Annotated in this window: 211 protein-coding genes, 1 other RNA gene and 27 pseudogenes (2 of these 239 running past the window's edge); 53 read left to right on the top strand and 186 right to left on the bottom strand. The window is 69.7% G+C overall.

All coding sequences use genetic code 11. From position 1 onward, the window contains the following. A protein-coding gene (locus tag Sfulv_RS27415) for a YihY/virulence factor BrkB family protein (protein ID WP_173317123.1) crosses the window boundary here: on the bottom strand, positions 1-380 show its beginning. Its footprint begins 661 nt before the window's first position; only the first 380 of its 1041 coding nucleotides appear in the window; the start codon lies at positions 378-380; its stop codon lies off the left edge, out of view. Between the two features lie 484 nt (positions 381-864). Here Sfulv_RS27415 and Sfulv_RS27410 point away from each other — a divergent pair, with 484 nt between their 5' ends. After that, entirely contained in the window at positions 865-2283 is a 1419-nt protein-coding gene (locus Sfulv_RS27410) for a glycoside hydrolase family 76 protein (protein ID WP_246353253.1), read from the top strand. Between the two features lie 111 nt (positions 2284-2394). Beyond that, on the top strand, positions 2395-3915 hold the full coding sequence (locus tag Sfulv_RS27405) for a hypothetical protein (RefSeq protein ID WP_173317121.1): 1521 nt from the start codon (positions 2395-2397) through the stop codon (positions 3913-3915). 153 nt (positions 3916-4068) lie between these two features. Here Sfulv_RS27405 and Sfulv_RS27400 read toward each other — a convergent pair whose 3' ends face one another. After that, a complete protein-coding gene (locus Sfulv_RS27400; RefSeq protein WP_218578068.1) occupies positions 4069-5889 on the bottom strand; it encodes a glycoside hydrolase family 3 protein in 1821 nt (606 codons plus the stop codon). 293 nt (positions 5890-6182) lie between these two features. Here Sfulv_RS27400 and Sfulv_RS27395 point away from each other — a divergent pair. After that, positions 6183-7759, top strand: a pseudogene (locus Sfulv_RS27395) (peptidoglycan-binding protein). 69 nt (positions 7760-7828) lie between these two features. On the opposite strand, the pseudogene Sfulv_RS27390 reads toward Sfulv_RS27395, so the two are convergent. Both Sfulv_RS27390 and Sfulv_RS27385 read right to left on the bottom strand, forming a co-directional pair. Next, positions 7829-9084 (bottom strand): annotated as a pseudogene (locus Sfulv_RS27390) (SpoIIE family protein phosphatase). After that, positions 9084-9884 (bottom strand): alpha/beta fold hydrolase, encoded by an 801-nt coding sequence (locus tag Sfulv_RS27385; protein ID WP_173317120.1) that lies wholly within the window; start codon positions 9882-9884, stop codon positions 9084-9086. The pseudogene Sfulv_RS27390 and the gene Sfulv_RS27385 overlap by 1 nt, the downstream one beginning before the upstream one ends. Positions 9885-10227: 343 nt before the next feature. Between Sfulv_RS27385 and Sfulv_RS27380 the strand changes: the two genes are divergently transcribed. After that, positions 10228-10485: a WhiB family transcriptional regulator gene (locus Sfulv_RS27380; protein WP_173317119.1), complete on the top strand. Its 258-nt coding sequence runs from the start codon at positions 10228-10230 to the stop codon at positions 10483-10485. Between the two features lie 686 nt (positions 10486-11171). Here the strand turns inward: Sfulv_RS27380 and Sfulv_RS27375 are convergent. Further along, positions 11172-11783: a hypothetical protein gene (locus Sfulv_RS27375; RefSeq protein WP_173317118.1), complete on the bottom strand. Its 612-nt coding sequence runs from the start codon at positions 11781-11783 to the stop codon at positions 11172-11174. Positions 11784-12163: 380 nt separating this feature from the next. On the opposite strand from Sfulv_RS27375, the gene Sfulv_RS27370 reads away from it, so the two are divergent. The 4 genes from Sfulv_RS27370 (at position 12164) to Sfulv_RS27355 (ending at position 15263) form a co-directional block, all read left to right on the top strand. Beyond that, entirely contained in the window at positions 12164-12436 is a 273-nt protein-coding gene (locus Sfulv_RS27370) for a hypothetical protein (RefSeq protein ID WP_173318262.1), read from the top strand. 257 nt (positions 12437-12693) lie between these two features. Beyond that, entirely contained in the window at positions 12694-13353 is a 660-nt protein-coding gene (locus Sfulv_RS27365) for a lysophospholipid acyltransferase family protein (protein WP_173317117.1), read from the top strand. Positions 13354-13469: 116 nt separating this feature from the next. Then, a complete protein-coding gene (locus tag Sfulv_RS27360) occupies positions 13470-14606 on the top strand; it encodes a S1 family peptidase (RefSeq protein ID WP_173317116.1) in 1137 nt (378 codons plus the stop codon). A gap of 234 nt (positions 14607-14840) precedes the next feature. Continuing rightward, a complete protein-coding gene (locus Sfulv_RS27355) occupies positions 14841-15263 on the top strand; it encodes an ATP-binding protein (protein ID WP_173317115.1) in 423 nt (140 codons plus the stop codon). A gap of 119 nt (positions 15264-15382) precedes the next feature. Here Sfulv_RS27355 and Sfulv_RS27350 read toward each other — a convergent pair whose 3' ends face one another. From Sfulv_RS27350 to Sfulv_RS27325, 5 genes and pseudogenes are all read right to left on the bottom strand, one after another. Beyond that, positions 15383-15559, bottom strand: coding sequence for a hypothetical protein (locus tag Sfulv_RS27350; protein WP_173317114.1), 177 nt, complete (start codon positions 15557-15559; stop codon positions 15383-15385). After that, positions 15559-15873 carry a carotenoid oxygenase family protein gene (locus tag Sfulv_RS30815; protein WP_246353251.1) on the bottom strand — a complete coding sequence of 105 codons (315 nt, stop codon included), beginning with the start codon at positions 15871-15873 and terminating at the stop codon, positions 15559-15561. The genes Sfulv_RS27350 and Sfulv_RS30815 overlap by 1 nt, the downstream gene beginning before the upstream one ends. Further along, positions 15815-17376, bottom strand: a pseudogene (locus tag Sfulv_RS27340) (MFS transporter). The gene Sfulv_RS30815 and the pseudogene Sfulv_RS27340 overlap by 59 nt, the downstream one beginning before the upstream one ends. 240 nt (positions 17377-17616) lie before the next feature. Continuing rightward, complete coding sequence (locus Sfulv_RS27330; RefSeq protein ID WP_256669153.1) at positions 17617-18072, bottom strand: SRPBCC family protein; 456 nt, start codon at positions 18070-18072, stop codon at positions 17617-17619. A gap of 641 nt (positions 18073-18713) precedes the next feature. Beyond that, positions 18714-19205, bottom strand: a complete 492-nt coding sequence (locus Sfulv_RS27325; RefSeq protein ID WP_173317111.1) for a DUF5709 domain-containing protein — start codon at positions 19203-19205, stop codon at positions 18714-18716. A 368-nt stretch (positions 19206-19573) separates the two neighbouring features. Between Sfulv_RS27325 and Sfulv_RS27320 the strand changes: the two are divergent. Then, positions 19574-21996, top strand: a pseudogene (locus tag Sfulv_RS27320) (glycoside hydrolase family 2 protein). Continuing rightward, positions 21993-23021, top strand: a complete 1029-nt coding sequence (locus Sfulv_RS27315; protein ID WP_173317110.1) for a LacI family DNA-binding transcriptional regulator — start codon at positions 21993-21995, stop codon at positions 23019-23021. The pseudogene Sfulv_RS27320 and the gene Sfulv_RS27315 overlap by 4 nt, the downstream one beginning before the upstream one ends. Positions 23022-23093: 72 nt before the next feature. Here the strand turns inward: Sfulv_RS27315 and Sfulv_RS27310 are convergent, their stop codons facing one another. The 6 genes and pseudogenes from Sfulv_RS27310 to Sfulv_RS27285 all read right to left on the bottom strand — a co-directional run bounded on the left by Sfulv_RS27310 (position 23094) and on the right by Sfulv_RS27285 (position 30307). Continuing rightward, positions 23094-24716, bottom strand: coding sequence for a cellulase family glycosylhydrolase (locus Sfulv_RS27310; RefSeq protein ID WP_173317109.1), 1623 nt, complete (start codon positions 24714-24716; stop codon positions 23094-23096). Between the two features lie 453 nt (positions 24717-25169). After that, entirely contained in the window at positions 25170-26138 is a 969-nt protein-coding gene (locus tag Sfulv_RS27305) for an ROK family protein (protein WP_173317108.1), read from the bottom strand. Between the two features lie 228 nt (positions 26139-26366). Beyond that, positions 26367-26984: a TOPRIM nucleotidyl transferase/hydrolase domain-containing protein gene (locus tag Sfulv_RS27300; protein WP_173317107.1), complete on the bottom strand. Its 618-nt coding sequence runs from the start codon at positions 26982-26984 to the stop codon at positions 26367-26369. Positions 26985-27067: 83 nt separating this feature from the next. Then, positions 27068-27718: a hypothetical protein gene (locus Sfulv_RS27295; RefSeq protein ID WP_173317106.1), complete on the bottom strand. Its 651-nt coding sequence runs from the start codon at positions 27716-27718 to the stop codon at positions 27068-27070. A 26-nt stretch (positions 27719-27744) separates the two neighbouring features. Then, positions 27745-28818 (bottom strand): annotated as a pseudogene (locus tag Sfulv_RS27290) (MFS transporter); the annotation flags it as partial. Between the two features lie 140 nt (positions 28819-28958). Next, positions 28959-30307 (bottom strand): annotated as a pseudogene (locus tag Sfulv_RS27285) (FAD-dependent oxidoreductase). A 574-nt stretch (positions 30308-30881) separates the two neighbouring features. Between Sfulv_RS27285 and Sfulv_RS27280 the strand changes: the two are divergent. Then, positions 30882-31367 carry a DUF5133 domain-containing protein gene (locus Sfulv_RS27280; protein WP_179764342.1) on the top strand — a complete coding sequence of 162 codons (486 nt, stop codon included), beginning with the start codon at positions 30882-30884 and terminating at the stop codon, positions 31365-31367. 136 nt (positions 31368-31503) lie between these two features. After that, complete coding sequence (locus tag Sfulv_RS27275; RefSeq protein WP_173317104.1) at positions 31504-31950, top strand: Crp/Fnr family transcriptional regulator; 447 nt, start codon at positions 31504-31506, stop codon at positions 31948-31950. A gap of 31 nt (positions 31951-31981) precedes the next feature. Here Sfulv_RS27275 and Sfulv_RS27270 read toward each other — a convergent pair whose 3' ends face one another. Both Sfulv_RS27270 and Sfulv_RS27265 read right to left on the bottom strand, forming a co-directional pair. Continuing rightward, a complete protein-coding gene (locus tag Sfulv_RS27270) occupies positions 31982-32629 on the bottom strand; it encodes a peptidoglycan recognition protein family protein (RefSeq protein WP_173317103.1) in 648 nt (215 codons plus the stop codon). Positions 32630-32856: 227 nt separating this feature from the next. Continuing rightward, on the bottom strand, positions 32857-33738 hold the full coding sequence (locus Sfulv_RS27265) for a lysozyme (protein ID WP_173317102.1): 882 nt from the start codon (positions 33736-33738) through the stop codon (positions 32857-32859). A 383-nt stretch (positions 33739-34121) separates the two neighbouring features. Between Sfulv_RS27265 and Sfulv_RS27260 the strand changes: the two genes are divergently transcribed. Continuing rightward, complete coding sequence (locus tag Sfulv_RS27260) at positions 34122-35900, top strand: serine/threonine protein kinase (RefSeq protein WP_173317101.1); 1779 nt, start codon at positions 34122-34124, stop codon at positions 35898-35900. A 38-nt stretch (positions 35901-35938) separates the two neighbouring features. Here Sfulv_RS27260 and Sfulv_RS27255 read toward each other — a convergent pair whose 3' ends face one another. The 4 genes and pseudogenes from Sfulv_RS27255 to Sfulv_RS27245 all read right to left on the bottom strand — a co-directional run bounded on the left by Sfulv_RS27255 (position 35939) and on the right by Sfulv_RS27245 (position 38258). Continuing rightward, positions 35939-36706, bottom strand: a complete 768-nt coding sequence (locus Sfulv_RS27255; protein WP_173317100.1) for an NPP1 family protein — start codon at positions 36704-36706, stop codon at positions 35939-35941. Between the two features lie 149 nt (positions 36707-36855). Beyond that, positions 36856-37066: pseudogene (locus tag Sfulv_RS30810) on the bottom strand (winged helix DNA-binding domain-containing protein); the annotation flags it as partial. A 29-nt stretch (positions 37067-37095) separates the two neighbouring features. Beyond that, positions 37096-37638 carry an MOSC domain-containing protein gene (locus tag Sfulv_RS27250; protein WP_173317099.1) on the bottom strand — a complete coding sequence of 181 codons (543 nt, stop codon included), beginning with the start codon at positions 37636-37638 and terminating at the stop codon, positions 37096-37098. Then, positions 37617-38258, bottom strand: coding sequence for a GNAT family N-acetyltransferase (locus tag Sfulv_RS27245; RefSeq protein WP_173317098.1), 642 nt, complete (start codon positions 38256-38258; stop codon positions 37617-37619). Before Sfulv_RS27245 ends, Sfulv_RS27250 begins: the two co-directional genes overlap by 22 nt. 266 nt (positions 38259-38524) lie before the next feature. Between Sfulv_RS27245 and Sfulv_RS27240 the strand changes: the two genes are divergently transcribed. Further along, the gene (locus tag Sfulv_RS27240) at positions 38525-38986 is read left to right on the top strand and encodes a GNAT family N-acetyltransferase (RefSeq protein WP_305961390.1); all 462 of its coding nucleotides are present in this window, start codon (positions 38525-38527) and stop codon (positions 38984-38986) included. A gap of 20 nt (positions 38987-39006) precedes the next feature. On the opposite strand, the gene Sfulv_RS27235 is transcribed toward Sfulv_RS27240, so the two are convergent. Continuing rightward, positions 39007-40137, bottom strand: coding sequence for an AI-2E family transporter (locus Sfulv_RS27235; RefSeq protein ID WP_173317097.1), 1131 nt, complete (start codon positions 40135-40137; stop codon positions 39007-39009). 264 nt (positions 40138-40401) lie between these two features. Between Sfulv_RS27235 and Sfulv_RS27230 the strand changes: the two genes are divergently transcribed. After that, positions 40402-41205: an endonuclease I family protein gene (locus tag Sfulv_RS27230; protein ID WP_173317096.1), complete on the top strand. Its 804-nt coding sequence runs from the start codon at positions 40402-40404 to the stop codon at positions 41203-41205. A gap of 52 nt (positions 41206-41257) precedes the next feature. Here Sfulv_RS27230 and Sfulv_RS27225 read toward each other — a convergent pair whose 3' ends face one another. From Sfulv_RS27225 to Sfulv_RS27210, 4 genes are all read right to left on the bottom strand, one after another. Further along, a complete protein-coding gene (locus Sfulv_RS27225) occupies positions 41258-42742 on the bottom strand; it encodes a DUF6056 family protein (RefSeq protein WP_173317095.1) in 1485 nt (494 codons plus the stop codon). A 45-nt stretch (positions 42743-42787) separates the two neighbouring features. Beyond that, positions 42788-44227, bottom strand: coding sequence for a glycosyltransferase (locus tag Sfulv_RS27220; protein ID WP_173317094.1), 1440 nt, complete (start codon positions 44225-44227; stop codon positions 42788-42790). A 196-nt stretch (positions 44228-44423) separates the two neighbouring features. Then, entirely contained in the window at positions 44424-45542 is a 1119-nt protein-coding gene (locus Sfulv_RS27215) for an amidinotransferase (protein WP_173317093.1), read from the bottom strand. Positions 45543-45585: 43 nt separating this feature from the next. Beyond that, on the bottom strand, positions 45586-47637 hold the full coding sequence (locus Sfulv_RS27210; RefSeq protein WP_173317092.1) for a prolyl oligopeptidase family serine peptidase: 2052 nt from the start codon (positions 47635-47637) through the stop codon (positions 45586-45588). A 701-nt stretch (positions 47638-48338) separates the two neighbouring features. On the opposite strand from Sfulv_RS27210, the gene Sfulv_RS27205 reads away from it, so the two are divergent. Next, positions 48339-49256: a S1 family peptidase gene (locus Sfulv_RS27205; protein WP_256669150.1), complete on the top strand. Its 918-nt coding sequence runs from the start codon at positions 48339-48341 to the stop codon at positions 49254-49256. Positions 49257-49405: 149 nt separating this feature from the next. Here Sfulv_RS27205 and Sfulv_RS27200 read toward each other — a convergent pair whose 3' ends face one another. After that, a complete protein-coding gene (locus Sfulv_RS27200; RefSeq protein ID WP_173317091.1) occupies positions 49406-50098 on the bottom strand; it encodes a hypothetical protein in 693 nt (230 codons plus the stop codon). Between the two features lie 125 nt (positions 50099-50223). On the opposite strand from Sfulv_RS27200, the gene Sfulv_RS27195 reads away from it, so the two are divergent. Next, complete coding sequence (locus Sfulv_RS27195) at positions 50224-50652, top strand: Hsp20/alpha crystallin family protein (protein ID WP_173317090.1); 429 nt, start codon at positions 50224-50226, stop codon at positions 50650-50652. Between the two features lie 114 nt (positions 50653-50766). After that, entirely contained in the window at positions 50767-51177 is a 411-nt protein-coding gene (locus tag Sfulv_RS27190) for a DUF2267 domain-containing protein (protein WP_173318256.1), read from the top strand. 138 nt (positions 51178-51315) lie between these two features. On the opposite strand, the gene Sfulv_RS27185 is transcribed toward Sfulv_RS27190, so the two are convergent. The 14 genes and pseudogenes from Sfulv_RS27185 to Sfulv_RS27120 all read right to left on the bottom strand — a co-directional run bounded on the left by Sfulv_RS27185 (position 51316) and on the right by Sfulv_RS27120 (position 66686). Then, complete coding sequence (locus tag Sfulv_RS27185; protein ID WP_173317089.1) at positions 51316-53133, bottom strand: thiamine pyrophosphate-requiring protein; 1818 nt, start codon at positions 53131-53133, stop codon at positions 51316-51318. A 63-nt stretch (positions 53134-53196) separates the two neighbouring features. Then, on the bottom strand, positions 53197-53640 hold the full coding sequence (locus Sfulv_RS27180) for an STAS domain-containing protein (RefSeq protein ID WP_173317088.1): 444 nt from the start codon (positions 53638-53640) through the stop codon (positions 53197-53199). A gap of 606 nt (positions 53641-54246) precedes the next feature. After that, on the bottom strand, positions 54247-55164 hold the full coding sequence (locus Sfulv_RS27175) for a glycosyltransferase family 2 protein (protein ID WP_173317087.1): 918 nt from the start codon (positions 55162-55164) through the stop codon (positions 54247-54249). Then, positions 55164-56072: a glycosyltransferase family 2 protein gene (locus Sfulv_RS27170; protein WP_173317086.1), complete on the bottom strand. Its 909-nt coding sequence runs from the start codon at positions 56070-56072 to the stop codon at positions 55164-55166. Before Sfulv_RS27170 ends, Sfulv_RS27175 begins: the two co-directional genes overlap by 1 nt. Beyond that, entirely contained in the window at positions 56065-57090 is a 1026-nt protein-coding gene (locus tag Sfulv_RS27165; RefSeq protein WP_173317085.1) for a glycosyltransferase family 9 protein, read from the bottom strand. Before Sfulv_RS27165 ends, Sfulv_RS27170 begins: the two co-directional genes overlap by 8 nt. Positions 57091-57094: 4 nt before the next feature. Next, positions 57095-58564: a D-glycero-beta-D-manno-heptose 1-phosphate adenylyltransferase gene (gene rfaE2, locus Sfulv_RS27160; protein WP_173317084.1), complete on the bottom strand. Its 1470-nt coding sequence runs from the start codon at positions 58562-58564 to the stop codon at positions 57095-57097. Continuing rightward, positions 58561-59196: a D-sedoheptulose-7-phosphate isomerase gene (locus Sfulv_RS27155; protein ID WP_173317083.1), complete on the bottom strand. Its 636-nt coding sequence runs from the start codon at positions 59194-59196 to the stop codon at positions 58561-58563. Before Sfulv_RS27155 ends, rfaE2 begins: the two co-directional genes overlap by 4 nt. Next, complete coding sequence (locus Sfulv_RS27150; protein WP_173317082.1) at positions 59193-60434, bottom strand: glycosyltransferase; 1242 nt, start codon at positions 60432-60434, stop codon at positions 59193-59195. The genes Sfulv_RS27155 and Sfulv_RS27150 overlap by 4 nt, the downstream gene beginning before the upstream one ends. Further along, positions 60431-61393, bottom strand: coding sequence for a glycosyltransferase (locus Sfulv_RS27145; RefSeq protein WP_173317081.1), 963 nt, complete (start codon positions 61391-61393; stop codon positions 60431-60433). Before Sfulv_RS27145 ends, Sfulv_RS27150 begins: the two co-directional genes overlap by 4 nt. Further along, complete coding sequence (locus Sfulv_RS27140) at positions 61390-62397, bottom strand: glycosyltransferase family 9 protein (protein WP_173317080.1); 1008 nt, start codon at positions 62395-62397, stop codon at positions 61390-61392. Before Sfulv_RS27140 ends, Sfulv_RS27145 begins: the two co-directional genes overlap by 4 nt. After that, positions 62394-62993 carry a D-glycero-alpha-D-manno-heptose-1,7-bisphosphate 7-phosphatase gene (locus tag Sfulv_RS27135; protein ID WP_173317079.1) on the bottom strand — a complete coding sequence of 200 codons (600 nt, stop codon included), beginning with the start codon at positions 62991-62993 and terminating at the stop codon, positions 62394-62396. The genes Sfulv_RS27140 and Sfulv_RS27135 overlap by 4 nt, the downstream gene beginning before the upstream one ends. Positions 62994-63006: 13 nt before the next feature. After that, positions 63007-64041: pseudogene (locus tag Sfulv_RS27130) on the bottom strand (glycosyltransferase family 2 protein); the annotation flags it as partial. Continuing rightward, positions 64038-65672, bottom strand: a complete 1635-nt coding sequence (locus Sfulv_RS27125) for a carbamoyltransferase family protein (RefSeq protein ID WP_173317078.1) — start codon at positions 65670-65672, stop codon at positions 64038-64040. The gene Sfulv_RS27125 and the pseudogene Sfulv_RS27130, both read right to left, overlap by 4 nt. Positions 65673-65684: 12 nt before the next feature. Then, positions 65685-66686, bottom strand: coding sequence for an NAD-dependent epimerase/dehydratase family protein (locus tag Sfulv_RS27120; protein WP_173317077.1), 1002 nt, complete (start codon positions 66684-66686; stop codon positions 65685-65687). A gap of 263 nt (positions 66687-66949) precedes the next feature. On the opposite strand from Sfulv_RS27120, the gene Sfulv_RS27115 reads away from it, so the two are divergent. Then, entirely contained in the window at positions 66950-67858 is a 909-nt protein-coding gene (locus tag Sfulv_RS27115) for a polysaccharide pyruvyl transferase family protein (RefSeq protein ID WP_173317076.1), read from the top strand. Positions 67859-67879: 21 nt separating this feature from the next. On the opposite strand, the gene Sfulv_RS27110 is transcribed toward Sfulv_RS27115, so the two are convergent. Then, on the bottom strand, positions 67880-69043 hold the full coding sequence (locus tag Sfulv_RS27110) for a PAS domain-containing protein (protein WP_173317075.1): 1164 nt from the start codon (positions 69041-69043) through the stop codon (positions 67880-67882). A gap of 104 nt (positions 69044-69147) precedes the next feature. Between Sfulv_RS27110 and Sfulv_RS27105 the strand changes: the two genes are divergently transcribed. From Sfulv_RS27105 to Sfulv_RS27080, 6 genes are all read left to right on the top strand, one after another. After that, positions 69148-69882, top strand: coding sequence for an ANTAR domain-containing response regulator (locus tag Sfulv_RS27105; protein ID WP_256669149.1), 735 nt, complete (start codon positions 69148-69150; stop codon positions 69880-69882). Positions 69883-70037: 155 nt separating this feature from the next. After that, positions 70038-70604, top strand: coding sequence for a type 1 glutamine amidotransferase domain-containing protein (locus Sfulv_RS27100; protein ID WP_173317074.1), 567 nt, complete (start codon positions 70038-70040; stop codon positions 70602-70604). Positions 70605-71003: 399 nt separating this feature from the next. Continuing rightward, positions 71004-72260: an FUSC family protein gene (locus Sfulv_RS27095; RefSeq protein ID WP_173317073.1), complete on the top strand. Its 1257-nt coding sequence runs from the start codon at positions 71004-71006 to the stop codon at positions 72258-72260. Between the two features lie 304 nt (positions 72261-72564). After that, positions 72565-73479: an AurF N-oxygenase family protein gene (locus Sfulv_RS27090; RefSeq protein WP_173317072.1), complete on the top strand. Its 915-nt coding sequence runs from the start codon at positions 72565-72567 to the stop codon at positions 73477-73479. A gap of 44 nt (positions 73480-73523) precedes the next feature. Beyond that, positions 73524-75170: an FAD-dependent oxidoreductase gene (locus Sfulv_RS27085; protein ID WP_173317071.1), complete on the top strand. Its 1647-nt coding sequence runs from the start codon at positions 73524-73526 to the stop codon at positions 75168-75170. A 17-nt stretch (positions 75171-75187) separates the two neighbouring features. After that, entirely contained in the window at positions 75188-75808 is a 621-nt protein-coding gene (locus tag Sfulv_RS27080; RefSeq protein WP_173317070.1) for an L-threonylcarbamoyladenylate synthase, read from the top strand. A 9-nt stretch (positions 75809-75817) separates the two neighbouring features. On the opposite strand, the pseudogene mptB reads toward Sfulv_RS27080, so the two are convergent. From mptB to Sfulv_RS27000, 17 genes and pseudogenes are all read right to left on the bottom strand, one after another. Then, positions 75818-77322, bottom strand: a pseudogene (mptB, locus tag Sfulv_RS27075) (polyprenol phosphomannose-dependent alpha 1,6 mannosyltransferase MptB). Positions 77323-77409: 87 nt separating this feature from the next. Further along, positions 77410-77571 carry a hypothetical protein gene (locus Sfulv_RS27070; protein WP_173317069.1) on the bottom strand — a complete coding sequence of 54 codons (162 nt, stop codon included), beginning with the start codon at positions 77569-77571 and terminating at the stop codon, positions 77410-77412. Positions 77572-77717: 146 nt separating this feature from the next. Further along, positions 77718-79283, bottom strand: coding sequence for an MFS transporter (locus Sfulv_RS27065; RefSeq protein WP_173317068.1), 1566 nt, complete (start codon positions 79281-79283; stop codon positions 77718-77720). A 205-nt stretch (positions 79284-79488) separates the two neighbouring features. Then, positions 79489-80247 carry a hypothetical protein gene (locus Sfulv_RS27060; RefSeq protein ID WP_173317067.1) on the bottom strand — a complete coding sequence of 253 codons (759 nt, stop codon included), beginning with the start codon at positions 80245-80247 and terminating at the stop codon, positions 79489-79491. Between the two features lie 144 nt (positions 80248-80391). After that, a complete protein-coding gene (locus Sfulv_RS27055; RefSeq protein WP_173317066.1) occupies positions 80392-80586 on the bottom strand; it encodes a hypothetical protein in 195 nt (64 codons plus the stop codon). Positions 80587-80721: 135 nt separating this feature from the next. After that, positions 80722-81609 carry a phosphatidylinositol-specific phospholipase C/glycerophosphodiester phosphodiesterase family protein gene (locus Sfulv_RS27050; RefSeq protein ID WP_173317065.1) on the bottom strand — a complete coding sequence of 296 codons (888 nt, stop codon included), beginning with the start codon at positions 81607-81609 and terminating at the stop codon, positions 80722-80724. A 189-nt stretch (positions 81610-81798) separates the two neighbouring features. Continuing rightward, entirely contained in the window at positions 81799-82491 is a 693-nt protein-coding gene (locus Sfulv_RS27045) for an ABC transporter ATP-binding protein (RefSeq protein WP_173317064.1), read from the bottom strand. Further along, on the bottom strand, positions 82484-83473 hold the full coding sequence (locus Sfulv_RS27040; RefSeq protein WP_256669148.1) for an ABC transporter ATP-binding protein: 990 nt from the start codon (positions 83471-83473) through the stop codon (positions 82484-82486). The genes Sfulv_RS27045 and Sfulv_RS27040 overlap by 8 nt, the downstream gene beginning before the upstream one ends. Beyond that, positions 83470-84327 carry an ABC transporter permease gene (locus Sfulv_RS27035; protein ID WP_173317063.1) on the bottom strand — a complete coding sequence of 286 codons (858 nt, stop codon included), beginning with the start codon at positions 84325-84327 and terminating at the stop codon, positions 83470-83472. The genes Sfulv_RS27040 and Sfulv_RS27035 overlap by 4 nt, the downstream gene beginning before the upstream one ends. After that, positions 84320-85285, bottom strand: coding sequence for an ABC transporter permease (locus Sfulv_RS27030; RefSeq protein ID WP_173317062.1), 966 nt, complete (start codon positions 85283-85285; stop codon positions 84320-84322). Before Sfulv_RS27030 ends, Sfulv_RS27035 begins: the two co-directional genes overlap by 8 nt. Positions 85286-85308: 23 nt before the next feature. Further along, entirely contained in the window at positions 85309-86913 is a 1605-nt protein-coding gene (locus tag Sfulv_RS27025; protein ID WP_173317061.1) for an ABC transporter substrate-binding protein, read from the bottom strand. A 161-nt stretch (positions 86914-87074) separates the two neighbouring features. Next, on the bottom strand, positions 87075-88223 hold the full coding sequence (locus Sfulv_RS27020) for an acyl-CoA dehydrogenase family protein (RefSeq protein ID WP_173317060.1): 1149 nt from the start codon (positions 88221-88223) through the stop codon (positions 87075-87077). Next, entirely contained in the window at positions 88220-89416 is a 1197-nt protein-coding gene (locus Sfulv_RS27015) for an acyl-CoA dehydrogenase family protein (protein WP_173317059.1), read from the bottom strand. Before Sfulv_RS27015 ends, Sfulv_RS27020 begins: the two co-directional genes overlap by 4 nt. Then, positions 89413-90380 (bottom strand): annotated as a pseudogene (locus tag Sfulv_RS27010) (NADPH:quinone oxidoreductase family protein). Before Sfulv_RS27010 ends, Sfulv_RS27015 begins: the two are co-directional and overlap by 4 nt. Positions 90381-90484: 104 nt before the next feature. Further along, complete coding sequence (locus Sfulv_RS27005; RefSeq protein WP_173317058.1) at positions 90485-91084, bottom strand: helix-turn-helix domain-containing protein; 600 nt, start codon at positions 91082-91084, stop codon at positions 90485-90487. Between the two features lie 98 nt (positions 91085-91182). Then, positions 91183-91370, bottom strand: a pseudogene (locus tag Sfulv_RS30805) (PIG-L family deacetylase); the annotation flags it as partial. A gap of 64 nt (positions 91371-91434) precedes the next feature. Next, on the bottom strand, positions 91435-91713 hold the full coding sequence (locus Sfulv_RS27000; protein WP_173317057.1) for a metal-sensitive transcriptional regulator: 279 nt from the start codon (positions 91711-91713) through the stop codon (positions 91435-91437). Positions 91714-91808: 95 nt separating this feature from the next. On the opposite strand from Sfulv_RS27000, the gene Sfulv_RS26995 reads away from it, so the two are divergent. Next, positions 91809-92381 (top strand): rhodanese-like domain-containing protein, encoded by a 573-nt coding sequence (locus tag Sfulv_RS26995; RefSeq protein WP_173317056.1) that lies wholly within the window; start codon positions 91809-91811, stop codon positions 92379-92381. A gap of 267 nt (positions 92382-92648) precedes the next feature. Next, the gene (locus tag Sfulv_RS26990; protein WP_173317055.1) at positions 92649-93623 is read left to right on the top strand and encodes an acetylxylan esterase; all 975 of its coding nucleotides are present in this window, start codon (positions 92649-92651) and stop codon (positions 93621-93623) included. Positions 93624-93753: 130 nt separating this feature from the next. Here the strand turns inward: Sfulv_RS26990 and Sfulv_RS26985 are convergent. Next, a pseudogene (locus Sfulv_RS26985) lies at positions 93754-94308 on the bottom strand (dihydrofolate reductase family protein); the annotation flags it as partial. A 287-nt stretch (positions 94309-94595) separates the two neighbouring features. Here Sfulv_RS26985 and Sfulv_RS26980 point away from each other — a divergent pair. After that, positions 94596-96104 (top strand): APC family permease, encoded by a 1509-nt coding sequence (locus Sfulv_RS26980; protein ID WP_173318250.1) that lies wholly within the window; start codon positions 94596-94598, stop codon positions 96102-96104. Between the two features lie 9 nt (positions 96105-96113). Then, a complete protein-coding gene (locus tag Sfulv_RS26975; RefSeq protein ID WP_256669146.1) occupies positions 96114-97745 on the top strand; it encodes a flavin monoamine oxidase family protein in 1632 nt (543 codons plus the stop codon). Positions 97746-97806: 61 nt separating this feature from the next. On the opposite strand, the gene Sfulv_RS26970 is transcribed toward Sfulv_RS26975, so the two are convergent. Both Sfulv_RS26970 and Sfulv_RS26965 read right to left on the bottom strand, forming a co-directional pair. Continuing rightward, positions 97807-98001, bottom strand: a complete 195-nt coding sequence (locus tag Sfulv_RS26970) for a DUF6381 family protein (protein ID WP_173317053.1) — start codon at positions 97999-98001, stop codon at positions 97807-97809. 118 nt (positions 98002-98119) lie between these two features. After that, the gene (locus Sfulv_RS26965) at positions 98120-98389 is read right to left on the bottom strand and encodes a hypothetical protein (RefSeq protein WP_173317052.1); all 270 of its coding nucleotides are present in this window, start codon (positions 98387-98389) and stop codon (positions 98120-98122) included. Positions 98390-98759: 370 nt separating this feature from the next. Here Sfulv_RS26965 and Sfulv_RS26960 point away from each other — a divergent pair, with 370 nt between their 5' ends. Continuing rightward, positions 98760-101156 carry an ATP-binding cassette domain-containing protein gene (locus Sfulv_RS26960; protein ID WP_173317051.1) on the top strand — a complete coding sequence of 799 codons (2397 nt, stop codon included), beginning with the start codon at positions 98760-98762 and terminating at the stop codon, positions 101154-101156. A gap of 33 nt (positions 101157-101189) precedes the next feature. Here the strand turns inward: Sfulv_RS26960 and Sfulv_RS26955 are convergent, their stop codons facing one another. After that, positions 101190-101381: a DUF1272 domain-containing protein gene (locus tag Sfulv_RS26955; protein WP_173317050.1), complete on the bottom strand. Its 192-nt coding sequence runs from the start codon at positions 101379-101381 to the stop codon at positions 101190-101192. Positions 101382-101500: 119 nt separating this feature from the next. Continuing rightward, positions 101501-103009, bottom strand: coding sequence for a glycoside hydrolase family 6 protein (locus tag Sfulv_RS26950; protein WP_218578067.1), 1509 nt, complete (start codon positions 103007-103009; stop codon positions 101501-101503). Positions 103010-103557: 548 nt separating this feature from the next. Here Sfulv_RS26950 and Sfulv_RS26945 point away from each other — a divergent pair. From Sfulv_RS26945 to Sfulv_RS26930, 4 genes are all read left to right on the top strand, one after another. Further along, positions 103558-104271 (top strand): hypothetical protein, encoded by a 714-nt coding sequence (locus Sfulv_RS26945; protein ID WP_173317049.1) that lies wholly within the window; start codon positions 103558-103560, stop codon positions 104269-104271. 12 nt (positions 104272-104283) lie between these two features. Then, complete coding sequence (locus Sfulv_RS26940; protein ID WP_173317048.1) at positions 104284-104733, top strand: phage holin family protein; 450 nt, start codon at positions 104284-104286, stop codon at positions 104731-104733. After that, a complete protein-coding gene (locus Sfulv_RS26935; protein WP_173317047.1) occupies positions 104709-105380 on the top strand; it encodes a DUF3618 domain-containing protein in 672 nt (223 codons plus the stop codon). Before Sfulv_RS26940 ends, Sfulv_RS26935 begins: the two co-directional genes overlap by 25 nt. 125 nt (positions 105381-105505) lie before the next feature. After that, entirely contained in the window at positions 105506-106522 is a 1017-nt protein-coding gene (locus tag Sfulv_RS26930) for a YihY/virulence factor BrkB family protein (RefSeq protein WP_173317046.1), read from the top strand. Positions 106523-106698: 176 nt separating this feature from the next. Here Sfulv_RS26930 and Sfulv_RS26925 read toward each other — a convergent pair. The 17 genes and pseudogenes from Sfulv_RS26925 to Sfulv_RS26845 form a co-directional block, all read right to left on the bottom strand. After that, a pseudogene (locus Sfulv_RS26925) lies at positions 106699-108250 on the bottom strand (pectate lyase family protein). A 765-nt stretch (positions 108251-109015) separates the two neighbouring features. Beyond that, the gene (locus tag Sfulv_RS26920) at positions 109016-110053 is read right to left on the bottom strand and encodes a DNA topoisomerase IB (protein WP_173317045.1); all 1038 of its coding nucleotides are present in this window, start codon (positions 110051-110053) and stop codon (positions 109016-109018) included. A 300-nt stretch (positions 110054-110353) separates the two neighbouring features. Then, complete coding sequence (locus Sfulv_RS26915) at positions 110354-111772, bottom strand: family 43 glycosylhydrolase (RefSeq protein WP_218578094.1); 1419 nt, start codon at positions 111770-111772, stop codon at positions 110354-110356. A 50-nt stretch (positions 111773-111822) separates the two neighbouring features. Continuing rightward, on the bottom strand, positions 111823-113277 hold the full coding sequence (locus Sfulv_RS26910; protein WP_173318244.1) for a family 43 glycosylhydrolase: 1455 nt from the start codon (positions 113275-113277) through the stop codon (positions 111823-111825). 518 nt (positions 113278-113795) lie between these two features. Continuing rightward, positions 113796-115398, bottom strand: a pseudogene (locus Sfulv_RS26905) (glycoside hydrolase family 13 protein). A 113-nt stretch (positions 115399-115511) separates the two neighbouring features. Beyond that, entirely contained in the window at positions 115512-116387 is an 876-nt protein-coding gene (locus Sfulv_RS26900; protein WP_173317043.1) for a carbohydrate ABC transporter permease, read from the bottom strand. Positions 116388-116403: 16 nt separating this feature from the next. Beyond that, positions 116404-117363 carry a carbohydrate ABC transporter permease gene (locus Sfulv_RS26895; RefSeq protein ID WP_173317042.1) on the bottom strand — a complete coding sequence of 320 codons (960 nt, stop codon included), beginning with the start codon at positions 117361-117363 and terminating at the stop codon, positions 116404-116406. Positions 117364-117521: 158 nt separating this feature from the next. After that, positions 117522-118937, bottom strand: coding sequence for an extracellular solute-binding protein (locus Sfulv_RS26890; protein ID WP_173317041.1), 1416 nt, complete (start codon positions 118935-118937; stop codon positions 117522-117524). A 269-nt stretch (positions 118938-119206) separates the two neighbouring features. After that, a pseudogene (locus Sfulv_RS26885) lies at positions 119207-123492 on the bottom strand (discoidin domain-containing protein). 146 nt (positions 123493-123638) lie between these two features. Beyond that, the gene (locus Sfulv_RS26880; RefSeq protein WP_173317040.1) at positions 123639-127013 is read right to left on the bottom strand and encodes a CARDB domain-containing protein; all 3375 of its coding nucleotides are present in this window, start codon (positions 127011-127013) and stop codon (positions 123639-123641) included. A 452-nt stretch (positions 127014-127465) separates the two neighbouring features. Next, positions 127466-128488: a LacI family DNA-binding transcriptional regulator gene (locus Sfulv_RS26875; RefSeq protein ID WP_173317039.1), complete on the bottom strand. Its 1023-nt coding sequence runs from the start codon at positions 128486-128488 to the stop codon at positions 127466-127468. A gap of 226 nt (positions 128489-128714) precedes the next feature. After that, positions 128715-129788, bottom strand: a complete 1074-nt coding sequence (locus Sfulv_RS26870) for an aldose epimerase family protein (RefSeq protein WP_173317038.1) — start codon at positions 129786-129788, stop codon at positions 128715-128717. Then, positions 129788-130825 (bottom strand): LacI family DNA-binding transcriptional regulator, encoded by a 1038-nt coding sequence (locus tag Sfulv_RS26865; protein WP_173317037.1) that lies wholly within the window; start codon positions 130823-130825, stop codon positions 129788-129790. Before Sfulv_RS26865 ends, Sfulv_RS26870 begins: the two co-directional genes overlap by 1 nt. A gap of 59 nt (positions 130826-130884) precedes the next feature. After that, complete coding sequence (locus tag Sfulv_RS26860; RefSeq protein WP_173317036.1) at positions 130885-131940, bottom strand: ABC transporter permease; 1056 nt, start codon at positions 131938-131940, stop codon at positions 130885-130887. After that, positions 131937-132935, bottom strand: a complete 999-nt coding sequence (locus Sfulv_RS26855; protein WP_173317035.1) for an ABC transporter permease — start codon at positions 132933-132935, stop codon at positions 131937-131939. The genes Sfulv_RS26860 and Sfulv_RS26855 overlap by 4 nt, the downstream gene beginning before the upstream one ends. Beyond that, positions 132932-134461, bottom strand: a complete 1530-nt coding sequence (locus Sfulv_RS26850) for a sugar ABC transporter ATP-binding protein (RefSeq protein WP_256669142.1) — start codon at positions 134459-134461, stop codon at positions 132932-132934. Before Sfulv_RS26850 ends, Sfulv_RS26855 begins: the two co-directional genes overlap by 4 nt. A 177-nt stretch (positions 134462-134638) precedes the next feature. Further along, positions 134639-135723: pseudogene (locus Sfulv_RS26845) on the bottom strand (ABC transporter substrate-binding protein). 486 nt (positions 135724-136209) lie between these two features. Here Sfulv_RS26845 and Sfulv_RS26840 point away from each other — a divergent pair. Beyond that, positions 136210-138653, top strand: a pseudogene (locus Sfulv_RS26840) (RICIN domain-containing protein). Positions 138654-138683: 30 nt separating this feature from the next. After that, positions 138684-141035 (top strand): AbfB domain-containing protein, encoded by a 2352-nt coding sequence (locus tag Sfulv_RS26835; protein ID WP_173317034.1) that lies wholly within the window; start codon positions 138684-138686, stop codon positions 141033-141035. A gap of 86 nt (positions 141036-141121) precedes the next feature. Here Sfulv_RS26835 and Sfulv_RS26830 read toward each other — a convergent pair whose 3' ends face one another. Then, positions 141122-141973 carry a phytanoyl-CoA dioxygenase family protein gene (locus Sfulv_RS26830; RefSeq protein WP_173317033.1) on the bottom strand — a complete coding sequence of 284 codons (852 nt, stop codon included), beginning with the start codon at positions 141971-141973 and terminating at the stop codon, positions 141122-141124. A 221-nt stretch (positions 141974-142194) separates the two neighbouring features. On the opposite strand from Sfulv_RS26830, the pseudogene Sfulv_RS26825 reads away from it, so the two are divergent. Further along, positions 142195-143213: pseudogene (locus Sfulv_RS26825) on the top strand (LacI family DNA-binding transcriptional regulator). Between the two features lie 65 nt (positions 143214-143278). On the opposite strand, the pseudogene Sfulv_RS26820 reads toward Sfulv_RS26825, so the two are convergent. The 3 genes and pseudogenes from Sfulv_RS26820 to Sfulv_RS26810 form a co-directional block, all read right to left on the bottom strand. Beyond that, positions 143279-146556: pseudogene (locus Sfulv_RS26820) on the bottom strand (LamG-like jellyroll fold domain-containing protein). Positions 146557-146903: 347 nt separating this feature from the next. After that, positions 146904-147440 carry a hypothetical protein gene (locus tag Sfulv_RS26815; protein WP_173317032.1) on the bottom strand — a complete coding sequence of 179 codons (537 nt, stop codon included), beginning with the start codon at positions 147438-147440 and terminating at the stop codon, positions 146904-146906. Positions 147441-147803: 363 nt separating this feature from the next. Beyond that, positions 147804-148520 (bottom strand): DUF4386 domain-containing protein, encoded by a 717-nt coding sequence (locus tag Sfulv_RS26810; protein ID WP_173317031.1) that lies wholly within the window; start codon positions 148518-148520, stop codon positions 147804-147806. 121 nt (positions 148521-148641) lie between these two features. On the opposite strand from Sfulv_RS26810, the gene Sfulv_RS26805 reads away from it, so the two are divergent. Then, positions 148642-149352: a TetR/AcrR family transcriptional regulator gene (locus Sfulv_RS26805; protein WP_173317030.1), complete on the top strand. Its 711-nt coding sequence runs from the start codon at positions 148642-148644 to the stop codon at positions 149350-149352. Between the two features lie 252 nt (positions 149353-149604). Here Sfulv_RS26805 and Sfulv_RS26800 read toward each other — a convergent pair whose 3' ends face one another. The 10 genes and pseudogenes from Sfulv_RS26800 to Sfulv_RS26755 form a co-directional block, all read right to left on the bottom strand. Then, positions 149605-150306, bottom strand: a complete 702-nt coding sequence (locus Sfulv_RS26800; protein ID WP_173317029.1) for a cation efflux transmembrane domain-containing protein — start codon at positions 150304-150306, stop codon at positions 149605-149607. Continuing rightward, positions 150306-150641 (bottom strand): ArsR/SmtB family transcription factor, encoded by a 336-nt coding sequence (locus Sfulv_RS26795; RefSeq protein WP_173317028.1) that lies wholly within the window; start codon positions 150639-150641, stop codon positions 150306-150308. Before Sfulv_RS26795 ends, Sfulv_RS26800 begins: the two co-directional genes overlap by 1 nt. Before the next feature lie 256 nt (positions 150642-150897). Then, a complete protein-coding gene (locus Sfulv_RS26790) occupies positions 150898-151113 on the bottom strand; it encodes a DUF6243 family protein (protein ID WP_173317027.1) in 216 nt (71 codons plus the stop codon). A gap of 477 nt (positions 151114-151590) precedes the next feature. Next, a pseudogene (locus Sfulv_RS31610) lies at positions 151591-151823 on the bottom strand (LLM class flavin-dependent oxidoreductase); the annotation flags it as partial. A 352-nt stretch (positions 151824-152175) separates the two neighbouring features. Beyond that, positions 152176-152832: a hypothetical protein gene (locus tag Sfulv_RS26780; protein ID WP_173317026.1), complete on the bottom strand. Its 657-nt coding sequence runs from the start codon at positions 152830-152832 to the stop codon at positions 152176-152178. Beyond that, positions 152829-153716: an ATP-binding cassette domain-containing protein gene (locus tag Sfulv_RS26775; RefSeq protein ID WP_173317025.1), complete on the bottom strand. Its 888-nt coding sequence runs from the start codon at positions 153714-153716 to the stop codon at positions 152829-152831. The genes Sfulv_RS26780 and Sfulv_RS26775 overlap by 4 nt, the downstream gene beginning before the upstream one ends. 322 nt (positions 153717-154038) lie before the next feature. Then, positions 154039-154773, bottom strand: coding sequence for a TetR/AcrR family transcriptional regulator (locus Sfulv_RS26770; RefSeq protein ID WP_173317024.1), 735 nt, complete (start codon positions 154771-154773; stop codon positions 154039-154041). 135 nt (positions 154774-154908) lie between these two features. Further along, positions 154909-155657 (bottom strand): annotated as a pseudogene (locus Sfulv_RS26765) (SDR family oxidoreductase). Positions 155658-156039: 382 nt separating this feature from the next. Continuing rightward, entirely contained in the window at positions 156040-156816 is a 777-nt protein-coding gene (locus Sfulv_RS26760) for a CbtA family protein (RefSeq protein ID WP_173317023.1), read from the bottom strand. A gap of 26 nt (positions 156817-156842) precedes the next feature. Further along, complete coding sequence (locus Sfulv_RS26755) at positions 156843-157058, bottom strand: CbtB domain-containing protein (RefSeq protein WP_173317022.1); 216 nt, start codon at positions 157056-157058, stop codon at positions 156843-156845. A 303-nt stretch (positions 157059-157361) separates the two neighbouring features. On the opposite strand from Sfulv_RS26755, the gene Sfulv_RS26750 reads away from it, so the two are divergent. Continuing rightward, positions 157362-157961 carry a histidine phosphatase family protein gene (locus Sfulv_RS26750; RefSeq protein WP_173318240.1) on the top strand — a complete coding sequence of 200 codons (600 nt, stop codon included), beginning with the start codon at positions 157362-157364 and terminating at the stop codon, positions 157959-157961. 68 nt (positions 157962-158029) lie between these two features. Beyond that, positions 158030-158425, top strand: coding sequence for a VOC family protein (locus tag Sfulv_RS26745; RefSeq protein ID WP_173317021.1), 396 nt, complete (start codon positions 158030-158032; stop codon positions 158423-158425). A gap of 57 nt (positions 158426-158482) precedes the next feature. Here Sfulv_RS26745 and Sfulv_RS26740 read toward each other — a convergent pair whose 3' ends face one another. Beyond that, positions 158483-158704 carry a DUF6480 family protein gene (locus tag Sfulv_RS26740; RefSeq protein ID WP_173317020.1) on the bottom strand — a complete coding sequence of 74 codons (222 nt, stop codon included), beginning with the start codon at positions 158702-158704 and terminating at the stop codon, positions 158483-158485. A gap of 129 nt (positions 158705-158833) precedes the next feature. Beyond that, positions 158834-161107 (bottom strand): ATP-binding cassette domain-containing protein, encoded by a 2274-nt coding sequence (locus tag Sfulv_RS26735; protein ID WP_173317019.1) that lies wholly within the window; start codon positions 161105-161107, stop codon positions 158834-158836. 167 nt (positions 161108-161274) lie between these two features. Between Sfulv_RS26735 and rpmG the strand changes: the two genes are divergently transcribed. The 4 genes from rpmG to rpsR are packed head-to-tail and all read left to right on the top strand — an operon-like array spanning position 161275 to position 163154. Beyond that, positions 161275-161439 (top strand): 50S ribosomal protein L33, encoded by a 165-nt coding sequence (gene rpmG, locus Sfulv_RS26730; protein ID WP_173317018.1) that lies wholly within the window; start codon positions 161275-161277, stop codon positions 161437-161439. Positions 161440-161467: 28 nt separating this feature from the next. Next, positions 161468-161722 (top strand): type B 50S ribosomal protein L31, encoded by a 255-nt coding sequence (locus tag Sfulv_RS26725; RefSeq protein ID WP_173317017.1) that lies wholly within the window; start codon positions 161468-161470, stop codon positions 161720-161722. After that, on the top strand, positions 161722-162876 hold the full coding sequence (locus Sfulv_RS26720) for a CobW family GTP-binding protein (protein WP_173317016.1): 1155 nt from the start codon (positions 161722-161724) through the stop codon (positions 162874-162876). The genes Sfulv_RS26725 and Sfulv_RS26720 overlap by 1 nt, the downstream gene beginning before the upstream one ends. Positions 162877-162929: 53 nt before the next feature. Then, positions 162930-163154: a 30S ribosomal protein S18 gene (gene rpsR, locus Sfulv_RS26715; protein ID WP_173317015.1), complete on the top strand. Its 225-nt coding sequence runs from the start codon at positions 162930-162932 to the stop codon at positions 163152-163154. A 134-nt stretch (positions 163155-163288) separates the two neighbouring features. On the opposite strand, the gene Sfulv_RS26710 is transcribed toward rpsR, so the two are convergent. The 4 genes and pseudogenes from Sfulv_RS26710 to Sfulv_RS26695 all read right to left on the bottom strand — a co-directional run bounded on the left by Sfulv_RS26710 (position 163289) and on the right by Sfulv_RS26695 (position 166804). Continuing rightward, positions 163289-163669 (bottom strand): VOC family protein, encoded by a 381-nt coding sequence (locus tag Sfulv_RS26710; RefSeq protein WP_173317014.1) that lies wholly within the window; start codon positions 163667-163669, stop codon positions 163289-163291. Between the two features lie 253 nt (positions 163670-163922). Continuing rightward, entirely contained in the window at positions 163923-164981 is a 1059-nt protein-coding gene (locus Sfulv_RS26705) for a vWA domain-containing protein (RefSeq protein WP_173317013.1), read from the bottom strand. A gap of 84 nt (positions 164982-165065) precedes the next feature. Beyond that, positions 165066-165246 (bottom strand): annotated as a pseudogene (locus tag Sfulv_RS31605) (IS5/IS1182 family transposase); the annotation flags it as partial. Between the two features lie 112 nt (positions 165247-165358). Continuing rightward, entirely contained in the window at positions 165359-166804 is a 1446-nt protein-coding gene (locus tag Sfulv_RS26695) for a dihydrolipoyl dehydrogenase family protein (protein WP_173317012.1), read from the bottom strand. Between the two features lie 114 nt (positions 166805-166918). On the opposite strand from Sfulv_RS26695, the gene trxA reads away from it, so the two are divergent. Next, a complete protein-coding gene (gene trxA, locus Sfulv_RS26690) occupies positions 166919-167302 on the top strand; it encodes a thioredoxin (protein WP_173317011.1) in 384 nt (127 codons plus the stop codon). 168 nt (positions 167303-167470) lie between these two features. Here the strand turns inward: trxA and Sfulv_RS26685 are convergent. The 3 genes and pseudogenes from Sfulv_RS26685 to Sfulv_RS26675 form a co-directional block, all read right to left on the bottom strand. Continuing rightward, positions 167471-167847, bottom strand: a pseudogene (locus Sfulv_RS26685) (helix-turn-helix transcriptional regulator). A gap of 107 nt (positions 167848-167954) precedes the next feature. After that, positions 167955-168242 carry a hypothetical protein gene (locus tag Sfulv_RS26680; protein WP_173317010.1) on the bottom strand — a complete coding sequence of 96 codons (288 nt, stop codon included), beginning with the start codon at positions 168240-168242 and terminating at the stop codon, positions 167955-167957. A gap of 228 nt (positions 168243-168470) precedes the next feature. Beyond that, a complete protein-coding gene (locus Sfulv_RS26675) occupies positions 168471-169622 on the bottom strand; it encodes a glycosyl hydrolase family 18 protein (protein ID WP_173317009.1) in 1152 nt (383 codons plus the stop codon). 74 nt (positions 169623-169696) lie between these two features. Here Sfulv_RS26675 and Sfulv_RS26670 point away from each other — a divergent pair, with 74 nt between their 5' ends. Continuing rightward, positions 169697-170161: a type II toxin-antitoxin system PemK/MazF family toxin gene (locus Sfulv_RS26670; protein WP_173318238.1), complete on the top strand. Its 465-nt coding sequence runs from the start codon at positions 169697-169699 to the stop codon at positions 170159-170161. On the opposite strand, the gene Sfulv_RS26665 is transcribed toward Sfulv_RS26670, so the two are convergent. Beyond that, a complete protein-coding gene (locus tag Sfulv_RS26665; protein WP_173317008.1) occupies positions 170146-170982 on the bottom strand; it encodes a TIGR02452 family protein in 837 nt (278 codons plus the stop codon). The two genes, Sfulv_RS26670 and Sfulv_RS26665, sit on opposite strands and share 16 nt — an antisense overlap. 147 nt (positions 170983-171129) lie before the next feature. On the opposite strand from Sfulv_RS26665, the gene egtA reads away from it, so the two are divergent. From egtA to egtD, 4 genes and pseudogenes are all read left to right on the top strand, one after another. Then, entirely contained in the window at positions 171130-172437 is a 1308-nt protein-coding gene (egtA, locus tag Sfulv_RS26660; RefSeq protein WP_173317007.1) for an ergothioneine biosynthesis glutamate--cysteine ligase EgtA, read from the top strand. Continuing rightward, a pseudogene (egtB, locus tag Sfulv_RS26655) lies at positions 172434-173797 on the top strand (ergothioneine biosynthesis protein EgtB). Before egtA ends, egtB begins: the two are co-directional and overlap by 4 nt. Beyond that, positions 173797-174543 (top strand): annotated as a pseudogene (gene egtC, locus Sfulv_RS26650) (ergothioneine biosynthesis protein EgtC); the annotation flags it as partial. The pseudogenes egtB and egtC, both read left to right, overlap by 1 nt. A 4-nt stretch (positions 174544-174547) precedes the next feature. Next, positions 174548-175509 (top strand): annotated as a pseudogene (gene egtD, locus Sfulv_RS26645) (L-histidine N(alpha)-methyltransferase). 61 nt (positions 175510-175570) lie between these two features. Here egtD and Sfulv_RS26640 read toward each other — a convergent pair. After that, the gene (locus tag Sfulv_RS26640; RefSeq protein ID WP_173318236.1) at positions 175571-176050 is read right to left on the bottom strand and encodes a nitroreductase family deazaflavin-dependent oxidoreductase; all 480 of its coding nucleotides are present in this window, start codon (positions 176048-176050) and stop codon (positions 175571-175573) included. 234 nt (positions 176051-176284) lie between these two features. Then, on the bottom strand, positions 176285-177538 hold the full coding sequence (locus tag Sfulv_RS26635) for an extracellular solute-binding protein (RefSeq protein WP_173317006.1): 1254 nt from the start codon (positions 177536-177538) through the stop codon (positions 176285-176287). A gap of 201 nt (positions 177539-177739) precedes the next feature. On the opposite strand from Sfulv_RS26635, the pseudogene Sfulv_RS26630 reads away from it, so the two are divergent. Then, a pseudogene (locus Sfulv_RS26630) lies at positions 177740-177862 on the top strand (dodecin family protein); the annotation flags it as partial. Between the two features lie 184 nt (positions 177863-178046). Here Sfulv_RS26630 and Sfulv_RS26625 read toward each other — a convergent pair. Beyond that, positions 178047-178376, bottom strand: coding sequence for a hypothetical protein (locus Sfulv_RS26625; protein ID WP_173317005.1), 330 nt, complete (start codon positions 178374-178376; stop codon positions 178047-178049). Between the two features lie 233 nt (positions 178377-178609). Beyond that, on the bottom strand, positions 178610-178807 hold the full coding sequence (locus Sfulv_RS26620) for a hypothetical protein (RefSeq protein WP_173317004.1): 198 nt from the start codon (positions 178805-178807) through the stop codon (positions 178610-178612). 141 nt (positions 178808-178948) lie between these two features. Between Sfulv_RS26620 and Sfulv_RS26615 the strand changes: the two genes are divergently transcribed. Then, complete coding sequence (locus tag Sfulv_RS26615) at positions 178949-179191, top strand: GntR family transcriptional regulator (RefSeq protein WP_305961389.1); 243 nt, start codon at positions 178949-178951, stop codon at positions 179189-179191. Between the two features lie 104 nt (positions 179192-179295). Continuing rightward, positions 179296-180267: a helix-turn-helix domain-containing protein gene (locus Sfulv_RS26610; protein WP_173317002.1), complete on the top strand. Its 972-nt coding sequence runs from the start codon at positions 179296-179298 to the stop codon at positions 180265-180267. 433 nt (positions 180268-180700) lie between these two features. Here Sfulv_RS26610 and Sfulv_RS26605 read toward each other — a convergent pair whose 3' ends face one another. The 76 genes from Sfulv_RS26605 to Sfulv_RS26240 all read right to left on the bottom strand — a co-directional run. Continuing rightward, a complete protein-coding gene (locus Sfulv_RS26605) occupies positions 180701-181114 on the bottom strand; it encodes a hypothetical protein (protein ID WP_173317001.1) in 414 nt (137 codons plus the stop codon). A 9-nt stretch (positions 181115-181123) separates the two neighbouring features. Further along, positions 181124-181366 (bottom strand): hypothetical protein, encoded by a 243-nt coding sequence (locus Sfulv_RS29855; protein WP_218578066.1) that lies wholly within the window; start codon positions 181364-181366, stop codon positions 181124-181126. 30 nt (positions 181367-181396) lie between these two features. After that, entirely contained in the window at positions 181397-181618 is a 222-nt protein-coding gene (locus tag Sfulv_RS29850) for a hypothetical protein (RefSeq protein WP_218578065.1), read from the bottom strand. Beyond that, complete coding sequence (locus Sfulv_RS26595; protein WP_173317000.1) at positions 181615-182067, bottom strand: hypothetical protein; 453 nt, start codon at positions 182065-182067, stop codon at positions 181615-181617. Before Sfulv_RS26595 ends, Sfulv_RS29850 begins: the two co-directional genes overlap by 4 nt. A 9-nt stretch (positions 182068-182076) precedes the next feature. Then, complete coding sequence (locus Sfulv_RS26590) at positions 182077-182826, bottom strand: hypothetical protein (RefSeq protein ID WP_173316999.1); 750 nt, start codon at positions 182824-182826, stop codon at positions 182077-182079. Positions 182827-182910: 84 nt separating this feature from the next. Beyond that, complete coding sequence (locus Sfulv_RS26585; RefSeq protein ID WP_173316998.1) at positions 182911-183072, bottom strand: hypothetical protein; 162 nt, start codon at positions 183070-183072, stop codon at positions 182911-182913. A 67-nt stretch (positions 183073-183139) separates the two neighbouring features. Continuing rightward, a complete protein-coding gene (locus Sfulv_RS26580) occupies positions 183140-183328 on the bottom strand; it encodes a hypothetical protein (RefSeq protein WP_173316997.1) in 189 nt (62 codons plus the stop codon). Continuing rightward, positions 183325-183558, bottom strand: coding sequence for a hypothetical protein (locus Sfulv_RS26575; protein WP_173316996.1), 234 nt, complete (start codon positions 183556-183558; stop codon positions 183325-183327). The genes Sfulv_RS26580 and Sfulv_RS26575 overlap by 4 nt, the downstream gene beginning before the upstream one ends. A gap of 72 nt (positions 183559-183630) precedes the next feature. After that, positions 183631-183963, bottom strand: coding sequence for a hypothetical protein (locus Sfulv_RS26570; protein WP_173316995.1), 333 nt, complete (start codon positions 183961-183963; stop codon positions 183631-183633). A gap of 106 nt (positions 183964-184069) precedes the next feature. Next, entirely contained in the window at positions 184070-184258 is a 189-nt protein-coding gene (locus tag Sfulv_RS26565; protein WP_173316994.1) for a hypothetical protein, read from the bottom strand. Continuing rightward, positions 184255-184458 (bottom strand): hypothetical protein, encoded by a 204-nt coding sequence (locus Sfulv_RS26560; RefSeq protein WP_173316993.1) that lies wholly within the window; start codon positions 184456-184458, stop codon positions 184255-184257. The genes Sfulv_RS26565 and Sfulv_RS26560 overlap by 4 nt, the downstream gene beginning before the upstream one ends. 553 nt (positions 184459-185011) lie before the next feature. Continuing rightward, positions 185012-185227: a hypothetical protein gene (locus tag Sfulv_RS26555; protein WP_173316992.1), complete on the bottom strand. Its 216-nt coding sequence runs from the start codon at positions 185225-185227 to the stop codon at positions 185012-185014. 9 nt (positions 185228-185236) lie between these two features. Then, an RNA gene (locus tag Sfulv_RS26550) (hammerhead ribozyme type II) lies at positions 185237-185300 on the bottom strand. Next, entirely contained in the window at positions 185299-185508 is a 210-nt protein-coding gene (locus Sfulv_RS26545) for a hypothetical protein (RefSeq protein WP_173316991.1), read from the bottom strand. The genes Sfulv_RS26550 and Sfulv_RS26545 overlap by 2 nt, the downstream gene beginning before the upstream one ends. A 130-nt stretch (positions 185509-185638) precedes the next feature. Continuing rightward, positions 185639-186235, bottom strand: coding sequence for a TerD family protein (locus Sfulv_RS26540; protein WP_173316990.1), 597 nt, complete (start codon positions 186233-186235; stop codon positions 185639-185641). A 47-nt stretch (positions 186236-186282) separates the two neighbouring features. After that, positions 186283-186468 carry a hypothetical protein gene (locus Sfulv_RS26535; RefSeq protein ID WP_173316989.1) on the bottom strand — a complete coding sequence of 62 codons (186 nt, stop codon included), beginning with the start codon at positions 186466-186468 and terminating at the stop codon, positions 186283-186285. Further along, a complete protein-coding gene (locus Sfulv_RS26530) occupies positions 186465-187310 on the bottom strand; it encodes a KOW domain-containing RNA-binding protein (RefSeq protein ID WP_173316988.1) in 846 nt (281 codons plus the stop codon). The genes Sfulv_RS26535 and Sfulv_RS26530 overlap by 4 nt, the downstream gene beginning before the upstream one ends. A gap of 49 nt (positions 187311-187359) precedes the next feature. Then, entirely contained in the window at positions 187360-187503 is a 144-nt protein-coding gene (locus tag Sfulv_RS26525) for a hypothetical protein (RefSeq protein ID WP_173316987.1), read from the bottom strand. A 35-nt stretch (positions 187504-187538) separates the two neighbouring features. Then, a complete protein-coding gene (locus Sfulv_RS26520) occupies positions 187539-188327 on the bottom strand; it encodes a sigma-70 family RNA polymerase sigma factor (protein ID WP_173316986.1) in 789 nt (262 codons plus the stop codon). A 292-nt stretch (positions 188328-188619) separates the two neighbouring features. After that, positions 188620-189033 carry a DUF7169 domain-containing protein gene (locus tag Sfulv_RS31735; RefSeq protein WP_425576933.1) on the bottom strand — a complete coding sequence of 138 codons (414 nt, stop codon included), beginning with the start codon at positions 189031-189033 and terminating at the stop codon, positions 188620-188622. 287 nt (positions 189034-189320) lie between these two features. After that, on the bottom strand, positions 189321-189758 hold the full coding sequence (locus tag Sfulv_RS31600) for an HNH endonuclease (RefSeq protein ID WP_371874705.1): 438 nt from the start codon (positions 189756-189758) through the stop codon (positions 189321-189323). Beyond that, positions 189733-191661: a DNA polymerase gene (locus tag Sfulv_RS26510; protein ID WP_173316984.1), complete on the bottom strand. Its 1929-nt coding sequence runs from the start codon at positions 191659-191661 to the stop codon at positions 189733-189735. Before Sfulv_RS26510 ends, Sfulv_RS31600 begins: the two co-directional genes overlap by 26 nt. After that, complete coding sequence (locus Sfulv_RS26505) at positions 191658-194144, bottom strand: phage/plasmid primase, P4 family (RefSeq protein WP_173316983.1); 2487 nt, start codon at positions 194142-194144, stop codon at positions 191658-191660. The genes Sfulv_RS26510 and Sfulv_RS26505 overlap by 4 nt, the downstream gene beginning before the upstream one ends. A gap of 96 nt (positions 194145-194240) precedes the next feature. Next, the gene (locus Sfulv_RS26500) at positions 194241-194444 is read right to left on the bottom strand and encodes a hypothetical protein (protein WP_173316982.1); all 204 of its coding nucleotides are present in this window, start codon (positions 194442-194444) and stop codon (positions 194241-194243) included. Further along, a complete protein-coding gene (locus Sfulv_RS26495; RefSeq protein ID WP_173316981.1) occupies positions 194441-194848 on the bottom strand; it encodes a hypothetical protein in 408 nt (135 codons plus the stop codon). The genes Sfulv_RS26500 and Sfulv_RS26495 overlap by 4 nt, the downstream gene beginning before the upstream one ends. Beyond that, a complete protein-coding gene (locus Sfulv_RS26490; protein WP_173316980.1) occupies positions 194826-195152 on the bottom strand; it encodes a hypothetical protein in 327 nt (108 codons plus the stop codon). The genes Sfulv_RS26495 and Sfulv_RS26490 overlap by 23 nt, the downstream gene beginning before the upstream one ends. Then, entirely contained in the window at positions 195149-195499 is a 351-nt protein-coding gene (locus Sfulv_RS26485; protein WP_173316979.1) for a hypothetical protein, read from the bottom strand. Before Sfulv_RS26485 ends, Sfulv_RS26490 begins: the two co-directional genes overlap by 4 nt. An 8-nt stretch (positions 195500-195507) precedes the next feature. After that, positions 195508-195711: a hypothetical protein gene (locus Sfulv_RS26480; RefSeq protein WP_173316978.1), complete on the bottom strand. Its 204-nt coding sequence runs from the start codon at positions 195709-195711 to the stop codon at positions 195508-195510. Further along, positions 195708-195845, bottom strand: coding sequence for a hypothetical protein (locus Sfulv_RS26475; protein ID WP_173310107.1), 138 nt, complete (start codon positions 195843-195845; stop codon positions 195708-195710). Before Sfulv_RS26475 ends, Sfulv_RS26480 begins: the two co-directional genes overlap by 4 nt. Continuing rightward, entirely contained in the window at positions 195842-196201 is a 360-nt protein-coding gene (locus tag Sfulv_RS26470; RefSeq protein ID WP_173316977.1) for a hypothetical protein, read from the bottom strand. Before Sfulv_RS26470 ends, Sfulv_RS26475 begins: the two co-directional genes overlap by 4 nt. Next, the gene (locus Sfulv_RS26465; RefSeq protein ID WP_173316976.1) at positions 196201-196395 is read right to left on the bottom strand and encodes a hypothetical protein; all 195 of its coding nucleotides are present in this window, start codon (positions 196393-196395) and stop codon (positions 196201-196203) included. The genes Sfulv_RS26470 and Sfulv_RS26465 overlap by 1 nt, the downstream gene beginning before the upstream one ends. Beyond that, positions 196392-196817 carry a phiSA1p31-related protein gene (locus Sfulv_RS26460; RefSeq protein ID WP_173316975.1) on the bottom strand — a complete coding sequence of 142 codons (426 nt, stop codon included), beginning with the start codon at positions 196815-196817 and terminating at the stop codon, positions 196392-196394. The genes Sfulv_RS26465 and Sfulv_RS26460 overlap by 4 nt, the downstream gene beginning before the upstream one ends. Before the next feature lie 15 nt (positions 196818-196832). Then, on the bottom strand, positions 196833-197030 hold the full coding sequence (locus Sfulv_RS26455) for a hypothetical protein (RefSeq protein WP_173316974.1): 198 nt from the start codon (positions 197028-197030) through the stop codon (positions 196833-196835). A gap of 63 nt (positions 197031-197093) precedes the next feature. Next, positions 197094-197825 (bottom strand): phiSA1p31-related protein, encoded by a 732-nt coding sequence (locus Sfulv_RS26450; RefSeq protein WP_173316973.1) that lies wholly within the window; start codon positions 197823-197825, stop codon positions 197094-197096. A gap of 72 nt (positions 197826-197897) precedes the next feature. After that, a complete protein-coding gene (locus Sfulv_RS26445; protein WP_173316972.1) occupies positions 197898-198167 on the bottom strand; it encodes a hypothetical protein in 270 nt (89 codons plus the stop codon). Positions 198168-198244: 77 nt separating this feature from the next. Beyond that, positions 198245-198571: an HNH endonuclease gene (locus Sfulv_RS31595; RefSeq protein WP_371874734.1), complete on the bottom strand. Its 327-nt coding sequence runs from the start codon at positions 198569-198571 to the stop codon at positions 198245-198247. Between the two features lie 170 nt (positions 198572-198741). Then, entirely contained in the window at positions 198742-199509 is a 768-nt protein-coding gene (locus Sfulv_RS26435; RefSeq protein WP_173316970.1) for a recombination directionality factor, read from the bottom strand. A gap of 124 nt (positions 199510-199633) precedes the next feature. Next, positions 199634-200092 carry a hypothetical protein gene (locus Sfulv_RS26430; RefSeq protein WP_173316969.1) on the bottom strand — a complete coding sequence of 153 codons (459 nt, stop codon included), beginning with the start codon at positions 200090-200092 and terminating at the stop codon, positions 199634-199636. After that, the gene (locus Sfulv_RS26425; protein WP_173316968.1) at positions 200085-200636 is read right to left on the bottom strand and encodes a C40 family peptidase; all 552 of its coding nucleotides are present in this window, start codon (positions 200634-200636) and stop codon (positions 200085-200087) included. Before Sfulv_RS26425 ends, Sfulv_RS26430 begins: the two co-directional genes overlap by 8 nt. Continuing rightward, entirely contained in the window at positions 200630-200971 is a 342-nt protein-coding gene (locus Sfulv_RS26420; RefSeq protein WP_173316967.1) for a hypothetical protein, read from the bottom strand. The genes Sfulv_RS26425 and Sfulv_RS26420 overlap by 7 nt, the downstream gene beginning before the upstream one ends. Then, positions 200968-201135: a hypothetical protein gene (locus Sfulv_RS26415; RefSeq protein WP_173316966.1), complete on the bottom strand. Its 168-nt coding sequence runs from the start codon at positions 201133-201135 to the stop codon at positions 200968-200970. Before Sfulv_RS26415 ends, Sfulv_RS26420 begins: the two co-directional genes overlap by 4 nt. Next, entirely contained in the window at positions 201132-201575 is a 444-nt protein-coding gene (locus Sfulv_RS26410) for a hypothetical protein (protein WP_173316965.1), read from the bottom strand. The genes Sfulv_RS26415 and Sfulv_RS26410 overlap by 4 nt, the downstream gene beginning before the upstream one ends. A gap of 1 nt (position 201576) precedes the next feature. Then, positions 201577-201873, bottom strand: coding sequence for a hypothetical protein (locus Sfulv_RS26405; RefSeq protein WP_179764322.1), 297 nt, complete (start codon positions 201871-201873; stop codon positions 201577-201579). Between the two features lie 2 nt (positions 201874-201875). Next, entirely contained in the window at positions 201876-202034 is a 159-nt protein-coding gene (locus Sfulv_RS26400) for a hypothetical protein (protein WP_173316963.1), read from the bottom strand. Next, a complete protein-coding gene (locus tag Sfulv_RS26395) occupies positions 202034-202216 on the bottom strand; it encodes a hypothetical protein (RefSeq protein ID WP_173316962.1) in 183 nt (60 codons plus the stop codon). Before Sfulv_RS26395 ends, Sfulv_RS26400 begins: the two co-directional genes overlap by 1 nt. Continuing rightward, the gene (locus Sfulv_RS26390; RefSeq protein ID WP_173316961.1) at positions 202213-202464 is read right to left on the bottom strand and encodes a hypothetical protein; all 252 of its coding nucleotides are present in this window, start codon (positions 202462-202464) and stop codon (positions 202213-202215) included. The genes Sfulv_RS26395 and Sfulv_RS26390 overlap by 4 nt, the downstream gene beginning before the upstream one ends. Next, a complete protein-coding gene (locus Sfulv_RS26385) occupies positions 202461-202676 on the bottom strand; it encodes a hypothetical protein (protein WP_173316960.1) in 216 nt (71 codons plus the stop codon). Before Sfulv_RS26385 ends, Sfulv_RS26390 begins: the two co-directional genes overlap by 4 nt. After that, positions 202673-202903 (bottom strand): hypothetical protein, encoded by a 231-nt coding sequence (locus Sfulv_RS26380; protein ID WP_173316959.1) that lies wholly within the window; start codon positions 202901-202903, stop codon positions 202673-202675. Before Sfulv_RS26380 ends, Sfulv_RS26385 begins: the two co-directional genes overlap by 4 nt. Further along, on the bottom strand, positions 202900-203097 hold the full coding sequence (locus tag Sfulv_RS26375) for a hypothetical protein (protein WP_173316958.1): 198 nt from the start codon (positions 203095-203097) through the stop codon (positions 202900-202902). The genes Sfulv_RS26380 and Sfulv_RS26375 overlap by 4 nt, the downstream gene beginning before the upstream one ends. Then, on the bottom strand, positions 203094-203327 hold the full coding sequence (locus tag Sfulv_RS26370; RefSeq protein WP_173316957.1) for a hypothetical protein: 234 nt from the start codon (positions 203325-203327) through the stop codon (positions 203094-203096). Before Sfulv_RS26370 ends, Sfulv_RS26375 begins: the two co-directional genes overlap by 4 nt. A gap of 162 nt (positions 203328-203489) precedes the next feature. Beyond that, positions 203490-203684 carry a hypothetical protein gene (locus tag Sfulv_RS26365; RefSeq protein WP_173316956.1) on the bottom strand — a complete coding sequence of 65 codons (195 nt, stop codon included), beginning with the start codon at positions 203682-203684 and terminating at the stop codon, positions 203490-203492. Beyond that, the gene (locus Sfulv_RS26360) at positions 203681-204103 is read right to left on the bottom strand and encodes a DUF7448 domain-containing protein (RefSeq protein WP_173316955.1); all 423 of its coding nucleotides are present in this window, start codon (positions 204101-204103) and stop codon (positions 203681-203683) included. Before Sfulv_RS26360 ends, Sfulv_RS26365 begins: the two co-directional genes overlap by 4 nt. A gap of 65 nt (positions 204104-204168) precedes the next feature. Continuing rightward, a complete protein-coding gene (locus Sfulv_RS26355) occupies positions 204169-204441 on the bottom strand; it encodes a hypothetical protein (protein WP_173316954.1) in 273 nt (90 codons plus the stop codon). Then, a complete protein-coding gene (locus Sfulv_RS26350) occupies positions 204438-205052 on the bottom strand; it encodes a hypothetical protein (RefSeq protein ID WP_173316953.1) in 615 nt (204 codons plus the stop codon). The genes Sfulv_RS26355 and Sfulv_RS26350 overlap by 4 nt, the downstream gene beginning before the upstream one ends. Before the next feature lie 113 nt (positions 205053-205165). Further along, positions 205166-205969: a PD-(D/E)XK nuclease family protein gene (locus Sfulv_RS26345; protein WP_173316952.1), complete on the bottom strand. Its 804-nt coding sequence runs from the start codon at positions 205967-205969 to the stop codon at positions 205166-205168. Between the two features lie 258 nt (positions 205970-206227). Then, on the bottom strand, positions 206228-206968 hold the full coding sequence (locus Sfulv_RS26340; RefSeq protein ID WP_173316951.1) for a hypothetical protein: 741 nt from the start codon (positions 206966-206968) through the stop codon (positions 206228-206230). 896 nt (positions 206969-207864) lie between these two features. After that, a complete protein-coding gene (locus Sfulv_RS26335; RefSeq protein WP_173316950.1) occupies positions 207865-208101 on the bottom strand; it encodes an HNH endonuclease in 237 nt (78 codons plus the stop codon). Between the two features lie 538 nt (positions 208102-208639). Next, positions 208640-208885, bottom strand: coding sequence for a hypothetical protein (locus Sfulv_RS26330; RefSeq protein WP_173316949.1), 246 nt, complete (start codon positions 208883-208885; stop codon positions 208640-208642). A 12-nt stretch (positions 208886-208897) separates the two neighbouring features. Beyond that, positions 208898-209494: a deoxynucleotide monophosphate kinase family protein gene (locus tag Sfulv_RS26325; protein ID WP_173316948.1), complete on the bottom strand. Its 597-nt coding sequence runs from the start codon at positions 209492-209494 to the stop codon at positions 208898-208900. Between the two features lie 82 nt (positions 209495-209576). Continuing rightward, complete coding sequence (locus Sfulv_RS26320) at positions 209577-211550, bottom strand: glycerophosphodiester phosphodiesterase (RefSeq protein ID WP_256669120.1); 1974 nt, start codon at positions 211548-211550, stop codon at positions 209577-209579. Further along, on the bottom strand, positions 211547-211894 hold the full coding sequence (locus Sfulv_RS26315) for a hypothetical protein (RefSeq protein ID WP_173316947.1): 348 nt from the start codon (positions 211892-211894) through the stop codon (positions 211547-211549). Before Sfulv_RS26315 ends, Sfulv_RS26320 begins: the two co-directional genes overlap by 4 nt. 6 nt (positions 211895-211900) lie before the next feature. Further along, the gene (locus Sfulv_RS26310) at positions 211901-212821 is read right to left on the bottom strand and encodes a peptidoglycan-binding protein (protein WP_173316946.1); all 921 of its coding nucleotides are present in this window, start codon (positions 212819-212821) and stop codon (positions 211901-211903) included. Positions 212822-212893: 72 nt separating this feature from the next. Next, entirely contained in the window at positions 212894-213478 is a 585-nt protein-coding gene (locus Sfulv_RS26305) for a hypothetical protein (protein WP_173316945.1), read from the bottom strand. A 17-nt stretch (positions 213479-213495) separates the two neighbouring features. After that, positions 213496-213756 carry a hypothetical protein gene (locus tag Sfulv_RS26300; RefSeq protein WP_173310105.1) on the bottom strand — a complete coding sequence of 87 codons (261 nt, stop codon included), beginning with the start codon at positions 213754-213756 and terminating at the stop codon, positions 213496-213498. Beyond that, positions 213753-214862: a DUF5047 domain-containing protein gene (locus Sfulv_RS26295; RefSeq protein WP_173316944.1), complete on the bottom strand. Its 1110-nt coding sequence runs from the start codon at positions 214860-214862 to the stop codon at positions 213753-213755. The genes Sfulv_RS26300 and Sfulv_RS26295 overlap by 4 nt, the downstream gene beginning before the upstream one ends. Then, positions 214862-217102 (bottom strand): hypothetical protein, encoded by a 2241-nt coding sequence (locus tag Sfulv_RS26290; protein WP_173316943.1) that lies wholly within the window; start codon positions 217100-217102, stop codon positions 214862-214864. Before Sfulv_RS26290 ends, Sfulv_RS26295 begins: the two co-directional genes overlap by 1 nt. 145 nt (positions 217103-217247) lie before the next feature. Continuing rightward, positions 217248-222083: a peptidoglycan DD-metalloendopeptidase family protein gene (locus Sfulv_RS26285; protein ID WP_173316942.1), complete on the bottom strand. Its 4836-nt coding sequence runs from the start codon at positions 222081-222083 to the stop codon at positions 217248-217250. Continuing rightward, positions 222083-222445 (bottom strand): hypothetical protein, encoded by a 363-nt coding sequence (locus tag Sfulv_RS26280; RefSeq protein ID WP_256669119.1) that lies wholly within the window; start codon positions 222443-222445, stop codon positions 222083-222085. The genes Sfulv_RS26285 and Sfulv_RS26280 overlap by 1 nt, the downstream gene beginning before the upstream one ends. Positions 222446-222489: 44 nt before the next feature. Continuing rightward, positions 222490-222810 carry a hypothetical protein gene (locus Sfulv_RS26275; protein WP_173316941.1) on the bottom strand — a complete coding sequence of 107 codons (321 nt, stop codon included), beginning with the start codon at positions 222808-222810 and terminating at the stop codon, positions 222490-222492. A 100-nt stretch (positions 222811-222910) separates the two neighbouring features. Beyond that, a complete protein-coding gene (locus Sfulv_RS26270; protein ID WP_173316940.1) occupies positions 222911-223504 on the bottom strand; it encodes a phage tail tube protein in 594 nt (197 codons plus the stop codon). Between the two features lie 418 nt (positions 223505-223922). After that, positions 223923-224282, bottom strand: coding sequence for a hypothetical protein (locus tag Sfulv_RS26265; protein WP_246353248.1), 360 nt, complete (start codon positions 224280-224282; stop codon positions 223923-223925). Beyond that, positions 224282-224641, bottom strand: a complete 360-nt coding sequence (locus Sfulv_RS26260; protein WP_173316939.1) for a hypothetical protein — start codon at positions 224639-224641, stop codon at positions 224282-224284. The genes Sfulv_RS26265 and Sfulv_RS26260 overlap by 1 nt, the downstream gene beginning before the upstream one ends. Continuing rightward, positions 224638-225018: a hypothetical protein gene (locus tag Sfulv_RS26255; protein WP_256669118.1), complete on the bottom strand. Its 381-nt coding sequence runs from the start codon at positions 225016-225018 to the stop codon at positions 224638-224640. Before Sfulv_RS26255 ends, Sfulv_RS26260 begins: the two co-directional genes overlap by 4 nt. 234 nt (positions 225019-225252) lie before the next feature. After that, complete coding sequence (locus tag Sfulv_RS26250; RefSeq protein ID WP_173316938.1) at positions 225253-226269, bottom strand: major capsid protein; 1017 nt, start codon at positions 226267-226269, stop codon at positions 225253-225255. A gap of 18 nt (positions 226270-226287) precedes the next feature. Beyond that, positions 226288-226686 (bottom strand): head decoration protein, encoded by a 399-nt coding sequence (locus tag Sfulv_RS26245; RefSeq protein WP_173316937.1) that lies wholly within the window; start codon positions 226684-226686, stop codon positions 226288-226290. A 24-nt stretch (positions 226687-226710) separates the two neighbouring features. Continuing rightward, positions 226711-226943: the final stretch of a hypothetical protein gene (locus Sfulv_RS26240; protein WP_173316936.1), read on the bottom strand. It continues 340 nt past the right edge of the window; only the last 233 of its 573 coding nucleotides appear in the window; its start codon lies off the right edge, out of view; its stop codon occupies positions 226711-226713.

The raw sequence follows: 226943 nt of genomic DNA, 5'->3' as shown, positions 1-226943 counted from the left end.
ATGCCGGCGTTGCCCTGGAGCTGCTGCACCGCGTCGCTGATGACGTCGCGGGCCGAGCCGGGAGTGAGCTTCTTCAGGTTGTCCAGGATTTGCTGGGTCGCCGACTCCCCCGCGATGCCGAGCAGCGACACGAGCACCAGCAGGGCCGGGAAGAGAGCGAGCACTCCGTAGTACGTGAGCGCCGCGGCCCGGTCGGTGAGCTCGTCGTCCTTGAACTCCTTCAGTGTGCCGCGCAGCACCGCCGTCCAGGACCCTTTGGGCATCTTCGAGAGCTGATCCGGAGCCCGCTCCTCGACCTGCTCGTCGGGACCCGCGCCTTGGGAGCGGCCCGCGAAGACCGCACGGTCGTCTCCGTGCTGTTGATTCGGTGTACGTGTCATATCCGGCGGCTTTCCACTCCCGCCCGTCTCATGCCCCGCTCCCGGCGACCGGTGGGACGGCGGCTGGAGTGAGGGTCACACCCAGCTGACCTGGTGGCATCTTTCGAGCGGGCACGCCCGTGGCGCCGGACCGCGGCAACTCCCTCTGCCGCAAGAGCCGTTGGCGAGGTACTCAGCAGCTTCACCCGCTTGCGGGAAGAGCGTACGCACGAGAGAACGAACTTTGTCCATTGACTGTACAAAGGCCCGGGACGAGCGTACTCAGAAGGGGTGACACCGGCCTCCGGTGCCGCGCCCAGCCGAGACATCACGAGCCGGGAGACCCGGCCTCCATACCCCCACATCCCCCACGCCCCCCCGGCGTCCACGGAAACCGAGGCTCAGCATGCGGTTCGAAGGAGAGAGTGAAGGTCACAGGTCCCATGGCGCGTTCTCGTCATGGGCGCGGTCGCGGTCCGCGGCCGGCTTCCCCGTCGCACTCCTCATGACGTTGGCGACGTTGTCAGCCGGCCTGGTCGTCGGCGGGCCGACGACCACCGCCTCGGCGGCGCCGCCGGTCGTCTGCAACAAGTACTGCGACGTCCGCGATCCGTCACTGAGCCCGCAGGACCGCGTGCCGGTCACCGCCGGGATCTCGTCCCGCACCATCGCGCTGCACTTCGACGACGCCGACGGGATGGGATGGGCTTCCATCGACAACGGCGGGACGGGCGACCGGGTATGGCTGGACCGTTCCATGGACGGGGGCCGGACCTGGGCTTCGGGCAGCCGTCTCGGCGACACCTCCGTACCTTCCGGAGGGCGCGGCTGGCGCACCCAGATGTACAACGTCGACGACTGGAGCACCCAGGGAGTCGGGGCACTACGGACCTGCGGCCAGCCGGCCGGCGGCGGTATCGCCTGTACGTCGTGGGCCCGGACCACCTGGAACGCCGGCACCAGGAGCACCGCGGCCGCCACCGCCCTGATGATGTCCTACGACCGCGGGACCAAGCTCTTCGGCGGCCACGGCTGGTGGACCAGCGCCAACGCGCTCACCGCGATCACCGACAACATGCGGATCAGCGGTATGGGGAGTTACGCCTACTCCTTCGCCGACACCTACGCCAGGAACATCAACGCGCAAGGGGGGCAGTTCCGCAACGAGTACCTCGACGACACCGGCTGGTGGGGGCTGCTCTGGATCAACGCGTACGACCTCACCGGCGACCGCCGCTACCTCGACACCGCACGGGCCGACGCGGACCACATGAACGCCAACTGGAACAGCACCTGCGGCGGCGGAGTCCGGTGGAGCACGAACGGAAACTACAAGAACGCCATCACCAACGAGCTCTTCATCCAGCTCAACGCGGCCCTGCACAACCGTACCCCCGGTGACACCACGTATCTGGCCCGGGCGCAGCGCGGCTGGAACTGGCTCCGGGACAGCGGCATGATCAACGCGGACCGGATGATCAACGACGGTCTGGACGACTCCTGCGCCAACAACCGTCAGCCGACCTGGACGTACAACCAGGGCGTCGTCCTGGCCGCGCTTACCGAGTTGCACCGTGCGACCGGCGACACCGGCCTGCTGACGACGGCACGCTCGCTGGCCGACGCCTCCACCGTCAGGCTCCAGGTCGACGGCGTGCTGCGCGAACCGGGCGAAGGGGACGCCTGCACGGGGGACGGACCTTCCTTCAAGGGTGCTTACGTCCGGGGCCTCGGCCGCCTCAACCACCAGCTGCCGGACCACCCCTACGCCGCGACGATCAAGCGCTGGGCGAACAGCGCCTACGACCGCGACCGCAACGCGCTCGACCAGTACGGCCCGCACTGGAGCGGCGGCGCCGGCACGACCGACTACGGCTGCCAGCACAGCGTCCTCGACCTCCTCAACGCCGACGCCGGCGGCTGAGCCGGCCCGCTTAGGGGAGCCGGGAGATCTCCCGGCTCCCCTACAGAGCCAACTGGATGACAAGTCCCGTTCCGGCAGGCAGACTTGGATGCGCCGGCGTCGGGGGGACCAATGGTTCGGGCACTGCGGACAGCCATACCCGTTCTTCTCGCGGGTCTTGCGCTCTGGTATGCCTCGTACTTCACCACCATCGTGTGGTGGGAGCTGCGGAAGATCCTTTCGTATGTGCTGGTGCCGTTGGCGGTCGCGGCGTGCGCAGCCCTGCCATCGCTGGTCGCGAGCCGGGTGGGGCGCGGCAGGCGTGGGGCGGACACCGCGGCGGCGGCTCTCGGTTGCCTGGGTGCTGTGGTGGCAGCGGGCGTGATGGTCTGCTGGTGGGTGTACAGCGCTTACCTCCAGGACCGCGCGTACATGGAGGGCGCCAGGATCGTGACCGAGCCGGTGCCCGAAGTGGCCGCCCGAGCCCCCTACCTGGTCGGGGCGGCGCAGGCCGCTCCGCACCTGGGTGATGTCACGGGTGAGATCTTCGACATCACGTATCTGCCCGACTCCGACAGGTTCGCCACGCTGGTCGAGCGGCGTGGGTGGCTGGCCGGGTACGAGGTCGGCCTGGTGCAGGACATCCCGCTCGGCGGCAACGGCCGAAGCCAGCAGCGCTGCCAGTTCGACGTGGACGCGGCCGACGCGCGAGTGGGTGGTTGGTTCACCCACAACCTCGGCCGGAAGATCTCCGCCGAGAAGCGCGGCGTACGGTTCGACGCCGAGGACGTCTACGTGACCTGCTCGGGCAGGACCCCCGTCGTGGTCGTGCCCCTCAAGCGCCAGACCGGAACCTTGGTCGTGACCGAGAGGCCCGCCGGGCTCGCGCTCTACAACGGGCGGACGGGGAAGGTCACGATCTCCGCCGACACCAGCGCGGTAGCGGGCCCGTCCTACCCGATGAGCATCGCTGCCCGGCAGCGGGAGGCGACGGCCGCGGTCGGCGGTTTCGCCGACTGGTGGTTCGAGCGCAGCGGTTGGGACGCCTCCGAAGACGGGGCGAACGAGGGCAACGAGTCGGAGTTCGCGTTGCAGTACCGCGACGGCAGCGGACGGGGGGCCTACGTCACTCCCCTCACCCCGCAGGGAGAGGCCAGCTCGGTCGTAGCCGTATCCATGGTGCCGGCCCGTCATCGGGGCGGCGGGCTCGCCCCGATGACGGTCCACCGGCTGAAGCCGACCTGGCCCTCTCCGGAGGCGATCGTCGCGCTGATCAAGGCCGAGTACCGGGACGTCTGCTGCTACAACGACGACAGGGTGTTCGAGGTGGTCCCCACCGGGGGAAGCACCTGGACGGCCACCATCGGCAGCAGACAGAACATCCGCTACCGGGTGGAAGGCAGAGGCCAGGTGGCAGGCCGTGAGGCGACCTGCCTCAGAGCTGCTGACGGAGCACTCATCCGGTGCGCTCACACCGCACCCGGGTCTCCGGAGGAGCGGGAACTCGCCCGCCGGAAGCAGACGGAACAGAAGGACGAGAACCCGAAGCCCTCGCAGACCCCAGGTGACCTCTCCGACTACAGCGCCGAAGAACTCGCGGAACTGCACCGCCGTGTGTCGGAGGAAGTCGGCCGCCGCCTGAAGGACGGGTAACCGCACAGATCAGGGCTACCGCCCGGTCCGCTTGCGCAACGCCGCCTGGTGCCGAGGCCGGTACAGGGAGCCTGGCGGCCCGATTCGCGTCGCTGGGTAGCGGGCGCCGGCCCGGGCGGGGTCCCGGACGGCGCGGCGCTCGTGTGTCAGTTGTCAGTTCCTGTACGTCAGGCCGTGGCCGAACGGGAACAGCGGGGTCCCCGGGTCGTCCCCGCGCGGGATGCTCACCGGGAGGCGGCCACGGGGGGCGACCTCACCGAAGAGGACGCGGGCGGCGGACTCCAGCGCGACCGCGTTGTTGGAGTACGCGGCCAGGTGGACGCCTGCCTGCGGGTAGGAGGCGATGTCGTAGGGGACGCCGGTCGAGAGCGTGACGACCGGCTTGCCGGTGGCCGTCAGGGCCCGGACGAGGGCGGCCTGGCCGGGGTTGGTGCGGGCCGAGCTGGTGAGCACCACCACGGTGTCCTGGCCGGCGGCGGCGGTGACGGCTGCGGCGATGTCCGCCGTCGTCGGGTTGGCGGCCGTCGCGAGGGCGGTCCCGGTCGCGCCCTGCGCGGTGACCGCGCCGGCGAGGCTCCGCGTGACGGCCGTGGTCGAACCGGTGACCAGGACCCGGTTGCCGCTCGCGGTCAGTGGCAGGAGGCCGCCGTCGTTCTTGACCAGGGTCGTGGTGCGGTCGGTGATCTCCCGCGCTTCTTCGAGGTGACGGGCGTTGCCGACCACGCCGTCGACCGCGGCCCGGTCGGTGTACGGGGCGTCGACGATGCCCTGCTGCTGCTTGAGGGTGAGAATCCGGCGCACGGATGTGTCGATGCGGTCCTCCGTCAGCTCCCCGGAGGCGACCGCGGCGAGCACCGAGCGGTAGGCCAGGTCGAGGTTGGGGGGCATGAGGAGCATGTCGACGCCCGCCTGGAGGGCGCGGACGGGCACCTCGGCGTCGGGGTACGTCTTGCGGACCCCGGCCATCGCCAGCGAGTCGGTGACGACCACGCCGTCGTAGCCCATCTCCTCGCGCAGCAGGGTCGTCATGATCGGCTTCGACAGGGTGGCGGGGGTGCCGGACGGATCGAGCGAGGGGAACTGGAGGTGTGCGGTCATGATCGAGCCGACGCCCGCGTCGATGGCCGCGCGGAACGGCGGCGCGTCCAGCCGCTCCCACTCCGCGACGGTGTGGGTGATCACCGGCAGGTCGGTGTGACTGTCGACGTCGGTGTCGCCGTGCCCGGGGAAGTGTTTGGCGGTGGCGACGGTACCGGCCTTCTGGTAGCCCCGTACCTGGGCTGCCGTCAGGTCGGCGGCGAGCTGCGGGTCGCCGCTGAAGGACCGTACGCCGATGACGGGGTTCAGCGGATTGACGTTCACGTCCGCGACGGGGGCGTAGTCCTGGTTGATGCCGACGGCGCGCAGCTCCGTACCGCTGATCCGCCCCGCCTGGTAGGCGTCCCGCGACCTGCCGGAGGCCCCGAGCGCCATGGCTCCGGGGAACTGGGTGGCGGGCGGGCCGAACCGGACGACGCGGCCGTGCTCCTGGTCGGTGGAGATCAGCAGCGGCACCTGGGCACCGCTGCCCAGTGCTGCCCGCTGGAGCCCGTCGGACAGGCCGGCGACCTGACCCGGGCTCTGGAAGCTGTCGGTCCAGGCGAAGTAGATGACCCCGCCGAGGTGGTACTTCTCCACCGCCTGGCGGCCGTTGTCCACCCCCAGCCACGTACGGTTGCGGGCCACGTCGTCGGCGTCGCTGTCGTCGGCGGTCTCGCCGTACGCGTAGGTGACGAAGAGCTGGCCGACCTTCTGCTCCAGTGTCATGGCGCCCAGGCGGCTCTCGACCCAGCGGTCCTTGCTCGTGCCGTCCCGGCCGTCCTGGGCGGACCCCGGGCCGGCCGCCGCGCCCGGTGGCAGGCCCAGAAGCAACCCGCCCACGGCAACCGCTGCCAGCATCGACCGGTACAGGGCACCACGTCCACGGACGCTCATCCGACACTCCTTCGATCGACACACACGGCGGGCGGTCCGAGCAGGGCGCACCCAGTGGATGACCAATACACCGCAAGGGTCAAGAGGGAAGGGAAGATGTCATTGGTGCCACCAATGACCGCGTCTCAGGAAGCCGACGCCCTCATCTCGCGGTAGTCCGCGCACACATTGACATGAGCATGGGATACCGGTTGAAGTGACTGGCCATCACTCACCGGAACGTCGTGCGGCAGTCCTGACCGGATCGCCGGCCGGCACCGTTCGATTCGACCGCCGACGAGGGGACACCACCGATGTACCGACGCTCGCGATCATGGAGACACACCACCTCGCTGGTGCTCAGTACGGCCGTCGCCGTCCTGTTCACCGGTACGGGCGGGCCTTCCGCCGACGCGGCGCCCGCCGCACACGACACCGTCGGCCATTCCTTCGCCCGGGCCGGCGCCGAGTTCGACGTCCCCCGCGATCTGCTCGTGGCGATCGGGTACGGCGAGAGCCGGCTCGACCCCCACGGCGGCAAGCCCAGCCACGCGAACGGGTACGGCGTGATGCACCTGGTCAGCAACCCCCGCGCGCACACCCTGGAGCGGGCCGCGGCGCTGACCGGCATCGCACCGGCCGTGCTGCGGCACGACACCGCAGCCAACATCCGCGGCGCCGCCGCCGTCCTGCGCTCGTACGCCGACCGACTGGGACTGGACGCGGAGGACCGCGACGACGCCGGCGCCTGGTACCAGGCGGTGGCCCAGTACAGCGGCAGCGCGGACGACAGCACGGCCCGGCTCTACGCGGACTCCGTCTACGGCTTCCTCGCGAACGGCGTCCGCGCCAGCGCGGCCCCGGGCGAGACCGTGACCGTCCGCCCGCAGGCCGTACGGCCCGAGCGGGGCCGCTACTCGGATGTGCCCGCCCTGGACGAGGGGGCTCGGCCGCCGCGGGCACCCTGAGCACCGACTACCCGCCCGCGCTGTGGGTGCCCGCGAACAGCGGGAACTACACCGTGGGCAGGACCGCGGCGATCTCCGCCGTCGTCATCCACGTCACCCAGGGGTCGTACGCCGGGTCCATCAGCTGGTTCCAGGACCCGAGCTCGAACGTCAGCGCACACTACGTGATCCGTTCGTCCGACGGGCAGGTCACCCAGACCGTCCGGGACAAGGACACCGGCTACCACGCACGTTCGGGCAACGCCTACAGCGTCGGCATCGAGCACGAGGGGTACGTCGACAACCCTGCCTGGTTCACCGACGCCATGTACCGTTCGTCCGCCGCCCTCACCCGTCATCTGGCCGACAGGTACGGCATTCCCAAGGACCGGGCGCACATCGTCGGGCACTCCGAGGTCCCCAACAACGACCACACCGACCCGGGGCCGAACTGGAACTGGGCCTACTACATGCAGCTCGTCGGCGGCAGCACAGGCGGGACGGTCAACCTCGACTTTCCGGCATACGACACCCTCCGCAGCGGCTCCACCGGCCCTCAGACCACGGCGGCGCAGACACTGCTCAACGCGCAGGGGTTCGCGGCCGGCAGCGCGGACGGCGTCTTCGGTGCGAACACCGTGACCGCGGTGAAGGCGTTCCAGAGTGCGCGCGGTCTGCCGTCCGACGGGGTCATCGGCCGTCAGTCCTGGACCGCACTGCTCTCGGCCGGAACCAAGCCCGTGCTGCGCGAGGGATCATCGGGCGCTGACGTCAAGCGGCTCCAGCGGTCGCTGACAGCCGCGCTGGGCAGGGCCGTAGGGGTCGACGGCAGCTTCGGCTCCGGTACCGCGCAGGCGGTCAGGGACTTCCAGGGCAGCCGGTCGTTGACGGTGGACGGCATCGCCGGCTCGGCGACCTGGGCGGCTCTGCAGGCCGGCCGGTGAGGTGAACGCACGGGCCGGGCGGACACCGGCCGCCCGGCCCGTACCCCGGACGAGATGTGCCGCTTCCCGTCACTGCCCGGCGTCCAGTCGGGGCACTCCCATCGCCAGGAGCGCGGTGTCGTCGTCGAGTTCCCCGCCGAAGGAGTCCAGGAGCGTGGTGAGAGCCTCGACGGCACCGTGAGCCGAGGTGGGAGCGAGGGCACGCGCGAAGGCCAGGAGCGCTTCTTCCCCGTAACGTTCCCCTCCGTAAGGGGTACGTGCCTCGGTGAGCCCGTCCGTGTAGAGCAGCAGGGTGTCGCCGGGTCTCAGGTTCACGGTGGTCGTGGTGAACTGCGCGTCCGCTACGACGCCGACCAGCTGACCGCCGGGCGTGGGCAGATGGTCGGCGCTGCCGTCGGCCCGCAGCAGCACGGCAGGGGGGTGACCGCCACCCGCCAGGACGACATGAAACCCCACGTCGCCCCTCTCGGGTGTGAGCAAGCCGAAGATGACGGTGCAGAAGCGCGGCTCGCCGTCCGGGAACTCGTGGTTGAGCGCGGTGTTGAGGTTGGCCAGCACCGTGGCCGGTACGGGATCGGAGACCGCTGCGGCCCGCAGGGTGTACCGCGCCAGTGAGGTCACCACGGCCGCGTCCGCCCCCTTTCCCCGTACGTCTCCCATGAAGAACCCCAGCGTCCGGCGGCCAGCGGGAACAGGTCGTAGAAGTCCCCGCCCACCTCGTCGGAGGAGGCGAAGTGGAAGTGTGCGGCGACGTCCAGGCCCGGAACCGGTACGAGAGCCGGCGGGAGCAGAGTGCGCTGCAGCGTCGTGGTGAGGCGCTGCAGGCGGGCACGTTCGTGGTCGGCCTCCTGCCGGGCGCGCAGGAGTTCCCGCTCGTACGCGCGCCTGTCCCGGGCGTCCAGGAGGGTGGTGCGGATCAGCAGGGGGTTGCCGGCGCTGTCCTGCTTGACCGTGGAGGTGACGAGGACGGGCAGCCGGGTGCCGTCCGCGGCCTTGAGCTCCAGGGCGATGCCGCTGACTTCGCCCTGCATCCGCAGCAGAGGTGAGAAGTGCGTCTCGTGGTAGAGCCTGCCACCGATGGTCAGCAGGTCGGAGAAGTGTCTGCGGCCGACGAGATCCTCACGCCTGTATCCCAGCCATCGCAGCAGGGTTCCGTTGACCTTGGCGATCTGCCCGTCCAGCAGAGTGGAGAGGTAGCCGCACGGCGCGTTCTCGTAGAGATCCTCCGCACTGTCCTCAAGCAGGACGGAGAGCGGCTCCTGTTCCCGGGTACGGTCCCCCGCGGCCCAGGACCCGTGCCTCTCATCGCCGTCCTGGTCCGCCATCACGCCTCCCGCACGAACGCGATGATCGCCTCGGCCGTCTCCTCGGGGGCGCTCAGCTGCGGGCAGTGCCCCGTGGAGTCAAGGGTGACCAGCTCGCTGCCGGTGATCCGCGTGTGGACGAAGGCTCCGACCTCCCGCGGGGCGAGCGGGTCGCGCGCACTCTCGGTGATGAGCGTCGGAATGGTCACCCTGGCGAGGTCGGACCGGTTGTCGGACAGGAAGGTCGCTCTCGCGAACACCCGGGCGATCGCCGGATCCGTCCGGCAGAAGCTGTTGGTCAGCTCTTCGGTCAGCTCGGGACGATCCGGGGTTCCCATGATCACCGGCGCCATGGTCGCGGACCAGCCCAGGTAGTTGCTGTCCAGCGAATCGAGCAGTTCCCCGATGTCCTGTTCACTGAATCCGCCCCGGTAGTCGCCGTCATCGATGTAGGACGGCGACGGAGTGACGAGGACCAGTTTGTCGAAGAGCTCGGGCTGCTGCGCGGCGGCGAGAACGCCGATCATGGAACTGACCGAGTGCCCGACGAAGGTCACGGGTCCGAGGGCGAGCTCCTCGCAGATCTCGATCACGTCCTGCGCGTAGCCGTCCAGGGCGGAGTACCGCTCGGCGCTCCAGGCGGACACATCGGAACGACCCGCCCCCACGTGATCGAAGCGGACCACCCGGAAAAACTTCTCCAGCTCGGGTGCGACAAGACGCCACACGTTCTGGTCGCACCCGAAGCCGTGCGCGAGCATCACCACCGGACCGTGTTCCCGGCCCGTCACCGACACCCGGTTTCTCTTCCGAACGTCCATGAAAAGCATCCTGCCACTCACGGCTCCTGGCGGCCTGCCCGCGGGGAGGAGGCTTCTCACCGTGAGTGATCGTACTGAGCAATCACTGGGACGCGCGGTTCCTGATGGGTAAGGCGGATTACTCCACGTGAGCAGAAGTGGCCTCCCAAGCGGCCTCCTCCTGGTCACCATAGTCAGTTCCGGCCATGCGGAGGCCGGGCCCGAGGGACTCGTTTTCGGCGATGGCCCGGGAACCGCATGGAAGCAGGTCGGCATTTCCGTGGAGGAGGCGACGTTTCAACTGCCGACGACCGGTGAGGCGCGTAGGTACGAGTTCTACGTTCATACCACCACAGGAGGATTCATGGACAACTGGCGTGCATCCGCAGCCTGTCGGAACGCCGACCCCGACCTCTTCTTCCCGGTGGGAACCGGCGCCCCCGCGCTCATCCAGGCCGAGGAGGCGAAGGAGGTCTGCTCGCGCTGCCCCGTACGCGAGGCGTGCCTCCGCTGGGCCATGGACGACTCCCACCAGGTGACGGGAGTATGGGGTGGCCTCAACGAGGACGAACGGCGCGCTCTCAAGCGCAGGACGCGCCGCCGGACGAGCGAGGTGAGCTGAGCCCGGCTTCACCCCCGGCTGCGACTTCGCCCCGGTTCTTGGGACCGTTCGGCAGCTCCGGACGGCCGGCGCGGCCCCACCCCGCACGGTTGGCCGTGTTCCCACCATTGCGCACAGCGGCCGCCGCGTGCAGGGTGCGAGGACGATCGGCGGGCACGCGCGGGTTGTCGAGGCCCGGGAGTGCACCGACGTCAGGTCGCCGGGACCAGTCCCGCCGACCCGTACCGAATCAGCGCTCTCCTGCTCGCCGCCCCCGAGTCGGCGCTCAGCGCCCCCCGGAACGGCTGGGCGCGCCACCGAGTGCGCCATCGAGGCGAGAGCTGAGGATGCTCCGTCCGCAAGGCCCGGAGCGAGCTCGCCCACCGGGTCGTCGGGGTGCTCCTGACCGGCTTGACGGCCCTGACGGCCGTGACACACCTCGGCTCGGCCTGTCACCGCGCCCACTGCACCCGCGGCTGCGGCGCCTCATGGCTGTTTCCACCGTCCCTCCCCCTCGCTCGCCCACTGCCGGGCACCTCACCCCGGGTACGGCACGCATACGACAACGGTGTCCGGCAGACTGCCGGCACACCCATGCCTGGTCGACGGGTGACGCCCGGGCGGCGGGACCGCCTGCCCCCGATCAGCCCAGGCGCGGCCCAGCCCCCCGTCCCGCGACCGTTACGCCTTCCCGTGCACAGAGGCGGTCAACAGGGGAGCGTGGTCTTGCCCGCGGCGCCGGTGGACCCCGTTTTCCCGTCCGCGAACAGGGTGGCGGCGGTGCCGTGTCCGCCGGGCTTGCCCGGGCACACCGGGCTGGCCGCGCCACCGGCGCCACCCGTGCCGCCCGTGTGGCCGCCCCCAGCTTGCGAGGCGCCGCCGTTGCCCCCCTTGCCACCGGCGATACCGGTACCGGCGTTGCCTGCGCCGCCTACCCCGCCCTTGCCGCCCTTTCCGCCGAGCGCGGCGTCACCGCCGAAGCCACCCCTGCCGCCGTTGCCGTTGGCGCCCCCGGCGCCGCCCGTGCCCCCGGCCCCACCGACGCTCGCCATGCCGACGGCGTCTCCGCCGACGCCTCCGTTGCCTCCGTTGCCGTCGGCACCCGCGGCGCCTCCGGTACCACCGAGTCCGCCGATACCACCGAGGATGCCGACGCCGTTCGCGCCGTTGGTGCCGGGAGCCCCGGCAGCGGTGAGAGCCCCGGCGCTGCCCGTACCGGGCTGGGCGGAGGCGAGGGCGGGAGTGACGGTGAGGCCGGCGACGGCAATCGCGGAGACCAGGAAGATCCGGGCAGGGGCCGTGGTGCGCATGAAGCGCATGAGGTACTTCCTTCGGTTTGTGCAGGCGGAGAGATTCTCCGCCTGACAGCTCTCAACGTAGGGAAGCAGGACTCACCGCGTGTTCTGACGCATGATCAAATGCCTTGAATTACACCGAATCATGAAACATTGGCTGTAACTACTCTGTGCAGCGCGTCATCGACGACGCGCATCGGTGGTCGGCGTCCTCGGGGTGGCGAAAGAGGGTGAGCACGTCCGTCCACAGCGTGCCGTTGATCGAACCCGGGCAGGGGCCGCCCACCCCGCGTACCGTGTCGCCTGCGGACCGGCCCGCAGGAGGGACCTGCGTGAGCCGTGGCGCATCGGGTACGCGAGGTGCGACACCGAACGCCGTACAGGACACCGACGGGAGCAACGACATGACCGACCGCAGGCCCTCGGGAATTGCCTACACCGGGGCGGAGGGCAGCCCGCCGCCCGTGCCCGCCGACATGCCCGACCAGCAGGTCCAGGAGGGCGAGGACGCCCTCGACGTGATCCTCCCCCCGGGTGCCGAACCCGATGAAGCGCGACCGGACGCCGAGTCCGACGCCGACAAGCCCGACCCCGACGAGGCAGGCTCGGGCCGCGACGACGCCCGCAACGCGAGCGTCCACCCGGAGGACCCCACCCCGGACGAGTCGACAGGGTGACTCGCGGCCGGTAACCCCGCGCGAGCCCTCGAATCCGGCAGGGGGCGGGTGCCGGCCGGATCGTGGGTGGGTGTGGTGCCCGGCCGAGTGTCAGGGTCTCCACGCTGTTCGTGGCGCCGAACCCGGTACGGGCACCGTCGTGAGCAGGTGAGCGACGGAGCAGGAGCCCTCACAGGGATGAGTACGAGAGCTCAGGCACCCGCAGGAGTGCGGAGCGAGGATGAACGGGACCCGCCGCCCGAGCCTCAAGGAGTTCCGTGCTCAGCCGTATCGCTGCCATCCTCGTCCCCTCCCTCGGCCGGATGACGACCTCGGCCGAACTCTCCTCCTTCGAGACTCCCGGAATCCTCGTCGCCAACCACACCTCTCCGGCCGACCCCGGTGTGGTGCTGGCGGCGCTCCGCCGCCTCGGCATCGAGCCTGCCGTCCTTGCCACCGCCGGTCTGTGGCGCGTCCCCGTCCTGCGTAACCTGCTCGACCGTGACGGGCATGTTCCGGTCCACCGCCGCACAGCCCGCGCCGCCGATGCCCTGGTGCTGGCGGCGGCTGCGCTTCGGGCGGGCCGCCATGTCCTCATCTACGGCGAGGGCGGCCTGCCGGAGCGCAGGGACGCGGGCGAAGCAGCCCCCGGACCCTTCCGCAGCGGGCCCGCCCGTCTCGCCGCCGCGTCCGGCGCCCCCCTCATTCCGATCGGTCAGGCCGGTGCACGCCGGATCGTCTCGGGCAGTGGCACCAAGCAGCTCGCAGGGCTGCTCACGGCGCCCATCCGGCGCCCTCGTCTGCACGTCCACATCGGTGCTCCGCTGATCCTGCCCACCGAGATCGACGCGGCGAGCGTGCTCGCCCACCGTGCCGTCACCGCGGCCTGGCGTACCGCCGCGCTGCGGCTGGGCGAGCCCGCGGCCCGCGCAGCATGACCAGACCGACGTCCGATTCTTGGTATGGACCTGACATTACATCGCCGCTAGCGTGACTTCCGACGCCTCGGTGAGAGCGCTCTCAGAGCGTTCGATCCCCCACCTCTGGAGGTCCCGTGAAGCACACCAACCCCTTGCGCGCCGCCGCTGCGGCCCTGTTACTGACCGTCGGACTCGGCGGTGCCCACGTCGGAGCCGCCCACGCCACCCCCGCCAAACCCACGGCCTCCGCCGGGCTGCTCGAAGCCATGGACCGGGACCTCGGGCTGACCCCGCAGCAGGCGCAGGAGCGGCTCCGCGCCGAGAAGGCGGCCTCGGCTGTCGAGCGGGCGGCCCGGCAGACCGCGGGCGGCGCGTACGGCGGATCGTGGTTCGAACCGGCCACGGGACGGCTCGTCGTCGCCCTCACCGACCGCGCCGAGGAGGCGGATGTACGCGCCCTGGGCGCCGACACCCGGATCGTCCGCCACAGCGCCACCGCACTGGACCGTACCAAGTCCCGGCTGGACTCGCTCTCCGCGCCCGCAGGCGTGGCCGGCTGGCACGTCGACCCCGAGGCCAACAGCGTCGTCGTCACGGTCGTGCGCGCCGAGCGGAAGACGCCCGCCGTCCGCGCCTTCATCGAGAAGGCCCGCGGGAACGGTCCTCTCACCGTCGTCGAGACGGCCGCGGCGCCCCGTACGTACGCGGCGGGCACGGTCGGCGGCGACCCCTACTACACCGGCAACGTCCGCTGCTCGATCGGCTTCTCCGTGCACGGCGGGTTCGTGACAGCCGGCCACTGCGGCAGGGCCGGGGCGGCGGTGCGGGGCTGGGACGGGTCGGCCATGGGCACATTCCAGGGATCCTCGTTCCCCGGCGACGACCACGCGTACGTGAGCATCCACAGCGGATGGTGGACCGTACCGGTCGTCCTCGGCTGGGGGGTCACCCCTGACCGGCTGGTACGCGGCTCCGCCGAGGCCCCCATCGGTGCCTCGATCTGCCGCTCGGGCTCCACGACGCGTTGGCACTGCGGCACCGTCCTGGCCAAGAACGAGACCGTCAACTACAGCCAGGGCGCCGTCCACCAGATGACGAAGACCAGCGTCTGCGCAGAGGGCGGCGACTCCGGCGGCGCGTTCATCAACGGCGACCAGGCCCAGGGCGTCACCTCGGGCGGCTGGGGCAACTGCTCCTCCGGCGGCGAGACGTGGTTCCAACCCGTCAACGAGATCCTCGGCAGGTACGGCCTGACCCTCCACACGGCCTGACCGGCTACCGGTGCACGGCGGCGGGCCATGGAACCCGCGGCCGCGCACCGGAACGAACGACCGGCCAGTCGCCGGGTGCCCCGCACGCCCGACCCTCGGCGCCCCGGCACAGCCGGCTGTACACCTGGGTGATCGCGGGCAGCGGGACCTGTCGTCGCATACGGGTGTCATGGGGGCGTCAGCGGTAAGAAGGGAGGGAACGAACACTCGAACATCGGGAGGAGGGGAACCACGATGCAGCCCCAGAGCGAGGCACAAGCCCGTACGTCGACACACCGCCGTTTCTCCGGCCGTTGTGCGGAGAACGGCCGCACGGTACGCACGTGCACCCAGGCCCGCGAATGCGTCAGGCGCATGCTCGCCGGCGCACGAGGGGTGGAGGAGTCACGGATCAACGACCTGCTGCTCGTCGTCTCGGAGCTGGCGACCAATGCCCAGCGGCACGCGGGCGGTATCACCGACTTCAGCCTGGACGTCGATCGCGGCAGCGCGACGGTCTCCGTCACCGATGCCAGCAGCGATGTGCCGTCGTACCGGTGCCGCAAGGAGCTGACCATCGGAGGCTTCGGCTGGGGCATCGTGCTGCGGCTGTGCCGCGAGGTGGCCGTCTCGGTCCACCCGGGCGGCAAGACGATCCGCGCGGTCGTCGCGCTGTAGCGGTGACCGGTCCGCGTACCAGGGCGATCTCGCGCCCGCCCGGAAACGCCCCGCTCCAGCCGTTCCCCCGCGAGGAGGGTGAAGGGCCGCAGCACCCACTCGAATCCGCTCAGTCCCGGCTACTCCCCCTCGGGCGCCGGGGTCTCCTCGGGCGCGACGGCCGACACCTCTTCGGCCAACGCGGCCCAGTCCGGCCGCTCCGCGTCCCCGTCCCCGCGGACCAGCCCGGCCTCCCACCACCGTCCGACCGCCGGCAGTGAGGCACCGGCCCCGTCCCATCCCGTCTCCGCCGCCATCACCCCTCCTCGCAACCGGCCGAACCCTCGGCGCCTGGGCCGATCCTGGTACGGAGGTGGCCTTCGCCGCATGGGGAAGTGACCCCCATGTTCTGGGCCCCGGCCCCGCGGCGAAACCACCGGACGGGAAGGTGACCGGCGGTCAGGTCGACGCGGCCGTGGCCGAAGGTGCGGCCGACCCCGGGCTTGGGGTTGTGGCCGTTGCGCAGCAGCCGTCCGGACAGTTCAAGGGGCAGGTGGCCCTCGACCGTGAGGTCATGGGCGGTGATCTCGTCGGCGTGCGGGGTGTAGTGGCCGGTGAGGTAGGGCTTCATGGAAAGTTCCTGGATGGTTCGGTTGGTGTGTCGGTGGGCCCGGTGCCGGCTCTCCCTGGAGCGGGAGGGCGCATGGGGTGGTCTCTGGGGCGGGCGTGGCGGCGGGGTGGGCTCGTTCCGCCGCAGCCGCCCGGCTGCGGTGGTGCAGCAGGTGGACGCCGGTTCCTGCCGCGGCGAGGAGCGCGATGAGGGCCGCCGCGACGAGGGCGCGCCGGTAGCCGTACGCCAGGTCGGCGGGTCCGGGGACCGCCCGGCCGGCGGCGGGGGCTGCGAGGGTGGTGAGGATCGCGAGGCCGATGGCGCCGCCGATCTGCCGGGAGGTGTTGATCAGTCCCCCCGCGATGCCCGCGTGCCGGGGCTCCACCCCGCCGACGCCCAGCGCGGTCAGGGGGACGAAGGCGAGGCCGAGGCCGGCGCCGATCAGCAGGGACGGGCCGAGCAGGTCGGTGAGGAAGGCTCCGTCGACCGGCAGGCGGGCGAGCCAGAACAGACCGGCGGCGAGTACGAGCAGGCCCGGCAGCAGCGTGCCCCGCAGCCGGCCCGCACCCCAGGAGGCGGCCATGAGGGCTGCGGCGAGCGGGAGTTGGGTGAGAGCGGCTCCGAGGGGCGAGTAGCCCAGGACCTTCTGCTGGTAGAGCGGGAGGAAGAAGAACGTGGCGACGCACACCGCTCCGAGCAGCAGCATCAGGAGATTGCCCGTCACGGCTGCGCGGTTGCGGAGCAGCACCGGGGGCAGCAGGGGGTCATTCGCGCGTCGCTCGATCGGCATCAGGACCAGCAGCAGCAGTAGTCCGGCGGCCGGGACTGCGAAGTCCGGCAGTGGGGTGGTGCCCCTGGCGCCCAGCCCGTAGACGAGGAGGGTGAGGCCGGCGGTGACGGTGAGCGCTCCTGGCACGTCGAGGCGTGCGGTGTGCTTGCGTTCGCCCCGAGTCAGCAGCAGGAGCGTGGCCGCGAGGGCGGGGAGGGCGGCGATCGCGCTGATGGCGAAGATGGCCCACCAGCCCAGGGCGCTGGTGAGCACTCCCCGAGCAGGACTCCGGCGGCTCCGCCCGCCGCGGAGGCCGCTCCCCAGATGCCCAGGGCCCTGCCGCGGGCGGCGCCCGGGGCCCAGTGGGCCAGCAGGATCGCCAGACCGGCCGGTGAGAGCAGGGCCGCGCCGATTCCCTGGACCGCGCGGGCCGCGATGAGCGGTCCGGAGCCGGAAGGGATGCTCGCGGCGAGGGAGCCTGCGGCGAAGACGAGGAGGCCGGTCAGGAAGGCGGCGCGGTGTCCGAGGAGGTCGGCGAGGCGGCCGCCGACGGGCAGCAAGGCCCCGAAGGCGATGAGGTAGGCGTTGACGATCCAGGCCAGGCCCGTGGGAGTGAGGTGCAGGTCCTGCCCGATGGCGGGCAGCGCGACGTTGACGATGGAGGTGTTGAGTACGACGAGGAACTGCGCACCGGCCAGCAGGGAGAGGACGGGCCCGGAGCGGTAGGGGCGGGGTGCGGGCGGCGGGAGCGACATGGTGCCTTTCGGGCTGCTGATCGGCTGGTGGTGCGGGCGGGGCCCCTCCCCGCAGGAGCCGTGACAGGACGGCGGGGAGGACTGCCGGTCACGGAGGCGGGGCAGGGGCGGTCACGAGGGCCCGTGGTCGCGGGCCGGTTTGCCTGCCCGACCGATACTCGGGCCGGGCGGCGCTCAAAGAACAGGTCACCGGGTGCCCGTTGCTGCTCAGAACTGCTCACACCGTTGCCGGGCCGCTCCTCAGGAGCGCTTCTTCTCGGCCTGCTGTTTGAGGTTGTGCAGCCAGTGGTCCAGCGAGGTGTCGAGGGCCTGCTGGAAATAGGCGGTCTCGGCGGTGACGGGGTCGCCTGCCCAGGACTCCTCGGTGTGCACGTGGACGCCGTCCTCGGTCTGGGTGAAGATCCACACGTGGACGGCGGTGATGCCCTGGGCCGGGCCGCCCCAGACGATGCGCCGCCTGGGCTCGACCTGCTCGGCCGTCGAGGTGATGTTCTCCAGGCCCGCGACGGACCACACCCACGAGGAGCCCGGGCGCAGCGCCCCCGGAGTCCGCTTGACCGAGGAGCTGACGTCCGGCTGCCAGGCGGGCCAGTTCTCCACGTCGGTCTGGATACGCCACACCCGCTCCAGCGGCGCGTCGATGACGATGTCGTCCCGGGTGATCACCGGGGCCTTCTCGTCGATCCCCACCGGCACGGGCCCTCCGCCCCAGGGGCCAGAGGCAGCGCGGCGAGAAGCGTGGTGGCGATGGCAAGCATGGTGTCACCTCCGGAGGTGAGGGAGTGACGCCGGGACACGCATTCACAGAGTGGTTAGTCACTCAATTAGGGAGTCGCGGTGTCCGTAGGTCGCCGTAGTGGATGAGTATCGGCGAGCTATCCCCCGCGCTCGGCATGTGAGTAGTCAACCACTCATCAGCCTCGCCCGTCAACCGCCTCTTCCCGGCGGAAGGAGGCGCCGGGAGGAGACGTGGGTCAGTTCCGGCCAAGGGAGTCCATGGGGGTGCCCGATCCGGCATCGCCGACGCCCACCTCGGCGAGCACGATCCAGGTCCGCCCCCGGCGGCGGCTCCATCCTCACCACGCCCGGAACCATGCACCGCACGGGCGCGTTCCCGCTCCACGAACGGAGCGGGAACGCACCCGCGGACGGCCACCGCCCCGGTCACAGCGGAGGAGCGGGCCCCCGCAGAGCCCGGACCCTGGACGGGCGACCGAGATGACGATGGCGCCTGACGTCGGACGGCGTGGGCGTCACGGTGCGGGAGCTCATCGACGCATCCGACGCCATGGCAGAGCCCGTCCTGCCGATGGGCGCCGGAGAACTCAGCCGCGGTCTCAGACCGCGGGCTCCTCACCCTCGTCCCGCAGGACGTCGTCGTGCACCACGTGGACCGCCGCTTCCTCCGCGCCGGCGGCACCCGCGTCGATGCCGTGGTCCTCCGCCACCAGTTCCCGGGTGGTGGCGGAGCGGGCCCCCTCGTCCGGAGCCGTCAGCCGGCCGGCGCGCCCCGCGCCCACTTCGGCGTCCCTCGGCTCACCCTCCCCTCCGGCCAGATCGCCGATGCCGTCACCGATGGGAGGCGTCACGTCAGGGACCTCCTGGGCAATCCGCTCGTCCAAGGTCTCCCCGTCGCGCTGCTCGGCTGCCGTCGTGCCGTGCTTCGTGACGCCGAGAGGCTTCTCCGGCGGGGAGTAGCCCTCGTCGAGCATGTCGTCATAGGTGCGCTCGCCCAACGCGTCCTGAAGGTCCAGAGGCGCCGCGTCCTCCTGCTCCTCGTTGGTGCCGGTGGGCTGGTAGACGTCGTCAGCCATCTGCTCATCGCTCATCGCGTTCCCTCGCCTTTCCTCGTGCCGACCGGCGACGACGTCCTGCCGCCGCCTCCCCCTCCTGCCGGGTATCCCCTTATGGGACTTCCAAAAGCCGCGCGCGCCGAACGCCTGAGCAGGGAGCGGAGAGCGGGGCATCGCACCCTGTCAGCCTTGAGTGAACCGGTAAAGTTCCCGTCTCCAGGATGATGCCTGATCATTACAGATATCGCTGATTCGGCTCTCTGAGGCTGTCCTATCCGCACGTTGGGTGACTATTCGGCTCCGGAACTCAGCTTTACCGGTTTATGGACAGCGAGTTGGCGCCGGGCTAGGTTGTGCGGCGTCGTACATGCATCTGGCCGGAGTCAGGCGATTGGAGCCGCACCATGAAGGACGTCACCCCGCTGACCGAGGACTGGAACCTGCGCCACGAGGGGGCGCTGCTTCCCGCGCAGGTCCCCGGCTGCGTGCACACCGACCTCATGGCGGCCCGGCTCATCCCCGACCCGCTCGTGGGACGCAACGAGACGGAGGTCGCCTGGGTCGGCGCGCGGTCCTGGTCCTACGTCACACACCTCACCCACACCAGCGCCCACGAGCGCAGCGACCTGGTCTTCGAGGGTCTGGACACCGCCGCGGAGATCACCCTGGACGGCGAGGTCCTCGGCACGACCCGCAACATGCACCGCGGCTACCGCTTCGACGTCACCGGGCGCACGGGAACGCTGGAGGTCGACTTCACCTCCGCGTACGAAGAGGCCGCGCGGGTCCGGGAGCTGACCGGTGAGCGGCCCAACGTCTACCCCGAGCCCTTTCAGTACATCCGCAAGATGGCGGCCAACTTCGGCTGGGACTGGGGACCCACCGTGGTGACCGCGGGCATCTGGCGCCCCGTACGGCTGGAGCACTGGTCCACCGCGAGGATCGCGCAGGTACGCCCCCTGGTCACCGTCGCGCAGGACGGTACGGGCCACGTGGAAGTGCGCCTGCGGATCGAGCGCACGGAGCGCGGCGGCGGAGCCCGGCTCGTCGCACGCGCCCGCGTGGCCGGTGCGGTGAGTGAGGCCGTGCTCGACGGCGAGGAGGCGGTGCTCCGTCTGGAGGTGCCCGACGCGCGGCTGTGGTGGCCCCGCGGATACGGCGAGCAACCCCTCTACACCCTCGACCTCACCCTGCTGGACGAGACGGCAGGCGACCTCGACACCTGGCACCGGCGCATCGGGTTCCGCACGGTGGAACTGGACCGCTCCGCCGACGAGCATGGCACCGGCTGCACCTTCGTCGTGAACGGCGTACGGATCTTCACCCGCGGGGTCAACTGGATTCCGGACGACGTCCTGCCCAGCCGGGTCACCCCCGAGCGGTACCGCGCCCGCCTGACCCTGGCGGCCGAGGCCAACGTCGACCTCGTCAGGATCTGGGGCGGCGGGATCTACGAGGACGACGCCTTCTACGACGTGTGCGACGAGCTCGGCCTGATGGTCTGGCAGGACTTCCTCTTCGCCTGCGCCGCCTACCCCGAGGAGCAGCCGTTGCGCGGCGAGGTCGAGGCGGAGGCCCGGGACAACGTCGTCCGGCTGATGCCGCATGCCAGCCTCGTGCTGTGGAACGGCAACAACGAGAACCTGTGGGGCTTCCGGGACTGGGAGTGGGAGCCGTCCCTCGCCGGTGACTCGTGGGGCGAGGGGTACTACCTCGGGCTCCTGCCGCGTATCGTCGCCGAACTCGACCCCACCCGCCCCTACACGGCGGGGAGCCCGTGGTCCGGTTCGTGGGACCACCACCCCAACGACCCGCGCCACGGCACGCACCACTCCTGGGAGGTGTGGAACCGGCAGGACTACGCCGAGTACCGGGCGAGCGTGCCCAGGTTCGTCGCCGAGTTCGGCTGGCAGGCCCCGCCCGCCATGGCGACCCTGCGCAGGGCGCTGCCTGGCGAGGACCTCGCTCCCGACTCCCCGGCATGCTGCACCACCAGAAGGCCGAGGACGGCAACGGAAAGCTCAACCGGGGTGTCGCGCGCCATTTCGCGCTGCCCGAGGGTGACTTCGACCGGTGGCACTACCTGACGCAGGTGGTGCAGGCACGGGCGGTCGCGGCGGGCATCGAGCACTGGCGGGCGCAGTGGCCGGTCTGCGCAGGCACGGTGGTCTGGCAGCTCAACGACTGCTGGCCGGTCAGTTCGTGGGCCGCGATCGACGGTGACGGGCGGCTGAAGCCCCTCTACCACGAGCTGCGCCGGGTGTACGCGGACCGGTTGCTGACCCTGCAGCCGCAGGCGGACGGAGGGCCCGAGGCGGGTGGGCTCGTCCTCGCCGTCGTCAACCAGTCCGCCACCCCCTGGCGGACGGCCGTCACCCTCCGGCGGTACGAGGCGGACGGCGCCGTGGTACGCGAGTCCGTCATCGACATCCTGGCCGAGCCCCGTTCGGTGACGCGCCTGCCGGTCCCGGCGGATCTCCTGCCGGCCGAGCGGTCCGCCAAGGAGTTCCTGGTCGCCGACGCCGACGGGCTCCGGGCCGTCCACTTCGCGGTGCCGGACAAGGAGTTCGCCTATCCGCGTGCGCGGTTCGACGTGCGGCTCGAACCGGTGGCGGGCCGAGACGACAGGGTCGACGTCGTGGTGACCGCCCACACCCTGGTGAGAGACCTCCTTCTCCAGGCCGACCGCCTCGGCCCGGAAGCGGTCGCGGACTGCGGGCTGCGGACGCTGCTGCCCGGCGAGGAGACCCGTATCGCGGTCACCGGCCACGGGCCGGTGGACGCCGACGCGGTACGGGCCGCGCTGTTCAGTGCGGATGCGGCGTGAAGCCCCCTTCCGGACGCGTCACGATCAACGACGTGGCCTCGCGGGCGGGAGTGTCCAAGGGCGCCGTCTCGATGGCATTCAACAACAGGCCGGGGGTCTCGCAGCCCACCAGGGAGCGCATCTTCGAGGCCGCGCGCGAGCTGGGCTGGGCGCCCCACCAGACGGCTCGCAGTCTCTCCAACCAGCGCATCGACATCGTCGGGCTGGCGATCTGCCGCCCTGCCCGCCTGCTGGGTCTCGAACCCTTCTACATGGAGTTCATCTCCGGCATCGAGAGCGTCCTCGCCGACCGGTCCTGCTCGCTCCTCCTGCGTCTCGTGCGTGACCTGGACGAGGAGATCGCCCTGTACGAGAAGTGGTGGCGCAGCAAGACGATCGGCGGGGCCATTCTCGTGGACTTCCACAGGAACGATCCGCGTGTTCCGGCGCTCCAGGCCATCGGACTGCCCGCGGTCGCGGTGGGGCACCCCTCGCTGACGGGCTCGTTCCCCTCGGTCTGGACGGACGACGCGACGGCGGTGGCCGAGGCCGTCCGATATCTGGCCGCGCTCGGTCACCGCCGGATCGCCCGGGTCGGCGGTCCCGTGGGACTCGGCCACAGTGTCATCCGGGCGGCGGCCTTCGAGTCGACGGCACGTGACCTCGGCCTGGAGCAGCATCGCCAGGTGGCGACGGGTTTCGCCGGTGAGGAGGGTGCCCGGGCGACCCGTGGCCTGCTGCTGTCACCGGACCGGCCGACCGCGGTTCTGTACGACAACGACATCATGGCCGTCGCGGGTGCGGGGGTGGCGGCCGAGATGGGGCTCGTCGTGCCCGACGACCTCTCGCTCCTGGCCTGGGACGACTCGCAGCTGTGCAGGCTGACACATCCCACGCTGTCGGCGATGAGCCACGACGTGCACCACTTCGGCGCGGAGGTCGCACGCACGCTCTTCGGCGTGATCGGCGGCTCCCACAGCGGCTCGCTCCAGGCGCCCACGCCTTCCCTCACGCCTCGCGGCTCCACGGGTCCGCCGCGCGGGTGACGGCTCCTGAGCCGCGCGGGCCAGGGGCCGTGTCTCGTTGGACGAGGCACGGCCCCGAGCGGCCCGCGGTCATCAACTCCGCTGGCAGAGAGAGCTGTTGAGGAGGAACTCGGCGGGTATGCCGTTCGCTCCGGTGGAAGTGCCGCTCATCCCGAAGCTCACCGTTCCACCGGCCGGGATGGTCTCGTTCCAGGGCTCGTTCGTCGCGCGCAGCCGCTTGCCGTCCTGGACGACCTTCGCGTTCCAGGAGGACGTGAGCGTCTGGCTTCCCGGGAAGGCGAAGTCGAGCCGCCAGCCCTTGACCGCCTGGGTTCCGGTGTTGCGGATGGTGACGTCGGCGTTGAACCCGTGACCCCAGTCACTGAGACGGTAGGTGACCGCGCAGCTCCCGGCGACGGGTCCTGCCGGAGTCGTGACGCTCAGCGTCGCGGAGCGCGGGGAGCGGTTGCCGGCCGCGTCACGCGCGTACACCGCGAAGGTGTAACGGGTGGACGGGGTCAGGCCGGTGAGTGCGGCACCGGGGGTGGTCGTCGTCGCGACGCGGGTCTCCTGGGTGCCGTCGACACGCACGACGTCGTAGGCGGTGACCGCCGTGTTGTCCGTGGCCGGCGCCCAGTTGAGGCGGAGGCTGCTGGAGGTCACCTCCGACGCGGACGGGGAGCCGGGCCCGGTGGGCGCCTGGGTGTCGCCTGTGGAGGTCCCGAACACGCTGGCCTCTTCGGCGGTCTGCTTGATGCCGTTGGGGCCGTTGAAGATGCGCTGCCCCCACGGGCTGAGCCGGCTCGCGTCGAAGCCGGTGGCCATGTCGAGGTACTCGACGCCGCCGCCGTTGCCGCTCCAGGACCAGCCGAGGTAGCCGAGACCGAGCCGTTCGGCGGTGGCCAGGATGGCGTCCTCGTCCGGGTTGCCGTCCGAGTGGGCGTCGCCGAACTCACCGACGACAACAGGAAGCCCGCGGGAGACGAACCGGTTGAGGTAGTCGCTGACTTCGGGCGCGGTGTCGAAGACGCCGTACATGTGGATCGAGAAGACGGTGTTGCGCATGGGGTCCGCGGCGAAGACGCCCGGCGCGTTGTCGCGCATGGTGAACGACCAGTCCTGGCCCCAGTTGGGCGCGTCCGCCATGAGCGTGTGGTCGAAGCCCGCGGTACGCATGCGTCCGATCGCCTTCGAGGTGTCAGCGGTCCAGGCGGCGTATCCCGAGTTCCCGTGCGGCTCGTTCCCGAGGTTGAGGATGACGTACTTCTCCTGCCCCTTCACCGCGTCCTGGACCTCCGTCCAGTAGTCGACGGCGCGGTCCAGGGAGACCGCTCCGGCCTGCTCCCCGTAGCCCGTGGTGTCGTGGGGTTCGAGGACACAGATCAGCCGGTTGGCCTTGCACTGGGCGACCACGGCCTTGACGTCGTCCGTGCCGTTCTTCGTCCATCTGTCGCCCGTACTGAGCACGACCCGGACGGAGTTGGCGCCCAGCGCCTTGACGTCGGCCAACGCCTGCGCCGTCCGCCCGGGGTACCAGGTGTGGGCGTGGTTGACGCCCCTCAGGACGAAGTCGTTGCCGTTCGCGTCCAGCAGGCGGCCGGCACTGACATGGAACCCGGTCGCCGCCTCAGCGGCCTGGGCGGCGGGTGGAGCGGCGAACATGGAGGCGGCGACGGCCAGCAGCGCTCCCGCCGCGGTGGCCAGTTTCGTTCTCATCCTTTGCTCCCAACTCGGTGCGCGCACAGCCGGACCTGAGGTCGCGGGTGCGCGGGGTTGCCTCTGTGGAGGGTGCCGTGCTCCCCGGCGGCCGGTGGGGGGTGCGCTTGCCGAGCGTGGCCGAGCCGGGGTGATGCCCGCTGTCCGGCCCGTGGAACGCGGCTCGGGCCGGACAGCGGAAGGAACGCCCGCCTCACCGACAGCGACACCCGTTCGCCCGCAACCAAGCCCAGGCAAACGGAAGTTGAACCACCGGATCGGCGACCGAGAGAGAGGCTATGGGCTCGCTCCGGCCTACACAACACGTACAACCGAACCGGTTAAGTTCAGTTGGTGTTTTAGCTTCTCGAAGGTGCCGCAGAGCCCCCCATGGAGCCGGGATGGCTCCCGGGGAGGTGTTCGCGGCGAAGGAACACGTCGGGTGGCGGCCCACCGCTCATGGGCCGGTCCGGGTCACGCGCGCAGTGCGGGTACCCGGACCACGGCGCCGCCCCGGGACCGGCCGGCCGCCGCGGCGGCCGCGCCGATCAGTCCCGCGTCCAGGGCGAGCCCCGCGGGCACGATCGGCACGTTGCGGGTGAAGTCCAGGACGGCGTACTCGTCCATACGGCGGCGCAGCGGCCCGAAGAGGGTGTCACCGGCCTGGGACACCCCTCCACCGATCACCACGAGGTCGAGCTCCACGAGCGCGATGGTCGCGGCGATGGCGGCGGCCAGCGCCCGCCCCGCCCGGTCGTAGGCCGCCAGGGCACGCGAGTCCCCCGCACGTGCCGACACGTCGACCGCCGCCGCGGTCGGGGCGAGCCCCGGTGGGGGGACCCAGCCCGCGGCGAGCGCGTGCGCGGCGATCGCGGTGCCACTGGCGAAGCCCTCCACACAGCCCCGCGCGCCGCACGGGCACAGTGGTCCTTCGAGATCCACGGTGATGTGCCCGATGTGGCCGGCGTTGCCGGAGCTCCCGGCGTGCAGCGCCCCGTTGAGGATGAGCCCCCCGCCGACGCCGGTGGAGACCACCATGCAGAGCGCGTTGTCGACGCCACGGGCGGCGCCGGCCCAGTGCTCGGCGGCGGCCATCGCCACGGCGTCACCCACCAGGAGCGGCTTCGTACCCACGGGCAGACAGGGATGCTCACGCACCCTCTCGACCAGCGGATAGCCGCGCCAGCCAGGGATGTTGACCGGGCTCACGGTTCCGGCGACCGTGTCGACCGGGCCCGCGCTGGCAATGCCCATACAGGAGAGGGCCGGCCATCGGGGGCTCCGGGCCAGCTCGTCGAGCACGGCGGACACCGCGCCCATGAGCACCTCCCCCGACTCACGCGCCGGGGTGGCCCGCTGCGCCCGGGCCACCAGTCGGCCGTCCGCGTCGACCAGGGCCCCAGAGATCTTCGTACCGCCGATGTCGAGTGCTCCATACACCATCGCGTTGAGCCCTTCCGTCCGCACGAGTCGTGGTCGAGCACACTCTGCACACGGCTGACAACGTTGTCTAGTAAACTGGTTCAGTACAGTCACGGTTTAGTCAAACGGAGTTCGTCTCTCCTGAAACGCCTGACAGATCTACTGAAGCGCTTCACCATCCGGCGTGTGAAGACCTGACGTTCTCCATGCTCCCGGTGCGATCCGCCCCTGGGCGCCGCCGCCCGCGTCTCACAGGTCAGCGAGGAGGCCGACGAGCGGGGCCGGTACCCGGCCGGGCGCGAGTGCCTCGACGAGCACGCGGCCGTAGTGGATCTTGCGCCCCTTCTTCGTGCCGAGGAAGCGCCGTAGCTGCTGCTGTGCCGTGCGGTCCCGCTGTGCGGGCTGTCGCAGAAACGACTGCAGGGCGCGCAGGTCGCCCTGCGCCCCCACGAGTTCCTCCACGCGTGTCACACCCAGCGCCCGGATGAGCTCGTCCTCCAGATCGGCCGTGCAGACGAAGTACCCGTGGGCCGGCGCACCGGCCCGCTCCAGACCCCGGGTGTAGAAGCGGCGTTCCGCCTCGTCGCACAGTCCCGTGAGACGGAGGCCGAGACCGGGCGGCCCGAGCAGCTGGGCGAAGCGCCCGACACTCATCGCCCCGCCCATCGGCATGACACAGACGCCCTCGGCGTCCAGGTCACGGCCACGGCTCCCGGCCAGCGCGGCGACCGCCGCCGCGTCACTCGGCCCTTCGAGCAGCACGGCGGTCCGGACGGACAGCAGCCCGGCCAGCTCGCGTGCGGGGTCACCGGGACCACCGGCGGCCCACGCGGTGACCGCTTCGCGGAAAGCGTCCATGTCAGCCATGGGACGAGTCTCCGTCCTGACCGGCCGGCGCGGTAGGGAATTCTGTCAGCCACCGTCCGCGACAGGGTGTCCGCGTACGGGCATCACCGGGAAGGCGTCGGCGGCGGTGCCGACGCGTCATGCGTCCGCAGCCCGGCCTCGGTCAGCTTCGCCGCGTTCTCCACGATCTGCCCCAGCGTCTCCTGGACCTCGTCCTTCCTGCTGCCGTACGGCCCGTAGGCGGACACGGTCAGCAGCAGGTTGCCGTCCCGCATCAGCAAGGTGCGGCCCGGCAGGCCGCCTTCCTCGACCGGGAACCAGTAGGCCGAGTCGTCGAGTTCGGACTGCTTGTGGCCGCGCACCCGGTCCAGGTCCTTCCTGATCCGGAACGCGCGAAGAGCCGGTTCGAGGTCCTCGTACACCCGAGCCGTCGTGTCGAGCTTCCACGGTTCCCGGTCGGGGTCGAACACGGCGGTGCGGCAGCCTGTCACCTGGTAAAGCGGACGGGCCCCGTTCTCGCCGATGTCCTCCTGGGCGTCCGGATCGGCCGAATTGGTGGTGCTCCCCACCTCGTAGCCCTCGACGAGCGGCTCCCGTTCGAGGAGTTCGCAGGGCTCACTGGTCCAGCGATGCTCGCTGTGACCCCGGATCTCCTTCCTGTTCCCGCTCTCGCCGTCCGCGGCACCGGAGCATCCGACCGCCCCCGCCACCAGCAGCGCGACCGCCACCGGTCCCCACCCCCGCGCTCTGCCCATCGCACACCCCTTCGGTCATGGTGGGCTCATTGTCGCGCGGGCGGAGCCAGGGCCGCCAGGGTCGCGGCTGCCAGCGAGCTCACGGCCAGGGCGAGGAACAGGGCGTCGTATCCGCCGAGAGGGCCGGACAGGACGGCGCCCGCCCAGGGCGCGAGGGCGGCGGCGAGGGCGGCCGGGGCGGTGAGGAGGGCCGAGAGGCGCGCGTAGTGCGTCGTGCCCCAGCGGTCGGTGACCGCGGTGGCCTGGAGGAGGGTGAGATTGCCCCGTACGACTCCGGCGAGGACGGAGAGCGCCACGAGCAGCGGGACGGGTCCGGGGACGAGGGCGAGCCCGGCTGTCGTGGCGCCGCCGAGGGAGATGAGGGTCGCGGTGCGGACCGTCACGGAGGTGCGGGCGGCGAACGAGGCGTACAGAGTGCGGCCGAGGGTCTGGCCCGCACCGCCGAGGCCGAGGGCCCAGGCTGCCGCGGTGGTGCTCGCGCCGCGTTCCTGGAGGAGGGGGACAAGGCTGATGACGACCGCGTACATGGCGAAGCCGGACAGGGTGAAGGCGGCGGCGAGCAGCAGGAACGGACGGCTGCGGGCCACCGGTGTACCGCCTGCCGGCCCCGGTGCCGGCTCGGCGGGTGGCCATGGTGCGCGCAGGGCGAGCGCGTGAGCCGGAATCGTGACGGCGGCGAGGATCACGGCGAGAACGAGATAGGTGGCACGCCAGCTGAGGTGCGCGGCGAGCGCGGCGGTGAGGGGGGCGAAGACGGTACTCGCCAGGCCGCCCGCGAGGGTGAGGACGGTCAGGGCACGGACGCGGTCGGGCCCCCACCACCGGGTGAGAGCGGCGAACGCGGGCGGGTAGAAGGTGGTGGCCATGGCGACCCCGGCGAGCAGCCAGCCGACCGTGAACCAGACCAGGCCAGGTGCGGTGGCGATGAGCAGGAGGGCCAGGGTTCCGAGCACCGATCCTGTGGTCATCACGGCGCGTGGGCCTCTGCGGTCCAGGATGCGTCCGACGGGTATGCCGAACACCGCCGAGACGAGCAGGGCGGCGGAGAACGCCGCGGTGGTGAGGGCCGGGGACCAGCCGGTATCGGCGGTGATACGGGAGTTGAGGACGGGGAACGCGTAGTAGACGGCGCCCCAGCTGGTGATCTGGGTGACGCACAGGGCGGGCAGGGCGGCGTGCGGCCGCGACCGGACCCCCGTCCTGGTCGCGGCCGCACGGGTCTGGTCGGCTCGCACCTGCGTCAGCAGCCGCCGGTGGGGCCGGGCCGCCGGTACCGAGCTGAACCGTGGCGGGGGCGGTGCAGCAGCCGCCGGAGTCCGGGGCTGTCTCGGGCTCGTCGAAGAGGCCGGCGCCGCCGCAGACCCCTGTCTCGGGCAGGACGAGTTCGACGCGTTCGGCGGCTTCCCGGTCTCCGGCGAGTGCCGCGGCGATGGAGCGGACCTGCTCGTATCCGGTCATGGCCAGGAAGGTCGGCGCCCGGCCGTAGGACTTCATGCCGACGAGGTAGACGCCCTTCTCCGGGTGGGACAGCTCGTTGACGCCGTGCGGGTAGACCGTGCCGCACGAGTGCTGGTTCGGGTCGATGAGCGGCGCGAGGCCGGTGGGCGCCTGAAGGCGTTCGTCGAGGCCGAGGCGGAGTTCGGCGAGGAACGAGAGGTCGGGGCGGAGTCCGGTGAGGACGATGATCTCGTCGACCGGGTCCAGGCGGCGTGCGTCCTCGGCGACCAGGACCAGCTGCCCGCCCGCCTCCTCCACGGCCGCGGTACGGAAGCCGGTGACCGCGTCGGCGTGGCCGTCGTCGACGGCCGCCTTGGCCGCGAGGCCGAGGGCGCCGCGGGCGGGCAGCTGGTCGGCGGTGCCGCCGCCGAAGGTGGAGCCGGTGACACCACGGCGCAGCACCCACACCGCGTGGGTGCCGCCTTCCTTCCTGGCGAGGCCGGCCAGGGCGGCGAGCGTGGTGAAGGCCGAGGCGCCGGAGCCGATGACCGCGGTGCGCCTGCCCGCGTACCGGGCCCGCACGGCCGGGTTCCTGAGGTCCGGAATCCGGTACGACACACGGCCCGCCGCCGCCTTCTCGCCGAGTGCCGGGAGCCCGTCGCCGCCGATGGGGCCGGGGGTGGACCAGGTGCCGGACGCGTCGATGACGGCACGGGCGGTGATCCGCTCCCCGGAACCGTCCGCCGACTCGATGTGCACGCTGAAGGGCTGCCGCTCACGGCCCGCGTCCACGACCCTGTCGCGGCCGAGGCGGGAGACGCCGCTCACGGTGGCGCCGTAGCGGACCTTGTCGCCCAGGACGTCGGCGAGCGGCTGGAGGTAGCGCTCGGCCCAGTCCGCGCCCGAGGGGTAGGCCGCCCCGTCGGGCGCGGACCAGCCGGTGGGTGCCAGCAGCTTCTCGGCGGCCGGGTCGATGACCTCGGACCAGGTGGAGAACAGCCGTACGTGCCCCCACTCCCGTACCGCGCTGCCGGCGGCGGCCCCTGCTTCGAGGACCAGCGGCTCGATTCCGCGTTCGGTGAGGTGCGCGGCCGCGGCCAGACCGGCCGGGCCGGCACCGATGACAACGACAGGAAGCTGGTTCTCGCTCATGACAGGGGTCTCCTCGGCGCGGGGCGATGTCTGCCGGAGCGGAACGGGCCGGATCGCGACGATCCTACTGGGCTGCTTCGACAGTCATCAATGTCTTGCGGTATCTGGAGCCTGCCACTGACATCGACGGCTGTCAACATAGACGAACGTCGAACTTGCGAGGTCACGTCCCGACCGGGAGCACTCACGCCCGGGAGCCAGGGCAACGCGCCGACGCCCCCTGAGGCTCCTGGGCACTCCTGGGATTATTGACATCCCATGGACATCCGATCACCAAAGAAACGGTTCTGATAATGGTCCGATCCACATCCTGAGCACTCCGTGATCTTTCCGCCCGGAGGGGGGTTCAAGGAAAGGGAAAACCTCCGAACCGGCGCGGTTGATTCGTTGTCCGCTCAAACGGGCAATAATCCAATGGCCCAGAGGGAGTTGCGCGAGGGTGAACCGGCCTCCCGCACGGCGGGCATGTTTTCCGCACCGCACCGAATCTTCACCGCCCGCCTTCGAAGGGATGGCCTCCTCCATGTCCACGTACGCCGAACAGCGATCCGAATCCGGTGGGGCATCCACGCCCGTGACGACGGAACCCGTCCGGAAGCCGGTTCTCGACGAATCGGCCATGCCCTGGGCGATCGGAATGATCATGGCGATGACCCCGTGCGCGAGACGCGACGCGAAGCGGGTCCTGGCCGTCGCGGCGGAGACCGCGCATCTCACCCCGGCGGCCATGGCCGCCGCGATGGTGGCGGGCTCGCGCGGCGCACCGGTTCCGGCCCATGTGGAACGGGCGCTCCGCGGGGCGATGGAGGCGGCCCGCACGCCCGCGCTCCCCTCCGACGCCGTGCGGGGCGTGGCCCTGCTGCCGAGCCGCGCCCGGACCGAACAGGTGCTGACCGAGTTCCGCAAGCGCCAGGCTCTGCTGGCCGCCGCCCCCTCCGACAGGAGCGCACGCCAGGCCCTGGACGACGCGGCGTACACCCTGTGCGTGCTGCTCGGCCGGACGACGGTTCGGGACGCGGTGGACGCGGCGGAACTGCACCTCGCCGCGTCGTCGGCGTAGCGGCTCCTGCCGGGCACGGGAGCGCGCGGTCGCGTCGCGTACTTTTCGCGGGGCGGGGAAGACTTCTCTACGAAAGGCCGGCAGTCATCCGTCCCGCGCCCTCCCCCGGAGAGCCGTTCCTCGGAGGAGTACTCCGATGACCAGCACCCTGAAGATCACCTCCCTGCCCTCCGCGCACCGTGAACATCTTCTGAGCCTGGGAAATGATGTCCGGTTCCCGGCCGCGCAGCGGCTTTTCGTGGAACACACCGCGGCCGACCGCTTCTGGATTCTCAAGACCGGCGCGGTGACTCTCGACGCACAGCTTCCTCAGCGACGCCGAGCGGAAATAGAGACGCTCGGTTCCGGAGAGCTGGTCGGCGTTTCCTGGCTCTTCCCTCCCTTCGAGTGGGAACTGGGAGCCGAAACGCTCAGTCCGGTCCGCGCCCATGAATTCGACGCTTCCCAGGTGCGGTCGTTGTGCCAGTCGGACCCCGCGTTCGGATTCGCGGTCAGTCAGTGGGTCGGCAGGGTGCTGACCCGCCGGCTGCACGCGACCCGCGGCCGGCTGCTCGATCTGTACGAATTCGCCGCACGGGCCTGAGCGGCTGAAAAGGGCCGGGCCCCGGTACTCCTCAGCCCATGCTCGCCGCCACCTGGCTGCGCAGTTGCGGCAGCCTGTCGTGCAGGACTCCCGGGCAGAGCGTGGTGCCGAAGTCCTTGTGGCCGTATATGCGGCTCGGCGCCACGCCGTACTGCTGACAGACGTACGCGCAGAGCACCACCAGCACGTCCCACTGGGCCTGCGGGGGCTGAGCGCCGTCGTGGTAGGCGCCTTCGTTGGCGATGCCGATGGCCTGCTCGTTCTGTCCGGACGTGTGGGAGGCCAGCGGGAAGGTGGTGCCGCCCTGCAACGTGCTGAGACTGCGGTGCCGCGCCTCGGTGATCCAGCCGCCCCGGCTGACGAGGAAGTGGTATCCGCTGTCGATCCACCCGTTCTTGTCCATGTGCAAGTCCTGGACCCAGTGCGCGTGCGCGTGTGCCTGGGCCCGGGAGAAGTCCGAGGTGTTCGCGCTGACCGTGTGATGCACGATGATCTTGTTCGGCCGCTTCGCCACCAGGCTCACCGGGCTGCGGGGCGGGCGGGCGTTCCACTGGAGGGTGCTGTCGATATCCGGTTCGACCGCACGCGCGGCGTGGGCGGTGCCCGGTAACGCGGCAGCGGCCAGCCCTCCGGTTCCGGCGAGCAGGACGTGGCGGCGGGTCAGTTTCGGACGGTTCACGGCGGACTCCTGGTCTGCGGTCGTTCCGGCCGTACGGCGGCAGCGGCCGGGGGCTCGGCGAGTGGCCGGCGGGAGGCGGTGGCGGTGCGGCGCGCGCCGGACCCTTACGGCCGGGTGAGCCCTCGTACGGACTCACCCGGCCGCCGCGGGAACGAGCCCGAGCCAGGGGCCTGTGGTCCGGATCGTGCCGGGCTCGCGCGGGTCCGGCCTGATCCGGGCGCGAGACCCTAGGCCGTGTTGTTGGCGAGGGCCACGAGGCGGGAGAGGGTGCCGTTGAACTTGTTGCGGTCCACGTCACCGGAGACGCCGCTGACCCGGCCGGTGGCCGAGTACTGCCAGATCGTCCACGTCGGGAAACCACTGGGGATGTTGGGGCTGGCGGTGCCCCAGTGCGCGATCCAGAGAGGGGACTTGGTGGACATGCCGGTCCAGTTCCCGGTGCAGGTGTTCCACCAGCTCGCTGTCGTGTAGATGACGACGTCCCGGGTCGTGCGCGCCTTGTACGTGTTGTAGAAGTCGTTGACCCACGTGCGCATCTGCGTCGTGGAGAGGCCGTAGCACATGGCGCCCGACGGGTTGTGCTCGATGTCCAGGACACCGGGGAGGGTCTTGCCGTCCTGCGACCACCCTCCGCCGCTGCTCGCGAAGTAGTTGGCCTGCGTCGCCCCGTTCGAGGCGTCCGGGCGGGCGAAGTGGTACGCGCCCCGGATGAGACCGGCGTTGTAGGAGCCGGTGTAGTTAGCGCTGAAGCGGCTGTCCTTGAAGCTGGTGCCTTCGGTGGCCTTCATGTAGGCGAAGTCGATGCCCGCGGCCCTCACCGAGCCCCAGTTGATGGCGCCCTGCCAGTGGGAGACGTCGATGCCCTGGACACCGCTGGTGTCCATCGTGGACACCTCCCCGCCCGCCGAGGGCGGCGGGCCCTGCTCGATACGGGTTCCGGCACCCATCCACGCCTGTCCGGGCTGGACCGGCCGGTCGGGTCCGGGCGGCGCGGCGGCGGCCGGACCGGCGGCTGTCACGAGCAGCGCGGCGACGCTGCCCAGGACACCGGCGAGCAGGGCGCCTCTGGGTCTGACGAGTCGGCGGATCGGAGAACTGTACGCGGGCATAGCTGCCTCCGGGCACGTTGGGGGGAGCGAGCGACTGGCATCCGATAATCGGATGCCATGGACACGACATGAGTAAGACACGAGTAGCGAGGGGCGTAAAGAGGCATCATGGCGTAGACCTGTGGCGCCACCCGCTAGCTGCGCCGACGCGTCGGATTGGCAGAAACTTTCAGCGCTGAAGGATGCCGGACGCCCGATTGCAGGGGACGGTACGGGCGCGGCAGGCCCTCGTACGAAACGGCTGGCGATGCGTCGCGGCGTTCCCGCACCTGGGGCGCGGCCCTCTCCGGGCGGCTTGGGCGGGGCGGATCTTCGGTACGCTCGCGATCGACTTCGAGGCGCCGGCAAGCCCCGGATCACCGCTAGCAGGGGGATGGTTCCATATGAGCAGTACACCTTCGGCCGACCTTTTCCAGCCACTCGAAGCGGACGACCCCACCGTGGTGGGCGGCTACGCCCTCGCGGCGGTACTCGGCACGGGCGGGATGGGCAAGGTGTACCTCTCGTACACGCCGGGCGGCCGCCCCATCGCCCTGAAGGTGATCCGGCCGGAGTTCAGCGAGGACCCCGAGTTCCGGCGCCGCTTCCAGCAGGAGGTGAAGGCGGCGCAGCGGGTCCAAGGTCTGTACACCGCGCCCGTCATCGACTCGGACACCGAGGGGACGCGGCCCTGGCTGGCCACCGCCTACGTACCCGGGCCCTCCCTCGCGCAGGCCGTCGCCCAGCACGGCGGACTGCCCCTGCAAAGCGTGCTGCTGCTGACCGTAGGGGTCGCCGAGGCCCTTCACGTCATCCACGGCGCGGGCATCGTCCACCGCGACCTGAAACCCGCCAACGTCCTGCTGGCGTCAGACGGTCCTCGCGTGATCGACTTCGGCATCGCCCGCGCCGCCGACACCACCGCACTGACGAGCACAGGCGTCAGCGTCGGCACGCCCGCGTTCATGGCGCCCGAGCAGGCGTCCGCCGGCGTGATCACCCCCGCCACCGACATCTTCGCCCTCGGCCAGATCGCGGCCTACGCGGCGATCGGGGCTCCGGCGTTCGGGGACGGTTCCTCACATGCCGTGCTGTACCGCATCGTTCACGAGGACCCCGACCTGAGCAGGCTGCCCGACGACCTGCGCCCTCTGGTGACGCGCTGCCTCAGCCGCGCACCGGCGGACCGCCCCTCCCTCGCCGAGGTCATCGAGCTGTGCCACGCCGTCTCGTCCGCCCCGCTGCGCCAGGGCGAGGACTGGCTGCCGCGGACGATCGCCGGATCCATCACGGAGCGGCTGCGCCTGCCGCAACCGGTGCGCACTCCGGCTGCCGCGGCCCCGGCCGCCCCCACACCGACCGAGGTCTCCCCCCGGCCCCCGGCGCCGGGCGCCCCCTCCTTCGCACCTGCCGGCTACTCCGCGGCAGCACCCACGCAGACCGCTCCGGGGGCTCACGGCAGGCCGATGGGGGTCCCGGCCCCGCCCCAGGGCATGGTGCCGCCGGGGTACCGGGCCCCGGCCGGTTACCCACCGGGCCACGGCACGCCGCCGCCCTTCCGCACCGCCGGCTTCCCGCCCACCGCGCCGCAGCCCAAGCCCCGGCCGAAGGGCCTGATCGTCGCGGGGTCCGTGGTCGCCGCTGTCGCCGTCCTCGCGGTCTTCGGCGCCCTGCTGCCCGATGACCCCGAGGACAGGAAGTCACCCAGCGCCGACTCGACGGCGACGGGTTCCCCGGACAAGGCCCGGCAGCCGGCCGATCCCGAGCCGGTCTCGTACAGGAACGTGGACGTGACGGCCAACTACGACCTCATGCTCGCCGACAATCCGCCCCGCCCGGTCGAGGACACCTCCGGAGGCGTCCTCTACGGCGGCGGAGATCTCTTCTACTACTACGACTCCCTGTTCGGGGACGAGCAACTGGGCACGGCCAACGGGAAGCTGGTGTTGCTGAACAACGCGCGGAAGGGCTCACTGAAGACCTGCCGGAGCGAGACCCGCTACACGGAGAAGATCGGCCTCGACCAGCTCACGAACGGCTCGGAGATCTGTGTACTGAGCGATGCGGGGCACATCGCCGTCGTGACCTACCGGGGTAGATCGGCAGCCGACGACCCGAGCAGGTACTTCACCCTCGACCTCACGATCTGGCGCAACGCGGAGAAGTCCAAGGAGAGTAGTTGAGGCCCGCCGTCGCGACGGCGGGCGGGGGTGGCCAGGCGTCAGGCGTAGGGGTCGAACGCGATACCGGCCGGCTTGGCCTTCGCCAGGTGGGAGGCGAAACTGCCGTCCTTGAGGCCGAAGACGGCGCTCCCGAAGTCGGCCTGGCTCAGTCTGTCGCGAAGCCCCGCGGGATAGCCGTTCCAGCCGACGAGGCCGGGGAACTGCCAGCTGTGCTCGTGGTTCTCCGGCGGCTCGTCGTTGGCCGTCGCCGGACGGAAGCAGTGCGTGCTCACGCCGTCCTTGTGGTAGACGATCTTGGGATGCGTACCGTCCCACCGGATCCGGTCGCGGCTGTGGATGTCGAAGGAGCCGTGGGCGGAGGTGGAGACGTACTGGGCCTGGTTGTTCTGCACCCAGACCACGACGTGCTCCCAGTCGTGGCGGTGTCCGCCCAGGCCGCTGCCGGCCAGGGCCTGGTCCTTCTCGAAGTAGAGGCCGTAGATGATCGCGCACCAGCCGTTGTTGCACTTGTAGCGCGCGTACCCGTTGGTGCTGTCGAGGTCCCACGCGTCACGGCACTGGCCGTTGAGCGCGCCGCTCGGGTTGAGGCCGGTCGCGACGGTGCCGTCCGGTCCGATCGCTGCCGTGGGATAGCAGCCGTCCGTGTCGTAGTCGTAGGCGGGCTGGAACGTCTGCTCCAGCGCGTCGGCGACAGCGGGCAGAGCCGGGGGCGGAGCCGCGTAGGCGCCTCCCGGGAAGGCGATGACGAGTGCGACGGCGCTGCCGAGGGTCAGCGACACTCTGCGGATCCGCGAGCTCTTCTTCAACTGGGTCCTCCTCATTGACCGCGGCGGGGGGCGCGCGACGTGATTGGCATGCCCATTTCAGGTTGCGCCAACCTCGTGACCTGGCAGGTCCGTGGGGATGTCGGCGCGGTGAAGCGGCGGGCAACACCTGGCGCAAGGACGGCCGGACGCAGGTCGTGGAAGGCCGTGGCCTCGACACCGCCCCGACCGGGCGACGGACACCGGCCACCTATCCGTCGACCAGCAGGGTCGGCAGCACGTCACCGCCGGCACGGATCACCGGTCGGCGCCAGGAGGGAGGAACGACCCGGTCGCGGTCGGCGCAGGCGAGCAGCGTGCTGCCCTCATGACCATGAGCCGGGGCGGTGCCGGGGTGTCCCCACCCCGTCCCGACAGACCGGGTCACTCACTCATACCCGCTCCAGCGGAGTGTGCGGGCCGGGGGGCAGCTCGACGTGGACGGTGTCACCGGGGTGGACCGCTCCGCTCCGCCGCACCACACCCATGATCCCGCACTTGAAAACGAACTCGCCGGTGGCGGCGTCGAGTTCGAAGACCTCCTGGAGCAGGCCCCGGCGGAAATCGTTGATCTTCGCACACGGATTGCGCAGCCCCGTCACCTCGACCACCGCCTCCTCGCCGAGCCGCAGGAGGGCCCCGGTGGGGAGTCCGAGGAGGTCGATCCCGCGTGTGGACACGTTCTCGCCGAGCTGGCCCGGGGTGACGGTGAACCCCTTGGCCGCGAGTTCGTCGAAGAGTTCCTCATGGATGAGGTGGACCTGGCGCAGGTTGGGCAGACGCGGCTCGTACCGCATACGGAACTGATGCCTGATGGTCTCCCCCGCGTGGACATCGCCCTGCACGCCGAGGCCGGCGAGCAGGGTGATGCCCGTACGGTTCCGCTTGCTGAACGAATACGCCTTCTCGCTGCTCACAGCCGTGACCCGTGCCATTGCGCCGCCCCCTTCATCTCGCCGTACGTCCGCCCGAGGACCCGGCCACCCTGAGCGGACGCCGGTCCCGCGGACCAGGTACCGGGGGCGGGTCTGTCGACGCGGTAGACGTAGTGGGCGCGGTCGTCGTCCGGGTTGTCCGGCTCCAGGTCGGCGGTGCCGATCCTGCGCAGCCCGGCCTTCTCCAGCGCCCGCCACGACGCACGGTTGCCCGCGTGGACCGGGACGACGACGGCGGAGGCGTCGGGGTGGTCGGCCCACGTCGCCTCCACGACCGACCGGATGATACGAGGGCCGAGCCCTTGCCCCACCCGGGCGGGATCTCCGAGAAGGTAGTCGATCGTGACGGCGGTGGCGGGCAGTTCGACCTGGTCCGCCAACTCGTCCCGGTAATCGGGGTAGTCGGCGAACCGGCACCGCTGGACCAGGGCGACCGGGGTGCCGTCCAGCATGACCAGCAGATCCTCCGACGGCTCCTCACCCCGCGCGGCGGGCCCGAAATCCCGTGCCACCGCCTCCGTTGAGGTGTCGTGGTACCACCAGCGGGCCACATGCGGTTGTCTGAGCCACTCCCGCAGCAGCGGGAAATCCGCCTCCCCCATCCGGCGCCATGTGATCACGATGTCCCCCCGAAGCTCGTCAACGGTCCGATCGACCACCGTACCCATGGCGGGCGGGCCGGCGCGTAATGCGGTGGCCGGGGCCGGCGTGCCCGGTGCTTGGATGCTCGGCGTGACCTCTGCGGATGCTGGTGACCACCCTGAACCGGCCCTGCTCGACCGCCTGGAACGGTACTACGACGCGGTGCCACGCCCCAGCGCGCGGGCCGAGGACTTCGGGCCGCTCACCCTGTTCGTACGGGAGGGCCGGGGGTGGCCGTTACACGGTGCGTGTTCCCGGTCCGGACGACCCGGTACTGGCGAGCGCGCTGGCCGTACCCCGTCTCGCTTTCTCGGAGCCCGGGACCGGGGTCGGCGCGGCTGGAGCCGCCGCGTTGGCGGAGGCCGTGCGTGCTCAGGCGGGGGACGGGTCGGTGGAAGAGGCGGCGGCGCGGATCGCGGCAGGTCTCACCTCGGTGGCCGCGGTGGTGGACGGGGGAACGGCGTTGTGCGCGGGGCAGCACCAGCCGGTCGGATCCGTCAGTGAGATCGTCGGAGTGGGAACACTTCCCGCCGCCCGCCGTCGCGGCCTGGGGCTCGCGGTCACCGTGGCGCTGGTGGCGGACGCGCGAGCCCGCGGAGTGGAGACCGTCTTCCTGTCAGCGGGTGACGACGACGTGGCCCGGATCTACGCCCGCCTCGGCTTCCGGCGCGTCGCCACCGCGCTGATCGCGGAACCCGCCGGGTGACGGGTGCGCGGGACCAGGACCTAGGAGGGGACGGCCGCACCCGGCACGTACGAGTCGTCCGGCTCCGGCTCCGCCGGCGGTTCCTGCGACGGCTCGCTGAGCTGCTCGCGCAGGTAGTTCCACACCACCGCGACCAGTGCGGCCGCCGGTACGGCGAGCAGGCTGCCCACGATGCCCGCCAGGCTGCCGCCCAGGGTCACGGCCAGCAGCACCACCGCGGCGTGGAGACCGAGCCCGCGGCTCTGGATCATGGGCTGGAACACGTTGCCCTCCAGCTGCTGCACCACGAGGATGATGGCCAGCACGATCAGCGCGTCCGTCAGGCCGTTGTACACCAACGCGATGAGTACGGCGACCAGTCCGGCGAACAGGGCTCCCACGATCGGTACGAACGCCGAGATGAAGGTGAGTACGGCCAGCGGGAGCGCCAGGGGCACGCCCAGAATCCACAGGCCGAGGCCGATGAAGACGGCGTCGAGCAGGCCGACGAATGCCTGGGAGCGCACGAAGGCACCGAGCGTGTCCCACCCGCGTGCCGCCACCACCGGTACGTCGGTGGCCAGTCGGCCCGGGAGCTGGCGGGCGAGCCACGGCAGGAACCGCGGGCCGTCCTTGAGGAAGAAGAACATCAGAAACAGCGACAGGACGGCGGTGACGACCCCGTTCAGTACGGTGCTCAGGCCCGTGGCGACAGCGGTGACCATGCTGCCGATGCTGTCCTGGACGCGCGCGACCGCGGTGTCGAAGGCGCCGCTGATCTGGTCCTCACCGATGTTCAGCGGCGGCCCGGCGGCCCACTCTCGCAGCCGCTGGATGCCTTCCACCACTCCGTCGGCCAGCTCGCCCGACTGGGAGGCGACCGGCACGGCGATCAGCGCCACGATGGCCGTGAGGACGAGGAGGAACAGCACGGTGACGACCGCCGCCGCGAGGGCGGGGTGCCAGCCGCGCCGCCGCAGGAAGCGGGTGGGCGGCCAGGTCAGGGTGGTGAGGAAGAGGCCGACGACGATCGGCCAGACGATCGGCCACATCCGGCCCAGCACCCACAGGGCCACTGCGGCCGCGGCAAGGACCAGCAGCGACTCGACGGCGACACGTGCCGTGGTCCGGAGCGCGGCGGCCGTCTTTATGGAGCTCAATGTGGCAGACATGGGGCCACCCTATTGACTGTCGGGGCCGCGCTCCGAACCGGCCGGTGCGGCGGGCTCCCCCGGTCCCCGTGAACGGTGCCCTCGCTCCGGACGCCGTCCCCGTATGCGAGAACGTCACGGAAACGCCTTCTCCCGGTTACGTGACCGGCCGCCGCATCGTGTCATGCTCCCGATGACATCAGGTCAACACGCGTAGAACGGGGCGCCGTTGGGGCGAAACCCACCCGTTCCGGCGCGTGCCGTCCCCCGGGAAAGGACACCCCCATGTCCGTTGCGTACCAGAGCAGATGGAAGGTGCTGGCGGCAGCCATATCCGCCGTCCTGCTCGCCCTCACCCTTCCGACGGTCGCCGCGAGTCCCGCGAGTGCCACGACCACGGCGTACGACAGCACGTACTACAAGAACGCGGTCGGCAAGAGCGGCGCGAGCCTGAAGTCCTCGCTGCACACGATCATCACCCCGCAGACCAAGCTCTCCTACGACGCCGTCTGGAACGCGCTGAAGGTCACCGACCAGGACCCGGCCAACAGCGGCAACGTGATCCTGCTGTACAGCGGCGCGTCACGCAGCAAGGCCCTCAACGGCGGAGACGTGGGCGACTGGAACCGCGAGCACGTGTGGGCCCAGTCGCACGGAAACTTCGGCACCTCCTCCGGTCCCGGCACGGACCTTCACCACCTGCGTCCCGCGGACGTACAGGTCAACAGCATCCGTGGCAACAAGGACTTCGACAACGGCGGCAGCGCGGTCAGCGGCGCGACCGGCAGTTACACGGACTCCAACTCCTTCGAGCCGCGCAACGCGGACAAGGGCGATGTGGCCCGCATGATCCTCTACATGGCCGTCCGTTACGAGGGGGGTGACACGTGGGCCGATCTGGAGCCCAACGATGCGGTCACCAACGGCAGCGTCCCGTACCACGGCCGCCTTTCCGTGCTGAAGCAGTGGAACGCGCAGGACCCGCCCAGTGCCTTCGAGGAGCGGCGCAACCAGGTCATCTTCGACAGCTACCAGAAGAACCGGAACCCCTTCATCGACCACCCGGAATGGGTCGAGGCGATCTGGTAGACCAGCCTCCGCGGCGGTGCGGCCGCGGGAGCGGGAGCTCCCCTGCCACCGGTCAGGGGAGCTCGGTCGAGTACGTGACGCGTTCGAGTCGGTAGTAGTCGGCGACGCACCCGGCGGGCCACGGACTGCGCCCCTGCCGGCTGAACGGCTCCAGCATCCCGCTCACCGTGACGGGGGTGTACGGCGCCGCATCGGCGCCCGCCGCCGCCCGCTCCCGCAGCCACCGGTCCTGGCGGTCCCAGCGCTCCGCGCGGGCCTGCATGTTGGTGTCGAGGCGGGCGAGCGCGATGGCAGGGCCGATGCAGACGAGCACGCAGAGCGCGGCGCAGACAGCCTTGACCGGGACGGTGTTCCGGGCGAGCGGCCGAAGGGCCTGCCCGATGAGCAGGCCCGCGCCGACGAGCAGCACGATGTACAGCAGCAGGTAGTCGTTCCAGAGCCGGTTGGCCACCGCGACGCGCTCGGCGAAGGCCGGGTAGGTGATGACCGTGCAGAGGTATCCGGAGACGAGCAGCGCGAGCGTGCCGGTGGTGGCGAGCAGCGCCCGGTGCGCGGGTGGGCGGGCCGGGGTTCCGTCGGCCCGGTCCGCGAGCAGCCCCAGCAGGAGCCCTGCGGCGACCGCTCCGGCGTACTGCCAGGTCGTGGCGACGGTGGCGATGATCTCGCCGAACCCGCGCAGGGAACCGATCAGCGAGTCGGGTGCCAGCAGTGCGGCGTTCTGCGCGCCGAACCGTTCCCGGCGGGCCTGGGAGCCGGGAGAGGCGAGCAGGATGAGGGCGCCGGTCCCCGTACCCGCGATGCCCGCCGCGCACCAGGCCCGTCCGTAGGTCCGGGCGTGTGCCGGGAAGACCCGGCGGCCGGTCAGGGCTGCCGCCACCAGCACGACCAGTACGACGACGGTGGTCTCCTCCGACAGGGTGCCGATGACCAGGCCCATGAGGAAGGCAGAGACCGACGCGAAGAGCCTGCCCCGCCGCGAGCGCGACCGGAGGAGGGGGATCAGCGCGGCGCAGGCGAGTACCGGCGGCAGGGTGTGCGACACCGATGCGGCGGGCCAGTAGAACGTCTTGTAGGTGTTCGTCGTGGCGAACAGGAAGAGCGCGGTCGCCATGGACGCGAGCAGGAGCGCCGTGCCCCGGGGCACCGAGAGGCCCGCTCTGCGCAGGGCCGCGCCCGCCACCGCCCACAGGACGCCCAGCGTCAGTACGGCGCTGACCACGGCGAACCACTGGTGCCCCGCGACTCCGAACCTGGCGTAGGCGCCGACCAGCAGCCCGTTGGCGACGCGCCCGTTGTCGTCGAGGTAGAACGTGCCGACGATCCCGGAGATGCCCTCGTCCCGTACGACCGGCAGGAAGCACCAGTCGTCGGCGCTGGGGCGCACCCAGCGCCCGGTCCAGGAGGCGGCGGCGAGCAGGACGAGGGGCGGGAGGGCGAGGGCCGGTACCCAGAGGCCGGTCCACGGTCTCCGTCCTGGCGGCCGGAGCCGCTCGTCCGGCTGTTCCGGGACCGTGGTGCCAGGGGCGCTGCCAACCATGTGCGGAGGTGCCTTTCGTCGCCGGCGGGAGCTCGGGAACCGGGTTCAGCGGCTGTCGGACTTGATCATCGGCGGCTCGGAGGGCGTGTCGTCGGGCCGGCCGGCCGCGGCGCCCGTGCGCCGGCCCGAGGTGATCGCCCACCGGGCCAGCAGGAAGGAGACCGGCGTGACGAGCACGCCGGCGACCAGCGCGGCGACGTTCTTGTCCATGTCCAGCACACTGACCGCGTAGTGGAGCAGGGCGCCGGAGGCGAGCAGGTTGACGACGCTCGACAGGGGATAGCGCGCGAGCCCGCGCCAGGTCGGTGCGGTGCCCACCGTGATGTAGGAGTTGAGCAGGAACGAGCCGATGACGCTGACCGTGAACCCCGCCGCGTGGGCGAGGAGGTAGGGAATCCACTGGTTGAGAAGGACGTAGACGGCGAGGTACACCGCGGTGTTCACGAAGCCGATGAGGACGAACGAGGCGAACTGGCGCATGGTGTGCGACCGGCCGGCGGCGAGCTCGCTCAGCTCGCCCGGAAGGACAGGCTTCGGCGCTCCGGGCCGTACGGGACACGACTCGTCCGTCTCCCGTACGACGTAGGGGGGACGGTGTTTCGCCTCGTGGTAGATGCGGCCGACGTATTCCCCGATGACGCCGAGTGTGACGAGCTGAATGCCGCTCAGCGCCACGACGGCGGTGAGGAGGGTGGCGTAGCCGGGGGTCTCCGCACCGTTCAGCGCGACGTTCACGATCGTCCACAGGGCGTAGACGAGCGCCGAGACGAAGACCCAGAAGCCGGTGTAGATGGCGAGGCGCAGGGGGCGGTTGTTGAAGGACAGCAGTCCGTCGATGCCGTAGTTGAGCAGCCTGCGGCTTCCCCATTTCGACTGTCCGGCCGCCCGTTCCCTGTTCCGGTAGCGGAAGCTGACCGTGTCGAAGCCGATCCAGGAGAAGATTCCCTTCGAGAAGCGGTTGCTCTCCGGCAGCGAGAGCACGCTGTCCACCGCCCGCCGGGAGAGCAGCCGGAAGTCCCCCGACCCGTCGACGACCTCCACGTCCATGCACCGGCGGACCAGCGCGTAGTAGGTGTGGCTGAGTGCGGTGCGCAGCATGCCGTCGCCCGTACGGTCGCGGCGCGGGATGACCTGGTCGTATCCGTGCCGGTGCAGTTCGAGCATGCGGGGAATGAGTTCGGGCGGGTGCTGGAGGTCGGCGTCCATCAGCACCACCGCGGCGCCTTTGGACATCCGGAGCCCGGCGAGCATGGCCGCCTCCTTGCCGAAGTTCCGGCTGAAGGCGGTGTACCGGACACGCGTGTCGAGCGCGGCGAGGCCGCCCAGCAGCAGGCGCGTCCCGTCGGTGCTGCCGTCGTCCACGTAACAGACTTCGAGCGCTTCGCCCAGGGGTTCGAGGGCGGCGAGCAGCGCGGCGTGGAAGGTCTCGATCGCTTCGGCCTCGTTGAAACACGGCACCACGACCGACAGCTGAAGGGCAGTCATGTCACGCTCCCCGGAATCGGCTGACCGCCTGTCTCCGGGTGACCGGCAACGGCCCGGACCTGCGCGCCGGGCCTCGACGTCAGTTCTTCCGACGCCGTCCACTGTGCGCCCCGCCACTGTTCGGCACGGCGATCCGCGGCCCGAACGCGCGGAACACGTCTTCTTTTCATACGAACAGCGCACGCGGGGGGTCAGGTCAGCCGGTGTAGGACTCCAGCGTGCCGCGCCGCCTGACATCGAGGGTCGCGCAGTGGAAGGAGCCGCCGAAGGGCGCGTAGTGCAGCAGGTCGCACGGGACCGGCTCGAACCCCCAGCGTTCCAGGGCGCGCAGCATGCCGGTGTGGTGCCGCTCCGCGATCACCCTGGTCCCGTCGATGACCAGTACGTTCATGCTGAGCCATTTGCCGCACATCGAGGTGATCCTGAGCAGGCGTTCGTCGATGGGGTCGGGTTCCGGGGCGATCAGGATGTCCCAGGAGCGCAGCGCGTCGGGCAGCCGGTCCACGTCGACGTACTCGGGGTTGACCAGCAGTCTGCCGGGGGCGAGCGGGAGGAGGGTGGTGTCGATGTGCATGGGGGTGCGGCAGCGGCTCTCGATCTCGTGGACGCGGTAGCCGCCTCCGAGGTGGCGGCGCAGCCACTCGATCCCCATGCCGTTGGTGACGTTGCTCCGTGTGACGAAGAGGTCGCGGCCGGCGCGTACGAAGTCCGCCGCGTCGAAGACCGGCTCGAACTCGGTGAGGATGTACCGCATGGGCTCGTCGGGCCCGGGGGCCCGGAAGTCCGGCTCGAACAGGGCGTCGGTGAGCTGCGGTCTGGGGGCCGCCGTCCAGCGCGCTCCCCGCCGGAAGTACTCCTTGAGGACCGGGCGGTAGGAGTGGCTCTCGAAGTAGCGGCACGGCCAGGCCATCGGGGTCTCGATGATCTCGTCACCGATCACGAGCAGGCTGTCGCGTGGGCAGGTGTTGCAGAATCCGCGCGAGGACCAGTCGGGGGTGGCGAAGCGCTGCTTGTGGTCGACGGCGTCCGGACGCCTGACGGTGACGTCGAGGGACTCCAGCAGATCGATGAACCGGTCGAGTTCGTCCTGCGCCCGCTCGACCAGCGCGCGCGGATACTTCACGCCCGCTGCGAGGCCCTGGAGGCGTGCCGCCCAGGGCGGGATGTTGCACGCCACGACCGGGTGGCTGGAGGGGATCGTCGCGCCGTCGAGGCGCCCGACGATGATCTCCTCCAGCGGGTCCCACTCGTTGTGGGAGCTCACCGGTGAGTCGAGCGGCGCCGGGGGCAGGGGGCCCGGTTCCACTGCCGCCATCGCTCGACCGCCTTCGCTCCCGGGTGTACGCGTCTCCCCGCATTCAATCAGTTACGGGCGGTGAGGCAAGCGGAGTGCGGCGGCGGGAGAGGTGCTGCCACAGGAAGGTGTGCACGAGGGCGCTGTTGTGCGCGGACCGCTCGTTGTCGGTGGCGCCGGCATGGCCGCCGCCGGTGTTCTCGTACAGCAGGACCTGGTGGCCCAGTCCGCGCAGCCGGGCGGCCGTCTTGCGGGCGTGCCCCGGGTGGACGCGGTCGTCGCGGGTGGAGGTCATCAGGAGGACCGGCGGGTAGGCGGCGTCCGCGGTGAGCTGGTGGTACGGGGAGAAGGCGCGGAGGTGGGCGCGGTCGGCCTCGTCGTCCGGGTCGCCGTACTCGGCGATCCACGAGGCTCCGGCCAGCAGTCTGTGGAAGCGGAGCATGTCCAGCAGGGGTACGTCACCGACGATCGCGCCGAAGAGGTGCGGCCACCGGGTGAGCATCGCGCCCATGAGGAGACCGCCGTTGCTTCCGCCCTCGGCGCCCAGCATGGCCGGGGTGGTGATGCCCCGCGCGACGAGGTCCGCGGCGACGGCCGCGAAGTCCTCGAAGGCGCGGGTGCGTCGCGCGCCGAGCGCGGCCTGGTGCCAGTCCGGGCCGTACTCTCCGCCGCCCCGGATGTTGGCGATCACGTGGGTGCCGCCGCGCTCCAGCCACGCCCGGCCCGTCACGGCGCCGTAGTGGGGGGTGAGGGAGACCTCGAAGCCGCCGTACCCGTAGAGCAGGGTGGGGCCCGGGCCGGTGTCCGTGCGGTCGGGGCCGATCACGAAGTACGGGACCCGGGTGCCGTCCGGGGAGGTCGCGAACGACTGCTCCACCGTCAGGCCCGCCGCGTCGAAGCGGGCCGGCACCTGTTTGAGGATCTCCGTGTCCGCACCGATCTCACCCCGGTAGAGGGTGGAGGGCTGGAGGAAGCCTGAGACGTCGAGGAAGAACTCGTCGGAGACGTCCGGGTCGGTGTCCACCACCGTGGCGGCCGACAGCGCCGGGACGTCCGCGAGCGGCTTCCGCGCCCATCCACGTCCGGGGCGGGGCGTGAGGACCTCGATATGGGCGCTGACGTCCCGCATCGTCTCCAGGATCAGGTGGCGGCGGGTCCACGAGTGCCCGGCCAGAGCCGTCCGCTCGTCCGGGGTGAACAGCACCTCCGCCGTGCGGTCGCCCGCCAGGAAGGCGTCGAAGCCGAAGGCCAGCAGGGAGCCCGCCCGGTGTCCGAGCCAGTCGGACTTCAAGGAGACGACCAGGTACTGGCGATGGGCGTAGGCACGGGCGTCGAGGGGGACGTCGATCTTGACCGGTGTGTCCCCGGGGGCCAGCAGGTACGTCTCCGCGCGGAAGAAGTCCACCGAGCGCCCGACGAAGTCCCGCTCGAATCCGGGTGTGCTGTCGTGCCAGGCATAGGCGGCCACGTCGCCCGCTCCGGCTTCGAAGACCGGGGTGGCTTCCGCCAGCGGAGTGCCGCGCCGCCACCTGCGGACCGTGCGCGGATAACCGGAGTCGGTCAGGGAGCCCGGGCCGGTGTCGGTGCCGACGAAGACGGTGTCGGCGTCGATCCAGCCGATCCGCGTCTTCGCCTCCCCCACCCGGAAGCCGTCGTCGACGAAGGCCAGGGTCGAGAGGTCGAACTCGCGCACCGTGCAGGCGTCGCCGCCGTCGCGGGACAGGCACACCAGCGCCCGGTCGTACGCGGGGTGGCGCACCCGCGCCCCGGCCCACACCCACTTCTCGCCCTCGACGGCGCGGAGCGCGTCGACGTCGAGCAGGGTCTCCCACGCGGGGACGTCCTTGCGGTACTGCTCCAGTGACGTACGCCGCCACACTCCGCGTACGTGCTCGGCGTCCCGCCAGAAGTTGTACAGGAACGCTCCGCGGCGCACGACGTACGGGATGCGGTCCGAGGCGTCCAGCACCTCCCGCAGGCGGCCTTTGAGGAAGGCGAAGCCCGCGTCGGTGGTCAGTGCGGCCTCCGTCTCGGCGTTGCGCTCGGCCACCCAGTCGAGTGCGGCCTCGCCCTCGACGTCTTCGAGCCACAGGTACGGGTCGTCTTCCCTCACCATCGAATTGTGCGGGTCCGCGCGACACCGCGCGACGACATTCCGCCGCCCCCCGTGCGCCAGGTCGCCGTCGCGCCCCGCCGACGACGTGATCAGGACACCCGGGCGAATGGGGCGAACGGGAACGATTGCGGCATTACCAGAGCGGCGGCTGCCCGTATCCGGGGCCGTGGCGCGCAAGGCCACCGGCGTTCTCGGCGGCGGTCCCGGCGCCCGGTGCCGGCGGTGGCCCGGCCCGGCGGCCGCGCTTCAGCCATGCCCTGGAGCCCGCGCCGATGGCCCCAGGAGGAGGCCCCCGTACGACAACGGCCGGAAGGGAACGGCGGCGGGGTCACGCGACGACTGAACTGCAGAAACGGTATGAGCCCTTCCGCTAAGACCGCGTACCGGTTCGGTGGCCTCGGCCGGTACCTCACGACGGCCTGAGAGCCCGTCAGCCAGCTCCCGCAAGCGTGTGCTGCCCCCTCTCCCGCCCCACCGGGCACAGGGGCCCGAGAGGGCCGCCGTTGCACCCGTGGGGGCCTGGGTCACATGAACGCGCGTAGACGGCCGAAAGGCGTTCTTGCAACGTGACGCTCCCTGCACCCAGGATTCGTCTCGTCGAGATTGGCAGGTCCATGGCGGGCATCCCCTCCTGGACCCACCCTTCCGGCCCCAACGGCTCGCCCACCCAAGCGAGCCCCCCACTCCCACCGGAGGATGCAGTGAACTTCAAGCGTCTGTCCCCCCTCGGCAGCGTCACGAACGGCGCACGGCTGATCGCCGTGTCCACCGCACTCCTGGCTGCCGCAGCGCTTGCAGCACCCACCTCGTCCGCGGCGACAGCCGTTGACGGCCGGGCCACCACCACCCAGCTCGCCGCCGCGAGCGACGCCGTTCGCGGCGCCGACGTGGCCGGCACCGCCTGGTACACCGACCAGGCGACCGGCAGAGTCGTCCTCACCGCCGACTCCACCGTCTCGGCGGCCGAGATCGCCAAGATCAAGAAGGCGGCCGGAGACCGCGCCTCCGCGCTGGAGATCAAGCGCACCCCCGGCACGTTCAACAAGCTCATCGCGGGTGGCCAGGCCATCTACGTGGGCGGCGGACGCTGCTCGCTCGGCTTCAACGTCCGCAGCGGCAGCACGTACTACGCCCTCACCGCGGGTCACTGCACCAACATCGGCAGCACCTGGTACACCAACTCGGCCAACACCACGCTGCTCGGGACCCGTACGGGCTCCAGCTTCCCGAACAACGACTACGGCATCATCCGCCACTCCAACGCCTCGGCCGCGGACGGCCGCGTCTACCTCTACAACGGCAGCTACCGCGACATCACCGGCGCGGCCAACGCCTCCGTGGGCCAGTCGGTCCAGCGCAGCGGCAGCACCACCGGCCTGCGCGGCGGAACGGTCACGGGCCTCAACGCCACCGTCAACTACGGCAACGGCGACGTCGTCTACGGCATGATCCAGACCAACGTCTGCGCCGAGCCCGGCGACAGCGGCGGCGCGCTGTTCTCCGGCACCACCGCGCTCGGCCTCACCTCGGGCGGCAGCGGCAACTGCTCCAGCGGGGGCACCACGTTCTTCCAGCCGGTGACCGAGGCGCTCAGCGCGTACGGCGTGAGCGTCTTCTGATCCCGGCGGCAGCAACGGTCCGTCGCACTCCCGGACGGGCGCCGCACTGACACGTCACGGACACCCTGGGCCGGCGATCGCATGGCGATCGCCGGCCCTCGGCCGTGCCCGGCGCCATCCGGCTGCCCGGGTGGGCCGCACGGGCCGGGTCATTTCCCGTTGCGGCGCCTGCTGTCGGAGTGCCGGCGCAGGGTCTCCGCCCGGCTGGTGACGTCGGCGACCCGGGCCGCCAGGTCGGGGTGTCCGGGCCGCAGGTGGCTCTGCGTGTCGCCGAGCGGGCCGACCAGCAGCGCGGCGTCGTCCTGCGCCAGTGCCCGGTTGAGCCGGGTCATGAGACCCCGCGCGGGGGCGGGCAGGTCGGTCAACGCGGTGATCCGGCCCGCCAGCTGCCGCAGGTCCCCCGCGTTCTCACGGGCCCAGGCGGCGACGGTGCGGTGGGCCGCCCGGTGGTCCCTCGTCGCCTGTACGCGCTGCTCACCCGTGCTGCCGGACGGGCCGGGGCGGAGCCGGAGGTAGCGGCGTTCCGCCGCCTGCCGGCTCGTGACACCCAGGGGCCCGGCCAGGTCGGCCCAGCTGGCCCCGCCGGCGCGGGCCTCCTCGATGAGGCCGGGCTCCCAGGCGGCCAGCCGCTGTCTGATCTCGCGGAGCAGCAGAAGCGCCGCCAGCGCCTCCTCACCGTTCGGGTCCGGGGGGACGCCGGTGGGGCGCGGGCCCGGTGCCGGTGACTGGGCATCCGCGACCGCCGCCTCGATGGCGCTCAGGGCGTCCATCGCCGCCAGGGCCGTGGAGGCCCGGGACGTGGAGGCCCGGGACGGGGGCTCTGTCCGTGCCGAATCCCGCATGTGCCGGAGCCCCTTCCGTAATTGTCATCGATCGGGCGACATGGTGATTGTCATCGCTTCGATGACATGTTACAACGGAAGGGAGAGAAGCGCAGGGCGCACTGACTCACTGGAGGTGTTCACCGATGCTTATGCGCACCGATCCCTTCCGCGAACTCGACCGGCTCGCCGAGCAGATCACCGGCACCTGGTCCAGGCCCTCGGCCATGCCGATGGACGCCTACCGCGACCAGGACACCTATGTGGTGGCCTTCGACGTCCCAGGTGTCTCCAGGGACGCGATCGACATCGACGTCGAACGGAACATGCTGACGGTCCGCGCCGAGCGCCGACCGCGGCACGACGCTGAGAACGTGCAGATGGAACTCACCGAGCGGCCGCTCGGCGTCTTCTCCCGGCAGCTCGTCCTGGCCGACACCCTGGACACGGAGAACATCAGGGCGGACTACGAGGCGGGCGTGCTGACCCTGCGCATCCCGATCGCGCAGCGCGCGAAGCCGCGCCGGATCAGCATCGGCGACGGAGAATCCGGCCGGACCGGGATCGAGAGCTGAGCCGGCCCGGGAACGAGCCCTGGAGCGGCGGGGGACGGGTACGCCTCACGCCTCCCCTCCCGGCCCCGTCCCCCGTCTCCTCCTCCACACGCAGGGAGGCCGGAAGTGACTCATATGAGCTGGTCGGCGTTCCTGGACGCCGTCCAGGAACGCGGCGACTACCGGACGCCGCACGAGGCGGAACGGGCGGCACGCACCGTCCTCGCTCTGCTGGGCGCCCACCTGGTGGGTGAGGAGCGTGCCGAACTGGCCGCGAAACTGCCGGAGACGTTCGCCCTCATCCTGCTGAACCCCCTCCAGGCGGCCGAACCCCTCACTCCCGAACGGTTCGTCCGCGCCACGGCGGCGTGGATCGAGGGAGCGACGGAAAGGACCGCCCTGTGGGACGTCGGCGCGGTACTGAGCGTCATGACCGACGCCGCGGGCGAGGACCTCACCCGTCGCCTGCTGCTCCAGCTGCCCCCGGGGTACGACCTGCTCTTCGGGCACCCCGGGCCCCCCGGACCGCCCACCGGAGACCGATGACGACACGAAGGGCGAGGAGAGGGCAGCCACGCTGAAGCCCTGCGGGTGGCGCCGGGCGAGCCCGGTCGCGGCCGGCGGGTGAAGGGCCGGAGCCCTGCGCCCGCCCCACGCCGAGCGGGCGCCCGCACCCGACCGTGCCTAGGTCCGCTCACCGTCCCGCCCGGAATCCCGGCGGTGGCCCGGCAGGATCTCCTGCACCTTCGCCTTGATCCCCTGACGCAGGACGGCCCCCCGGTCGCTGTCGCCCTTGAGGACCGAGAGGGCGGCCGCCTCGATCTGGGAGAGGTCGGCGTGCGGCGGGATCGGCGGGACGGCCGGGTCGGTGCGGAAGTCGATGACGAAGGGCCGGTCGGCGCCCAGGGCCCGCTGCCAGGCCGGCTCGACCTCGTCCGGCTTCTCCACGCGCACCCCCTCCAGGCCGACCGAGCGGGCGAAGTCGGCGTAGCGCACGTCCGGGAGGGCCTGCGAGGGAAGGAACTGCGGTGCCCCGGACATCGCGCGCATCTCCCAGGTGACCTGGTTGAGGTCCTGGTTGTTGAGGACGGCGACGATCAGCCGGGGGTCCTCCCACTCCTGCCAGTACTTGGCCACGGTGATCAGCTCCGCCATGCCGTTCATCTGCATCGCCCCGTCTCCCACCAGGGCGATGGCGGGCCGGCCCGGATGGGCGAACTTGGCGCCGATCACGTACGGCACACCCGGGCCCATCGTCGCGAGCGTGCCGGAGAGCGAGCCGCGCATGGTGCCGCGCATCCGCAGATGGCGGGCGTACCAGTTGGCCGCGGAACCGGAGTCGGCGGCGAGCATGACGTCGAGGGGCAGCAGGTCGTCGAGGGCGTGCACCACGTACTCCGGGTTGACCGGGTCCGCCGACACCTCCGCCCGCCGCCGCATGACCTCCCACCACTCCGTGACGTCCTTCTCGATCTTCTTGCGCCAGGCGCCGTGCTTCTTGCGCTTGAGCCGGGGCATGAGGGCTTCGAGCGTCGCGCGGGCGTCACCGACCAGGTTGACCTCGAACGGGTAGCGCAGCCCGATCATGAACGGGTCGATGTCGATCTGCACGGCACGCGCCTGGTCGAACTCCGGCAGGAACTGGGAGTACGGGAAGCTGGAGCCGATGACCAGCAGGGTGTCGCAGTCGCGCATGAGTTCGTACGAGGGCCGGGTGCCGAGCAGGCCGATGGAGCCGGTGACGTACGGCAGGTCGTCCGGGAGCACGTCCTTGCCGAGCAGCGCCTTGGCCACCCCCGCGCCCAGAAGCTCCGCGACCACCTCGACCTCGGCGCGGGCGCCCCGCGCCCCCTGCCCGATCAGGATCGCGACCTTCTCCCCCGCGTTCAGCACCTCGGCCGCACGCTCGATGTCCTCCCGGGCGGGGACGGCTGCGCAGGTGCTCGCCCCCAGGCTGGAGGGCACCATCTTGAAGGCGTGCGTCGGCGGCGTGTAGTCGAGCTCCTGCACGTCGGCGGGGATGATCACGGCGGTCACCGTCCGCTTGGCGTACGCCGTGCGGATGGCCCGGTCGATCACGTTCGGCAGCTGCTCGGGGACGGTCACCATCTCGCAGAAGTCGGAGGCGACGTCCTTGTAGAGGCTGAGCAGGTCCACCTCCTGCTGGTAGGAGCCGCCCATGGCGCTGCGGCTGGTCTGTCCGACGATGGCCACCACGGGCACGTGGTCGAGCTTCGCGTCGTACAGGCCGTTGAGCAGGTGAATGGCTCCGGGGCCCGAAGTGGCCGCGCAGACTCCCACCCTGCCGGAGAACTTCGCGTAGCCGACCGCCTGGAAGGCTGCCATCTCCTCGTGGCGTGCCTGGATGAACCGCGGGTTGTCGTCCGCCCGTCCCCACGCCGAGAGAAGGCCGTTGATTCCGTCACCGGCGTAGGCGAAGACGTGCTCGACCTCCCATTCGCGCAGGCGTTGCAGGACGTAGTCGGAGACCTTGGTCGCCATGGTGGTGCTCCCTGTCGGTTGGTCGTGTGATCCGGCACGACCGCGGGGGCGGTGTCCGCAGCGCTAGCGGCTGCCGTGCCTGAGCGGCCTGACGTACGGTTCGGTCGCCGCCGCGGTCTGCCGGGCGAGCTGTCCCTGCCGCTCGGCCCGGTCCTGGACCATGCGGCGGAAACCGCTGAACGGCGTGCGCTCACGGGGGTAGGTTCTGCCGTCCGGCAGCTCGGCCACGACTTCCATCACCTGCCGCGGCTGGTCCTGCCAGCCGACAACGACGACCTTGAGACCCCGGCACTCCGCCCGCCGGTGCAGATCGAGGAAGAGCAGGAGACCCGCCGAGTCCATGAAGGGGACTCCGCGCATGTCGAAGACCACCACCGCGGTGCCCGCCGGCACCCTGTCCAGGGCGTGCGCGAGGGGCGTCCTCGCAGCGGCGTCCAGGTCGCCGGCCGCGCTGACCAGAACCGAACTGCCGGTGTGCTGAAACGCTGTTCCGAAAGTGACTGTCACACCTATGTCCTTCGTCCGCCGAGGTGCGTCCAGTTCGCCGTCGGCCAAGATCAGCCACAGAGAATGCCCTACCGGAGGGCGGTCGGCCGCCAGGCGCGCCGACAGCCCCGCGGGGCGACGGGCCGGGCTCGCGCACGCCGTCCCGCTGCTTCTGCTCGTCGTCGGTCATCCAGTTCTCCTGATGGCGGTCCCTGTGCCTGGGCGGGGCCTGGGAGTACCCGCGAAGTCGTCGGCGTGCGCCTACGGTTCGGAACGCGGAGCCCGACGCGGCCGACACCGCGTCTGTTTCCGCCGGCTTCTGCGCGACCGGGTTCCCCCTGTGCGCGACTTCAATCCGGCCCCGCACGGTCCGGCCGGCCGTGTTTGCACCGCGGAGCATGGGTACCCCGTACACACCGTCGCCGACGTACGCGGTGGCGGAGGCGCTGATGGTTGGGACGACAGCCTCAGCGCCGCCCTGTCGCCCCGTCCAGGTTTGGTCCCCTGCCCCGGGGGGACCCGGACCTCGGTCGGCCGGGCGGTCGGCCGGCCACGGTGGACCGGGCCGGGGAGTGGGATTCAGGGGTCTTCCCCGGCCCGGTGACCAGGAGGTCAGGCCGGGGCCGCTCAGCCCACGTACCGGCGAGCGGTTCCCCGTCGCTGTGCGGCCTCCAGGGCGGACAGCTGGGCCTCGATGACGGGAGGGACCGGCAGGCGCTGCCGGAGCACCCAGGGAATGCCCTTTCCCGCGTGGAGGAAGGCGCGTGCCGAGGCCCGGTCCTTCGGCACGGTGGCCAGCAGGTACAGCGTGCGGCGGACCGCCGGTCCCACCGGGCGCCGCAGCCAGGTGAACCAGAGCGTGTTGCGCAGCCCCACGACCCGTCGGGCCGTGCTGTCGCGGACGGGTGACGCGGCATGGTGGATCACCGCATCGGGCAGGTAGGCCAGCCACCAGCCGGCCCGCATGAGGTCCGTCGCCAGCAGTTCCTCCTCGCCTCCGAGCCAGAGCCCCGGATGGAAGCCGCCGGCCTCCCGGAACGCGCTCGTACGCATGACCGTCGCCGCCGCGAGGAACGAACCGATGGCGGGCCCCGGCAGCCAGGACGGCCCCGTCAGCGGCGAGTCGCGGAGCTCGGCGACGACCGGGTCGTCCACACCGGCCGGTTCCACGACGATCCTGGCGGTCACGGCGGCGAGCCGTTCGTGCGCGTCCAGCCGGTCCGCCGCGAGCCGCAGGGACCCCGGTTCCCACCAGGTGTCGTCGTCGCAGAAGGCCACGTACGGCGTGCGGACCTGGCGTACCGCCAGGTTGCGGCCGATCGCGCCGAGGTTCTCCCCCGGGGTGAGCAGCAGGACCTCCGGGAAGGACTCGGCCACCGCCCCGGCCGTGCCGTCGTCGGACGCGTTGTCCGTCACGACGACGGGCGGCCTCTCCGGCAGTTGTGCCAGCAGGCCGAGGGTGTGCAGGAGTTCGGGGCGGCGGTTGCGGGTGATGACCACCACCGTGATCCGCGGGTCGGGTGTGAACGGTCCGGCCTCGGACATCAGCAGTCCCCTTCGCGCGCGTCGTTCTCCAGCAGTCGGATCTGGGTCTCCACCCACGCGGGGAGGGGGTGGCGGCGGCGCAGGGCCGCCGGCATCCGGGCCAGGGACTCGCCAAGGACCCGGCGGGTCCCGGGCCGACGCAGGGCGCAGTCCCTCAGCAGGCCGGCCGTCCGCCCCGCGGCGACCGGGAGCGGCCGGCGGAGCCAGGTGGTGAGCAGGGCGTTGCGCCGCAGGGCGACGTCCCGTCCGGGCCGTTCCCCGGGATCGGGGCCGTGGTGGGCGAGCAGGGCGGGTTCGTACACGACGCCCCAGCCCGCCGCCGTCAGGTCGTAGGCCAGCAGGGTCTCCTCACCGCCGAAGAAGAGCAGGCCGTGGTAGCCGCCTGTCTCCAGGAACGCGGTCCGGCGGACGACGGAGGCGCAGGCGAGGAATCCGAGGACGGGGGTGCCGGGCAGGTCGGCACGCCTGGGCAGCGGGGAACGGGCGAGTACGGCGTTGAGCGGGTCGTCCGAGTGGCCGGGTTCCACCAGGGTGCGGGCGGCCAGCAGGCCGAGCCGGGGCCAGGTGTCGAAGAGGTCCGCCGCCGTCTCCAGGGCCCCGGGCTCCCACCAGGAGTCGTCGTCGCTGAAGGCCACGTAGGGCGTGGTGGCCTGGCGGACGGCCAGGTTGCGCCCCACGGCCCCGGTGTTGTGTCCCGGCGTCAGCAACCGCGCCCGCGCGGGGTGGGAGCGCACCGCCTCGTCCGTGCCGTCGGTCGAGCCGTTGTCGACCACGACGACCGGTGGCCGCTCCGGCAGCGCGGCCAGCCGGTCCAGGGTCCTGAGCAGGCTCCGGCGCCGGTTGCGGGTGATGATCGCGACGGTGGTCCGGGCGTCCGCGCCGGAGGAGAGGGGCTGACTCTCAGACATGCGCGGTCACTCCCTCCGTGGAGTGCCCGTACCGCAGGGTGCTCAGCGCGGCGGCGAGCACCTGTGCGGCTCCGAGGCGCAGGAGCAGCGGGTCCGGCCGGGTGGCGTGCGGGTCGCCCGGCGGGCCCGGGTGCCAGAGCGCGGTGTGGCGGCGGCCGGCGGGAGGCCCCCACAGTCCGGGTGCGACCGGTCCGAAGAGGGTCACCGACGGGGTGCCGTGCGCGAAGGCGAGGTGGGCGGGGCCGGTGTCGCCGCTGACGAGGAGCGCGGCGCGGGCGACGAGGGCGGACAGGTCGTCGAAGGTGAGGGTGCCCGCGAGGTTGTCCCTGGGTTCGAGTCCGGCGCGCTGGGCCACCGCCGCGCAGAGCGCCTCCTCCCCCGGGCCGCCGCTGAGGACGACGCGCCGTCCGGCGTCCCTGAGTCCGGCGGCGACGGCCGCGTAGCGGTCGGCGGGCCAGCGCCGGGCTGCCGAGTCGGCCCCCGGGTGCAGGACGACGGCCCCGGGGGCCTTCGAGGGCGGGGCGGGCGGCTCGATGCGTACGTCGTCGGGGTCCGCCGGGACTCCGTACGCCGTCAGGAACCGGCACCAGCGCCGCCGTTCGTGTTCGCCGGCCCGCCAGCGCGGGGGCGCCGGGTGTCCCGGCTCGGGGCATGCGTACGAGAGCAGCCGGCCGGGGGTGAGGGCGGCGAGGGCCCGGTGGCTCAGCGGGCCGTTGCCGTGCAGGTCGATGGCGAGGACCGGCGGCGGACCGGCCCAGTGGGTGAGAGAGGGCACCTGGCGGCCGTTGTCCGCGGTGGTGAAGTGGGTGTCGACCGCCCCGGTCGCCCGGACGGCCGGGGCCAGCCCGGCGGGCGCCGCGAGCACGATCTCGTGTGTGGGGAACGCGCGCCGTACCCCGCGCAGCGCCGGTACGCCCGCCAGCAGGTCTCCGAGTCCCAGGGCGCGCAGCACCAGGACGGTGGGCCGCCGGGGCACAGGGCCCGCCGTCCGGTGCGTGCCGTCCGCGGGGCAGGTCACCGGTTCACCGCCGCGGCGAGGGTGCGGGGCGGGGCTCCTTGCCGGGGGCGCGCGAGGCGCGTTCCACGAGGCGGGTGCTTGAGCGGCCGTCGAGGTAGGGCAGGAGGACCACCTGTCCGCCCCAGCTCTCCAGGAGGGTGGCCTCGGGGAGGTCGGAGAGCGCGTAGTCACCGCCCTTGGCCCAGACGTCCGGCCGCAGTTCGGCCAGCAGCCGTTCCGGGGTGTCCTCGTCGAAGACCACGACGGCGTCGACGCAGTCCAGTGCTTCGAGGACCTTGACCCGGTCGACGGCGGTCACCACGGGGCGTCCGTCGCCCTTGCGGCGCCGTACGGAGGCGTCGGAGTTGACGCAGACGACGAGGCAGTCGCCCACTTTCCTGGCGGCCTGGAGGAGTTCGACGTGCCCGGCGTGCAGCAGGTCGAAGCAGCCGCCCGCCGCCACGACCGTGCCCCGGTTCTCCCGGACGCGCCGCACGAGTGCGTACGCCCCGCCGGCGGGTTCCCGGTCCGTGGTGTCCGGGTCGTCGGGGGTGGCCGGCTCGTCCGGGGCGCCCCGGTGCAGGACCGTGTGGGCCCCGCCGTCGGCGACGAACCGGGCGGCGGCTTCCACCGCTTCCCGTACGGCGACCTCGGGGAGTTCACCGTCGGCGAGCCGGCCCGCGACGGTGACGGCGAACCTGTCACCCGCCCCGCAGCAGTCTCCGCTCGCCCGCCAGGGCGCGGGTACCAGCAGCGGGGTGCCGCCCTGGCACAGCAGGGCGCCGTCCTCGCCCAGGGTCACCACCACCGAGGTGACATCCCAGGCGCCGAGCAGCCGCCGGGCGTCCGATGCGGCCGTCCGCAGCGCGTTGCGGGCCCGGTCCCGTCCGTCCGGGTGCCCGGCGGGTCCGGGTGCGGCGGGGCCCGCGAAGTGGCGGGCCTCCGAGGCGGCGGGCGTGGCGAGCCTGGTCCCGGGCACCGGCGGGCCGCCCGCGGGGTGCGGGTCCCAGACGACCGGGGTGTGGGCGGCCTTCCGCGTCAGGGCGTCGCGCAGGACGTCGGCGGTGCCCCGGCCGTAGTCGGCCACCAGGACCCCGTGCGCGCCCGCCACGGCGTCCTCGGCCTCCGCGGTGGTGTGCACGGCACGACCGTCGCCGTCGTCGAGCCTGAGCATCGGGCGGCCGTCCGCCATGAGCCGGGTCTTGCAGGCCAGCGTGCCGTCGAGGGGGATCTCCACGAGGCGGACCCGGTCCTTGAGCAGCGCCCTCACCTCGTGGGACGCCTCGTCGTCGCCGAGGGCGGTGACGAGGGTGATCTCCCTGCCGTCCGCGGCCCCCAGGCACGCGGCCAGTGCCGCGCCGCCGGGCCGGGTGCGGCGCTCGGGGTGCCCGACGACGGGAACGGGCGCGTCCGGGGCGAGCCGTTCGGCGTGGCCCGAGATGTCGCGGTCGAGCAGGGTGTCACCGACGACGAGGAGCGGGGTGGGGGGCTTCATACGGGGTCCTCCTCGGGCCGGGTGCCGTTCGCGGTCCCCGGCCGTCCGTTCCGCCGGGCGGCGCGGGCGGCGATCTCGCGGTCGAAGCTCTCGCAGATCATGTGGACGGCGACGAGGTGCAGTTCCTGGACCGTGGCGGACACCGCCGCCTCGACGCACAGGGCCTCGTCGCTCGACGCGGCCAGCGGGTTGGGCGCGGGACCGGTCAGGGCCCAGACCGGCATCCCGATCCGCATGGCCTCGGTGGCGGCGGTCAGCAGGTTGGCGCTGGCTCCGCTGGTGGACAGCAGCATCAGCACATCGCCGGGACGGCCGTGCGCGCACGTCTGACGGGCGAACACCTCGTGGACGCCGTAGTCGTTGGCGATCGCGGTCGTGGAGGAGGTGTCCGCGTGCAGGGCGAGCGCCGAGAAGGCGGGGCGGTCGTCGCGGTAGCGGCCGACGATCTCGGCGGTCAGGTGCTGAGCCTGCGCCGCACTGCCGCCGTTGCCGGCCACGAGCAGCCGGCCGCCGCCGGACAGGACGCGGGCCAGTGCCGCGCCCCACCGCTCCGTCACCCCCGCCGAGCGGCGGAAGGCCGGGAGCGCGCGCTCCAGATCGTCGCAGTGCTGGCCGGGAGCGATGAGCTTCATCGTGCCACCTCCGAAGGCTGGGGTACGGGGCAGAGTTGGGCGTAGACCCGTGCGACGCCGTCGGCCACCTCGTCCCAGGTGTACCGGGCCAGCGCATGGGACCGTCCGGCCGCGCCGTAACGGGCGCGGCGGTCCGGGTCGTCGAGCAGGGAGCGGATCGTGGCCGCGAGGTCGTGGCCCGCGGTCTCGACGGGCGGTACCAGGGTGCCGGTCACGCCGTCGACCACCGTGTCCAGCTGGCCGCCGACGGCCGTGGCCACGACCGGTGTGCCACAGGCCATCGCCTCGATGGGGACGATGCCGAACGGCTCGTAGCGCGGGAGCGACAGCAGCAGGTCGGCGCTGGACATGAGGTGCGGCATCATGTCCTGCGGTACGCAGCCCAGGAGTCTCACCCGTTCGGTGACCCCGTACTCGGACGCGGTCTTCCGCAGCCGCTCGGCCTCGGGGTCGGCGAACAGCAGGGGGGCTTCCGGGCCGCCCGCGATGAGCAGTTCGGCGTCCGGGACGTCGGCCAGGGCCTTGATCGCGCGGTCGAACCCCTTGCGCGGGACGAGCCTGCCGACGGAGAGGAGCCGGTGGGGCGCCCCGGGCGGCCGGCCGGCCGTGGGTACGGGTGCAAAACGCGCGGTGTCGACCCCGCAGGGCACGACGCTGATCCGGGTACGCGGGACGCCCATGGCGACGAGCTCGTTCACCTCGTCGGCGCAGGTCGCGACGATCCGGTCGGCTTCCCGTCCGATGCGCGCTTCCAGGTCGACGCGTTCGTGCGGGCTGGTGTCCTCGGTGCCCTGGTAGCGCCGCTTCACGGTGCCCAGTGCGTGGAACGTCTGGACGACGGGGATGCCCGACTCCCTCGCCCCGGCGAGGGCGGCCAGGCCGGACATCCAGAAGTGGGCGTGTACGACGTCCGGACGGGCGAGCCGCCACATGCGCGAGAGGTAGGCGCCGAACTCGGGCATCCACACCAGCAGTTCGTCCTTGGGTACGGCGGTCGGCGGGCCGGCGGGCACGTGGACGACCTTGACCCCCTCCGGCGTGCGCACCATCGTCGGGGTGCCGGTGCGGTCGCGTCGGGTGTACACGGTGACGTCGTGTCCGCGCCGTGCCAGCCGGCCGGCCAGCTGCGCCACGTAGACGTTCTGGCCGCCCGCGTCGGGGCCGCCCAGTTCGGCGAGGGGACTGGCGTGCTCGGACACCAGGGCGATCCGGCCGGGGCGAGGCTTGGGATACGTCATCGCGTGACCTCTTTCATGAGTCGTTCCCAGTCGTCCAGGAACCGCTGGACTCCGTACCTGGCTCGGGCGGCGGCCCGTGCCCTGCCTCCGGTCCGCTCGGCGTGGCCGGCGTCCGCGAGGAAGTGGCGCAGGGCCTCGCGGAGCACTTCGGGCCGGTTGGACACCACCCCGGCGTCCGGCGGTACCGCCTCCTGGACCTCCGTCGTCGCCAGCGCGACGACGGGCATGCCGAGGAACATCGCTTCGAGGAGCGAGAGCCCCAGCGAGGTCCACCGCACGGGGTGCAGATAGACCCGGCAGCGCGCCATGGCGGGGTGGAGGGCGCTCTGCGGGAGATCGGAGGTGCGGCACAGCTCCGGCGTGAGGCGGAGGTGGCGGGCCAGCCCTTCCGTACCCATGCCGAAGACGTCGAGCGGCGCCGCGGCGGCGAAGCCGGGCAGCAGGTCCGTACCGGTTGTACGGCCGCGCCGTACGGGTTCGTTGACGACCACGGCGGCTCGGGGCTCGGTACCGGTCCACAGGTGTCCGGGGTCGATGATGCCGTGCTCGATGACGCTGGTCGGGGCGCGGCCGTTGTCCCACATCAGCCGGTTGAAGTGGGTGACGTGGACGAGGGGGATGTCCGGCCGGCCGGCGAGCGGGTGCACGGTGTCCACGGCGCTCTCGTGCGGGCTGTTGTGCTCGACGTACACGGCGGGGACGTCCTTGCCCGGCCGCCGCCCGGTCCAGGCGTGGGCGAGATCGATCTCGTGCGGCCGTTGCAGGACGACGAGGTCGATCGGGCAGCTCCGGAGTTCCTCGGGGGTGCGTTCGAGTACGGTGCCGGGCCAGGCCCAGGTGCGGGCGCGGCCGAGGCCGTCGGGCCCGCGGTCGGGTGTCACGGGGACGAGGTAGGTGTGCGGCCCCTGGACGAAGGAGGTCAGCCACGAACCGTGCACGTGCCAGATCAGGATGTTCATGAGCTCACCTTCAGTAGCTTGTGCACGGCGCTCAGCACGTCTTCCGGGGTGACGCCGTTCAGACAGGGGTGCCCGGGGACCGGGCAGTTGCGGGCCCTCGTGTCGGCGCACGGCGCGCGCTGGTCGCCGAGCAGCACGGAGGGGACGCCGAACGGTGCCCAGCGCGAGGCGGGCACGACGGGTGCGAAGAGGGAGACGACCGGGGTGCCGACGGCGGCGGCGAGGTGGGCCGGGCCGGTGTTCCCGCAGACGAGCACGTCGGCGCCGTACAGCACCCCGGCCAGCGTCCGGGGGCTCGTACGCCCGCCGAGGTCGATGGCCACGTCACCGGCGACCTGCCGGGTGAGCCCGGTCTCGCCCGGCCCTCCGGTCACGACGACCCGGTGTCCCGCGTCGGCGAGCAGCAGGACCGCCTGCGCGTGCCGTCCGGCGTCCCAGGAGCGGGCCTGGGCGCTGGCACCGGGGTGTACGACGACGTAGGGGCCGTTGCCCGTGAGCGGGACGGTGTCGGGCGTCGGCAGGACGCGCAGGCGGCCGTCGTCACCCGCCCGGGGCTGGAAGCCCATGGCCACGGCGGTGTCCAGGGCCGCCTGCGCCTCGTGCCGGCCCGGGAGCCGCTGGTGGCGCACGTCGAGCAGGTGGCCCGCGTGGTCGACGCTGTCGGCGCCGATCCTGCGGACTCCGGCGAGGCGGAGCAGCAGGGCGGCGGGGAGCGGGCTCTGGTGGAAGGAGGTCAGCACGAGCGCCGCCTCGAAGGCCCGTTCGCGCAAGGTCTCCACCAGCCCCATGACGTCGGCCTCGTCGACCGGAGGCGGATGGGTGCCCTCCCACGGCGCCTGCCAGACGATGACGTCGTCGACCCCGGGGAGCATCCGCGCGGCGGGTTCGCCCAGGGGGCCGCAGACCACGGTGAGGTGTGAGGCGTGTTCGGCCGCGGCCCGTACGGCAGGCCCGGCGAGCAGCACGTCACCGAAGCTGTCGAGGCGTACGACGAGTACCTTCATGCCGGCCGCCGGTGGGTCCGGGAGGCGGGTGCCGGGCGGGCCAGCAGGCGCAGGACGGCGCTCAGGACGTCATGGGCCGGTTCGGCCTCCGCGGCGATCTCCTCGGGCCGGGTCGCCGTGTTGGGTACGAGAACGCCCTCGGCGCCGGCCGCCCTGGCCGCGTGCACGTCGGCCGCGATGTCGCCGATGAGCACGCAGTCCTGCGGTCGCACGCCGAGGCGCCGGGCCGCGTCGGTGACGAGTCCGGGGCGCGGTTTACGGCAGGGGCATCCGGTGTCCGGGTGGTGGGGGCAGTAGACCCAGACGTCGAAGGGCCCGATCAGTTCGTCGACACGGAGGTTGACCCGGCGTACCTCGTCGTGGGTGAGCAGGCCGCGTCCGATGCCGGACTGGTTGCTGACCACTCCGGTCGCCATCCCCGCCTCGCGTACGAGCCGGACGGCTTCGGCCGCGCCCGGGACCGGGCGGACCCGTTCGGGGTCGCCGTTGTAGGGCACGTCGTGGACCAGGGTGCCGTCGCGGTCGAAGAGGACGGCGGCGGGCCGGAGCGGTTTCGGGCCGTCCTTCGGCGTCGGTCTGTGCCGGGCGGCGGTCATCGGCGGCCTCCCCGGGGGTGGCACGGCGGTGGCGGAGCCGGCCGGCGGCCCAGTGGCGTACGGCCAGGGGCGGGATCAGGGCGCTCGTCGCGACCATGGTGGTGACCTCGTCGGCGGTGCGCGGTCCGGGTGCGATGCGCGCCCAGGCGAACTCCGCGGTGCCCAGGGCCCAGAGCGCCGCGGCCGCGGCCGCCGCCCGGCGGCGTCCCGCCAGGGCGAGACCCGCGGCGGCGGCGCCCGCCGCGGTGACCGCGAGGTGGCGGGGCAGGCGGCCGCGGGGGGCAGCGGCCCTGGACCACCAGTCGGGGCCGTGGACGCGGCTCATCAGGGCGTCGTCCGCGTTGCCGCGCTGGGTGCGCAGGGACACCCAGCGGTCCGCGGGTCTGACGGGGTGCAGGGTGGAGCGTGTTCCGCCGGTCAGCGTCCAGCCCGCGTCCATCAGGCGCAGGGCGAGGTCGGCGTCCTCCCGGAAGGCGCGCGGGAAGCGTTCGTCGAAGCCGCCGGCGTCCCGGACGGCTTCCGTGCGGAAGGCCATGTCCGCCGTTGCCCAGGCGGCCCGTTCCAGTCCGGCCGTGCAGCGCTCCCAGTCCGTGGGCCTGCGGTCGTCGGGGAGGGGCACCGTCAGTCTGCCCTGCACACCGGCGGTCCCGGCACCCGCGGTGGCGAGGTCGTGGGCGAGTCTGGTCCCCCAGTCGGGCAGCACGCGGACGTCGTCGTCGAGGAAGACCACCCAGGGGGTGGTCACTTCGCGCAGTCCCGCGTTGCGGGCCGCAGCCGGGCCACGGCCCCGGGTGGCCAGCACCCGGACGCGGTCGGTCAGCAGGCCGGCTCCACGGGTGTCCGGGAGCCCGTCGGGGGACGGCCGGTCGTCGACGAGGAGCACCTCGTACGGCGGTGGCCCGGCCGCGGCGGCCAGGGCCCGCAGGCAGTCGTCCAGGCACGGGCGGCCGATGGTGGGGATGACCACCGAGTACGGCTCGGCCGGCGGCTGTCCGTGCGCGTCGTGGACCGGGTCATCGGCCCGGCTCCCGCTGGGCCCGGCCGTCATGTGAACGCCTTGGAACGGCGGATGATGAAGGGGCCGATCGCCAGCAGGTCGACCGGCGCCGACCCGAAGCACTCCAGCGCCTCCCGGGGGTGGTCGACCATGGGCCGGCCGGCGGTGTTGAGGCTGGTGTTCACGACGACCGGCAGCCCGGTGCGCTGCTCGAACGCGGTGAGCATCCGGGCGACGAGCGGTTCGGTGGCGCGGTCCACGGTCTGGACGCGGGCCGTCCCGTCGACGTGGACCACGGCCGGGATGCGCGGCCGCCAGTCCTCGGCGACGTCGTGGACGAAGAGCATGTACGGGCTGGGCAGCGGCCCGTCGAAGAGTTCGGCCGCCCGTTCGGCGAGCACCATGGGCGCGACGGGGCGGAACTCCTCCCGTCCCTTGACCGCGTTCAGCCGCTCCAGGTTGTCGGCCCTGCCGGGGTGGGCGAGCAGGGAGCGGTGTCCCAGAGCGCGCGGCCCGAACTCGCTCCGGCCCTGGAACCAGGCGACGATGCCGTCCTGGGCCAGTTCCTCCGCGACCGCGGCGGCCACGTCGCCCGGTTCCTCGAAGGGCAGCGCCGCCGCCTCCAGCATGCGGCGCAGTTCCTCGTCGCCCCAGCCCCGGCCGAGGGCGGCGGTGCTCATCGGCTGTACCGGTCCCTGTTCCGCCGCGACGTGGACTGCCGCGCCGAGCGCCGTCCCGGCGTCACCTGCGGCCGGCTGGACCCAGATGTCGTCGAACGGGCCCTCCCGGTGCAGCCGGGAGTTGGCCACGCAGTTCAGTGCCACTCCCCCGGCGAGCGCGAGACGGGAGGAGCCGGTGCGTTCGTGGAGCCACCGGGCCAGGTCCAGGACCGTGTCCTCCAGACAGCGCTGGGCGCTGGCGGCGAGGTCGGCGTGGTCCGCGCTGTACGGGTCGCCGGGCCTCCTGCGCGGCGCGAACCGGCTCCAGTCGACGCCGTGGGCACGGAAGCCTCCGTCCCCGAGGCCGTGGACCTGCTCGCGGAGCTGCCCGGAGAAGCGGGGTGTGCCGTAGGAGGCGAGGGCCATCACCTTGAACTCGTCGCTGCTGCGCAGGAATCCGAGGTGATCGGTGAGGTCCTCGTAGAAGAGGCCGAGCGAGTCAGGGAGCGGCTGGAAGTTCAGGACGTCGAGACGGCCGCCGGTGTAGTTCCCCGCGAGCTGGGAGGAGCATTCGCCGCGCCCGTCGAGCACCAGGACCGCGCAGTCGCCGAGGGGCGCGGCGAGTCCGGCGGAGGCGGCGTGCGCCACGTGGTGGGCGACGAAGCGGACCTTGGCCGGGTCGAGGCCGGGCAGCGCTTCGGCGAGGAACTCGGGGGCGCGCCGGGCGTAGAGCTGGCGCAGGTGGTCCCATGGGTCGTCGAGCCCCATCTGCTCGGCGGGCAGAGCCAGTCCGGGGTCGTAGGAGTACGCGACCGCGTCGAGGTCCGCCGGGGTGAGCCCGGCCTTCTCCAGACACCAGCGGGCCGACAGCTCCGGCAGTTCCCATGCGGAGAACGGAAGGGGCCGCTTGCCGTGCTTGCGCCTGCTGAAGCGCTCCTCCTCGGCGGCGGCGACGATCTGCCCGTCGATGACGAGGGCGGCTGACGGGTCGTGGAACAGGGCGTTGATGCCGAGCACACGCATGCGCAGGCTCCTTCAGAGATTCCCGGCCGAGCGCTCGGCCTCCGTGGTCTGCGAGGCGAAGTACGCGATGGTGCGCTCCAGCCCCTCTTCCCAGGCCACCTTCGGTTCCCAGCCGAACATCTCGCGTACGAGGGTGGTGTCAGGACGCCGCCGTTCGGGGTCGTCGACCGGCCGGTCGACGAAGTCGATCCGGCTGGCGGAGTTGGTGAGTTTGACGATCCTCCGGGCGATCTCGTGGACGGTCGTCTCGTCGCTGCCGCCGATGTTCACGGGGCGCACCGACCGGCTCACGGCGACGCGCAGCACTCCGTCGAGGGTGTCGTCGACGTAGCACAGGGAGCGGGTCTGGCTGCCGTCACCCGCGACGGTCAGCGGTTCACCCGCGAGCGCCTGGGTGATGAAGGTGGGTACGGCCCGGCCGTCGTGCGCCCGCATGCGCGGTCCGTAGGTGTTGAACAGCCGTACGATGCCCGCGTTCGTTCCGTGCACCCCCACATGGGCGGTGACGAGGGCCTCGGAGAACCGCTTCGACTCGTCGTACACACTGCGCGGCCCGACCGGGTTGACGTTGCCCCAGTAGTCCTCCCGCTGCGGGTGGACGAGGGGGTCCCCGTACACCTCGGAGGTCGAGGCGAGCAGGAGCCGCGCGCCGTCCCTGGCAGCGATGCCCAGCATGTTGCGGGTGCCGAGACTTCCCACGTCCAGTGTCTCGAGGGGCATGCGCAGGTAGTCGGCGGGCGATGCGGGGCAGGCGAAGTGCAGCACGACGTCGTAGGGGCCGGTCAGGGCCCGCGCGCACGCCGCGTCGGACACATCGCAGTCGACGAAGCGGAATCCGTCCCTTGCCAGGAGGTGGGCCACGTTCGCGGACGATCCCGACGAGAGGTTGTCGGCGCAGTCGACGGCGACTCCGGCGTCCAGCAGACGTTCGCAGAGATGCGAGCCCAGGAATCCGGCGCCGCCGGTCACCACCGCGCGTCGCCAGGGCAATCGCTCAGTCGCTGAGTTCGTCATGCACCCACTGCTCCCTTCGTGCCGTGCGAGGAGTTGAGGAACACGCGCGGCCTGGACGTCATCGTGTCCTCGGACGATTCGCGGGGGGGGAAGGTGTAGAACTGCCCCGGCGGAATGCCGCGTCCTGTTCGTGCCGCCGCTTTCCTGACGGCCCCGAGCGCGGTTCCCCGCCACTCGGTTCTCTGACGCCGATACTGCCGGACGACGACGTGGCCGCACCCCGGCGGATGCCGTCGGGATGAATCCAGGAAGGGCGGACGACCATGCGACAGAGCCTTCCCGCCGTACTCGACGACCTCCTCGGACCCCGTTCGGCAAGCGGGCGGGTGCTGGTCACCGGTTGGTTCAGCTTCCTGGACGGGGAGGTGACGGCGGGTGACGCCCTCGCCGAACGTGCCGTGTCCGAGGCCCTGCGCCATCTGGGTGTCGCGCACGACAGCGCGTGGAGCCCGGTCTTCGCTCCGGGGGCGCTCCGTCTGGAGGAGGCACTGCCGTCCCACTACGAACAACTGCTGTTCGTCTGCGGCCCGGTGCACGGCGACCAGGTCACCCGACTGCACCGCAGGTACGCCTCCTGCCGGCGTACCGCGATCGGTGTCAGTGTCATCGCCGAGGACGACGAGGCGGTCACGGGCTTCCACCGCATCGTGGCACGCGACAGGGCGGGCGAAGGGCTCCTCACCGATCTGGCGGCGGGCGCACAGCAGATGGCCGAGCCGCCGCTCGTCGGGGTCGCCCTCACACACGGTCAGGGCGAGTACGGTGACCGGCGCGACCACGACCGGGTCACCGCGGCGCTCCTGTCCTGGCTGCCCTCCAAGGACTGTGCCCGGGTGCCGGCCGACACCCGCCTCGCCCGCGACGACCGGCAGCTGTGCGGCACGCCCGACCAGTACCTCTCCCTGGTGGGACGGCTGGACCTGATGGTGACCGACCGGCTGCACGGGATGGTCCTGGCCCTGCGCATGGGGGTGCCCGCGCTGGTGGTGGACCCCGTACGGGGCGGCGCCAAGGTGTCCGCGCAGGCGCGTCTGCTGCGCTGGCCCGCCGTGGTCCCCTCGCAGGACGTGTCCGCGCGTGAGCTCGACCACTGGTGGGACTGGTGCCTGTCCGCCGCGGGCCGGGCGGCCGCCCGGCGCCGGCAGGCGCGGGTGGCGCGCGCCGCCACGTAGCCGGCCCCCGTCCGCCCGGCCCTACCCGGTGCCTGCGGCCGCATCCGCCCGGCCGGTGAGCCCTTCCGCGACGATCGCCATGTGCCCCGCGATCATCTCCGCGTACTTGGCCTCGGCCAGGGAGAACGGGGGGCGCGTCCCCGTCCGCAGAAGAGTCAGGGCGCCCCGCGCCGGGGCCTCACCGACAGCGGTGGAGAGCGGAACGGTGAGCAGGGAGCTGACGTCGGCGCGTCCCGTCAGCGGAGCGCCGTCGCCGTCCGCGCCCAGGCGGCCGAGGCCGTCCGCGAGCGCGTCGAGCACCGAGGAGCCCGTACGCACCGCCTCGACGGCCACCGGGCACCGGCGGGGGTCCTGCTGGACGACGGTCTTCTCCAGCTCCGGGTCGTCGTCCCCGGCGGGGCCGTGCACCGCGCTGCGGGTCAGCGCTCCGTCGACCAGGAGGTCGAGCACCGCCCAGTCGGCGATGGCCTCCCCGACCGCGGCGGTCGCGGCCCGCAGTGCTTCCGCCGGGCCGTGTGCCCCGGCTCTCAGGAGGAGACCGCTCGTGCGGTCCATCAGGTCCGTGAGCCCGGCCTCGCTGACCGCCTCCCTCGGGGTCCGGTCCCGGCCCTGTGCGCGTTGCGGCCCGGGCGGCAGGGCGGAGGAGGGCCAGAGCGCCACGAGTACGGTGGGGTCGGCTTCACCCGGCAGCGTGATCTCGCTGAGGGTGACCCGCACCCTGCCGCCCGTCCCGGGTTCGAGCGGCACGCAGAGGCTGCGGCTGCCTTCGCCCCTGGCGACGGCGGCGGTCTGGCTCCGCAGCGCGGGCCGGTCGCCGGGGCGCAGGATTCCGCTCAGCGGCCTGCCCGCCGCATATCCCTGGGGCAGGCCGGTGAGGTCGGCGGCTGCGGGGTTGAGGCGGCGTACCACCGTGTCGCCGTCCACCAGGGCCACGGGCGCCGGAAGGCTTTCGAAGACAGCCTTGAGAAGCCGCTGCTCGGCCTGGTCGGCGGACGGCCCGCCTCGGGCACGGGTGGGCGTCTCGTACGCCGGGCGCAGGTCGTCGACCACGTACCGCAGTTCCAGGAGCGCCGCGTCGAGCAGGACCGAGCGTGCGGAGTCCGGGCGGGCGCGGGCCGCACGCAGCTCTTCCACCCGGGCGACGAAGTCCCGGTACGCGCTGCCGAAGTCCTGTGGCTGGGTCATGGTGTGAAGCTAACGGATCGAGCCGCGTTCCCGAGGGACGGCCGGGCCGGCCGGTCCGGGGTGCTGCTGGCGTGGTGCGGCGTGCTGTCGCGAGGAGGAGCGGAGTGTCTTCGTCCGAGGTGAACGCGGAGTCCGCGGCTGCTGTGCGGCGGACCACGCGGTTGGCCCTGCGCGCTCTGGAGTGCGCACCGGCCTGCTGCGGAGCGACCGTGACGCTCCGTGTACCGGAGTGCGGGCGCCGGACCACGGCCACCCATCCGGACCTCGCGGTCCTGGCCGAGCTGCGGGATTCGGGAGGCGAGGGCCCGGATGCCGATGCCTTCGCCTCGCGTGAACCCGTCGCCTGCGTCGATCTTCTGGCGGACACCCGGTGGCCCCGGTTCCGCGCCCGTGCCCTGGAAGCGGGAATCCGTGCCTGTCTGACCGTTCCGGTCCACCAGCACGGCATGGCCACGGCGGTCACCCTCTACGCGTTCCGGCCGGGCGCGCTGTCCCCGGCGCTCCAGCACCCCGTCCGGGTGCTCGCGGAGGAGTTCGTCGAGGGACTGCTCCGCGAGCACGCCTGCACCTCGGCCAGGGTCGAGGTGCAACAGCTCAGGAAGGCCATCACGTCGCGCGCCGTGATCGACCGCGCCTGCGGCATCGTGATGCGCGTGGTGGGCTGCGGCGCGGACGAGGCGTTCACGATCCTGCGGGCGATCTCGCAGGGGACCAACCAGAAGATGGGCGAGATAGCGGCGGAAGTGGTCGACGGGAACGGCCGGGGACTCGTCCAGCACCTGCGCCGCATCCGCCACACGGTGCCCACGCTCCGGGGCGGCGGCACCTCCGGCAGATGAGCGGACCGTGCCGTCGACGGTGGGCGGTCGGCGTCCGTCCTGGCCGGCCGTCGCATTCGCCACCGCGTCCTGAACGCATGCATGGCCACGGCATTCGGGGAACCCAGCCATCTGCGGCCGCCAACGACACAAATCGTCCCGGAAGGTGACTCTTGATGACTGAGAACGATGTGAACAAGCGGAACGTACTGGCCATCGTCACCAACTACGGTGTCGAGCAGGACGAGCTCGTCGTCCCCGTGGAGCATCTGCGCGGGTGGGGCGCGCACGTGGATGTCGCCGCGACGACGATGGACGACATCGAGACGCTCGTCGGCGACAAGAACCCGGGGAAGGCCGTCCGCCCCGACCTGACCCTGGACGAGGTCGATCCGGCTCGCTACGACCTGCTGCTCGTACCCGGCGGCACACTCAACGCCGACACGCTCCGGCTGCAGGAACCGGCCACCGGCATCGTCCGCGCCTTCACCAGGGCCGGCCGCCCGGTCGCGGCGATCTGCCACGGGCCCTGGGCCCTGGTCGAGGCGGGCGTTCTCCGGGGCAAGCGGCTCACCTCGTACGCCTCGCTGAAGACCGACATCACCAACGCGGGCGGCGACTGGACCGACGAACCGGTGGTCACCGACACCGAGGGCGGCTGGAAGCTCATCACCTCGCGCGATCCCGGCGACCTGGACGCCTTCGTACAGGCGATCGACGAGGCGATCGCCGTACACCGGTAGCCCGCCTCCGCGACGGCCCGGCCCGCCCGCGACCCGAACCGTCGCGCGCCGGAGTACGGCGACTTCCCCGTACGCGTGGAGAAGGCCGAGCCGCAGTCGTACCGCGCGTACCGAGGAGCAAGAACCGGTAACCGATCCGCCCGCGCGGCCCCGGACCCCGCGCCCCGGACGCGTCGCCCCGGGCCCCGGATAGCCCAACCGGGGTCCGGCGCCGCGCGGGCGGCATGTCGCCGTCCCGCCCGGCGGGACGGCACTTACTGTCTGCCGCACGGGCCCGGGGCCGCGGGCGGCGTACACGGAGAACCCTGCCGTGCGGGTCCCCTCGGCGCCCTCGCTCCGAGGCCGCCCTTCCGCGGCAGCTGTCGCCCCCTGCGCCCAGCCCCCGGAGGTATCCACAGAGTGCCCGACGTCACCGACCCCCTGCTGAACCTCATACGGCGGCACAACGAACCGGTGGTCGTACAGACGGTCCGGTCGACCGTGGCCGCTGTCATCTCCTACGTCGTCGCCCTGATGCTGAGCAGTGAACCGGCGCCGCTCACCGCGCCGCTGACCGCGCTGCTGGTCGTCCAGGTCACGCTCTACTCCACGCTCACCACCAGCATGCGCAGGGTGAACGCGGTGGTGGCCGGTGTGGTCATCGCCATCGGCTTCAGCGCGCTGGTGGGGCTGAGCTGGTGGAGCCTCGGCCTGATCATCCTCGCGTCTCTGGTGCTCGGCCGCTTCGTACGGGCCGGCGAGTTCGTACCCGAGGTGGCGATCAGCGCGATGCTGGTGCTGGGTGTGACGCGGGTGGCCGAGACGGCCTGGGACCGGGTGCTCGAAACACTCATCGGGGCGGTGGTCGGGCTCCTGTTCAACGTGCTGTTCGCGCCCCCGGTGTGGGTCCAGCCCGCCGGCGAGGCGATCGAGCACCTGGCGGGCCGTATGCGGCGGCTGCTCCTCTGCCTCAGTGACGAGGTGGTCGGTCACACCACCGTGGCGGTGGCCGCCGACCGCCTGCACGAGGCCCGCCGGCTGGATCACGACATCGTCCAGGTGGACGCGTCGCTCCGGCAGGCGGAGGACAGCCTCCGGCTGAACCCCCGCGTCAAGGAGGGCCTGCTCTTCCGCGTCGTCCTGCGGACCGGCCTGGACACCCTGGAGATCTGCGCGGTGGTGCTCCGGACGGTGTGCCGCACTCTGACGGACCTCGCCAAGGCCAGGACGGACGAGCCCCTCTTCCAGCCCGAGACCGCCGCCGCCCTCCACGACCTCCTCGCCCACATGGCGCACGCCGTCGAGAGCTTCGCCGAACTCATCACCACTCAGGTCAGCGCCAACGCCGACGCGGCGGAGGACCGGCTGGTCGAGGAGCTCTCCGCCAGCCGCGCGAGCCGGGAGACCGTCGCCTTCCTGCTGCTCGGCGGCGTCCAGCAGCACCCGCGCCAGTGGCAGTTGCACGGGGCGCTGCTGGCGGAGGTGGACCGCATCCTGGACGAGCTGGATGTGGAGAAGCGGTCGTCGCGGCTGGTGGAGGAGTTGGACCGGCAGTCGCGCGAACAGCGCGAGAAGCACCCGCTGCTGGGCAAGGTCCGCAGCCGGCTGCGGGCCGGCCGCTCACGTCCGGCCGAGGAGGAGCTGGCCGACACGTCCGACGCGCACGACCGGGACTGACACCGGCCCGCCGCCCGCCGGCCGGGCCGCCACGGGCCGCCCGGCCCGGCCATGAACCGCGGACCGCGCGTCCCGACGCGTGGCGTGAAGACCCGGCGGCAGCTCCGTAAGAGATTCCCCGCATTTGGTTACCGGGGGTAGGCCCGCACGCCACTCTTGTTGTACCTTCCGCCTAACAGCTTGCTAGACGCCGTGTCTAACAAGCGTGAGCGGCGCACGGCGGCCACTCCCCTCAGGCGGCATCGCAGGGGAGCTGCGCGGCGGCCGGCGTCGGGCCGACCTCTCGATTCAAAGGAGCCGCAGCATGTCAGGCAGCACACTTCGGCCGGAGGAACAGGACCGGCTCCAGGAGCAGGACGTCGCACGGCGTCTGCTCGACTCGTCCGCGAAGCTGTCGTACGACCCGGCCACCGAGGTGGACTGGGACACCCCGCTGGACAAGGAGTTCCACGGTGCGAGCCCGGAGTGGAGCACGCTCTACGGGACGGCCTACTGGCAGGAACTGAGCGACGCACAGCGCAAGGAGCTGACCCGCCAGGAGGCGGCGTCGGTGGCCAGCACGGGCATATGGTTCGAGATGATCCTCCAGCAGATGGTGCTGCGTGACATCTACACCAAGGACCCCACCGACGCGGAGTTCCAGTGGGCGCTCACGGAGATCGCCGACGAGTGCAGGCACTCCATCATGTTCGCCCGGGGCGCCGCGAAGCTGGGAGCCCCCGCCTACAAGCCGCGCCGGGCGGTCGTCGAACTCGGCAGGGTCTTCAAGACACTTGCCTTCGGTGAGGCCGCGTACGCCGCGATCCTCGTCGCCGAGGAGGTTCTCGACGTCATGCAGCGCGACTGGATGCGCGACGAACGGGTCGTACCGTTCGTCCGCACGATCAACAACATCCATGTCGTCGAGGAATCCCGGCACATGAAGTTCGCCCGGGACGAGACCCGCAAGCGGCTGCGCCGCGCGGGCCCGGTGCGCCGGCGGGTGAACGCGCTCGTGATCGCGATCGCCTCCTACTTCATCGTGACCAGCATGGTGAACCGGGACGTCTACGCGAACGCCGGGCTCGACACGGAACGCGCCCTCACCGAGGCGGCGTCGAACGAACACCACAGGTCCCTGATGCGCTCCAGCTGTGCGGGCCTCATGGAGTTCCTGTCCTCGGCCCGGCTCCTCACCGGGCCGGCGCTGTTCTTCTACAAGCGCGCCAACCTCATCTGAGCCGAGACGCACCCCGATCGCCTGACCGGAGCCGAGCCGACGCCATGACCTACGCCATCACCCAGACCTGCTGCACCGATGCCACCTGCGTCGCCGTGTGTCCGGTCAACTGCATCCACCCCACCCCGCAGGAAAGGGAGTTCGGCAGCACGGAGATGCTGTACATCGACCCGAAGACCTGCATCGACTGCGGTGCCTGCGCCGACGCCTGCCCGGTCGACGCGATCTTCCCGGTGGACAGCCTCCCCCCGGCACAGCGGGAGTACGCCGCCGTCAACGCGGACCACTTCGCCGACGACGAGCCGCGACCGGTGGGCCGGGGGCCGAACTTCCACGCCTGGGGAGAGCCGAGTTTTGAACGCGGTGTGCCGTCCGACTTCGCGCCGATCCGGGTCGCGATCGTCGGCACGGGCCCGGCCGGGATGTACGCCGCCGAGGACCTGCTGCTGCACACCAACGCCGAGGTGACCCTCATCGACCGGCTACCGGTGGCCGGCGGCCTCATCCGGTACGGCGTCGCCCCGGACCATCCCGCGACGAAGAAGGTGGGCGACACCTTCGCCCGCTTCCACGCCCACCCCCGGGCGCGGACGGTCCTCGGGGTCGAGGTGGGCAAGGACGTCACCGCCGAGGAGCTCGCCGCGCACCACGACGCGGTCATCTACGCGGTGGGCGCTTCGGCGGACCGCCGGCTCGGCGTCGCGGGCGAGGATCTGCGGGGCAGCATCGCGGCCACGGCGTTCGTCGCCTGGTACAACGCCCACCCCGAGGTGCCGGCGGACGCCGTCGACCTCTCGGGTGAGCGCGTCGTCGTGGTCGGCAACGGCAACGTCGCGGTCGATGTCGCGCGCATCCTCGCCACGGACCCCGAGACGCTGGCCGGTACGGACATCGCCGACCACGCCCTCGCGGCCCTGCGGACGTCGAAGGTGCGCGAGGTGGTCCTGCTCGGCCGCCGCGGCCCCGAGGACGCCGCGTACACCGCCTCCGAACTGCGCGCGCTCAAACACCTCCCGGGGGTGGAGCTCGTCGTCGACGACCACGACCCGCGGACCGGTGCGACGATCGACAGCGCCTCGCCGAAGGACAAGGCGGGGCTGCTGAAGGGGGTGGCACGGCGGAGGGCCGACTGGTCACCGACGCCGGACGCGGGACGCCGCGTCGTCCTGCGCTTCCACTCCTCGACCGTGGAGGTACTGGGTACGGACGCCGTCGAGGCGGCCCGGGTGACGGGGGTCGCGGGTGATCAGGAGATACCGGCGGGCATGCTCCTGCGGGCCGTCGGCTACCGCGGTGTACCCGTGCCCGGCCTGCCCTTCGACGAGGCGGACGCGACCGTCCCGCACCAGGGCGGCCGGGTGACCGGGCGGCCCGGGACGTACGTCGTCGGCTGGATCAAACGCGGGCCGTCCGGCGGTATCGGGGCCAACCGCACGTGCGCGGCGGAGACCGTCAGCACGCTCCTCGCCGACGCAGTCTCCGGAGCACTGTCCGCACCGGCCGGGTCGGCGACCGCCTTTCGACGGCTGGTCAGGAAGCGCACCCGGCGGCTGATCGACGCCCGCGGCCTGGCGGCCATCGACCGGGCCGAGCGGGCACGCGGCCGGGACCAGGGCCGTACGCGCGCCAAGCTCGGCACGGTGCCGGAACTGGTGGCGGCGGCGAAGGGCAACCGGTGGGGGCGGTCATGACCCCCTAGAATCGCTGGATGGCGAAGTACTTCGACGTGCACCCCGAGAATCCTCAGCGGCGCACCATCAGCAGCGTGGCCGACAGCATCCGATCCGGTGCGCTCGTCGCGTACCCGACGGACTCGTGTTACGCGCTGGGGTGCCAGCTGGGCAGCCGTGACGGCATCGGCCGCATCCGGTCGATCCGCGGCCTCGACGACCGGCACCACTTCACGCTCGTCTGCGAGAACTTCGCCCAGCTGGGCCAGTTCGTGCAGGTCGACAACGACGTGTTCCGGGCCGTCAAGGCGGCGACCCCCGGCAGTTACACCTTCATCCTCCCCGCGACGAAGGAGGTGCCCCGCCAGCTGATGCACCCGAAGAAGAAGACGGTCGGCGTGCGCATCCCGGACCACGCCGTCGTACAGGCGCTGCTCGCGGAGCTCGGTGAGCCGATCCTGTCCAGCACGCTGCTCCTGCCGGACGAGGAGGAGCCGCTGACCCAGGGCTGGGAGATCAAGGAACGGCTCGACCACGTGGTGGACGTCGTCGTCGACTCGGGCGACTGCGGAACCGAGCCGACCACGGTCATCGACTTCTCCGGCGGTGAACCGGAGGTCGTACGCAGGGGAGCGGGCGACCCGGCGCGGTTCGAGTAGGGGCGGACCCTAGGGCCTGAGGTGCCCCGGCACCGTACGTACCGCGTGCTCGGCCGTCGAGGTGTCACCGGCGCCTTCCGGCTCGGCGCCGCGCGGGGCCGGCAGGCGGGCCTCTTCCGGCTCCGGCGGCTCCCGGCGCACCAGCAGGGCGCCGATCACCCCGGCGACGGCCGCGAGTGCGAAGCCGTAGGGCGGGGTGCTGCCCGTGGGGTGCGTCTCGTACACGAGTGCGGCCGACAGGACGGCGACCGCCGTGCCGGCGCGGCCGTGCGGGGAGGTGGCGGCGACGACCGCCGTTCCCCACAGCAGGTACCAGGGCTGGACCATCGGGGAGAGCGCGACCAGGGCGAGCAGGGCGAGGCCGAGCGCGTGGACCGGTTGCAGGGAGCCGCGCAGGGCGCGCCAGGCGAGGAACAGGATGAGCGACGCCGCTCCGGCGAGACCCACTGTCCGGACGAGGGACTTCACCGTCGCGGGTCGGTGCCGGTGACCGGTCGCAGGAGGTGGCCGAGGCCGAGCCCGATGTCGCTGGTGGCCGACAGCGCGGTGTGGATGGTTCCCGCGACACTCTGCGTTCCCAGCCAGCCGAAGCCGGTACCGGCGAGGAGGGTCGTGGCGACGGCGACCGCCGCCGCCACCAGTCCGGGCGCCAGCAGGCCCTTGGCCAGCCGGCGCCGGAGGGGGCCGGTGGCCGAGCTGGTCACGAGTACGCCGATGAACAGCAGCGCGACGGCCGCCGGTGACTTGACCATCACGGCGAGTGCGACGAGTACGCTGCCGGTGATCCAGCGGCCCCGCAGGGCGAGGACGACACCCGCGAGCATGAGCCCGGTCATCAGTCCGTCGTTGTGCACGCCACCGACCACGTGCATGAGCAGCAGCGGGTTGAGCGCCCCCAGCCAGAGGGCGGTGCTCTCGCTCCTGCCGTGCTCGCGCGCCAGGCGGCGCAGCGCCCATACGATCAGCACCAGCGCGGCCACGGCGACGAGGCGCATGCCGAGCACGGCGGGCACGATCGTCCCGCCTGTCAGCGAGGTCACGCCGCGGGCGAGCACCAGGAAGAACGGTCCGTACGGGGCGGGGGTGTCCGTCCAGTGCCCCCCGACACTCGCGGCGGCGTCGCCGCCGAGTCCGCCGGGGTCGAGGACCGAGGGCCCCTCGACGTAGACGTCGTGTCCTTCGACGACCATGGCGCCCTGGGCGATGTAGCTGTACACGTCGGCGCTGTGGAGCGGGGGCGCCAGGAGCATCGGGGCCGTCCACCAGGCGAGGGTGACGAGCGTCTCGCGTACGGAGGCGCCTGCCCGGCCGTACTGCCACCAGGCGACGACGAGGACGGTCAGTCCGGCGTAGGCGAGGACGGCGGCCGACGTGGTCAGCGTGGACCCGTGCGGCACCCACAGTCCCCAGGGGTCACGGGCCGGCAGACTCCCGGCGGCCCAGCCGCCGACGACGGCCGCGACGGAGCCGGCGGTGCCGAGCCGACGGTAGGCGACAGCGCTCATTTGCCACATGACCGGTCAACCTATCGAACGGGGTGGACGGGTCCGCGGCGAGGACCGTTCGGGCGGGGGCGCCCCTTGTTCAGGACGTGGCCGGGATCACCGGAAGGCGACCGGCGCCCGGAGGTCGCTGAAGTCGATCGCGCGTTCCGCTTCGCGGAGTGCCTGCTCGGCCACCCGGCGAACCTCCGCCAGTACGTCGCCGTGCTCCTGCACGAGACTGGCGTAGATCGGTGCCTCGGACCTGTCTGCGGAACTCATGTCGAACTTCTCCGTCGATCAGTTGCGTACTCTCCCGCCGGTGGGCGCGAGTGCGGGCCGAGTGTACGTGCTCCGCAGTCCACGCCGCAGCCCGTATCGCGACAACGGGTATCGGCCACCACGCCCGCGGGTCTCTGCCGGTGCGGTCATCGCGGGGGCGCGGGCCCGTCAGGCGGCAGGTCCGGTTGTGCCGAGTGCCCTCCGGGCGCCCCCTGGGGAGCGTCTTCGGCCGGTACGAGCGGCAGGGTGCCGCCGCCGCGCAGCCGCTCCAGATCCGCCGGGCGCACCTGGATCACGGTCAGGGCGACCAGCGCCGCGATGACCGCCATGGCCGCGGCGCCGATGAAGGCGCTGGAGATGCCCGAGGTCAGGACCTGGTCGCCCCAGGTGCCCGGCAGCTCTCCCGTCCTGCGGAACTCCAGGCGTTGGGCGGGGGTCGCCTCCGCCATGAAGCGCGGTACCTGGCCGGTCGCCTCGTTGCGGCTGGCCGTGCCGAAGATCGTGACCAGGATGGACAGACCGAGCGACCCGCCCACCTGCTGGGTGGCGTTGAGGATGCCGGAGGCCGCCCCGGAGTCGCGGGCGCCCACGCCCGATACCGCCATCAGAGTCAGTGAGACGAACTGCATGCCCATGCCGAGGCCGAAGACCAGCATCGGGCCGAGGATGCTGCCCAGGTAGGTGCTGTCGATGTCCGTCAGCGTCAGCCAGGCGAGTCCCGCCGCGGCCAGGACCGCGCCGACCACCATGAACGGCTTGGGACCGTAGCGCGGCAGCAGTTGCGAGGCGATTCCCGCTCCCACCGCGATGATCACGCTCACCGGCAGGAACGCGAGCCCGGCGCGCAGAGGGCTGAAGTCCAGGATGTTCTGCACGAACAGCGTCAGGAAGAAGAACATGCCGAACATCGCCGCGGCGAGGCTCAGCATCATCGCGTAGGAGCCCGCGCGATTGCGGTCGCGGAACATCCACAGAGGCGTGATGGGCTGCTTGGACCGGTTCTCGATCAGCAGGAACACGGCGAGCAGCACGAGGGCGGCGGCGAAGGCGGCGAGGGTGAGGTCGTCGCGCCAGCCGTCCTCCGAGGCGCGGATGAAGCCGTAGACGAGCAGCACCATGCCCGCGGTCGAGGTGAGCGCCCCGAGGGCGTCGAAGTGTCCGGGACGGCGTTCCGACTCACGGATGTAGCGGGGCGTCGCGAGCACGATCAGCAGGCCGATGGGCACGTTCACGAAGAGGATCCAGCGCCAGTCGAGCCACTCCACGAGCAGCCCGCCCGCGAGCAGACCGATCGCGCTGCCGCCCGCCGACACGGCGGCGAACACGCCGAACGCCCTGTTGCGCTCGGGTCCTTCGCGGAAGGTCGTGGTGATGAGCGCGAGGGCTGTGGGAGAGGCGATGGCGCCACCGACGCCCTGGAGGGCGCGCGCGGCCAGCAGTTGCCAGGACTCCTGCGACAGTCCGCCGAGCAGTGAGGCGAAGACGAACAGCAGGATGCCGAACATGAAGACTCTGCGGCGGCCGAGGATGTCGCCCAGTCGCCCGCCGAGCAGCAGCAGCCCGCCGAAGGTCAGGGTGTAGGCGTTGATGACCCACGACAGGCTCTCGGTGGAGAAGCCCAGAGAGGTCTGGATGTGGGGCAGCGCGATGTTCACGATGGTGATGTCGAGGACCACCATAAGCTGGCAGGACGCGATGACCAGCAGGGCCATTCCGTGGCCGCGGCTCCGCTCGGGGCGGCTCCTGTCCGGGGGATGGTGCGGGGGAGCTTGTCATGGCATCCATGCCTCGCGTCAGCGGGGTAGACGGTGGCTCACCCCACCGACGTTAGGCCCCGCCTCCCGGGCTCGCCAATCGAGCACCTGTTCTCCGTCGCCGATGGCCGCTGAGGCTCTCGGGTGCCCACGAGGAGGCCGGTCAGCGCCGCGGCGCCTGCGGGGGATTCGGGTACTGCCTGCGGGAGCGGTTGTCCAGCATGGCCCGCCTGATCTCGGCCGCGGTGGCACGGGCGTGCGCGGGGGTCGCCGTATGGTCGGCCACCGCGGTGACGAAGCGGTGCGTGGGCTGCCGGCACCGTCCGCACGGCGTGTCGCCCGTGACCAGATAGCCGTCCTCGCACTGGGGGTCGGAGCAGTGGCCCGGCCGCAGCAGCTCCTCGGCGATCTCCTCGACGCTCCAGCGGCGGCGCCCGTCCTCGTCCTTCTCGTGCAGGGCGTGGGACCAGCGGGTGTTCCACCGGCGTTCCAGCCGGTCCACGAGCTGCGCGGGCGTGCGCCGGCCGAGCTCCTGGTGGATCAGCTCGTGGACCTCCTGCGGCATGCGGCGGCCGAGCGCCTGCGTGAGCGGCTGCGGGATCGCGCGCAGTACGTAGCCGACGGGGTCGGAGCCCGCCCGCTGGTGCCAGGTGCGGCATCCACACTCGCCTTCGGGCGGCATCGGGGTGTGGCAGCGCGCGCACAGACCGCGGCACACCCCGCAGAGTCCGTCGTTCAGTCCGTCCAGGTGGGGGGCGGGGGACCTGCCGCACTCCCGGCAGCAGGCGGCGCACGGTCCGCAGAGCCGCTCGTTGCCCAGCTTCGTCGTCCAGGACCGCTGCTGGCACCGGCAGCAGAGCCCGGTGTTGCAGTACTCGTGGTGAGCGGCGCCCGACTGCCGTCCGGGGGGTGGGAAGGACATGACTGCGGTCTCCAGATACGTGGCGGGGCCGTCCGGAGCGGTGCGCGGCCGGGTTCCGTCACCATTGTCCCGTATCGGATGGGCCCGCGGAACTGACCGGGGCCGGTCAGGGGCAGTCGGTGCGGGCCGGTGAGGTGCGGGCGGTCAGGGGTGCAGGCCGCTGACGACGTTCGCCGTGGCGGTGATCCCCTCCTGGATGGTCGGCGCCATGCTCGAGCCCGCGAGGAAGAAGCCGAGCAGCGCGCATACCAGGGCGTGGGAGACCTTCAGTCCGCCACTGCGCAGGAAGACCGCTGCGAGAATCAGCAGGAGCAGCATCACTGAGATCGAAATGGCCATGCCAACCTCCTCCGCCGCGCCTGATTTGCGGCATTCGGCCGCCAGTGTGGCGTAGCGGAGGGGCCGTCCGGCGCACTTGCGTGTCCGCCGAACGGGTATTGACTCGGCGTGACCGTTTCGGCGCGGCGGTGCCGGTCAGGCTGGGGTGCGCCCGGCCCGCCCGACCCGCGCCCGGGCGCGGAGGAAGGTCCCCAGTCCGGCCAGGTCATCGGTGTTGAGGTGGTCGACGCCTGCCGCCAGGAGTTCCGTCCACAGGGCGTCGCGGTCCGGGCCCGGTACGTCGGGGGTCGCCCAGAAGCGGATGCGCCTGCCCTGGCGGTGCGCGGTGTCGACCAGGAGGCGGAGCCGGTCGCGCTCGGCGGCCGGGAAGGGACCGGCGCCGCGCCAGCTGAAGTTCTGGGTCCAGTTGCTGCTGACGAGCGGGATGAAGGCGGCGGTCGCGGGGCCTTCGAGGTCGTCCAGCCGGCCGTCGTAGAAGGCGTACCGCGTGCGCTGGGCCTCCATGGGCAGTCGGGCCGCCCGGTCCCCCGAGATGACGGGGGTGACCGCGCCGGGGTGGACGCGGCCGTGACTGAAGCGGGTCAGGATCTTGCGGTAGGGCTGGAGCTGCCGGTCGAGTTCGGCGTAGGTGGCCGCGCCCTCGTTCTTGATGTCGATCAGCAGGTGCAGAGGGCTGCCGCGGTGTCCGGCGTACACGGCTCCGTGGTTCGCCGTGACCCGGGCCAGCAGCGGGTCGAGGTAGAGCGAGGCGAGGGTGCGGGTCGGGTCGAGCGTGGCGGGTTCGTGGGCGACCAGCAGCTCGCCGCCGACGAGGAAGATGTCCGCCTCCACGCTGGTGAATCCGTGGTCGAGCGCGTCGTGGAGCGGGCGCGGATGCAGGTAGTCGTTGTGCGCGTGGGCCCGGGCCAGCGGGCGCGGACCCGGGCGGCCCGTGGCCGCCGCCATCTGAGCGGGAATCGCCACCCCGGCGGCCGCGGTGGCGAGGGCGGTGGTGACGACTCTGCGACGGGTCAGGTGTGCCATGGCGTCTCCCTGGAGCGGAGGGGGGAACCGGAGGACGGACGCGACCGAGTATGGAGCCGCGCCGGAGCACATGGGCAGGTACCTGCCAAATATTGGACCGCCCGTCGTCCACCCGTCGACTGCGCCCCACCCGCTGTTTCCCGTGCGCCCCGGGGGCGGCTGGGGCCTGCCCGGTCCTCGAAGGCCCGGCTACCCGCGCGCGCCCACCGCTTCGGCGGGCTCGCGCGTCCCGTCCAACTCCTCCCAGCGCACCGTCCGGTCGCACCAGCGCTCCAGGAGCACCCGGTCGTGACCCACCGCCAGCAGCGCGGCGCCGGACTCCGCGCGGTACGCCTCCACGACCGAGACGAGGGCGGCGGTGGTCGAGGCGTCGAGCATCGCCGTCATCTCGTCGCAGATCAGCAGCCCCGGCCGGAGCACCAGCGCGCGGGCGAGGCAGGCGCGTTGCAGCTGCCCGTCGCTGACGGCGTGCGGGCGGCGATCCAGCAGTTCCCCGGTGAGTCCGACCTCCCGCGCCAGCTCCGCCACCCGTACGGCGACTTCGTGGCGCCGCCCGGTCGACCTCAACGGCTGGGCGATGAGCTCGCGCAGGCTCAGCCGGGGGTCGGCGGAGAGGCGCGGCTGCTGGAACACCACGCCCACGGCGGTGCGCTGCTCCTGCGGGGCCCGGTACCGCCAGCCCTTTACCGGAGCGCCGGCGAGGACGACCGAGCCGGCGTCGGGGCGGTGCAGCAGGGCGGCCACCCGCGCCAGCGTCGACTTGCCGCAGCCGCTCGGGCCGAGCAGCCCGACCGACTCCCCCGGCGCGACGGCGAGCGAGACGTCGCGCACGACGGGGTCACGCCGGTCGTACCCGGCGGTGACGCGGTTGAGCTCAAGCATCGGCGGGCTCCTCGGCTCGGTGGATCTCGACGCCCGTCAGATGGTGACAGGCCACCCCGTTCTCGAACGACGGCTGTAGCCCGCAGCGTTCGTCGGCGCGGGGGCAGCGGGCGGCGAAGGCGCACCCCGCGGGCAGGTCGGCCAGCTCCGGCGGCATGCCCGGGATGGGTGCGAACTCCCGCTCAGGCAGGGCCTCCAGCAGACCCCTGGCGTACGGGTGGCGGGGTCCTGGCCGGCCGAAGAACCGTTCGGCGTCGGCGAGTTCGACGATGCGGCCCGCGTACATCACGGCGACCCGGTCGGCGATCCGCCCGGCCGCCGCCAGGTCGTGGGTGATGAGCAGCAGTGCCCGGCCCCGGTCGGTGTGGCGCCGCAGTTCGTCGACCGTCCGCTCCACGAGTTCCCGGTCGAGCCCGGTGGTGGGCTCGTCGGCGAGGAGCAGCGGCGCGTCGCCGATGAGCGCGAGGGCGGTCGCGGCGCGCTGGGCGAGGCCGCCGGAGAGTTCGTGCGGGTAGCGGTCGAGGTGGTCGGCGGGGAAGGCGGCGCGTCCGGCCGCCGCCCGCGCCGCGGGCCCCACCGCGGGCCCCCGTACGCCGGTCAGTTCGCGCAGCGTCTCCTCCAGCTGCGCGCGGACCGTCCGCACGGGCGTGAGGTGGGCGGCCGGGCTCTGCGGTACGAGCCCGATCCGGCGTCCCCGCACGGTGCGGGCGAGGACGCGTTCGCCCGCGGTGACCAGGTCGGTGTCGCCGTCGAGGACCGCGGCGCCGGAGGTCTCGGCGTTCGCGGGCAGCAGCCCGAGCAGGGCCGAGGCGAGTACGGACTTGCCGCAGCCGCTCTCCCCGACCAGGGCGAGGCACTCCCCCGCCGCGAGGTCGAAGGTGGCGTCGGTGACCGCGGCGACGTGCCGGCCGCCCCGCATGCGGAAGCGGACGGACAGTCCTGCCACGGAGAGCACGGGTCGTGCGGGAGATGTCTTCTTCACAGCATCAGCTCCGATCGGCGGCGCGGGTTGATCCGCTCCCGCCAGGCGCCGGCGAGCCCCGCGAGGGCGAGGGTCGGAATGATCAGGAAGAGGCCGGGGAAGAGCGTCGGCCACCAGTCCCCCGCCAGCAGGGAACCGCGCGCCGACTGCACGAGGTTGCCCAGGCTGGCCTGATGGGTCGGCAGGCCGAGGCCCAGGAACGACAGCGCTGACTCGTGCCACATGGCGTGCGGCACCATCAGCACCGCCGCGAGACCGGCCTGCGGCAGCACTCCGGGCAGCAGGTGCCGCACGATGACCCGGCCCCGTGAGGCACCACCGGAGATCGCCGCGTCGATGAACGGCCGCGAGCGCAGCGACAGCACCTCCGAGCGGACGATCCGCGCCGTCGACAGCCAGTGGGTCAGCGCCACCGAGACGATGACGGGCCAGACGCCGGGCCGGAACATCGCCACGATGAAGATGCCGAGCAGCAGGTGGGGGATGGACGAGAAGGTGTCGACGAGCCGCATGACCACGCGGTCGGTCCAGCCGCCGAAGGCGGCGGCGAGCGCGCCGACCGCCGTGCCGATGACGGTGGCGGTGAGGGCGGCGACGACTCCGACGAGCAGGGAGACCCGCAGGCCGTACACACAGCGCAGCAGCAGGTCCCGGCCCACGTCGTCCGTGCCGAACGGGTGGGCGGGGGACGGCGGTCTGAGCTTGGCGGCGAGGTCGACCGCCTGCTGGTCGAGCTGGGCCAGCGGGGGCACCAGGAGGACGGCGAGCGCCACCGCCACCAGAACGCAGGTCGAGGTGACCACCCGGGTGCGGCGTGCCGCGCCGCGTGCGGGCCGGAGTGCGAGGTCAGCCATCGAAGCCCACTCTCGGGTCGGCGAGTCCGTACAGCAGGTCGGAGAGGAGGTTGCCGAGGAGCACGGCGGCGGTGGCCAGCACGGTCAGTGCGGCGAGCAGCGAGAAGTCCACGGAGGTGGCGGCCTCCACGGTGGCCGCGGCGATGCCCGGCCAGCTGAAGACCGTCTCGACGAGCAGGGCGCCGGTGATGAGTTCGGGGACGCGGGAGCCGATGAGCGTGAGCATCGGGAGCATTCCGGAGCGCAGGGCGTGGCCCAGCAGCACGGTGCGCTCGCGGAGTCCGCGGGCGCGGGCGCCGCGCACCGGGTCCTCGTCCAGGGCGTCGGTGACCCCCTGGCGTACGTAGAGGAAGAACCATGGGAGCTGGGAGACCCCGAGGACGGAAGCGGGCAGCACCAGATGGGTGGCGACCTGGCCGAAGGTGACGGTGTCGCTCCCGGCGTCGGTGAGTCCGCCGGCCGGGAGCACGTCCAGCTGGAGGGCGAAGAACCAGATGGCGAGCAGCCCGAGCCAGAAGGCCGGCGCCGCCTCCAGGGTGTACGCGGCGGAGCTGACACAGCGGTCGAGCGCACCGCCGGGGCGGCGGGCCGCGAGGACGCCGAGCCCGGTGCCCAGCAGGATCGCGATGACGAACGCGCACGTGGCGAGGGTGAGCGACCAGCCGGCCCGTTCACCGATGACGTCGGCGACGGGCATGCGCATCACGCTGGGGTCGCCGAGATCGCCCCGCACGGCGGACGTCAGCCAGTCCCACCAGCGGGTGAGAAGGGGCTGGTCGACGCCGAGGTTGGCCCTGAGCTGGTCGAGGTTCTCCTGCGAGGCGGTCAGACCCGCCGTGCCCGCGTACGCCTTGACGGGGTCGAAGGGGGAGGCGGCGGCGACGGCGAAGACGCCGAAGGTGACGGCGATCAGGACCGGCACGGCGGACAGGGCACGCCGTGCCGTCATCCGTGCCATCGGCCCCCAGGGGAGGCGGTGGCTCACTTGTCCGCGCCCCGCGGGGTCCACTTCTCGATGTTCCACCAGGGGCCGGAGGCCAGCCCGTGGTCGTGCGGCTCGACCTGGGTGGTGAGGTCGCCGAACCGGCTGCCGACGACGTACACGTGGTCGATGTGGGTGAGGAAGGTGTAGCCGGGGTCCTTGGCGAGCTCGCGCTGGACGGTGTCGTACGCCTTCTTGCGGGCGGCCGGGCCGCCGCTCCTGCGGCCGGCTTCGACGGCCTCGTCGACGGCCTTGTTGTCGTACCAGGCCATGTTGTTGAAGCCGTCGCCCGCCAGGGTGGACATGAGCAGGGTGTACTGGTCGAAGTCGGGGTCGGCGGGCGATCCGCCGCCCGCGAGGACGGCGTCCTGCTTCATCCGGGGCTGGATGACCTCCCAGGTGCCGGCCTCGGTGGTGATGTTGATGCCCGCCTTCCTGGCGTCGGAGGCGTAGGCGAGCGCGTGCTCCTGGCGGAGCTTGTCCCCGGTGAGGTACCAGAGCGGGAACGCGGCGCGCACCCCGTCCTTGGTGCGGACCCCGTCCTTGCCGGGCTTCCAGCCGGCCTCGTCGAGGATCTTCCTCGCCGCGTCGAGGTCGTGGACACGTTCGGTGCCCTTGGCGAACCACTCGCTGCCGGTGGGGACCGGCCCGTAGGCGGGCTTGCCCGCGCCGTTCAGGATGGCGTCGACCATGGCCTGGCGGTCGACGGCGATGTCGAGCGCACGCCGGACCGCGCGGTCACCGGCGACCTTGTTGTGGGTCGGCAGCGTCACCGTGCGGTAGTCGTAGGTCTTGGCGGTGTACGTCGTGAGGCCGTTCTCGTCCTCGAAGCCTTCGGCGAGGTTGGGCGGGAGGATCGCGCCGTCGAGGTCGCCGGAGCGCAGCCGGGTGGCGCGCACGTCGTCGTCCTTGATGATCGCCATGGTGAACCGCTTCACCTTGGGCTCGCCGCCCCAGTAGCCGGGGTTGGCCCGGAAGCTCAGCTTCTCGCCCTTGGACCACTTGGTGAGGAGGTAGGGACCGGTGCCGATCGGCCGTGTGGTGAACGTGCCGCTGTTGACGTCCTGCCGGCCCGCGACGTGTTCCGGGGCGATGGGCAGGACGGTGCGCCGGGCGAAGGGCGCGTAGGGGTACTTGAGCGTGAAGACGACACCGTGGTCCCCGACTGCCCTGACGTCCTTGACGGCGTCCAGCTCGGTGCGCGAGGGGTTGTTCGTCTTCGCGTCCAGGATGGTCCGGTAGGTGAAGACGACGTCCCTGGCACCGAACGGCTTGCCGTCGCTGAACTTCACGCCCCGGCGGAGCTCGTACGTGTAGGTGAGCCCGCCGTCGCCGACGACGGGCAGCGCGCGGGCGAGCGCGGGCCGCAGCTTCAGGTCCTCGTCGAGGGCGAGCAGCCCGTCGAATATCTTGGAGTTGCCGTCCTTGCCGTAGCCGAGCAGAGGGCTGAGGCTGTCGGGCTCGTACGCGATCCCCACGACCGCGGAGTCCGCGGGAGCGGCGCCCTTGCCCGGACCGCCCGGATTCGAGCAGGCTGCCGCCGTGATCGAGAGCACGGTCGCCAGCGTGACCGCGACCCCTCCCCGTACCGATCGGGCCCTCATACGCCGCACACCCCTATTGAAGATCAACCGTTATTGCGAATGTGTCGCAATTAAAGCGTACGAGTGAGCGGCGGCGATACCCGGGCCGGAACATGCGGGGGCGGGGGCACGCGTCCGCGTACCCCCGCCCCTGACTCCGCCGGGCGTGCGCCCGTCCGGTTTTACGGCGCCGGAAGCTCGGCCAGCTCCGCGATGACCTCACGGTGGCGGCCCGCCGTCCCGTACGCGATCGAATCGGCCTTGGCCCGCTTCAGGTACAGGTGGGCGGGATGCTCCCAGGTCATGCCGATCCCGCCGTGCAGCTGGACGCACTCCTCGGCGGCGTGCACGGCGACCCCCGAGCAGTACGCCTGGGCCACGGCGACCGCGAGCGGCGCGTCGGGGCTGCCGTCGGCCAGCGCGCCCGCGGCGTTGCGCGCGGCGGCGCGGGCGGAGACGACCTCCAGCCAGAGCTGCGCCATCCGGTGCTTGAGTGACTGGAAGGAGCCCACCGGCCGGTTGAACTGGTGGCGCTCACGGGTGTACCTGACGGTCTCGCCAAGGCACCACTCGGCGATCCCGAGCTGCTCGGAGGCGAGGAGTCCGGCTCCCACGAGCAGTCCGCGCCCCACCGCGGGCACGGCGGACGCGGCGTCGGCGACACGGACACCGGTCGCGCCGTCCAGGATGACGGTGGCGAGCGGGCGGGTCAGGTCGAGGGCGACGAGCGGCTGGACGGTGACCCCGTCCGACGCAGTCCCGACCGCGTACAGCCCGTCGGTGGTGGGGACCAGGAGCACATCGGCGGTCGCAGCGTCCGCGACGCCCGTGACGGTCCCCTCCAGCCTGCCGTCCACCGCGCTCGCGGGCTGCGCCTCGTCGGCCGCCGGGGCGGAGAACGACACGGCCAGGGCCGCCGTCCTGCGCCCTGCGGCCAGGTCACCCAGCAGCTCCACGACGGGGCCCTCCTGGGCGGCCAGCGCGAGGAGGGTCGCGGTGGCGACGACCGAACTCGTCAGATACGGCGCGGGCGCCACGCTGCGGCCGAGCTCCTCCAGGACCACGGCGGCCTCACGGCAGGTGGCACCCTGACCGCCGAGCTCCTCCGGTACGAGGAGCCCCGCGGCGCCGATGTCGGCGGCGAGCGCCTTCCAGAGCCGGGGGTCGTACGGTGTGTCGGACTCGACGCGGGCGATGACGCCCGGCGCGTCGGCGCGGTCCGCGAGCAGGGCGCGCACGGCGGCGCGCAGGTCCTCCTCCGCCTCGGAGTACAGGAGGACGGGCATCGGGGCCGGTTCGTGCTGCCCCGGCTGTGCGGCTGGTGCGGTCATCGGGAAAGGTCCTTCCAGGCGACGTCCTTGTCGTTGCGCGGCTCCGGGGGCAGTCCCAGTACGCGCTCGGCGACGATGTTCAGCAGTACCTCGCTGGTACCGCCCTCGATGGAGTTGCCCTTGGAGCGCAGGTAGCGGTACCCGGCGTCGCGTCCGGTGAAGTCGACCAGCTCCGGACGGCTCATCGTCCAGTCGCCGTACAACAGGCCCTCCTCGCCGAGCAGTTCGACTTCCAGCCCGCTGATCTGCTGGTTGAGGCGGGCGAAGGCGAGCTTCATGGCCGACCCCTCGGGGCCCGGCTGCCCCGCGACGAGCTGCTGGCGCAGCCGTTCGCCGCTGAGCCTGGCGACCTCGGCCTCGACCCAGAGGGTGAGGAGGCGCTGGTGGAGGTCGTGGGTGCGCAGTTCGGGGCGCTCGCGCCAGGTCCGCGCGACGGTGCCGATCATGCCGCCCTCGCGCGGGATACGGGCTCCGCCGATCGAGACGCGCTCGTTCATGAGGGTGGTCTGGGCGACCCTCCAGCCGTCGCCGACCGGGCCGAGCCGCCTGCTGTCGGGGATGCGGACGCCGGTCAGGAAGACCTCGTTGAACTCGGCCTCGCCGGTGATCTGCCGCAGCGGGCGCACCTCGACGCCCGGGTCGGTCATGTCGCAGATGAAGTAGCTGATGCCCCGGTGCTTGGGCAGGTCGGGATCGGTCCGCGCGATCAGGATCGCCCACCGGGCCACATGGGCGCTGGACGTCCAGACCTTCTGGCCGTCCACCACCCAGGTGTCACCGTCCCTGACGGCGCGCGTGCCCAGTGCGGCGAGGTCGGAGCCGGCGCCCGGCTCGCTGAAGAGCTGGCACCAGACCTCCTCACCGACCCAGAGGGGACGCAGGAAGCGCTCCTTCTGTTCGTCGGTGCCGTAGCCGAGGATCGTGGGCGCGGCCATGCCCAGGCCGATGCCGATGCGGCGCGGGTCGTTGTCGGGGGCCCCCGCCTCGGCGAGCTCGGTGTCCACGACCTGCTGGAGGGCGCGGGGGGCGTCGAGTCCGCCGAGGCCCGCCGGATAGTGCACCCAGGCGAGACCCGCGTCGAAGCGGGCCTTCAGGAAGTCGGTGCGGTCCGTGGTCGCCGGAGGGTGGGACGCCAGCAACTCATGGGTGCGGCGCCGGACTTCGTCCGCGTCGACGGGTGTGGTGGTGGTCATCGGGCACCTCCTGACGGGAGCACGACGCTGCGGCCGGTGGTCACACCGTCGGCGACGCGCTGGACGGCGTCCGCCGCGTCGGCCATGGGGACGCGCTCGCCGATCAGCGGCTTGATGACGCCCTGCGCGGCAAGCTCGGTCAGTTCGTCGTGGCAGGCGCGCACGGCGGCGGGGTCCTTCGTGTTGTACAGGCCCCAGTGGAGTCCGGCGATCGAGTAGTTCTTGACGAGGGCGTGGTTGAGCGCCGGAGCGGGGACGGTGCCGCTGGCGAAGCCCACGACGACGACGCGGCCCTCGAAGGCGATGCACTTCACGGACTTGGCGTAGGCGTCGCCTCCCACGGGGTCGTAGACGACGTCCGCGCCGCGTCCGCCGGTGGCTTCCTTGACGGCCGCGACGATGTCCTCCTCGCGCCGGTCGATGACGAGGTCGCAGCCCAGCTCACGGGCGACGCGGGCCTTGTCCGGGCCCCCGACGACGCCGATGACGGTGGCGCCCGCCGCCTTGCCGAGCTGGACGGCCGCGCTGCCGACGCCGCCCGCCGCCGCGTGCACGAGCAGCGTCTCGCCCGCCTGGAGGTGTGCGCGCCGGTGGAGTCCGAACCAGCCCGTCTGGTAGCCGATGTGCAGCGCGGCCGCTTCCGCGTCGTCGAAACCCTTGGGAGCGGGCAGCAGGGCCGCCTCGTCCGCGACGACGTACTCGGCGAAGCCGCCCTGGGGAAGGGCGGGGGTGGCGAGCACCCTGCGTCCGTCCTCCGTCTCTCCGCAGACCTCCACGCCCGGCGTGAACGGCAGCGGCGGCCGGACCTGGTACTGACCCCGGCAGAGCAGCGCGTCGGGGAAGTTGATGTTGGCCGCACGCACCCTGAGCAGTACCTGCCCGTCCTGGGGGTGGGCCGGTCCGTCTCTTCGAGCTGCATCACCTCGCTCGGCTCGCCGTTCCGGTGCACTCGCCATGCCTGCATGAGGGGCCTCCACAACGCTGTCGGCATTACCACTGCTCCGGCGCATACTAAGCGGTCGCTTGCCGGTCTGGGAACACCTCGGCGGTTCGGGCCTCCCGTGCGCGTCAGGCCCGTTTCGGTCTGGCCTTGACGTGCATGCGCTCCCCCTGCGGCCCGAAGAGGCTCAGGTACTCCACCGGTTGCTCCCCCACCGGCCCGAACCAGTGCGGCAGTCGCGTGTCGAACTCTGCCGCCTCGCCCGCGTCCAGCACCAGATCGTGTTCGGCCAGCAGGAGACGCAGCTTCCCGGAGAGCACGTAGAGCCACTCGTACCCCTCGTGCGTCCGCTGCTCCGGGACCTCCGCGCGGCCGGCCCGGTGCACGACCTTGTACGCCTGGAGCCCGCCCGGTCTGGCGGTGAGCGGCAGTACGGTGCGCCCGTCGTGGACGATCGGCTTGACCCGTACCCGGGGGTCTCCGACCGGCGGGGCGCCGATGAGGTCGTCGAGCGGCACCTCGTGGGCGCGCGCGATGGGGAGCAGCAGCTCAAGGCTGGGGCGCCGGCCGCCGGACTCCAGTCGCGAGAGCGTGGACACGGAGATGCCGGTCGCCGCCGAGAGCGCGGCGAGCGTGACGTCGCGCTCCTTGCGAAGGCGGCGCAGCCGGGGCCCCACGCCGGTGAGGACGGCGTCGATCTCCGGGTCGTCCCGGTGGTGTTCGTTCATACCGGCCATTGCAGGATCGGCAAGGGGATTTGTCAATCGGCTACGCAGGTCCGGAGGCGGGCGGGGCCGGGCCGCCTCCGGAGGGCGGAGTACGGACGCCACGGGCAGCACTGCTCGCCAAGTTCCGGGAAGATGCACCGGTTGCCCGCCGCGTCCGGAGTGGCCCGGCCGACCGCCCGGTGGTCGGGGTGTTCCAGACGGCGCCGGCCCAGGTGTCACGGTGGTCGAGCGTGAGGAGCAGCCCGGGGCGGCGGCGGACGGCCGCGGCGATGTCGCGGCCGAGCGCGGGTCATCGGCGCGGGGCGGGCTCCCCCCTCATCGGGGCGGACAGGTCGCGCCAGGGCCGGGGATCAGGCGAGCGAGAGGAAGAGCTTCTCCAGGCGGGCGCGCATCCGGTCGCGGCCGGCGGGATCTGACGCACCCTCGGCCATGCAGTTCTGCAGGCCCGTTGCGATGATCGCGAAACCGGCGCGGTCGAGTGCCCGCGAGACGGCGGCCATCTGGGTGACGACGTCCTCGCAGTCCCGCCCCTCCTCGATCATCCTGATGACCGCGTTGAGCTGCCCCTGGGCACGCCGCAGGCGGTTGAGGACCGCTTTCAGCTCATCGGCCGCCATGTCGAGTTCCACGCATCCTCCTCATACCCAGGGGGGTATTCTAGCCCGTCGGGGCAGGAGGGACGGAGTCCCCTGTCCGGCCCGGTCCCCGAAAGGAACCTCAGATCGTGACCAGCCCCGCTTTCCTCTCCCCCGCACAGGCCGCGGCCCGCCTGGACGAGTTCACCGTCATCGACGTCCGGGCTCCCGGCGAGTACGCCGCCGGCCATGTGCCCGGAGCGCTGAACATCCCGCTCGACCGCCTCCAGGAGGCCGTGCCCGCTCTCAAGGCCGCCTCCGCGCGGGGCTCGCTGCTCGTGGTGTGCGCCTCCGGCGTCCGTTCCACCCGGGCCTGCGAGATCCTTTCGGGCGCTGACATCGACGCCGCCTCCCTGACCGGCGGCACCTCCGCCTGGGAGGGCGACGGGCTCGGCCTCGACCGGCCCGATGGCGCCCGCGCCGTCTGGCCGATGGAACGCCAGGTGCGGCTGGCCGCAGGTTCGCTGGTAGTGGCCGGGCTGCTGGCCGGGGCGCGGTACCCGGCGGCCCGCTGGCTCTCCGCCGGTATCGGTTGCGGGCTGGTGTTCTCCGCGGTGACCGACACCTGCGGGATGGCCGCCGCCCTGTCCCGGCTCCCGTACAACCGCGCGCCGCACGGTGCCAGGGACCTCGGTGCCACGCTGGACGCCCTGCAGAAGTGACCCGCGCGCTCCGGCCGCGCCCATGGGCCGGTCAGGCATAGCGCCAGGGGTGGCCCGTCTCGCCGGAGAGGAGCACGGGCTCCCCGCCCTCGTGTCTCTCTCGCGTGTCAAGGGCGCTGACCGCTCATTTCGCCTACGGGCAGGCGCAGTTGCCATCGGTTCCGGCCATGGGCCCTGGCTCCGGCCAAGGCGCCGGACGCCAGGGCCGGACGGGAACCCCTGACCGTAGGGTGTGATCACCCAGCCCCGCGACCAAGGTGGTTTCCCATGTCCCTGTTCGATCTGCCCCTCGACGAACTGCGCACCTACCGCAGCGCGTCGGATGAGCCGGAGGACTTCGACGCGTTCTGGTCGAAGACGCTCGACGAGTCCCGCTCCCATGACCTGGACGCCCGGTTCGAGCCGCGTACGGACACCGGGCTGAGCACGGTCGATGTGTACGACGTGACGTTCGCGGGCTTCGGCGGGCACCCGGTCAAGGGCTGGCTGGTGCTGCCCGCGGGCACCACGCGTCCGCTGCCCGTCATCGTGGAGTTCCTCGGCTACGGTGGCGGGCGCGGGCTGCCGCACTCGCATCTGCTGTGGGCGTCGGCCGGCTTCGCCCACTTCGTGATGGACACCCGCGGGCAGGGCAGCACCTGGGCGCCGGGTGAGACCGCCGATCCGGTGGGCAGCGCCCCCTCCTTCCCCGGTTACATGACGCGTGGCATCGAGGACCCGGAGACGTACTACTACCGGCGGGTGTTCACCGATGCCGTACGGGCGGTGGAGGCGGCCCGTTCACATCCTCTGACCGACGCCAGGCGCACCGCGGTCATCGGTGAGAGCCAGGGCGGCGGGACCACGCTGGCGGTCGGCGGGCTGGTTCCGGACCTGGTGGCCATCGCGCCGGATGTGCCGTTCCTGTGCGACTACCCGCGGGCCCTGACCGTCACCGACCGGTCGCCGTACCGGGAGATCGGCAACTACCTCAAGACCCACCGGGGCAGGACCGAGCAGGTGCGGGCGACCCTGTCCTACTTCGACGGGGTCCACTTCGCGGCGCGCGGCCGGGTTCCGGCCCTGTTCTCGGTGGCTCTGGAGGACCGGACGTGCCCGCCGTCGACGGTTTTCGCCGCCTTCAACGCGTACGCCCACGCGGACAAGGAGATCGAGGTGTACCACTTCAACGACCACGAGGGCGGCGGCCCGTTCCAGCAGGCCGCGCAGCTCGGCTGGCTGCCGGGCAAGCTGCTGGCCTGACCCCGGGACCGCGGCCCCTTCCGTCGACCCGGCGTTGCCGACCGTCGCGCGCTCGCAGTCGATCCGTATCAGTCGCGCGCGATGAGCTCTCCGGACGCGGGAGAGTTCCGCACGACGTCCGCGGGGGCCTTCTCGTGTAGCGCAGGAGGACCACCCCGTTGCCGAAGGTGCGGCTCCCCGCGGGGACGAGCGCGGTCCTGCTCGCGGAGTCGGGGAACAGGGGTCTGCCGCGGCCGAGGAGGACGGGGTGCACGTACAGGTGGTACGCGTCGATCAGGTCGTGGCGCATGAAGGTCGCGGCGAGGTCCGCTCCGCCGAGTGACATGTCCCCGCCCGGTTGCCGCTTGAGCGCCTCGATCTCCTCGGGCACGACCTCCCGCCTGATGGTGGTGTTCCACTCCGCGCGCTCCAACGTCCGGGAGAAGACGAGCTTCGGCATCTCGCGCCAGATCCCGGCGAACTCCGCCATCGGTCCGGACGCCCCGGGGGCGGCGTCGGCGGTCGGCCAGTAGCCGGCCATGAGCTCGTAGCTGACCCGTCCGTCGAGGAACGCGCTCATGGACCTGAGCTCGTCGTTGAAGTGCTGGTGCAGTTCGTCGTCGACCAGGTGCCAGTCGAGCTCGCGGCCGGGGCCCTCGAAGAAGCCGTCGACGGACACCGACATCGCCAGAACGATCTTCCTCACGCGGTTCTCTCCTCCGTGCCCGTGATGCCGTCTCCTTCGACGCGTGAGCGCCATGGTGGCCAGGTATCGCACCACGCCGGGTGCGCCACGCCGGTCTGTGGCACATCCGCATGTCTCCTGGACATCACCCTGCGGTCACAGACCACATCGGTGGGCCGTCCGCCCCGACAACTCGTCGCTTCTACGGCGCGTTTGAGTGACCGCGTGTCTGTTGTGGCGCAGGTCACCCCGCCCGAGACTGTCGCCCCCGGACCAACGGGACCGTGCAGGACGAGAGAGGGCGCACCATGGCGGACAAACCCACACGTGAGGTCCAGCGGCTCAAGGCGAACTCGGTCGGTCTGGTCGGCGTGGTGTTCATGGCGGTGGCCACCGCCGCCCCGATCACGGCGATGACCGGAAACCTGCCGATCGCCGTGGGGTTCGGCAACGGCACGGGCGCCCCGGCCGGATACCTCTTCGCGACCGTGGTGCTGACGGTCTTCTCGGTCGGTTACGTCGCCATGGCGAAGCGCATCACGGCGGCCGGTGCCTTCTACGGATACATCTCGCACGGCCTCGGCCGTACAGCGGGGCTGGCGTCCGGCATGCTGGCGGTCCTCGCGTACATCGTGTTCGAGGCGTCGATCGTCGGGATCTTCGCGTACTTCGGCCAGACGACCGTCGCCGACCAGCTCGGAGTCGACATCCCCTGGATCGTCTACGCCGTCGGCATGCTCGCCGTGACCGGCGTGCTGTCGTACTTCGACATCAACATCACCGCCAAGGCGCTCGGGGTCATGCTCGTGGGCGAGATCGCGGTGCTCTTCGCCGTCGCCACGGCCGTCCTGCTGGCGGGCGGCGGCCCCGACGGCATCCCGGCCGAGCCGCTGAACCCGGTCAACGCCTTCACCGGCACCTCCGCCGGTCTCGGCCTCTTCTTCGCCTTCTGGTCCTGGGTGGGCTTCGAGTCGACCGCGATGTACGGCGAGGAGTCCCGCGACCCCAAGCGCGTCATCCCCCGGGCGACCCTCATCTCCGTCATCGGCGTCGGGCTCTTCTACATATACGTCTCCTGGATGACGATCGCGGGCAACGGGCTGGAGGAGTCCGTCGCGGTGTCCTCGTCCGCCGCACCACTCGACCTGTTCTTCAACCCCACGGAGTCGTTCATCGGGCCCTGGGCCGTCGACGCCTTCCAGTGGCTGCTGCTGACCGGTTCGTTCGCCTGCGGGATGGCCTTCCACCAGTGCGCGTCGCGCTACCTCTACGCCATCGGACGTGAGGGCTTCCTGCACCCCGCGCTCGGCCGGACCCACCGCTCCCACGGCTCCCCCTACATCGCCTCGTACGTCCAGACCGGCATCGCGACGCTGCTCGTCTGCGCCTTCTGGCTGGCGGGCGAGGACCCGTACATCCACCTGTACACACTGCTCGCGATCCTCGGCACGATGGCGATCCTCATCGTGCAGACCCTCTGCTCCTTCGCGGTGATCGGTTACTTCCGCAAGAACCACCCGGAGGACCGCCACTGGTTCCGGACCTTCACCGCACCCCTGCTCGGCGGCATCGGCATGATCGCCGTCGTCGTCCTGCTCGTCCTCAACATGAGGACAGCGGCCGGGCTCGCCGCCGACTCCTTCTTCTTCGAGCTGATCCCGTGGATCGTCGGCGCGGTCTTCGCCGGCGGACTCGGGCTCGGCTCCTACCTCAAGGCCAGACAGCCGGAACGTTACGAGATCATCGGCCGCATCGTCCTCGACGACGCGACCGAGCGCACAGACGCCCGACCCGAACAGGCCACCGCGACCGTCTGAGGAGCTCCCGTGTCCCGTACACACATGATGCACGCACTACGCCGACTCGCCGCCGAGCACGCCGCCGCCCGCAGGCTGCGCATGCCCGCCGCCGACGTCCGCGGCTCCACCCGCCGTCAACTGCTCGGCCGGGCCGCGGCACTCGGCCTCGGCACGGCGCTGGGCACCGGGCTCGCCGCCCGGCCCGCCGCCGCCGTCACCCCGGTGGTGACGGGCGGCCAGGCACCGGTGATCGCCGTGGTGGGAGCCGGCATAGCCGGGCTCACCGCCGCACTCACGCTCAAGGACGCCAGCCTCGCCTGCACACTGTACGAGGCGGACCCCCACCGCGTCGGGGGACGGATGTGGACCCAGCGCGACCACTGGGCGCACGGCCAGACCTCGGAGATCGGCGGCGAGCTGATCGACACCAGCCACAAGAAGATCCTGGAGCTGTGCCGCCGGTTCGGCCTCGCCACCGAGGACTTCCTCGGCGGCGGGCCCAACGGAGCCGAGGAGGTCCTCTGGTTCAACGGGACCTACTACCCGCGGAGTCAGGCCGACGAGGACTTCAAGGCGGTGTACCAGGCGCTGCACCGCGATCTCCAGGAAGCGGGCGAGGTCCGGTGGAACCGGACCTCGCCCGCCGGGACCGCGCTGGACACGATGTCGATCCGCGAGTGGATCGACTCCCGCGTCCCCGGCGGTCACACCTCCCCGCTCGGCCGTTTCATGGACGTCGCGTACAACGTGGAGTACGGCGCGGAGACCACGGAACAGTCCGCGCTCGCCCTGGTACTGCTCATGGGCTACCAGACCAATCCGGGCCGGTTCAACGTCTGGGGGCTGTCCAACGAGCGCTACCACATCGCAGGCGGCAACGACCGGCTCCCGAACGCCATCGCGCGGGCACTGCCCGCCGGTACCCTGCGCATGGGCAAGCAGCTGACGGCCGTGCGGGCCAACAGCAACGGGACCCAGACCCTCACCTTCACGGACGCCGGAACCGTCTCGACGGTCGTCGCCGACCACACGATCCTGTGTGTGCCGCTCCCCGTGCTCCAGCGGCTCGACCGCTCGGCGGCGGGCTTCGACCCGCGCATGACCAACCTGCTGCGCGACGCCCGCATGGGTGACTGCACCAAGCTCAACATGCAGTTCACCTCCCGCCCCTGGCGCGGCACGGGCCCCTGGCACGGCGTCAGCGCGGGCGACTGCTTCACGGACAGCGACGTCCAGCAGACATGGGACACCACCAAGGTCCAGCCGGGCGGCGGTGGCATCCTCATCCAGTACGGCAGCGGCCGCCTGGCACGGGAACTGGCGCCCACCACGCCGTTCGCCACCGAGTCCGACCCGTACGTACGTGATCTCGCGGCGCGCCGCCTCACCGGCATCGACGCCTTCTTCCCCGGTACGAAAGCGGCGTGGACCGGCAGGGCCCAGCTCTCGGCCTGGCACCGCAACCCGTACGCCCTGGGCGCGTACTCGTACTGGCCCGTCGGTTATCTCCACCGCTACGCGGGCTATGAGGGGACCCCGCAGGGCAACATCCACATCGGCGGCGAGCACTGCAGCTACGACTTCCAGGGCTTCATGGAGGGCGGCGCGACCGAAGGGGCGCGCGCTGCGGGGCAGGTGATCGGAAAGCTCACCGCGTAACAGGTGTGCCGGTGCGCGAAGGGGAGCCGCGGGCAACCCTTCCGCGCACCGGCCGACTGAACTACGGAGCCTGGTGACTCGGGTACACGTCGCCCGTGGACATCGAGTCCAGCTGTTCGCTCTGGTCACGGAGCCGGTCGGCCTTCTCCTTGAGCCGGCGGCTCTCCTTCTCGTCCGGGGCGTGCTCGGCCGCCTGGGAGAGCTGTTCGGCCTTCTCGCGCATCTGATGGACTCGGTTGCCGATCTCGTCAGCCATGATCATCACCCATCCTCGGCACTCGGAAGAATCTCGTTCACCGTGCCCCGATCCTCTCTCACCACGCGTTCCCCAGCCATCCGGCGAACGGCCGGGGCAGTCGCGGCGGACGCGCGGCTCAGCGGGTGTCTCCGCACCAGTCCCACTTCAACGGGTCGGCCTGCCTGCTCCGGTACTCGGCCCGTCCGCCGGGGCCGTACGCGCCGATCTCGGTGATCAGCGCCGCCCCCTCGGCAAGCGCCGCGTCCGTCCACCCGGTCACGTCGAGGAGCAGGCCGTCGAGGGGACCGCCGACCAGCTCCCGGTAGTCGTGGCCCGGCTTCGGGCCGGGGTCCGGGTCGTCGTGGTCGGCGCCGTAGACCCGGCGCTGCCGCATGAGCTCGTCCATGCGGACAGCATTCCACCGGGCACTGACAACGGCCCGTCCACGGTTCCGCGCGCCTCGGGCGCTGCGCACGGACCGGGCGCTCCGACGGCCGGTCCAAGCGGTCAGGAATCGAGAAGCGCGGCCCCAGGGTCGGGGCTAGCGTGGCGGTCACGCACAGCACGATTCCCCGTCGGGCCGTGCGGACCTCGCCGTCGCCTCCGTGCGGCAGAAGGCTCATGACGTCGGCCGCCGGCGTCCGGTGGCGGGCTGAAACCCCCGCGTGCCGCCCCACGCGGGATATAGGGTCCGGAAGCCGCCGACCGAGCGGGGCGATGCCCACGGGGACCGCAGGGGCCGCGGGGCGACCCCGCGTAGACAGATGGAGACTTTGATGAGTACGGCTAGGAGAACCCGCACGCAGGCATCCGCGCCGCACGCCGCCGACAGTCACGACCTGATCCGAGTGCACGGCGCGCGCGTGAACAATCTCAAGGACGTCAGCGTCGAGATCCCCAAGCGCCGGCTGACGGTCTTCACCGGCGTCTCCGGTTCGGGCAAGAGCTCGCTGGTGTTCGGGACGATCGCCGCGGAGTCGCAGCGGCTGATCAACGAGACGTACAGCGCCTTCCTGCAGGGGTTCATGCCGACCCTGGCCCGGCCCGAGGTCGACGTGCTCGACGGTCTGACGACCGCGATCATCGTCGACCAGCAGCGGCTGGGCACCGACCCCCGATCCACGGTCGGCACGGCCACCGATGCCAACGCGATGCTCCGTATCCTCTTCAGCCGGCTCGGGGAACCGCACATCGGCTCGCCCAACGCGTTCTCCTTCAACGTCGCCTCGGTCAAGGCGAGCGGTGGATTCACCGTCGACCGGGGGGCCGGCAGGACCAGGACGGAGAAGGTGACCTTCACCCGCACCGGCGGCATGTGCACGCGGTGCGAGGGCCGGGGCTCGGTCTCCGACATCGACCTCAGCCAGCTCTACGACGACTCCAAGTCGATCACCGAGGGCGCGTTCACCATCCCCGGCTGGAAGTCGGACAGCTTCTGGACGGTGCGCACCTACGCCGAGTCGGGCTTCCTCGACCCGGAGAAGCCGATCAGGGAGTTCACCGAGAAGGAGATGTGGGACTTCCTCCACCGGGAGCCGACCAAGGTGAAGGTGGAGGGAGTCAACCTCACGTACGAAGGGCTGATCCCCAAGATCCAGAAGTCGTTCCTCTCCAAGGACCGGGAGGCGATGCAGCCGCACATCCGGGCGTTCGTGGACCGGGCGGTCACCTTCACCCGATGCCCCGAGTGCGACGGCACCCGGCTCAGCGAGGCGGCCAGGTCGTCGAAGGTCGGCGGGATCAGCATCGCCGACGCGTGCGCGATGCAGATCAGCGACCTGGCCGGATGGGTGCGCGGCCTCGACGACCCGTCGGTCGCGCCGCTGCTCACCGCGCTGCTGGCGGCCCTGGACTCGTTCGTGGAGATCGGCCTCGGCTACCTGTCGCTGGAGCGCCCCTCCGGCACGCTTTCGGGCGGCGAGGCGCAGCGGGTCAAGATGATCCGCCATCTCGGCTCCTCGCTCACCGACACCACCTACGTCTTCGACGAGCCGACCATCGGCATGCACCCCCATGACATCCGGCGGATGAACAACCTGCTCCTGCGCCTGCGCGACAAAGGCAACACGGTGCTCGTCGTGGAGCACAAGCCGGAGACCATCGCCATCGCCGACCACGTCGTCGACCTCGGTCCGGGCGCCGGGACGGCGGGCGGCACCGTCTGCTTCGAGGGCACCGTCGAGGGGCTGCGGGCCGGGGGCACGGTCACCGGCCGCCACTTCGACGACCGGGCCGCCCTCAAGGAGTCGGTGCGCGAGCCCACCGGAGTGCTGGAGATCCGCGGCGCGGACCGGCACAACCTGCGCGACGTCGACGTGGACATCCCCCTCGGGGTGCTCTGCGTGGTCACGGGGGTGGCGGGCTCCGGCAAGAGTTCCCTGATCCACGGATCGATCCCCGTGGGCGAGGACGTCGTCTCGGTCGACCAGTCGGCGATCAAGGGTTCTCGGCGCAGTAACCCGGCGACGTACACCGGGCTGCTCGACCCGATCCGCAAGGCGTTCGCCAAGGCCAACGGCGTGAAGCCCGCGCTGTTCAGCGCCAACTCCGAGGGTGCGTGCCCGACCTGCAACGGCGCCGGTGTCCTCTACACGGACCTGGCGATGATGGCCGGTGTCGCCACCCCGTGCGAGGAGTGCGGGGGAAAGCGGTTCGGGGCATCGGTCCTGGAGTACCGCTTCGGCGGCCGGGACATCAGCGAAGTTCTCGCGATGCCGGTGAGCGAGGCGGAGGAGTTCTTCGGCACGGGCGAGGCCCGTACCCCGGCGGCGCACCGCATCCTCGAGCGCCTCGCGGACGTGGGCCTCGGCTATGTCAGCCTCGGCCAGCCGCTCACCACGCTGTCCGGGGGCGAGCGGCAGCGGCTGAAGCTGGCCACCCACATGGCGGAGAAGGCCGGGGTGTACATCCTCGACGAGCCGACCACCGGCCTCCATCTCGCCGACGTCGAGCAGTTGCTCGGCCTGCTCGACCGGCTCGTGGACTCGGGCAGGTCGGTGATCGTCGTCGAGCACCACCAGGCGGTCATGGCACACGCGGACTGGATCATCGACCTCGGCCCCGGCGCGGGGCACGACGGCGGGCAGATCGTGTTCGAGGGCACCCCCGCCGACCTGGTCGCCGATCGCTCCACGCTCACCGGCGAGTACCTCGCGGCGTACGTCGGCGCCTGAGGTCCGGCGGGCAGCCGGGCGGTGGTGGCGGTGTCACGGCCGCCCGGGGGCCTGTCGGCGCGGCCGGGCGACGAGCTCGCCTCCGCAGTTGGGGCAGACGGCGTGCATCGCGTCGCCGCACGCCACGCAGAAGGTGCACTCGTACGAGCAGATCCTAGCCGCCGCGTCCGGCGGCAGCTCGGCGGTCCCGCAGCGCTCACAACGCGTGCGCATCTCCAGAGCCATGGCTCCCCCAACTCCCGGGCCCGCTCCTCGGCGCGGAGACGAGGGGGGGCGTACGAGAGGCCCATACTCCACGATGCCCCGCCGGGCCGGACCCCGGGGGGCGGCCCGGCGGGAGGTGGTCACCTGCCGTCGATGAGCGCTTCGGCCAGGTTCGGCGAGAAGGCGCCGGCCGGCGGGGAGCCCGCCGGGCACTGCGCGGAGTTGCCGTCGGAGTCACCCGGGTTCTTTATCCACAGGAGGTACTCGGCGCCGCCGGTGCCCGCGCGGGAGGTCACGCCGAGCTTGCGGCCCGTGGGGTTGCAGAATCCGACGTGGCCGCTGGACGGGACTCCCGGCGTGACGTACGACCCGTTCCCGTTGCGGGCCGTGTCGATGACCCAGCGGGAGTCGACGCCGAAGTCGTTCTTGATCTGCGTGGCCAGCCGGGCTCCGTACTGGTTGGAGATGTCGGTGGAGTGGAAGTTGGCGACGCCGATCGAGACGCCTCGGGCCATGGACACGCCGGAGCGGTTCAGCAGGTAGGCCATCCGCTGGAGGCCGATGCCGGAGTTGCCGCTGAAGTCCGGCCCCAGGGTCCAGGACGCGTTCCCCGCGTCGAGGTACGTGCGCACGAGCGGGCCCTGCGCGGCGAGGTGCTGGTTGGCGTACCAGAGCATGTCGAAGCGGGCTTCGAGCGCCTCGCCCGCCACGCAGGCCGGGTCGGAGGACTGGGCGACCGCGTCGGGCTCCAGGATCACCACGGCGGGGCGCCCGTTGATGCCCTGGGCGAAGGCGCTGATCCACGTCTTGTAGAGCGCGGCGTCCTGCGAACCGCCCGACGAGGCGCCGCCGCAGTCACGGCCGGGGATGTTGTACGCCACCAGGACCGGCAGCTTCCCCTTGGCCGCGGCGGCGCCTACGTAGTTGCTCACCTCGGCCTGGATACCGGTGTTCGGGTTGCCGTCGGCGTCCCAGTTGCCGAACCACTTCGATGAGTTGTGGTCCCCGATGGCGGCCTTGATCTTCGCCTCGCGCGGGTCCGAGTTGGCGTCGGCCCACTTCACCGCGTTGTTCGCCGGGTCGGTGTAGAAGCCCTCACGCGCGGTGGAGGTGGTCAGCGAGATGTTGTCCAGGGTGATGACGTTCTGCTCGGGCAGACCGCCCACCTGGAAGTCGACGTGACCGTCACCCGTCGTCAGGGTCGAGGTGAACGTCCAGCTGAAGCGCTTGCTGGTGGTGGTCAGCTCGACGTTGCGGTCCAGGGACACCGGGTAGGGAGCGGTACCCAGCTGGACCGTCGACTTGACCGTGCGCGGCACGGACGCCTTCGCGTCGAACGAGAGCGTGTACGTGGCGCCCTGGCGCAGGTTGATGTTGTTCTGGCCCACCACCGCGTCCCAGAGGTTCCCACTGGTGCCTGTGCCGGTCCCGGCGGCGGTGATGCGCATGGCGCCGGCGACGGCTGCGATCGACGCCTTCTCCGCGCCCCACCAGGGGGCGGTGACGGTGTCGAAGGTGCCGTTGCGCACCAACTCGCCGTAGACCGGCTCCGCCGGGCCCGCGGCAGCGGTCGGAGCGGGTACCACGAGCAGGGCCGCTGCGAGGACCGGCGCGGCTATCGCGGTGATCGTCCTGGAGGTGTGTCTCATTCTCTGCCTTCTCGAGTGCGCATCCGTGCGCAGAAGCGGTGTGGACAAGGAAATCGCGTGATGGATCGCGCGGTGCGCAGAATACGCAAAGATCAACAGCGGACGGAGAGAATGGTCGTTTTCCCCCGGAAACTGTCCTGATATCCCTGAGAAACAGCGAAAAGATCGTCCGTTTGTCACAGCGTGCGAGGGGAACCCGCAGGACGAACGGCGCTGGGAGGTGGGCTGAGGTCACAGGCCCCCCGACACAGCGTCTGATGACCGGAAGGGATGTCCGGCGGGGTCGGTGGAGTTCCGCCGGGTCCCGCCGCCCGGGTGGGCACGCGGCAGTCGTGTGCCCGCGTGCGGCACCGCAGTGATCAGCGCATCGGTCGGCGAGCCGATGCGGCGCGGCGCCGGCGCACAGGGAATGGACCTGGTCCGCTCCTGTCCTGGGCGAAACCATCCCATGTGGCGCATGTCGTCACGGTGGTCATCATGGAAGAGACGCCCGCAGTGGGCGACGTGATCACGACATCACGAGATGAAGAGCCGACCGAGGAGGAACATTGAGTGACTTCGACGGTTCTAGCCGTGGAAACGAGGAGTCGGCGACGGTCGCGCGGACCGCGCGCGACAAGGTCGGCGAGGGCGCCGGGCTGGTGGGCGAGAAGGCCACCGAAACGGCCGGGACCGCCAGGGAGCAGGCGGCCGGTGTCGCGGGTGAGGCGGCGGCCAAGGCCCAGGACCTCGCGGGCGAACTGCGCGACCGGCTCCAGGACCAGGCCAGTTCCCAGACACAGCGCGTGGCGGAGAGCATACGACGGCTCTCCGACGAATTGCGGGACATGAGTGACAACGCCAAGGAGGACTCCTCGGCGGCGTCGGCGGTGCGCCAGATCGCGGACCGTGGGCAGCGCGTGGCTGCTCATCTGGAGAGCCGGGGCCCCGAGGGGCTCATGGGCGACCTCCAGGAGTTCGCCCGGCGCCGCCCCGGAGCGTTTCTCGCGGGTGCCGCACTCGCCGGCTTCGCGGTCGCCAGGATCGGCAAGGGCATCAAGTCGGCCGACAGCGGCGGCGGCTCCGGGACCCCGTCCCCCGGCGGTACCGACCGGGCGCAGGCTCCGGGTCCCCCGTACGCCTACGAGGCGGGCGGTCCGGGCGACCGCCATGCACCACCGCCGAGCACCCCGTCCTACGGCGGGAGTGTGACGACGCCGGGACCGGTTCCGGTGGCCGGCCCCTACCCGGACCCGATCGATCCCGATCAGCGGCAGCCATAAGGGGGATGAGTCATGTCTATTCACTCCTCGCAGGACGCCGTCGCCGGGCCGGGCACCGGAGCCACTCCCTCCACCCTGGCGCCGTCATCGGACCCCTCCGTCGGAGAGCTGGTCGGTGAGATCAGCAAGGATCTCTCGCGTCTCGTCCGCACCGAGATCGAGCTGGCGAAGGCAGAGATCAAGCAGGAGAGCACCAAGGCCGGCAAGGCCGCGGGCATGCTCGCGGGCGCCGGCTACGCGGGGCACCTGGCGGTGCTGCTGGGCAGTCTGGCCGCGATCTTCGGCCTGGCACACGTGGTCGACCTCGCCTGGGCCGCTCTCATCGTGACGGCGTTCTGGGCGCTCGTGGCAGCCGTTCTCTTCGTGACGGGCAAGGCACGCCTGCGCACGGTACGGGGCCCCGAGCGGACAACCGAATCCCTGAAGGAGGACGCCCGATGGGCGCGCAACCCGACGAGCTGAAGACCGAGGCGGAGTACACCAGGGCCCATCTGGCCCACAACGTGGACCGCCTCGCGGACAAGGTGACGCCGAGTAAGGTCGCGCGGCGGAAGGCCGACGCCGCGCAGCACCGGCTGACCGGCCTCAAGGAGCGCGTGATGGGTGCGGCGAACGACACTCGGGATTCGACGAGCGGACATCTGCACGGGATCGCCGAGAGCACGAGCGAGACCGCCGGACAGGCGGGCGCGACGGTACGGCAGACCGCCGAACAGGTGGGCGCGTCCGTCCGCGCCACGCCAGGCCAGGTCGCGCAGCGGACGCAGGGCAGTCCGCTGGCCGCAGGCGTCATCGCCTTCGGCGCGGGGATGCTCGCCGCCGCTCTCTTCCCCGCCACCAAGGCCGAGGAACGGCTGGGCTCGCGCATCGGCGAGCACTCCGATGAACTGCTCCAGCCCCTCAAGCAGTCGGCGCAGGACATCAAGGAAGAGATGCGCCAGCCGGCCGCCGAGGCCGCGGAGTCGCTCAAGGAGGCCGCGAGGGACGCGGTCGACGCCACCGCTCAACAGGCCCGGGAGTCCGGCCAGGACGCCGCCGCCGGGCTCCGGCAGACCGGACAGGAAGCCGCCCAGGAGGCGCGCGACAGGACCGGCCGGAACACCGGCTGACGGGCTCCTCAGGCCGGAGCCGGGAGGTGCCTCCGCCGCCCGTCGGGACGGCGGAGGCACCTCTCTCCCGGGCGCGGGGGGGGATCGCGGTGTCACACACCCCCGATGACAGGCAGGTGAGCTGTATGTCAGCAGAACACTCCGAGGGCCCCGGCAGAGCGCCCCACTCGCCGACCGAGGTCCCCAAGGCGTCGTGGACGCAGGTGCTCAAGCGCACGGTCAAGGAGTTCAAGCGCGACGAACTGACCGACCGGGCCGCCGCCCTGACGTACTACGGCATCCTGGCCCTGTTTCCCGCCCTCCTGGTCCTCGTCGCCCTGCTGGGCATCGCGGGCGAGTCCGCCACCCGGACCGTGCTGGACAACATCCAGAAGCTCGCTCCCGGTGCGGCCCGCGACGTGATCACCAATGCGGTGACCCAGTTGCAGTCCACCGGCGGAACCAGCTCCGTCCTGGCGATCGTCGGTCTGCTCGGTGCGCTGTGGTCGGCTTCCGGATACATCGCGGCCTTCATCCGCGCCTCCAACGTCGTCTACGACATCCCCGAAGGCCGTCCGGCCTGGAAGGTGCTGCCCGTACGCGTCGGGCTGACACTGGTCCTGATGGTCCTGGCCTGTGTGAGTGCCCTGATCGTCGTCCTGTCGGGCGGAATCGCCCGTCAGATCGGTACGGCTCTGGGCGTGGGCGACACTGCCCTGACCGTCTGGTCCATCGCCAAGTGGCCGGTGCTCGTGCTGCTCGTCGCGATCATGCTCGCGGTCCTGTACTGGGCGGCGCCGAACGCCAAGGACCGCGGCTTCAGGTTCGTCTCACTGGGAAGCCTGCTCGCCCTGCTCATCTGGATGGTCGCCTCGGCCGCGTTCGCCTTCTACGTGGCCAACTTCGGCTCCTACAACAAGACGTACGGCGCACTGGCCGGTGTCATCATCTTCCTGGTCTGGTTGTGGATCACCAACCTGGCGATCCTGTTGGGGCTGGAGTTCGACGCGGAGATGGCACGGGAACGAGCGGTGCTCGCCGGTCACGCCCCGGACCAGGAGCCTTACGTCGAACCGCGCGACACCCGCAAGTGGACGGATGAGGACCAGCGGGCCATGGGCACGGCCGAGCCCCGGAGGGAACCCGGCGGGGACGAACGCTGAGGTGGCCGCCGCCCTCATGGTCCGCGCCCTCTCCGCCGTACAGCGGGCGCGGATGGCCGAGTCCCCCCGCGTGAGACCGTCGGGACCGACGTCGCCGGGGAGCCGGTGGCCTGACCGCCCCAGACGCCCCCGGCCGGACCGTGGAACGGCCGGTCGGGGGCGTCTGGGGCGGGCGGCTAGCCTGCGTACGTCTCGAACTCGGCGACCTTCGGGTACCCGTCGAGCTGGTGATCTGGAACGTGATCTTGCTCAGCGAGGTCCGGGGGAAGGTGATGACGCCCCCCGCGAACCGGAGGCCAGGACGGCACCGGTGTCCGCGTTGATCAGCTTGAAGGCGCCGATGCTGCCCGTGGATCCCGCCGCCTCCCGGATGTTGACCGTGGAGACCGCGGTGGCGGACCCCCACTTGACCGAGATCGAACCGGTCGGACCGGCCGGAGACCAGTAGGTGTTCATGTCACCGTCGCGCACGTTGCCGTAGCTCGTCCCGTCGGCCTTGCCGGAACCGTCGGCGCCCGCCCCGATGCTGAGGTTGGTTCCGCCGGGCGGGGTCGGCCCCGGGGTGGGCGGGGTCGGTGTGGGCGTGGGGTCGGTCGGCGTGGGGGTCGGCGTCGGCGTCTGGGGCGAGCAACTGCCGTCCGATACCTTCAGCCCCTTGTTGGCGCCCGCGGTCTGGCCCACGACGGCCGGCACACAGCTCGCCGCGTCGAGGGTGTAGGCGTACGGGATGCTGACGGTGGTGTTCGACTGCGGGTTGGGACCGGCGGGGTTGTGGTCGCTGCTGCGGCTCGACCAGGTCACGTTGTCGAAGGTGTTGCCGCTGACCTGCCAGTAACCGGCCGCGTCGGTGTAGAAGGTGCCCAGGACGTCCTTGGAGTCCTTGAAGTAGTTGTTGTCCACCTTGGCGCGGGCCCCGGCACGGGAGTTGATGCCGGACTCGTTGAGCTTGAGGTAGTAGTTGTTGTACATGTGGGCGATGCCGCCACGCAGCAGGGGCGCACGGGAGTCGATGTTCTCGTAGAGGTTGTGGTGGAACGTGACGAAGCCGTTCGAGAGCTCGGTCTCGCTCGAACCGATGAGGCCGCCCCGGCCGGAGTTGCGCAGCGTGCTGTAGGACAGGGTGACGTACTGGGTGTTGTCCTTCATGTCGAAGAGGCCGTCATACCCCTCCGACTCCCCGCCCGACGCCTCAAGGGTCGTGTGGTCCACCCAGATGTTGCGGACGTTGCTCTCCATACCGATGGCGTCACCACCGTTGGAGATGGGCGACCCGGACTTCTTGACGTTCCGGACCGTCACGTTCTGGATGATGATGTTGCGGGAGTCGCGGATGTGGATGCCGAGCTGGTCGAAGACCGCTCCGCTGCCGACACCGACGATCGTCACGTTGCTGATCTGCTTGAGTTCGATCACGCCGGCCGCGGTACTGCAACTGGTACCCGACACCTTGGCCGTGTTGCCGTGGTTGATGGTCCCCTCCACCTGGATGGTGATCGGGGTGCTGCTGCTCGCCCGGCCGCACAGAGCCGCGTGGATCGCGGTCCCCGTGGTGGCACGCACCGTCTGCCCACCGGCGCCGCCGGTGGTCCCACCGTTCTGGGTCGCGTAGCCGGTGGCCGTGCCGGTCGCCGCCGAAGCCTCAGGCGTCGCGATGATCACACCGCCCACCGCCGCGAGTGACATCGTGGCCAGCGCCGCACAGAGTCGGAGTACGAATGGTCGTCTCATCCTGGTCTCCCCATTCCTCTTCGCACATCAGGTATCGCACACGACCGCCGTGGACATGTCAGGCGGTCCTACGGACCGCCGCCGTGTCGCCTGGCGGTCCTGCTTCCCCCGTATCCGAGGGCTCGTACAGGTGAATCAGGTGGAACTGTCGCGCCGCGCCCGCCCTGTCCGGCTCGGTAGCGGCTCATGCACCGACGCACGGGAGCCTGAGCGAGAAAGCGCTTTCTGCCCGCGCAGCATAGGGCTGCGCGAGTTGGACTGACAAGGCTCCCGGCGCTTTCCGGAGGGACGGACTCCCCCTCTCCCGTGGGCCGTTGCGGCCTCGGGCCGGCCGGAGGCGTCGGTGGCGGGCGCCCGGAGGGGGTGCGGGACGCCCGACGCCGCCCTGGCCACGGAGGGCGCGCCCCGGTGGCGCGCGCCTCTCTCCACCGAGGCCGGAACCTGGATGATTGCAGTTCACGGGCGTGGATGGTGGCCTGCACCGCGACGGCTCGCCGACCGGTCGCCTCTGCGCATACGACCCATTACGACCCCTGCACCGTCCCTGAGCGGTCACGGGAACTGGGCATGTCTCCCAGGACCGACACCGTGGAGACTCGGAGAGATTGCGTTGCTGGCCGCCGACGTCTCGCCTCCGCATGAGCACGCGTCGCGCCGCGCGGAGGCGGCAACGCTGACAGCAAGCGCTCTCATGTCTGTGCACCGAACTCACCCCTGTCCGCCCCCGGGGCGGCCGGCTCGCCGCACGTAACCGTCTGGCGTGGCTCAGTCCGACGCCACCGGTGCCCGCCCGGTCCGCAGCATCTGCAGCACCGCCCGCTCGGCAGCGCCCTGCGTGGCAGGCGTGCCGTACGTCCCTTCGGCGCCGAGGTGCGGCAGGACGGCCGCGACGGTGATGCCCTCCTCGTACAGTTCGATGACGGACGGGTTGATGTAGGAGGCACGGCAGACCGCCGGAGTGTTGCCGAGGTAGCCGGAGACCTCCCGCACCGCCCGGGCGATGGCGCGGCGGCGGGCGGTCTCGCTGCGGGCGGCGCCCTGCGAGACGGCCAGGGCGACAGCGGCCATCACCGTGCCGTGCCAGGTACGGAAGTCCTTCGCGGTGATCTCCAGCCCCGCCTGCTCCTTGAGGTAGGCATTGACGTCGGCGCCGCTCACCTCGTGCCACTCGGGGCGCTCCCAGTAGGCGAGCAGGCGGTCTCCTCCTCCGCGCCGGCGCAGCAGGGATGTCAGGCTGCGGCAGGTGGGGGGATCGACCACGGCCTGGATCTGCTCCTTGCTGTGCTTTCCGGGGTAGGTGAAGACCACTTCCCCGGCCCCGCAGCGTGAGTGCCCCCGCAGCAGTGTGGTCAGGCCGTAGCTGTTGTTCAGGTCCGTGTAGCGGTCGCTGCCGATCCGGAAGAACCCCAGGTCGAGCAGGCGTACCGCGGTCGCCAGCACGCGTCGGCGGGTGAGCCCCCGGTCGCTCAGGTGCGCTTCGACCGCTTCGCGCACCCTGGGCAGCCGCTCGGCGACCTCCAGTACGCGCCCGTGTTTCGCCTGCTCCTGCTCGGCCCGGAACTGCGGGTGGTACAGGTACTGCCGGCGGCCGGCGGCGTCGGTGCCCACGGCCTGGAGGTGCCCGCCGGCCCGGCGGCAGATCCAGACGTCCCGCCAGGCAGGCGGAATGGTCAGCGCCTCGATCCGGTCCAGCTCCGCGGGGTCGCGGAGGGGCAGTCCGTGCGCATCGAGGTAGCTGAAGCCCCGCCCATGCCGTCTCCGGGTGTAGCCCGGATCGGTGGGCCGACTGTGACTGAGACGCAACCGAGCCTCCTCATGCCGCTGTCCCCCCTGACATCCAAGATTGCATACGGCTGCCCCGTGAGGTACCGGAGCAATCCGGTCCCGCGGCCATGTCGCGCGAGCGGGCGCCGAGGGGATCACGGACAGGCTCCGGCCGACAGGCGGCCTGCGGTGTGTCTTCGTCCGGCAGGGCCAGGAGCGCCATGACTGTTCCGGGGCAGCTGCTCCCCCGTCGAGCAGGGCGTGCACGGTTGCTCCGTGCACGCCCTGCTCGACTACCCGCCACAAGGCGAACGGCACCGGCGGTGGGCCCGGGCGTCCCTACTGGGCGTGGAACGTCGCGTCCGCCTTGGCGGTCGTCGTCTCCGCGGGCTGCGTCACCAGCGCGTGTTCGTAGTGACGCAGGTAGCGGCCGGGGAAGTTGTACGACTCGAAGGAGACACCGGCGGTCGTGTCGGCGAGGCCAGGCCGGCGGTGGAAGCCGGCGTCGTGCCCGAAGGCCGTCGTGCCGTCGTTCTTCTCCACCCACACCTCGTGGTTCCTGTGCCGGAGGTAGTAGCCGGGGAAGTTGGCCGATTCGAGGGAGACGGTGCCGCTGCCGGCGAGGCCGGCGACGACGCGGAACTGCGAGTCCGCGAGGTTGGTCACGTTCGCTTCGAGCCTCGCGCGGAACTCCCGGTGCCGGATGTACCGGTCGGGAAGGTTGAAGGAGGAGAAGCGGACGGGGGTGGCCCCGTCGGCGACCGGAATGCCGAAGTTGGGCGTGCCGTCCGCGTTCCAGTAGAGCTTCTGGAAGCGGGTGCGGCGGTTGGGATCGTTGAGCGGGTCACCGCTGATGTCCTTGTAGTCGCGGTCGTGGTAGACGAGGACGTCCGACTTGCCGTCCTCGGACGTGGTGAAGGTGTTGTGCCCTGGGCCGTACTGGCCGGTGGCGGCGTTGCTGGTGAACACCGGGTTCGGGTTCTTGGCCCATGACCCCGGGTTCATCAGGTCGGCGCCCGCCGAGGCGGTGAGCAGGCCGAGGCAGTAGTTGCTGTCGGTGGCGCTGGCGGAGAAGCTCATGAAGACCCTGCCGCCGCGCTGGATCACCGCGGGGCCCTCGTTGACCGTGTGGCCCACCCGCTCCCACGCGTAGGTCGGCCGGGAGATCATCACCGGGCTGCCGCTGATCGTCCAGGGGTTGGCCATCCTGGCCAGGTAGATGTTGGTCCCCGCGCCCACCGCCGGGTCGTTCTGCGCCCAGGAGAGGTAGCGGGTCGAGCCGACGACGAAGGTGGTGGCGTCAAGGGAGAAGGTGTCGAGCGGCAGGGCGATGCGCCCCCTCTCGGTCCAGGTACCCGTCAGCGGGTTGGCCGCGCCGGTCTCCAGGACGTACGGCCGGATCTTCCAGATGTCGCCGGTCGACCCTGCGGCGAAGTAGACGTACCACTTGCCGCCGATGAAGTGGATCTCCGGAGCCCAGATGTGCGCACCCATCTCCCCGCTGGTGTGCCTGCTCCAGATGGTGGTCTCGGCAGCGGTGGACAGGCCCTGGAGGGTGGTGGCCCGCCGCATGACGATCCGGTCGTAGGCGGGGACGGTCGCGGTGAAGTAGTAGTAGCCGTCCGTGTGTCTGTAGACGTGCGGATCGGCGCGCTGTCCGGCGACCGGGTTGGTGAAGGTGACGGCCGGCGAGGCGGGCGGGGCCGCGTGCGCCGGGGTTGCGGTGGTGAGCACGGCCAGCGTGGCGAACAGGGCCATGAGCACCTTCGTGATGTCGCGTCCCACTGTCTTCCTCTCCTTGACAGTTGTCATGCCGCCGGCCTGAGCTGCCACTGCTGGCAGGCGTTGCCGAGCCAGGTCCACTGACGTACGTCGGTGCCGTTCGCCGTACCGCAGTCGGCGGCGTCGGCGACCTTGCCGCTGTTCTCGTTGACGATCCGTACGTAGTCACCCGAGGCCGTGAGCACGAGCCGGAACTTCTGGCAGTGGTTGTTCAGCCACGACCACTGCCGCAGGTCCGCGCCGTCCGCGGTGGAGCAGTCGGCCGTGTCCATGACCTTGCCGGTCGCGACGTTGACGAGCCGGCTGGTGTCGTCGCCGAGGTCCTCGATCCGCCATGTCTGGTGGGCACCGCCGCCGCAGGTCCACTGCGCGATACCGGCGCCGTCCGCCGTGCTGCCGCCCGTGACCTCCAGGCACTTGCCGCTGTTGCGGTTCACCAGCGTGTAGGCCACCGGGGTGGCCGCGGTCTCTCCGGACGGGCCGGGCCTGGTGGCGCCCAGGGCGACCGGTGCGCCGAACTCAGGGGTGCCGTCCGCGTTCCAGGTGAACTTCTGGGCGCGCGTGGTGCGGCCGTTGTCGCAGCCGTCCGATGTGGAGTCGTTGGCGTGGTAGACGATCCAGTTCTCGGTGCCGTCGGGCGAGGTGAAGAAACCGTTGTGGCCGGGGCCGTAGACCCCCGCTGAGTCGTTCCGCGAGAAGACCGGGGTGGGCTTCTTGGTCCAGGAGGAGGCGAGCAGCGGGTTGCCGCCGGTCAGTTGCAGCTGGCCGAGCTTGTAGTCCGGTCCCCAGCAGGCGCTCGCCGAGTAGACGACGAAGGTCTTGCCGCCGCGGTAGAGCGGTTCGGGTCCTTCGTTGACCGTGCCACCCTGGGTCTCCCAGCTGAGGGTGGGGCGGGAGATGACGGTGAAGGTGGAGCCGCTCACCGTGTACGCGTTGCTCATCGGGGCGATGACCAGGCTCTGGGGACTGCCGTTGACGGAGCCGCTGCCGAGCAGGTACAGCTTGCCGCCGTGCCGCAGCACGCTGGCGTCGATGAGCCAGCCACCGGGGGTCAGGTTCGATCCGGTGAGCTGGTTCTTGTAGGTGTACGGGCCCATGGGGTCACTGCCCGCGCTCTCCAGGACGTAGGTGCGCTGGGTGTCGCAGCAGGCGGCACCGCTCTGCCCCGCTGAGTAGTAGAGGTACCAGCGGCCGTCGACGAAGTGCAGCTCGGGCGCCCAGAAGTTGGTGTTGCGGGTGGCGGTGGTGTCGCTCCAGACCTGGACGCTGGGGGCCGTCGAAAGACCGGCCAGGGTGGGTGACTTGCGCATGGTGAGCACGCCGGTGAAGGACGTGGTGACCAGGTAGTAGTGGCCGTTGTGGTACTCCAGCCAGGGGTCGGCGCCCTTCACCGCCTTGACGGGATTGGTGTACGGACGTCCCTCGGCGGCCGCGGCCGGCTGGGTGGCGACCGCGGCGAGCATGACGAGCAGTGCTGCCATGAGGGTGGACCAGTAGCGGGTGCGGAGCACAGCGAGTCCCTTTCGACAGCCGCGGGCTGACAGCCCCGGCTACGAGATGTTCGAAATATCGGACATCGTACGTAACTTCGACCAGAACATAGGCACCCCGCTTGTGCACGTCAACGGTTCCGACAGCTTTGGGGGCGACGGAACGACCGGGGCGCGCACATGGCCCGGCCCGCACCACGGAGGCGATCCCCGACTTCGCCGGGCACCTGCGTCCGACGCGTCGGACCAGGCGGTGATCCGGCCGCCACCTGGGGCTTTTGGCGAGATCAGGCGCCATGCCGTCCGACCCGTCGTACACGCGTCCCCGCCTCTTGACGCCGCGCTCCGCACCGGTCGACACTCGCGCGACGTCACATCACCCAGCCGGAACCCCGCACCCCCTGATCGCTCTTCACCTCCCCGCGCGTACGGCCCGCCACTCCGCGCCTGCCGGCCGGACACACCCGTGGCGATCTCTGTCCACCACCAGCCGAGCGTGCCTTTCGGCGTCAGGCGCGCAGCCAGACGGCGGTGTCCCCCGGCAGCAGACCCTCGCCGTCGAGCGGACCGCTCGCGAGGAGCAGCTCCCTGTGCGCCGGGAGGGGGGTGGGACGGTCCGACAGGTTGGCGACGCAGATCAGACCGTGCGTCCGGGCGAAGGCGAGTACGCCCTGCGCCGCGGGCAGCCAGGTCATCGGGCCGTCACCGAAGCCGTCTGACGACCGTCTCAGCGCCAGCGCCCGCCGGTAGAGCGCGAGCATCGACCCCGGGTCGGCGCTCTGCCGGTCGACCGCGAAGGATGGCCACCCCGCGGGCTGGGGCAGCCAGGGTTCGGTGAGCGCACCGAAACCGGCGTACGGGGCGTCCGCCGTCCAGGGAAGCGGCACCCGGCAGCCGTCCCGTCCCGGGTCGGTGCCCCGGGAGCGGAAGTGCATCGGGTCCTGGATACGGTCGAGCGGGATGTCCGCCTCGGGCAGCCCCAGCTCCTCCCCTGGTACAGGTAGACAGCCCGGGAAGGGCGAGGGTGAGCAGGGCGGCGGCGCGCGCGCGGCGTGTGCCGAGCTCCAGGTCGGTGGGTGTGCCGAACGCCTTGGTGGCGAAGTCGAATCCGGTGTCCGCGCGGCCGTAGCGCGTGACGGTCCGCGTCACGTCGTGGTTGCAGAGCACCCAGGTCGCCGGGGCACCGACCGGCGCGTGCTCGGCCAGTGTGCCGTCGATGGCCTCCCGGAGCCGGTCAGGGTGCCAGGGGCAGGTCAGGAAGGTGAAGTTGAAGGCGGTGTGCAGCTCGTCGGGGCGCAGGTACCGGGCGAAGCGTTCGGCGTCGGGCAGCCACACCTCACCGACGAAGACACCTCCGTACTCGTCGGCGATGGCACGCCAGGCACGGTAGATGTCGTGGAGCTCGTCCTGGTCGATGTACGGGTGCGGGTCCACGCCCTCCTCGAAGTCGGCGAGCGAGGGGTCCTTGGCGAGCAGGGCGGCGGAGTCGATCCGTACGCCGGCGACCCCGCGCCCGAACCAGAAGCGGAGCACCTCCTCGTGCTCCTGGCGGACTGCCGGGTGGGCCCAGTTGAGGTCGGGCTGCTCGGGAGCGAACAGGTGCAGGTACCACTCCCCGTCCGGCACCCGTGTCCAGGTGCGGCCGGAGAACTGGGAGGGCCAGTTGTTGGGCGGCAGTTCGCCGTGTTCGCCCCGGCCCGGCCGGAAGTGGAACAGCTCGCGCTCGGGGCTTCCGGGTCCTGCCGCCAGAGCTGCCCGGAACCACGCGTGCTGGTCCGAGACGTGGTTGGGGACGATGTCGACGATGGTGCGGATGCCGCACTCACCGGCTTCGGCGATCAGTTTCTCGGCCTCTGCGAGGGTACCGAAGGCCGGGTCGATGGTGCGGTAGTCGGCGACGTCGTAGCCGCCGTCGACGAGGGGCGAGAGGTACCAGGGGGTGAACCACAGGGCGTCCACGCCGAGTTCGGCGAGATAGGGCAGTCGCGCCCGGACGCCCGCGAGGTCCCCGGTGCCGTCCCCGTCGCCGTCGGCGAAGCTGCGTGGGTACACCTGGTAGATGACGGCGTCGCGCCACCAGTTGTCGGTGCTGTGCGCATGAGGGACTGCCACGTGAACGTCCTTTCGGGCAGGGTGGATCTTCGCCGCCGGTCCGGACAGCGGGGCGTTCGGACGGACCGGCGGCGAAGTCATGTGGGTGGTGGATACCGGGCGGACCCTCGGGGTCAGCCCTTCAGGCCGCCGGCGGTCAGACCGCTCATGATGTTGCGCTGGAAGACCAGGAAGATGAGCAGCGTCGGCACCGAGGCGATCGTGAGCGCGGCGATCAGCACGTTGACCGGGACCCCGTTGGAGAGCGAGTAGATGCCCACGTTGAGGGTCTGCATCGCGGGGTCGGGCAGGGTGAGCATGGGCCAGAGGAAGTCCTTCCAGACGCCCACGATGGCGAAGATGGAGACCACGCCGAGGATCGGCCGGGAGATCGGGAGCACGATCGACCACAGGGTGCGTGTGGGAGAGGCGCCGTCCATGGACGCCGCGTCCAGGAGTTCCTTCGGGATCGAGTCGAAGAAGCGTTTGAGCAGGAAGATGTTGAAGGCGTTGGTGACGGAGGGCAGCCAGATCGCCCAGGGGGTGTTCAGCAGGTTGCGCTCGATGACCGGCACGTCCAGGACCGTCAGGTACTGCGGGACGACCAGGACGGCGGCGGGGATCATCAGTGTCGCCAGCATCATGCCCAGGATGGCCTTGCCGAGGACCGGGCGGAGCTTGGAGAGGGAGTAGGCGGCGGCGACGTCGAGGACGAGTTGGAAGGCCAGCGCGCCGAACGCGTAGTAGAGCGTGTTGAACAGCAGGGTGGCGAGGTCCATGACGTCCCACGCCCGTGCGTAGTTCTCCGGCTCGAAGGAGCCGGGCACCAGGGTCGGCGGGGTCTGGATCACTTCCTGGGTGTCCTTGAGGCCACTGGAGATCATCCAGTACAGCGGGCCCAGGAACACCAGGGTGAAGCCGCCGACGACGACGGCGAACGTCACCCAGTAGAGGGCTTTGCCACGGGGCCGGGCGAGTTGTGCCGGTGAGATGAGTGTGCGTGTGGACATGGTGGTTCCCCCGGTCCTATTCGTCCTCGGCGCGGCTGAGCTTCACGTACGCCGCCGAGAATCCGGCGAGGAGTACGAGCAGGAGCAGGCCGAGGGCCGCCGCGGCACCGTAGTTGTTGAAGTTGAAGGCGTACTGGTAGATGAGGTAGACCACGGTCGTGGTGGAGCCCTCGGGGCCGGCGCCGCCCGTCAGCAGGAAGGGCTCGACGAAGACCTGCATGGTGGCGATGATCTGCATGAGCAGCATCAGCGAGAGGATGAGCCGGGTCTGCGGGATCGTGACGTGCCAGATCTTGCGGAGTACGCCCGCTCCGTCGAGCTCGGCCGCCTCGTACAGCTCGCCCGGGATGCCCTGGAGCGCGGCGAGGTAGATGAGGGCCGCGCCTCCCATGTTCATCCACGTGGAGGCGACGACGACCGAGAGCATCGCGGTGTCCGGGTCCTGGAGCCACTGCTGCTCCGGCAGTCCGAAGAAGCCGGACAGTTCGTTGAGGAGGCCGTATCCCGGGTCGTACAGGTACTTGAACAGCAGGACCGAGGCGACCGGGGGCAGCATCACCGGCAGGTAGACCAGGAGCCGCAGGTAGCCCTTGCCGTGCCGGAACTCGTTGATCACCACCGCCACGGCGAACGGCACCGCGAAGCCGAACACCAGCGCCAGCACGGTGAACAGGAGCGTGTTGCGCCACGCCTGCCAGAAGGCGGGGTCGTTGAAGACCGTGACGAGGTTGTCCATGCCGACCCAGGTGGTCTGCCCGTCCTCGGTCTTCTGGAAGGCGAGGAAGAACTCCCTGACCATCGGATACCAGGAGAACAGGGCGAAGCAGAGGACGGCGCCGATGAGGAAGCCGTGCGCGGTGAGATTGCGCCGCAGGCTCCTGGCGAACGGCCGGGCGGGCGGTTCCGCGCCGTCCGGCCGGGGCCGGGAGTCAGGCGCCGGCGCCGCCTTGCTCGGGGTCAGACTGGGGGCCGACATCGTTACTCCTTGGTGCTGAGGTGCCGGTTGCGTGAGCGGGGGGCGCGGGGGCCGTCGGCATGTCCTGGGTCCGGTGCGCCGCGTGTCCGGTGCGCCGGGACGGGGCCGCGGCGCTCACAGCCTCGTGGGGCGGGTTCCGCCACCCCACGAGGCACCGGTCACTGGTTGGCGAGGACCTGGTTGACCTGCGACTCGGCTGTGGCGAGGAGCTTGTCGATGTCGGCGTCCTTGTTGGTGAGGAGGCCGGACATGACGTTGTCGAGGACCTTGTAGACCTCCTGGGCCTTCGGCGGCTCGGCCTTGCCCGCGACCGGGTTGTCCATGAAGGTCTTGAAGTTGGCGACCGGCATGGTGGCGTGCTCCACGCGTGCGGCGTCGTCCTTGGCCTTGGACTCGTTCAGCCAGAAGTTGGGCTGCGGGATACCGACCGGGAGCTTGTCGGCCTTGGTGCGGGCCCAGTCGAACTGGCCCTTGCCGACGGTGAGGTTCTTGTAGTTCAGCCAGGCGATCGCGGCCTTGATCTTGTCGCCGGAGATGCCCTTCTTGACCATGTAACTGTTGCCGCCGGCCAGGGTGTTCTTCTCGCCGGGTATGGGGCCCATCCCGAAGTTCTCGTACTCGGCGCCGAGTTGCTGGACCATGTACGCGATGTCGTCGGGGGCGGCGAGGAACATGCCGAGCTTGTCGGTGGCGATCTGCTTCTGCAGGTCGCCCCACTTGAGCAGCTGGGTCTTGCCCATGCTGTTGTCCTGCCAGCGCATGGCGTGCATGTTCTCGGCGACCTGCTTGCCGAGCTCGTCGTTGAACGCCGCCTTGGTACCGCTCGCGTCGACGACCTCTCCGCCGACGCTGTACATCTGCGCGGTGAAGTGCCAGCCGCCGGTGTTGCCCGCGCTGTACTCGCCGAACCCGGCGATGCCCTCGCCGAGGCCCGCGATCTTCTTCGCGGCCGCCCGGACCTCCTGCCAGGTGCGCGGCGGCGCGTCCGGGTCGAGTCCGGCCCGCCGGAACAGCTCGCGGTTGATGAGCAGGCCCATGGTGTAGTTGCTGGTGGGCAGGCCGTAGAGCTTGCCGTCCTGCTTGAGCGAGCCGAGCACGTCCGGGTCGATGTCCTTCAGCAGGGGGACGCTTCTGTCGTTGACGTACGCGGTGATGTCGGCGGCGCCGTCGTTGTCGAGCACCTGCGGCAGGTCGGTGAAGTAGGTGTAGAAGACGTCCGGCTGCGACTTGGCCTTGAGCATCGCCGTGAAGCGCGGCGGCTCCAGACACTGTCCGGCCGTGGAGCGGCCCTCGACGGTGACGTTCGGATACGTCTTGTTGAACGCGGCGACGTCCTCCTTCCACTCCTTCAGCTCGGCCGCCTTCGCCGTGGGCGGCATGCAGTCGATCGTGAGCGTCACCTTCGTCTTCGGGTCCAGCGGAGCGGCGGGGTCCGAGGAGCCACCGCCTTCGGAACCACCGCTGCCGTTGCCGCTGCTGCTCGTGCCGCAGGCTGCGAGCGCGGTGAGCGTGAGGGCGGAGACGAGGGTGACCGCGCTGGTGCGGCGCGTACGACGGAACCGGGCAGTTCTCATGGGTGGTCCCCTTCGGGCATGTACGTGGAGGTCGCCCCACCGCCGGTGCGATGCGGGGCGCGGCACACTCAACCATCACCAACAAGAGAGCGCAAGATCTCGCGCTGACTTCGTAATTGTTTGACAGACCGCTGATGTTCGGTGGTGACCACCAGCCGTAGGCGGCCACCAGGGCACTTCCGTCCTCAGCGCATGAAAGGTCAGCGCAAGCCTCGTAAGCGGCTTGCGCTGACCTCGTCACGCCCTCGTGCTCCCCCGTACGGGGTGGGTCACGAATTGATGTTGATCTTGAAGGTCGACGTCGTGTTACGGATGTCCACGGCGTTGTCGTTCAGTTCCAGGCCGTTGAACGTCACCTCGCCGAGGGCGGGGCCCTGACCGGATTCGGGCGCTTCGTTGGCCCAGAGACCGAAGCCCGACCTGGCGTCGTAGGCGTCACCGCTCTTGCGGGCGCCGGTGATGGAGATGTCGGTGAAGACCGTGTCCTTGATCGGGAACTGGGGCTGTCCGCCCACGTAGTTGGTCTGGAACATGACCCCGCTGTACGTGGGGTCGACGATGTCCACGTGGCTGACCCTGATGCCCTGGAAGACCTTGGAGGCCGAGAACACCCAGATGCCCGGGAAGGTCTGCGAGCCCCAGAAGTGCCCGCCGGCCCGCACGATCGAGATGTTCTCCAGGTTCGTCGGTTCGGTCCCGAAGCCGTTCATCGGGTAGCCGAAGTCCAGCGAGGAGATCGTGATACCGGAGTAGACGAGCGTGTCCGCGATGTGGATGTTGCGGAAGGTGTTGGCGTAGCCGCCGTAGACGGCCACACCCGCGGCCCGCCAGGTCAGCGTGCTGGTCAGGTTCTCGTACACGTTGTTCTTCATGTCGGCGCCACCGGCGTCGATCGCCGAGAACAGCGCGAAGCTGTCGTCACCCGTGGCCCTGGCGTCGTTGTTCGACACGAGGTTGTCCGTCGAGCCGTTGGTCATGTTGACGCCGTCGGCGAACATGTTGCGGATACGCGAGTTGCTGATCGTCATCCGGTCCGTGTTGGCGCCCCAGTAGAGGCACACCATGTGCTCGGTCCAGATGTTGTCGATCACGATGTCCGAGACGCCCGCGAAGTCGAACACCTTGCCCGGGCCGTCGATCCGCGAGGTGTAGTTGCCGAAGTAGGCGAAGCCGGAGAACGACGAGCCCTTCGACGTCGCGTCCGCCCTGAAGCCCACGTCGGTGTTGTCCTGGGTGGAGGGCGCGTGGAACTTCGTGTACCAGGGGCCCGCCCCGGTCACCTTCACGGCCTTGCCGTACACCTGGAACTTGCTCGCCGTCCGGTAGTCGCCCGGCGGCAGGTAGACACCGACGAGCTTGCCTGTCGTGTCCATCCGCACCCTGTCCAGCGCGTCCTGGACGTTCTGGTGGGTGAAGCCGGCCGGCACCGTGTAGGCGGCCGGGTCCGGGTTGGCGACCGGCGCGACCTGCTCGAGGTCGACGAAGTCGATCGCGTACGTCGAGGTGTTCGCGGCGTCCTTCTGCAACCGGATTCTGCTGCCCGCGGGAACCGTCTCGCCGAGCACGACGTGTGCCTCGTCGTAGATGTGGCGCGGGGCGCCCGATCCCGGAGCGTTGCCGGGTGCGGTCTCCGCGCCGTACAGCCAGGCGTACTTCGATGTCAGCGGGAGCGCCTTCTTCATCACCCCGTTGACGTAGACGTTGATGGTGGAGTCGATGCCGCCGCCACCCGGGGCGTCCGGGATCGAGAAGCGGGTCACCAGGGTGTTGGTGGGGGCACGCGTGGTGAACTCGACGTACTCACCCGTGGCGTCGAGCTCGACCGCCTTGCGTCCGGACGCCTCGCCCGCGATGTCACCGACCGTCCGGTTGGGCCCCCTGACCTGTGCGCCGCCACCTGCCGTGCCGTCCTCGGCCTCGTACGTGTCGTACGGCATGCCGGCGCCACGCCCGACGAACAAGGGCTGGGAGGAGGTGTTGTTCCCCCGCTTGACCGGCAGCTCGTTGGCGTCGTCGGCCAGGACGACCCTGACGGTGTACGAGCCGTTGACCGCCGCCCAGGGGCCGAGGACCACGTCGGCCGACGAGCCCGCGGCGATGACCCCGGTGTGCGTGCCGGTCAGGGTCCTGACCGTGGCACCCTTCGGGTCGAGGAGGGTGAGCGTCACCTCGTGTCCTCCCGCGGCGCTCGCCACGGTGCCCTGGTTCTTCAGTGCCACCTTGAAGGAGACCGTGTCCCCGGCGGCCGGACTGGACGGCGAGGTCGTCACCGACGCGGTGACCAGGTCGGAACTGGCGACGGGCCTGACGACCAGCGCGGTGGGGCTGGTGTAGGTGTTGTTCGACTCGTTCTGCTCGATGACCGCCTGCGATTCGTCGGCGACCGCGCTCAGCTGGTACGAACCGGCGTCACGCGCTCCGATGGAGGCACTGACCGTGGTCTGTGCCCCTGCCGCGAGCGCCCCCGCCTGGGCCGTGGCGACCTTGGTACCGCCGAGCCGCAGGGCGACGGCGCTGGCCGGAGAGGCGGCGGTCCCGCTGTTGCGGACCGTGGCCCTCACGGTGATCGCGTCGGACTCCACCGGAGCCGCGGGCGTCACGGCGAGGTCGGTGATCTCCAGGTCCGGGTTGGCCGCCGGTACTCCGACGACCTGGAACTCGGCGAGCTGCCCGAGGAGGAGCCGGAGTTGGCGGTGAACCTGAGCTGGATGTCGGCCACGCGTCCGGATACGGGGATGGTGACGCTGTTGCCGGTGGCGGGATCGAACGGGTAGCTCTTCGCCGCGACCAGGCTGGTGAGGCCGGAGGCGCTCTGTTCGCGGCCGAGAACCTCGATCGTCTGCGTCCGGGCCGACCAGGCGCCGGCCGGGTTCAGCTTGAGCACCAGGCGGTCGAGGTCGGCGTTCGATCCCAGCCTGGTGGTGAGGGTGGCGGGGTAGCCGCCCGCCGCGCCCTCCCAGTAGGTGGCCGTGTCGTTGTCGTTGGCGTTCTGGGCGACGAAGGTGTGGATCGTGGACGAGGCGCTGATCGGCTTGCCGACCGCCAGGTTGGAACCCCCACCGCCGCTGCCGTTGCGGGTCACGGTGTTGCTGTTGGCGGACCGGTTCCCTGCCGCGTCCCGGGCCCGTACGTGATAGGTGACCGTGGCGGTGCCCGGCTGGGTGTCGGTGTACGTGGTGATGTCGCCCGCGACACTGCCCCGCAGGATGTTGTTGGCGTAGACGTCGTATCCGGTGACGGCCGTGTTGTCCGAGGAGGCGTTCCAGGTGAGGCGGACCTGCCCGGTGGCGGGCTCGGAGAGGGCCAGGTTGGCGGGCGCGGTGGGTGCCTGCGTGTCGCCGGTGTCGGCGCGGCGGGTCACCGTGCTGCTGTTGGCGGACTGGTTCCCGGCCGCGTCCCTGGCCCGTACGTGATAGGTGACCGTCTGGTTCGCCGGCCGGTTGTCCGTGTACGTGGTGACGTTCCCGGCGACGCTCGTCAGCAGGGTGTCGTTCGCGTAGACGTCGTACCCGGTGACGGCCGTGTTGTCCGAGGAGGCGTTCCAGGTGAGGCGGACCTGCCCGGTGGCGGGCTCGGTGTACGCGAGGCCGGACGGGACGGTCGGCGCCTGGGTGTCACCGCTCGTCGGCCCGTACACCTCGAACTCGGATATCTGCGCGGCCGACTGCACGCTGTTGGCCGTGACCAGGACGCGGACGTGACGGGTGGTGGTGGCGTCGAAGGTGATCGTCGCCGAACGGCCGCTCGCCTCGTCGAAGGCGTACGCCCGGGAGGCGGTCAGGTCGGTGAAGTCGGTTCCGTTCGTGCTGCCCTGGATCTTCAGTGTCTGGGTGCGGGCCTCCCAGGTGGACGGCAGGCGCAGGACGACACGGTCGACGCGTACCGAGGAGCCGAGGTCGGCCTTGAGCCACTGCGGAAGAGCGTTGTTCCCGCTCTCCCAGTAGGTGGCACGGTTGCCGTCGTTCGCCTGCGGTGCGCTGTAGACCTCGGTGTGGCTGCTCGCGGTCAGCGTCCGGCCCGCGGCCAGGTTGGCCGACGAGCCGTCCGCCGCGTGTACTTCGAGCTCCGAGAGCTGGGCCGACCCCCAGCCGCTGTTGGCGGTGATGTCGACGCGGACGAACCGCGCCTGGGTGGCCGGGAAGGACACCGTGACGGTGTTGCCCGTACCCGGGCTGAACGTGTACGACGCGGAGTTCTTCAGGGTGGCGAAGCTGGTCCCGTCGGCACTGCCCTGGACGGAGAGTGTCTGGCTGCGGCTCTCCCAGCCGGCGGGCACCTTCAGCACCACCTCCTCGACCCGCTCGGTGGCGCCGAGGTCGGCCTGCACCCACTGCGGCAGGGTGGTGCCGGAGCTCTGCCAGTAGGTGCCCTGGTTCCCGTCGGTGATGTTGCGCGCGTGGTACTCGTTGTGCGTGCTGCTCGCCGCTGCCGCGTCGCCCAGCGCGATGTTGGGCCCGCCGGCGGCCCTGGCCGTTGCCAGTGGCCCTCCCAGCGCCAGGAGGCTCGTCACGATCACGGCGCTCAGGCTCCGTGATCTCCAGTTTCTGCTGCTCATCGGTCCCCGATCCTCGGCCTCGCGCCCATCGGCGTCGAGGCGCGGCTCAGTCGGATACGTACGGATAGGTGTGCGTGGTGGCACGCGGCGCCCTTGCCCCGGCCGCCGCGGCGGCCGGGGCAAGGGCGCCCTGTGGTGCGAAGTGGCTAGCCCGCCCTGTTGATGACGAACTGCGAACCGGGCTCGATGAGGACGTCACCCTCGGCCGAGTTGGTGATGGTGACGTTCGTGAGCGTGGCGCTGCCCCGGGCTCCGCCCATGGCGAGGATGCCGGAGCCGTTGTTCGACTTGTCGATGCGGACGTTGGTGATCTTCACGTCCGGCACCTCGCCGCCGCCCGTCTTGAACTGGATGCCGTCGTACGTCGAGTCGAGGATGTCGGTGTCCTTGATGGTGACGCCCGGAATGGGCAGGCCCTGTGCGAACAGGGTGATGGCCCCGAACTCCTGGTCCTCGTTCCAGAACGCGCCGCCTGTGCGGTGCAGAGCGTTGTTGGAGATGAGGGTCTGCCCCGAGAACGGCAGCGGGTCGTGGTCGGTCGCCAGCATGATGCCGGGGTAGTTCATGGTGTCGGCGATGATGTTGTTCTCGATGGTGTTGCCGAAACCGCCGTAGATCGCGATGCCGTTGGCCCGCCACGGCAGCTGGATCGTGTTGTTGCGGAAGCGGTTGTTGGAGCCGATGTCCACCGACGTGTCCTTGACGTACTTGCTCGCCCAGACCGCCAGCGCGTCGTCGCCGTTGTTACGGAAGGACGAGTTGTACACGGTCGAGTTGCGCGTGCCGTTGGCGAAGTTGATGCCGTCGGCGTACGTGTTGCGGACACGCATCCCGCTGAACTCCACGCCGTCGCCGGGACCCCACAGCTCCGGGATGTCGCTGTAGTCGCGCCCGGCCCACACACCCACGTTGGCGTGCTCGATCCACACGTTGCTGATCTTCGTGCCCTTGCCGAAACGCCCGTTCAGGCCGACGCCGCCCTCGGCGTTGCCGTCCCCGCCGCGTATCGTTCCCGATCCGAAGATCGCGATGTCGGAGATCTGCGTGTTGTGGTCGATGTCGAAGCCGAAGTTGCCCTCGTGCGGATGGTTGATACCACCCGCCTGGTGCGGCGGGGTCAGGGTGTGGAACTGGGAGTGCCACATGCCCGCGCCGCGGATCGTCACGTCACGGATGCCCACCGCGTTGAACTGCCCGCGGTTGAGCGGGTCGTCCGTGAGGATCTTCTTCTCCTGGCGCCACTGGCCGGCCGGAACCCAGACGCAGCTGATCTCACCCTTCTGGTCCGCCGTCACCGCGCGCTGGAGTGCGTCCGAGTCGTCGATGCCGTCGTTGGGCACGGCGCCGTAGGTGGTGATGGAGGTGCACCCCGCGGGCTGGGGGGACGGCGGCGCCACCTGTTCCAGGTCGATCAGGTCCAGGACGTAGAAGGCCGCGGTGTCACCTGCGTCGCGCTGGAGCCGGAACTTCGTGCCCACCGGGTAGGTCTGGGACAGCAGTGCGTGGGACTCGTCGAAGAGGCGCCGGGCGTCACCACCGGGGGTGTTGGTCAGGCCCTCGGGGCTGTCCGTGTTGCCGTACAGCCAGCTGTGCTTGGAGGACAGGGTCAGCTTCCGGCTGAAGGTGTCGTTGACGTAGAGGCTGATCGTCGCCTCGGCGCCGCCCCCGGCCGGGGCGTCGGGGACCGAGTTCCTGACGACGATCGAGTTGGCGGCGTTGGTGGAGGTGAACTCCACGAACTGGCCGGTGGAGGTCAGCCGTACCGACCGGCGGCTGGAGGACTCGGTGGCGAAGTTGGTGTGACCGAAGGTGCGCTTCTGGTCGCTGGTGAGCAGGGTGCCCTGGTAGCGGGCGTCCTCCGCCTCGTACTCGGTGTACGGCACCGCCGCACCGCGTCCGACGACGACCGAGCGCGCGAAGACGTTGTTGTTCTCGTCGGTCTCGGCGACCGTGCCCGTGGCGTCGGCCGTCGCGGTCAGGGTGACTCCGCCGTTCGTGGCCGTCCAGCTGCCGCTGATCGGCACCGTGACGGTGGCGCCCGCGGCGATCGCGCCCGCGGTTCCGTTGAGGGTGGTGGTGCCCGCGACCAGCCGGGTCACGGTCCCCGCCGCGACAGCTGTGGTGCCGCGGTTCTGTACCGCCACCCCGAAGGTGACCGAGGCGCCGACCGCCGGGGCGGCCGGGTTGGAGGTGATGCCCGTGACACGGAGGTCCGGCCCCGGGCTCTGGCCCACGACCAGCTTCGCCGACGCCGTCCGGCTGTTGTTGCTGTTGTCCTGCTCCGCCACGGTGTCGCTCGGGTCGACGACCGCCGACACGGTGTACGAACCCACCGGCCGCTTGCCCACCGTGACCGGGACGGTCGCCGATGCTCCGGCCCCGAGTGCGGGCACCGGACCGGAACCGGCCACCGTGCCCTCCAGGCTGACGTTCACCGTGGTCGCTGCCGCAGGGGCGCTCCCCGCGTTGCGCACCGTGGCGTTGACCTGGACGGTGTCGGTCTCGGACGGGGAGGACGGGGCCCAGGTCAGATCGGTGACGGTCAGGTCGGGATTGGGCGCCCCCGCGCCCACCACCTGGAACTCCGCGACCTGGGCACCGGTGCTGCCGGTGTTGGAGAAGAACGTCAGCCGGATGTCCGCGTAGCGGCCGGTCACCGGAATGGTGACGGTGTTGCCTGCCGCCGGAGTGAACGCGTAGTCGGCGCGCGCCTTGAGAGACGTGAACGCGGTCGCCGACTGCTCACGGCCGAGGACCTGGATGGCCTGACTTCTCGGCCCCCACACCTGGTCGGGGTTGAGCTTGAGGACCACGGCTTCGACGTCGGCGTTCGCACCGAGTTTCACCGTCAGACTCGACGGGAATCCTGCGGACTCCCAGTAGCTGGTGACGCTGTCGTCGTTGGCGTTGGCCGCCGCGTAGTTCTGCGTGGTCGAGGTGGCCTCGATGGGCTTGTTCCGCGCCAGGTTCGAGCCGTTCGCCGGCGGGTCGACCGGTCCGCCGTCGTCCTCCCCGTAGACCTCCAGCTCGGAGAGCTGCGCCGCGTTCCAGCCGGAGTTGGCGCTCACCTGCACCCGTACGAACCGCACGGTGGCGGCCGTGAAGCCGATGTTCACCGCGTTCGCCCTGGCCGGATCGAAGGTGCGCGCACCGGACGCCGCGAGCGTGCTGAATCCACTGCCGTCGGTGCTTCCCTGCACCTGGAGGGTCTGGTTGCGCGTCTCCCACCCGGTGGGGAGCTTCAGTGCGACCCGGTCGGCCCGGACGTTGCCTCCGAGGTCGACCTGGACCCACTGCGGAAAGGAGCCCGCAGGCCCTTCCCAGTAGGACTGCTGGCTTCCGTCGGTGACGTTTCCGGCGAGGTAGGTGCCGTGCGCTCCCCCGGCCCTCGCGGTCTTGCCGAGCGCCAGGTTGACTTCCTCCGCCGCGGCGTGGGCGGTGACGGGCAACAGCCCGACCGCGATCAAGCCGGCTGTCACCGCGCCGGCGATCAACCGCCGACCCTGGTGTGTGCCTCTCATGATGGCCTCTTGTTCCATGATCCGGGCATACGGCTACGGCTCGGCGGCAGCACCTCCCCCGACAAGCTGTCGGCGGAAGACGGACGACGAGGCGCGTGTGCCGGTGCGCCAAGTGGACGATGACAGGGACCCTCGTCAGGTACCTGACATATGACCTGCGAGGAATCGGCAGCGCTAATCTTCTGCTTTTGAGTTATTCGGTCAATCTTTTGCGTTGCCAAGGTGACAGGTTTCTACCAGGTCACCGCTTTGTCAACGCTCCTGACGGCACCCTGAGTTGAGCCAACCGTTCGCGCAGGTCAGCGATGCGGGCCGCGGGGTCCGGGATAAGGGGAGGTCTACGTTCCGTTTACCGGCACGCAGAAAAGGGCCTCGCAACGCCACCCAGTGCGTCGCGAGGCCGGAAGGATCGTATGAGTGGAGCGGCGTCCGGGCCGCCAGACCCGGAGGGGTCAGGCGGTGGGCCGGCCGGCGGGCGGCTGGGCCGTCGATCCGCGGACGACCAGTTCCGGCTCGAAGAGAAGCTCGCCGGGATGCGTCTGCGCGCCCTGGATCTGCGCGCACAGGAGCTCGACCGCGGCGCGGCCCATCGCCTCGATGGGCTGCCGGACCGTCGAGAGGGGCGGCTCGGTGCAGTTCATGAAAGCGGAATCGTCGAATCCGACGACCGAGACGTCCGAGGGGACCTTGAGGCCACGTCGGCGGGCAGCCCGGATGGCCCCCAGCGCCAGCGGGTCACTCGCGCAGACGATGCCCGTCACGCCGCGCCCCAGCAGCCGGGACGCGGCGGCCTGCCCGCCTTCGAGCGAGAACATGGACCGCTCCACGAACTCCTCGTCCAGTTCCCTGCCCGCGGCCCTCGACGCCGCCCCGGCCGCCTCCATCTTCCGGCGTGACGGGATGTGGTCGGCGGGGCCGAGGATCAGCCCGATCCTCTCGTGCCCGAGCGAGGCGAGGTGGCGCCACGCCTGTTCGACGGCGACCGCGTCGTCGCAGGAGACGCAGGGGAAGTCCAGCCCCGCGATGGGGGCGTTGATGAGGACGACCGGGATGTTGCGTTCGGCCAGCTGCCGGTAGTGTGCGTGCGGCGCGTCGGCCTGCGCGAACAGACCTCCGGCGAAGACGACCCCGGACACCTGCTGCTGGAGCAGCAGCTCCACGTAGTCGGCCTCCGAGACGCCGCCCTTGGTCTGCGTGCACAGCACGGGCGTAAGTCCCTGCTGGGCGAGCGCCCCCCCGATCACTTCCGCGAACGCGGGGAAGATGGGGTTCTGCAGTTCGGGCAGGACCAGACCCACCAGGCGCGCGCGCTCGCCCCGCAGCTGTGTCGGGCGCTCGTATCCGAGCACGTCAAGCGCGGTCAGCACGGACTGCCGGGTCGCGTCCGAGACACCGGGCTTGCCGTTGAGCACCCGGCTGACCGTGGCCTCGCTGACCCCGACCTTCTTGGCCACCTGAGCAAGTCGTCGCGTCATGCACGCAAGACTAGCGCAAGCCACGCAAGCAAATTGCGTTACCGCTCCATGTGTTGTCCAGAACCAGGCTCACCAGGGATTCGTCCTTGCGGGCACTGCCTGCGGCACCCGCAGGCAGACGGCCGGCTATCGCGATCAGGCCCGTCGCGGAGGTAAGGATTTGCGGCCACCCGCATCCGGAGACGGGCTCGGAGCCCCTTCGCGCACGGTCCTCAGCGGGCAGGGCTCAGTTCCCGAGCCGTGGCAGCAGATGGGGGAAGCGCAGTTCGGTGCGGCTGCGCGCGGTGTCGCCCGGGCGCAGCACCGTGCTGGGGAAATAGGGCCGGTTGGGCGAGTCGGGCAGGTGCTGGGTCTCCAGGCAGATTGATCCGTGCCGCTCGTGGCGGCGGCCGGTGGCGTCGGTGAAGGAGCCGTCGAGCCGGTTGGCGGTGTAGACCTGGATGCCGGGCTCCGTCGTCCACACCTCCAGGACGCGGGCCGCGCGGGGGCCGGTGAGCCGTGCGGCGCGGCGCAGCCCGTCGGGGCCGCGCAGCACCCAGCTGTGGTCGAACCCCCCTGCGGTGCGGAGCTGTTCGTCGTCCTGGCCGAGCCGTTCCCCGAGGAGGCGCGGGCCGGTGAGGTCGAAGGGGGTGCCCCGGACCTCGGCCGGAGGCCCCAGGGGGATGCCGTCGCCGTCCACCGGCACATAGGTGTCGGCGTCGACCTCCAGACGGTGGCCGAGGACGTCGTCGTGGCCGGCGAGGTCGAAGTAGGCGTGGCTGGTGAGGTTGACGTGCGTGGGCCGGTCGCTGACCGACGCGTAGTCGATGGCCAGGGTCCCGGCGGCGTCGAGGGTGTAGGTGACCGTGCAGTCCAGGGCGCCCGGGAAGCCCATGTCGCCGTCGGGGCTGTGCAGGGTGAGCCGTACGGACGCGGTGTCGTCGGTGTGCTCCGCGCTCGCGTCCCACACCTTGGTGTGGAAGCCCTCCGGTCCGCCGTGCAGGGCGTGGCCGCGGTCGTTGGCGGGGATGTGGTGCGTGGTCCCGTCCAGGGTGAACCGGCCGTTCGCGATGCGGTTGGCGTAGCGGCCGACGACGGCGCCGAAGTACGGGTGCTTGGCCGTGTAGTCGTCGACGGTCGCCAGCGAACGGACCACCGAGGCGGTGGCGCCCTTGGTGTCGGGCACGGTGAGGCTGTGCAGCGAGGCGCCGTAGGTCAGTACCTCGGCCCGGACTCCCGTACCGCAGTCGAGGCTCCACCGGTGGACCGGTGTGCCGTCTGCGGAGCCGAACGGGGTGCGGTACACGGTGGGGCGCGGCATCAGAGGTCCTTGAGGTGAGCGTGGGCAGACCCGGGCGTGGTGGATTCCCGGATGATGAGACGGTAGCCGGGGCGCGGCTTGCGTGGTTCGGCCACCGGTTGGCCGGAGAGGCGTTCCACCAGGCTGTCGACGGCCAGGCGGGCGATGGCTTCCTTGTCCGGGGCGATGGTGGTGAGCGTCGTGGCGCCGTACCTGCTCTCCTCGATGTCGTCGAAACCGACGACGGCGATGTCGTCCGGGATGCGCAGTCCGCGTGCCGTGATGGTCCGCATCGCGCCGATGGCGATCAGGTCGTTGTACGCGAACACGGCGTCGGGCCGTTCGCCCCGGTCCAGGAGGGCCGCCATACCGGTGGCGCCGTCCTCGCGGCCGTAGCCGTCGGTGACCACGACCAGGTTCTCGTCCGGGGTGATCCCCGCGGCGGCGAGCTCCTCGCGCCAGCCGCGCAGCCGCAGGTGCGCGGGCTGGCGTTCGCGGCCGGTGCGCGATCCGAGGAAGGCGATCCTTCGGTGGCCGCGGCCGAGGAGGTGGCGCACGGCGTCGCGGGCGGCGGCCACGTTGTCGATGGCGATGTGGTCGTACGGTGCCTCGTACTCGCGCTCGCCCAGCAGGACCAGCGGCGCCGTCTCGGTCCGCGCCATGAGGTCCTCCGTCTCCAGGTGGATGGGGCTGAGGATCAGACCGTCGATCACGTGGGACCGGAAGCCCTGGCTGACCAGCAGCTCGTTCTCCCGCAGGCCGGCGGTGTGGTCGACCAGGACGGTGTAGTCGTGCCGGGCGGCCGCGTCCACGACCGCTCCGGCGAGCTCGGCGAAGTAGGGGTTGCCGAATTCGGGGACCGCGAGGGCGATGATGCCGGTGCGGCCCTTGCGCAGGTGGCGTGCGGTGAGGTTCGGCCGGTAGCCGAGCTCGTCGATCGCCTGCTGCACCTTGGTCCGCATGGCGGGTGTGACGTGCTGATAGTTGTTCACCACGTTCGACACGGTCTTGATGGACACGCCCGCCCGTTGCGCAACGTCCTTGAGGCTGACGCCCACGGCACTCCTTGGCTCGACTCGGCACTGCGGCTCGGTGGCTCGGTACGGCTGGTTCGCGGTCAGGTGGTTCTTCGACTGCGCGCCAGATAGCGCTGGGCCACCACGACAACGATAAGGAAACCCCCGCTGACCACCGACTGGTACGAGGAGTTGAGCGAGCCGATCTGGTTGATGAGGTTCTGGATGACGGCGAGCAGGAGGACGCCCCAGAGGGTGCCGCTGATCGAGCCCGCGCCGCCGATGAGCAGGGTCCCGCCGATGACGACGGCGGAGATGGCGTCCAGCTCCATGCCGACGCCGACGATCGTGACGCCGGAGGACAGCCTCGCCGCGTTGAGCGCGCCGGCGAGCCCGGCCAGCAGTCCGCTGAGCGTGTAGACCAGGATCTTGGTACGGACGACGGGAAGGCCCATCAGGGTGGCCGCGTCGCTGCTGCCTCCGACCGCGAAGAGGGTCTGCCCGAACGAGGTGCGCTGCAAAACGATGCCGCCGGCCCCGAAGAGGACCAGGGCGATCAGGATCGGGTAGCCGAATCCCCAGACGCTGCCCTGGCCCAGCTCGCCGAAGGCGGAGTCCTTGGGCACCAGGTGGGTCGTGGCGCCCTCGTCGGTGAGGGTGAGCAGCAGGCCGCGTGCGCCCAGCAGGGTGGCGAGGGTGACGATGAAGGGGGCCATGTTCCCCCGGGCGATCAGGAAGCCGTTGAGCAGTCCGATCGCCCCGCACACGGTGAGGGGGACGAGCAGCGCGGCGAGGAACCCGTACTGCGAGGCCCAGGCGGCGAGGACCCCGCCCAGGGCGAAGACCGATCCGACGGAGAGGTCGATGCCGCCGGTGATGATGACCATGGTCATGCCGAGCGCGACCACGGCGAGGAACGACGCCTGGATGGTCACCCCGCGCGCGTTGTCCAGGGAGGCGAAGGTCGGGTAGATGAAGGAGGCGGCGATCACCACGGTGAGCAGCACCGCGAGTACGCCCTGCCGCTGGAGGAGTTCGGCGGCACGCCGCCGGCCCGTCTGCCCGGCGTCCGCGGCGGGCCGGGGCGGGGCCGTCTTCCCTGGTGCCCGGGTGGACACGGGGGCGGGGACGGTGGGTGCGGGGGTGGTTTCGTTCATCGGGACCGACGCTCCCGTGCGACGTAGACGGCGGCGATGATGATGGCCGCCTGGGCGATCTGTGCGGTGGAGTCGGGCAGGTCGTGCTTGACGAGCGTGGCCCGCAGGAGCTGCATCAGCAGGGCGCCCGCCACGGTGCCGAGCACCCGGACGGAGCCGCCGTTCAGCGGCGTGCCGCCGACCACGACCGCCGTGATGGCGGAGAGTTCCATGAGGGTGCCGAGCGAGGACGGGTCGCTCGCGGTGAGCCGGGCCGTGGCGAGGACGCCGGCGAGGGCGGCGAGGACCCCGCAGAGCACGTACACGCCGATGAGGACCCGTCTGACGGGGAGGCCGGCGAGAGCGGCGGCGGAGCGGTTCCCGCCGACCGCGACGATCTGCCGGCCGAAGGTGGTGCGCTGGACCAGGAAGGCCACCGCGACGGCGAGGACCGCGGCGATCAGGACGACCAGCGGGATGCCGAGGAAGGAGCCGGTGCCCAGCGACAGCAGGTCGGGGTTGACGATCTGCTTGAGCTGGCCGTCCGCCATGACCAGGGCCAGTCCGCGGCCGCCGACGAAGAGGGCGAGCGTGGCGACGATGGGCTGCAGTCCGATGAGGGAGACCAGAGTGCCGTTGACGGCTCCGACGACCGCGCCCGCCAGCAGCGAGACGACGAGCGCGGGCACGAGCCCGTAGCCGAGGTAGAGCGGCAGGAAGGCGGCGGCGAGGGCCATCGTCGAGCCGACGGACAGGTCGACACCCTCGGTGCCGATGACCAGGGCCATGCCCAGGGCGACGATGACGATGGGGGCGACCTGGACCAACTGGGTACGGAAGTTGTCGGCGGTCATGAAGTGGTCGGTGAACAGCGCGTTGAAGAGCAGCACCACCGCCACGGCGACGTACACGCCGTACTCCTGGTACCAGGCGGGATCACGCAGCCGTGCGAGCGGGGACGCGGGTGCGCCGCGCTTGGCGGGTCCGGTGGGCGGGGACACGGTGGTCGTGGTCATCGGGGGTCCTCCTGAGCGGCCGTGGCGTTGTCCTCCGGCGCCGGTGCGTGGTCGGCGAGCACTTCGAGCAGCCGGTCCTCGGCCACCTCGTCGCCCGCCAGTTCGCCGGCGACCGCTCCACCGCGCAGGACCACGATGCGGTCGGCGCCCTCGATGAGTTCCTCGATGTCGGAGGAGATGAGCAGGACGGCAAGGCCCTCGCGTGCGAGGTCGTCGATGAGGCTCTGGACCTCGGCCTTCGCACCCACGTCGATGCCGCGGGTGGGTTCGTCGAGCAGCAGGACCTTGGGCTCCAGGCAGAGCCAGCGGGCCAGGAGGACCTTCTGCTGGTTGCCGCCGGAGAGTTCGCCGACCTTCTGTTCGGGGCTCGACGCCTTGATCCGCAGCCGCTTCATGAAGATCTCGACGATCCGGTCCTGCCTGGCGCGCGAGACGACACCACCGCGGGACAGCCGCGGCAGGGCGGCCAGCACGATGTTCTCGCGGACGGAGAGCCCGGGGACGATGCCCTCGGCCTTGCGGTCCTCGGGGAGCAGGCTGATGCCGGCCCGGATGGCGGCGGCGGGGGTGAGTCGCTTCAACTCGGTCCCGTCGACTGTGAGTTCGCCCGAGTCGAGCGGCAGGGCGCCGGACAGCGCCTTGGCCGTCTCGCTGCGGCCCGAGCCGAGGAGGCCGCCGAGACCGAGCACCTCTCCCGCGTACAACGAGAGTGATATGTCGTGCAGTTGGAGCCGGCTGGTGAGGCCCGTGGCCGTCAGCACGGGTGTCCTGGCCGCCTCGTGGCCCTCGGCCGCGAAGTTGGTGACGCCCGCGCGGCGGACTTCGGCCAGGTCGCGGCCGAGCATCATCGACACGAGCTGCATCCGGTCGAGGCCGGCGAGGTCGCCGGTGTGGATGTGGCGGCCGTCGCGCAGGACGGTGACGCGGTCGCAGATCCGGTAGAGCTCGTCCATGCGGTGGCTGACGTAGAGCACGGCGATGCCCCGGCCGCGCAGGTCCCCGATGACGCGGAAGAGTGTCTCCACCTCGCGCGGTTCGAGTGAGGAGGTGGGTTCGTCCATGATGACGACCTGGGCGTTGACCGAGACGGCCCGTGCCAGGGCGACCATCTGCTGGGTGCCGATCCCCAGGGTGTGCAGCGGCCGGCGCGGGTCGGCGCGGACGCCGAAGCCGCCGAGCAGTGCGGCCGTCTCGCGGTGCATGCGCGAGAAGTCGATGAGACCGAGGCGGTTGCGGGGTTCGCGGCCGAGGAAGATGTTGCGCGCCACGCTCATGAGCGGGACGAGGTTGACCTCCTGGTAGATCGTGGAGATCCCGGCCTGCTGCGCTTCGGACGGGCGGCTGAACCGGACCGGTTCGTCCGCCAGCCTCAGTTCTCCGGCGTCGGGCCGGTAGACACCGGTCAGCACCTTGATGAGAGTGGACTTGCCCGCGCCGTTCTCCCCGACCAGCGCGTGGGTCTCTCCGGCCCGCAGGGAGAAGGAGACGTCGTCGAGGGCGACGACCCCGGAGAACCTCTTGCTCACCGAGCGGGCTTCGAGCACGGCGGGGCGGCGGACGTGGCCGCCTCCGGTGCCTGAGGTACTGCTTCGGGTGGTGCCATGGGTGGTCTTGGCCTTCCGCTGTTCCAAGGGTGTGGGCCGGAAGGCCGCCGCGGCGTCGTCTGCGCCGCGGCGGCCGGGGCCGTGGGTGCCGGGTGCGGATCAGTACGCCCCGCCGAGGGATTCCCTGGCGTTGGTCTCGTCGTAGGCGCGGTCGGAGATGATGACGTTCTCGGGGATCTCCTCGCCGCCGTAGAACTTCTGGGCGGTCGCGAAGGCGAGGGGTCCGAAGCGCGGGTTGGACTCGATGACGGCGTTGTACTCGCCGTTGACCAGGGCCTGTACGGCGTTGCGGGTGCCGTCGATCGAGACGATCTTGACGTCCTTGCCGGGCTTCTTGCCTGCGGCCTTGAGCGCGGTGACCGCCCCAGCCCCATCTCGTCGTTCTCCGCGTAGACGGCGGTGATCTCCGGCTTGGACTGGATGAGCTGCTCCATGACCTGCTGGCCCTTGTCACGGGCGAACTCGCCGGTCTGCTGGGCGACGATCTCGATGCCGGGAGCCTTGGCCGCGATCTGGTCGACGAAGCCCTTGGTGCGGTCGGTGGTGACGTTGTTGCCCGAGGCGCCGAGGAGGATGGCGACCTTCGCCTTGCCGTCCGTGGCCTTGATCATGGCGTCGGCCGCACGCTTGCCCTGCTCGACGAAGTCGGAGCCGAGGAAGGCGACGTAGTCCTTGCAGGCCGCGGAGTTGACCTTGCGGTCGATGGTGAGGACGGGCACCTTCTTCGCCGCGGCGGCCTTGAGCGCGGGCTCCAGGCCGTCGGAGTTGAGCGGGGCGATGATCAGGAACTGCGCGCCCTGGGAGAGCATGTCCTGGACGTCGCTGATCTGCTTCGACAGCTGCGACTGCGCGTTGGTGGTGAGCAGCTTCTTGACGCCGATCCTCTTGGCCTCGTCCTTGATGGACTGCGTCTCGGCGATACGGAAGGGGTTGGCCTCCTTCTCCGACTGGGAGAAGCCGACCACCGCGTCCTTCAGGTCGAGCTTCGGTGCGCCGTACGTCTGGAGCGAGCAGCCGGCACCGGAACTGGCCTCGGGCGTCTTGGCCGCCTGCGCCCCCTGGCCGCTGTCACCGCCCGCGGCGTCCGTGGCCTCCGACTTCGAGCAGCCGGAGGCTGCCAGCATGGCCGTCGCGGCCAGCAGGCAGGCCGCGGCGAGGGTACGGGATCGACGCTGGGTCATCATGCGCGGGACGCTCCTTGGCGGGATGACGGCACGCCGTTCGGCGCACGGTCGGGCAGGGCTGGACGATGCACCGGCCGCTCGGCGGCAGACGGCACCGCACTCCTCGCGACCCGCTTCCCACTGCGGAAACGGTGTACGCAAGAGCTTGTCGGGCCTCTTGGCGGCTCGGTTTACAACGTTATATAGGCGGGGTGGCGCCGACGGCAAGAGCGTTGTCACCGCGTTTCCAAAACGTGTCACTCAGGGGTACGGCCTCCGGCACCCCGAACGTGGGACCGCCACTGCACCAGCTCCTGCGCCACCTCTGGACACCGGCTTGACCGCGTGCTGTCATACCGCCGACATCAGTTTTCCAACGTTGGAAGAAGTGTTGCAAGCAGTGGGCAGCGCCGCCGGCCCGAAAGGGGCGGCCACCGTCCCCAGCCACCGGCCCGGCCGCGGTCCGGTCGCCTTCCCTGCCCGGCACAGCAGATGCGGAGCCCAACGATGTCCCTGAACCGCAGACAACTCATGACCGGCGCCCTGGTCACCGCAGCGGCGGCCACCGCGACCGGCCGCTGGACCACCACCGCGACCGCCGCCGAGGGGCTGGCCGCCGCCGCCCCCGGCGGCCACTACGCCCCCAACGCCGCCCCCTGCACCCCACGGCGTTCCTGAAGCTGCCGCCCGGCCGGGTCAAGGCCCGGGGCTGGCTCGCAGGTCAGCTCCGCCTTCAGCTGGACGGGCTCTGCGGCCGGTACGAGGAGTTATCGCACTTCCTCGACTTCGACACGTCCGGCTGGGTCCACCCCGAGCGTGGAGGCTGGGAGGAGGTCCCCTACTGGCTGCGCGGATACGCCGACCTGGCGATCGTCACCGGTGACGCGACCGCCCTGGCGGCCACCCGCCGCTGGATCGACGCCGTCCTCGCCACCCAGCAGGCCGACGGCTTCTTCGGCCCGAGGTCCCTGCGGACCTCCCTCAACGGGGGCCCCGACTTCTGGCCCTTCCTGCCCCTGCTACAGGCCCTGCGCTCCTGGCAGGAGTACAGCGGCGACACCCGGATCATCCCCTTCCTCAGCAGGTTCTTCCGCTACATGAACGCCCAGGGCCCGGGAGCGTTCAACACCAGCTGGATCGCGCTGCGCTGGGGCGACGGGCTCGACAGCGTCTTCTGGCTGTTCAACCGCACCGGAGACACCTTCCTGCTCGACCTCGCCGACACCATCCACCGGTACGGCGCCGACTGGGGCGACAACCTGGTCAACCCGCACAACGTCAACATCGCGCAGGGGTTCCGTGAGCCCGCGCAGTACGCCCTGCGCAGCGGCTCGCCACAGGACGTACGGGACACGTACGGAACGTACGCCAAGGCCATGGAGCGCTACGGGCAGTTCCCCGGCGGCGGTTTCGCCGGGGACGAGAACGCGCGTCCCGGGCACGGCGATCCCCGGCAGGGTTTCGAGACCTGCGGGATCGTCGAGTTCATGGCGAGCCACCAGCTGCTCACCCGGATCACGGGCGACCCCCTGTGGGCCGACCGCTGCGAGGAGCTGGCGTTCAACTCGCTGCCCGCCTCGCTCGACCCCTCGGGGAAGGCGGTCCACTACATCACGAGTGCGAACAGCGTCGACCTGGACAACGCGCCCAAGCGCGACCGGCAGTTCCAGAACGGCTTCGCGATGCAGGCGTACCTCCAAGGTGTCGACCAGTACCGCTGCTGCCCGCACAACTACGGCATGGGCTGGCCGTACTTCGTCGAGGAGCTCTGGCTCGCCACCCCGGACGGCGGGCTGGCCGCCGCGATGTACGCGCCCTGCGAGGTCACCGCGAAGGTCGCGGACGGCACGCAGGTCACCTTCACGGAGGAGACCGGCTACCCGTTCACGGACACGGTCACCCTCACCCTCAGCACCCCGAAACGGCTGAGCTTCCCCCTGGTGCTGCGTGTCCCCGCCTGGTGCACAGCACCGGAGATCCGGGTGAACGGGCAGCAGGTCACCGCCCCGGCAGGTCCCGCCTTCACCCGGATCGCACGGACGTGGTCGCACGGCGACAAGGTCACCCTGCGCCTCCCGCAGCACACCACCGTGCGCACCTGGGCGGACAACCACGGCTCGGTCAGCGTCGACCACGGGCCGCTCACGTACTCCCTGCGCATCGGGGAGGCGTACGAGCGCATCGGCGGCAGCGACCGGTTCCCGGAGTACGCCGTACACGCCACCACGCCGTGGAACTACGGTCTCGTGCTGGACAGCACCCAGCAGGCCGCCTCGCTGCGCCCGCGCTCCACCGGCCGCGCCGTCGAAGGCAACCCCTTCACCCTGGAGAACACCCCGCTCGTCATGACCGCCCGCGCCCGCCGCATTCCCGAGTGGACCGCCGACGACGAGCACGTGGTGGCGCCCCTGCGGCCGAGTCCGGCGGGCAGCGCCGAGCCGGTCGAGGACGTCACGCTCGTCCCGATGGGTGCGGCGCGGCTGCGGATCACGTCGTTCCCGACCGTGAGCCCCGACGCCGCGCGGTGGCTCGCGGACCGCTGGTACCGGATCGGCAACCGGCACTCGGGCAAGGTGCTCGGCGTCGACCTCATGTCCACCGCGAACAGCGCCCACGTCGTCCAGTTCGGCGACACCGGAACGGCCGACCACCTGTGGCGGCTGGTGGCCAACGGCGACAGCTGGTACCGCATCCGCAACCGCCACTCCGGCAAGGTCCTCGGCGTCGACCTCATGTCCACCGCCAACAGCGCCCACGTCGTGCAGTACGACGACAACGACACCGCCGACCACCTGTGGCAGCTCGTGCCGGACGGCGGCGGCTGGTACCGCATCCGCAACCGCCACTCCGGCAAGGTCCTCGGCGTCGACCTCATGTCCACCGCCGACAGCGCCCACGTCGTGCAGTACGACGACAACGGCACCGCCGACCACCTCTGGCGACTCCTCTGATCCCCCCGCTCCCCGACGAGAAGGAGAGAGATGAACCCCTTACGTGTGCCCGGCCCCAGGCCGTGGTGGAGACGTCTGACCGCCGGCACGGGCCTGCTGGCCCTCGTCGCGACCGCGCTGGTCGGTGCCGGCGCGCCCTCCTCCCATGCCGCGCCCGCGGCCTGGACGCCGAAGCCCTCACCCATGACCACCCCGTGGACCGCCCAGGTCCCCGTGGACAAACCTCTTCCGGAGTACCCGCGCCCGCAGCTCACCCGCCCGGACTGGGCCAACCTCAACGGCATCTGGGACTTCGCGGTGACCGGCCGCGACGCGGGGCAGCCCGCCGCGTTCACCGAGCAGATCAGGGTGCCGTTCGTCGCGGAGTCCGCGCTCTCCGGGATCAAGCGCAGGATCACCGAGAACGACAAGCTCTGGTACAAGCGGACCTTCACCGTGCCCGCGGAGTGGAACGGCCGCCGGGTCGTGCTCAACTTCGGCGCCTCCGACTGGCAGAGCACCGTCTGGGTCAACGGCACCCAGGTCGGCGCCCACAAGGGCGGCTTCGACTCGTTCGCGTACGACATCACGCCCCGGCTGAACGGTGGTACGAACACCGTCGTGGTCTCGGTGTACGACCCCACCCAGACCGGCGGCCAGGCGGTGGGCAAGCAGCGGATCAACGACGTGAACCCGCATCCGGGCGGCGGGATCTTCTACACCGCCGCGTCCGGCATCTGGCAGACGGTCTGGCTGGAACCCGTCGCCGCGTCGCACATCACCCGCCTGGACATGGTGCCGGACCTGACCGCCGGCACGCTGCGGGTGACGGTCCGGGCGGCATCCGGCAGCGGCCGGACCGCCCGGGTCACGGTCTCCAGCGGTGGCACGGTGGTCGGTACGGCGACCGGACCCCCCGGCACGGTGATCACCGTGCCGGTGCCCGGAGCCCGGCTGTGGAGCCCGGAGGACCCGTTCCTGTACGACGTACGCGCCGAACTGCTCGACCAGGCGTCCGTGGTGGACACCGTGGGCAGTTACACGGGCATGCGGTCGGTCGGCCTCGCGAAGGTCGGCGGTATCCAGCGCCCGGTCCTCAACGGGAAGTTCGTCTTCCAGAGCGGCACGCTCGACCAGGGCTACTGGCCGGACGGCATCTACACGGCGCCCACCGACGCGGCCCTCAGATCGGATCTCCAGGCGCACAAGGACCTCGGCTTCAACATGGTCCGCAAACACATCAAGGTCGAACCGCAGCGCTGGTTCTACTGGGCGGACAAGCTGGGGCTCCTGGTGTGGCAGGACATGCCGTCGATGGACACCGGCAAGTCACCCGACACCGCCGCGCGCGCCCAGTGGGAGGCCGAGTACCACGCGATCATCGACCAGCACCGCAGTTCGCCATCCGTGGTCATGTGGGTCAACCAGAACGAGGGCTGGGGCCAGTACGACCAGGCTCGGATCGCCGACGAGGTGAAGGCGTACGACCCGTCCCGGCTGGTCAACAACATGAGCGGGGTCAACTGCTGCGGTTCCGTGGACGGCGGCAACGGTGACGTGGTCGACAACCACATCTACGTGGGCCCCGGCAACACCGCGCCGACCGCGACCAGGGCCGCCGTCCTCGGTGAGTTCGGCGGGCTGGGGTACCGGGTTCCGGGCCACGAGTGGTACCCGGGCGGCGGCTTCAGCTACGAGGACCAGGCGAGCGTCTCCGCCCTGAACAACCGCTTCACCGGGCTCCTGGACAGCATCCGCATCGGTCAGATGCCGGCCGGTCTCTCGGCCTCCGTGTACACGGAGATCACGGATGTGGAGAACGAGGCGAACGGGCTGCTCACCTACGACCGCCAGGTGGTCAAGGTGGACACGGCCCGGGTCAAGGCCGCCAACCAGGCGCTCATCCAGGCGTCCCGGACTCCCGCACCACCGGCCACCCTGCCCACCGGCCAGAACACGTCCCTGCGGGTCACCACGCCTGGGCACACGAACAAGTACCTGCGCCACCAGCAGGAACTGGCGTACACCGCGGTCGTGGACGGCGCCAGCGGCGCACTCCTCAAGAACGACGCCACCTGGAAGGTCGTGACCGGTCTGGCGAACAGCAACTGCTACTCGCTCGAATCCCGCAACTACCCCGGTGAGTACCTCAGGCACCAGGACTTCCGGGTCCGGCGCGACGCGGACGACGGCTCGGCGCTGTTCCGGGCGGACGCCACCTGGTGCGCGGTCGCGGGCACCGGTGGAGTGCGGCTGACCAGTGCCAATCTGCCCGGCAGCTATCTGCGCCACATCGGGTCCGAGGTGTGGCTGGCCACTCCGGGCGGCTCCCACGCGTGGGACAACCCGGCCACCTTCACCGAGGACACCACCTGGGCGGTGGACGCTCCCTGGGCTCCCTGAGGTGAGCCCCGAGCCCGGCGTCGGCCCCGTCCGGCCGACGCCGGGCTCCCTCACGACCCGTACGGGCAGCACCGCCCGCACCGGCCTCAGACGTCCCCCATCACCAGGCCCTCGATGGTGTGCTTCTGGACGATGGGCGTGAGTTCCTCCACGACGGGGCAGTGCAGGTGCGCCCGGACCCGGCCGGGCAGCGAGGCCCAGTACGCGCGGGTCACCGCCATGTCGTGGTGTGCGTCGTTGCCCGCGCCGGGAGCGTCGACACCGAGGACCAGCACGGGCCGCGAGTCGGGCGAGTGGTTGGCCGTGCCCCGGTGGATGGTGAGGGCCGAGCGCGCCGAGACGTCCCCGCGCCGCGGGTACTTCCGCTCGGCGAGCCCCGCGTAGCGCGGGTAGGTGTCGCGGGGCGGGAACATCCGGTGTCCGAAGCGGGCGTCGTCGTCCCACTGGGTGCCCGGCGCGATCTCGAAGGGCCCCATGTCCTCGCGCGTGTCGACGGCGGTGACGTTGAACGCGAGCGAGGTGAGCCGGCGTTGGTGGCGGGTGGCGTCCGGCATCGGGAAGTCCCGGTGCCAGGGCTGGTCGACCGCCCCGGCCAGCGGCACGTCGAACCCGAGCTCGACGATGCGGTAGTCGGGCCCGAGGACGGCCTCGCACACCGCGCGCACCCAGGGGTGCTCCACGAGCTCCACGAAGCCCCGCAGCTGCTCGGGGTGGATCTCGACGTAGTACCTGTGCGGGCCCCGGCTCACCGCTCCGCCCTCACGGCCGCGCGCCTCGGCGAAGGCGGCTTCGATGTCCTCGCGCAGCACATCCGCCCACTGCGGCGGGAAGGCTCCCCGGCAGGCGGTGACACCTGCCGTGTGGAGGTCGCCGACGGCCGTTTCGACGAGGGCGCCGGGAGCGGGGGCGGCGGTGGAGGCGGTCGCCGGTTCATGCATGTCTGGGCCCTTTCCCTCGGTACGGAACACGACGGCCGGCCAGGCCCGCAGCGGCCGGTTCTGGTGGGCCGCGCGCCCGTCGACGAACAGTTTGCAACGTTGCAACCAACGTGGCAAGAGGATGGCGCGGTCTCCCTCCGCACCAGCTGTTACGGTCACCTCCGAAGGGGCGCGGCAGACAGCCGGGCCCGCCTGGTGGAGACGACGGGGGCGCACCGGCCGTGGCAGCGAGACTCAAGGATGTCGCCGTGCTCGCCGGTGTGTCCGTCAGGACCGTCTCCAATGTCGTGAGCAACGCCGCGGCCGTCGCCCCCGCGACACGCGCCCGGGTGATGGCGGCGGTGGAGGAGCTGGGATACCGCCCCAACCTCGCCGCCCGCAACCTCCGGCAGGGCCGTACCGGCCTCATCGGAGTCGTGGTGCCCGAGATCCACTCCCCTACTTCGGCGCACTGGCGGGTCTCCTCATCGACGCGGCGCAGGAACGGGGCTGGACCGTCCTGCTGGACCGGACCGGAGGGCGGCCGGTGCTGGAACGGCGCCTGCTCGACGGCTCGGAGGGCCACCGGGTGGACGGAATGATCGTCAGCCCGTGGTCGACACCCCCGGCCGAGCTGGCCTCGCTCGCGCGGGGTCTGCCCCTGGTCGTTCTCGGGGAGCTGGACCCGCACGGAACCATCGACCACGTCGCGCTCGACAACGTCGAGGCGGCCCGGGCCGCCGCCCGCCATCTGACGTCGCTCGGCCGGCGGCGCATCGCGGCCGTCGGCCTTCAGCCCCGGCTCCGGCACGGTACGGCCGAGCAGCGGGCCGAAGGCTTCCGCCAGGGGCTCGGTGAAGCGGGGCTCACCCCGGCCGCCGAGGTGGAGGTGGCCGATCTGCACCGGTCCGAAGGGGCCAGGGCCATGCGCGCACTGCTCCGGCTGCCCGAACCCCCGGACGCGGTCTTCTGCTTCAGCGACGAACTCGCCCTCGGAGCGCTGCGCGTGACGGCCGAGCACGGGCTGCGGGTTCCGGGGGACGTGGCGCTGATGGGGTTCGACGACATCGAGGACGGCCGTTTCGCCTCCCCCTCGCTGACGACGGTCGCCCCGGACGCTGAGCAGATCGCCGAGCGCGCGGTGCAGTGCCTGAGCGAACGGGTACTCGGCAGGCTCGGCACACTGCCCGCCCGCCGGATCGTGGTCCCGCACCGGCTGGTGGTCAGGGAGAGCACCGGGGGCGCCCTCTCCCCCGTATGACAGGCCGGACTCCCGGCAGCGCGGACCTGTCGCGCACCGCCGGGAGCGATGGGTGGGCCTGAGCCCTACGGCTTCTCGCCGGCGTGGAGGGCGGTCACCTCCTGGTCGGTCAGCGCCTTGTCGTACACCCGCACCTGGTCGATGGAGCCGTTCCAGAAGTCGGTGTCGCCACCCGACCACTTGGCGCGGCCCACGGAGAGCGGGCCGGTGCTGACGTCGGCGCCCCGGCGGCGGCGGTGGCCGCGAGCTCGCCGTCGACGTACAGCTTGATGCGGTCGCCGCTGCGCACGCCGACGAGGTGGTACCACCGGCCGGTCGCGGGCGTCACCTCGAACCGGGCACGGTTGCCGCCGGGCGTGGAGAAGGCGAACGCGCCCTGGCCGTACTGGAGGTAGAACGGATTCTCCGTGCGGCGGCCGTCCTGACTCACGACGGTGGCGTAGTTGTCCGGAAGCGCGGCCAGGGACGCCCAGGCGGACACGGTGTAGTCACCGGTGGTGTCGACCACCGGGCCGCTCGTCTCTGCGTACTGCCCCGCACCGTCGAACCCGAGGGCGGAGCCGTGCACGCCCCTCGTCCATGACGCGCCCCCGGCGAGGGTGAGGTCCTTGCGATTGGGCCCGCTGTCAGCCGCCGTGGTGCCCTGGTTCTCGTCAAGGGACCAGGCACCGCCGCCCTTGACCGCGCCCCTCTCACCGGCGGCGGCACCCGCCGCGATCACCTCTTCGTTGATCGCACGCACCTGCGCCTGGTCGACCTTGATCTCCCGGCGGTCGTACGTCCAGAGCCCGTTGAGCTCGTTCTCCAGGTCGGTCACCTGGGTGTAGACGGACCCGGAGAGCTCGGCGCCGGCCGCTTCCAGGTAGTGCGTACGGGTGTTCTCGACGTACTTGGCGGTGAGGGCCGCCTTGTCGGCGACGCCGCTGTAGATCGCAGTCGGGGCGCCCGGCCACATGTGTCCGGGGGTACGGAGGGTGAAGCCGCCGTGCTCCCCGTCCATCGCGGCCCGGTGGTCCGGGAAGGGGGCGTCGGTGTTGTTGTAGTCGTGGTGGTCGATGATGTCACCCTTGCCGCTGTCGCCCTTGGAGTTGCAGCAGTTGACACCGCTGTGGGCGTTGACGACCCGCGAGGGGTCGGCGGCCTGGACGGACTCGGCGATCCGCCCGGTCTCGGTGCGGTCCCATTCGCCCCAGCCCTCGTTGAAGACGATCCATCCGCCGATCGAGGGGTGGTTGTGCAGCTGCTCCATCATCTCGGCGCCCTGGTCGACGAACGCCTTGTGGCCCTCCTCCCCCGCGAGGTCACCGGAGACGAAGTCCTGCCACACCAGCAGACCCAGCCGGTCGGCGTGGTGGTACCAGCGGGCGGGCTCGACCTTGATGTGCTTGCGTACGGCGTTGAATCCCAGGTCCTTCTGGGTCTTCAGGTCGAAGACGAGAGCGGCGTCGCTGGGCGGCGTGTTGAGCCCGTCGGGGTAGAAGCCCTGGTCGAGCTGGGCGAGGGAGAAGAACGGCTTCCCGTTGAGCACCAGCTTCGGGTAACCGCCGACCTTCTCGACGCCGAAGGACCGCATCCCGAAGTAGCTGCCGACAGCATCCTTCGACCTGCCGTCGCGCAAAGTGACGTCCAGGTCGTAGAGATAGGGGTTGTCCGGCGTCCACAGGTGCTGCCTGGCGACCGGCAGGCTCAGTTGACGGTTGGCCGGCCCGGTGACCCGGCCGACGACCTCGCCGTTCCTGTCACGCGCGACGGCGGTGATCCGGGCGGACCCGGTCGCGCCCTCGGAGTTGACCGTCAGAGCCAGCCGTCCCTTGTCGATGTCGGGCGTGGTCTTGAGGGAGTCGACCGCGACCGGGGCGACGGGCTCCATCCACACGGTCTGCCAGATGCCGGAGGACGCGGTGTAGAAGATGCCGCCGGGGTTGCTCGACTGCTTGCCCGTGGGCTGGTCGCGTCCGGTGGTGTCGGTGACCGCGACGACGATCTCCTGGGGGCCGTCGCCCTTGACCGCGTCGGTGATGTCGGCGCTGAAGGCGGTGTATCCGCCGGTGTGCTCGGCGACCTGCCGGCCGTTCACCCACACGCGGGCGTGGTAGTCGACGGCGCCGAAGTGCAGCTTCAGGCGCTTGGCGTTGTCGCCCTCCTTGCCGACCGACCAGTTCTTGGGAACCGTGACGAGCTTGCGGTAGAACATGTGGTCTTCGTGGCGCTCGAGACCCGACAGCTGCGACTCGACGGGGAACGGCACGGTGATGCGCTCGTCGAGCGACCGGCCGAAGACCGGCTGCTCACCCGCGGCGGCCCCGGCGAACTCCCACGGTCCGTTGAGGTTCTTCCACCGGTCGCGCACCTGCTGCGGGCGGGGGTACTCGGGCAGTGGGTTCTGCCTGTCGAGCTTCTCGCCCCACGGGGTGAGAAGCCGCTGCGTGGAGAGGTTCTTGGCCCTGCGGCTGATCTCGGGGACGGTCTCGTCGCCGTTCTTCAGGCCGCCCTCACCGTCGTACGCCACCCGGACCTGCTGGTTCTTCTGGATGGGTTCGGCAAGGGTGACGACCAGCGCCCGGGGGTCGTCGGACGCCCTGGCGACCGACGTGACCGGCATGGGCGTGGTGTCCGCCTCGATCACGAGGTGGTCCTGCACGCCCTCGACGTCCGCCAGCTCGTCCTCGAAGGTCGCCTGCACCTTCCGGCCGTCCTCCGCGACGGTCAGCGCGACGGGGTAGACCTCGAAGTCGGCCGGCGGGGTGAAGGCGGACTCCGGCACGATCTGCTTGGCGAGCCCGGGGCCCGACCAGCGCAGGAACATGTTGGCCCCGCCGATGTCCTGGAACATCTCCAGCCGGAACTCATGCGGTTCACCGGCGTTCAGCGCGACCGGCCGGCTGGTCTGCTCCCTGTCCCAGTCGGGGACCCAGTGGTCGATGACGGGCTTGTCGTCGATGAAGAGACGGAAGCCGTTGTCGCCGATGGCGGCGAAGGTGTACTCCCCCGTGGCGGGGGCCTCGATCTGTCCGGTCCATCGAGCGGTGGTGTGCTCCGACCTGCCGGTGGCGGTCTCGAACGCGCCGGTCAGAGCGGGGAAGTTGATCTCCGGGTCAAGTGTCGTACCGCCCAGCTCGGCGAAGTCGCGAGCGCCCGGGGCGGACATGGCGAAGTACTCGCCCTTGAGGCCGTTCACCTCGACGGAGGGCTCCTCCGTCACGAAGGCGGAGGAGGAGGCGGGGGCGAAGGCGGGGGCCGCGGCGGCAGCCGGTATCAGCGTGGCGCCGAGGGGGAGCAGCAGCGCTGCCGTACAGGCGATGGTCCTGAACAAGGTGCGGGAGCGGGCTGGTTGTCGTCGCAAGGCGTCGTCCTCATCGAAGAAGCCGGAGTGCCTCGACCCGCGAGGCACAGCACATAGACGAACATTGAGCCACAGCTTCAAACAGCTGACTACGGTCGTGCGCGAAAAATTTTCAACGATGGAAAGACGGGCCGCCCTCCGGCCCCCCGATCAGGCGGCGATGACGAGCGCCAGGCGGCGTACGGAATACAGCACGTCGAACGTCGACGGAGACCGGCGCCCCGGAACGGCACCGGGCGGCAGTCGAGGATGAACGGCCCCGGGACCGAAGCCCAGGACCGGACACCCCGGACACCTCACGGCCTGGCGAGCATCACCAGGAGCCGCTGAGGAGACGGCAGGTCACGTCAGTCCTCGTCCGCACTGGACAGCGCATCGGTGATGACGCGCGTGGCGAAGTCGGGGTCGTCGGTGATGCGATTGATGTGCTCCGCGAGCAGGAACGCGGTGGCTTCCAGGGGGTTCAACTCCACCTCGGTCCAGTCTCCGTACTGTTTGCGCCACAGGTTGGGACTGAGGCCGGTTCCGGCCGCGATGACCAGGCCGGCCATGGTGGGAATGGCCTCAGGGCGGACACTCTTGGGCATCATGCGCAAGGTCGCCACGAGATTGGGCACCACGTACTCGATGACGTCCTTGTCGTGGGCCTCGTGGGCCTTACGCAGCCAGGTCATGAACATGTAGATGAGAGTGCACGCGCCGTCCAGCAGGTCATCGGCCCCGTCAGGACCCATTGAGGCGGTGAACTGCTCGACCAGCGCCTGTGTTTCGGGATCGGTCTCGGTCCTGCCGTCATGGATTCCTTTCAACCGGGAGTCGATCATCAGAAGCGCTGCACCCACATCGCCGGCGGGAGAGTGCTGGGGGTCGCAAGGCGATGACACAAGAAGCCTCCTCAGATGGCTGCGATGAGCAGCACGGCACGTCCGTACACTAGAGCTTTTGGACGCTGTGTGGTGGCGGGTTGACGCAGTGCTACGAACTCGCCCCGCTCACGCGGCGCGAGGGGGCGGGGCGGGGTGGTGGCCGTCGCACGGAGAACCCTCACGCGGGAGGGTTGGGGCCGGGGAGGCGCCGCCTCAGCCGAGCGGGTAACCGGTGGCGCGGGATGTCCGGGCCCGGGCGCGTACAAGCGGGCCCTGACGGTGCCGCGGGTGTCACCGGCCCCGGCCACCGGCCACGGGGCGCTCTCGATGGCCGTGGAGCGCACGGCGTCCTGGCGGCTCCGACACCGGGCGCGGGCCCGGCTACGAGGTGGCAAGCCGCTTCTCGTCGCCGGCCTCGTCAAGAAGGGCGACCGGTGTGAACCCCTTGATGATGAGCCAGGCGGCGAGGCTCACTTCCCACGCGAACACGGGGATCGCCGCGAGCGCGCCCCCCACGGAGACCTGCTCGTACAGCCCGAACATCACTCCGGTCGCGGAGACGCAGATCAACGCGCCCCCCACCAGCCCCAGCACGGCGATGAACCGTGGGACGAGCCCTGAGCGATACATCAGCCACGCGAGTACGAGGGAGTTCGCGCCCAGGATGAAGTTGGGGCCCATGAGGAACGTCCAGTCATGGACGGCCACCAGCGTCCTGGCGGCTGTGAGCAGTGAGGCGGTGTCGCTGTCCGCCGCTCCCTTGAACTCGCCGCGCAGTGTCACGACCGACAGAACGCTGATGACGCCGACGATGATGACGGCGGCTTCGAGGAGTCGGGCGCACACATAGCCCAGCGCGGCCCCCTCGTTCTGCTTCCTGAGGACCGGATACAGCACGACTCCGGTGGCGACGACGGCCGCCGCCAGGACGATCTCGAACAGTGCGCCGAGGAACACCCGTGTGTCGGCGCCGGGACCGACGACGTAGTGCGCGTCCTGCAGGACAGGGCCGTACAGCGCGAGGCCGCCGATCGCGGCTGCCTCGGTGACGAGAAACAGCACACCTGTGACGACCGCGGTTCTTCTGATCGGTACCACCAGAACCCACCCCCCATTGAGTGGTGTACGGCGTACACCACTCGGCTCACGGTAGGTGTACGACGTACACTCGTCAAGTCGGGGCGCCGATACGACACGACGCGAGGGAGCTGGTGCGGAGATGGCCGTACAGACGGAGCCGGTGCGCCGAACCCCCCTGACCAGGGACCGGGTTCTGCGGGCCGCTGTCGCGTTCGCCGATGGCATCGGGATCGAGGCGCTGAGCATGCGCAAGCTCGCGAAGGAGCTGGGCGTGGTGCCGATGGCGCTCTACAAGCACGTGGCGAACAAGGAACAGCTCCTGGACGGCATGGTCGATGTCGTCATGAGCGAGATCGCTCCGCCGGCCCCTGGTTCCGACTGGAAGGGCGCGGTTCGCCACAGGATTCTCTCGGCTCGGCGCGCTCTCCTCGGGCACCCCTGGGCGGCCCAGGTGATCCAGACGCGCAGCAGTCCGACACCCGTCGTGCTCGCGTACATGGACTCCGTGATCGGCATGTTCCGGACCGGTGGTTTCTCCGTCGACCTGACGCACCATGTGATGCACGCTCTGGGCGGCCGCATGATGGGCCTCACACAGGAGCTGTTCGACGCTCCACCCTCCCCCGGCCCCCAGGCTCAGCCGGTCACGCCAACGGAGGGCGCCGGAGATTATCCGTACGTGAGGGAGCTGGCCGGCGCGGTGGTGCACGACGAGGCGTCCGTGGTGGGCCAGGGGTGTGACGACCAGTTCGAGTTCGAGTTCGCGCTTGATCTCCTGCTCGACGGGTTCGAGAGGCTGCGTCAGCAGGGGTGGTCATCCGCCGGGAGGAGCGGGCCCGCGCGACCCTGACCGCCCGTCCCCGCGTACGACGGGGACTCGGTACGCACGGAGTCCTCCGGCGGACCGACGCCCTGCTCCGGCGGTCTCACCCGGGCCGTCCGGCGAAGAAGTCCGCAAGGGAGGACGTGAGCGCTTCTGGAGCCCCTTCGGCCACGTGGTGCCCGGAGTCGATGCCGTGGCCCCGTGTGTCCGGTGTCCACTGCCGCCCGATCTTCAACGGAGCGGTGCCGACGCTCCCGGCGCGGGCATCGGCGACGGTTGTCAGCAGCAGTCGCAGCCCTTGGCGCGACCGCAGGTTGCTGCGGTACTCGCGGCAGGAGCGTGCGTGGTGGGCGCGCAGCAGCCCTTCCCCTGCCAGGCGTCGCGGCCTTCCTTGACGGCGATGGCGGCGATGACGAGGGCGGCGATCGGGTCGGCCCAGGACCAACCGAGCAGCAGGTTGGCCAGCAGGCCGGCCAGGAGCACGCCGGAGAGGTAGGTGCACAGCAGGGTCTGCTTGGAGTCGGCGACCGCGGAGGCCGAGCCGAGTTCACGACCGGCCTTGCGCTGGGCTGCCGACAGGAACGGCATGACCGCCAGCGAGAGAGCGGCGAGGATGATGCCGGGAATCGAGTGGCCCGCCTCGCCGGTGCCGGTCAGCGCCCTGACGGAGTCGACGGTTACGTAGGCCGCGAGTGCGAAGAACGACACGGCGATGATCCGCAGGGTGCGCTGCTCGCGGGCTTCGCGGACGGCGGGGTCACGGGCGGAGAACTGCCAGGCGACGGCTGTGGCGGAGGAGACCTCGATGACGGAGTCGAGTCCGAAGCCGACCAGGGCGGTCGACGAGGCCAGGGTGCCCGCGGTGATCGCGACGACGGCTTCGACGACGTTGTAGGTGATGGTCGCCGCGACGAGCAGGCGTATGCGCCGGGTGAGCGCGTCACGCCGGGCCGGGCCGCGGTCGAGGAATATCGCGGTCATCAGCAACAGCCCGCCTCGTCCGCGTCCGGGCAGGTCCTGTCCGCCTGGACGGCGACGACGGTGGTCCGGAGGTCGTCGAGCGCGTGGCCCAGGCGTTCGTCGGCGAGTTCGTAGCGTGTGCGTCGGCCGTCGGGAACCGTGACGACCAGGCCGCAGTCGCGCAGGCAGGCCAGGTGGTTCGACAGCCGGGTACGGGAGATTCCCAGGATATCGGCGAGGTCGGCCGGGTAGGCGGGGGCCTGGCGGAGGGCGAGAAGGATGCGGCAGCGGATGGGGTCGGCGAGAGCGCGGCCGAACCGCGCCAGCACCTCGATGTCGGAAGCGAGTGTCAGCACTCCCCGAGAGTACACAGAATCCTGAATTCAGGGAATCGTGGATCGGGGGCACCGACCCTCGTGGCGGCGCAGGCGTCTCCCAGCCCACCGATGCGCCGGGGTGACTGGGCTGAGGAACCTGCGGCTGCCCCGGGCGGCCGAGCGGGAACGGCCGCCCCGGTAAGGGCAGCTGCGCCCCGATACGGCAGCAGGGCCGGGACCGCGCGTCGCGGTTCCGGCCCTGCGTCGTGCGGTGCCGCCCTGCGGCGGCGGCGCGTCAGCTCTGCGCGGTGTCGTCGCCCGTCCGCCCGGCGCCGTCAGCCGCGTCGGCCTTCTCGCGCATCTTGCGTACCAGCTCCGCCTTCTGGTCGGCCGCGCCCTGGCGGTCGAGGTTGCGGTGCGGCCCGTTGTTCTGCCGCTCGGCGCGGGACAGCTTCTTGCGCTGGCCACCGCCCATGCCGACAGGGTTGTTGATGTTCTTGCTCACGGTCACGGGTTCTCCCGGTAATGATGTGAAGTGATCTGCGGATTCATCGGTGGGCAGGGACGGGCGGCGACGTCGGAAGACGTCAGCAGGGGCCCATCACGCTCTCACTCGTAAATCGGCGCCTGGAAGACCATGACAAAGACGTTACCCGGTCCCGTGGGCCCCGCACACCAACAGGCGACATGGCCGCAGCGTACGCAGCGCCGGAGGGTGGGGCCCAGAGCCACCGGTCGCCGCGCGCGACACAGCCGGGGCCGCTGGGCGGGACGCCGGGACCAGCTGCGTCGGGCGTACTCACTCAGGGCACGGACGCTCGGCGATGTGGGACGGCGGGGAGGTGGCGGGAACCGCGGACGCGGACGGTCTGCGCGACGGGTGAGCCCGGTTCCCGGCGGACTACGGCTGGACGTCGACACGCGTCAGGCGTACGGCCGCGGCTTCACGTTCACGCTGCGCGCCCAGAGCCCGTCTCGTGTCAGCACGTCACCGGGACAACCCTGTGGCGAAGGGCACCTCGGCGTCGGGCTGCCCGGTGAGCGCGGCGGGGTGGGTCCACAGACCGGCGTCGGCCAGCACGGCAGCACACCCTCGCCGACCCAGTACGCCTCCTCGACATGGGGGTGTCCCGACAGGATGAACTCGTCGATCCCGAGCCGGTGGTACTCCGCGATCCGCTCGGCCACTTCGTGATGGCTGCCCACCAGTGCGGTGCCCGCCACCTCGAACAGCGCACCGGCCACCTCCACCGCCGCGGTCGCGGTCGCGGTCGCGCAATGAACCTTCGCCGCGGCCACCGCGAGGGACGCCTCGGCCGCGGTGTTGTCGGTGAGATCGTCCGTCGCCGCTTCCACGGCGCGGGCGGCCGCCACGAGGAGCGCATCCGCCGCCCTGACCTGAAGGCCGAGTTCACCGAAGCGCTGCACGAGCAGCGGGTCCTCGACGGCCGTGTCCTGGCCGCTCTCGAACCAGGGCCGGCTCTTGGTGCGGACGAACTCGGCGGCCTTGCCGGCCGTTGCTGCTCACAGAGCTGGTTGTTCCACCTCTGGCTGAGGCGTGAGCACCTCGACGTCATTCCTTGAGACTGGCGAGATACTGCGTCACGGCCGCCGCGGCGACGAGGAGAGCGGTGGCCAGGGCCATCATGCCGCCCGCCGGGGCCAGCAGCTCCGCGGAGTCCGAGGACGTCGCCATCATGGTGAACAGTCGGTTGACCGGCGGCAGGCCCTCCACGAACAAGAGCACCATGACGAGCCCGAGGGCGGCCACCAGCGCGTACCCCTGCCGTCTGAAGACCAGCCGTGAGCACAGCACACCGATGGCGACACCGGTGAAGGCGCAGGTGAGCTGGGCTTCGACGCCAAGCAGCAGGTCGACGGCGCGGACGTCGTAGGACCCGACCCACAGCGGGAAGACCAGGCCGACGACCATCAGCACGAGGCAACTGATCAGTAGGGTGCTGATCGACCCGATCAGCACCTTGAGGGACCGGCCGGCGCTCACCACGACGATGGATCGCTGTGCCGGGTCGTCGAGGCTGGTGAGCGCGATGGTCAGCCAGGTCGCGCAGATGAACAGGGCGCCCCCTGATGAGGCGTAGGCCGGCGGGAGCGGGCCGCTGCCGTTGACGGTCAGCACCCCCAGCAGACCGGCGAAGAGAAGGACGGGCGCGAGATAGCGCTGGGTGTGCAGGACAGTCGCGAAGGAGTAGCGGATCAGCGCGATCACCGGGCGTTCCCTCCCGCCACGCTGTCCTGTACACGGTGGCTTCGCGCGGCGCGCGTCACATCCACCACGGACCACCCGGTGCGGAGTGCGACCAGCAGCAGCGCGTCGGCGTGGTCCTGTTCCACCTCGACGAGGAGGGCGCCCGGCCCGCGGGCCGCGACCGACAGGACACCGGCGATCGTCCCCCACTCCACTTCCTGGGGCACGCCGCCGTGGCCCGGCATCCCCAGTGCGACAGCGGTCACCGCGTACCGCTGAACGACGGCTTCCGGCCCGCGCAGCGTCACTCGCCCCTGCTTGACGGTGTACGTCTGCGAGGCATGGGCCCTGGTCACCGACTCCCGGTGATCGGTGAAGGCCACCGCACCGCCCGCCCCGGACACCTCGGTCATGATCTCGGCCAGCACTCCGTGGGCCGAGGCGTCGAGGCCCGACCACGGTTCGTCGAGGACGAGCAACTGCGGTTGCACCAGTACGGCCTGAGCCAGCGCCACCTTCTGGGCATTGCCCTTGGACAGGGTGCGGAGCTCGGCGTCCTTGCCGCCGACGAGTGCCAGGCGGTCCAGGAGGTGGTGCGCCCGGCTGGACGCCGCATGGGTGCCCATGCCGCGGATGCGGCCCATGTGCGTCAGATACGCGAGGGGCGACATGCGTTCATTGGGCGAGAAGCGGTCGGGTACATAGCTGACCACGGCCGGCCTGCCGGTGACGGCACCGCGTGTGGGCTTCGAGAGACCGACCACCATCCTCAGCAGCGTCGACTTCCCCGATCCGTTCCCACCGGCGAACGCCACCACCGATCCGGCGGGAATCTCCACATCGACATCCTGCAGAATCCACCGCCCCCGGCCGTAGCGCTTGCTCACCGCTTCCAAGCGCGGCATACCAACTCCCGGTCCTCACACACGTCGTGACTCTGCATCAGCACACTACTACGCCCGAAAATGCCCCCTACGCCCCAGCCCCGGGGTGCACACCCTGTTCGGCGAGAATCTGCCGGTCGGCAGGTTCCAGGAGATCTCCGGGCAATCACCGAACCATGCCCGAAGGCCGGAAACGACCTGCCGCGGATTACGGCGGTAGATCTCCCGCTCCCGAGTGTTCGCCTGCTCCCGAGAGAACTCGCCCTCCAGCAGGGCACTTCCAACTACCCACCTTCCTCGCCCCCCGACACCCCATAACGGGTACCCCACAGCGCGGTTCAGGTCAGGTCCGGGGCTCCGGCTCCGGGGCTGAACGCGTGTTGGAGACACGGTCGAGCCATTCCGTCATCAGCGCCGCCTCCGCCGTGCTGAGTCCGGCGCCCTGGGACTGCCTCAGCAGGGCGCTCAGGGTGGCGGCGGTGGAAGGGACCGCGACAGAGGGGGCGACGGCTTCCGCCGGGTCACCGTCGGTCGGCTCGGGCGTGAGGACGGCGGCGTGTACGGCGTCACGCACCCGCCTCGATGCCGTGGGGTCGGAGAAGGTCGCCGGCCGCGCCACCAGCATCAGCGCCACACCCACGTTGGCTGACATGACCATCTGGGCGGCCAAATCGGGCGCGACCAGCAGTCTGCCGCGCTCGGCCGCCCTCTCCAGGTCGTGCGTGAGTATGCGATGCGCCTCCAGCGCCGAGGCCGGCGGTGTGCGCATCGCGGGCGAGTTCATCAGCCGGTACAGATTCGGATTGCGCAGGGCGAACTCCACGTGGCTGTCCCAGCCGTCCCGGAGATCCTGCACCGGGTCGGTGGATGCGCCGCGCCCTCGCTTCGTCGCAAGGTACGCGTCGAAGCCCTGGTCGACAACGGCTGACAGCAGCCCTTCCTTGTCCCCGAAGTGCCGGTACAGAGCGGGCGCCCCGACCTGCGCGGCCTCACACACGGCACGCGTGGAGACGTCGCCGTCCGGGGACACCGCGACCAGCTCGGCCGCCACCTCAAGAATGCGCGCTCGTGTACTCATCGGACGGACGCTATCAAGCAGTGCCCCGCGCACTGCGGACGGCGGCACAGCGGCCGGAGGGGAGCCGAGTCCGATACAGGCGAGGGACGGGCCGGGACCGTCGCGGGGGCCGCGCAGAGGTTGTCGACGTCCTGTTCATACGATGCCGCCGTTGGCCCGCACGACCTGGCCGTTGACCCAGCGGGCAGGCCCGGCGAGGAAGGATATGACTTCCGCGATGTCCTTCGGCGTACCCAAGCGCTCAAGAGGCGCCTGAGCCGCGATCCGCTCCACGGCCTCCTCGTCCTTCCCCTTCAGGAACAGGTCGGTCGCGGTGGGGCCCGGGGCGACCGCGTTGACCGTGATGTCGCGGCCGCGCAGCTCTCGGGCCAGGATGAGCGTCATGGCCTCGACAGCGCCCTTGGTGGCGGCGTAGGCGCTGTAGCCGGGGAGGGACAGGGACAGCACCGAGCTGGAGAAGTTGATGATCGCACCACCCTCTCGCAGGCGGCGGGCGGCCTGCTGATCCACCACGAACGTGCCGCGGATGTTGGTGCGGTGCATCCGGTCCAGCGCGTCCAGGTCCGTGTCGACCAGCGGGGCCAGCGTCATCACGCCCGCGGCGTGGACGACCACATCCACTCCCCGAACCTTTCCTCGGCGGCGTCGAAGAGCGCCGCTATGGCGACTTCGTCGGCCACGTCCGCCTGATGCGCGAACGCCTCGCCGCCTGCGGCGACGATGGCTGCGACCGCCGCTTCTGCTTCGGTGCGATTGCCCGCGTAGTTGACGACGACGGAGAATCCGTCCGTCGCGAGCCGTTCGGCACTCTCACGGCCGATGCCTCGCGACCCGCCGGTCACGACGGCGACCCTGCGGGAGGCGGGGACAGTTCGCTCACTCATCACGTTGCTCCCAGATGGAGGGGACGGCTGTTCGCGTCATGCTGATGAAGCAACGCTAACACCAAATACATAGCAACGCTACCCCGATTTCGTAGCAATGCTACTGCCCGGCGTTACCCTCGCTACTCACATGCGTCCGCCCCGTGCCCTGGAGTTCGCCCGCGCACAGGGTGTCGCCTCCGTGCAGGGCGACGCGGACCGGGACAACATCGCGTCGCACCGCGTCAATGACAGCGGCGGGAATGCTGCTCGTCCGTGCGGACGAGCAGCTGCGTCACTACGTGATCGGCTGGACCCGCGAGGACGACCAGAAGCTGTCCGGACCTGTACCGGGAAGGGCGGCCCGCCGGGTTACCGGCGGGCCGGTCGCGCGCGGCATCCGTCAGCGCATCGCCCTCTCCGCCGGGGAGGTCACCCCGCTGTTGCCCGTGGCCGGGCGGCCCGCCCCCGGTTCCAGCAGGCGTTCGGCCAGGTACCCGAAGACGAGGCCGAAGCCGGCCCACAGCGTGGCCTGGATGGCGAGCGTGGAAAGCCGGAACTGCCAGAGCAGCGTGGCCGGGAAGTCCTTGCCCACCTCGTTGAACGACGGCAGGAACGCGTACGCCACCCCGATGACGAGTACGAAGCCCGCGAACCCGGCGATCGACGCGTTCCAGTTGCCCAGACGAGGCGCGAGCCGCCTGCCGAGAATCACGGCGGCGACGGCCAGCAACACGCTCAACACCACGAGCAGGAAGAACAGAGCGGTGCGTCGGCCGATGGTGCCGGGATCGCCGACTGCCGGCGGGTTCGCCGGATACTTCAGGAACGGCACGACGTACACCGTCAACAGAGCGGCGCCTGCGACCAGAGCGGCTGTGGCCCGTGGGCCGAAGGCGCCGATGCGGCCGAGCGCGTAACAGAACACGAGCGCGGCGATGCCGCCCACCGCCACACCGAACACCAGGATGCCGGTGGCGAGTCCGCCGGTGGCCTGCATCGTGCGGCTGACGAGCTCCTCGCCGCCACCGTGGTCATGGTGGTGAGCCGCTTCCAGGGCGATAGCGGCGTCCACTTGGGACTCGCCGAGGAAATAGGCGACGACGAGAGCGAGCGCGCCCGCCGCGAGGCCCGCCAGCATCCCGCGTACGAGCAGAGCTCTGACAGATATGGAGTTCACGAGATCGTCCCCTGCTTATCGGTTTCTCAGTGGCAGGGGAAACCGAGCAGGTGTCGGCCGTCGTGGACCCACTCGTGCACGCCCTCGCCGGCGATCACGGAGATGGCCCCCTGCTCGGCACCGGCGAAGTACAGCAGGACGAGCATGAGAATGCCGAAGAACGCCGCCCAAGGGGCGAGCGTCCTCAGGGAGATGGGGGTGATGGCCGGTACGGCGGTGGTGGTGGCAGCGGACTGAGCCATGGCAGAACCTCCTGTGGGAACACGCGTCCCGATCGTGGTGCCTAAGACGACGGTGCCGGGTCTGACTTCTCGCACAGGTACGGGTACGAGTTCACAGTGGCGCGACCGTGCCGGATTCTCACCGGCTTCCGTCCCACCCTCGTCATGGTGATCGTGACCATACCGTCTGCGACTGGGCACCGCCATGGTGCAATCGGCAGACCGGCGGACTCCGGCACCCCACGTCGCATGCCGTGCGGGCCGGAGGCCGGAGAGGGGCATGGAGCAGTGGGACAGGGAGTGAGGCGCGGAGTGGGGAACACTGTGACGGTACGGGTGATGTTGATCGCGCCTGCGATGAACTCAGCCATGCGGGAGGCCAGGTTCGGCAGTGACGCACCCCCCGGCGCACCTCCCGGCGCCCCCCTCCACTCGCCCCTCGACGAGGCCGGAACACGCCGGGCACGAGCTGCCGCGGACCGCGTGCCCGACGCGGATCTCTTCCTGAGCGGCAGCTCCACGCGCTGCCTCCGGACCGCCGAGGCACTAGGGCTCCGCCCCGTCTGCGAACCCGCCCTTGCCGACTGGGACATGGGACGCTGGGCCGGGAAGCGCCTGTCCGAAGTGAGCGGGAGCGAGCCGGAGGGCGTGGCCGCCTGGCTGGCCGACCCGGATGCCGCCCCGCACGGCGGCGAGTCGCTGACCGGCTTCTCCGCCCGGGTCGGTGGATGGCTCGACGGTCTGGGGCAAGGCGGCGGCCGGGTACTCGCTGTGGTGGAGCCGGCTGCCGTACGGGCCGCGGTCGTTCACGGGCTCGGTCTGCCCCCGGCGGCGTTCTGGCGCCTCGACGTGGCGCCCCTGACCCTCACCGAGCTCAGCGGGCGCAGCGAACGCTGGAATCTCATCTGTGGCCAGGTCCTCTGACCCGAGGACTCACGCGCCGGGTGGGGAACTCCGCACCGATGGCAGGAGACCGGCGTAGGGTCGTGTTCATGGTGCAAGTACTGAGCAGCCGGGTGCTGCTGCGTCCCCGTGACCCGCAGGCATCCCGTGACTTCTACGGAAACGCCCTTGGTCTGGCCGTGTACCGCGAGTTCGGCACCGGCCAGGAGAGGGGAACCGTCTACTTTCTCGGCGGGGGCTTCCTTGAACTGTCCGGGAAGTCGAACCGTGCGGACGACCCACCGACTGGGAACATACGCCTCTGGATGCAGGTGGACGACTGCGAGGCGGCTCACCGGGAGCTGGCGGGCCAAGGGGTGGAGGTGCTGCGGCCACCCCTGCGGGAACCCTGGGGCCTCATCGAGATGTGGATCGCCGATCCTGACGGTCACCGGATCGTGCTCACCGAGGTACCAGCCGATCATCCCCTGCGGTACCGGCCCTGACACCGGCCACCCCGCCGCCCTCCGGTCACACGGTCACACGGTCAGTGGCAGTGCCTCTCAGATGAGGATGGCGTAGACGAGGAAGAAGGCCGCTACCACCACCGCCAGGACGAGGATGGCGATGAGAGGCCCCTTCGCCCATCCCCTGGGTGGTTCGTTCCTCGGCCCCGCCTCGGATGTGCTGCCTTCGGCCGGAGGTGTGTCGCCGACAGGGACGCCTCCTCCGGAGTCCAGGCCGGGTGTGTTGCGCGGATCAGGGTCGGGATTTCCAGTGCTCATACCCATACTCGTACCCACTGGGCGAGAATTACACCGAATGTACGGATTCGCGCTTGGCTCGCCGTTCGGGGGGAGCGGAAACCGCCCCCCCTGCCTACGGAAGCGTCGGACCGGCAGCCGTCGTACGCCTCAGCCCGCTACGTACTCCCGCAGATGCCGTGCGGTGAGTGTGCCGCCCTGGGCCACCAGATCCGCCGGTGTTCCTTCGAACACCACACGGCCCCCGTCGTGGCCGGCCCCGGGCCCGAGGTCGATGAGCCAGTCCGCGTGGGCCATCACAGCCTGGTGGTGCTCGATGACGATGACGGTGTTGCCCGCGTCCACCAGCCGGTCGAGCAGGGCGAGCAGCTGGTCCACGTCCGCCATGTGGAGCCCTGTGGTCGGCTCGTCGAGCACGTACGTCGCCGCCTTCTCGGCCATGTGGATGGCCAGCTTGAGACGCTGGCGCTCCCCGCCGGAGAGCGTGTTGAGCGGCTGCCCGAGCCGGATGTAGCCGAGTCCGACGTCACGCAGCCGCCCGAGGACGGCGTGCGCCTGGCCGGAGGGGAAGAAGTCGTGGGCCTCCGCCACCGACATTCCCAGCACCTCGCTGATGTTCCGGCCGTCCAGGGTGTAGGTGAGCACCTCGGGGGTGAAGCGCTTGCCCTCGCACTCCTCGCACACCGACGCCACTCCCGCCATCATGGCGAGGTCGGTGTAGATGAGCCCAAGGCCGTTGCACTTGGAGCAGGCGCCCTCCGAGTTGGCGCTGAAGAGAGCGGGCTTGACGCCGTTGGCCTTGGCGAAAGCCGTGCGGATCGGGTTGAGCAGACCCGTGTACGTCGCCGGGTTCGAGCGCCGTGAGCCACGGATGGGCGACTGGTCCGCGACCACCACGCCCTGCCCCGCGGGCAGACTGCCGTGGATCAGCGAGCTCTTGCCCGATCCGGCGACCCCCGTGACCACGGTCAGGACCCCGAGCGGGATGTCGACGCTCACGTCCTGGAGGTTGTGCAGGTCGGCGCCCTTGATGGACAGCCTCCCGTGCGGTTCACGCACGGTGCTCCGCAGGCCCGCCCGGTGTTCCAGATGCCGTCCGGTCAGGGTGCCGGATGCGCGCAGGCCCGGTACGTCGCCGCTGTAGCAGATCTGTCCGCCGTCGGTGCCCGCACCGGGGCCGAGATCGACGACATGGTCGGCTATGGAGATCACCTCGGGCTTGTGCTCGACGACGAGAACCGTGTTGCCCTTGTCGCGCAGCCGCAGCAGCAGCGCGTTCATCCGCTGGATGTCGTGGGGATGGAGACCGATGGTCGGCTCGTCGAAGACGTACGTGACGTCCGTCAGGCTGGAACCGAGGTGTCGCACCATCTTCACCCGCTGGGCCTCGCCGCCGGAGAGCGTGCCGGCGGGACGGTCGAGGCTGAGGTAGCCGAGGCCGATCTCGACGAGCGAGTCCAGCAGGTCCCGCAGACCGGCCAGCAGGGGCGCGACGCCCGGATCGTCGATCTTCCGCACGAACTGGGCCAGGTCGCTGATCTGCATGGCGGAGCACTCCGCGATGTTCACCCCGTCGATCCTCGACGACAGGGCCGCGGCCGTCAGCCGGGCGCCTGCGCAGTCGGGGCAGTCACGGAAGACCACGGCACGGTCCACGAAGGCCCCGATGTGGGACTGCATGGCGTCGCGGTCCTTGCTGAGCATGGTCCGCTGCACCTTCAGGACAAGGCCCTCATAGGTGAAGTTGTTGCTGCCCACCTTCACCTTGGTCTGCGGCTTGTGGAGGAAATCCGCCCACTCCCGCTCGGTGAAGTCCTTGAGCTTCTTGTCCGGGTCGTAGAAACCGGAGTGGGCCATGATCTGCCAGTACCAGGAGTCCACCGCGAAGTTGGGGACGGTGATGGCTCCGTCGTTCAGTGACTTCTCCCGGTCGACCAGCTGGTCGATGTCGATGTCCGACACCTGACCGGCCCCTTCGCACCTCGGGCACATGCCTTCGGGCAGGTTGAAGCTGAAGGCTGCCGACGTACCGATGCGGGGCGTGCCCAGGCGCGAGAAAACGATCCGCAGCATGGTGTACGCGTCGGTGACTGTGCCGACCGTGGAGCGGGAGTTGGCCCCCATCCGCTCCTGGTCCACCACGATGGCGGCGCTCAGGTTGTGCAACGCGTCGACATCGGGCCGCCCCAGGCTCGGCATGAACGACTGGACGAACGCGGTGTACGTCTCGTTGATCAACCGCTGGGACTCCGCGGCGATGGTGCCGAAGACGAGTGAGGACTTGCCGGACCCCGAGACCCCGGTGAACACCGTGAGCCGGCGCTTGGGGATGTCCAGCGACAGGTCGGCGAGGTTGTTCTCACGTGCGCCACGCACCTGGATGACGTGGTGGTTGTCGGCTGAAGTCGTCTCAGGAGTCGTCATGGGGCGAAGCTATCCGACGCCACTGACAGTGGTCCGGGACCAGCTCCGGCCAGGCCCGTGACCTGGGCCCCGCCCTCCCCCTCAGCACGTTTCCCACCAGTGCGGGACCGCCCACCCACCTCGCCGCCCCTTTTGAACATGGTAATCATTCCCATATAGTCTCCGTCATGGCACGCAACGAACTACGCCCGATCATCAAGCTCCGCTCCACCGCGGGCACGGGCTACACCTACGTCACCCGCAAGAACCGGCGGAACGATCCCGACCGGCTCGTGCTGCGCAAGTTCGACCCCATGGTTCGCCGGCACGTCGACTTCCGCGAAGAACGCTGATCCCCGCCTCCATCCGAAGGACCTCACCATGAAGCCCGGAATCCACCCCTCGTACGGCCCCGTCGTCTTCCGCGACAAGGCCGCAGACTTCGCCTTCCTCACCCGTTCGACCCTCACCAGCGAGCGCACCGTCGAGTGGGAGGACGGCCACACCTACCCGGTCGTCGACGTGGAGATCTCCTCCGCGAGTCACCCCTTCTACACCGGCACGGCCCGGGTCCTGGACACCGCCGGCCGCGTGGAACGGTTCGAGCGCCGCTACGGCCGCCGTGAGGGCCGGTGATGGAGCGCGGCCAGAAGCTGCCCGTCGTCATCGTCGGCGGTCTGCACTCCGATGCCCGGCGCGAGGTGGTGGAAGGGCTGCTCAGAAGTGTTCCGCACAGCGTCGCCCTGCACCACGACCTGACGACGGCCGGCGAAGGAACCGTACGCAGGACCATCCGCGACTCCTCGGGCGAGCAGTCCGGCGGCGAGGCTCCACTCGTCAACGACTGCGCCTGCTGCGCGCTGCGCGCGGACCTGGTCCCGGAACTGGAGCGCCTGGCGGCCGGAGGACTCACCTCCCTCGCCGTCCTCGAACTCTGGGACTCCGTCGAGCCGAAGGCCATGGCCGAGGTGATCGCCGCCCACGGACAGGGGTGCGCCGAGGTGAGAAGCGTCGTCACCGCGGTCGACCCGGCACTCGTGCTGCCCTACCTGGCCAACGGCGACGACCTGGCGGAGGCCGGACTGGCAGCGGCGGCGGGCGACCGGCGCACCGTCGGGGACACCTGGGCACGCCAGTTGGAGTACGCGTCCGTCATCGCGCTCGTGGACAGCGGGGACGCGAGCGAGGAGGACCGCGCGCTGATCGGACAACTGCATCCCACGGCGCGGCAGGCGGCGGCCGGGTCGGACACCCTGACGGCACTCGCCCTCGCCGGATTCGACGTCGAGGCGGCCGGCGCCGCCCAGCATCCCGCCTGTGCGCTGCTTCCCCAGGACGCGGAGGAGTCGGGGGTGAGCACGCTCGTGTGGCGCAGGCACCGCCCCTTCCACCCCGAGCGGCTGTACGCGGCGCTTGAGGATCTGAGCTGTGCGGCGGCCCGGAGCCGGGGCCGTTTCTGGCTCGCCGACCGGCCCGACACGCTCCTCTCCTGGGACGCGGCCGGTGGCGCCCTCTGCGTCGAGAACACCGGCCCCTGGCTCGCCTCCCTGCCGGACGCCGCCTGGGACATGGTGCCGCCCTTCCGGCAGGCCGCCGCCGCGCTCGACTGGCACCCGGTGCACGGGGACTGCTGCCAGCACCTCGTCTTCGTCTCCCCCGGGCTCGACCGCGACGGCCTCACGGCGCTGCTGGAGTCCTGTCTGCTCACCGACGACGAGTACGGGGCCGGACGTGAGTCGTGGCGGGACCTGCTTCCCGCGTTCGACTCCCTACTCGACCCGGTCCTCTGACCAGCCCAACCACCCGCACTCACGCACGAACCCACGCACTCCGAGGAGAACCGATGCCACGCCGCCCCGACCCCCGCAAGCCCGTCAAGGCCCGGCCCAATCCGCTCGACGCCGCCAGGATCACGTACATCGACTACAAGGACACCGACCTGTTGCGCGCGTTCATCTCCGACCGGGGCAAGATCCGCAGCCGGCGCGTCACCCGCATCAGTGCGCAGCAGCAGCGCCGGGTGGCGACCGCCATCAAGAACGCACGGGAGATGGCTCTCCTGCCGTAGTCGGAGCCCCCGCGTTCACGGCCGGGCGTCTCTCCGGCGGAGCGCGAGGAGAAGCGGACCGGTGGTCGGCGTGAAGATCGGCATGGGCTCGACCACCCGGTCCGCGATCCGGTCAAGACACCACCGCGTCGGCGTCAGAGCGGGTTCAGGCGGGCCTTGAGCAGGCAGAACTCGTTGCCTTCGGGGTCGGTCAGGACATGCCACTGCTCCTCCCCCGTCTGGCCGATGTCGGCCGGGCGTGCGCCGAGTTCCAGAAGGCGTTCGAGCTCGGCGCCCTGATCGCGGTCGGTGGCGTTGACGTCGATGTGCAGTCGGGACTTCCCCTTCTCGAGGTCGTCCCTGCGGCTGAGGATGATCGTCGGCTGCGGACCGCCGAACCCTTCGCGCGGTCCGATCTCGAAGCACTCGTCCCCTTCGCGATCGAGCACCACGAAGTCCAGTACCTCGCACCAGAAACGCGCCAGCACCTCGGGATCGCGGCAGCCCAGCACGAGTTCACTGATACGACACGCCATGACGGAACCTGCTCTCAGCCTAGATACCGCGGAGGAGGCCACAGGTGCACCACATGGCCTCCCCCGCAGGTAAAACGATCTCGCGACCGTACCGGACGAAGTGATCACGGACGAAACGATTTATGGGACGCGACGATGCTGAGCGGGGGCGGCCGTGAGACCGCGGTCGGCCGTGCCCCGGTCTCCGGGCGACACGACCTTCTCCTGCTGGTCAGGGAGTCAAGTGGGCAGGGGTTCAGGGCATGCAGGACATTCAGAGCATGATGAGCAGACGCGTGCTCGGCTTCAGCTTTCTGTTCACCGAACGACTCTGCACATACACCTCCAGCTTCGGGTTGCGCCCCGCCTTCACCGAGACGGTCCCCTGGATGCCCGCCCCGAAGAGCAGACTGCGCGCCGCATCGCCCGTGTACGCGCGGTCCGTGTCCTTCTCGACCACGATGACTTCCTTGTCGGGCTGGACCTGGACTCGGGTGCCCAACTGGTAGTAGCACGAGCCGCGTTCGTACGTCACGCCCGGATGGGAGTCGACGAAGGACCGGATCTCGACCTCCGTGTCGACCTTCAGGAGCCGGTACCGGTCGGCCGGGACCGGTTCCAGGTTCGCCCGCACGTCGTCGACCGATATGTCCTGGCCGACCGTGAACAGGTTCTTCGTGCCGCGCACACCCTGCTCGCGGCCCCGCAGGAAGCTCGTGGCGGCGGCGCGCACGGTGCCGATCGCCTCCTCGACGCCCTCCTGGGAGTCCGCGTCCCAGATGGCGATGTTTCCGGCCGGGAAGCCGTAGTTCTGGGCGGTTCGCTTCGCCAGGGAGTTCGGTACGAGGATCGCGGAGGTCCAGTGGTCCGGAAGCGCGCCCATCTTCGCCGCGATCCTGTCCAGCCAGGGGCCGAGAACGGCCATGTCGCCGTCGTGCCGCCTGTCGCCGCCTGAGGCGTTCTCCTCGCCGTCCGTCACCACGATCTGGAGGAAGCTGTGCTCACCGTACGCCTCCCAGATGTGGCCCAGGTCGTCCAGGGACTTCAATGACGCCTCGATGAGGGCCGTGGCACCGTTGTTGACCTTGTACAGCCCCCGCATGGACGGCAGATGCTTCACGTCCATGTCCCAGACCAGGTTCTCCACCCTGTGGTCGAAGGAGTACAGGCTTATCCGGGTCTCATGCCCGAGACTGTCCGACTCCGCCTTCAGTCCCGCCACGAACTCGTCGACCACTCGCACGAGTTGGCTCTGGTGCTGGCGCATGGAACCCGAACAGTCCACTACCAGCGCGACGTGGTTCACCTTGTGCTGGATCTTGTTGACGGACACGTTTCCACTCCTCTTCAGAGGCTCCCCGGGTGATGTCCTCACACTAGGGGGAGCCACTGACAACGGATCTTGAAGGCAGGTGAGGATCAGGGTCCGGCTGCCCCGCCCGCGCAGGGTCCTTGCGGATCGCCCGTGACGAGTACGCCCCGTCCGCGATCATTGCGTCAGGTCTGCGTCGAGGGTGCCCGGCACCGGTCCCGGGCACCCTCAGTGCGTTCATGACCGCGTTCGGGACGGTGAAGCCGCCACGCACTCCGTTGGTCACCTGGCGGTGGTCCCGCCCCTGCCGTCCGTGTCCGTCCACACCCGGCGGCGTCGGAGCTGTCCGTTCCCCGGCCGCGTCAGTCAGCTCTCCACGCTCCACCCCTCACGAAGATCTAGCCGCGGTACGTCTCCAGGAGCCGCAGCCAGACCTCGCTGATCGTGGGATACGCCGGGACCGCGTGCCACAGGCGGTCGATCGGGACCTCTCCCGCGACCGCGATGGTCGCGGAGTGGAGCAGTTCACCGATGCCCGGGCCGACGAAGGTGACGCCGAGGAGGATCTCCCGGTCGAGGTCCACGACCATGCGGGCCCGGCCGCGGTAGTCCTGTGCGTACAGGCCGGAGCCGGCCACCGAGGCCAGGTCGTAGTCGACCGCCCTCACCCGGTGGCCCGCTTCTTCCGCCGCCCTGAGGGTGAGACCGACCGAGGCGGCCTCCGGGTCGGTGAAGACGACCTGGGGCACGGCCGCGTGGTCGGCGGTGGCCGCGTGGGCGCCCCAGCGGTCGGATTCCAGCAGGGGAGCTCCCTGGGCGCGGGCCGTGATCGCCGCGCCCGCGATCCGGGCCTGGTACTTGCCCTGGTGGGTGAGCAGCGCCCGGTGGTTGACGTCGCCGACCGCGTACAGCCAGGTGCTGCCCCGCACCCGGCAGCTGTCGTCGACGTCGAGCCAGGAGCCGGGCCGCAGGCCCACCGTGTCCAGTCCCAGGTCATCGGTGCGCGGGGCGCGGCCGGTGGCGAAGAGGATCTCGTCCGCCTCCTGCTGTCCGCCGTCGTCCAGTTCGACGGTGACCGGTCCGTCCGGAGCGGCGCGCCGCACGGCCGTCGCCGACACTCCGGTACGGATGACGGCGCCGGCCTCGGTCAGCGCGTCGGCGACCAGCTCACCGGCGAAGGGCTCCATCGCGGGGAGCAGCCCCTTCCCCCGGATCAGCATCGTCACCTGGGCCCCGAGGGCCTGCCAGACCGTGGCCATCTCGACGCCGACCACGCCGCCGCCCACCACGATCAGCCGCCGCGGGACCTCCTTGGCACTGGTCGCCTCGCGGCTCGTCCAGGGCCGGGCTTCCGGGACGCCGGGCAGGTCCGGGAGCACGGCCCGGCTGCCGGTGCACACGGCCACGGCGTGCCGGGCCGTGAGCCGGTGCTCCGTACCCTCGCGCGTGGTGACGGACACCTGCCTGGTGCCGGTCAGGCGGCCCACGCCCCGGTAGATGTGCGCGCCGATGCCTTCGAGCCAGCCGGCCTGTCCGTCGTCCTTCCAGTGCGACGCGTACGTGTCGCGGTGGGCCAGTACCGCGTCGGTGTCGAGCGGGCCCTCCACGGCGGCGCTGAGCCCCGGCACGCGGCGGGCGTCCGCCCGGGCGACGACGGGGCGCAGCAGCGCCTTGCTGGGCATGCACGCCCAGTAGGAGCACTCGCCGCCGATGAGCTCGGACTCGATGACGGCCGTGCTCAGCCCAGCGGCCCTGGTCCGTTCCGCCACGTTCTCACCCACGGGTCCCGCACCGATCACCACGACGTCGTATTCGGTTTCAGTGTTCTCGACCACTTCAGTCATGCGCACAGTCTGGTCGCGGGTGTGCGCGACGGCCACACGGGCAGGCGGAATAGCGCCGGTGGAGTCACCGTTGTGCCGACAGGTCCGAACGGGCCCAGGAAGAGGTATCAGAGCATGAGCACCGTAGAGCTCACCAAGGAAAACTTCGACCAGGTCGTGAGCGACAACGACTTCGTACTGATCGACTTCTGGGCTTCCTGGTGTGGCCCCTGCCGCCAGTTCGCCCCCGTCTACGACTCGGTCTCCGAGCGTCACCCCGACCTGGTGTTCGCCAAGGTCGACACGGAGGCCCAGCAGGAGCTGGCGGCGGCTTTCGAGATCCGGTCGATTCCGACGCTGATGATCGTCCGCGACAACGTGGCGGTCTTCTCCCAGCCCGGCGCTCTCCCGGAGACGGCCCTTGAGGACGTCATCGGGCAGGCGCGGAAGCTGGACATGGACGAGGTCCGCAAGTCCGTTCAGGAGCAGCAGAAGGCTCCGGAGGGCAACCAGCCGTAGGGCGTGGGCCTCGCTTGAGTGCTGGCCTGCCACGACGGTGACCGCGCGGGCGTCCGCGCGGTCAGGAGCCCTGTCGGGGCCCCGGTCGGGCTCCTCGACGCGGGCTCCCGGCGTACGCGAAACCTCTGGTGGCGGCCCCGGCTGTCCGGAGCGGAGTGTCGTCCTCGGTTACGGAATGCCCGTGTCGCTGTGCTGTTCCCTGCTTCTGACGGGCCGGGTGTGGATCTTGGACACGCACGCCGGGATGCCTTCGCCCCGCTCGTGTCCACGTGCCCGGTACGCGCTGGGGCTCTCACCCACCAGCTCGGTGAACCGGGTGCTGAACGTTCCCAGCGAGGCGCACCCGACCGCGAAGCACACCTCCGTCACCGACAGGTCGCCGCGTCGCAGCAGGGCCTTCGCCCGCTCGATCCTGCGGGTCATCAGGTAGCTGTACGGCGTCTCCCCGAAGGCGGCACGGAAGCTCCGGGAGAAGTGACCGGGCGACATGTGCGCCCGAGGGCCAGGGCGGTCACGTCGAGCGGCTGCGCGTGGTCGCGGTCCATCTGGTCGCGCGCCCGGCGGAGCCGGACCAGGTCCGAAAGTGTCACTTCCCCAGGATGGCACGGCCGCCCGTGCTCTGCGGGCCCCCGGGGTTCGCGGCCGGCGCCCTTCAGGCGCCGGACTCCTCGGCGGTGTCATCGGACTTCTCGGCGATCCGGACGGTGAGCCCGTAGTCCACCTCCGAGCCGTCCACCAGCAGCGCCTCCACGGTGTGCGTCGCCGGGTCGATGTCCGCTTCCATGCCGTCCCCGGCGTAGCGCGGATAGCCGGAGGCCCCGGTGTCGCCGGTGGCCGCCACGACCGCCGAGCGGATGGCGGTGCCGGGCTCGGGGGCCCTGTCACCGGAGTCGGCGAACTCGGGGAGCAGCAGGATCTCGTAACTCTGCGGATGGCTCATGCCCACGACGCTAGACATCCGGAGTGGGTGGCGCACTTCGTCGTGCCCCGGGCGGCCGGTTCAGCCGCACTCGCGGGGGGGGATGGCGGCGGCACGCAGCAGGTCGTGGCTCCGGGGTGGGTGGCGGACCAGGCGGTCGACGGTGTAGTCGAGGTGGCGTAGATCGAGGCGGTGTGCCGGGGTCCGGCGGGTCCCGGCACACCGCGCAAACCGAAGGGCCTGGTTCCGTCAGCCGCGGGCGAGAACCGGCCACATACCGGGGTCCTCGAAGTTCAGCGCCCAGAAAGCGGTGTTGCGCACGCCGTGGCGTCGCAGCACCGGAAGGTGCGCGGCGACTCCGCGGGCGTCCTGGTACCAGACCTCCCGGCGCTCTTCGCCGTCGAGGTAGCTGAAGTGCGGCGTCCCGGAGACCTCGTCGAACTGGTAGGGCACCCCCTCCTTGTGGCGGAGGGCCTCGGCGGTCTTCCAGGTGACGTGCCGGGTCTTGGCCTTGCTCGCGGGATCGGACGGCCAGTCCCACCCGTAGGCGGGCAGTCCCATCTCCAGTTTGGCCGCGGGGACGAGCGCGGTGGCGCGGGTCAGGATGTCGTCGTACCAGGCGGTGTCCGCGATGGGCCCCGGGGTGCCGCTCGACCAGTGCAGGTTGTATCCCATGATCCGCATCCGGTCGGCGACGCGGCCGATCGCCGCGTAGTCCCAGATGCGCCCGGTGGTCCTGGTCTTGGGGAACACCGTGATCACACACTGCTTGCGCAGCTTGTGCAGGCGCGCGCAGAGGTCGGTGGCGAGGGCGGTGAAGCCGTCGCGGACCTGCCGGTAGGTGCTGTCGCCGGTGGCGGCGATGGACTCGTAGTCGAGGTCGAGTCCGTCGTAGTCGCGCGTGCCGACCGTACGCATGAGCGCGTCCGCGTGTTCCTCGCGCCGCGCGGGGTCGGTGAGGATCGCGGCGAGGGCGCCCTTCTTCATCGTCTCCATGACGGTGGGTACGACCTTGGTCCCCGCCCCGTGCAGTCCGTCGATGACGCGGCGCTCGCCCGCGCCCGGGTGCGGGTCGATCCGGCCGGCCGAGACGGCCTGGTACCAGAAAGGGCTGACGGTGTGCAGCTGGTCCGCGTGGCGCAGGGCGTTCTGGTAGGCGCCCTCCTGGTCCCAGTAGGGCAGCCACGCCGACACGGTGCGCGGCGGCGCCGCGCCGCCGCCGGGGTGGGGCTCCGGCTCGGCGGCAGGTGCGTCCGTCGAGAGGGTGGGGGGTGGTTGGGGGTGGGCCGCCGACGGGCCTGACGCCGCGGCGGAGGCCGCGGGGAGCAGGGCCGCCGCGAGCAGCCCCGCGACGGAGAGGGCGACGGTACGGGAGGGACGGGGGAGGACTCCGGTGATCATGTGGTCGAGCCTGACGCCCATTCAGCCGCCCCGCTCCATGGAATGGGCCGTACAGGTTCTACGGTGTCCGGATGATGTTCCCTCCCGGCTCAGCCACGACTGACAGCTCGTCCGACTTTCCCGGCCGCAACGGCCCGACCGCCACGACCGCGGCGGACCCCCGCGACACGGGCCCGGTCCGCACCTCGTACGCCCCCAACCGGGACGGTGATCCCGACCCGGGCGAGATCGTCTGGACCTGGGTGCCGTTCGAGGAGAACGACGGGCGCGGCAAGGACCGGCCCGTGCTGGTCGTGGCGCGTGAGGAGGGCAGGACGCTGCTCGCCGTTCCGCTCTCCAGCAAGCAGCACGACCCGGACCGTGAGTGGGTGGCGCTGGGGGCGGGGCCGTGGGACAGCTCGGGGCGTCAGTCATGGGTCGTTCTGGACCGGCTGCTGCGGGTGCACGAGGACGGCATGCGGCGGGAGGCGTGTGCGCTGGACCGCGTGCGGTTCGAGCGGGTGGCCGTGCGGCTGCGGGAGCGTTACGGCTGGAGCTGACCGGCGAACGCCCGGGCGAACGCGGCCCGGGTGGTGGAGGCGGGACTGCGGTCGAGGATGGCGAAGACGATCTGTTCGAAGTGGCCCGCGAACCGGCCACCACCGGTGAGCAGTGCGTGGAACGCGCCGGCCACCTGGGTTGGGTCGTTCCGGAACACGCCGCAGCCCCAGGCGCCGAGCACGAGCCTGCGGTAGCCCCGCACGGCGGCTACTTCCAGGACCCGTTCGGCCCGGCCGGCGAGGACGGTGGGGAGACGGTGCGCCTCCTGGGGCACCCGGTCGCGGATCACTCCGGCGTTCGGGGCCGGAGAAGTGAGGAAGCCCACGGTGTACGGGGTGTCCAGGAGGCGCCCGCGGTCGTCGCGGAAGACGGGGACGCCGGGTGAGTGGATCACCCGGTCGGTGTAGAAGGTGCTGCGTTCCGCGCGGTGGTGCGCGTAGAACTCCGGGGCCCGCAGCAGGGTCGCGTGGAGCGCGGAGCCGCGGCACAGGGCTTCCTCCTGGGCCTGCGCGCCGTTCAGGTATCCGCCGCCGGGATTGCGTGCCGATGCGTAGGTGAGGACGGCCACCTTCGCCGCTGCCTCGCTGGTCAGCCGGCGTGCGGCCTGGAGACTGCTCTCCTCGGTCACCTCGAAGGCCGTGGCCCGGCTCGTGTCCAGGGCGGCGACGGGAACCGGCTCGGGGCCGTACAGCCGGGTGCCGGAGAGCGCGGCGGTCAGGGCGCGCCCGATGGGCACCTCGCGGCCGTCGGACGCGCGGTAGTGGCCGGCCTCGACGATGGCCTCGGTCTCACGCGCGATGCCGCGCAGTCTCGCGCTCATCGGCGCGCCCCGCTGTGGTGCATACGGGGCATGCTCGGGGTTCCACCGGCATGGGCGCAAGCGGATTGACGCACGGCAGGGGCACCCTTGTGCGATCTCCCGGAAGGGGTTTGGGTGGAGGGACGTACCCGGACAGGAGGACCGATCATGCCCCCGGAGAACCCCGGCGCGGACGGCCAGGCGGAGCACGGCGAACCTCTCGGCGAGAGCGAGGCCGAGGATCTGCTGCGCGGTATCTGCTTCAAGACCGGGCCGCCTCGCAAGGTCGGCGTGGAGCTCGAATGGCTCATTCACGACCGTGAACGTCCTGAGGTCCCCGTGGCCGAGGACCGGCTCGGCTCGGCTTCCGACGCCGTACGCGCCCTGCCTCTGCGCGCGTCCCTCACGTTCGAACCCGGTGGTCAGCTGGAGCTCAGCTCCATGCCCGCCGAATCCCTGATGGAGTGCGTCGACGCCGCCGCCGCGGATCTCGCCGCCGTACGCGACACGCTCGGGCGGGCTGGGCTCGCCCCTGTCGGCCTCGGGGTCGACCCTTGGCATCCCCCGCGCCGCCTGCTGCGGGAGCCGCGCTACGCGGCCATGGAGCGCTCACTCGACAGAGCCGGCCCGGCGGGGCGCGCCATGATGTGCACGTCCGCGTCCGTCCAGGTCTGCCTGGACGCGGGTGAGGAGGAGCCGGGGCCGCTCGGGTACGGGCGGCGCTGGCATCTGGCCCATCTGCTGGGTGCGGTGCTCGTGGCCGCGTTCGCGAACTCGCCGTTCCGTCAGGGCCGGGTCTCGGGGTGGCGTTCCACCCGGCAGGCGCTCTGGGCCGCACTCGATCCCGTACGGTCGCTCGCTCCGTCCGGCCGTCTCGCGCCGCGCGACGCCTGGACGGCCCACGCACTCGACACCCCGGTGATGTGTGTCCGGGGCGGGGACGGCCCGTGGGAGGTGCCCGAGGGCCTCACGTTCCGGGACTGGACTCGCGGCGCGGGGCCTCGGCCGCCCGTACAGGCCGATCTCGACTACCACCTGACCACGCTCTTTCCACCGGTACGGCCGCGCGGTCACCTCGAACTGCGCATGATCGACGCGCAGAGCGGCGCGGACGGCTGGGTCGTGCCGCTCGCCGTCACCATGGCCCTGTTCGACGATCCCCAGGCGGCGGAGTCCGTGTACCGCGCCGTGAAGCCGCTCGGCGAGACGGCGGGTGCGTCGCCCGCGCCGCGCAATCCGCTGTGGACCCGCGCGGCCCGTGACGGACTGACCGACCCGGAGCTGAGGGCCGCGGCGATCACCTGCTTCGATGCGGCGCTGGACGCGCTGCCCCGTATCGGGGCGAGCGACGCGGTGCGGGACACCGTCGCGGAGTTCCACGAACGGTTCGTCTCGCGGGGACGATGCCCGGCCGACGACCTCACCGACCACCCACCCGGGTCCGCACCGCTCCAGGGAAGGGGCACCCTCTCATGACCGACCTCTCAGCCAAGCGTTTCGCGGACGGCCTGTCCGAGGCCGCGGAACCGGACCTGGACCCCGAGGCACTCAGGCGGCGTGCTCTCGCCGCGCTCCTGTCGGCCCGCGAGCGTACGGCCCTGCTCACCGACAGCGTGGACGACGGCGAACTGACCGCGCAGCACTCCCCGTTGATGTCACCGCTGGTCTGGGACCTGGCGCACATCGGCAACCAGGAGGAGCAGTGGCTCCTGCGGGCGGTCGGGGGCCGCGAGGCGATACGGCCCGAGATCGACGGCCTGTACGACGCCTTCGAGCACTCGCGGGCGAGCCGCCCTTCGCTGCCGCTGCTGCCGCCCGCCGAGGCGCGGGCCTACGCCGCGGACGTACGCGGCCGGGTGCTGGACATTCTGGAAGCGACTCCGCTGCACGAGGGGGGCCGCCCGCTCGTACGGGCGGGCTTCGCGTTCGGGATGGTCGCGCAGCACGAACAGCAGCACGACGAGACGATGCTGATCACCCATCAGCTGCGGTCGGGACCCGTCGCCCTCTCCGCCCCGGAGCCGCCTGCCCCACGGACGCGGCCGGACTCACCCCTGAGGTGCTCGTGCCGGGCGGGGCGTTCACCATGGGCACCTCGGCCGATCCCTGGGCCCTCGACAACGAGCGGCCCGCACACCGGCGGGAGGTGGCGGACTTCTTCATCGACACCTCCCCGGTGACCTGCGGCGACTACGAGCGGTTCATCGAGGACGGCGGGTACGCCGAACGGCGCTGGTGGGCGCCCGCGGGCTGGGAGATGGTCTGCGCGAACGGCCTCACGGCTCCGTTGTTCTGGCGGCGGGACGCCGGGCGGTGGCTGCGTCGGCGCTTCGGCGTGACCGAGGTGGTGCCGCGGGACGAGCCGGTGCTGCACGTCAGCTGGTACGAGGCCGACGCGTACGCCCGCTGGGCGGGCCGCAGGCTGCCCACGGAGAGCGAGTGGGAGAAGGCGGCCCGGCACGACCCGGCGTCGGGCCGCTCGCTGCGCTATCCGTGGGGCGACGAGGACCCCGCCCCGGACCGCGCCAACCTGGGTCAGCGCCATCTGCGCCCCGCCGAGGCGGGCGCCTACGCGGCGGGACGCTCGCCCCTCGGCGTGGGGCAGCTGATCGGCGACGTGTGGGAGTGGACATCGAGCGACTTCCTCCCGTACCCCGGCTTCGTGCCGTTCCCGTACCGGGAGTACTCCGACGTGTTCTTCGGCCCGGATCACAAGGTGCTGCGCGGGGGTTCGTTCGCCGTGGACGCGGTGGCCTGCCGGGGCACGTTCCGCAACTGGGACCTGCCGGTGCGCCGGCAGATCTTCTCCGGCTTCCGTACAGCGCGGGACGTCTGATGTGCCGTCACCTCGCCTATCTGGGGCCGCCCGTGGCCCTCGGCCAGATCCTGGTGTCCCCGCCGCACTCCCTGGTGCGGCAGTCCTGGGAGCCGCGCCGCCAGAGGTACGGGACCGTCAACGCGGACGGCTTCGGGGTCGGCTGGTACGCGGAAGGGGACCCGGTGCCCGGCCGCTACCGGCGCCAGGGGCCCGTCTGGGGCGACGAGACATTCGCCGACCTCGTCCGGGTCGTCCGGAGCACGGCGCTCCTGGCCGCCGTCCGGGACGCGACGGTGGCGGGCGCCGACGGTGAGGCGGCCGCCGCGCCGTTCGCCGCGGACGGTCTGCTGTTCAGCCACAACGGAGCGGTGCAGGGCTGGCCCGCCTCCCTGGCGCCCCTGGCCACCACCCTGCCGGCCGCCGCCCTGCTCACCCTCGAAGCCCGCAGCGACTCGGCTCTGCTCTGGGCGCTCGTGCGCCGACGGACCTCCGAGGGCGACACCCTCTCGCAGGCCGTCACCGACACCGTCCTCGACGTCGCGGCCCAGGCCGCCGGTTCGCGGCTCAACCTGCTGCTCACCGACGGCTCCACCATCGTGGCGACCGCCTGGGGCGACACCCTCTGGTACCTCACGGAGCCGGGCCGCCGCACGGTGGTGGCCTCGGAGCCGTACGACGACGATCCGCTGTGGCGCGAGGTGCCCGACCGCACCCTGCTGACGGCCACCCGCCACGACATGACTCTCACCCCGCTCAAGGAGCCCCCGCGTGAGTCCCTTCCGACTGACCCGCACCCTGCCGGTGGACGCGACGGACGCGGCGCTACGCGCCGACGTGCTCAGCGGCATGAACCGGCAGCCCAAGTCGCTGCCCCGAAGTGGTTCTACGACGCGCACGGCAGCGAACTCTTCGAGGAGATCACCCGGCTCCCCGAGTACTACCCGACGCGTGCCGAGCGCGAGATCCTCGTGTCCCGCGCCGCGCGAATCGCCCAGGTGTCGGGGGCCAGGACCCTCGTCGAGCTGGGCTCCGGCTCGTCCGAGAAGACCCGGCATCTGCTCGACGCCCTGCCGGGGCTGCGCACCTACGTGCCCGTCGATGTCAGCGAGAGCGCGTTGAAGGGCGCGGCCGACCTCCTGCTCGCGGAGCGGCCGGACCTCTCGGTGCACGCGCTCATCGCCGACTTCACGCACGTCCTGCGGCTGCCCGAGACGCCGGGACCCCGGCTGGTCGCGTTCCTGGGCGGCACGATCGGCAATCTGCTGCCGGAGGAACGGGAGCGGTTCCTGCACTCCGTACGGGAGCTGCTGTCCCCCGGTGACAGCCTGCTGCTCGGTACGGATCTGGTGAAGGACGAGGCGACGCTCGTCGCCGCCTACGACGACGCCGCCGGGGTGACGGCCGCGTTCAACAAGAACGTGCTGTCCGTCGTCAACCGCGAGCTGGGGGCCGACTTCCCGCTGGACGACTTCGACCACGTCGCGGTGTGGGACCCGCGCCGCGAGTGGATCGAGATGCGGCTCCGCGCCCGGCGGGCGCTCACGGTGAAGATCCCGGAGGTGGACCTCGTCGTGACGTTCGCGGCAGGTGAGGAGATGCGCACCGAGGTGTCGGCGAAGTTCCGCGAGGAGGGCGTGCGGGGCGAGCTGGTGGATGCCGGGCTGCGGCTGGAGCACTGGTGGACGGATGCGGCGGGCCGCTTCGCGCTGTCGCTGGCGACGGCGTTCTGAGCGGCCCGGGCCGGTGCGGGCAGGGCACGCCCGCACCGGCCCGGGGGACGGCCTCGGCGCCTCAGTGCTCCTGGGGCGCCGGTTCCAGCACGAAGACCGGGATCTCGCGGTCGGTGTTCTTCTGGTACTCGGCGTAGTCCGGGTACGCCTCGACGGCCCGCGCCCACCAGCGGGTCTTCTCCTCCCCGGTCACCTCGCGTGCCAGCATGTCCTGGCGCACCGGGCCGTCCTGGAGCTCCACCCGGGGGTCGGCCACCACGTTGTGGTACCAGACGGGGTGCTGGGGGGCGCCGCCCTTGGAGGCGACCACGGCGTAGGAACCGTCGTGCTCCACCCGCATGAGCGGGGTCTTGCGGATCCTGCCGCTCTTGGCGCCGATGGTGGTCAGGATGACGACAGGCAGGCCGGCCCGCTCGGGGTCATCCGGACCGATCAGGCTGCCCAGCGTCGTCCCCTCGGTGCCCCCGGAGCTCTCGTACAGCTCCACCTGGTCCCTGACCACCTTCTCCGTGCTCGGCTCGTACTCGCCTGTGAGCGGCATGCTGCCTACCTCCATGCTGTCGATGCCCCGACGACGCGGCTGCCGCCTCGTCGGTGGTGCGGTGCGTGCTGCGCGGGCGCCGGTGCCACTGGGAGCCGGGTCGCCGCCCGGCCCGCGTGAGACCACCGCCTGGGCGACGACTTCCCGGGCCATGGCTCCGGCAAACTGGATGGCGTCCACACCGGTCACCTCGGTCCGGCGGAAACCGTCTGCCCGCAGAGTGCGGAGGGGCGCTCAGCTGCGCGAGAGGATCGCCGTGATGCGCTCGGACGCCTCGGTGGCCTCCGTGAGCGGGTCACCGCCTTCGAGTACGGCCGTCATGTACGGCTTGATCGGGTTGGCGGCCTCGACGGCGGCCCACTGGGGCGAGTTGGGGGTGGCGCGCCCCCGGGTGGCTCCCTGGGCCATCGCGGCGGTGCCTTCCTGGCCCTCGACGACGGAGGCGAGACTCGGCTTGTTGGGGACGTAACTCATCGTCCTGGCCAGCTCGGTCTGCCACCTCTCGCCGGCCAGTGCCTCGATCACGTCGATGGCCTCGCTGCGGTGGTCCGCCTTCTTCGGCACGATCAGGTCGGACCCGCCGGTGAACACGGAACCCGGGGCCTTCGCCGTCTTGCCCGGAATGGGGAAGTAGCCGAGCTTCCCCTTGAGTTCCGGGTTCTCCTGTTCGATGAGAGCGGCGCTGCCCGGCACCGAGATGATCTGGGCGACATCGCCCCGGGCGAACACGTCGGTCTGCGGCGGTTTCTCCTCGTCGGCGTCCTTGGGACCGTGTCCGAGCGACTGGAGCCGCTTGTAGAAGTCCATGCCCTTGAGCGCGGCGGGAGAGTCGAGCGCGCCCTGCCAGTCGCCTCCGTTCTCGTCGGCGAGCTCGCCGCCCTCGTCCCAGACGAAGCCGGCGAGCACGTACCAGTTCTGTCCGGCGAGGTAGATGCCCTGGTTCCCGTCACTGTTGAGCTTCTCGGTGTCCCTGATCCACTGCTCGCGGGTCTTGGGCGGGTTCTCCACGCCCGCCCGGGCGAAGAGGTCCTTGTTGTAGATGACCACCCGGTTGGCCGCGTACCAGGGGATGCCGAACTGCATGCCGTTGATGCTGCCGGGCTCGGCGAGGCCGGGCAGCCAGTCCTCGCTGCCGAGGTCGCGCATGGATTCGAGGGTGAGGTCGCGCAGACCGCCGCTCTCCGCGTACTGGGCGACCTGGGTGTTGCCGACCTCGATGACGTCGGGCGCGTCGTCACTTTCGAGGGCGGCGGTGACCTTGGGGCCGATCCCGCCCCACTCCTGGATCGTGAACTCCAGGCGCACGGAGGGGTTCTCGTTCTCGTACGACTCGGTGAAGCGGTCCAGGAAGCCCTTGGAGGCGCTGTCCTTCATCAGCCAGACCTTGACCGTGACATCGCCTCCGTCCGCGCCGGGGAGGAGGCCGCAGCCACTCAGCGCGAGGGAGGACACGAGCGCGACGGTTCCAGCCAGCATGCGGTTTTTCACGAGGTCACCTTCTGCGAAACGGCACGACGGAACAGGGACCCGATGTGGGGGACTGCGGGCGGCGCTCGCACGGGCGTGTGGCTGGATTTTGGTATGGACCAATGGGTAGGTCAAGGGGCGGTCAAGGGTGAATCGCCTGAGCCGATCCCTAGCGGTCCACCCCTGGGTAGGGCACCGTGGAAGCACGAAAGGAGACATACGATGTCACAGCACACCTACCGGGTCACCGAAATCGTAGGAACCTCCGAGGAGGGCATCGATGCCGCGATCCGCAACGGCATCGCCCGGGCCTCGGAAACGTTGCACAATCTCGACTGGTTCGAGTGAGCACTTACAAATCAAAACCCGCACCACGGCATGTCAAAGCCCCGCCCTCCCATCAGGGAGAACGGGGCTACAAGGGCCTCAGGGGCCGGCTGTCGACCTCACCGGACTACCGGGAGGAACCGGCCCCTGCGCCCTCCACGCGCCGGAGGTGACGCCCCTAGCGCGTAGGTATGTGGGGTGCTCAGCCCTCCATGTGGCCGCAGTTGTTACAGATGAACGTCGGCACGCTGATCGGGTTTCCGTTGTCGTCCACGTCCACCGTGCGGTACATCGTGCTGCCGCACTTGGAGCAGCCGCGGGTTTGAATCGTCTGGCCCATCCTGGCCTCCATCTCGGTGGTAATCAGCTGGTCATGCTTCCGCTGCTCATCCTGATGAGCTAGCGCGATGTCCAGAAGTGCCAGAGCGTGCAGCCGGTTGTCCTCACGGCGCTCGACGTCCCCCGGCGAGTCCCCGTAATGGGCGACCCGCGGGCACGTGGCGCAGAAGGCTCGACCGCCGTCCGGAACCATGGGGGTGTGGCAGTGAGGACACATCACATTGCCTTTCTACCCTTGCTGGCGTCACAGGGCTGGCGCTTGAGCTTCATCGGCGGCCCGGTGGCGGTTGATGCCGGTGGCGAGTTCATCGGCTGCGTCTCGGTCGAACTGAGGGGAGGCAGGCTCGGTCAGTGCCGCCCAGTCCCGGACCATGCGAGCGCATATCCGGCATCCCGGGTAAGGCTTCGGAAGTTCGAGCACAGGGCTCATGTCGTCACCGGCTCCCGATGAGGGTGGCGCCGGATCTCCACGTTGCAGTCGGAGACCGTGGTCATGTCCTGCTGCCTGCGAGCGGCTTCCCGCTGACGTCCCAGCGAGGAGCAGATGTCGCAGGCACGATTCGGCACGGGCTCTAAGGCGGACAGTGGGTCGCTCAGCTGAACCGCCTGGGTAAGGTCTGTCATGTCGTCGCTCCTTCGTAGCGTCGGCCATGCCCCCGGACCGGTCGCACGGTCGCGGGGGTGCTTTCTTGCGCCAGCATGCTATAGAACTCTACGGCAGTCTATCGCTCGCACTGGCGTATCATGATCATCTACGGTCCGTGGGTGAGCATCGAGCTAGACGCGACTCGGCCTAAGTGGCGACAGGTGGCCGAGATCTTGCGCGCCAGAATTGCCGATGGAACCTATCCGCCGGGCTCACGCATTCCTGCCGTCGTGACGCTCTCCGCAGAGTTCGGCATTGCTCTCGTGACCGCACAGAAGGTGACCCGCGCCCTTCGCGACGAGGGCTTGATCCGTACGGAGATCGGAATGGGCTCGTACGTCACCGGCCTTCCTCCTCGTTGACGATGCAGGACCGGCTCCCATCATGACGAACCACTCCCCAGGGAAGCGGTGACTGGGCGGTGACAGGGTGGTGACTGAGCGCGCTCGGGCGCTACGCTGAGGCCATGGCAGGGGAATTCGGCGACAGTGTGCGCCGCGCGTTGCGGTTACGGGGGCTGTCCATCCGCGGCGCCGCAAGGGCGCTCAGCTACGACCACGCGTACTTGTCACGCGTCCTGGGCGGCAAGCAGGACCCCTCTCCGCAGCTGGCGCAGGCATTGGACATCTTCCTGAGGGCAGACGGAGCCATCGTGGCCCACGCCGCTTCGGTGACGGAGGATGCCGGCGACCGGGTACGGCACGCGGTGTCTCATCCAACGCGGCTCGATGGCCGTTCGGTGAGCGCCTTCGCCGACGTCCTGGCCACCCAGCGCCGGCTAGATGACGTGCTTGGTCCGTCGCCCCTCATCCCCGCCATTCAGGCTCAGGCCGAGACAGCTCGGTCGCTGCTGCGCGACGCCCGCGGGCCGCATCGCGACGCGTTGACCGACGTCGTGGCGGAGTGGGTGCAGTTCGAGGGATGGCTCCATGCCTCCGCCCGCGTCGATTTACCGGCCGTACTCCTCTTGAACGAAGCCCTGGAGCTGGCCGACGATGCGGAGTCACCTCACCTCACCGCTCAGGCGCTCAACTTCCGTGGCTACCTGGCACGTCAGCAGGGACGCCCGCGCTCGGTGATCCGGTGGTTCCTCGCGGCCTACAACACCCCCGGCGCTCATCCCGCCCAGCGCATGGGTGACGCCGCACAGGCCGCACAGGGCTACGCGGAAATTGGACGACGTGACGACGCCCTCCGGCTGCTGGACGAGGCTGCGAGCCTGTCGGACGCTGCTGCCGATCAGCCGCCAGGTACCGCGTACTGGCTGACGCCCACCTTCCAACGTTTGAACTTGGGGCTGGCGCACCTCAGCCTCAACGCACACTCCGACGCCGCCGATCACCTGCGGGCGGGACTGGCCGGCCTGCCTGCTGATCAGCAGTCGGCGGCGTGGTCAGTGGAGTACCGCGCTGCGCTGGACGTAGCGGAAGCAGCCTGAACGCAGAAGAGCCCCGCCGGCGTGCGACGAGGGCTCTCAGGTGGTTCTACTTCTTCGCTCGTGCCTTCTCCACCCGCGCTCGGCAGGTGGGGCAGAGAGGGTTGCCGCCGAATCCGTATCTGGTCGTCGGCTGACGGCAGGAGGCACAGGGGCCGGTTTGGACGCTCATGCGTCCAGGTTACGACGGTCGGCAGCAGTTCCCGGGGCGTAACACTCATCCGCCGGATGCCAGTCTCCGCGGCACCCGCATGGACATCCGCCGATCAGTCCGCGTGCGATCAGCCGGCGTGCCTTCGCCATGAAGAGGTTCTCCGGGATGGGTCCCATGACGCTCTCCAGCTCTTCCGCAACCTGCCACCTCATGCGCCAGCGGGCCGACGAGAGGGCGGGAGCGTCGCGGACGGCGGTTACGAAGACGTCGTCCGGGATGTCCTTACACTGCATCGCTCTTCCCCCATGCTGCGATCGTCCGGGTAGCCGCGCGGCGTACTTCGAGCGGCAGCTCCGGCGCCTCACGCTGAGCGGGGCGCACTCTCGGGTGTCGGCGGTAGTGCGAGTACGGGCATGCGCTCGTCAGCATCCGATGAGGTTCGCACCACTCCCTCGGGTGCAGCTCCCGGAATCCCTCGTCGTGCTCCAGGCGCCAGGCGTGGTGCCAGTCTTCCAGGGCCTTGATGTCGCGTTCCAGCTGAAGGAGCCGGCTGTCTCGCTGCGCCTGTGCCTTGCGGAGGCGCTCCTCGCGGCGGAGGCGGAAGAGCGAGCCGAAGACTCCGGGCTCCTCACAGCCGATGTATTCGATCTCCTGACGCCCGTCCGAATACGTGATGGTCATCGGTATGCGCTTCATGTGCCCCTCCTACAGTCGGGTGATCAGCAGAGCTGTTACGAGAAGGGCGGTCTGATGCAGAGCTTGATCGGCCAGATACATGCCGTTCATTCCGCCGCTCTTCAGACTCGCAAAGCCCTTGGAGCCGACGTGTTCCAGCAGCCATCGGACCGGCCATCGGCGATCGAAGAACGCATGCGTCGCTGCCGAAACGGCGAATCCCGCCACCAACCCGGTCCACGACATCTGGAGCGGTAGGACGATCCAGGCCATAGCTAACATTACGGCCAACACCACGTGATATTAGGCCACGTGTCGAAGGCACGGACCCCAGCCTCGTCGAGCGCTGACACCCTTGTCTACCTCTTCTTTCAGCGGCGCGGCTTTCCCATCAGCCTGGTGATCGGTCTGCCCGAGCACGTGATCTGCGAGATTGTGCCCGACCGCGAGCACAGCCCACGTGGCTCCGAACGAAGCGAGCGTGACGATCTGGTTGATCTCTTCATAACCGCTCAGGTAGGTCACTGCCCGTCCTCCAGCCACACCGCGACGCTCTCCGCGTCTGGGAAGTCTCGGCCCTGGAAGTCGATGTTGGTGCGGATGAAGGCGGCAACATCCGCGCGCGCCCTCTCAGCTACCGCGTCTCGGTAACGGTCCAGATCTCCGAAACTGAACGGTTCCGAAGCCCCGCTGATGATGTGCCCCGACACGAGAATGTTTTCGAGAGCGCTTCGGGCGTTCCCCTCGTCGAGAGGCTCCACGCCCTCCGCCTCGTCCGCGGCCTGGAGCAGAACGGCGGCCAGCGCACGGGCCTGAGCTGGGGTGAAGTCCAGTAGAGCTACGGGCTCATCGCGTGGGATGGTCAGCTCGTTCGCGGGCGCGTACACCCGCACCGAGCCGTCAGACGCGAGGCTGTCCGCTCCTGCTTCGACTGAGATGAACGCACCGTCGACGTCGTTGATCGTGGCTTCCATCGTCTCTCCTCAAACTCCGGCGCGCTGCCGGCTCTTGGCAAACACAGTGTGACACTCGCGCATGTCGACGTACACTCGTCGCGGTTCGGCGCCCTCGTACTTCCTCAGGCGGTCTCCGTTGGCGGCGCCGCGGATCGTGATCTCACTCAGTCCCAGGGCATCAGCAGCCTGCCCGTACGTGACAAGAACGGGCTCGTAAGTCGCTTCTGTGGGCGGGTCGGGGAGTTTCTCCTCCAGGATCACGTCAGGCTCTCTAGCGGCTTCCTCGCGCCTCGCCAACTCCTCACGCACCCACTCCGGGGCGAGCGGCTGCTCCGGCTCCTTCAGCTCCATGGGCGGATCGATGTGGAGGACGTGAGCGGCAACCAACGGCGGAACGGCGGAGACAACGACGATCACCCAGAGCGTTGCGCCGAAGGCCGTAGCGGTGATCACGTGTTCCGTGATCTGAGCGGCTGTTGCCATGAGGAGCGCGAGGAGAGCGCCCACCGTTGCGTTCTTCGATCGGCGTTTGGCCTCCGCCTCGTGCGGTGTTCCCGCGGCCTCGCGTGCCGTTGTCTTGTACGCCTTCGCGATGCTTGCGCTGATCGCTGCGTAGAGCGAGAGAACGGCCGGCATTAGCCAGGCAACGGACGGATCCCAACCTGCCATCAGGGCCAACTTGTACTCGCCAGGGGCGGAGAGCGCCAGGGCGGCGTAGAGAACGGCGGTCTGACCGTACTTGCGGGCCATTCTGACATGCATCGGGGTGGCGGTCATCGATCCTCACTCGTGAACGGGGCGTGCGTGGTGTGAATGGCGGAGCCCCTGTCTCCTCAATTGACAGGGGCTCCACAGTCTGGACTATTCGGCGTCGACGTAACCGCGCAGATACACCCACACCTGCGGCTTAGGGGCGGGAGCCGGACGGCACTCCATGTGGTGGCTGGAAACCTTGCCCGCGAAGGTGTGCAAGACGTAGCCGACGTTCGGGGCGATTCCCTTGCGGCAGGTTCCGCAGTTCATGATTTCCTCCCCTGCCGGACCCTCCGTGAGTCCCTGGCGTGGCTCCATAGTTGCAGAGTTGGGTTGCTCAACACAACCCCTGCCGCCCCGCGTAAGTCGACTCGCGCAGCACTGCCACGAGAGCGTCACCAGGCAGCGTCACGACGTACCCGCCTCGCACGGCCGTCCGCTCGTAGCCTCGCTCCTCCACGTGCCCCAGCAGCCGCCTGTGGGTGGCTCCGTCGATCCGGGCGGAGACGCCGCATTCGAGCGTCACGCGGAAATGCACGTCGGCAGCGTTCCCGCGGGCCGGCTGACTCGGATCTCGCGGTCCTTCGGGAGGAATGCCTCGCCCCCGCCCTCCAGCGGGATGCGGACGCTGTCCCGCGGCGCCATGTGCGCGTGCCCGGAAGCGGTATGAGTGTGACGGTGGAGGTCGAACTCATCGCCCCGGCGGATCTGTCGGGCAGGGATGGTTACGGTCTCGTGGATGGTGACGTCGGACATGACGGGCTCCTTCGGAAGGGACTTACGGGAGGAGCCCCGCCACCTCAATTGGCAGGGCTCCAGCGGGAGGGATTAGCTGTTCTTAGCTGCCACCTCACGGACCCGAAATTCGGCAGCCTTGACGCTGGGAGCGTCCACCCACGGGGCGCCGGCCTGCGCCTGACGAATTTTCGAGAAAAGCCGCAGGGCGCCCGTGCCCCGGGAGTGCCACGTGTACTTGAAGTATTCGCGCGTCTCCGGGTCGGCCACGTGGATCGTGACGAACGGGTTGTCGGAGTTGTCAGCGCTCCACTGCCACCCCGTGGACCACCTGGCCAGCGCCGCAGTGTTGAGCAGCTTCACCGCAGCTTTGGGGAGCGCGAATCCGGCGGGGACTTCCTGAGTGCCGAACTGGTTGTGGGTCATGATTTCCTCCCCTGCCGGACCCTCCATGAGTCCCTGGCGTGGCTCCATAATGGCACAGTTGGGTTGCTCAACACAACCCCATCGCGCAAGTCGACTCACGCACCGCTCACTCAGCCGGCCGGTACGCCGTAACCCGCGCTCCGGGACGGAACACCAGGAGGTGGTTCTCGCCGTCCTCCGCGTAGGCCGAGACGTCGACCATGGTTGTGCGGTCGCCCACGACGGTCGCCACGACGAGGTCATTCACGACGTCGTGCGGGAGCAGATTGGCGGCCAGGACGCGGATCTTCCTCACGGCGTCTCCCCCGCGGATGTGTTGCCGGTCTCGTCGATGACGCGCCCCAGAGACTCGTCAAACACGAGGTACTCACCCAACCGGCCAGTGCGGGCGTGTGGGTAGCGCTCCAGCATCCGGCCGGCACGTTCGCGGGCGTCGTCGATGCTGATCTCCGGGAACGTGGTTGTCAGATGGGCGGCTGCGCGGTAGAGCTTCAAGGTCCGAAACATCAGGCCCTCCATTCCGGATGCAGCGCCAGGTACGCACGGTTCGCGGTGACGACTCGTCGGCCCTCCGGGGACCGGTAGTCATAGCGCCCGTCGGACGACTTCAATGCGTGCGCCTGGGCTGCGGCTCCTGCCGGGTACCGCCGGCGAACGATGCGCTTCAACATGGCGTCTCCTCACGTCGATGGATCTTCGAGTGCCCCGGGCGAGACTCGCACTCGCCTGACTGCCTTTCCGGGACAGATAGCTACTGGAGTCGGTCTGCGGCCTGCTGCTTCGCGTCGCGGAGCGTCTTCAGGTTGGGCACATAGTCCGTGAATTGTCCGTCAGTCCAGCCACGTAGACGCCATGCGCAACCATCATGGTCGGCAGTGAACGAGCGGTCGGCCTGACGAGCGTGGTACGTCTTGTCGGCCCAAGATGCCTTACTCCAGGTGAGCGCCATCGCGTCCTCCTCTGTCGATATTCGAGTGCCCCGCCGCGGATTCGAACCGCGCGCCGTTGGCGCTGGGGGCGCCGTGGGCTTTCCTATGCGGGGCGGGTGCTAGCTGAGCAGCGCGGCGATATATTCCATCGCTTCACGCTTCGTGGGCTTGGACTCGTCTGCCTGCTCCTCGCCGGGCCGGATGATGAGCCAGTTGGGGCCCGATCCGTACCCCGACCCCTTGGGCGCCGGAGTGTTCTCGACGCGGTACGTCCCGTGCGGTGTGGGGACCTCGTAGTACCCGGTCCCGATCCGCTTCGCTCGGAGCTTCGTCATTTCTCCTCCTACGGCCTGCCTCATCAGCGCGGGTAGGCCAGCCCCCGCGGACGCCCCGGAGGGCGTTTCGGCTAAGCGGAAACGAGCGGGAGCGTCGCCTCTGCCAGAGCGGCAACTTCCGGCGACATCATGGCGTCGGCCACAGTCGCGTCCCACAGGTCGGTGTCCACGCTGTAGCCGGCATCGACGAAGTGGTTGGCCAGGGCCGACGCGTCGTATGCCTCCTCCGTGTGGAAGGTGGCGACGTTGTGGCCGTTGGAGTCGACGAAGATGTTGAACATGATTTCCTCCCCTGCCGGACCCTCCGTGAGTCCCTGGCGTGGCTCCATAGTGACACAGTTGGGTCGCTCAACACAACCCCAAAGGGGAGTCCCGCGTCAGTCGACTTGCGGGACTCCCCTTGACCTGCGACTACATGCCGATCGCGAACCGGAGAAGGCTGGTCTGGTCGCCTTGCCTTACCGTCCCGCGGGTGTTGACGACCTCCAGCTTCCACCCGTCGCCGGCCCGGTACGCCTTCGCCACGGCGCACGCGTTGCCACTCCCCAGTAGTGACGGCCAGATGTCGGCCATGAGCCCCGGCGTGCCGTCGGAGGAGTCGTAGACCTTGAAGGAGACGTTCATGGCCTTGCCGAGGTCGCTCCCCTTCTTGAACGCCGCGCAGACGAAGACGATGGTGTCGACATTGCCGGGCACCTTCGTGAAGTCGACGGTGATCGTTTCGTCATCGCCGTCGCCGTGGCCGGTCTGGTTGTCGCCGGAGTGGACCACGGAGCCGTTCTGGATCGGGTCGAGCGAGTCAAGGCCAGCCAGGCGAACGGGCTCGCCGTCGTGCATCAGGATCGCGATCGCGTCCAGGTCGGTCCCGCGCTTCCGCTTGGCCCATCCCAGTGCGCCGCCCGCTCCTGCGGCCGAAGCGTCCCAGGAGGCGCCGATTGCCAGCTTGGTGACTCCGGGAAGATCAGCGGCGCCGTCGGACTTGGTCAGGGTGACAGTTGCAGTCGTCATGCTCTCTCCTCAGTTGGGTGTGACTTGCGCTAGTCGACTGACGCGGGCTACTCCTCGAAGTGGGTGTCCGGGTCTTCGATCAGACGCCAGTCGCCGTCGACGCTCTCCCACACCAGAACCTTCACGCCCCACCGCCGGCCCGTCGCCAGCGCAGTGCGGACGTGGCGCTCCTGGTTGTTGCTGCTCCACGCGCTGTTGCGGCGCGGGTTGAAAGTCAGGAACCTGTCGTTCATGCGCCACCGCCAGCCAGGAAGGCGGCCATTGCGATGACGTCTGCCCCGGTGTGGTCGGTGCCGGCCAGGAGTGACTTCGCACGGGCTACGAAGGTCTCGCGGTCGATGGCGGCGCGAGTGGTGAAGGTCAGCGCTTCGGCCGGCGGGGCTTCGGGGGTCGATTCGTCGACGATCTCCACCTTCGCGCAGTACCACTGTCCGTCAACGTCCCCGTGCTCTCCGGGCCCGAACCTGACCAGGAAGGGAATCCTGTCGTGCGCTCCGTCGTCGGCGATGAGCTTTCCGACGCGTCCGGCGAAGTCGTCGCCGGACGCGTGAGGGTCGCCCTGGATCACGCGCACCCGGTCGCCGATCTGCGGGCGGACGACTGCGGGCGGCGTCAGGAGGTCACGCTCCCACTCGACAAGCGGCTCCGGCTCGTCGACGACCTTCTCCAGGCTCTTCGCGTTGCGGAAATACCAGCCTTCCCCCTCCGTGTTTGCTTCGTCAGCAACGATCAGATTCCCGCCGACATGAGTGACGCAGAGAATGTCGCCCCGACTGACGCGGGCGTACTCCGCATCGTCAACGAGGACGCGCACCTTGTCGCCCACCTTGATGCCACGGACGGTGGGCCCTTCGACCGTGGCAGCCGGATCCTCCTTCACCTCTCCCCCGTCAGCCTCGTCGCACAGTGCCAGGATGCCGCGGGCGAAGGTGCGGGCATCGGACGGAGCCGCGTAGACGCTGATCTTCGATACGCCACCTTGGCGGCTGTAGAAGGCAACATCGTTGCCAATGCTGCTCTGTGCCGTCAGCGTGTCGCTCACGCCGCTTGTGCATGTGATCGTGTGCTCGCTCATGCTCTCTCCTCTGCCGTGTGCGGGAATCGCGCTAGTCGACTAGCGCGGCTCATTCGGTGAACGGGGTGCCGTCCATCAGGTCTCCGTCTGCGCGCTCTTCGACGGCCAGGAGGACGTCTCCGCCCCAGAGGGCGGCCTCCTCCGGTCGCACGCACTGGAGGTCGTAGTCATCAAGGGACGGGATGCGGTTCATGGGATGTGCTCTCCTTCGGTCGATACGTCAGTGACTTACGCAGCCACGCGGAGGCTGTCCCGCACGGCGACTTCGCGGGCCGACTCAAGGCCCTTGCTGCGAAGGTCTCGCACGGCCTTCGCAGTTACCTGCATGTCCGTACTGACCTCCGCGTCGGTCAATGCCTGCATGTTGATCCCGTAGTACGCCTTCAGTGCGTAGGCGCGACGCTGGGGGATCTCGTTGAGGAGGTAACGGGCCAGGTCGCGCCGCTCGGTGGAGTCGGTGAAGGACGACAGAGTGTCGGGAATTCGGTCGGCCATCGTCATGTTGCCGTCCTCGGGAACCGCGCCCCTTACGTTCTCCTGCGGGGTATCGAGGCGAATGGGGCTCGCGAGTGCTTCACACACACTCACAAATGCTTCACGCGACATCCGTCGACGTGGGTCAGCGTCAGCCGATACGGTGGTGAAAGCGCGATCAACGTCGCCCTCTTCCTCCCACAGAACTCGCTTCACCGTAAGGGCTGCGGATGGATCGACTGACAACGACGTCGTCGATCGGAGCCACTCCTCCGCCACCGCACGTCGCACAGCGCGGAAGGCGAAGGAGTGAAGCTGAGCGGAGCTGGCTTCCGTGCGGTACTCGCGGATGTGCTGGATCAGAACGACCCGGGCCTCCTGGAGCAGATCCTCCGCATCCTCCTGGTTCGCAGCCGGCGCCACGGAGCGGATGACGCTCTTCAGTATCGGCTCGTAGGCGCTGACGATCTGCCACATGGCGTCAGCGTCGCCGTCCTGTGCGGCCTGGATCTGCTCTGCGGTGACGGATGCGGGAGTGGTCATGCGGGGCTCCTAGTGGCTCGGTGTGCCTTAGTTATGTGGGGGTAGAGCGAAAATGTCTCACGCTATTTTTGTGGCCTGCGTCACATGATGCGTCTTGAATCAAGATGCGTTCGTCCGGCGCGAGACCCCCACCTGTCGGCAGGCGGGGAAGGTCGCGTCAGTCGACTAGCGCGGGTTAGAGATCTTTGATCGTCAGCCGGTACGTCGCTGCGATCAGGACGTCAGCGGCCGACAGGGGCAGAACTCCCAGCCGGCCACGCGATAGAGCGTGGTGACAGAGATCAGATCGCGCTCACACGACGTCAGGAGTGGGATGCCAAGCATCCCGGACAACTCCATCAGGTCGCCCATCTGCTCCGGAGTGGACCTCGGTCCCGTCAATACGTCCATGGCACTCCCCCGCGATACGGTCCTCGGCGTCCTCCCCTTCCCAGCGGGAGAGCGCGCGGTCCATAGATGCTGTGGCACCCCGTACGTACGCAATTGCGTATGTTGCGTACGAGATGCCGATTTCCAGTTGATCCCGTAGCGCCTCACGGGCGCTGTCCAGAGCGATGCTCTCAGTCGGACGGCCCGGATCAGACGATGCCGCCCGTCCGGTTCCGTCCGCGTCCACCTCGGGACGTCGTCCCGGCATGGTCACTGCATCACCGCAAATGGCCGACAACTGACGTAGCTCGATCAGGTCACGCTCAAGCGTGTCCATCAGGTGCGTCAAATGCTGTCCGTCTGCGATGTGATTGGGACTGTAGGTCACTGACCCTCCACGGGCAATTGCCAAGCGGCTGATGTTCAGGGGTTCTTATGGGCGGTTCGCCGGGGTATGTCGGTCCTTCATGCACGCAGAGTTAGTCGTACTTATGTTGCGCGACCCATCCGACCTGCGGTTATGTCGCGCAACATAAGGCAGTCCATACCTGGACTATGTTACGAATTTGTTACCGTGTGCAGACTGTGTGGGAGCTGTGCACATGCCGAGCAGATCTCGGAACGTCAGCGCGTAACCGTAACCTCGCGCTCCGTATCCGTCTGACCAGTCAGAATTGCCAGCCATTCCGACATGTCCCGATCAGACTTCAGGCGGTTGCACTCTCTGCACGCCGGCGTGAGGTTCGACCACTCGTGAGCGCCCCCCTTGGCTAGTGGAGTTACGTGATCCGCTTCGGCTACAACCATCGGGCCGAACGGGGCGTCACAGTAGGAGCAGGCCCACCACTCCAACTCCTCCCACCGTCGCAGAACGTCACGACGGGAAGGGCCTCGTGGGGGTCCGGAGCTCTCATAGGGGGTGAAATGGGATGTGATCGAGTAGCCAGTCTCGTGGCGGACGGGGCGGCCAATGATGATCGATTCCGACCAACTTCGGTCAGGCGCCGCAGGGTTGGCGCGGGCAGCCGACGAGCCGTCATTTTCTGGCCAGTTCAGCGGCATGGGCGGCGACAGGATTGGCCGCATACCACGCGTCATTGTCGATCATCGTCGAAGCCTTTTTCATGTAGAGCGAGCCCCACGAGTGACCGCCCACGTCGGGGTCCGTCCCCAGCGGGATGCCCCGGAGAGACATCGTCATCGCCTCTCCGATCTCTCGGGCCACGTCTACAGCGTCATTGTCAGTGGCGTCTGCGACGATCTCGTCATGGACTGGGAGCAGCACATGAGGAGTAAGCCCTCGCGCGTCGATCTCCAAGAGACCCTGCGCGAAGATGTCGCGCGCGGTGCTCTGGATCTCCCCGTTGAACGAGGCGTATGCGGCGTCCCGGTCGAAGACGAGGCGCCGGCCGGAGGGAGTTCGGAGCGTGTAGCCGTCGCGGATGACCTGGCCCTGAAGGGCTCGGATATAGCGCGCCAGCCGCGGGTACGTCCGCTTGTAGCCCTTCACAGCTGCCTGTGCAGCCGTCAGGGAGAGGCCGGTCTGAGCGGCGATCGTCTTCGCCCCTCCCCCGTAGGCCACCCCAAGCTGCACAACCTTGGCCACCTTTCGCTGCCCCGGCGTGAAGTCCGGCCCGTAGACGCTCGCAGCCGTCAGGTTGTGCAGGTCGTCCCCACGGAGGATCGCGGCCGTCATCTTCTCGTCGCCCGACAGGGCCGCCATCACGCGCGGCTCCACGGACTTGTAGTCGACGGAGATCATGCGATGCCCCGGGTCGGACACGACGCAATGCCGAATGGTCCAGAGCCCCGAAGGGAGCTGCTGAAAGGGCGGGTCGCTGATCGACATGCGCGCCGTCCTGGCCGCCAATGCGCCGATCTTCGGGTGCACCCTGTCGTTCTCGTCCGCGGTCCGGAGCATCGCGTCCGCGTACGACATCTTCCACTTGCCGGCACGCTTGCTGCGAAGGATTGCCATCGCGAGCGGGTTGGGCGTGCGCGACTCGATCGGGTCCCACTGCTTGTCGACGTCGGCCAGGCGCTTGAGCACAGCCCCGTTGACCTGGACCGCCCCTCCGTCCGTGCGCTCCGGGATGTGCTCGCCCATGCCGAGGAGCGCTTCCGACACCTGGCGGGTGGAGTTGATGTTGGCGACGCCATACTTCGCTGCTTCCGCGGACCACCGCGCGGCCTCGTCAGCCAGCTCCGCAGAGAGCCGCGTCGTGTACTCGCGGTTGATCCGCATGCCGCGACGCTCGATGAGCGCACAGACGTATCCCACGGCGTGCTCGAAGGCCGGGAGGTTCGGGTTGATCCCCAGATCCCGTACGCGCTGCTGCACCTTGGGAAGGAGTCGGGACGTCAGGATCACGTCCCCGCCGGCGTACGAGAGGTACAGCGGGTTATCGATATCGATGTGCGGCCAACCGGTGTCCTTGGTGTAGCCGATCTTGTGGAACTCTTCGATCAGCCCACCTTGGGTGTCCGGAGCGGATGGGTCGACGTAGTGGGCCGAGGCGTCTTTCAGGCCGTTGCCCACGCCGCCCTGATCGCGTCGACGAGGGTCAGACAGATGGCTGTAGATGTATGTGTCCAGCGTCTTCGGTGCCAGCTCCTCCAGCGTGATGCCGGGCAAGTGCCTGTCGCTGCCGAGCATGTCGAAGTTGCGGTTCTGCATGGACAACTCCGGCAGAGTCCGCAGCGCCCACGAGGCCAGCCGTTGGAGGTCGGAGCCCTTCTCCACCTGGAGGACCCACGCTTCGTCGGGAGTTCCGAACTGCGTGGTACGGATGCGGAAGCCGGCCGAGAACGTGTCGAGCCCGGTCGTCTCCGTGTCGTACGCGACCCGCTCCCCAGCGTTCGCGCGGCCGATGATGTAGCTCTGGAACTCTCGGAAGTCCTCCACCGTCTGGGGGACGCGAACGGGGATCTGCTGGCCGAGTACCGGGAAGGTGTGGTTGATCATGCTGCGTCCGCCTCCTTCTGCTGTCCGAAGATGTCAGTCGGCCCGGCACCGGGCGCCTCGTCGATGTTCTGCGCTAGTCGACTAGCGCTTTCCTTCTCGGTGTCCGTCATGAGGCGGATTCCGTTGAATCCCCACGCGCTCCGCCGCTTGTCCTTCTTGAATCCGCGGCTCTCCAACTCCACCGCGAGGGCCCAACCAGACAGCCGCTCCTTCCGGTCAAGCCCGGCGTCCTCCGCCCACTCCGCGTAGACGCGACGGATAGCCATGGGAGCCACTCGCGCAGCCTCCTCACGGACCGTGCAGGCGCTCAGGAACTCCGCGAGGCGGTCCTCGCTCTCCCGGTAGTCCTGCGTGGCTGTGGCGACGGATGACGGCTCTCCGAGCCCTTGTGCGTACCACTCCACAGCGCCGGCCACGGCCCACGCGAGGATCCCCTCAGCCTCTCCGCGGAGCTGCATGGGGAGCGTCGTGTCCTTGTTGCCCAGCGCGTAGGAGAACGTGGCGTCGAAGGGGATCAGCTTGACCCGTCGCCACGTCCCCTCGTCCTGGCTCAGGATTGCCGGCTTGAAGTTTCCGGCGACGAGGAGAAGGAAGCTGGGGACGTACGTGAACGGGTTCTGGTTCAGGAACCGGCAGGTGATCGGGTCCCCGCCCGTCAACTGCTTCACGAGGGCCTCCGCCAGACGAGAGTATTTTTCCGTCTCCGACGCCGTTACGAGGCGCGAACCGCGGAGGGAAGCCAGCTCCGGTGACGCCTGACCCACGGACACGGACTTCTCGAAGGTGGAGAACTGCGTGGCCTGCGTGACGCCCGTGAAGACGTAGATCAGCGCATCGAGAAACGCACTCTTCCCGTTGCTGCCCTGCCCGTGGAGAAACGCGAAGCAATGTTCAGACGTCGATCCGGTGATCCCGTAGCCGACGAGCCGGCACATGAAAGCCGGCATTTCCGGATGCCCCGGGAACACCTCCGACAGGAACCGCATCCATCGCGTGGCGGGGGCGTCAGGCCGGTACGCGACATCGAGGCGCTTGGTAATCATGTCCGACGGAGTGTGCGGGTGAAGCTTGCCGGTACGGAGGTCGACCGTTCCGTTCGCGACGGAGAGCAGATCGTGGCGGGCGTCGAAGTCGGATGCTTTCACCGGAACACCCGGAACACTCGGCAGCTCTTTCATGACGGCGTCGATGCTGCGGTTCGTGAGCGCCTTCAGTGCCAGCCGGCGCTTCGAGTCGTCGCCCGATGCGATCAGTTCGGCGCCTAGGAGGTGCAGCGACTCGCGAACCTTGTCGCCTCCTGGCGCCCACACCTTGCCATCCCAGCAGAGGAAGCCGAGACCCTTGGCGTAGCGGACTCCCCCACCTCCGCGGGCGATGAAGTCGCGCAGCATGACCGCAATGCCGACGTCGGTGTTGTCGAACATCTGCCGGGCGGAGAGATCCATCAGTTCCAGTGCGGCGTCAGCGTCGGACATGTCGACCTCCTTCTCCGGCGGTGCAGGTGTCTTTGGCTGCTCCAGTTCGACGACAGGAGCGGAACGGACTGCGGTGTGAAGCTCTGCGGGGAACGTCTCCGGCGTCCTCTCGCGCCAGGCGGTCAGGTCTTCCTTCGGGTTGGGGAACGGGAGCTGCCGCGGAGCACTGCCGTCCGCGATGAGGGCGGTAGCCAGTGCGCCAATACCGCGTGCTCCCGCGTCGTCAGGGTCGAAGGCCAGGACGACGTCACGGCCACGAAGGTGCGTCACTAGTTCGGCCACGAGGGAGGGGTTCCGCGCGGTACCGGTGCCTCGGATGAGAAGCGCGTCATAGCCGACACCTACGGACGTCAGACCGTCGCCCGGTCCCTCAGTGATGAGGATCGTGTCGTAGCCCGTGCCGGCGGAGAGAAAGCCCCACTTCGCCCACGTGCGGCCCTCGGGGTTGGCCAGGGACACCCATCGGGCGGGGCACTTCTTCGAGATGTCACGACCCTGTAGACCACGGACCACGCCGTCGAATCCGGCGAGTGGGACCGTCACCCGCGGATACCGGGTGAATCCCCGCGTGAGCCAAGGCTGAGAGCGATCCCCCGGCGCCGCGTACCCGACGCCCAGGTCTTCCGCCTGTTCCACCGTGAGCCCAAAGCGGTCGGCCAGGTACTTTGTCGCCTCCTCCGACGTCGCCAGGGCGGCCGACGTCTCGTCGACGAACATCCGCAGGCCGGCGATCTCGCCGGGGCCGATGGATTCCGGCGCCTTCGCGCTGATGGTCTTGACGCCCTGGCCGTCGACGTTGAAGAGGTCCGCCGCTGACAGGTCCAGCTTCTCCCGGATGCTCTTCAACTCACATCCTGTACGGCACACCATGAGAAGCATCCCGTCAGCCTTCAGCGTGAGCTTGAGCGATGGATGATTTCGGTCCTCGTGCGCAGGGCACAGCGCCAGGTAACCGTCATGATCCTCTTCGACTCCGCGCAGGCGCCCCAGGATTTCAGTCAGTCGCACGGCTCTCCTCTCGTGGTGGGCGGTCTCGCTACGCCAAAAGCCCCCAGGACCGGAGTCACTGGGGGCTAGGCACTTGCGTGAGTCGACTGACGCGGGCTACTCGTCCGGGTCGTAATCCTCAAACGTCAGACTGTCCGCGCCGGCCGATGTCAGATAGTTGCCGGCGTGCTTGTCGCCCCGCGCCATGGCATGGGAAACCCACCCGCGGGCCTGTTCAAGGGTCATACCTTCTCCCTCGTACTCGTCGCCGTCGGGATAGACGGTGAGGTACCCGGAGAACTCGATGACGGCCTTCTTCACGCTGTCCCCCTATGCTGCTTGTCGAGTGCGTACCAGCGGTCGAAGGCGACGTCTTGCAACGCCCCCTCCATCTCCTGTATCCGGTTCATCAGCCGCACGTCCGTTGCCACATCGCGCACCACGTAGCCGTCCGCGGTTCCCTTCATGCGCCGTTTGACGATCGCGCAACCGAAGGGCTGGCCGGCGTGGACGGCCTCCCGGTTCGCCTGGCGGATGTAGTCGGAGAGTGTGATGGTCTTCTCGGCCTTCGCCTCCGTCGCGTGGAGGTAGTAACCGTCGATGTCACCGATGTCGAGCCGGCCCATCTGCGCGTTCCGTCGAGCGCCGGGGTTGTGGTTGGTGCGGAGGTAGTCGACGAGAGCGGACTCCCACGCGGTGCCCTTAGCTTTCGAGGCGTTGGCCATCCGACCTTCCTTCCACCGCCACGTTGGCCGCTTCACTTAGCACGCTGCTGACTTCTCGCGTGCTGTACTCCTCAGGCCACGTCCCATCGCACGCACGCATCTCAGTCCGAAGGTCGTAGATCTCATCGGCGATGGTGATCCGGAGGACTCGCTCCTTCACCTCCCACGCAGCCATCGCCTCCTCGACGCCACGGCGGAACCAGTAGCCGGTACGTTCGTTCCATTCGCCGTCCAGCGCGAGTGGAACGGGGAGGGCTAGGTACGTGTCGGGAATGGCTGTGCCGGTGACTCCATCGGGGCTCATGCGCTCTCCTCCCGCAGCTCCCGCAGCTCCCGCAGCTCCCGCGCCTTGCGATCGAAGATGTACGCCACCTTGCCGTAGACGCGCTCTTCCGATACGTCGTCGGTCTCCATGAATGCCTCTCGTGCCCCGTCCGCCATGTCATTAAGCACGCCGGCCAGAAGCGCGCGGACGTCAACGTCGGGGCGAATCTCGGTGAGCGGCCCGGACTCGCCCTGAACGTCGGCAAGACTGTCCGTGCATCCGAGATACATGTCCGACCCGTCTGCCCGCGCAGTCAGCCGCACCTTTCCAGGCTCGTACTCCGTCCAGGTGTCGCCGTCGCAGTCTTTGAACTGTCTGTCGCTCACGCTGCCCCCTAGAAGATGTTGACGGTGATGACCAGTGCCTCGCCGTTGTCCAGGTCGTCAACAAGTTCGATGATCTGAGCGGCCATCGACAGTTCTTCACCTTCGCGAGAACTGGCCACCTCGTTGCCCTCGTGGATCGGCGGCACGTGGGTTTGCTCCCGCTCCCCGTTCTCCGCCACGGTGTTGATCTTGTGCACATTGATGTAGCTCATCCGCTCTCCACCTCTCTCATGAACTCTTCCGTCAACCACGGCCAGGCGGCGTAGATGCTCCGCGGCCAGTTGAAGACGACCGGCTCTTCGTCGGGTTCAGCACGGACGATCTGGAGAGTTGGGTCGTGGATCACGCGCCGCTCCACTTCTTCGTCTCCGGGTCGCGCTCGTCGAACGGCTCCCATGCCAGCGAGGCGCGCTCGATGTAGGTGCGGACAATGCGGTACAGCATGATGCGGGGCCGCCCGTAGCCGTCGCCGTTGTACGACTTGCCACGGCTTACAGCATCCCGGCTCGCCTGTCGACGGGCATTCTCTGCCGACTGATAGGGACCCCGAACGTCGTAGCCGCTCTCTTCGCTCCACTCGTCTAGATACGCAGGAACGTCACGGTTGTCGCGCCAGTGATACGCGGGGTTGACCTTCCTCGTCTGGTACTCCACGACGGAGCGCCACTGCTCCATGTCGTTCAGCGCGCCGTTGGTAGCCATCAGTTCTCCTCCCGGTTCACGACCTGGACCACGGCGCCGCGCGAGAACGCGACTCCGACGGCCTCCCAGTACTTCGCGAAGTCCTTGCGCTCCGTCGCGCTCTTGCGGACACGGATCACGGCCTCCCCGCCGGCTGCCCGGATGTCTCCGAGAGCGGGAGCGTTGACGTCGTCGATGGTGTGGATGACGGTCACGCGGAGACCTTGGTGAGGGGGCCGTGGTTGTCGACGACCTCTCCGAGAGTCCAACCCCAGTCGTTCGGCTCGCCGTCCGCATAGCCTCCACGGAACCGTCCGATCGGCGTGCGGTCGTTCGCCATACCGCTCATGCCCGGACCACTCAGCTCCGCCTTGAAATCGAAGTGATCACCATCGGCGTCCTGATACACGGCGCCCATCTCGTACGTTACGCCGTTGTATTCGAACGTGTCGGACGGCGCCTTAGCCTCCGACGGTGCGGGCTTCGACAGGGCTCGGTGAACACTGCACAGCCGTCCAGTTCCAGCGGCGCTACTGATCTCATCACGCAGCTCGTCCGCCTCGTCCTCCGTCAGCCGGAGAACGACGATCGTCTCCTCCACAGTGCGCGTGCGGGTCTCGTACTGTGCCGATGCCATGAGTTCTCCTCGTTACTAGTTCTGAGCTTCGTCAAGGCTCTCGGTGGGGAATCGAATGGTTCGGAAGTCGTCGGTGGTCTGACCCTCTCGGATCTCCCACAGCTCCCCGCGCCAGATGATCCGTCCGTCGTCGTCGCACAGCTCGAAGCCGTCTTCTCGCGCCGCCCAGATGGCGGCCTCGATTGCGCGGGCGTGATATTCAATGTCAGCCATGTTTGGCATCCTCTCTCCTACGCACTCAGCCCCCTGACCACGAGGGCACAGGGGGCGAGAGGGTTACTTGGTCAGAGGGCCGTAGTTGTCGACGACGTACTGGAGGGTTTCTCTGGACCGGTAGGAGCTGTAGGTGCTCAGGGGTGCGCCCCCTGTCCGGGTGGACCTGTAGAAAGTCCAGTTGTCACCGTCGCAGTCGGTGTACTCCGCGTCGTACTCGTAGACGACGCCTTCGTACTCGAAGCCGTCGGCCGGCTTGGCGGTCACCTTGCAGAGCGGGCCGAAGCTGTCTTCGATTCCGTCGATGGTGTCGGTGTTGTTGGCGTTCCCGTATGCCGTTACGCACGGTGTGCCATCAGGGCTGTGGCGCCCGGTGAAGGACCACGTGTATCCGAGCCGGTCGGTGTACTCTCCGGCCAGGTCGTACGTGATGCCAGCGGGAGAGGTGTAGGTCGTCGTCGGAAGCGCTTCGAACTCCGAAGCGTTCCGGCCGCCACCCTTACCGACGTCCGGTCCGTCGAGATACTTGAAGAGGTAGATCTCCGCCCCGGTGACCGCACCCTCCACGGGGCCGGCGAGGATCTCCACCGTGTGGCCGTTGCGACGCGCCTTGTCGCCCACGGAAAAGGCAGGAGTAGCCACCATCATCTCCGGCGTCGTGGGCTGCTCTCCGCCGCTCGCCACACGGACCATGTACCGCGTCTGCCCTCGCATGTCTGTGTACGGCCCGTACGTGACCTCCACGGCCTCCAGCCATGTATGCCGCACCTTGTCGCCAACCTTGAACTCCGTCATGCTCTCTCCTCCGTCAATGCCAAGCGAAAGCCCCCGCGTCCTCGATGTGCGGGGGCCAGGATGTGCGAGTGGTCAGGCGGTCGGGGCGTCGCTAATGACAACGACGTGTTCGGCGCCGATGGTGCGGATGTCAGTCGTCTTGCGGGCGGAGATGCCTGACTCACGCCCGGTCGGACGGACCCGCAGCTTCGGGACCACCCGGCCGGAGGAGCGGTCGGTCAGGGTCTCCAAAACGATGGCCTCAGTGACACGGACACGGTTCCCGCGGCGGGTTGAGAAGGTAATCAGCCGGCCGGGGTAGATCTCGGCTCCGGTGAAATCGGTCAGTGCTGCCTTGCTCATGCTCTCTCCTCTTCGTGTGTATGCTCGTGACCACGCAGCCCCCTCCGACCTCAATTCGGAGGGGGCTGCGTTGCGTATCACTGCACGTGCTTCCAAGATCGACCAGTCGCGGCCTTCCAAGCTGAGTGACGGCTCACGCCGAACTCGTCGGCCATGCTCTGTGCGCTCTCACCCGCCGTGTGCCGGCGCCGTAGCTCACGCACCTTGTCGGACGTCAGTCGAGCACTCCAGAACCGTTCACCTCGAACCTTAGTGCCGTGTGCTGCTCGGTGCGCAATGTTCTCCGCGTGGGTAACCCATGCCAGGTTGGAGACGTCGTTGTTCGTAGGGTTGCCGTCCAGGTGGGCGGCCTCTCTGCCGTCTGGACGAACCCCCACAAACGCCTCAAGCACGATTGTGTGCATCCGAACGGACCGACGTCGCCCCCTATCCGCCAAGTCGACTTGAAGGTAACCCCCAGCATCGCGCTTCGGCTTCAACGGCCTGGCGTACTTCCAGCCGTACAACGTGCCGTCACTGCACACCGTGTACCGCGGAAAGTCCGGCACAGGAGCGAAGCTGACACCTCCCACCGTCAGGCGGCCTTCGCCAGGTCCGCCGGCTGCTCGGCCTCGTAGACGCCCAGAACGTCAATTACCGGACGGTTGTACGCGACGTCGCGGCCGGCCTTCGTGGTGTAGCTGACGTGCTCGATCGTCAGTGTGGCTCGCACCGGACGGCCCGGGTTGATGACGAGGCCGCCCTCACCGTCGACTCGTCCGCCCACGGTGTCGATGGACTCGATCACCTCGTGCAGGACGTTGACGAGCGACCAACCGCCGGAGTTGAAACGGAACTTGCCCAGCTCCGGCGCCTCCGCCAGCTTGAACGTGACGTCGATCGAAGGCTTCGGACCCTTGCCGCTCTTCGCGCGGGCCTTGCGGTCCTCCAGCATCGGAGGGCAGTCGCACCGCTCACCGACGAGGGTCGGGTCGTCGTCACTCAGGAACTTGACGCCGTCGCAGTGATGTGTGAGGCCGCTGAATCCGAACAGCTTCATCGAGGCGTCGATGGCATCGGAGGACTCGATGATGATCTCCACCGATGCGGAGTCGGTGAGCACCTGGAGGTTGTCCTCCTTGTCGGTGTCCCAGTCCTCAGCCACACCGCCCATGAGCTGCGAAATGACGTCGGCCACCTCCGGGTCACCGGTGGTCACCCGCCATTCGTTCAGGCTCTCCGGCTGCTTCCCGACGAGCCGGCCGGAGCGGAACCGGCCCACGTAGTCGTTGCTGAAGTTCGCCTTGGGGCGGGGCTTGGCGTCCGGGTCGGTCTGGAAGATGGAGACGAGATTGTTGGCCATGCGTGAGTGCCTTTCGTAGGCTGCGTGATGAGCGGGGAGCGTTGTTCCCCTCTGCCTTAGTTATGTGGGGGTAGGGCGAGAATGTCTCACTCGACTTTCAGAGTTTTTCCGCCGCGTCAGTCGACTAGTGCGACGTGTGACGGGTGCGCTCCAGCTCCACCTTCAGCCGATGGATCTCCGCGTCCTTCAGCTCCAGCGCCTCCATGCCGTAGTTGGCCTCGTCCGCGGCACGCCGGCGGGCAGAGACCCAGGCAGAGCGGTAACGGTCGCGCTGCCGGCCGGCCTCATTCATAAGCTGAATCGATCGGACGGCGGTCCACGCTGCGGTACTGTCCGCCACCCTGGCCGCAAGCAGTCCGGTCAGACGCTCGATCTCGCAGTGAGCCTCCGCCACGTCGGCGTGCATTCCGGTGCAGATGCCGTCGACGTCCGCGCCTAGCTCGTCCTCCAGGTCAACGATGCGTTCCACCATCTCGCGGGCGTCCCACACCTGGTAATAGCACTCGGTGCGTTCGGCTCGGCTGTGTTCATGCCCAACCTCCAGCTCTTCGACGGTCGGTGTGGTCCCACATCGCTCACCCATTGGCCAGCCTCCTCAAGTCTCGGTCCGTCGATGTCACACGCTTTCGGCTGAGCAACTTCCAGAGATCTCCCGGCGTGACGTCCCCCGGCAACCGCCCGTCGTCGAAGAGATGCACGCCAGCACGAAGGTAGACCTCGTCCACGAGCTGGGAACAGATCATGTGCCCCGTCGACGCGACGTACTCCGTCACCCACGCCGGCCGGACACGGAAGTGCGCCAGGCCAAGCGAGACGTAGTCCAGGTAGCTGTACGGGGTGCCGACGAGAGCGTGAGCTGTCTCCACGACGGCCTTCCGCTGCGCCCATGTCACCTGATCGGGAAGTTGACCAGTCGACCACTCCAAGACCTGGCTGGCTTCCTCCAGTGGGATGCACTCCGCCCCACCGGGCATGGCCTGCACGACCATGTCAAACCCGACGTACACGAACGCGTGCTGTACCGGTGCAGCGTCGCCTATGAGCGCCTGGCCGGCGCCCACGAACCGGCCGGTGACCCCGCCGATGCGGGTCAAGGCGAAGTCGCCCGGGAGCGGGGTGATTACCATGAGTCCTCCTCGCCCGGAACCCACTGCTGCTCACCAGAGACAGCTGTGCGAAGAGCGGTAGCGAGGGCTTCGGGCAGGAGCGTCTGGACCGGCGGCAGTGAGCCTCCGCCGACGAGCATTCCCAGCGCTTCGCGAAGGTGATCCTCTGCGATCTCCTTCGCCCGGTCGGAGTACCGCGTGCCCGGCCGGTAGGCGCAGAGTCTGCCGCCGTTCGCGTCCAGGATCTCTGTCCCGATCGTAGCGCCGATGTCTCGCGTCACGACCTCCACGCTTCCGCCGTAGAGACCCACGGTGTAGTCCAGAACGAAGCGCGGACGAATGTCGATGCGGATCACCTCGTCCCCCACTTCGGACCGCGGAGCGTCACGGGGACGGCTGGCGCGTAGGTGTGCGGGAAGGCGGTGCGCAGGAAGTCCGTTCGTCGGGGCATAGAGCCTTCCGGGCGGACGAACTGTGCCGCCCACTCCTCGAAGACAATGCGCGCGATGGTGTCGTTCATGAGTCCTCCTGAGTGGGCGTGAGTGCCTCGCTGAGCGCCCCGTACCATGCCGGTGACCACTTCCTCATGGATGCCTCTATGGCGTCCACGTAGGGCTGCTCCTGGGCTCGTATGAGGTCAGCCGTGCGAGGGGCCGTGGCCAGCAGCCGTTGCAGCCGGAGCCACTGCGCGTACCGCTGATACGTCCGGAGCTTCTCGCGCGACTGCTCCAACTCCCAGTGCCCGCGAGCGTCCTGCGTGAGTTGCCAGAGCGAGCGGCCCGCGGGTCCGGGGAAAGTCTCGCAGCGAATGCATTCGGCTGCTCGTCCGTGAGTCGGGAGTTCGCGGAAGTCTTCCCGATCCTTCCGCCGCCGGCAGAGGCCGACGCAGAGAAGTGTGCCCTTCCCGTTGGGATGATCGCGCTTGAACTGTGCGGCGATGGCGTCAGCGAGCGTCACCATGTCAGCGGCCTCCCCGCGGGTCGTGGTCTCCGACGAATGGCGTGGCGGCCTTGTACGCCGCTCGCTCTGCGGCGGCTCCCTGCCACTGCTCGAAGGCACGGGTGCAGGCCAGCACAACGGACTGCTCTGCCGTTTCCTTCAGCCCGTGGAGTACGTAGCGTTCGGTCACAAGCTTCGACCTCCAACGGCCCCTCTGCTGCCGGATCTCCACCATCAGGTTGGAGATCGACGTCTCCCGCACGCGATAGAAGTAGCCTTCCGGCAGCTCCGGGGCGCCAGCTGCTACGAGTTGGGCCATGCTCATGACGTTGCCTCCAGATCGGCCAGAAGTGCACGGGCGGGGTCCATGTCGTCAACCGGGCCGTAGTTATTCACGAGGCCCAACGCGCGTCGGACGAGTTCCAGCTCCGCGAACGTCAGCTCGATGTCGACGGTGCCTGTGGATTTGATCTGTGCCATCAGTTCTCCTCCTTCTCCTCAAGAAACCGCGCCACCTGGAGCACGTCGTAAACGCTGACGTTCTCGCCCCATGTCAGGTCGCTCACGGCAGCGTGAGCCCTGCGAAAGAGGTCCAGGCGCCGCATCTGCGCTTCCGCGTCGTCCAGTTCTGGCGATGGTTCGCCGGCGTCGATCGTGCTCACCCGTGCACCTTCCCCACGCGCCGGTCCAGCTCTTCACGGATGACACGACGAAGCAGCTGCTCCAGCGTCTCCGTCTCCGCCTCCCGGACCCACTTGCGTGAACCGCCCGCTCGCACTTCCAGGGGGCCGTGCAGTTCTCGAACCTCTTCGATCGGCAGAACGGTGTACATGTCGTCGGTGTAATAGCCGTTAGTGTCGGCGTCGTACATCCACACGTCGCTGTCCCGATCGCGGTATGTCGGGGTCATGGTGTCGCCTCCAGATCGATGATGCTTGCGGCGGCGCACTGCTGATGCCCCTGAAGCAGATGCTCGCTAAACGGCGCCTGCCGGATCTGCTCCGCCAGCTCGTGAGCGTGGAGTGCGAGGATTCTGTCCGCCACACGTTCGGCGATCTGGCGCAGCCCTCCATCGAAGTTCTGGCCTCCGATGAGACCGACGATCTGCTCTCGTGCGGTCATGACGTCGCCTCCGGGTCAATCAGGTTTGCCGCGCCTTTCGCGGCTCCGCGCTCCAGCGGTAGGAGTGTTTGCGCTCCGCACTCCCATGCGCGGATCTGCTCCGACAGCTCGTGAGCGAAAGCGTCGACGAGCTCGTTCGCGTCCACCTCCACGTCGCCGCCGTACACGAAGTCACCGGACTCCAGGCCGAAGATGACCTCTTGGAGCAACTCGTCTCGTGCGGTCATGACGTCGCCTCCGGGTCAATCTCGTCCGCGGCTGCGTTGCAGTCGCTCATGTGGTCGTCAGTGATGTCGCGGAGTCGGCCGGAGTTGCGGATTTGCTCCGCCAGCTCGTGGGCATGCCGGGCCAAGATGTGCTCAGCAAGCCCCGGAAAGCCGGAGCCGATGATCCCGCGTAGCTGCTCCAGAACCGCGCTCATGCCTCATCCCTTTCCGCGTCGTAGCCGTCCCGGTAGCCCTCGTCGTACGCGCTGCCGTTGATGTCGACGTCCACGTCTTCCAGGAGCGCGCGCACGTCGTCGGAGTTCATGACGACGGTGGAGATCGTCTCTCCGCGGGCGCTCTTCGTTTCGAGATCGAACTCAATCCCGCGGCGCGTGATGGTGACGGTGGAGCCGTCGGCCGTGTGGATGGCCTGTGTGTGCTTCACGGTGCCTCCTCTGTGTGGTTACACGCCGAAAGCCCCCGGCGCCGAAGCAACCGGGGGCTGAGGGACTTGCGTCAGTCGACTTGCGCGGCTAGTGCTGCGGGCAGGCGGACCGGCGGCAGCCATGCATGTGACACCAGTCAGGACTACGGGTCGGGTCGTCGCTCAACGTCGTCTCCCAGATGTCGAGGGGGCCTTGTACTTCGGTGCCTTGTACGTCGGTGCCTTGCGGTGCTTGGGATTGCCGAACTCGACCTCCACGCCGGTCTGCTGCTGCGACTCGTCCGTGTCGCAAGCGGTCAGAAGGAGCATGGAGAAGATGAGGGTGATCAGGACTGCCCAGACGAGGTAGCGCTTCACGCGGCGGCCTCCAGCTCCTTCACGGTGATATCGAACCCGTAGCCGTAGTAGAAGGGGTTACCGCAGCTCCATCCCACGGACAGCTCCAGCACATCGCCCATGTCCGCGAAGATGTGCCACGTGTCGTACCCATCGGTGGTGCCCACACCAGTGATGATGTGGTCGACGCGCTCCGGGTGGAGGAGGAAGCTGGCCAGCTCCGTGACCGCACAGCAGTCGTCGGTGTCCTGTAGCTCGACGCGCTTGCCGTTGTCCAGCGTGATAACAAGGGCGTCAGTGATGCCACCCCATCGAGCGAGGGTTTCCTCTCGTTCGGCACTCACGATGCGGTGACCAACCACGGCCTCCCGCAGGGTGGCGACGTTCTCCGGCATCGTGCCGTCGTCGTCAGACTCGCTCAGGATCTCTTCCGGGTACATGCTCTCTCCTCATCCCATGCCGAAGCGGAGGCGCCCGGTGTGGACGCCCCCGTGTGTGCCTAGCGCTACTTGCGGAACAGCCGCCGCGTGAAGCCGACGAGAAGGTTCGCCCCCAGGACGAACAGGACCGACGTTCCATAGCCGATCGCAGCGACCGCGGGGTAAGCGCCGTGGATCGCGCCCATGACGAGCATGGTCACCCACCCCTGAATAGGGAGCGTCGCCAGGATGACGACGCAGCCGGTGAAGGCAGCCACGAACTTCGCTCGCTGCGCGGCCTCAGCCGATGCCTTACGGAACTGTGCGGCTGTCATGCCCCGTGTGCTGAACTCAGTCATGCGCTCTCCCCCTTGAGTCGCGCAATCTCCCGCGCCTGGCTGACGATGGTGGCCTTCAGGTCGTCGACGTCATCGACTACTTTCCGCGTCCCGGTCAGGAGCGGCCAAAGTGCGGCGTCAGGTCGGTTCTGCGCTTGAATCGGCGGATGGTTCACGACCATCCGAGCCGGCTTCGCCTCGTACGCCCGCTTGTAGTTGTCGCGCTCCCGCTCCAGCTGCCGGGCGTACTGCCCGATCTCTGCGGCGGCCTCGTCTGCGGTCTCCTCGCGCTCGATGGCGGCGTTGGCGCGTTCGTACTCGTGGCGCAGGAGATCACACGTGGTGTCGTGCTTCGCTCGCAGCTCGTCGCGCTCCTCCACGAGCGTTAGGTACTTCTCGCAAACCTCGTCAACCGATTCGTTCGCCTTCGCCAGATCGTTCCGCAGCGCTTCCGCGGCGCACACCACTCGCCGCATGTTCGCTGGATCCCACATCGACTGACCGATTCCGGTGTCACCCAGCACGACGTCCAGAGTGCGAGCGACGCTGGCAACCACTTCTCTGGCTTCGCCTCCACGCTCGTTCTCTTCGTTGAGACGCTTGATGTGCGCCTCGTCGATGGCGTCCAGCATGTCTACGACGGCGAACGTCGGAATAGTGGGTCCGACGTTCGATCTACTGCGCACCCCCTCCGGCGTGTAACCGCCACATGTCTTCCACTTCAGCGGCCCCGCTCCACGCGCCGTCATGCTGCCCGCCTCTGCGTGCCCGTGGCGACCTCTCCGCCCTTGGCGATCGGCCGGCCAACCACGCCCTTCTTCCCCTCGCGCTCCCAGTCGAAGACACCGCGAAGGTGGAGGAAGGCTGCGAAAACCTCCTCGTCGCACGTCATCGGGTGCAGCGCCCAACCCTCCGGCCGGACGTGGAGAACGGCGCCGCCAGTCATCGCCGGCAGGGGGATGGACTCTCTGGTCTCCGCGAGGATGATGCGATCGGCGTAGCGGTAGGCCGCCAGCTGGAGCGCTACCGAGTCGTATACGGCCTTGGAGGTCTTCCAGTCGATCATCACGACTTCGCCCTCAATGCGGGCGATGGCGTCGAACGAGCCGGCGTACTGATGAGCGTCAGACCAGACCGTCTCCTCCAGGTGGAGGAACTCCGGCTGGATCTGCTGGAGAAACTCGTCGAACCACCTGACGTGAGGCTTGATGTCCGCGTGGATGTGGCGAGGATTGATGGTGTCTCCGCGGGCCTGACGCTCGAACATGTCGTGAGCGGCCGACCCCAAGTCACTCGCGACCTTCGTGTATCGTCGCGGTGCACCCTTCAGGTAGTCCACGGCGCCGGCAGGATCCTTCTCCGCCAGCTTGAGCACCGTGTCACGGTGCTCGACTGCCGTCTCTGCAACGAGCTTGGCGTTCCAGTACGTCAGGAAGTCCTTCGGGGCCATGCCAACGATGCCGGTCACGCCAGGAACCTTGATCCGCCCGTCGTCCGGGTCCACGTAAAAGCGGCTTCCACCGCGCTTGATTGTGTCCACTCCGGCCATGTGGCCTCCACCCTCGTTGCTGCTTCGTTCTCCCTTACGCCTTAGTTATGTGGGGGTAGAGCGAAAATGTCTCACGCGACTTTCAAGATCTTTCCCAGGCCGCCGCCTCGTCCTCCCCGCGGGTCAGTCTGGCCAAAAATGCAAACTAACCCCCTATTTTACTTCTCTCTAAGACGCGTTAGAGAGAGTTAGAAATAAGGGGTTAGTTTGTCATTCTGTCGCGCACTTTGGCCGGGAGGCGGAGGCGGCGAGCGACGATCAGGCGCCTGACGTGGGCTTTTGCGTCAGCTTCCGCAAGGACAGGATCTTCCGCTCCATCGCGTGCAGCTCCGCGTCCAGCTTGGCGCGCTGCCCGTCCGTCATGTGCTTTTTGATCACGTTGCGGTCGAGATTGCCTAGAATGTCCTTCGCCACCTCAGCGAGGCGGAGATGGTCGGCCGTGGCCTTGACCGGTTGGCCGGCGTCAGCGGGATCGGCCTCTTCCCCCTTTTCCGCACGCTTGGCGGGCTTGGGGGTGGAGGCCGCAACATCTTTTGATACCAGCGCCGCCTTGATCAGAGACGCATTCACCTTGCGGTTGTCCTGGAGCCGCTCCAGCGGGCTAGTGGGCTTAAGGCCGTTGGCTTCCAGCTCCCGCGCGGTCATGTGGCGTCGCAAAAGGTTGCCCACATGCCACCTGACGCTGCCCTGTACCCGGGTAATGCGATCTTCGGGGATGTTCAAGGAGCGGTACATATCACCCACGATGGCGCGATACTCGGCCGAATTGCCCCGCGGGTCGTCTAGCTTGATGCGTAGCGCCACCTGCGTGACTGCAAGGTTCTTCAGAAGGGTCGTGGCCTCCCCTTCAATCTCAAAATAGCGCCGGGCCAGGGCGGAGCCTCGCGCGACGAGAGCGTCCTCCGATTCCTGTGCAAGGTCTTCCAGCTGAAGCGTGGGCAGCTCGTCAAGGTCGACGTCGCCGCCCCTCGTAGGTCGGGTCAGCTCGCTGGAGCTCATGATTACCTCTCGACGTCAAGACTGTGGGGGCGCGCGCGGTTAGGGTACCGCAAGTCACTGTTAGTCGGTAGCCACGCCCCCACAGTGTCACTGAGCGGTAAAAGGCTTCTTGCAGGCTCCGCAGACGACCGGCGCCTTAGCTGCGACGGTGGGTGACATCTGCATCTTCCGAGGCTCGTTACAGCCGCACCGAAGTGTCAGTCGACTTGCGGGACGACGTCGGGCCGTCGCGTCGGGGATCGTGAGATGCGGGAGGACTAGTGGGATCGCGTCTTCCAGCTCCGCGAGACTACTGCGGTAGCGATCGAGCGTCTTCTCCGTGGGAGACGGTGTGGCGTACCCGCGGCCTGTGCGGGGCTGGTCCGCCGGCCATGAGAGGCCCACCTCTTCAGCCGCCGCAAGGAATCTCCCATTGTGGTAAGCCCCGTGCGATGCGGTGTCCTGCACTCCTCGTGCCCAGCAGAGGACGTGTGCGGCCTCATGGAGGATGACCTCCAGTACTGCGTCGGGACCCGCTTGCAGTGTCTCGGCACTGACGACGAGGCCCGTCACGACCTCCCCCTCCCATGCCCAGCGAGTGGGGTCGTGATTGGTGGTCGGTGGCGTGGGTGAGATTGCGATGCGTGCTGTGGGTAGGTCTGCTACGTGAGAGCGCACCTGCGCCCATAGCGTGGTCAGCGCTTCTAGTAGCGGTCCGGGTGAGGTCGACATGCGTCGAGATTATGGTGCCTGGGTTGCACGACACAACTGCGGATGTACGGGCCCGCAAGTCGACTGACGCAACCTGAAACGCGAAAAGCCCCGTACCCCCTGGTCACAGGGAGTACGGGGCTCGGTGGTGTGGTCCGAAGCTTTGCCTAGAGATTAGGGCCGGCTGAGCTGATAGGGGTCTAGTCCTATGACTCCGGCGTCAGAAGTGGCGCCAAGTTGGGGAAGCGTTCGGCCAGCCACTCCCACGGGTCGCGGGCGTGCTTGCCTCCCACGCCTCGGTTGCAGTCGATGCAGGACGGGACAATGTTCGCGAGGCTGTGTTCTCCACCCTTCGAGATAGGCACCAGATGCTCGATGTCCTCGTAGGGCCCGCCGCAGAAGGCGCAGCCGTAGAGGTCGTGCTCCTCCCAGTCGGCAAGCATCTCGGCATGGGTGAAGGGGATGACGGTTGCTGCGGCCTTGCGTGCACGACGAAGCGCGCTAGCTACTCGGCTGTTCGCTCGTGCCCAATCGGGGTTGGCTTCCCTCCATGCCTTGCTGCCTGCGATGGACCTATTACGGTTGCTGGCATACCACTGACGAGAGCGAGCGTTGTCACTTTCACGGTTCCTCGCGTGCTTACTGCGCTTCCGCTCTGATACTCGGTCTCGGTTAGCGGTATCCCATCGGCGCGAAGTCCAGCAGGCATGATCCTTGTTATCCGCGTACCAGCTACGACAAGCCGCAGACGCACAGTCTCGGCACACAGTCTTGCGTCCGTCCGACTTGCCGGTGTCAGTGCTGAACGCCTCATGCCCCTTCACCGCGAAGCACTTGCCGCAAGCCTTCGCAGGGACGTCCCTCTCCCGCATGGCTTTGTTGAACCGCATCCTGACCGCTCTGCCCGCCAGCGGACTCATAGTCTCCATACGCCGAAAGCCCCCCGGCTCCGGAGAACCAGGGGGCGGATGCAGCAGGGTCTTACTCGGCCGGTGAGACCTTCCTCCGGGCGCTCTCCCCCACGAGGATCGGGAGAGCCACGGCGCCTACGCCGGCAACGCTCTGTGCGACGTCAGCGTCAGCCAGGGCGGGAATGAAGAACGCTCCGGCAGCTACGAGCGCCAGGAGATGCGCCCGCAGCCGCACGGGCTCGGTGGCCGCGAGAACCTGGAGGGCGACGTAGGCGCGGAGGGTCAGGTCGCTGAGGAATGCGGTTAGTCGCTTCATGAGTGCCTTACGTCAGAGGGATCGTGCGTAGTGTCGGCGGGATTCGATGCGGGAGACCGTGTCTGCTACGGCCTCCACCTGGCGATGGAGCGCTGTCACGTCTTCGTCGTTGAATATGTGGTAGTCCGCGTCATGAGCCGTCAACGCGCCTTCGCTCTCGTGGTTCAGCTGTTCCACGTCGGGCCGCACGATGTAGACGAGGTGGAAGCCAGCGCGCCGCAGGCTGGCCGCCTCGTTCGGGTACCTGACGTCAGTGATGACGACCGGCACGCCCGACTCGTTGGCGGCCTGGACCTTCGCCATGGCGGTGCGGAGCCAGAAGTCCTCGTCCAGCGCGCGGACTGCGGCGCCAAGCTCCTGGAGGATGCGGCGGACCTCTCGCATCTCCTTCGATCGCTCCCACCCGAGGTTGCGCACCACGCGGGAGAGACGGTCCTGCACGAGCTGCGAACCTTCCCAGTGGGTCCCGATGATCGGGTCCATCTTCAGCGCCGCTTCCTTCAGCGCGTCAGCGAACCCGATCCGCCGGTACCCACGGTTGTCGACGAGCCAGGCGCCGGCAGTGTCCTTGCCGACCCTGGCCCGTCCGATGATGCCTACGTTGCCCATGTGCGCTCCCCTACTCCGGCTGTGTGTCTGCCTGAGTTATGTGGGGGTGGAGCGAAAGTGTCTCACGCGGGCTTCATGATTTTTAAGCCGTGATGGACACGGCCTTCCAGTGCGGCTTGTTCGCCGTCGACGTGACGGAGCCGGTGGAGAGGTGGAAGTAGCCGCCTCGGTGGGTTGCGTTGGTGGCGACGATGGAGACCGGAACGGCCAGGTCGGTGCGCGTCAGAGTGATCGTCGTGGCGGTCACCTGGATCGTAAACGTCATCCATCCGCCGGCAATGGGGGCCGTCTGCGCGCCGACTGTGGCGGCTATCTGGTTCCCCGATGTCACACCCGGCGCGTGGGTGTACAGCTGCATGTCACCGTTGCCGCGGACTGTCAGGTGGTATCCGCCCGTCGCGTTGGCCTGCGCAAAGCGATACGCGTCGTCAGCGTCCTTGCAGAACGCCAGGCCCGCGTGCTCCGTGGCTCCGGGGACGCCCTCGAACATCATGCTGAAGTTAATTGTGTACGACGTCGGAGGCGTTGGGTTGCTGATCGACCCCAGCAGCACGGAGCGGTTGGGCAGTGCGCTGATGTACGCGCTGCCTCCGACGTCGTCGAACTTGAGCGATGACGCGTGGTCGTAGTTGATCGTCCCCATGTCGCCAGGGGCCCGGACCATCGTCGACCAGTCGTCAGATGTGCGTGAGGCGCCCGTGCGACGGACGTAGACGATCTCGCTGCACATCATGCCCTTGACGCCCAGAGCAGCCAGGCGGTTTCGCTCGCTGCGCCTGTGGACCTCCCAGGCGATGACCGGCTTCCCGCGCTGGACGACAGCCGTAATACGGGCGTCGCTCATACCGACTGGAACACCCCACATGTCGACGTCGGCAGCAACGGCGTTCATCTGCTCATCGGTCGTCGCTGCGTCGACGTATGCCCACGTCTTGAAACCGTTCGCCTTCGCCCACGGGAAGGAGGTCGCCAGGTAGTAGTTCTTCCAGACGACGGAATCCTTCGCCTGCGGGTAGAAGTCACTGAGGAACTGCTGTCCGATGGGCACGCTGGGGTTGCTCTTGAACTCCAGGAAGATCACAACGCGCCCAAGGAAGCGGTCGAGCACCTCCCGCAGCGTCGGAATCGGTGCATCGACGGTGCCCTGACCAAGGTGCAGGCGTCCGTTCGTCAGTACCTTGTGGCGCAGTGCGTTGTAGTTCCACGTCGATACGTCGCCCGTGGAGTAGGTCGTGCGGTCTAGGGCCTCATCGTGCAGGCAGACGAGCACGCCATCCGCGGTCATGCGGACCGAGACTTCGATGGCCTTTGCGCCGGCCGCTACAGCTGCTTCGTAGCCTTCGAGCGTGTGCTCCGCGGCCAGCTCAGCGCCGGATCCGCGGTGCGCGATGTAGAAGGGATTTCCCTCAAGGAGCTTGTCGACGGGCAGGATCGCGCGAGGGAGTGCGCCGACGTCGGCAGGTGTCAGCGCTACAGCTCCGGTCTGACCGTTGACGGAGGAGATCAGACCTCCACCTCCCAATGCCACGCCCTCAGCGGGCCAGGCGCCGGATGCCTTCGGGCCGTAGAGCACGACGTTGCCCGGAGTCTTGTCGACGAACATGTCTCCGTTGCCGCCCAGGAGCGGCGATGGGGCGCCTGTGCCCGTCAGGATCGACGCACCCGCGGGCCCTGTCGGTCCAGGGACTAGTACGTACTGCCCGGTGCTCGGATCGGACGGCGCGATGTCCGCGATGGAGACGACAGGGACGGCAGCAGGAAGGCGGATCGCGTACGTCCTGGCCGCGATGTCCAGGAACTTTTCGCTGACCACATACGCCCAGTCAGTGGGCTGCATGTCCATCTGATCAGTGGCGATCAGGAGGACGGAGAACGCGCCAGTAGAGTCCAGGATCATGGATGCGGATCCGGCGCTGATCGTGTCGGCCCTGGGGAGCGTAACGAGGGATGGAGCGGCAATGGTGACGGTTCCCTTGAGGGGGGTGCCGTCTGGTCTGAGATAGCGACCGGTCAGGGTCACAGTGGAAATGCCAGCAGGCATGGCGGGTGTGCTCACGCGTCTCCTCCTCCAGTACGGGGCCGGCTGATGATGTGTTCCGCGTCGTGGCCGGCCTGCCACTCACGGACGCGCGTGATGTCCTCGCGTATGTCATCGATGTCGTCACGTAGGTCATCGACGCGGGCGTTGAATCGGGCTTCCAGGCGGGTTCCCACGGCGTCCAGGGCCTCGATGGTGGCCGCGCGGGTCTCGGCCCCTTGCTCCTGGACGGATTCCTCTACGTGGCCCACGGCGGTGCGTGTGCGCTTGTGTGCGGTCATAAGCGTTGGGACTACGGCCACCACCGCCGCACCCAGTACGGATACGGCGGTGATGACTGCGATGACGATTTCAGGAGCCATCGGCTATCACGTCTTGACCTTGAAACCGCGCTTGGCGCCCAGCTTCTCCAAGCTCGCCTTGCCCGGGATGCCGTCAGCTCCGGAGCCCGTGTAGCCGCACTTCAGCTGCCACTTGCGGTATGCGGCGATGGTGGACGAGCCGAAGGAGCCATCCGACGCCAGAGACGCCGCGAGGAATCCCTCCGCCTTCAGGGCCGCTTCGACGATGCGGACGTCTGCGGGGTGCGTCGTCCCACCCTGCTTGAGGTCCGGGTCCCTGAGTGCCGCAGCCTTGAGGTTGGAGAGATCGACGGTCGGCTTCGCGGCAGGCTTCGCGGGAGTCGAGGGCGCGTCAGGCGCGTCAGTCGACTCGCGCGGCGCCCCTGCTTCGAGGATGGCCGCGCGGGAGATCGAGCCGGGGTCCCAGTGGTCATTACCGGGCACGTTGCAGTGGCCGTAGTGACCGCCTTTGCTCGCCCATGTGTTGCGGGAGCGACTCACGTTGCTGTCCGCATAGACCTTCGCCAGGGCTCCGGCCGGCCAGGAGTCGGGGACTCCCCACGAACGGATGGCGCGCATCAGAGCGCGGAAGTTCGGGCCGGGCTTCCAATAGCCAGTGAAGGGGGTGTTGGCGCGGGCCAGGACTTCGATCTGTATGCAGACCTTGCCCGTCCTGTTCGTCCTCGTCAGGCCGTCGTTCCGCAGCGCGCGAGCGGACTGGTTCAGCGGCCCGTACTGCGCCAGGCGATCGGTGGTGGGGTCGTACAGGATGTGCGGCTCCGCGCCGACGTTGATCAGGTACTTACCGACGTTGGTGAAGCTGACGTTCCCGTGGCCGCTCTCCGTGGTGTGCCAGACGACGCGACCGGGCGCAGACGGCGAGTCCATCGCACCTCCGATGCTGCCGTCCCCCAGTCGCTCCGCTTCCTTGATCCAGATTTCACCCATGGTGAGTCCCCTCCCGGGCATAGAAAAAGCCCCGACGAGGCGGGGCGTGAATGACTAGCGGTGCAGCTCTGATCAGTCGAGCGAATAGCGGACGCTGTCCAGATAGATGAAGTTCGCAGAGTGTCCGATGATGTACACGACGGCACCGTCAGTGCGGGCTACAAGTCGCGCTGAGTGGCCACCGCCGTTGTACGTAGCGGACGCCACAAAAGATCGAGCGGTTGATGGCCGCGCTTCGGTCGGCAGCGTGAAAGCGTAGATCTCTGAGTCCTGCGTGAAGTTCGATCCACTCGTTCTCTGGAAGGCCCCTCGAAGCTCTACGCTTCCATTGACGATGCGATATCCGGGGCTACCTCCAAACGCCGTGTAGCCCGATGCGAACGTGAGCGGCTTCCACGCTCCCGGAGTCATAGGCCGCCAAACCTTGTCTCCGTCGAATCGGTCCCAGCGATCCTCGGCGATCAGGTAGCTGATCATTCCCGGAACGGCTTTGAACTGCCCGGTCAGCGTCGCGGATCGCTCGTTCGAGTTGGCAAATCGCAGAACGGAATGGGAGACGATCCCATTCACCGCCGTTTGGAAAGCATTCTCCATGTTCGGTGCGTCGGAGAGGACGGGGTACTGGACCGCCTGTCCGTATCCGTCAGTTGCTGGCACTCAGATGCTCCTTGTAGTCACGATGACGCCAATGCGCCAATTACGATCCAGTTGCCGTCAGGGTTGTAGTCCACCTTCACCGTGTCGCCCACAATCGGGGCGGAATACGATTTCATCCGGCGGACCCTTTCGACGGGGCCGCGAGAGGTGGTGATGTCGACTGTGCCGTCCGTGTAGGTAGCCGTCACAGAGGCGAGCATCCAGCCCGCGGACTCCTGTGACACTGCCCGGCTAGCGGCCCGCTGGATGGCATCTGCGAGCCTCTGACGTGTGGTCATGCGGCCTCCTCCTTCCCGCCCCGGAGCGTCAGAGAGGATGATCCTTCAGCCGTCAGGGGGATGGTGAACGACTGCGCGATAGCCAACTCCTTTCGACCGGAGTAGGTGAGACGCAGACAATTTCCGGCCTCCAACGCGGCGTTAGGGATGGCGCTCACGTACGTTGACACATTCCGAGCCGTCGCGTCGAAGAGGGCGTAACTTGCCGCTGCTTGACACTGTGGAACTGTCAGCCATAGTGACGACGAGATGTGTTTAGGCACGTGACCGAATGGACCATTCCATCTCGTCGGACTGCTGGGGTCGCTGTCGTAGGCGACCGCACTTACCGGCGCCGATCCAGCGGCGGTATTTTCCCCACTGGCCACAACGGCGTTGAAAACGGCCGTTCGGGACATGGCACGAGACGCTGCCATCAGTGTTCCGCCCTCGCCCTCCGCGATGTCCCAGACAACGGAAGACGATTCGACGTTCGGGATATCCGCGATTACGAATCGATCCACGGCATCGACGTAGATCTCAGCCTGCATAGATAGGGCGATCTGTTGGACGGCGTCCCATCGGTCAGCGCCGGCGGTCCATGTCGCAACGGCGCATGATGGGTTGCGCGATCCTGCGGTCTCGTTGACTATCACAGCGTCCGGCAGCGTTTGCCGGATCAGGTATTCCATCGCCGTAACGCAGGTCGCGTATCCGCGCGTTGAGGTGGGGGCCATGAATTTGTCGTCGATGATGTGGCATTCTGACGACTGCCCGGTAAGCGTGATCGGGCCTAGAAGCGTGTCGCCCTGTGGCTCGTCGATGCGGAACGTCCCCAGCGGCACCCATTCGATTAGCCCTCCGGCGAACCGGATTCCGCGACGGACCACGAGCTTTTGTCCGTAGACCGCCAGGGGGTCCAGCTCAGCAAAGGGGAGGTACTTGGGATCGCTTACCGTCAGGGACAGCGAGCGCCTGACTTTGCTCCCCCGGTCCACCGTGACCGATCCATCCATGACGGGTAGATCGGGCACGGTGACCAGTCCGCCGTACATGGCGGTCACGGATATCGCCATGGAGTGAGATGTCGTCAATGCCTGGAGGAAGGCCGGCGTTACTGGCTGCATCAGGTGCCCTCCACTCCGGTGTATACGCCCAGCCAGGAGGCGTAGGTGGTGAGCACGTCCAGGTAGTCAGAATGCTCGGTGGTCACTGACTGCCAGGTGCGGCCGGCCGAGCCGGTAGCTCCTCCGATGGGGCGGTCAACCTCCGTTAGCGGCACGGTCCACGTGCGGTCGCGGTATTCCGCGTATTCGACGACGGGAGCTTCCGCCACGTCGCCCACAGAGACATAGACGTCCGTCTCACCCCAGAGAGACGGCCACTGGATCAGCAGCGCGTTTCCGGGCTCCAGGAGCCACCACATGGCCGCCAGGTCTTCGGACGTCTCCGTGATTAGCGTCATCGTGCCCTCACGGCTCGTGCGCATGTCGGAGATGATGATCGGTCGCGCTCGTCCGCGGACCGGGTTGACGCCCTGACGGGCGCGACGAGTCCACGTCGGCTGGCCACCCTTGGAGACGACCGCTGTAGTCTGTCGCGCCGGTAGGCCCGGATCTTTGAGGACGATCTCAGTCGGGTGCGGCTCGGGGACGACGATGGGGAGCGACATGGTTGATCGGTAAGCAGTCGTGGTCCACAGCTTCACGTAATAGCGGACCTCCACGCCTAGTGGCGCCTCGTAGTCCTCCACCACCGCCACGTCCCCCGTGATGGCGACCTTCGTGAGATCGCCACTGGAGCCACGTACTGCGGTCATGGTGCCGTCGCCACCTACGCGCCACAGCCCCCAGTACGTGTAACCGCCAGCCGTGAGCCCTTGGAGCGCCACGGAGACGCCGTAGCGATCAGGTATGACGTCAGGGATTGCGGCTAGTCCGCCAGGCACTAGTGACACGTCGTCCAGATATGCGGGCTGGCCGATCTCCGACGAAATGATGCGGAAGGAAACGGCCAGTCTTGCAGCCGTCGCTGGCGCCACGGCGCTGGTAGGTGGTACGTACCAACCGCTACCCGCCGACAGCGTCCACGTGCCTGCTGTGGTGGCGACGACCTCGTCTGCGGCGTTGTACCAGATGAATCCCGCGATCAACTTGCGCGGCTCGGCGGATACGCCGAGCTTGAGATGCGGCGTCACCTGGTACGACTGCCGGGGGGCAACCGGGACGGGAGCCGACATAGTCACCGTGGCGTCCATTCCGGCTGTGCCGATCTCGTCGATGCGGAGTGACGCCACGCCCTCCCACGCGGTGTCCGTGGAGCGACTGACAGTGCAACCGCTAATAGCGGTCCAGCCTGACGCGTCGACCTCCATGGAGCAGACGTTGTACGTGAGCAGACTCCCGCTGGGAGTCGGAGCGGGGATCAGGGCCATGCGGTCGCACGCCCACACCTGGCCCGCCCCTGTCGCCACCGCCCGCAGTCTCAGTCGGGCGAACACGGCGCCGGACGGCGCCACTCCAATGGCAGTTACGCGCGTCCACCCGCCCCCTGCTGGAGTCCACGGGGTAGACGGTGACGACGAAATGTAGGTGCCCTCAGCGCTGTACCACCGGAGCTCCACCCTGAACTCGGCGCCCCCTGCCGAGCCTATGGGCTGGACTGCGGAGGCTCCTGCGTACTCCGTGCCCGGCACGACAGGCACGTTGGCCGACATGCCGGACTGCACCTCTCCGGCCGCTACCGAGGTCAGCGCGAGACCGTACCAGCCCTCCCACGCTGTCGTAAGCCGCGACAGCGTGACGTTCCCCCACGCACCCCACCCCGAGGTGTCCACCTCGACACCCGACACGTTGTAAGCGAGGAGGTTGGCCGGCACCGCCGCAGGCAGCCCGAACGCAGTTGCGTCGGTGACTACCGTCGCTCCGGCCGCCAGCCCACTGCATGACACTGTGACGGACGCGTATGCCGCTCCGGCGGGAGCTGTGGCGATCAGGATTGGAGGAGGTGTGACCCACGTGGTGGCGTTGGGCAGTGCCACACCGGCCGACGTCGTGGAGCTGATGGCGGTGCCGCCCGAAACGGCTGCGTACCAGTCCACGCGGATCGTCGATATGCGGCCAGCTACCGCCGCTACACCCGCCCAATAGCTGTACGCGGTGTACTCCGTGCCGGCCACCACCGCCACGCGAGCGGAGATGGTGGCCGTTACGGAGCCTGCGGCAGTGGCCGTCATGCCGAGCGACGAGGCGCCCGTGTAGAAGCGAGTGGACTTGCTGAGAGTCGTGTTACTCCCGGCAGTCCACCCGCTCGTATCCGTCTCGATGCCGCTCGTGTTGGCTGGCAGAAGGTTGGTGACTACGCTCATCCGCCGTCGCCCCCGCCATCGCCCACGCCACCGTTCGCGCCATCAGCGCTGCCAGGGCTGTAGACCTCACCGGGGCCAGGCTGAGGTGCATCCACCGGAGGTGGAGCGGTGTAGATAGGGCCTGTCTCTGGCGGGGCGTCACTCATCAGATGATCCGTCCTGTCTCTAGTGCTCGTCCGGTGTCTGCGTCGTAGACGTCGATCTCGGTGCGGATGAGGTCTGTCACCTCGCGGTTGCCCATGTAGAAGCGGGCTTCGACGTTGACCGCTGGAGGCATCCCTCCGCTGGCTGCGGGGATGTTCTTCGCCTGGCGAGCCACGGCCATGGAGTCGCGAGAAGAGTGGACCCGTGTAGGCGTCAAGAACTCCAACAGTTCCGGACCCTTCTCACCCACCCAGGCGGTCTCGCCCAGCTGCGGGAAGCCGCCCTCGTAGTAGCCGCCAGGCTTGTTGTAGGCGGCAGGGAGCGAGCCGTAACGACTCTTGGCGTAGCGCATGGAGGCGTACACGTTCGCCAGCGGGTTGGTGCTGACGCCGTGCATCTTCGGGCCCACGTTCCGCATGCTCGCGGCGTAGGCGTCGAAGGTCGGCTTGATGACCTGCATCAGGCCGACGCTGGGAGTGCCGTTCTTGGCGTTGATGTCCCAGTTGTTGACGGCGGTCGGGTTGCCGCCGGACTCCTGATTCATGCGCCGGAGCGTCAGGTCCGCGAAGCCGGCAGGGTTGCCTGTCAGCTTGAGAGCCTGCTGCACCACGCTGCGCCAGCGCTGCACGCCGGAACCACCGCTGCTGCCCCCGCCACCGTTGATGTAGCTCATGGGGTCGACCGCGCGGCCATTGACTCGCGCCTCCAGGTGGAGGTGCGGTCCGCTGGAGTTGCCGGTCGATCCCACAGCGCCGATCTGCTCGCCCTGCTTCACGCTCTCGCCTGATGAGGCGAGCATCTTGGACAGGTGAGCGTAGAGCGACGTCAGGCCGCCTCCGTGGCTGACCATCATGTGGTTGCCGTAGGGGCCGCCAGACTTCGCCATGGCGACCTTGCCGGCAGCCACCGCCTTGACGGCTGCTCCGACTGCTGCCGGGAAGTCCAGCCCGGTGTGCTGCCCGGAGGACCACATCGAGCCCTTCTTACCGAAAGGCGTGCCGTAGGCAGCGTTTACCGGCTTGATCCACTGGCCACTGCCTCCTCCTCCGCCAAAGCCGAAGAAGTCGAGCGCCTTGTCTTTCAGACCGGAAAGCATCTTGCTGGGGATCTGCGCGACGGACTTAGACCATGGGCTCGTAAGAAGAGGCTTCATCTGCGAGGCTACGAACTTGGTCGCCTTGTCGAACAGATTCGTCGGGTCCATGAATCCAGCGGCGCCGGAAACGAAGCTCCCGACGTCGTTCGCCTTGTCCTTGAACCATCCGACGATGCCGCCGTCCTTGTAGGCCGGCATGCCGTCAGAGATCGCCTTCTGCACGCCACCGATGCCACCTGAACGGGCGGCTGCGTTCCATGCGTTGATGCGGTCCGCGCCAACTGCACGCGTCCACTCCGGCCGCATGATCGCTTCTCCGCCACCAACCGCCACAACGCGATCGTCACGGCCCGGGGAATACCCGGACATGATGCCGCCAGTGTGGAAGCCCTTGATGGTCAGTTTCTTCAGTTTGTCCGAGCCAGTGATTGCCGCAACCTTGTTCCACAGCGGGACGATTCCGTCGTTGTAGACGTGATCGATGATGAACTTCACTGGCTTTTTTGCGATGTCCTGGATTTGATCCCAAGACTTCTTAATCGAGTTTTTGCCATCTCTGAAAGAATCGGCTACTCGACCCATCGCAAATTTGACCGCATCGAACGCCGGCTTGATGGCCTTGTCGTACAGCCACGTTGCCTTGTCGCCTATCCACTGGAAAATTGGCTTCAGGATCTTGTTCCATAGCCACGAGCCGGCGTCGCCAAGGGCCTGGAAATTCTTGGCAGACTCCTTCATGGCGGGGCGTATGGCCTTATCGTTAAGCCACGTTGCCTTGTCGCCGATCCACTGGAAGGACGGCTTCAAAGCCTTGTCCCAGAGCCACATCGCTTTAGCGCCTACCCAGCCCAGGGCCGGTCCGAGAGATTTCTCCCAGAGCCACATTCCGATGGCTCCGAGCTGCTGGAACGCCAGGTACGCAGGCAGGAGCAGCACCGCTATCAGGACTTTGGCCAGCCATGCGGAGCCGTCAGAGATGAAGCGGAAAGACGGTTCGAGGGCCTTGTCCCACAGCCAGATTGCAGCTGTGCCGATGGCCTGCATTCCGGTCCAGATGCCCGCGAAGGCTGGCTTGAGACCCTCGTCCCAGATCCACAGCGCCGCCGTCTTGATGGCGCGGGCCGTGGAGTCCACCGCGATGCGGAACCAAGCCCAGTTCTTGTAGGCATAGATTACTGCGGCGACCAGCAGCGCGACGATTAGAACAATCGCGCGAATGACCGGCACGATTCCCGTGGCGTTGATTGCCACCGCCCAGCCGGACGTTACGAGAATCGCTCCGGCAATTACCGTTTGATACAGGATCATGGCGCCGGCGAAGGCAGCCATTCCGAGCGCGATGGCCTTCTGCGCGAAATACATCGACCACAGAGTTATCACGAGACCGGGCGCGTTGACCGCTAGCCATGAGACGGCGTCCAGCATCGGACCGAGCACCTCGAACATGGTTTCCGAGAGAGGAGCCAGGGCCTTCGAAATGTCCAGCAGCGTGCGCATGATATCGCCCAGGAACGCGGCCAATCCAGGCGATGTATCCTTCACGTACTGGAGGAACTTCTCAAAGGCGGGAGAGCCCTTTAGAGAGCTGCCCCACTTCGCGAATCGGCCCGTGATGCTGTCCGACCTGCTCGCGATCCCGTCCATCTTCGGGAGGAAGGCGTCGATGACACCCGCGATGCCCTTGATGACGTTACCAAACGCCGTTCCGAAGCCTTCAACGGCAGGTTGTACGCTTTCTGCCAAATCCTTCTTGAAGGATACCCAGAATGGCGTCTTCAACTGAGCAGACGCCTTATCCATCAGCGTCTCAATGCCCTTTGCTGCGCCAGTTACGAGCGGCGTCAGGCCGGGCAGAGATTTCTTCGCACCGTCAATGCCTCGCGTGAAGAGCGGGAGCACTTCGGGCTGTAGCGACTTCTGCCACTCGTCGAATGCAACCTTCAGCCCCTTCGGGCCGGCAATGGCTTCGAAGAGATCGCGCTGTGGAGCGCTCAGCCCCGCGAGTGCCTTCTTGTACTCGTCGCTCTTGCTGATAGCCTTCGTGGTCGTGTCGATGCCGGAGAGGCGCGCGGATGCGACGCCCCGCTCAGCCGATGCGATCGACTCCGCGGCGGAGATCTGCGCGTTGGCGGCGTCCTGCACCGCATCTGCCACACCACGCTGTGCGCTGGCTACGGACGTTGCGGCCTCGCGCTGGTCACGGGCGGCCTGCGACTGAGCGTCGGCCACAGCGATGGCGCTGTCACGGACTGCCCGCTGTGCGTCCTTGACCGCTTCGAGCTGATCACGTACGGCGCCCTGAGCGTCGGCCAGGCGGTCAGCAGCGTCCTTGACCGCATCGGATCCTTCGATGCCGGCTTTCTGCTGCTTTGCCGCCGACGTCTGGAGATCCTTGTATCCCTGGCTCTGCTCCTTCTGGCTCTGGATCGCCTGATCGTAGGCAAGCTGTGCCTGATCAAAGTCCAGCTGACTGACCAGTCCAGCATTGCGGCCCACAGCTGCGCGGGCCAGCTCCTCGCGCGCCTCACGCACCCGGATAGCTGCCTCGCGCTGATCCAGAGCGCCGTTGGTGAGCTGGTTGCTCAGATCCTTCAGCGTGCGCGCAGCGTCCTGGCGGGCGCGGGTGAGACTCTGCTCCGCCTCCTCCGCGTTCTCATTGGCGTCGGTGAGCGACTCCTGTGCGTCCCGTACGCGACGGTGCGACTCCGCAAGGGACTGCTGTGCGCGACGAATCGCGTCAGTCGACTGGCGCCGCTGATCGGAAGCGCGCTGCACGGCTTGCGCAACTGCGCGTTCTGCGTCCTCTATCGCTCGGGTGCCCGACACGATGGACTGCGCGGCATTGCGATGTGCAGCGGATAGGGCGGACTGTGCACCGGCCATCTGAAGAGCTTTGGACGCAGCCTTCGACGTCGAAGCGGTCCCTTGGTCCGTCGCCGTGGACGCTTCCTTTTCCGCGGCTGACTTGGCGCTGAGTGCCTCTGTGACGCCCTTGATTGCCGGGATAGCAGCGAGTCCAACGGCAGCAACTCCCGCGCCCGCAGCCGTGGCCATCGACACCACGGCGCCTAGGCCGGCAGCCAGGACAGGACCAAGAGGAATCGCGGTTAGAGCTGCTACCTGGATTCCCAGACTCATCAGAGCGGACGTCGCCTGAGACGAGTCGACACGCACAGGGATGCGTACCTCCTTGGCGTCGACGGCCTGAATCTCGGCACGAATAGCTGCCAGCGCTGCACGCGCCGTAGCGGTGTCGGCCCGTACGTCGACGTCGGCATGAGAGGCGCCCAGACGCTTCAACTCCGCGTCGATACGGACGATCTCCCGCTCCGCGTCAGCGGTCGAGACGTCGATCCCGATCGTCTTGTTGCGCAGAGATTCCATGCGAGCCCGAAGCCGGTTCAGCTCCGCGTCGACGCCCGTGTCTCCGAGCCGGATGTTCAGCTTCGGCATCGCCTTGAAGGCGGCTTCGAGCTTGCGCCGGATACTGCGTGCGAATGCGCCTCCCGCATCGTCACCCTGACGGCCGGCAGCTGTGACACCTGCGCGGCCTCCGCGAGTGATCGCGTCGGGGATGGCGATCACGATGTTCCGCGAGATCCGGTCGCCCATTCGACGACCGGCCTCTTCGCCTACTCGGTCAGCGATAGGGAGGACGAGCGCCTTCAGCTTTGCGTGGAATTGAGGTATCACAGGCACGACGTCGACCGCCGCACCACCAACGATATCCAGGTCCGGCATCACGCCTCCTTTGGCTGATCTCTCATCCGCGGGTCAAGCGCGCGGCGGTCCTCGTCGGTCATCCCGGTACGGACGGCTGACGTTGGGGGAATTCCAGGTCGGGGGGTCGGAGTGAATTCAGGGGGCGTCCCGCCGGCTGCCGCGATTGCCACGGAGCGATTGAGGCGGAGTTCGTCCTTGATTTCGATCAGCAACGTTTCCTGGAAGCTGTGCGGCGCCTTATCAGGCCGGTACTCCCCGTGCGCCTTCTGCATGACGTCGTCCGGTACGCTGTTCCGCATCGCCGTCTTTGTCGCGGATTCGCGCGGGAGATGCTCAATCCAGATGCGCAGGGTACGTAGGGAGATGGTCCCGCGGTACACGTCCAGGAGCCTGGCTCCCGGATAGTGCCGCGGGATATCCGCCTCTAGCGCTTCCGCGTACTCTTCGAGGACTTCGCACGTCCAGAGGACTTTCCCGGGGCCTCGCCGGCGGACTCCATGGCGTCGGCCGTGAACACGTTGATCTCGTCAAGAGTGGCGTCCAGGTCAACGAACGTCTCTACGTCGTCCTCGTGCAGAACGCCGGCCGCCCACGTGTCGTAATCGGCCAGGCGAAGAGCTCGCAGGTATGAGGGGCGCCAGCGGTTGACCGGCTTCACTCGCAGGTCACAGCCGCACAGCGTCGCCGTGCCGTACTCCTCGGTGGCCTCGTTCTCCTGCGCCTCAGCGGGGGTAACTTCAGTCATGCGCGCGGGTCTCCTAAGTCAGGGAATTTCTGTGTGCGCGGGTCGAATTACGAATTGAAGCGACGCCCCGGACCCGCGCGGTACAGGGCGTCGCTGGCTGTTACGGGGTGACGGGGAAGAATCCGGACACGTCGACGCCGCCGTACTTGATGGCGCGCTTGACGGCTGCCGTGTTCCCGGTGCCCTTGTAGAACTTGAACGTCATCTGGACAGCCATGACGTCCTGCGTCTGTGGCTGCTCGTCGCCTCGCTCAGTGACCTTGCCGTTCGGCATGTAGAGGCGGTTTCGCTTTCCGCCATCCACGGTGTCGAAGATGAAGGCGTACCGAAGGTCGTTGGGCTTGTCCGGGAGGTCGTACTGAGCAACGTCGGTTGCGGGCTCCAGAGAAGCCAGCGGCACGTTGTCATACAGGCTGCGGACGAGCGGGTTGATTCCCTCCAGGAACGTGACCTGCGTGGACTTGACGCTCTTCGTCATGAGCGTGCGGATCGGCTCCAGAGAACCGGCCGCCTCCACGTCCTTGCTCTCCTCTTCAATCTTGAAGAGGCCGCCCTCCGTGGTAATCCAGCCGAGGTTCACCCACGGCGACGCCGGGTCCGCGAATGCAACCGGCATGGTCGTGTTGGTGGGAGCTGCATAGACGAGGTAGTCAGATGCGCCGAAAGTAAGATCGGCATTGCGGGTGTCCGCCATGATGCCTCCAGGGCATGCGTAAGTGCCGCGCGAGTCGACTCGCGCGGAGAGATCAGGTGGTTATGCGGTCCGGAGGCTCACGGTGTACGTGGCGCCACGTCGGTGGATCGCCTCGTTTGCCCATGGCTGGCGAGATGGGCCAGCGCCACAATCAACGGATCGGATAACAGCGTCGCCAACGGGACCGCGAAGGAAGATGAGGGCATCTCGCACGCTGTTAGCTAGGGTGCGGGCCTCATCAGCCGTTGCGGCGAAGACGTCGACTGCGACGCGTGGGTGCAGGCTGAACCGGTCGTCCGCTCCGCCAATTCGCTCCACACGGATCACTGGGAGATGCTGCTCCAGGTCCGCGGGAGTCTCCGAGCACCCGAAGGCGCCGAACGTAGCTTCCGCCCACGGAGCTAGGACTGCTTCGATGTCACCCACGGTTTGCCGCCTTCACGGCGTCTACCGCACGCTGGAGCACCGCATACCGCGGAACCCGACCGTCGCCGTTCTCCACACGCCACGCGTGCGGGGCGGTGTTGATCAGTGCGGCGCCGAATCGCTGCCGGGGCTGACCGCGGAAGGGGACGTTCTTGTTAACCGGTACGACGTCGAACGAGCGCTGATACCAACCGGGGTGTCGGTCCTCGTTGGGATCGCCCACAGGGGCAGTCGGCTGCGCAGCGTGCATCATCTTGACGGCTGCATCGCGGCAGGGCTTAGCGAGCCACGGCCGACTGACCATGCGCCCCAGTCCGTTGTATTTGCCGACGTACTTTGAGCGATACGCCATCAGCCAGTCACCTCCTTCACAGCTGCTTCGATGCGCGCCAGAGACGTCAGCGGAAAGACGAGCGGACGCCCGATGACCTCCCACTTCTCCGTGCCGGCCTCGTTGACGACGCGATCCGCTGGGCGTACGTCAGTGCCGAGTGGTGCAGCAAATACGCGCCTTGTCGTCACGGTGTCGGATGCGTTGTGCTCTTCTGAGGAAGAACCAACCGTCACGCCGTACGGGCTCATGACGGCGCAGTGATCGACGCGAATGCGAACGCGCGGACCGGGGACGTATGTGCCGGTTGAATCCCGGACCCGCTCCCCCGCACGCTCGATGTACCACGTGGCCGACATCAAGCCGGCGATCAGGCTCACGCCTGGCGCCAGGGGTACGTAGTGATGCGCGTCTCCGTCGGAGCAATATTCAGCATCCCGGCGCCGGACAGCATCCCAACGGCCTTCTTCAGCCGGCGTAGCTCATCGTCAGACAGGACCACGCCTGTCTGCGAGTCCGCGTAGGACTGGAGCATCCCGCCGGCCTGTTCCGACCGGAGCCCTTGCGGGTTGGTCAGGATGCGAGCCGCGATGGAGAGCGCCACGGTCTTGATGCCGTACTGGGGAGGAGTCGAGATGCGGGCCCCGACCTCCCCCATGATCGCGTCGTACGACAAGTCGTGCGCCAGCTGCGCGCGCTCGTCGCTCATGGGCGTTCCAAGCAGCGCGCGAAGCTCAGCCAGAAGGAAGAGCATCATTGCCCGCCTTTCGCCGCGGAGTTGCGCGCTTGGCTGGAGCCTTCGCCTGCGGAGTCACGTCAGTCGACTTGCGCGGGGAGGGTGGCTCCAGCCACGCCTTTGGGTTGGTAATGAGCGCCTGTGCCCACTCCGGGACCTCGTCCGCGGGGCCGAACACGTGGGCCGCCCCGTTGTCGTCCGTCACGTGGACGTTCGTTTTCAGCTTGGCCATGTGCGAGTGCCTCGCGTTTCGGGTCAGAGAACGTCAGCGACGAAGGACAGGTCGGGAGCGGCGACGACAGGAAGGGCGATGGCGGTCGCACGAGTCCACACGGTCTGTGGGTCCTCGGTCTTGTACGCGCCAACCGCAACGCCGGCCTCGTCGCCAGCCAGGCCGTAACGCACGTCGTCGGCCTCCACGGGGACGCCCCATAGGGTCTGTCCCAGTGCGTCACCCTGCGCCGGCAGGAACGCGAGCTTGTCATTCGGGGTGATGCGGGTGGAGACGCCGTTGACGTTGACCTTGGCGTCATAGCGGACGAGAGGCGGGATGCCGTGGTCCGCGAGGATCGCCGCAAGCATGCTGTCCGTCAGGATGGTCGGAGCCGTCGCACCCGTGGTGGACAGGCCACGCAGCTGAGTGTTCCGCTTGAGTGCGGTCCAGATCGCACGCGAGATGAGCACCGACTCCGGGTCACCGCCGTTGGTCTCGTTGTAGACCTCAAGCCACGTCTGGAAGTCGCCGATGACGTCGGCTGCGACGTTGGACCACACGGTGCCAGCAGTTACGTTGTGGGTGCCGAGACGACCGAAGTCGACGCTGGCCTGAACACCGTTTTCGCTGAGCACGACGGAGGCGTTGAAGATCGCCTCTCCGCGCGCCAGCTCCATACGAGCCTCGATCTGGCGGGCCAGTCGCACGCCGTCGTCCAGCATGGCGTCACGGATCTCAGCGTTCTGAGTGTCGATGTTCCGGCGCTTGATGCGCTCGTACTCGCCGACAGGGATCTTGCGGGAGATGGGCGGCAGTTCGCCGGACACTCGCGCGCCACCGGGCCGGACGCCGACGTCGGCCGACGCGTCGTACGCACGGAACGTGGCCGCCTCGGTGAGGCCGCCACCCCCGCGGGTGAACCGGTAACTCAGGTCGTTGATGGTGCGGTTCGGAAGCCAGCGGTCAAGCGTGAGCTGATTCTCGTCACGGTCGGCCAGCGCCGCTCGCGCGTACCCGGTGAGTTCCGCGGGAGTCGCGAACTCGTCAATGAGCTGCATAGTTTGGGGTTACCTCTCTCAGACGAAGATGACGCGGGCGCCGAGATCGGTCTTCCCTGCGGCATCGAGGGTGACAGGGAGCTTGGACTCCTTGACCGCGCAGTGGACGAGCATGGAGCCGACGGCGGACGAGAGAACCGCGCCCCGCTTCGTCACGACCTCCACGCCGGTGTAAAGGAAGCCGATGCAGGTCTGACGACCATCAGTAGCGGCGTCGTCATAGGGGCCGACCTTCTGACCGGTCGTGATCCGACCGAGCGGAATACCCGACTTGATGTAGCCGTCCGGGTAGTGGGTGCCGGCGGTGAACTTGGTGACATCGAGCGTCACCGACGGAACGATGTCCGTGCCGTGCGCGCCCTGGAGCCAGTCGCGCTTGTCCTGGCTGAACGACTCAGTGACGAGTCCGAGATTCATGGGTCCTCCTGTGAGGGGTCGGGGTTACTTCTTGCCGTGGCGTTCGCGGTACAGGTCAGCGCCGGTAGCCGTGGACTTGGAGCCGCCTACGTCGCCCCCACGGTTGCCACCTGAGAGAGGTGGAGGAGTGCCGAGAGTTGAGGGGCCGAAGTCCTTCACGAGCTCGTCCGCGTCGGCCTCCAACTCCTCCTTTGTGGAGCCCTGGAGTCGCTTCGCCTGCGAGGGGGTGAGCCCCTTCGCAGCAGCCACGGTGATAC

The sequence above is a fragment of the Streptomyces fulvorobeus genome (assembly GCF_013167895.1).
GTDB classification, from domain to species: Bacteria; Actinomycetota; Actinomycetes; order Streptomycetales; family Streptomycetaceae; genus Streptomyces; species Streptomyces fulvorobeus.
The sequence above is the reverse complement of the archived record's forward strand: the minus strand, read 5'-3'. Positions and strand labels throughout refer to the sequence as shown.

Coding starts and splice junctions, on each gene's coding strand:
- Sfulv_RS27410 (WP_246353253.1), top strand. CDS start 865: ATGACGTTGGCGACGTTGTCAGCCGGCCTGGTCGTCGGCGGGCCGACG.
- Sfulv_RS27405 (WP_173317121.1), top strand. CDS start 2,395: ATGGTTCGGGCACTGCGGACAGCCATACCCGTTCTTCTCGCGGGTCTT.
- Sfulv_RS27400 (WP_218578068.1), bottom strand. CDS start 5,889: ATGAGCGTCCGTGGACGTGGTGCCCTGTACCGGTCGATGCTGGCAGCG.
- Sfulv_RS27385 (WP_173317120.1), bottom strand. CDS start 9,884: ATGGACGTTCGGAAGAGAAACCGGGTGTCGGTGACGGGCCGGGAACAC.
- Sfulv_RS27380 (WP_173317119.1), top strand. CDS start 10,228: ATGGACAACTGGCGTGCATCCGCAGCCTGTCGGAACGCCGACCCCGAC.
- Sfulv_RS27375 (WP_173317118.1), bottom strand. CDS start 11,783: ATGCGCTTCATGCGCACCACGGCCCCTGCCCGGATCTTCCTGGTCTCC.
- Sfulv_RS27370 (WP_173318262.1), top strand. CDS start 12,164: ATGACCGACCGCAGGCCCTCGGGAATTGCCTACACCGGGGCGGAGGGC.
- Sfulv_RS27355 (WP_173317115.1), top strand. CDS start 14,841: ATGCAGCCCCAGAGCGAGGCACAAGCCCGTACGTCGACACACCGCCGT.
- Sfulv_RS27350 (WP_173317114.1), bottom strand. CDS start 15,559: ATGGCGGCGGAGACGGGATGGGACGGGGCCGGTGCCTCACTGCCGGCG.
- Sfulv_RS30815 (WP_246353251.1), bottom strand. CDS start 15,873: ATGAAGCCCTACCTCACCGGCCACTACACCCCGCACGCCGACGAGATC.
- Sfulv_RS27325 (WP_173317111.1), bottom strand. CDS start 19,205: ATGAGCGATGAGCAGATGGCTGACGACGTCTACCAGCCCACCGGCACC.
- Sfulv_RS27310 (WP_173317109.1), bottom strand. CDS start 24,716: ATGAGAACGAAACTGGCCACCGCGGCGGGAGCGCTGCTGGCCGTCGCC.
- Sfulv_RS27305 (WP_173317108.1), bottom strand. CDS start 26,138: ATGGTGTATGGAGCACTCGACATCGGCGGTACGAAGATCTCTGGGGCC.
- Sfulv_RS27300 (WP_173317107.1), bottom strand. CDS start 26,984: ATGGCTGACATGGACGCTTTCCGCGAAGCGGTCACCGCGTGGGCCGCC.
- Sfulv_RS27295 (WP_173317106.1), bottom strand. CDS start 27,718: ATGGGCAGAGCGCGGGGGTGGGGACCGGTGGCGGTCGCGCTGCTGGTG.
- Sfulv_RS27275 (WP_173317104.1), top strand. CDS start 31,504: ATGACCAGCACCCTGAAGATCACCTCCCTGCCCTCCGCGCACCGTGAA.
- Sfulv_RS27265 (WP_173317102.1), bottom strand. CDS start 33,738: ATGCCCGCGTACAGTTCTCCGATCCGCCGACTCGTCAGACCCAGAGGC.
- Sfulv_RS27260 (WP_173317101.1), top strand. CDS start 34,122: ATGAGCAGTACACCTTCGGCCGACCTTTTCCAGCCACTCGAAGCGGAC.
- Sfulv_RS27250 (WP_173317099.1), bottom strand. CDS start 37,638: ATGGCACGGGTCACGGCTGTGAGCAGCGAGAAGGCGTATTCGTTCAGC.
- Sfulv_RS27235 (WP_173317097.1), bottom strand. CDS start 40,137: ATGTCTGCCACATTGAGCTCCATAAAGACGGCCGCCGCGCTCCGGACC.
- Sfulv_RS27230 (WP_173317096.1), top strand. CDS start 40,402: ATGTCCGTTGCGTACCAGAGCAGATGGAAGGTGCTGGCGGCAGCCATA.
- Sfulv_RS27225 (WP_173317095.1), bottom strand. CDS start 42,742: ATGGTTGGCAGCGCCCCTGGCACCACGGTCCCGGAACAGCCGGACGAG.
- Sfulv_RS27220 (WP_173317094.1), bottom strand. CDS start 44,227: ATGACTGCCCTTCAGCTGTCGGTCGTGGTGCCGTGTTTCAACGAGGCC.
- Sfulv_RS27215 (WP_173317093.1), bottom strand. CDS start 45,542: ATGGCGGCAGTGGAACCGGGCCCCCTGCCCCCGGCGCCGCTCGACTCA.
- Sfulv_RS27210 (WP_173317092.1), bottom strand. CDS start 47,637: ATGGTGAGGGAAGACGACCCGTACCTGTGGCTCGAAGACGTCGAGGGC.
- Sfulv_RS27200 (WP_173317091.1), bottom strand. CDS start 50,098: ATGCGGGATTCGGCACGGACAGAGCCCCCGTCCCGGGCCTCCACGTCC.
- Sfulv_RS27195 (WP_173317090.1), top strand. CDS start 50,224: ATGCTTATGCGCACCGATCCCTTCCGCGAACTCGACCGGCTCGCCGAG.
- Sfulv_RS27190 (WP_173318256.1), top strand. CDS start 50,767: ATGAGCTGGTCGGCGTTCCTGGACGCCGTCCAGGAACGCGGCGACTAC.
- Sfulv_RS27185 (WP_173317089.1), bottom strand. CDS start 53,133: ATGGCGACCAAGGTCTCCGACTACGTCCTGCAACGCCTGCGCGAATGG.
- Sfulv_RS27175 (WP_173317087.1), bottom strand. CDS start 55,164: ATGTCCGAGGCCGGACCGTTCACACCCGACCCGCGGATCACGGTGGTG.
- Sfulv_RS27170 (WP_173317086.1), bottom strand. CDS start 56,072: ATGTCTGAGAGTCAGCCCCTCTCCTCCGGCGCGGACGCCCGGACCACC.
- rfaE2 (WP_173317084.1), bottom strand. CDS start 58,564: ATGAAGCCCCCCACCCCGCTCCTCGTCGTCGGTGACACCCTGCTCGAC.
- Sfulv_RS27155 (WP_173317083.1), bottom strand. CDS start 59,196: ATGAAGCTCATCGCTCCCGGCCAGCACTGCGACGATCTGGAGCGCGCG.
- Sfulv_RS27150 (WP_173317082.1), bottom strand. CDS start 60,434: ATGACGTATCCCAAGCCTCGCCCCGGCCGGATCGCCCTGGTGTCCGAG.
- Sfulv_RS27145 (WP_173317081.1), bottom strand. CDS start 61,393: ATGAACATCCTGATCTGGCACGTGCACGGTTCGTGGCTGACCTCCTTC.
- Sfulv_RS27140 (WP_173317080.1), bottom strand. CDS start 62,397: ATGAAGGTACTCGTCGTACGCCTCGACAGCTTCGGTGACGTGCTGCTC.
- Sfulv_RS27135 (WP_173317079.1), bottom strand. CDS start 62,993: ATGACCGCCGCCCGGCACAGACCGACGCCGAAGGACGGCCCGAAACCG.
- Sfulv_RS27125 (WP_173317078.1), bottom strand. CDS start 65,672: ATGCGTGTGCTCGGCATCAACGCCCTGTTCCACGACCCGTCAGCCGCC.
- Sfulv_RS27120 (WP_173317077.1), bottom strand. CDS start 66,686: ATGACGAACTCAGCGACTGAGCGATTGCCCTGGCGACGCGCGGTGGTG.
- Sfulv_RS27115 (WP_173317076.1), top strand. CDS start 66,950: ATGCGACAGAGCCTTCCCGCCGTACTCGACGACCTCCTCGGACCCCGT.
- Sfulv_RS27110 (WP_173317075.1), bottom strand. CDS start 69,043: ATGACCCAGCCACAGGACTTCGGCAGCGCGTACCGGGACTTCGTCGCC.
- Sfulv_RS27100 (WP_173317074.1), top strand. CDS start 70,038: ATGACTGAGAACGATGTGAACAAGCGGAACGTACTGGCCATCGTCACC.
- Sfulv_RS27090 (WP_173317072.1), top strand. CDS start 72,565: ATGTCAGGCAGCACACTTCGGCCGGAGGAACAGGACCGGCTCCAGGAG.
- Sfulv_RS27085 (WP_173317071.1), top strand. CDS start 73,524: ATGACCTACGCCATCACCCAGACCTGCTGCACCGATGCCACCTGCGTC.
- Sfulv_RS27080 (WP_173317070.1), top strand. CDS start 75,188: ATGGCGAAGTACTTCGACGTGCACCCCGAGAATCCTCAGCGGCGCACC.
- Sfulv_RS27070 (WP_173317069.1), bottom strand. CDS start 77,571: ATGAGTTCCGCAGACAGGTCCGAGGCACCGATCTACGCCAGTCTCGTG.
- Sfulv_RS27065 (WP_173317068.1), bottom strand. CDS start 79,283: ATGGCCCTGCTGGTCATCGCGTCCTGCCAGCTTATGGTGGTCCTCGAC.
- Sfulv_RS27060 (WP_173317067.1), bottom strand. CDS start 80,247: ATGTCCTTCCCACCCCCCGGACGGCAGTCGGGCGCCGCTCACCACGAG.
- Sfulv_RS27055 (WP_173317066.1), bottom strand. CDS start 80,586: ATGGCCATTTCGATCTCAGTGATGCTGCTCCTGCTGATTCTCGCAGCG.
- Sfulv_RS27050 (WP_173317065.1), bottom strand. CDS start 81,609: ATGGCACACCTGACCCGTCGCAGAGTCGTCACCACCGCCCTCGCCACC.
- Sfulv_RS27045 (WP_173317064.1), bottom strand. CDS start 82,491: ATGCTTGAGCTCAACCGCGTCACCGCCGGGTACGACCGGCGTGACCCC.
- Sfulv_RS27035 (WP_173317063.1), bottom strand. CDS start 84,327: ATGGCTGACCTCGCACTCCGGCCCGCACGCGGCGCGGCACGCCGCACC.
- Sfulv_RS27030 (WP_173317062.1), bottom strand. CDS start 85,285: ATGGCACGGATGACGGCACGGCGTGCCCTGTCCGCCGTGCCGGTCCTG.
- Sfulv_RS27025 (WP_173317061.1), bottom strand. CDS start 86,913: ATGAGGGCCCGATCGGTACGGGGAGGGGTCGCGGTCACGCTGGCGACC.
- Sfulv_RS27020 (WP_173317060.1), bottom strand. CDS start 88,223: ATGACCGCACCAGCCGCACAGCCGGGGCAGCACGAACCGGCCCCGATG.
- Sfulv_RS27015 (WP_173317059.1), bottom strand. CDS start 89,416: ATGACCACCACCACACCCGTCGACGCGGACGAAGTCCGGCGCCGCACC.
- Sfulv_RS27005 (WP_173317058.1), bottom strand. CDS start 91,084: ATGAACGAACACCACCGGGACGACCCGGAGATCGACGCCGTCCTCACC.
- Sfulv_RS26990 (WP_173317055.1), top strand. CDS start 92,649: ATGTCCCTGTTCGATCTGCCCCTCGACGAACTGCGCACCTACCGCAGC.
- Sfulv_RS26980 (WP_173318250.1), top strand. CDS start 94,596: ATGGCGGACAAACCCACACGTGAGGTCCAGCGGCTCAAGGCGAACTCG.
- Sfulv_RS26970 (WP_173317053.1), bottom strand. CDS start 98,001: ATGGCTGACGAGATCGGCAACCGAGTCCATCAGATGCGCGAGAAGGCC.
- Sfulv_RS26965 (WP_173317052.1), bottom strand. CDS start 98,389: ATGGACGAGCTCATGCGGCAGCGCCGGGTCTACGGCGCCGACCACGAC.
- Sfulv_RS26960 (WP_173317051.1), top strand. CDS start 98,760: ATGAGTACGGCTAGGAGAACCCGCACGCAGGCATCCGCGCCGCACGCC.
- Sfulv_RS26955 (WP_173317050.1), bottom strand. CDS start 101,381: ATGGCTCTGGAGATGCGCACGCGTTGTGAGCGCTGCGGGACCGCCGAG.
- Sfulv_RS26950 (WP_218578067.1), bottom strand. CDS start 103,009: ATGAGACACACCTCCAGGACGATCACCGCGATAGCCGCGCCGGTCCTC.
- Sfulv_RS26940 (WP_173317048.1), top strand. CDS start 104,284: ATGTCTATTCACTCCTCGCAGGACGCCGTCGCCGGGCCGGGCACCGGA.
- Sfulv_RS26935 (WP_173317047.1), top strand. CDS start 104,709: ATGGGCGCGCAACCCGACGAGCTGAAGACCGAGGCGGAGTACACCAGG.
- Sfulv_RS26930 (WP_173317046.1), top strand. CDS start 105,506: ATGTCAGCAGAACACTCCGAGGGCCCCGGCAGAGCGCCCCACTCGCCG.
- Sfulv_RS26915 (WP_218578094.1), bottom strand. CDS start 111,772: ATGGCCCTGTTCGCCACGCTGGCCGTGCTCACCACCGCAACCCCGGCG.
- Sfulv_RS26910 (WP_173318244.1), bottom strand. CDS start 113,277: ATGGCAGCACTGCTCGTCATGCTCGCCGCGGTCGCCACCCAGCCGGCC.
- Sfulv_RS26900 (WP_173317043.1), bottom strand. CDS start 116,387: ATGTCCACACGCACACTCATCTCACCGGCACAACTCGCCCGGCCCCGT.
- Sfulv_RS26895 (WP_173317042.1), bottom strand. CDS start 117,363: ATGTCGGCCCCCAGTCTGACCCCGAGCAAGGCGGCGCCGGCGCCTGAC.
- Sfulv_RS26890 (WP_173317041.1), bottom strand. CDS start 118,937: ATGAGAACTGCCCGGTTCCGTCGTACGCGCCGCACCAGCGCGGTCACC.
- Sfulv_RS26880 (WP_173317040.1), bottom strand. CDS start 127,013: ATGAGAGGCACACACCAGGGTCGGCGGTTGATCGCCGGCGCGGTGACA.
- Sfulv_RS26875 (WP_173317039.1), bottom strand. CDS start 128,488: ATGACGCGACGACTTGCTCAGGTGGCCAAGAAGGTCGGGGTCAGCGAG.
- Sfulv_RS26870 (WP_173317038.1), bottom strand. CDS start 129,788: ATGCCGCGCCCCACCGTGTACCGCACCCCGTTCGGCTCCGCAGACGGC.
- Sfulv_RS26860 (WP_173317036.1), bottom strand. CDS start 131,940: ATGAACGAAACCACCCCCGCACCCACCGTCCCCGCCCCCGTGTCCACC.
- Sfulv_RS26855 (WP_173317035.1), bottom strand. CDS start 132,935: ATGACCACGACCACCGTGTCCCCGCCCACCGGACCCGCCAAGCGCGGC.
- Sfulv_RS26835 (WP_173317034.1), top strand. CDS start 138,684: ATGAACCCCTTACGTGTGCCCGGCCCCAGGCCGTGGTGGAGACGTCTG.
- Sfulv_RS26830 (WP_173317033.1), bottom strand. CDS start 141,973: ATGCATGAACCGGCGACCGCCTCCACCGCCGCCCCCGCTCCCGGCGCC.
- Sfulv_RS26805 (WP_173317030.1), top strand. CDS start 148,642: ATGGCCGTACAGACGGAGCCGGTGCGCCGAACCCCCCTGACCAGGGAC.
- Sfulv_RS26800 (WP_173317029.1), bottom strand. CDS start 150,306: ATGACCGCGATATTCCTCGACCGCGGCCCGGCCCGGCGTGACGCGCTC.
- Sfulv_RS26775 (WP_173317025.1), bottom strand. CDS start 153,716: ATGCCGCGCTTGGAAGCGGTGAGCAAGCGCTACGGCCGGGGGCGGTGG.
- Sfulv_RS26770 (WP_173317024.1), bottom strand. CDS start 154,773: ATGAGTACACGAGCGCGCATTCTTGAGGTGGCGGCCGAGCTGGTCGCG.
- Sfulv_RS26755 (WP_173317022.1), bottom strand. CDS start 157,058: ATGGCTCAGTCCGCTGCCACCACCACCGCCGTACCGGCCATCACCCCC.
- Sfulv_RS26745 (WP_173317021.1), top strand. CDS start 158,030: ATGGTGCAAGTACTGAGCAGCCGGGTGCTGCTGCGTCCCCGTGACCCG.
- Sfulv_RS26740 (WP_173317020.1), bottom strand. CDS start 158,704: ATGAGCACTGGAAATCCCGACCCTGATCCGCGCAACACACCCGGCCTG.
- Sfulv_RS26735 (WP_173317019.1), bottom strand. CDS start 161,107: ATGACGACTCCTGAGACGACTTCAGCCGACAACCACCACGTCATCCAG.
- rpmG (WP_173317018.1), top strand. CDS start 161,275: ATGGCACGCAACGAACTACGCCCGATCATCAAGCTCCGCTCCACCGCG.
- Sfulv_RS26725 (WP_173317017.1), top strand. CDS start 161,468: ATGAAGCCCGGAATCCACCCCTCGTACGGCCCCGTCGTCTTCCGCGAC.
- Sfulv_RS26720 (WP_173317016.1), top strand. CDS start 161,722: ATGGAGCGCGGCCAGAAGCTGCCCGTCGTCATCGTCGGCGGTCTGCAC.
- rpsR (WP_173317015.1), top strand. CDS start 162,930: ATGCCACGCCGCCCCGACCCCCGCAAGCCCGTCAAGGCCCGGCCCAAT.
- Sfulv_RS26710 (WP_173317014.1), bottom strand. CDS start 163,669: ATGGCGTGTCGTATCAGTGAACTCGTGCTGGGCTGCCGCGATCCCGAG.
- Sfulv_RS26695 (WP_173317012.1), bottom strand. CDS start 166,804: ATGACTGAAGTGGTCGAGAACACTGAAACCGAATACGACGTCGTGGTG.
- trxA (WP_173317011.1), top strand. CDS start 166,919: ATGAGCACCGTAGAGCTCACCAAGGAAAACTTCGACCAGGTCGTGAGC.
- Sfulv_RS26680 (WP_173317010.1), bottom strand. CDS start 168,242: ATGAGCCATCCGCAGAGTTACGAGATCCTGCTGCTCCCCGAGTTCGCC.
- Sfulv_RS26675 (WP_173317009.1), bottom strand. CDS start 169,622: ATGATCACCGGAGTCCTCCCCCGTCCCTCCCGTACCGTCGCCCTCTCC.
- Sfulv_RS26670 (WP_173318238.1), top strand. CDS start 169,697: ATGTTCCCTCCCGGCTCAGCCACGACTGACAGCTCGTCCGACTTTCCC.
- Sfulv_RS26665 (WP_173317008.1), bottom strand. CDS start 170,982: ATGAGCGCGAGACTGCGCGGCATCGCGCGTGAGACCGAGGCCATCGTC.
- egtA (WP_173317007.1), top strand. CDS start 171,130: ATGCCCCCGGAGAACCCCGGCGCGGACGGCCAGGCGGAGCACGGCGAA.
- Sfulv_RS26640 (WP_173318236.1), bottom strand. CDS start 176,050: ATGCCGCTCACAGGCGAGTACGAGCCGAGCACGGAGAAGGTGGTCAGG.
- Sfulv_RS26625 (WP_173317005.1), bottom strand. CDS start 178,376: ATGGTTCCGGACGGCGGTCGAGCCTTCTGCGCCACGTGCCCGCGGGTC.
- Sfulv_RS26620 (WP_173317004.1), bottom strand. CDS start 178,807: ATGACAGACCTTACCCAGGCGGTTCAGCTGAGCGACCCACTGTCCGCC.
- Sfulv_RS26610 (WP_173317002.1), top strand. CDS start 179,296: ATGGCAGGGGAATTCGGCGACAGTGTGCGCCGCGCGTTGCGGTTACGG.
- Sfulv_RS26605 (WP_173317001.1), bottom strand. CDS start 181,114: ATGAAGCGCATACCGATGACCATCACGTATTCGGACGGGCGTCAGGAG.
- Sfulv_RS29855 (WP_218578066.1), bottom strand. CDS start 181,366: ATGGCCTGGATCGTCCTACCGCTCCAGATGTCGTGGACCGGGTTGGTG.
- Sfulv_RS26595 (WP_173317000.1), bottom strand. CDS start 182,067: ATGGAAGCCACGATCAACGACGTCGACGGTGCGTTCATCTCAGTCGAA.
- Sfulv_RS26590 (WP_173316999.1), bottom strand. CDS start 182,826: ATGACCGCCACCCCGATGCATGTCAGAATGGCCCGCAAGTACGGTCAG.
- Sfulv_RS26585 (WP_173316998.1), bottom strand. CDS start 183,072: ATGAACTGCGGAACCTGCCGCAAGGGAATCGCCCCGAACGTCGGCTAC.
- Sfulv_RS26575 (WP_173316996.1), bottom strand. CDS start 183,558: ATGTCCGACGTCACCATCCACGAGACCGTAACCATCCCTGCCCGACAG.
- Sfulv_RS26570 (WP_173316995.1), bottom strand. CDS start 183,963: ATGACCCACAACCAGTTCGGCACTCAGGAAGTCCCCGCCGGATTCGCG.
- Sfulv_RS26555 (WP_173316992.1), bottom strand. CDS start 185,227: ATGACGAAGCTCCGAGCGAAGCGGATCGGGACCGGGTACTACGAGGTC.
- Sfulv_RS26545 (WP_173316991.1), bottom strand. CDS start 185,508: ATGTTCAACATCTTCGTCGACTCCAACGGCCACAACGTCGCCACCTTC.
- Sfulv_RS26540 (WP_173316990.1), bottom strand. CDS start 186,235: ATGACGACTGCAACTGTCACCCTGACCAAGTCCGACGGCGCCGCTGAT.
- Sfulv_RS26535 (WP_173316989.1), bottom strand. CDS start 186,468: ATGAACGACAGGTTCCTGACTTTCAACCCGCGCCGCAACAGCGCGTGG.
- Sfulv_RS26530 (WP_173316988.1), bottom strand. CDS start 187,310: ATGAGCGAGCACACGATCACATGCACAAGCGGCGTGAGCGACACGCTG.
- Sfulv_RS26525 (WP_173316987.1), bottom strand. CDS start 187,503: ATGAACCGCATCCCGTCCCTTGATGACTACGACCTCCAGTGCGTGCGA.
- Sfulv_RS26520 (WP_173316986.1), bottom strand. CDS start 188,327: ATGACCACTCCCGCATCCGTCACCGCAGAGCAGATCCAGGCCGCACAG.
- Sfulv_RS31735 (WP_425576933.1), bottom strand. CDS start 189,033: ATGGACACGCTTGAGCGTGACCTGATCGAGCTACGTCAGTTGTCGGCC.
- Sfulv_RS31600 (WP_371874705.1), bottom strand. CDS start 189,758: ATGCCGCTGAACTGGCCAGAAAATGACGGCTCGTCGGCTGCCCGCGCC.
- Sfulv_RS26510 (WP_173316984.1), bottom strand. CDS start 191,661: ATGATCAACCACACCTTCCCGGTACTCGGCCAGCAGATCCCCGTTCGC.
- Sfulv_RS26495 (WP_173316981.1), bottom strand. CDS start 194,848: ATGGCCAACGCCTCGAAAGCTAAGGGCACCGCGTGGGAGTCCGCTCTC.
- Sfulv_RS26490 (WP_173316980.1), bottom strand. CDS start 195,152: ATGAGCCCCGATGGAGTCACCGGCACAGCCATTCCCGACACGTACCTA.
- Sfulv_RS26480 (WP_173316978.1), bottom strand. CDS start 195,711: ATGAGCTACATCAATGTGCACAAGATCAACACCGTGGCGGAGAACGGG.
- Sfulv_RS26470 (WP_173316977.1), bottom strand. CDS start 196,201: ATGGCTACCAACGGCGCGCTGAACGACATGGAGCAGTGGCGCTCCGTC.
- Sfulv_RS26460 (WP_173316975.1), bottom strand. CDS start 196,817: ATGGCATCGGCACAGTACGAGACCCGCACGCGCACTGTGGAGGAGACG.
- Sfulv_RS26455 (WP_173316974.1), bottom strand. CDS start 197,030: ATGGCTGACATTGAATATCACGCCCGCGCAATCGAGGCCGCCATCTGG.
- Sfulv_RS26450 (WP_173316973.1), bottom strand. CDS start 197,825: ATGACGGAGTTCAAGGTTGGCGACAAGGTGCGGCATACATGGCTGGAG.
- Sfulv_RS26445 (WP_173316972.1), bottom strand. CDS start 198,167: ATGAGCAAGGCAGCACTGACCGATTTCACCGGAGCCGAGATCTACCCC.
- Sfulv_RS31595 (WP_371874734.1), bottom strand. CDS start 198,571: ATGCACACAATCGTGCTTGAGGCGTTTGTGGGGGTTCGTCCAGACGGC.
- Sfulv_RS26435 (WP_173316970.1), bottom strand. CDS start 199,509: ATGGCCAACAATCTCGTCTCCATCTTCCAGACCGACCCGGACGCCAAG.
- Sfulv_RS26430 (WP_173316969.1), bottom strand. CDS start 200,092: ATGGGTGAGCGATGTGGGACCACACCGACCGTCGAAGAGCTGGAGGTT.
- Sfulv_RS26425 (WP_173316968.1), bottom strand. CDS start 200,636: ATGGTAATCACCCCGCTCCCGGGCGACTTCGCCTTGACCCGCATCGGC.
- Sfulv_RS26415 (WP_173316966.1), bottom strand. CDS start 201,135: ATGAACGACACCATCGCGCGCATTGTCTTCGAGGAGTGGGCGGCACAG.
- Sfulv_RS26410 (WP_173316965.1), bottom strand. CDS start 201,575: ATGGTGACGCTCGCTGACGCCATCGCCGCACAGTTCAAGCGCGATCAT.
- Sfulv_RS26405 (WP_179764322.1), bottom strand. CDS start 201,873: ATGGCCCAACTCGTAGCAGCTGGCGCCCCGGAGCTGCCGGAAGGCTAC.
- Sfulv_RS26400 (WP_173316963.1), bottom strand. CDS start 202,034: ATGGCACAGATCAAATCCACAGGCACCGTCGACATCGAGCTGACGTTC.
- Sfulv_RS26390 (WP_173316961.1), bottom strand. CDS start 202,464: ATGACCCCGACATACCGCGATCGGGACAGCGACGTGTGGATGTACGAC.
- Sfulv_RS26385 (WP_173316960.1), bottom strand. CDS start 202,676: ATGACCGCACGAGAGCAGATCGTCGGTCTCATCGGAGGCCAGAACTTC.
- Sfulv_RS26380 (WP_173316959.1), bottom strand. CDS start 202,903: ATGACCGCACGAGACGAGTTGCTCCAAGAGGTCATCTTCGGCCTGGAG.
- Sfulv_RS26375 (WP_173316958.1), bottom strand. CDS start 203,097: ATGAGCGCGGTTCTGGAGCAGCTACGCGGGATCATCGGCTCCGGCTTT.
- Sfulv_RS26360 (WP_173316955.1), bottom strand. CDS start 204,103: ATGTACCCGGAAGAGATCCTGAGCGAGTCTGACGACGACGGCACGATG.
- Sfulv_RS26355 (WP_173316954.1), bottom strand. CDS start 204,441: ATGACTGAGTTCAGCACACGGGGCATGACAGCCGCACAGTTCCGTAAG.
- Sfulv_RS26350 (WP_173316953.1), bottom strand. CDS start 205,052: ATGCTGGACGCCATCGACGAGGCGCACATCAAGCGTCTCAACGAAGAG.
- Sfulv_RS26345 (WP_173316952.1), bottom strand. CDS start 205,969: ATGGCCGGAGTGGACACAATCAAGCGCGGTGGAAGCCGCTTTTACGTG.
- Sfulv_RS26340 (WP_173316951.1), bottom strand. CDS start 206,968: ATGAGCTCCAGCGAGCTGACCCGACCTACGAGGGGCGGCGACGTCGAC.
- Sfulv_RS26335 (WP_173316950.1), bottom strand. CDS start 208,101: ATGCTTGCCGACTGGGAGGAGCACGACCTCTACGGCTGCGCCTTCTGC.
- Sfulv_RS26330 (WP_173316949.1), bottom strand. CDS start 208,885: ATGAAGCGACTAACCGCATTCCTCAGCGACCTGACCCTCCGCGCCTAC.
- Sfulv_RS26325 (WP_173316948.1), bottom strand. CDS start 209,494: ATGGGCAACGTAGGCATCATCGGACGGGCCAGGGTCGGCAAGGACACT.
- Sfulv_RS26315 (WP_173316947.1), bottom strand. CDS start 211,894: ATGGCTCCTGAAATCGTCATCGCAGTCATCACCGCCGTATCCGTACTG.
- Sfulv_RS26310 (WP_173316946.1), bottom strand. CDS start 212,821: ATGGGTGAAATCTGGATCAAGGAAGCGGAGCGACTGGGGGACGGCAGC.
- Sfulv_RS26300 (WP_173310105.1), bottom strand. CDS start 213,756: ATGACCACACGTCAGAGGCTCGCAGATGCCATCCAGCGGGCCGCTAGC.
- Sfulv_RS26295 (WP_173316944.1), bottom strand. CDS start 214,862: ATGCAGCCAGTAACGCCGGCCTTCCTCCAGGCATTGACGACATCTCAC.
- Sfulv_RS26290 (WP_173316943.1), bottom strand. CDS start 217,102: ATGAGCGTAGTCACCAACCTTCTGCCAGCCAACACGAGCGGCATCGAG.
- Sfulv_RS26285 (WP_173316942.1), bottom strand. CDS start 222,083: ATGCCGGACCTGGATATCGTTGGTGGTGCGGCGGTCGACGTCGTGCCT.
- Sfulv_RS26275 (WP_173316941.1), bottom strand. CDS start 222,810: ATGACTGAAGTTACCCCCGCTGAGGCGCAGGAGAACGAGGCCACCGAG.
- Sfulv_RS26270 (WP_173316940.1), bottom strand. CDS start 223,504: ATGGCGGACACCCGCAATGCCGATCTTACTTTCGGCGCATCTGACTAC.
- Sfulv_RS26265 (WP_246353248.1), bottom strand. CDS start 224,282: ATGGCGTATCGCTCAAAGTACGTCGGCAAATACAACGGACTGGGGCGC.
- Sfulv_RS26255 (WP_256669118.1), bottom strand. CDS start 225,018: ATGATGCTCTTCCTTCTGGCTGAGCTTCGCGCGCTGCTTGGAACGCCC.
- Sfulv_RS26250 (WP_173316938.1), bottom strand. CDS start 226,269: ATGCAGCTCATTGACGAGTTCGCGACTCCCGCGGAACTCACCGGGTAC.
- Sfulv_RS26245 (WP_173316937.1), bottom strand. CDS start 226,686: ATGAATCTCGGACTCGTCACTGAGTCGTTCAGCCAGGACAAGCGCGAC.